The sequence below is a fragment of the Pseudomonas sp. FYR_2 genome (genome assembly GCF_043106425.1).
Classification (GTDB): domain Bacteria; phylum Pseudomonadota; class Gammaproteobacteria; order Pseudomonadales; family Pseudomonadaceae; genus Aquipseudomonas; species Aquipseudomonas monteilii.
Window position 1 is genome coordinate 54987 of record NZ_JBICMM010000018.1, and the last position, 213332, is coordinate 268318.

The window sequence follows — 213332 nt, forward strand, 5'->3', positions numbered from 1 at the left end:
GGCCGACTTGGCTTTATGCCCGAACGGTGGGCGGCGCAGTACGAAGTCACTGTCCGGATAGCTGACCAGGTAGGTGAGGTTGGAGGCGCCACCCGGAAACTGGCTGATGCTGGGCAGGCCATCCAGGCCGCGGATATTGGCCTTGAGGTAAGGGTCGATGACGGCCGCGTCGAGTTCTTCGCCGGGGCGTACCTGGGTGGACTGGTCGGTGAGCGTCATGCGTTTTCCTTATTCTCGATCGCAAGGACTATTGGCTAATCTAATGGCCTGCCCGGGCTGGAACAAGCGTGCCAGGTGCCATATAGGTGCGGGTGTTGCCGGTGGATCACTGCACCGAATGCCAGGCAAAAAAAAACCGAAGCCGCGAGGGCTTCGGTTTTCGATCATCCGGTATCCCCAGCCCTCAGGACGGGAACAGCTCGCTGAGTTTCATCGACAGCATCATGTCGCCTTCAACGCGCAGCTTGCCGCCCATGAAGGCCTGCATGCCGTCGGTTTCGCCACTGACGATACCCTTCAGGGTTTCGCTGTCCATTATCAGGGTGCAGTTGGCATCCGGGTTTTCGCCTTCCTGCAGGTCGCAGGTGCCGTCTTTGACGATCAGCGCGTAGTGCTTGCCTTCGTCGGTGATGTTGAAGCCGAACACCAGGTCCAGGCCGGCGGCAGCGGATGGGTTGAACTTCTCTTGCATCTTTTTGACGGCATCAGCTACGGAGGTCATGGCGCATTCCTTATAGAGTGATTTACACGTCCCCGCAGGGACACAACAAAGCCGGGCTTATCGGTAGGTGACAAACTCCGGCGCCCTCAACAGCTGCACATGGGCTTGGCTGTTGAAGGAAGCCAGTGCCACGTCGCGGCCGCGGAACTTCAGCTGGCTGAGCGACGTGTTGATGATCTGCCAGTTCAGCGCGAACGCCTGGCTTGGGGTGATACGGGTAACCAAGTGGAGCAGGGCGGCAATGGTACCGCCCGAGGTGAAAATGGCGATATTGTCGCCGCTGCCGGCGGTATCCAGTACGCGTTGCAGCCCACCCTGTACGCGGGCAGTAAACGCTTGCCAGGTTTCCAGGCCGTCATCGGTATGCTCCCCGTCGTGCCAGCGCTGCACCATCAAGGCGAACAGGCGCTGGAACTCGCTGCGGTGCTGCGCAGCATTGCGCAGGATGTGCAGGGCGTTTGGCTCTTGCGGCAGCAGCCCGGGCAACAGGGCACGGATGACGCCGTCAGCATCGAACTCATTGAACGCCGCGTCGGTCTCAACCGCTGGCACCGCGCAGCCGCTGGCCTGCAAGGCCTCCAGGGCAAGGTGCGCGGTATCCTGCTGGCGGCGCAGGTCGCCTGCCACGCAACGGTCCAGCCGCACACCCAGCTGGGCAAGGTGCTCACCCAGGGCCTGGCTCTGGCGCACGCCCACGGGGGAGAGGACGTCATAGTCATCGGCACCGAAGGAGGCTTGGCCATGTCGGATCAGGTAGAGGTTGCCCACGAAAGGTTCCGGCCTGTTGGAGGTTGCTGCGAGGTTAGGATGCGGCACACGGGCTGTCAACGAAAAAACATACAAGCGTTTGAAAAGGTTGTTTGAAAGATGTTGCCAGCGTTTGCGCCGGCTGGCAGCACCTCAGGCTCAACGGTATGCTTGCAACAGTTACGCGCCGCCGTGGCGCAGGTATTTAAGGAGTCAACGTGGAGTTTCTTGCCGAATACGCAAGCTTTCTCGCCAAAACCGCCACCCTGGTCATCGCCATCCTGGTGGTGCTGTCAGCCATCGCCGGGCTGCGCGGCAAGGGGCGGCGCAAAACGGGTGGGCAATTGCAGGTCACCCGCCTGAACGAGTTCTACAAGGACCTGCGCGAGCGCCTGGAGTCTGGCCTGCTGGACAAGGCCCAGCTCAAGGCCTTGCGCAAGCAGCAGGCCAAGGCGGAAAAACAGCAGAAGAAGGGCAAGGCCGAGGAAAAGGGCCGGGTCTTCGTGCTGGATTTCGATGGCGACATCAAGGCCTCGGCCACTGAAAGCCTGCGTAACGAAATCACCGCGCTACTGACCCTCGCCACCCCGCGTGACGAAGTGGTGCTGCGCCTGGAGAGTGGCGGTGGCCTGGTGCACAGCTACGGCCTGGCAGCGTCGCAGCTGGCGCGCATTCGTCAGGCTGGCATCCCGCTGACCGTGTGCATCGACAAGGTGGCCGCCAGCGGTGGTTACATGATGGCCTGCATCGGCGAGAAGATTGTCAGTGCGCCGTTTGCCGTGCTGGGTTCGATCGGCGTGGTGGCGCAGCTGCCCAACGTCAACCGCCTGTTGAAGAAGCATGACATCGACTTCGAGGTGCTGACGGCTGGCGAGTACAAACGTACCCTCACCGTGTTTGGCGAAAACACCGAGAAGGGCCGGGAAAAGTTCCAGGAAGACCTGGACATCACCCACCAGCTGTTCAAGGACTTCGTTGCACGCTACCGCCCACAGTTGCACATTGATGAAGTGGCCACCGGCGAAGTCTGGCTCGGGGTTGCGGCCCTCAACCGAAAGCTGGTGGACGAACTGCAGACCAGCGACGAATACCTCAGCGAGCGTGCGCGCACTGCCAACCTGTTCCACCTGCACTATGCCGAACGCAAGAGCCTGCAGGAACGCATCGGCATGGCGGCCAGCGGCACGGTGGAGAACACGGTGGTAGGTTTGTGGAGTAAACTCGGGCGTCTTCGCTAACACCTTGAACCCGTTGAAATTTTTTTTCGTTCAGGGGGTTGCAAGGTTAAAGGAATGAAGACATAATGGCGCCCATCGAAACGCAGCAAACTTTGAAAAAGGTTCAGCGTTTCAAGGAGATAGCAAAGCGCAAGCAGCTAGATCCGACCTTTGAGGCCGAGTAGCAAAGTGGTTATGCTCCGGATTGCAAATCCGTCTACGCCGGTTCGATTCCGACCTCGGCCTCCACCATTCGAAAACCCCGCAGAATAACGTCTGCGGGGTTTTTATTTGCGCGCTGGAAAGTCTGATCATTTCCGCTTGGGCGCTAGCCTTCAGGCAAGGTTACGCCACAGACAAAATCACGCGACCCCAGGCGATGCGAGCCGAACTCCACGACGTAACCTTTCCCTCGGCGCTGTGCTTCCGCTTCGGCGGTCTTCTGGTCGGCATAGACGTCGACGAAATGCCAGGGATGCCTGTCTCTCAGAACGCCCCATCCCAGAACCCAGCCCGCTCTGGAAGGATCTGGCGGTAGATGCTTGGCCAAGCTTCGAATCGACATGCCCATCTCCTCGTGTGTACAGGCTCGATGCTGCATCTTGAGCACTTAGCTTGAACCGCACCACCCATACGTGGTCATCAGAAGGGAGGGCGGTAATCACGCCCCGGTTCCCTCACCACGAATTGAAATGTTCGCAAGCTAACGTTGAGCTCAAGCCCATTCCACCAGCGAGGTCGTCAGGAAATGGATTATTCCAGCATGGTTGAAGCGTTGGACAAGATGTTGGAGAAAGCGGCTGCAACACAGGTGCCCGCCAACGAAAGTCAGCGATGCATCCGTAACCATTCATCCGCGACGTCGCCCATGGTGGACGGCGTCCCGCTCTTGATCCACGCCATGAAGGCTCGGTCGAACGTGAATGCCTGGCCACACTCGCCGAGCAGAAACTGACGCACCTTCTGCGTGTTGCGGTAGTGTTTGTCCAGGGGCGTGGTGCGGGTAATCGGCCCGGCGTGCCCGTCGAAGCTCATGGTCTGTTCCTTGACTATGAAAGGGGCAAAAGCCCGTGAATGATCATCCCCGGGCTTTTGGTCGTTCGAAATGATCGGCCTTCAGGCTATCAACCTTCGAACTGGATCACCATGCGGCCTTTGATCTTGCCTTCCAGCATCTCGTCGAAGATCTGGTTGATGTCCTCGATTGGCCGCAGGGTTACCTTGGGCACTACTTTGCCTTCAGCGGCAAACTGGAAGGCCTCTTGCAGGTCTTGCCGTGTGCCGACGAGCGAGCCAACCACTTCGATTCCGTCCAGCACCAGGCGGGGGATATTCAGGTCCATGGACTCTGACGGAAGCCCGACGGCAACCAGGCGGCCGCCTGCGCGCAGCGCATCTACAGCCGAATTGAATGCACCTTTGGCAACGGCGGTAACCACAGCTGCATGGGCACCCCCGGTCTTGGCCTGGATGACCTTCGCGGCGTCTTCGGTGCGCGAGTTGATCACCAGGTCGGCGCCCATTTCGCTGGCGAAGCGCAGTTGCTCTTCGTTTACGTCAATGGCGATCACTTTGGCGTTGAACACGTTCTTGGCGTATTGCAGCGCCAGGTTGCCCAGGCCGCCGAGGCCGTAGATGGCGATCCATTGGCCGGGGCGGATGTTGGAGATTTTTACCGCCTTGTAGGTGGTCACGCCGGCGCAGGTAACGCTGCTGGCGGCGGCGGAGTCGAGGCCGTCAGGTACCTTGACCGAATAATCGGCTTTGACGATGCAGGCTTCTGCCATGCCGCCGTCCACGGTGTACCCGGAGTTCTTCACTTCGCGGCACAGGGTTTCGTTGCCGCTGGTGCAATAGTCGCAATGCCCGCACCCCTGATAAAACCATGCCACGCTGGCACGGTCGCCTGGCTTGAGCGAGGTAACGCCCGGCCCGACTTCCTGGACCACGCCGATGCCTTCGTGGCCCAACACGACGCCGGTCTTGTCGCCGAAGTCGCCGTTTTTTACATGCAGGTCGGTGTGGCACACACCGCAGCATTGCATCTTCAGCAGCGCTTCACCGTGTTCGAGGGGGCGCAGGGTTTTCTCAACCACATCCACGCGACGGCCTGGCGCAACAACAGCAGCTTTCATAAGAGCCTCCGTGTCTATCCGAGTGAGCTTGGGTTATCGCCGGGTTAGCATAGCCCTTGCGTGGCCGTGCAAAACTGCTTCAGGTCATGGAGTGGGTGAGCGCCACAAAAGAAAAGCCCGCGGCAATGATGCGGCGGGCTGCAAGAACGTACGGAGCAGTGTCAGTGTGCCCATCCGTTTGTCAGTATTTCGTGAAGCGCAGGTCATGAGGCTGTCATCTGCGCAACACCATAAAAAAGCCCGCCATGAGCGGCGGGCAAAAGACGTTTGAAGGGAGAGCCTGCAGGTTGCGCCCGGTTGGTTAACCCAGGATTAAGTGGCAACGCATTGACCTCGGAACCTGATCAGCCTATACAGGCCTGCCATCACGCCAGGAGCCAGCATGCACGACGAAGACGACCTGCACGAACCCGAACACGATCACCTGCTCGACCATGAGTTTCTCTACGACGACGTGGAGCACGAGGCAGATGCCCAGGGCGCCGAGGATGAAGTGGAAGAAGACGAGGAAACGCTGGATGACCTCGATGACGAGGAGCGGGATCACCCAGCCTGGTTCGACGATTGCGAAGACGACTGACCTAGCGGCCGTCCACCGAGAAACGCCCTGGGCCGCTTACGGCCAGCAATAGCAGGCCGCCCATGATGGCGAGGTTTTTCAGGAACTGGGTCATGTTGGCGCTGCGCTCGGGGTCGACCATGTTCCAGAACGGGTGGCCCAGCAGCGCCGTGCCCAGCACGAACAGTGCGAACAGGAACGCCAGCGGCCGGGTATAGAAGCCCAGGATCAGCAGGATACCGACCACGAACTCCATGAGCACGGCAATCGCAGCCGCCAGCATGGGGGCAGGGGCACCCAGCGAGGTCATGTAGCCGACCGTGCCGTCAAAACCGGTCAGCTTGGCCCAGCCCGACAAGACGAAAAGGATCATCAACAGTACGCGGGCTATCAGGATAATGATGTCGCGTTGGCCATCAAACAGGGAGTAGCGCATGGCGGCGTTCCAGTGGACGAGTACAAGCTCCACTCTAGCAGCTGCGCGAGACATTGCCGGCAGGCAGCAAAAAGGCGCCGCAATGGCGCCTTTTCAACGAAGTTTGGTGCGAGTGGCGGGACTCGAACCCGCAAGGCTCACGCCGACAGATTTTAAGTCTGCTGTGTATACCAATTCCACCACACTCGCATGCTTGACGGGGTCGTAACGACCGGCTCGCTTCTAAGCAGAAGGGCTTCGCAATCAAGCGCGCTTTATAACCCATTGTTATAGTTGAGTCAACTGCAGCACCTATGATCAACAGAATGAAGGGGCGAGCGAACGGATAATTGACACTTTGCTGTCATTACGCCACTGTTGCCCTTTTATTGGATCCAAGAGTATGCGGCGATGACTCAGTCCGACGCTTGCGAGCGTGTCGTGCGCCCGCGGCTGTTCTGGCGGCTGCTGTTTGCGCAGGTGATCGTGTTGGGGGCTTTTCTCTACCTCAGCCTGGTCAGCCTGGGGGTTTACCTGCTGATGTTGGGGTTCGATGCCGATCATCCTCAACCGCAGCGGCTGATGGCCCTGGCAGGTGGCGGTGTTATCATGCTGGTTGGCCTGTGGCTGCTGAAAGTCGCCATGCCGCGACGCATCAGCCCGATACTGGTCGAGCCTGAACGGTGACCCACGGTAGCTGCACGGCTGTTTGTCACCGGGCGTGTTCGGCTAAGCTCATTTTGTTCCTCCCGCTGTGCCAGTGGAGCTTGCATGGTTTCAGCTGACTGCCCCGACCACCCCGTCATGCCTGCCCACCGCTACGAGCAGCTGGTTCAGTCGGTGGTGGACTACGCCATCTACATGCTTGACCCAGCCGGCCATGTGGTGTCGTGGAATGCCGGTGCGCAACGGATCAAGGGTTACCGCGCCGATGAAGTGATCGGCAAGCATTTCTCGCTGTTCTTCACGCCGCAGGACTGTGCCGACGGCCGCCCGGAGCGCTTGTTGCGCCAGGCGCTGGAGCAAGGTGTAGCGCAGGATGAAGGGTGGCGCGTGCGCAAGGACGGTACACAGTTCTGGGCCTTGGCGGCGCTGGACGTCATCCGCGACGACCAGGGCCAGATCATCGGCCTGGCCAAAGTTACCCGGGACATCACCGACCGCCGCGAGTCGGCGATGCAACTGGACGCGGTGCGCGCCCAGCTGTTTCAGGCACAGAAACTGGAGGCCCTCGGCCAACTGACTGGCGGGCTGGCGCATGACTTCAACAACATGCTGACCATCATCATCAGTTCGGCGCGCCTGGCGATAGCCACCCAGGACCCGGCGCGTGCCCAGCGCATGCTGCAGCATATTCTTGATGCCGGGCAGCGAGGCACTGAACTGACCCAGCAACTGCTCAGCTTTGCCCGCCACCGAAAACTCGACGTGGCGTGTGTAGCGCCGGCAGACCTTGTAGCGGCCACGCGTGGGCTCATGGAACATGCCCTGCCCAGTTCGATAGACCTGCAGGTGCAGTTGCAGGCAGACTTGCCGCTGATCGAAGTGGATGCCGGGCAATTGCAGATGGTGCTGCTGAACCTGTTGTTCAACGCTCGCGATGCCATCGCAGGGGAGGGCCGGATAGGCTTGACGGCCGAAGTGGTTGAACTGGCGGGCGAAGTGGAAGGGTTGCAGGGCCGTTTCGTGCGCTTTGTGGTGAAAGACAGCGGCGAAGGCATTTCGGCTGAAGTATTGCCACGCATCTTCGAGCCGTTCTTCACGACCAAGCCTTTCGGCAAGGGCACTGGCTTGGGCCTTAGCCAGGTATATGGCTTTGCCAGGCAGAGCGGCGGCGCCATTTTTGTCGACAGTGAGCCCGGCCACGGAACTTCCATGCAACTTTACTTGCCAACGTATCAGGACAAGACCCACAGCGATCTCGAAAGGTGAGCATCATGGCGCAGGCACTCAGGCGGCTGGCGACGGGTATCGAAGGGCTCGATGCCTTGCTCAAGGGTGGCTTGGTAGCAGGTGCCTCCTACATCATTCAGGGCCCGCCGGGCGCGGGCAAGACCATTCTCGCCAACCAGCTGGCCTGCGGCCATGTACACGGCGGTGGCCGGGTGTTGGTGGCCACCTTGCTGAGCGAGTCGCATGAGCGGCTGTTCCAGTACCTGGGCACGCTGGACTTCTTCGACCCTGCGCTGGTCGGCGACCAGATCCAGTTCGTCAGTGCCTTTGATACCCTGGAGCAGGAAGGGCTGGATGCCGTTGTGCGGCTGCTGCGCCAGGAAATCGCCCGGCAGCAGGCCAGCTTGCTGATCGTCGACGGTGTACTGAATGCCCGGGTGCGCGCGGAAACTGCGCTGGACACCAAGAAGTTCGTCTCCGAGCTGCAGGGTCATGCGGCCTTCGCCGGCTGCACGGTGCTGCTGCTCACCAGCGCACGGCTGGACGAGGGCAGCCCGGAGCACACCATGGTCGATGGCGTGATCGAGTTGGGTGAGCAACTGGTGGGCAGCCGCGCCGTGCGCCACATTCAGCTGCGCAAGACGCGCGGCAGTGGGGCGTTGTCGGGGCGCCATGAGTGCCTTATCGATGAAAGCGGCATGCATGTCTACCCTCGCCTTGAGGCGTTGTTCAGTCACCCCAGCCAGCTGGGCAGCGCCATCCCTGCACGCATCAGCAGCGGTGTGCCAAGCCTGGATGAAATGCTCGACGGTGGCCTGTCCACAGGCTCGGTCAGCTTGCTGATCGGGCCTTCGGGTATTGGCAAGACATCCTTGGGGCTGGCCTTTCTGGGGGCCAGCACTGCGCAATCTCCGGGGCTGCATTTCGGTTTCTATGAAACACCCGAACGCCTGCGTAGCAAGGCTGCATCACTGGGTTACGACTTTGCAGCGATGGAGCAGGCCGGCAGCCTGCAGCTGTGCTGGCAACCGACCACCGAAGGCTTGCTGGACCAGGTCGGGGCGCGCCTGCTCGAACGTGTCGAGGCGCAGGGCAGCAAGCGCGTGCTGATTGACAGCCTCGGGGCGTTCAGCCGACTGGCTGTCGACCCGGCGCGTCTCAATGCATTTTTCCGCGCCTTGACCGGTGAACTGCGCGCGCGTGACGTGAGCGTGATGCTGACCTGGGAAATGCGCGATATCTTCGGCTCGGAAATCAGCGCCCCGGCCCCGGACCTGTCGAGCATCGTCGACAACCTGATGCTGATGCGCTTCGTCGAGCTGGATTCGCAGCTGCGGCGCATGCTGTCGATCCTCAAGGTGCGTGACAGTCACCATGACCCTGCTTTGCACGAGCTGCTGATCGGGTCGCAAGGCATTACCCTGCGCAAGGCGTTCGAAGGCGCCTGTTGCGTGCTCTCGGGAACGCCGGTGCCGCAAGGGGGCGGGTGACGGAGCAGGCCCATGAACACCATCCTGATCGTCGATGACGAGTACCTGATTGCCGATATCCTCGGTTTTGCCCTGGAGGACGAAGGCTACCTGGTGGAAAAGGCAAGCAACGGCTGCAAGGCGCTGGAAGCGCTCAAGGAAAAGCGTGTTCAGCTGGTCATCACCGATTACATGATGCCGCTGCTAAACGGTGAAGAGCTGGTGCGCTCGATGCGTGAAGACCCGGCCTTGAGCGAGTTGCCGGTCATCCTCATGAGTGGCGCGCAGGCCAACCAGGGACGCCCGGAACTGTTCGCCGCCGTGTTCGACAAACCGTTCGACATGGACTGTATGATCGCCAAGGTGCACGAACTGCTCGGCACCTGAGGCGTGGGGCGATCAAGCGTGTCCGTGCGGCTTGAGGCAGGTCGCTCAGTGCGAGTCGTCGTGCTTTTCCGGCGCCGGGCTGCCGGCCTGGATGCGCTTGAAGATTTCTTCGCGATGAACCTGAACATCTTTCGGTGCATCGATCCCGATCCTCACCTGCATCCCTTTGACGCCCAGAATGGTGACTTTGATGTCATCGTTGATGACGATGCTTTCGCCAACCTTGCGGGTGAGTATCAGCATGTAGTTCTCCTTGGTGATGTAAAAGACCGCCAGGCTAATTGCCGTGGCGGCGGGAGCGGGTCCCTCTTCCTTCTCATTAAAGACGCTTTCGGCGGATAGTAATTCCCCGACAGACAAATTCTGTTGCGAGTCTTCAGTTGCAGGTGCCGAAGCAAACCGTCAGCGGTTTGTCGGTCAAGGTGCTCGGTGGCAAGAATAGGGGGCTTGGCGGCCAATGGGAAATTTCTTCGCATCATGAGGTGAATAGACAGGCTTAATGGTCATCCTGTTCCTCAAGTGCCTGCAGAAATATCAGTAATGCCACTTCTTCGGGGTTCAGCCCTTTGCGCACCCGACTTTTCGGCAAGTTGGCCAGGCGCCCCTGGGCATAGTGTTCAAGTACCGCAGGGTGGATATAACAACGCCTGCACACGGCGGGCGTATTGCCAAGGCGTTTGGCGACCTGGCGGACTGCTGCGGCGACCTGGCGTTTGGCCTCGGTGTCCGGCTCCCAGGCCAAGGGCTTCAGCAGGTCCAGGGCCAGGCTGCTGCCGGCCCAGGTGCGGTAGTCCTTGGCGGTGAAGTCGGCGCCGGTCAGTTGCTGCAGAAACTGGTTGACCTCGCTGGAGCCGACGCTGTGGCGCTGGCCGTCCTCATCCAGGTATTGAAACAGTGCTTGTCCGGGCAGTTCCATGCAGCGTTTGAGCAGGCTGGCAAGCCGCCGGTCATTGAGGGTGACGTTGTGCTCCACGCCGCGCTTGCCGCGGAACTGGAAGCGGATAGTGCTGCCTTTGACCTGCACATGACGGTTGCGCAGAGTGGTCAGGCCATACGACTGGTTGTCGCGCAGGTAGCGTTGATTACCAATGCGGATCAGGGTGTGGTCGAGCAAGCTCACTACCAGCGCCATCACTTTTTCCCGGTCCAGGCCTGGCCGTGCCAGGTGGCTCTCCAGTTGTGCGCGCAGTGCAGGCAGGGCCTGGGCAAAGGCCAGCATACGCCCATACTTGTGCTGGTCGCGCAGCTCGCGCCACTGCGTGTGGTAGCGGTACTGCTTGCGGCCACGCGCGTCGCGGCCGGTTGCTTGCAGGTGGCCCTGTGGGTCGGTGCATATCCACACATCCGTGTAGGCCGGCGGAATCACCAGTGACGCGATGCGGGCGAGGGTTTCGCTGTCGCGCACCCGTTGGCCATCGGTATCCAGGTAGATGAAACGGTCGCGCCAGCGACGCCGGGTCAGGCCCGGCTGGCTGTCGTCAACGTAGTGCAGGGTGCGTGGCAGGGGGCAGTCGAGCATGGGCGGCAGGCCTCAATCAAGTCACTGATCAATGGACAACGCCCGTGTAAAGGATGCTCAGCGCAATAGGGCCACCGACTTGATCTGGGCAAACAGCGCCTGACCCGTGTGCAGGCCGAGCTGGTCTGCCGAGAAGCGGGTGATGCGGGCGAGCAAGGCATTGCCGCCGGCATCCAGGCTCACCAGCACATGGGCCGGGTTATCGGCCGGGCGGCTTTCGCGCACACGCACCGGCAGGCGGTTGAGAATGCTCGATGTGCTGTCAGCCGTCAGCGCCAGGCTGACGTCCCGGGCTTGCACCTTTACTCGCAAGGTACTGCCCATCACATGTGCCGGATGGGCGATGCGCAACAGTGGCGCGCCGCTGCCGGGCAGACGCAGGTCGAGCAGGTCGTAGTGCGGGTCATGCCCCACCACCATGCCGTCGAAGACGACGCCGGCATCCTCGCCCTGGGCCAATGACAGGTCCAGGCGTGCCAGGGTTTCGCCGATCGCGCCGCTGGCCACCGCCTTGCCTTGCTCCAGCAGTACCAGGTGGTCGGCCAAGCGTGCCACTTCATCCTGGGCGTGGCTGACATACACCAATGGAATGTCCAGTTCGTCGTGCAGGCGCTCAAGGTAAGGCAGGATCTCGCGCTTGCGCGGCCCGTCCAGGGCCGCCAGGGGCTCGTCCATCAACAGCAGGCGCGGGCTGCTGAGCAGGGCGCGGGCAATGCCCACCCGCTGCGCTTCGCCACCCGACAAGGTAGCGGGACGGCGTTCCAGCAGGTGGCCGATACCCAGTAGCTGGCAGGCCTGGTCGAGGCTGACCTTGCGTTCGGCAGCGGCCACCCGGCGCCAGCCGAACTCAAGGTTGCCGCGCACTGACAGGTGCGGGAACAGGCTGGCCTCCTGGAACACATAGCCAACCGGGCGCAGGTGCGGTGCCTGGAAGTAGCGGCGGGTACTGTCTTCCCAGACTTCGCCGTTAACCTCGATGTAGGCGCTGGCGGCCCGTTCCAGCCCGGCCAGGCAGCGCAGGCAGCTGGTCTTGCCAGAGCCCGAGTGGCCGAACAGCGCGCTGATGCCGCGCCCCGGAAGGTGCAGGTCGACGTCCAGGGTAAAGTCGTCGCGCGACAGGTTCAGGCGCGCCACAATCGATGCGGTCATATCAGCTCCAGCCAGCTTTGCCACGGCGCCCGGCGTACAACAGGAGCAGCACCAGGAAAGAGAACACCAGCATGGCACCGGCCAGCCAGTGGGCTTGTGAATACTCCATGGCCTCGACGTGATCGAAGATCTGCACCGAAACCACGCGGGTCTTGTCGGGGATGTTGCCGCCAATCATCAGCACCACGCCAAACTCGCCCACGGTGTGGGCAAAGCCAAGAATGCTGGCGGTGACGAAGCCAGGCCGGGCCAGTGGCAGCACCACATGCACGAAGGTGTCCCACGGGCTGGCGCGCAGGGTGGCAGCGACTTCCAGTGGACGCTGGCCGATCGCACCAAAGGCATTTTGCAACGGCTGCACCACGAACGGCATGGAATACACCGTCGAACCGATCACCAGGCCCGTGAAGCTGAACACCACGCTGCCCAGGCCAAGCGCCTGGGTGGCCTGACCGAGCCAGCCGTGCGGGCCGAGGGCGATCAGCAGGTAAAAGCCGATCACCGTCGGTGGCAGCACCAGCGGCAGTGCCACCACCGCACCCACCGGCCCGCGCAGCCATGAGCGCGTGCGCGCCAGCCACCAGGCGATGGGTGTGCCGATAATCAGCAGGATCAGGGTGGTCAGGCTGGCCAGTTTAACGGTCAGCCAGATTGCCCCCAGGTCACTGGCATCCAGTGGCATCAGATTTCATAGCCGTAGGACTTGATTACCGCTGCGGCTTTTGGGCCTTTAAGGTATTCCACCAGCGCCTTGGCGGCGGCGTTGTCCTTGCCTTTGTTGAGGATTACGGCGTCCTGGCGGATCGGGTCGTGCAGGTTGGCTGGCACGATCCAGGCCGAGCCACTGGTCACCTTGCCGTCCTTGTAGATCTGCGACAGGGCGACGAAGCCCAGCTCGGCATTGCCGGTGGAGACGAACTGGAAGGCCTGGGTGATGTTCTGGCCTTCGACGATCTTGCCTTTGGTGGCTTCGGTGAGCTTCAGCTTGTCCAGCACCTGGGTGGCGGCCAGGCCGTAGGGTGCCGCTTTCGGGTTGGCGATCGACAAGTGCTGGTAGGTGTTTTTCTTCAGTACTTCACCCTTGGCATCTACGTAGCCTTCTTTGGCCGACCACAGGGCGAGGGTGCCGATGGCGTAGGTAAAGCGCGAACCGGGGACGATTTCTTTTTCGTCTTCAAGCTTTTTCGGGGTGGTGTCGTCAGCGGCAAGGAACACTTCGAACGGTGCGCCGTTCTTGATCTGGGCATAGAACTGCCCGGTGGCGCCGTAGGCCGCGACCAGCTTGTGGCCGGTGTCTTTCTCGAAGGCTTTGGCAATGGCCTGGATAGGGGCTGTGAAGTTGGCTGCGACCGCGACCTGAACCTCATCGGCCCAGGCCGTGTTGAAGGCGAACAGGCTGGCCAGGGCGGTGAAGGCCAGGTGGGACGGGCGGATACGCATGAAAACAGCTCCTTGGGGTTATCGTTATGTCCTGAACTATATAGCGATAGGCCATTTGCCGGGAAGAGGGCCAGCCTGCTGAAGAAGCCTAACGATAAACCACGGCCAGTGCCTGTTCGGCAATCGCCCGGGTCAAATCCCCGGCCGGCATGTGCCGGCCCAGCCGCAGCGCCTGCCCCGACCACAAGTTGCTGAAATCACTGTTGCCCTGCGGCTCGGCAATCGCCCGCAGTGGCATCAATGCTCCACCCGCCAGCGGGAAGCGCGGTGCAAGCGCGCTCATCGGCCCCAGCTCACGCATGATGCGGTTGTTGATGCCACGCGCCGGGCGCCCGGTAAACAGGTTGGTCAACGCGGTGTCGCTGGCAGAGGCACTGTCCAGGGCTTTGCGATGAGCCGGCGAAACCTTGGCCTCGGGGCAGAACAGATAAGCGGTTCCGATCTGAACAGCCGACGCGCCCAACGCCAGTGCCGCCACCAGGCCGCGGTGGTCACCGATACCGCCAGCGGCGATGACCGGCACACTGACCGCATCCACTACCTGCGGCACCAGGGCGAAGGTGCCGATCTGGCTGGTGATGTCATCGCTAAGGAACATGCCGCGGTGGCCGCCGGCTTCATACCCCATGGCGATGATCGCGTCACAGCCGTGGCGCTCCAGCCAAACCGCTTCTTCCACCGTGGTGGCGCTGGACAGTACCTTGGCACCGCTGGCCTTCACCCGTTGCAGCAGTTCAGCCTGCGGCAGGCCAAAGTGAAAGCTGACCACTTCCGGGCGCAGTTGCTCGACCAGTTGGCAGCTTTGCTCATCGAACGGCGCACGGTTGGACACCGGCGTGGGCGCCGAAAAGTCGGCCCCTGTTTCATTGTAATAACGGGCCAGGGCCTGCTTCCAGCGTACATCGCGCGCGCTGTCGGGCGCGGGTGGCTGGTGGCAGAAGAAGTTCAGGTTCAGCGGGCGGCCCGGGCAACCGGCGCGCAATGCGGCGATTTCCGCACGTATCTGTTCGCCGGTAAGCATGGCGCAGGGCAGGGCGCCCAGCCCGCCTGCCAGGCCCACGGCGATGGCCATGGGCGAGCCTGTCGCACCGGCCATGGGGGCCTGGAGAATGGGCAGCTCGATGCCCAGCAGATCGAGGATTCGGCGGTCGGGCCAATGGCTCATGCGGTTCTCCATGTGCGGGGCGGGCGGCGCTACAGGGGCTTGAAGCGGGTTTTACAAGGCCTTGCTGACCTGGATGTCGCTGATCTTCTCGGCGTCTTCGCCGTGGATCTTGCGCAGGGCTTCCAGGGCTTGCTCCTGAGAGGCATCCTGCATGAGTGCGAAGTCCCAGCGGCGCTGGCCGTCGAGCTTGTATTTGATGACGTACTTGATGGTCTGGGTCATGGGGGCCTTATCTGAGTTTCGACGACGAACGGCGGATGATCTTGATCTTGTGGGTCAGGGTCGGCTTGCGGGTGACCGAGATCGGGCGGGTGGTGACGGTATCGATGGTGATGTTCCAGAAGCCCGTGCTGGGTACGGTGATTTTCGCCGGGAACTTCTCGAAATGGCCGCCGTGGTAAGTGTGACGGCCGCCATTCTTGAAGCTGCGGAAGTTGGCGTCGTTCATCAGGCGGATATTGCAGCGCTGGGAGCACTCGATGACGACGATGTCGTCCTCGTTCAGGTGCTCGCGCTGGTGTACGAATTTCATGTGATGCTCCGCAAGGTTTGGATCTGCAAACGCAAACGATACCACGATGTGCCGTTACACTGCCGCGCTGTTCACCCGGCGCAGATAATTCTGCCAAAGCAGGGAGCAAAACCGCCCGGCTGTGGTCGAACCGAACTCTTGAAGGCAGAGGTGTTGCAAATGAAGTGGATGGTGGCCGCGTTAGCGGTGACGCTCGGTGGCTGCGTGAGCGTTACGGAGCTGGAGCAATCACGCGAAACGCTGGATGTGATTTCTGGCAAGAGCCCGCGTGAATATGCCGACTGCGTCAAGCAGAAGCTGGCCGATACCCGCGACCCGCTGACTGAAGAGCAGCGCGGTGACGGCCTGCGGCTGATCGTGCCGCAAAAACTCACGTCGGGTGCCGGGCCGGCGGCGCTTGTGGATATCGACAAGCGTGGCAGCGGTAGCAGCATCAAGCTGCACGAGCGGCTGAACAACTTCCCCCTGCGCCTGGGCGATGTGCGTACCGCAGCCACCCAGTGCATCTCCGGAAATTGATCTGAGGCAACGGACCTTCCGCTCTTTGCTTATATGTTTTAAGCCTAAACATATAACAAAAGAGAAGGAGTTTCGTGATGACACCGTTGAGACGCGTCGTGATCGGCAGCCTGCTGATCCTGGCCTGGCCGACGGCGCATGCCGCCGATGGCCAGAAAATCTTCACCCAGGGTGGGGCCAACCCCGCCGCCATGGCCTGCCTCGGCTGCCATGGCCCGGACGGCAAGGGTATTGCTGCTGCCGGCTTTCCTCGTTTGGCCGGGCTACCGGCCGGTTACCTCAGCAAGCAACTGCATGACTGGCGCAACGGCAGCCGCAAGCAGCCGGTGATGGAGCCGTTGGCCAAGGCCCTGAGCGAAGATGAAATCAAGGCGGTCAGCCTGTACCTGGCCAGCCTGCCGGCAGACCCCGTTGGCGACCTGCGCCGCCAGCAGATGGCCGATGACCCTACCACTCGCATGGCCCTGTACGGCGACTGGAGTCGGCAGATTCCCGGCTGCGTGCAATGCCATGGCCCCGGTGGCGGCGGGGTCGGCGAACACTTCCCGCCCTTGGCCGGCCAGCCCGCCAGCTACCTGGTGGCGCAGCTCAATGCCTGGCGCGACGGTAGCCGCAGCAATGACCCCAACCAGCTGATGGTGGGCGTGGCCAAGGCCATGACCGATGACGAGATCAAGGCCGTTGCCGAGTTCTTCGCCCACCCCGTCAGCCAGGAGGTCAAGCCATGAAACCGATGATTCCAGCCTTGTTGCTGCTGGCCATGGGCAGCGCCCAAGCCGCGCCGATCGCCATGGAAGACCAGTCGCAGCTGAAGGTGCCCGATGTGCAGGTGGCGCCGCAGTTCATGCCGCCCGCCGAAAGCGAGTTGCCTGACAATGCCTTTGGCAAGACAGTGCGTGAAGGCCATGCCTTGTTCGTCGACACCCGTCGCCTGATGCCAGAGGCCGTGGGCAACGGCATGAACTGCAGCAACTGCCACCTTGATCAGGGGCGGCTAGCCCATTCGGCACCGTTGTGGGGCGCTTACCCGATGTACCCCGCGTACCGCAAGAAGAATGACAAGGTGAACACCTACGCCGAGCGCATCCAAGGGTGTTTCCAGTTCAGCATGAACGGCAAGCCGCCTGCTGCCGACAGCCCGCAGATGACGGCGCTGGCCGTGTACTCGTACTGGCTTTCGACCAAGGCACCCACCGGCGTGGAGATTGCCGGGCGTGGCTACCCTGAGGTGCCGCCACCCAAGGGCGGCTACGACTTCAAGCGTGGCCAGCAGGTGTACCGCGAGCAATGCGCGATTTGCCACGGTGACAGCGGCGAAGGGCAGAAGGTGGCGGGCGAATACGTGATGCCACCGCTGTGGGGCAAGGATTCCTACAACTGGGGCGCCGGCATGCACCGTATCAACACGGCGGCGTCGTTCATCAAGTACAACATGCCGCTGGGCAAACCGGGCAGCCTCAGTGACCAGCAGGCTTGGGACGTGGCGGCGTGGATCAACCGCCATGAGCGGCCTCAGGACCCACGTCTGGTGGAAGGCTCCATCGAGAAGACGCGGGTGAAGTTTCATGCCAATGATGGCGTGAACCTATACGGGCAGAAGGTTGACGGGGTGCTGGTCGGCCAGGGCACGGGCAGTTGATGGGGGCCTGTGCCGGCCTCTTCGCGGCGGTTCGATGCCTCGCTAAACCCGCGAAAAGGCCGGTACGGGCAACATCATTTTGCTGTCATCCATCCGTCATGTATGGCCGTAATATTTACGATCCCCCGGAACTATCTACACTGGGATATCTCTATGATGGCATCGGTCGATACCGGGGGGCATTGTAAGGTGACTGCCGCCTGATTAGACTGCGCCGAATTCCACAGGCCTAGCCTTTTGTAAGGACGTTTATGATCAAGAAATGCTTGTTCCCGGCAGCCGGCTACGGCACTCGCTTCCTGCCCGCTACCAAAGCCATGCCCAAGGAAATGCTGCCGGTGGTCAACAAGCCACTGATCCAGTATGGCGTTGAAGAAGCATTGGATGCTGGTCTGAACGAGATCTCCATCGTGACCGGTCGCGGCAAACGCGCGCTGGAAGACCACTTCGACATCAGCTACGAGCTGGAAAACCAGATCAAGGGCACCGACAAGGAAAAATACCTGGTCGGTATCCGTCGCTTGCTCGACGAGTGCTCGTTCTCCTACACCCGCCAGACCGAAATGAAAGGCCTGGGCCACGCCATCCTGACCGGTCGCCCGCTGATCGGCGACGAGCCGTTCGCCGTGGTGCTGGCGGATGACCTGTGCGTCAACCTCGAAGGTGAAGGCGTGCTGGCGCAGATGGTTGCGCTGTACAAGAAGTACCGCTGCTCGATCGTCGCCATCCAGGAAGTCGATCCGCAGGAAACCAACAAGTACGGCGTCATCGCCGGTGAAGAAATCAAGGACGGCATCTTCCGTGTCGACGCCATGGTTGAGAAGCCCAAGCCTGAAGATGCGCCGTCCAACCTGGCGATCATCGGCCGTTACATCCTGACCCCGGACATTTTCGAGAAGATCGAACAGACAGAACCGGGCAAAGGTGGCGAGATCCAGATCACCGACGCCCTGATGAAGCAAGCGGCCGAAGGCAACGTGATTGCCTACAAGTTCAAGGGCAAGCGTTTCGACTGCGGTGGTGCCGAGGGCTACATCGAGGCGACCAACTTCTGCTTCGAGAACTTCTACAAGGCTGGCAAGGCTTACTGATAAGCCCTGCTGGTACAGGAGCCACCCTTCGGGGTGGCTTTTTTGTTTGCGGCGGCCAACGGCGTTATGCTGGGCGCCTGCCTAGGAGACTGAATACATGGCCTACGATTTTGATCTGTTTGTGATTGGCGCCGGTTCTGGCGGTGTGCGCGCGGCGCGCTTTGCCGCCGGCTTTGGCGCAAAGGTGGCTGTGGCCGAAAGCCGCTACCTGGGCGGTACCTGCGTCAACGTTGGCTGTGTACCGAAAAAGTTGCTGGTGTACGGCGCGCATGTCGCTGACGAGCTCGAGCAGGCCGCAGGGTTTGGCTGGACCTTGGAAGAGGGGCATTTCGACTGGGGTACCCTGATTGCCAACAAGAATCGCGAGATCGAGCGCCTCAACGGCATCTACCGCAACCTGTTGGTCAATAGCGGTGTGACCCTGCTGCAGGGCCATGCGCGGCTGACCGGCGCCAATGAAGTGGAGGTCGAAGGCCAGCGCTATACGGCCGAGCATATCCTGATCGCCACCGGTGGCTGGCCACAGGTGCCGGAGATCCCGGGCAAGGAGCTGGCCATCACCTCCAACGAAGCCTTCTACCTCAAGGACCTGCCACGACGGGTGTTGGTTGTGGGGGGCGGTTACATCGCCGTCGAGTTCGCCGGTATCTTCCAGGGCCTGGGGGCCGATACCACGCTGCTCTATCGAGGCGACCTGTTCCTGCGCGGCTTCGATGGCTCGGTGCGCACGCACTTGAAGGAAGAGCTGGAAAAGCGCGGCCTGAACCTGGAGTTCAACGCCGACATCCAACGCATCGACAAGCTGGAAGATGGCAGCCTCAAGGCCACGTTGAAAGACGGCCGCGAATTGGTGGCAGATTGTGTGTTCTACGCCACAGGCCGGCGCCCGATGCTGGACAACCTGGGCCTGGAGAACACGGGCGTAGAGCTGGATCCACGCGGTTACATTCGCGTCGATGACCAGTACCAGACTACCGCCCCGTCGATTCTGGCCATTGGCGATGTCATCGGCCGTGTTCAGCTGACCCCCGTGGCCTTGGCCGAGGGCATGGCGGTGGCACGTCGCTTGTTCAAGCCAGAGCAATACCGCCCGGTGGATTACCAGAACATTCCGACTGCGGTGTTCAGCCAGCCGCCTATTGGTACTGTCGGCCTGACCGAGGAGCAGGCGCTGGAGGCCGGGCATAAGGTGCAGGTGTTCGAAAGCCGCTTCCGCGCCATGAAGCTGACACTCACCGACATCCAGGAAAAGACCCTGATGAAGCTGGTGGTCGATGCCGACACCGACAAGGTGCTGGGTTGCCACATGGTGGGCCCTGACGCTGGCGAGATCATCCAGGGCCTGGGCATTGCCCTGAAGGCCGGTGCGACCAAGCAACAGTTCGACGAGACCATCGGCGTCCACCCGACGGCGGCTGAAGAGTTCGTGACCATGCGCACCGTGACCCGCTGATGCTAACGGCCTCGTTGCTGGCTTGCCGGCAATGAGGCCCAAACGCACCCCGCAATCCTTTGCTCAGCCGATTCCCTTCTATTAATAAACCCCGGTTATAGCCAAAACCAATCGCAAGCATGAGCTTTGCCAATGAGCCATCTGCGGGATGATTAGTTAGGATTCTATCCATCAACTGATTCCAACCCCATGAAGGAGCGTCTCTCATGCCAATCATCAACAGCCAGGTCAAACCGTTCAACGCCACTGCCTACCACAAAGGCGAGTTCGTTCAGGTCAGCGAAGCCGACCTGAAAGGCAAGTGGTCTGTCGTGTTCTTCTACCCGGCCGACTTCACCTTCGTATGCCCGACCGAGCTGGGTGACCTTGCTGACAACTACGCCGAGTTCCAGAAACTGGGCGTGGAAATCTACGGTGTGTCCACCGACACCCACTTCACCCACAAAGCCTGGCACGACACCTCGGACACCATCGGCAAGATCGAATACCCGCTGATCGGTGACCCGACCCACGTCATCTCGCGCAACTTCGACGTGCTGATCGAAGAAGCCGGCCTGGCCGATCGCGGTACCTTCGTGATCAACCCGGAAGGCCAGATCAAGATCGTCGAACTGAACGACGGTGGTGTAGGCCGCGATGCTGCCGAACTGCTGCGTAAAGTGAAGGCTGCCCAGTACGTTGCCGCTCACCCAGGCGAAGTGTGCCCGGCCAAGTGGAAAGAAGGCGAAGCCACCCTGGCGCCATCGCTGGACCTGGTCGGCAAGATCTAAGGCTATGTGCATGTCGTGGGCGGTAGCCAGCCGCCAAAGCTGAAGTAGTCACCGCCCCGTAAAAGCGCCCGGGCGACCTCGCCTGGGCGTTTTTGTATCCGAGTTTTGAAAAAAGGAATCGCCCGTATGTTGGACGCCACGCTTAAATCGCAACTGAAAACCTACCTGGAGCGGGTCACCCAGCCGATCGAGATCGTTGCCTCCCTCGACGACGGCGCGAAGTCCCGCGAATTGCATGACCTGCTGGTGGAAATTGCCAGCCTGTCAACCTTGATTACCCTGCGCGCGGATGGTGATGACGCCCGTCGTCCATCGTTCTCGCTCAATCGCCCCAATGGCGAGATCAGCCTGCGCTTTGCAGGTATCCCCATGGGTCACGAATTCACCTCGCTGGTGCTGGCGCTGCTGCAAGTCGGCGGCCACCCGTCCAAGGCCAGTGCCGAAGTGATCGAGCAGATCCAGGCGCTGGAAGGCGAGTTCACCTTCGAAACCTACTTCTCGCTGTCGTGCCAGAACTGCCCGGATGTGGTTCAGGCGCTTAACCTGATGGCGGTGTTGAACCCTAATGTGCGCCATGTGGCCATCGACGGTGCGTTGTTCCAGGCAGAAGTGGAAGCGCGCAAGATCATGGCGGTGCCGAGCATCTACCTGAACGGTGAAGTGTTTGGCCAGGGCCGTATGGGCCTGGAAGAAATCCTAGGCAAGATCGACACCAACGCCGGTGCTCGCCAGGCCGAGAAGATCAACGCCAAGGACGCCTTTGATGTGCTGGTGGTCGGCGGTGGCCCAGCCGGCGCGGCAGCAGCCATCTACGCCGCACGTAAAGGCATCCGCACCGGCGTCGCCGCCGAGCGTTTCGGCGGCCAGGTGCTCGATACCCTGGCCATCGAGAACTTCATCTCGGTGCAGGAAACCGAAGGGCCGAAGTTGGCCACGGCGCTGGAAGAGCACGTCAAGCAGTACGACGTGGACATCATGAACCTGCAGCGCGGCGAAGCACTGATCCCGGCCACCGATGGCGGCCTGCATGAAGTACGCCTGGCCGGCGGCGCATCGCTCAAGGCCAAGACCGTGATCCTGGCCACCGGCGCCCGCTGGCGCGAAATGAATGTGCCGGGCGAGCAGGAATACCGCGCCCGTGGTGTCGCCTACTGCCCGCATTGTGACGGCCCGCTGTTCAAGGGCAAGCGTGTAGCGGTGATCGGTGGTGGCAACTCGGGCGTGGAAGCGGCCATCGACCTGGCCGGTATCGTCGCCCAGGTGACGCTGATCGAGTTCGACAGCCAGCTGCGGGCCGATGCGGTGTTACAGCGCAAACTGCACAGCTTGCCGAACGTGAAAGTGATCACCAGCGCACTGACCACCGAAGTGCTGGGCAATGGTGAGAAAGTGACCGGCCTGCGCTACAAGGACCGTACCACCGATGAACAGCATGAAGTGGCGCTGGAAGGTATCTTCGTGCAGATCGGCCTGCTGCCGAACACCGACTGGCTGAAAGGCACCGTCGAGCTGTCGCCGCGTGGTGAGATCATCGTCGATGCCAAGGGCCAGACCAGCATCCCGGGTGTGTTTGCGGCGGGTGACGTGACCACCGTGCCGTACAAGCAGATCGTGATTGCGGTGGGCGAGGGGGCCAAGGCCTCGCTGGCAGCCTTCGACCACCTGATCCGGACTTCGGCGCCGGCGTAAGCCCGTACCGGCCTCTTCGCGGGCAAGCCCGCTCCCACAAGTACTGCACACACCTTGATGTTGTGGCAGTCACTGTGGGAGCGGGCTTGCCCGCGAAAGGGCTGGTATTGGCAAAGTTGTACTTGAAGGTGTCTATGCTTACTGCAGATCCCTCAGGAACAACTCTCATGACCCTGATCAGCCGCGAACCCTGGTGGTTAGTCCCTCCAAAGCCCGGGCAGAAAGAACAGGACCTGCACTGGGGTTACCTGGAAATCTACGCCGACGGCCGCACCGTGTTCGTCGACCAGCGCCCCAGTGACAGGGAGCTGGCCGAACGCAAGAGCTGCCGCAACTTCCCCGACCGCGAGCCGTGACGGCTCAGCCTTCCAGCTCGGCCAGGCGCGCCTCCAGCGCCGCAATGCGGGCTTCCAGGGCTTCGATCCGTTCTTCCGACACACTGGCGCCACTGCTGCGCACGCCACCTTCCTGCTGGCGTGCAGCGAGGATCGCCTCGATTTCCGCCGGGTCACCCAATGCATGGGTGTAGCGGTCTTCACGCTGGCCGGCCTGGCGCGGCAGGTGCAAGGCCAGATCCCGCGATATCAGGCGTTCCAGCTGGTGCTGGATCTGTTCGGTGTCGTCGAAGTCGTGCAGGCGGTTACTGCGGGTCAGCAGTTCGTTGAGGGTTTGCGGGCCGCGCAGGAACATCAAGCCCATCAGCACCAGTTGGGCCGGTACCAGCTCCAGGGCCTTGTCTACCCGCTGTTCCCAGCGATCGGCACGGCTGCCCATCTGCAGGCGGGTCATGTCTTGCCCTTCGAGGGCACGCAGGGCCTGGCCGACCTGGCCTTGTGTAAGGTTCATCACCGGCTCGCGGCTGGTCTTCTGGTTGCAGGCCAGGACCAGGGCATTGAGGGTCAGTGGGTAGCTTTCCGGGCTGGTGGCCTGCTTTTCGATCAGTGAGCCGAGAACGCGGATCTCGATGCTGTTGAAGCGGCCTTCACCTGCGGTTTCGTGTTCTGACATGGCCCTGTCTCATTGCTGGGGAAAGGCCACTAGGGTAGGTAATGCCACGGTGTATAGCAATTGGGGCCGCGATGCGGCCCCGACAATCTCAAGCGCTGCGCCGCTCTTCTGCCTGGCACGCCGCTGCAGTGAACAGCACATCGGTCGAAGAATTCAGCGCCGTTTCGGCCGAATCCTGCAGCACACCGATAATGAAGCCCACCGCTACCACTTGCATGGCAATTTCACTGGGGATACCAAACAGGCTGCACGCCAGTGGAATCAACAACAGCGAACCACCTGCCACACCCGATGCGCCGCAGGCACATATCGCAGCCACCACGCTGAGCAGCACGGCAGTTGGCAGGTCCACCTGGATACCCAGGGTGTGTACCGCTGCCAGGGTCAGCACGGTGATGGTAATGGCGGCACCGGCCATGTTGATGGTGGCACCCAGCGGGATCGAGACCGAATAGGTATCTTCATGCAGGCCAAGGCGCTCCGACAGGGCCAGGTTGACCGGGATGTTGGCCGCCGAGCTACGGGTGAAGAACGCGGTAATGCCGCTTTCGCGCAGGCACAGCAGGGTGAGTGGGTAGGGGTTGCGGCGGATTTTCCAGAACACGATCAGTGGGTTCATGATCAGCGCAACGAACAGCATGCAGCCGATCAGGACTGCAAGAAGGTGCAGGTAGCCGAGCAGAGCGTCCAGGCCAGACTGCGCCAGGGTGGCGCTGACCAGGCCAAAGATGCCCAGCGGGGCGAAACGGATGACCACGCGCACGATCAGGGTCACGCCATTGGACAAGTCTTCCACGACCGTGCGGGTGGCCGGGCTGGCATGGCGCAGCGCAACGCCCAGGCCGATGGCCCAGCTCAGGATGCCGATGAAATTACCGCTGAGCAGCGCGTTGACCGGGTTGTCCACTGCGCTGAGCACCAGGTTCTGCAGAACCTCGCTGATGCCTCCCGGAGCCGCCAGTGTGGCATCACCCGCGCTCAGTGCCAGCGTGGAAGGGAACAGCATGCTGGCAACGACCGCCACAGCCGCCGCGGCAAAAGTGCCTAGCAGGTACAGCCACAGAATTGGCCGAATGTGGGTTTCCTGACCGTGGCGGTGATTCGCGATCGAGGCCATGACCAGGATGAACACCAGGACCGGCGCTACCGCTTTCAGCGCGCTGACGAACAGTTTGCCGAGAAAGGCAAGGTCCAGGGCCATGGCGGGCGCCAGCAGGGCCAGTGCAATACCGGCAAGCAGGCCAATGACGATCTGCGTCACCAGGCTGGTTCGGTTGAGTAGGCGAAGTACAGGGGACATGTGCAGCACAATCTCATTATTGTGAAAGGGCGCGACTTTAGCACAGAGCGCGGCGGCGCAGCCTCGGCTGTGTCGTCGCAGGGGCCAACGTCACCAGTGAAACAACTCCCGCCGTGCGCCTTCGGTAATCGCCACGATCCCCGGGTGCTTGACCTTGCGTTCCACCGAAATGGCATAGAACGACTCATGCACGGCCTCGGTCTGCCCGATCAGTTCCACGCCATACTGGCGGCACACTTCGTCGGTAATCACGCTGGGGGCGACGAAAATGCCGCTGCCTGACTGCCCGAATGCCTGCATCAAGGCACTGTCATCGAACTCGCCCACGATCCGTGGCTGCACCTGTTGCTCGCCTAGCCAGCGCAGCAGGCGGCTGCGCACCACGGTCTCCTGGCCGGGAACAAGCAGCGGTGCATCCTGCAGGCAAGCCGGGAAGGGGCCGTCCAGCCGTTGTGCCAGCGCCGGGGTGGCGAAGAAGCTCAGTCCGCATTCGCCCAGTTTCTGGCTGTAGCCTTTGATGTCCAGGTGGCTGGGCATGGGGCTGTCGGAAATCACCAGGTCCAGGCGCTGGATGGCCAGGTCTGCCAACAACCGCTCGAGTTTGTCTTCGCGGCAGTTGATGCGCAGCACTTCATCCAGCTCCATGGTCGGTGCCAGCAGGCGGTAGACGATGGATTTGGGCACCACGTCGGCCACCCCCACGCGGAACAGGATCTGCTCTTGCGGGCCGGCGCGCAGCATGGCTTCCAGCTCGCCGCCGATCTGGAACATCTGCTCGGCATAAACCAGCGCCTGGCGGCCTGTCTCGGTCAGCTCCAGCTGTCGGCCCGCACGCTGGAACAGCTCCAGGCCATAGGTTTGCTCGAACAGGCTGATCTGCCCGCTGATGGTTTGTGGTGTGAGGTTGAGCTGTTCGCTGGCGCGGGTGATGCTGCCCGTCTTGGCCACGACCCAGAAGTAATGCAGTTGGCGATAGTTGAGCACCGTCGGTCGCCCCGATTCGTAAAAACCGAAGTATACGCCATGAAAATACGAATTTTCCTGAACTATTGGCGTCTCTAGAATGCACGGCATCAGGCGCCATGCGCCGCCGGGATATTTCATGCGAGGACACCATGCTACAACTCAAATCCATTGGCACCCCGTTGGTGCTGGCGTTGGCCCTGTTCACGCTCGCGGGTTGCGACCAGGCCGAGAAATCCGCCCAGCAGATGCTCGACCAGGCGGCGCAGTCGGCCAAGCAGGCGATCGACGACACCAACAAGGCCGCCCAACAGGCCTTGAGTGAGGCCATCGGCAAAGAAGGGCACACGCCTGAAGATGCCGACAAGAAAAAAGACACTCAGGAAATCTGACCCCCCCCCGCCGCTGCAGGATTTGAACAATGGAATACTTGCTGGAACTCGCCGCTAGCCCCACCGCCTGGGTTGCCCTGGCTACGCTGGTGGCCATGGAAGTTGTACTGGGCATCGACAACCTGATCTTCATTTCCATCCTGACCAACAAGCTGCCGGTGGAATACCGTTCCAAGGCGCGTCGCATTGGTATCAGCATGGCCTTGGTCATGCGCCTGGCCTTGCTCAGCACGGTGGCCTGGATCGTTCAGCTGACCGACCCGGTGTTCGAAGTGTTCGGCAACGCCTTCTCGTGGAAGGACGTGATCCTGATTGCCGGTGGCCTGTTCCTGCTGTGGAAGGCGACCAAGGAGATTCACGAAAACGTCGACCCGCACGGCGCCAAGGAAGAAGCCAAGGTGTCGTCTACGGTTACCTTGGGCTTTGCGGCGGCGATCTTCCAGATTTTGCTGCTGGACATCGTCTTCTCGGTGGACAGCATCATCACCGCCGTGGGCATGACCGAGCACTTGCCGATCATGATCATTGCCGTGATCACGGCTGTAATCGTGATGATGGTGGCCGCCGACCCGCTGGCCAACTTTATCAATGACAACCCGACGGTGGTCATGCTGGCCCTGGGCTTCCTGATCATGATCGGCATGACACTGATCGCTGAAGGCTTTGGTGCCCATGTGCCGAAGGGGTATGTGTATGCGGCCATGGCGTTCTCGACCGCGATCGAGATCCTCAACATCCTGGCTCGCAGGGCGCGATTGAAGCGTGAGGCGGCTGAAGGTTGATAAAAAAACGGGGCGCCATGCGCCCCGTTCGCGGTTTCTGAAAGTTTAGTGCACCCCGGCATGCCGCCGTGCCCGGCGTACAGGCTGCGGCCTGGCGGGTGCCTGCGGTGGCAGGTGGTGGTGGGAATGACGCCGCACGATACGCAGTACACCCCAAAGCATGGCGGCTGCCACGCTCAGCCACATGCCCACCAGCATGAGGATTGCCATGGTCAGGCTCATCTGTGCCTCCATCTCCAAGGGCAGCGCACGGTCAGCCAGCGCTTGCCTTCCAGACACTGCTTTAGTCTAGCCCTTCGCCTGTGACGTTCCATCGAACAATGGTCTATCTCTGGGGCCGATTTGCTCTAAGCCGCTGTCGGACTATACCCGCGCCGCTGTGGGACCTATGATCGTTGGCCAGAGCCAGGCGCTGCCTGCCTGGCGTTGAAACAAGCGAGCGTCCATGCAGCAACATTCCTTCAAAACCGTCCCCCGTCGGCTGCTGGCTGCCTGCCTGATTGCGGCCAGCCTGGCCGGCTGTGCCAGTGCACCGCCCGCCAACCTCAAGGGCCTGCCGCAGCGTGTCGAGATCAGCAGCGTGCCGTTCTACCGTGGCAACGCCAACCACAGTGGCGCCATGGCCCTGGCGGCCGTGCTGTCGCAGCAGGGCGCGCCCATCACGCCGGGGCTGCTGGACAAACCGTTGAACCTGCCGCAGGGCGCCGAAGCGCTGGACATCGGCATTCCTCGTGTGGCGCGGGACTACGGCATGGTGGTGTACCCGCTGGACAAGCAGCTGGACGCGCTGCTGGCCCAGGTGGCGGCTGGCAACCCGGTGCTGCTGCGTTACGAGGACGGTTCGGCGTGGTGGGGCGAGCCGCGTTATGCGGTGCTGATCGGCTATGACCGTTACAAGCAACGGGTGCTGTTGCGCTCGGGCATGCACCGGCGGCAGGTGATGGCGTTCGATGACTTTGCCTCGGCGTGGGCGAAGCAGGGGAGTTGGGCAGTGCTGGTGCAGCCGCCGAGGCAGTTGCCGGCACAGGTGGATCGTCAGCGCTGGCTGCAGGCGGCGGATGAGCTGGCGCGGGCGGGGCAGGAGATTGCGGCGAAGCAGGCTGTGAGTAGCCTGAACAAATAGCGTTGCCAGCCCTTTCGCGGGCAAGCCCGCTCCCACAGGGATCGCACTGAGCCTGAAACCAGTGCGGAACCTGTGGGAGCGGGCTTGCCCGCGAATAGGCCGGGCCTGCTTACATCAGAAGCCCAGGCGATCGCGCAGGCTGTAGTACCAGGCACCGATGGCGCTGAACGGCACGCGCAGCATCTGGCCACCCGGGAACGGGTAGTGCGGCAGGCCGGCGAAGGCGTCGAAACGCTCAGCCTGGCCACGCAGGGCCTCCGCCAGCACCTTGCCTGCCAGGTGGGTGTAGGTTACGCCGTGGCCCGAGCAGCCCTGGGAGTAGTAGATGTTGTCACCGATACGGCCAACCTGCGGCAGGCGCGACAGGGTCAGCAGGAAGTTGCCGGTCCAGGCGTAGTCGATCTTCACGTTCTTCAGCTGCGGGAAGGCCTTGAGCATCTTCGGACGGATGATCGCCTCGATGTTGGCCGGGTCACGCGCGCCGTACACCACGCCGCCGCCGAAGATCAGGCGCTTGTCGCTGGTGAGGCGGTAGTAGTCGAGCAGGTAGTTGCAGTCTTCGACGCAGTAGTCCTGCGGCAGCAGGGTGCGTGCCAGTTCGTCACCCAGCGGCTCGGTGGTGATCACCTGGGTACCACACGGCATGGACTTGGCGGCCAGTTCCGGTACCAGGTTGCCCAGGTAGGCGTTGCCGGCGACGATGATGAACTTGGCGCGCACTTTACCTTGTGGCGTGTGTACGACCGGGTTGGCACCGCGCTCGATGCGCACCGCTGGGGTTTGCTCATAGATGATGCCGCCCAGCGATTCGACCGCAGCGGCTTCGCCCAGGGCCAGGTTGAGCGGGTGGATGTGGCCGCCGCTCATGTCCAGCATGCCGCCGATATAGCTGTCGCAGGCGACCACTTCGCGGATGCGCTTCTGGTCCATCAGCTCCAGCTGGTTGTGGCCGAAACGTTCCCACAGGCGCTTTTGCGACTCCAGGTGGCCCATCTGCTTGCTGGTGAGGGCGGCGAACACACCACCGTCTTTCAGGTCGCACTGAATGTTGTACTTGGCCACGCGCTCACGAATGATGCGGCCGCCTTCGAAGGCCATGTGGCCCAGCAGTTGCGCCTGCTTGGGGCCAACGGTGCGCTCGATGACGTCGATGTCGCGGCTGTAGCTGTTGACGATCTGGCCGCCGTTGCGGCCCGACGCGCCAAAGCCGACCTTGGCCGCTTCGACGATGCTTACCTTGAAGCCGTTCTCCAGCAGGAATAGGGCGCTGGACAGGCCGGTGTAGCCGGCGCCGATGATGCACACATCGGTTTCCACCTCACCCTGCAGCGCCGGACGTGGCGGCACCGGGTTGGCCGAGGCGGCGTAGTAGGACTGGGGGTAGGGGGTGTTAGCCATGCTGCAGGAACCTCGTGTTTTATATTTTTAACGAATGTACCGATGCTATCAATAATAATAAACACCCGCTAGTCGTCTGATGAAAATCCTTTACGGGGTACCTGACAGCCCTTCTATCTATAAAGAGTTTAAGATTCAGTAGCTTAGCGCGAAAAAAAGTGTTGACAGGGTTTTAGGAATGCGTAGAATGCGCACCACACGACAGGCACATAGCTCAGTTGGTTAGAGCACCACCTTGACATGGTGGGGGTCGTTGGTTCGAGTCCAATTGTGCCTACCAAATCGAAGAAGGGGTGATCCGCAAGGGTCACCCCTTTTTTCATTGCCCGGTTTCGGGTGCTGCAAACCGTTGCAGGGGCGCCAAGCGCTTACATTCGAAAGTTTTTGATTTTTCTCAAAAAAAAGCTTTACAGGTGTGCATTCGATCACTAACATGCGCACCACACGACAGGCACATAGCTCAGTTGGTTAGAGCACCACCTTGACATGGTGGGGGTCGTTGGTTCGAGTCCAATTGTGCCTACCAAATCCGAAAAGGGCGATCAGAAATGATCGCCCTTTTTGCATGTGCGCGTGAAGCAGCGTGTAACGTTTGGTCGCGGTTCGGGATCGAGGTCGGCGTGCTAGAATCCGCCCCTTCGAATCTGGAGGTACACGCGTGCGCAAACTGGCTGTGGTAATGGCAGTGCTCGCCCTGGCGGGCTGTGAGAACGAGGTCGAAGGCGTGCACAAGCAGGTGGCCGAGCACCTGCACAACCCCAAAACCGCCAAGTTCGGCAACGTACGGATCGACACCCAGGGCACCATCTGCGGCCAGGTCCGTGGCAAGGATGATGCCGGGCAGTACGAAGCCTACCGCAGCTACGTGGCGATCAAGCGCGATGGCCAGTACGACATCATCGTCGACGACACTGGCAACAACCTGCGCATCCGCGAGATGTGCGGCGGTGCCGACCTGCAGCGCCGCGCCGAGGCGCTGGCAGACCAACCGGCACCCGAGGGCTGGGATGTAGAGGTGGTTCAGGGTGCCAACATGGGCGCGCTGAGTGACATGACCGCACGGCTTATCGAAAAGGGCATCCCGTCTTCGGTGGAATACCGCGACGGCAAGCCAGTGGTGCTGATGGGGCCATTCCCTACCCGCGAAGAAGCAAAAGCGCGCAGGGATGAAGTGATGGCCAAGCTGGGCACCGATTCGGTGGTTATCCAGCACGGGGCCACACGCTAACCTTCCCAGGCCCTTTCGCGATGCAAGGCCGCTCCTACAGGGATCGCGTCAAGTCGTAGACTTGGAGCAAGCCAGTTTCGCCGAAGTTTGCGCTGAGCATTGTTCACACAAGTTTGGCTATGCTTGGAGTGACGATGCCGAACGGGGAGGGGCCTCATGTCTACACTGGAGCGGGCCATTGCCGTGGCCGCCAGGGCGCATGAAGGGCAATACGACAAGGGTGGGGCAGCTTATATCCTCCACCCGCTACGGGTGATGATGCGGGTGTCCACACCCGAACAACGGATTGTCGCAGTACTTCACGATGTGATTGAGGACACCCCGCTGACCCTGTCCGACCTGGCGCGCGAGGGTTTCGCGCTTAAAATCCTTGCAGCCTTGCTGGCGCTCAGTCGCCGCGAGGGTGAGGCTTACCAGGACTTCGTGGTGCGTCTGGGCGATGACCCGCTGGCGCGAACCGTCAAACTGGCCGATCTGGCCGATAACAGCGACATTACGCGCATTCCTTGCCCTGGCCCCGCCGACCTGGCGCGGTTGGCCCGCTACCGGGAAGCCAGCGCCTATTTGCAGGCGTTGGCCTGAGGCTCAGCCGCAGGCCTTGAGGTTGACCGGCCCGACGAACTCATTCCCCCGGCCCATCACGCAAGCCACCTGCTGGTTGCGTTGCCGCTCCCATGCCTGCGGCGGATAGGTCTTGTTCCAGGCCTTGAACAACTGGCGGTCCTGCCGGGACAGGCGCAGGTTGTACTGCTTGCTCATGTAGAAGTAGGTGCGGGCGATCATGCCGCGTATCGAGGGGCGTGGCATGACCTTCCTGGCTTTGAAGTCGACTTGGGTCAGGCAACTGCCATACTGGCCGCGTTGCTCCGGCAGCCAGCCGAAACTGAAGTTGCTGCGGTCGCCATTGACCTCGCCGATGCTCGGTACAAGGTTGTGCAGGTCAGCCTCGGCACGTTTGTACACCTCGTCATGCTGCGAGCACTGCTTGCGCCCGCCGTCCTGCCAGCACTGGCGCTGATGGCCGATCTGCCAGGCGGGCACGATGTGCTCCCACTCGATACGTGACGCGCGCTGGGCATTCTTGCGCGGGGCATAGCCGCAGGACGCCAGGTCGACCTTGTTGCCTTTGTATTTGCAGCCGCAATAAAACTCGGTCGATTGCGGTGCATACAGCTTCCAGGCGACCTGCTTGGCCTCCTGAAAGGTGCGTGGGGCATCGGCTTGGGCAAATGGAGCGGTCAGTAACAGGCAGGCTGCGGCAAAAAACGAAACTCTCATGCGGGGTCAGTCTTCCTTCGGTACGGTCCAGAAAACCTGTACGCCACCGTCGTCGCGGTGAGCGAGGGTGACGTTGTCGTTTTCTGCGATCTCCTCCAGCAAGGTTTCCCAGTCTTCCGGGCTTTCCTGTTCCAGGCGAAAGATCAGCGCCGCTCGGCTGCGCTGGGCGGTAGGGCTGTTGATGATCTTCTGGATGCGTACACCCAGCTGTTCATAGCTGCTCGGGGTGGCGGAGGCGGTGCTGGACACAGACATTTCCTTGTTTTGCTGTATGCACATACAGTATTTCACTGTAAGTAAATTCGCAACAGCTTGTCGGGGGAAATCCACTCATGGTCAGTCATCGCCATGACGTCAGGTAAAGCGTTCGAAGCGGCAAGGGGCGGGGTCGATCAGCGGAGCGGCCTGGGACACCAGGTCCGCTGCCGGCTGGCCGGCCGCAGGCGAGGTGCCGAAGCCGTGCCCGGAAAACCCAGTGGCCAGGGTCAGGCCCGGAAGACTGGCCACCGGGCCGATCACCGGGTTGGAGTTGGGGGTGACGTCGATGGTCCCGGCCCAGCATGCACCAGGGCGCCTGCACGACGACGAAATCATCCTGATGTCGGTCGGCGGCATGCCCGTCGAGGACGTGGCCTGGGGCGCCGTGGTGTACCGCAAGGCGCTCGAACAAGGCGTCGGCGTAAAGCTCAACCTCTGGGGAAACCTCGTTCTCAGCTGATCCCTCCACTACCGGATCACAAGGCAAAACCTATGACACAGATCACCAAACTGACCGTGGTGGCCGGGTCAATACCACGGAGCTTCTCACCTATCACGTCCATTACCCGTGGGACATCGGCCGGCTCCTGGATGAACACGCGTGAGTCGCTGGAGTCGACCCCGGCGCGGCACGAAGACCTGAAAATCTACCACCGTTTCAATGCACTGATCGAAGCGCATTACCTGGAGCACTGGCTGCTGGCCCGCTACGCGCAGCAAATTGGCGTGACCGAGGCGCGGCTGAACGACGTGTGCCGACCTGCCGTCCAAGCGCCTGCTGTTGTTCTCTGGCAGCACGGCCAACGAAATTTGCTACCAGCTCTGCTTCAAGGATCCGGCCTATTTCAGCCGCTTCTTCAACCGCTACGCCAAGCTTACGCCGGGTGAGTACCGCCAACGGCAGGCGGGCTTGCAGTGAAAGGGTCATGGCAGGGCACCCGGAATATGTTGTTTGTAGCGGATGGTCGCAGCCCGCGCGCCAGGCTTGAATGGGTTTTCCGTGGAACAGATTGCACTTTCCATCGTGCATGCCCTTAAATTCGTGAGCAGAGAAAAACCACAGGCTTGACCATGACCAAGATGCAACCTTCGCTCACACTGATCCTTCTGCAGGCCCGGGAAGCCGCAATGGCATTTTTCAGGCCGCTGTTGAACGAGCACGACCTGACCGAGCAGCAATAGCGGGTGATCCGCATCCTCAAGCAGCATGGCGAGCTGGAGAATTACCAACTGGCAGAGCTGGCCTGCATCCTCAAACCGAGCATGACTGGGGTGCTGGGGCGACTGGAGCGTGACGGGCTGGTGCGGCGGCAGATGGTCGCGCAGGACCAGCGACGTGTTTTCGTGACGCTGGCCGAGGGCGCGGAGGCGTGCTTTGGCTCGATGAAGGAGGGGGTGGAAGCCAACTACCAGTAGATTCAGGCGCAGTTTGGCGAAGAGAAACTGCAGCAGCCGATGGGGTTGTTAAACGAGCTGAAGCGCATCGCGCCATGACCCTCTCCTAGTCTTGCGCGAGCTTTTTGTAGGAGCGCGTGTTAGCCAGTAGGGTTGGAGCGAAGCCCCCAGGGCCGGCGTACCGGCCCTGGGGGCGGAACGATCAATACTCCCAGAAGATCCGCTGCAGCTCTTTGCTGTCCTGGGTCTTGGTCATCGCCACCATCGCCAGAATCCGCGCTTTTTGCGGGTTCAGGTCATGGGCCACAACCCAGTCGTTCTTGTCATCCGGCTGTTCGGCGTTGCGCAGCACGAAACCACCTTGGTTGACGTGCGACGAACGGATGATCTGCACACCATTCTTGCGCAGCTCCTGCAGCGCCGGCACTACTCGTGACGATACCGAACCGTTGCCGGTACCGGCATGGATCAGCGCCTTAGCACCGTTCTGCGCCAGCGCCTTGTAGGCAGTGTCCGTCACGTTGCCATAGCCATAGGCGATGTCCACCTGCGGCAGGCTGCTGATCTGCTTGATGTCGAACTCGGAATTGACCGTATGGCGCTTGGCCGGCAGGCGGAACCAGTACGACTTGCCTTCCACCACCATGCCCATCGGGCCCCAGGCGCTCTTGAACGCTTCGGTCTTGATGTTCACCGACTTGCTCACGTCACGGCCAGACTGGATCTCGTCGTTCATGGTCACCAGCACGCCCTTGCCGCGCGACTGCTTGTCACTGGCCACGGCCACGGCGTTGTACAGGTTGAGCATGCCGTCGGCCGACATGGCGGTGCCCGGACGCATCGAGCCGACGACCACGATGGGCTTGTCGGTCTTTTCCACCAGGTTGAGGAAGTAGGCGGTTTCTTCGAGGGTGTCGGTGCCGTGGGTGATCACGATACCGTCGACGTCCTTGCTCTCGGCCAGTTCGGCGACACGCTTGCCCAGCTTCAGCAGGTCGTCGTTGGAGATACTTTCAGAGGCGATCTGCATCACCTGCTCGCCGCGTACGTTGGCAATGTCGGCCAGTTCCGGCACACCGGCAATCAGCTTGTCGACGCCCAGCTTGGCGGCCTGGTAGGTGGCACTGTTGGCGGCGCTGGCGCCGGCGCCGGCAATGGTGCCGCCGGTGGCGAGGATGACCACGTTGGCCAGCTTCTGCTGAGTTTCGGCTTCTTTGGCCGAGGCGGTGGCGGGCAGGATCAGCAGCAGGGCGAGGGCGCTGGGGGCGAAGGTTTTAAGTGCAGCATTCATCGTTATTGTTCTCTCTCTTCCTAATGAGATTTTTCGCATGTCGCATAAGGCTTGAGGCATGTTTCATACCAGCTTGTGCAAACGCCTGCAGGCACGGTCTTGAGCCGCGACAGGGGGCAGTATTCCATTCGAAAATCCGAACAGGCGTAGGAAAAGGTGTTCGGTTTTCCGGAAAATTCTGGATAATCGGTACCAGCAGAGCTCAGGCCACCGATCGCCAAACGGATTTGACAACCCCCGGTCTTGTTTCCATAGTTAGGCAACGCAAACGTTTGCGATCCGATAAAAAACACAAGATTCGGAGTCATTGTCCATGAAGCTGCCGTTCCCCGGTCGTCTGCTGGCCCTCGCTGTCGTTTCCACCCTGTCTTTCGCCCTGCCGTTTTCCGCCGCCCACGCCGAAGACAAGCCCAAGGTCGCCCTGGTGATGAAGTCACTGGCCAACGAATTCTTCCGCACCATGGAAGACGGCGCCAAGGACTACCAGAAAGCGCATCCCAACGAGTTCGATCTGATCGCCAGCGGCATCAAGAACGAGACCGATACCGGCGAGCAGATCCGCATCGTCGAGCAAATGGTCAATGCCGGCGCCAAGGCGCTGGTGATCGCCCCGGCGGATTCCAAGGCGCTGGTCTTGGCAGTGAAAAAGGCCATGGACCAGGGCGTGGTGGTGATCAATATCGACAACCGCCTGGACCCTGAACTGCTCAAGAGCAAAGGCATCAGCGTGCCCTTCGTTGGCCCCGATAACCGCAAAGGCGCGCGCCTGGTCGGCGACTACCTGGCCAACGAGAAGCTCAAGGCCGGTGACCAGGTCGGCATCATCGAAGGCGTGCCGACCACCACCAATGCCCAGCAGCGCACCGCCGGCTTCAAGGACGCCATGGACGCCGCACAGATGAAGATCGTCTCGGTGCAAAGCGGCAACTGGGAGATCGACAAGGGCAACGCCGTCGCTGCCTCCATGCTCAACGAATACCCCGACCTGAAAGCCCTGCTGGCCGGCAACGACAGCATGGCCATGGGCGCGGTGTCGGCCGTGCGCGCTGCCGGCAAGACTGGCCAAGTGCAAGTGGTGGGCTACGACAACATCAACGCCATCAAACCCATGCTCAAGGATGGCAGGGTGCTCGCCACCCTCGACCAGGCGGCCAGCCAGCAGGCGGTGTACGGCATCCAGGCGGCGCTGAAGATGGTCAAGGGCGAGAAGCCGGACGTGGATGCCGACAACGTCATTCAGACCCCGGTCCAACTCATCACCAAGCCCTGATTGCTGCCAGGAGAAACGGCCATGCCTGCATCGGCCAACGAAGTGGTGCTTGCCGCCAGCGGGTTGGGCAAGACTTACGCCCAGCCTGTGCTCGGCGAGGTCAGCCTGAACCTGCGGGCCGGCGAAGTGCTGGCCCTGACCGGTGAAAACGGTGCGGGCAAGAGCACCCTGTCCAAACTCATCAGTGGCCTGGAATCTCCGACCACCGGGCACATGACCTACCGCGGCCAGGCGTACGCGCCTGGCAGCCGCCGCGAGGCCGAGCGCCTGGGTGTGCGAATGGTCATGCAGGAGCTCAACCTGCTGCCCACGCTGACCGTGGCGGAAAACCTGTTCCTCGATAACCTGCCCAGCCGTTTCGGCTGCATCAGCCAGAAGCGCCTGCGCCAGCTGGCCACGGCTGCCATGGTGCAGGTCGGGCTCGATGCCATCAGCCCGGATACGCCGGTCGGTGAGCTGGGCATCGGCCACCAGCAGATGGTCGAGATCGCCCGTAACCTGATCGGCGACTGCCGTGTGCTGATCTTCGACGAGCCCACCGCCATGCTCACCGCCCGCGAGGTGGAGCTGCTGTTCACTCAGATCGAGCGTCTGCGTGAGCGTGGTGTGGCCATCGTCTACATCTCGCACCGCCTTGAAGAGCTGCAGCGGGTGGCCCAGCGCATCGTCGTGCTGCGCGACGGCAAGCTGGTGTGTGACGAGCCGATCCAGCGCTACAGCAGCACCGAGCTGGTCAACCTGATGGTCGGCCGCGAGCTGGGCGAACATATCGACCTGGGCCGCAGGCAGATTGGCGCGCCCTTGCTCAAGGTCGACAAGCTCAGCCGCGCCGACAAGGTGCGCGACGTGTCGTTCGAAGTCAGGGCAGGGGAAATTTTCGGTATTTCCGGCCTGATAGGTGCCGGACGAACCGAATTGCTAAGGCTGATCTACGGCGCCGACCGCGCCGACAGCGGTAGCATTGCACTTGGCCAGCCACCCCAGGCCGTTAACATCGATTCGCCCAAGGCGGCTGTGCGGGCGGGTATCGCACTGATTACCGAAGACCGCAAAGGCGAAGGCCTGCTGCTGACACAGTCGATCAGTGCCAATATCGCCTTGGGCAACCTGGGCGCGGTATCGCGGGCCGGCATACTCGATGGCGAGGCAGAAAAGAGCCTGGCAGAGCGCCAGATCCAGGCCATGCGCATTCGCAGTGCGGGCGCGCAGCAAGTGGTGGGCGAGCTGTCGGGCGGCAACCAGCAGAAGGTGGTAATCGGCCGCTGGCTGGAGCGCGACTGCCAGGTGCTGCTGTTCGACGAACCCACCCGTGGCATCGACGTCGGCGCCAAATTCGACATCTACGGCCTGCTGGCCGAACTGGCACGTCAGGGCAAGGCCTTGGTGGTGGTGTCCAGCGACCTGCGCGAGCTGATGCTGATTTGCGACCGCATCGCCGTACTGTCTGCCGGTCGCCTGATCGACACCTTCGACCGCGATCATTGGAGCCAGGACCAGCTGTTGGCCGCCGCCTTTGCCGGTTATCAGAAACGTGACGCACTGCTGCACGACGCAGCCCCCAGGATGGATGCATGAAAACCACTCCGCTCGATAGCCAAGGCGCCGCCCCCGTGCGCCGCAGTGGCACCTATTTTGGCCTGGGCACCTACCTGGGCCTGGCTGGCGCCTTGCTGGCGATGATCGTGCTGTTCTCGTTCCTCAGCAGCCACTTCTGGTCGTATAACACCTTCAGCACCCTGGCCAACCAGATCCCCGACTTGATGGTGCTGGCGGTGGGCATGACCTTCGTGCTGATCATCGGCGGCATCGACCTGTCGGTGGGCTCGGTGCTGGCGCTGGCGGCATCCACGGTGAGCGTGGCGATTCTTGGCTGGGGCTGGGGCGTTTTGCCCTCGGCGCTGCTGGGCATGGCCGTGGCCGCGCTGGCCGGTAGCATCACCGGTGGCGTCACCGTAGCCTGGCGCATTCCGTCGTTCATCGTCTCGCTTGGCGTGTTGGAGATGGCCCGCGGCCTGGCCTACCAGTTCACCGACTCGCGCACCGCCTATATCGGCGATGCCTACGCCTGGTTCTCCAACCCGGTGGCCTTTGGCATATCGCCCGCGTTCATCATTGCCTTGCTGGTGATCGTGCTGGCCCAGTTGGTGCTGACCCGCACCGTGTTCGGCCGCTACCTGATCGGCATCGGCACCAACGAAGAGGCCGTGCGCCTGGCCGGTATCGACCCGCGCCCATACAAGGTACTGGTGTTCGCCCTGATGGGCCTGCTTGCCGGACTGGCCTCCCTGTTCCAGATTTCTCGACTGGAGGCGGCTGACCCCAATGCCGGCTCCGGCCTGGAGCTGCAGGTGATCGCAGCCGTGGTCATCGGCGGCACCAGCCTGATGGGCGGGCGCGGCTCGGTCATCAGCACCTTCTTTGGCGTACTGATCATTTCGGTGCTGGCCGCCGGGTTGGCGCAGATCGGTGCCAGCGAACCGACCAAACGCATCATCACCGGGGCGGTGATCGTCATCGCCGTGGTGCTCGACACCTACCGTAGCCGGCGCGCAGGCCGGCGGAACTGACAACATGGCAACCATCAAAGACGTCGCGGCACTGGCGGGCATTTCCTACACCACCGTGTCCCATGTGCTGAACAAGACCCGACCCGTCAGCGAACACGTGCGGCAGAAGGTCGAAGCCGCCATCCTTGAACTGGACTACGTGCCCAGCGCCGTGGCGCGTTCGCTCAAGGCGCGCAGCACGGCCACCATCGGCCTGCTGGTGCCCAACAGCGTCAACCCTTACTTCGCCGAGCTGGCACGGGGTATCGAAGATGCCTGCGAGCGCAACGGCTACTGCGTGATCCTGTGTAACTCCGACGACAACCCGCAGAAGCAGCGCAGTTATCTGCGGGTGCTGCTGGAAAAGCGCATCGACGGTCTGGTGGTGGCCTCGGTAGGCCAGGACAGTGACCTGCTGCAAAGCCTGGCCAGCGTGCGCACGCCAATGGTGATCGTCGACCGCGAGCTGGAAGGCGTCGATGCCGACCTGGTACGCATCGACCACGAGCAGGGCGCCTACCTGGCTACCCGGCATTTGCTGGAACTGGGCCATCGGGATATCGCCTACATCGGCGGCCCCGCCGAAACCGGGGTTACCCAGCTGCGCCTGAGCGGCTTCCGTCGGGCCATGGCCGAGACCGGGGCGCAGGTGCAGGGCAATCGTGTGCTGCATTGCGACTTCACCAGCCCCGGCGGGCACGCAGCGGCAGCGCAGGTGCTGGAGGGCAAGCGGCCAACGGCGATTTTTGCCGGCAACGACATGATCGGTTTTGGTGTGCTGCGTGCTGCCGCGGAGCGCAATATCAATGTACCCGGTGAGCTGTCGGTGATCGGCTTCGACGATATCGAGCTCAGCCGCTACGTGTACCCGCCGCTGACCACCGTGGGCCAGTCCATCCGTGAGCTGGGCGAAAACGCCGCCTCGCTGTTGCTGGCACGCATCGCTGCACCCCGGCAAGGCGCGGCAGAACAACGCATCGTCGCCCCGCGCATCGTGTTGCGCGAATCCACCGGGCCGCGCCCGGACCTGTTCAACGATTACCGCTAACGCTAAGGAAATATCATGAGTGCCAAGGTCGTGGTAGTGGGTAGCCTGAATATGGACCTGGTGGCCCGCGCCCAGCGCTTGCCCCGGGCCGGCGAGACCCTTCCCGGCGAAAGCTTTTTCACCGTGCCGGGCGGCAAGGGCGCCAACCAGGCTGTGGCCGTGGCGCGGCTGGGCGGCAGCGTGGCCATGATCGGCAATGTGGGTGACGATGATTATGGCCGGCAGTTGCACCGCGCCTTGTATGTAGAGGGCATCGACTGCCAGGGTGTCAGTACCTGCCCTGGCGTATCCAGTGGTGTGGCGCTGATTACCGTGGATGCGGCCAGCCAGAACTGCATCGTCATCATCCCCGGCGGCAACGGCCTGCTGACGCCGCAGTCGGTGCAACGCTTCGATGCCCTGTTGCAAGCGGCCGAGGTGGTCATCTGCCAGCTTGAGGTGCCGGTGGAAACCGTGGCCTGGACCTTGGCCAGGGCCCGTGAGCTGGGCAAGCAAGTCATCCTTAACCCGGCGCCTGCCACCGGCCCCTTGCCGGCGGAGTGGTTTGCCCGCATCGATTACCTCACGCCCAACGAAAGCGAGGCTGAAACCCTGACCGGCATGCCGGTAACCGACCAGGACAGTGCCCGTCGCGCAGGCGAACGCTTTCGGCAGATGGGGGCGGGCAAAGTGATCATAACCCTGGGGGCTCAAGGGGCCTTGCTGGTGACGGAACAGGGCCACCAGCATTTCCCGGCGCCTGTGGTGCAGCCGCTGGATACCACTGCCGCCGGCGACACCTTCATCGGTGGTTTCGCCGCCGGTCTGGTTCGGGGCTTGGGGGAGGGCGAGGCCATCGCCTTTGGCCAGCGTGCGGCGGCATTGTCGGTTACCCGCGCCGGTGCACAGCCATCGATTCCCTATCTGGCGGAGCTTACGCCATGAAGAAAACCCCGTTGCTGAACGTTGCCCTGTCGCGGACCATCGCGGGCATGGGGCATGGCGACATTCTGGTGATCGGCGATGCCGGCCTGCCGGTACCGCCAGGCGTGGAGCTAATCGACCTGGCCGTTACGCCAGGCCTGCCGGATTTCGCCAGTGTCTTGCGGGCGGTGCTGAGCGAACTGCAGGTAGAGCGGCACGTACTGGCCGAAGAAATGCAGAAAGTGGTGCCACCGGCACTGGTCGAGATCGAGCGGTTGAAAGGCAAGCTGGGCAAGCGGGAATGGCTGAGCCACGAAGACTTCAAGGTGCTGTCGCGCAGTGCCCGCGCCGTGGTGCGTACGGGCGAGTGCCAGCCCTACAGCAACATCGCCCTGATCTCCGGCGTCACCTTTTGAAGGCGGAGGCATTGCCCCCGATCGCCGGCAAGCCAGCTCCCACAGGGATGTCATCAGCCTTGGGGGGGCGGCGCTGTACCTGTGGGAGCTGGCTTGCCGGCGATTGGCTGCAAAGCAGCCCCGGAAATTACTACTCAGGCAACAGGAGTGCCACACCATGCTCAAACCCCTGCTACAAGGACTCGCCCTCATGGCCACCGCCACCACCCTCCAGGCCGCCCCGATCGACCTGATCATCGACACCGACCCCGGCGCCGACGACGTGGTCGCGCTGTTCCTGGCCATGGCCTCGCCCGACGAACTCAACATCCGCGCCATCACCACCGTGGCCGGCAACGTCCGCCTGGACAAAACCTCGCGCAACGCCCGCCTGGCCCGTGAATGGGCCGGCCGTGAAGACATCCCCGTCTATGCCGGTGCCGCCCGCCCGCTGGTACGCACGCCCATCTACGCCGCCGACGTCCACGGCGAAGAAGGCCTGACCGGCGTCCCCGTACACGAACCGAAGAAGCCCCTGGCACAAGGCAACGCCGTGCAATATCTGGTCGACACCCTCGGCGCCGCCAAACCACACAGCATCACCGTGGCCATGCTGGGCCCGCAGACCAACCTAGCCCTGGCATTGGTCCAGCGCCCGGAAATCGCCAAAGGCATCAAGGAAGTGGTGGTCATGGGCGGCGCCCATTTCAACGGCGGCAACATCACCCCGGCAGCGGAATTCAACCTCTACGCCGACCCGCATGCAGCCCAGGTGGTGCTGGCCAGTGGTGTACAGCTCACCTATCTGCCGCTGGACGTCACCCACAAGCTGCTGACCAGCGACGCTCGCTTAAAGCAACTGGCCGCGGTGAACAATCAGGCCAGTAAACGGGTGGTGGATATCCTCAACGCCTACATCACCCACGACATGGACCTGTACGGCATGCCCGGTGGCCCGGTGCATGACGCCAGCGTCATCGCCTACTTGCTAAAGCCCGAGTTGTTCAGTGGCCGGCGCATCCACATGAGCATCGACAGCCGCGAAGGCCCGGCCTTCGGCCAGACCCTTGCCGACTGGTACGGCGTACTCAAGCAGCCTGCCAACGTGATGTGGGTGGAGGAGGGCGATGCCCAAGGCCTTTTCGACCTGCTCAGCGACCGTTTGGCGCGATTGGAATAGCCGGGTGCGGTGCAAAGCGCTCAAGCACCTGGTCGACGAAGCTGCGCGCCGCCTCGGCGCCGCGGTCGCGTACCAGCAGGTCGACGGCGATCAGCAGCAACTCCTCCGGCGTGCCAGGGCTGTACGCGCTTTGGCCCTCCGCCCATTTGACCTTGATATCGGCATCGATGCTGTGGCTGCTCATGAAAGGCTCTCGCTTGGGCCCGGGGCGGAGGGGCGAATACCGGATCCTGGTATTCGGGGAGGCACTGTGCCTTCACTTCCTAAAGTAAATCATGACTTTGCAGCGCAAACCAAGCGCCTCGTCGGCTGACTGGTAAAATTCGGTCACGATTGCCTTTCGCTCGGGGCGCCCGGTTCAGGCAGACTTGCGCGGTTTTGCAACGAATTCTTGGTGGAGCTGTCGGAACAGGCAGTTCCCAGATCGATTTAGGAGGCTTCATGTTCCGTACCCGTGCAATGTTGGCAACCCTGGCGGTGGCTGCTGTCCTGGCTGGTTGCAGCACTGGCGGTAACTCAGGTGGTGGCGATGCACCAGCCGCAGCGGCTGGCAATGATGGCCGTTGCGAGGCCAGCGGTGCCGATTTCGCCATTGGCAAGCAAGGCAGTGCCGAGCTGCTGGAGCAGGCGCGCAAGGCCAGTGGCTCGCAAATGGCACGTATACTCAAGCCGCACGACGTGGTCACCCTGGAGTACCGCTCCGAGCGCCTGAACCTGAATGTAGACGAGCAAGGCAAGGTCACCCGCGTTAACTGCGGTTGAAGGCCTGTACAGGCGGGGGCAACACCCATAAAAAAACCCGCCACAAGGGCGGGTTTTTTTACAGCTATCCGAATTACTCCGGACGAACCTGTGCAGCCTGCATGCCCTTCTGGCCGCGCTCGGCGACGAAGGAAACAGTCTGGCCTTCTTTCAGGCTCTTGAAACCGTCAGATTCGATGGCTTTGAAGTGAACGAACAGGTCGTCGCCGCCGCCTGCTGGGGTGATGAAGCCGTAGCCTTTCTCATCATTGAACCATTTGACGGTGCCTTGTTGGCGATTGGACATGGGTGAATCTCCAGAACATTTAGTTTTTTCAGTGGTGCAATGCGGCCGAGGCTACGGAGCACGGGACACATCATAGTCTAATTCTGCGCATCTAGCGCCTTTTACCTTCGCAGGATATTGATCCAGCTCAAAGAATGGCTGGCTGACCCTGGCTTTAAGGTTTCAGCTCTTAGGCTTGCACGCCTGCTGAACGACCGTCTGGGCCTTCTGCATCAGCTTGGCGTCCACCCCGTCGTTGCTGTCCAGGTCGGCAATCTCCGCGTCGGTGAAATTCTTTTTGATGGCCTGGGCGCCGCAGTCGCAGTGTTTTTTCGCGGTCGCGGCGTCAACGCCCTGGCCGCTGGCCACTTGCGTGCACTGGGCCATGTAGCCAGCTTCCTTGCCTGGTGGGAAGTTGCCAGCGTTCGCCGCCATCGGCAGCAGCAGGGCCCCAGCGGCCGCCAGGGCCAGAAGAGACGGAACTCGCATAACCAGTTACTCCTTGGGTTAAGGTCTCATCAAGAGTAGGTTGCTTCCCAAGGTCTGATAGGAATTTTTCCGCGTTAGTTCAGCCGAAGTCCGTAATTTCCAAATATTTCTGCCTGGCGTGCAACCCGCGTGCTAGCATGCCCGGCTTGCAGCTGACAACGTTCAGCTTGCAGCTATCTTTTTTCTTTCCAGTCACTCTGGTTCGTCCCTCGCAAGCCGAAAGGCTTCTGCCACTGTGAGGCAGGCTTCCTGTAAAGGAGGGCAGGTCGGATCTTGTACTGGCTCATCCCAACCCACGTGACCTTTGGTAGGGGTCACCACTAGGAGAGGAGGCGCCATGCCCGTTATTACTCTTCCCGATGGCAGTCAACGTTCGTTTGATCACGCCGTATCCGTAGCCGAAGTCGCCGCATCCATCGGCGCCGGCCTGGCCAAGGCCACCGTGGCCGGCAAGGTCGACGGCAAGCTGGTCGACGCCTGTGACCTGATCAGCCACGACGCCACCCTGCAGATCATCACCCCTAAAGATGCAGAGGGACTGGAGATCATTCGTCACTCGTGTGCCCACCTGGTTGGCCACGCCGTGAAGCAGCTGTACCCGACCGCCAAGATGGTGATCGGCCCAGTCATCGATGAAGGCTTCTATTACGACATCGCCTACGAGCGCCCCTTCACCCCAGAAGACATGGCCGCCATCGAAAAGCGCATGATGGAGCTGATCGACAAAGACTACGACGTGGTCAAGAAAGTGACCCCGCGTGCCGAAGTCATCGACGTGTTCACCGCCCGTGGCGAAGACTACAAGCTGCGCCTGGTCGAAGACATGCCGGACGAGCAGGCCATGGGCCTGTACTACCACGAAGAATACGTCGACATGTGCCGCGGCCCGCACGTGCCGAACACCCGCTTCCTCAAGGCATTCAAGCTGACCAAGCTGTCCGGCGCCTACTGGCGCGGCGATGCCAAGAACGAGCAGCTGCAACGCGTGTACGGCACCGCCTGGGCCGACAAGAAGCAGCTGGCTGCGTACATCCAGCGCATCGAAGAAGCCGAAAAACGCGACCACCGCAAAATCGGCAAGCAGCTCGACCTGTTCCACCTGCAGGAAGAAGCCCCGGGCATGGTGTTCTGGCACGCCAACGGCTGGACCGTGTATCAGGTGCTTGAGCAGTACATGCGCCAGGTTCAGCGCGTCAACGGCTACCAGGAAATCAAGACCCCGCAGGTTGTCGACCGCATCCTCTGGGAGCGTTCCGGCCACTGGTCCAACTACGCCGAGAACATGTTCACCACTTCGTCGGAAAGCCGTGACTACGCGGTAAAACCGATGAACTGCCCGTGCCACGTGCAGGTATTCAACCAGGGCCTGAAGAGCTACCGCGACCTGCCACTGCGCCTGGCCGAGTTCGGTGCCTGCCACCGTAACGAGCCGTCCGGCGCCCTGCACGGCATCATGCGCGTGCGTGGCTTCGTGCAAGACGACGCGCACATCTTCTGCACCGAAGAGCAGGTGAAGAAAGAGGCCGCCGACTTCATCAAGCTGACCCTGGACGTGTACAAGGACTTCGGCTTCACCGACATCGCCATGAAGCTGTCGACCCGCCCGGCCAAGCGTGTGGGCTCCGAAGAGCTGTGGGACCGTGCCGAAGGTGCACTGGCCGACGCCCTGAACGAATCCGGCCTGGAGTGGGAATACCAGCCAGGCGAAGGCGCCTTCTACGGCCCGAAGATCGAGTTCACCCTGCGCGACTGCCTCGGCCGTAACTGGCAGTGCGGTACCCTGCAGTACGACCCGAACCTGCCAGAGCGCCTGGATGCCAGCTACATCGCCGAAGATAACAGCCGAGTACGCCCGGTCATGCTGCACCGCGCCATCCTTGGTTCGTTCGAACGCTTTATCGGCATGCTGATCGAGCACTACGCTGGCGTGTTCCCGGCGTGGCTGGCGCCAACCCAGGCTGTGATCATGAATATCACCGACAAACAGGCCGATTTTGCCCTCGAGGTAGAAAATACCCTGAACGGTAGCGGTTTCCGTGCCAAGTCGGACTTGAGAAATGAGAAGATCGGCTTTAAAATCCGCGAGCATACTTTGCTCAAGGTCCCGTACCTTTTGGTTATAGGGGATCGCGAAGTCGAAACGCAGACCGTCGCCGTACGCACCCGTGAAGGCAAAGACCTCGGCTCCATGCCGGTGGCTGAATTCACGCAGCTGCTCAACAGCGCTGTTGCCCAGCGCGGTCGCCTAGAATCGGAGTAATGACTATTAAGCGTGAAATGAGAAACGATAAACGAACTGCACCGAAAGCCCCGATCAACGAGAATATCTCGGCACGCGAGGTTCGGTTAATTGGCGCTGACGGCGAGCAGATTGGCATCGTCTCGATTGATGAAGCGCTTCGTATCGCTGATGAAGCGAAGCTGGATCTGGTAGAAATCTCTGCAGACGCGCAACCGCCCGTCTGCAAGGTCATGGACTACGGCAAGCACCTCTTCGAGAAGAAGAAGCAGGCCAACGAAGCCAAGAAAAACCAGAAGCAGATCCAGATCAAAGAAATCAAGTTTCGTCCAGGGACGGAAGAAGGGGATTACCAGGTAAAACTACGCAACCTGGTACGTTTCCTTACCGATGGGGACAAGGCCAAGATCTCTCTGAGATTCCGCGGCCGTGAGATGGCCCACCAGGAGCTGGGCATGGAGCTGTTGAAGCGGGTCGAAGCCGACCTCGCCGAATACGGCGCCGTTGAGCAGCATCCTAAGATGGAAGGACGCCAGCTTATGATGGTCATCGCCCCCAAAAAGAAGAAGTAATCTCCCGGGCACGGCAGGCCTGATGATTATTGTGTAATTTTTATCGAATGCGGAGTTCCAACATGCCAAAAATGAAAACCAAGAGCGGTGCTGCGAAGCGCTTCCTGAAGACCGCTTCCGGCTTCAAGCACAAGCACGCTTTCAAGAGCCACATCCTGACCAAAATGTCGACCAAGCGTAAGCGTCAACTGCGCGGTGCCAGCCTGCTGCACCCGTCTGACGTGGCAAAAGTCGAGCGCATGCTGCGCGTACGTTAATTCTGGTTTAGATAGAGGAAGTTACTCATGGCTCGTGTTAAGCGTGGCGTCATCGCTCGTAAGCGTCACAAGAAAATTCTGAAACTGGCTAAAGGCTACTACGGTGCGCGCTCGCGCGTATTCCGCGTTGCCAAGCAGGCTGTCATCAAGGCTGGTCAATATGCCTACCGTGACCGTCGTCAGAAGAAGCGTCAGTTCCGCGCACTGTGGATCGCTCGTATCAACGCCGGTGCCCGCACCAACGGTCTGTCCTACAGCCGTCTGATTGCTGGCCTGAAAAAGGCTTCGATCGAAATCGACCGTAAGGTTCTGGCCGATCTGGCAGTGAACGAAAAAGCGGCGTTTGCTGCGATTGTCGAGAAAGCTAAAGCCGTTCTGGCTTAAGTACCCGAGGCAATCACCCGGCGGCGCTAGCGTCGCCGGGCATTGAACGTCATCGATAGGGGAAGAGCCTTCAAAGCTCTTCCCCTATTTTCGTATCTGGAGTCTGTACATGGAAAACCTGGATGCGCTGGTCTCTCAAGCCCTGGAGGCCGTGGAGCGCGCTGAAGACATCAATGCCCTGGAACAGATCCGGGTAAATTATCTCGGCAAGAAGGGCGAGCTGACCCAGGTGATGAAGACCCTGGGCAACCTGCCAGCCGAAGAGCGCCCGAAAATCGGCGCGCTGATCAACGACGCCAAAGAGCGCGTCACCGTTGTGCTCAATGCCCGCAAGGCTGCCTTTGAAGAGGCAGAGCTCAGCGCTCGCCTGGCTGCCGAATGCATTGACGTCACCCTGCCAGGCCGTGGCCAGGCCACCGGTGGCCTGCACCCGATCACCCGTACACTCGAGCGCATCGAGCAGTTCTTCACCCACATCGGCTACGGCATTGCCGAAGGCCCAGAGGTGGAAGACGACTACCACAACTTCGAAGCGCTCAACATCCCCGGCCACCACCCGGCCCGGGCGATGCACGACACCTTCTACTTCAATGCCAACATGCTGCTGCGCACCCACACCTCGCCGGTGCAGGTGCGGACCATGGAGTCCACCCAGCCGCCGATTCGCATTGTGTGCCCGGGCCGCGTATACCGCTGCGACTCGGATATCACCCACTCGCCGATGTTCCACCAGGTCGAAGGCCTGCTGATCGATCGCGACATCAACTTCGCCGACCTCAAGGGCACCATCGAAGAATTCTTGCGCGTGTTCTTCGAAAAAGAACTGGCGGTACGTTTCCGCCCATCGTTCTTCCCGTTCACCGAGCCGTCCGCCGAAGTCGACATCCAGTGCGTGATGTGTTCCGGCAATGGCTGTCGCGTGTGCAAGCAAACCGGCTGGCTCGAAGTGATGGGCTGCGGCATGGTGCACCCGAACGTGCTGCGCATGTCTGGCATCGACCCGGAAGAGTTCCAGGGCTTCGCCTTCGGCATGGGCGCCGAGCGCCTGGCCATGCTGCGCTATGGCGTCAACGATTTGCGTCTGTTCTTCGACAACGACCTGCGCTTCCTCGCGCAATTCCGCTAGGTCAATGCCCGACGCAACTTTCAGGAGAACAGCATGAAATTCAGTGAACAGTGGCTGCGCGGTTGGGTAAACCCGCAAGTCTCCCGTGACGAACTGGTCGCCCGCCTGTCCATGGCTGGCCTCGAAGTCGACAGCGTAACCCCCGCTGCCGGCCAGTTCAGCGGCATTGTCGTGGGCGAAATCCTCGCCACCGAGCAGCACCCGGACGCCGACAAGCTGCGCGTGTGCCAGGTAAGCAACGGCCAGGAAACCTTCCAGGTCGTGTGCGGCGCCCCTAACGCCCGCCCAGGCATCAAGATCCCGTTCGCCATGATCGGTGCCGAACTGCCAGGCGACTTCAAGATCAAGAAGGCCAAGCTGCGCGGCGTCGAATCCTTCGGCATGCTGTGCTCGGCTGCCGAGCTGCAGATCAGCGAAGAAAACGATGGCCTGCTGGAGCTGGCTGCCGACGCTCCGGTTGGCGAAAACATTCGCACCTACCTGAGCCTGGACGACGCCAGCATCGAAATCGGCCTTACGCCGAACCGTGGTGACTGCCTGTCCATCGCCGGCCTGGCCCGCGACGTCAGCGCCCTGTACAACACCCCGGTCACCCGCCCGGTGGTGCCAGCCGTACCGGCTGCCCACGACGAAGTGCGCCCGGTCGAAGTCAGCGCCCCGGTCGCCTGCCCGCGCTACCTGGGCCGCGTTATCCGTAACGTCGACCTCAGCAAGCCCACCCCGCTGTGGATGGTTGAGCGCCTGCGCCGCAGCGACGTGCGCAGCATCGACGCCGCCGTCGACATCACCAACTACGTGATGCTCGAACTCGGCCAGCCGATGCACGCCTTCGACCTGGCAGAAATCAACGGCGGCATCCGCGTCCGCATGGCTGAAGAGGGCGAAAAACTCGTCCTGCTCGACGGCCAGGAAGTTGCCCTGCGCGCCGACACCCTGGTTATTGCCGACCACACCCGCGCCTTGGCCATCGCTGGCGTCATGGGTGGCGAGCACAGCGGTGTAAACACCGAAAAAACCCGCGACCTGTTCCTGGAAAGCGCCTTCTTCGAGCCGATTTCCGTCGCCGGTAAAGCCCGTTCCTACGGCCTGCACACCGATGCCTCGCACCGCTACGAGCGCGGCGTCGACTCGCAGCTGGCCCGCGAAGCCCTCGAGCGCGCCACCCAGCTGGTACTGGACATCGTCGGCGGCGAAGCCGGCCCGGTCGTCGAAGCCGTCAGCGAACAGCACCTGCCAAGCGTGGCCCCGGTCACCCTGCGTGACGAACGCATCACCCAGATGCTCGGCATGCAAATGGACCCCGCCCAGGTCGAGCAACTGCTCAACGCCCTGGAGCTGACCACGACCCGTGATGGGGAAGGGCAGTGGACTGTCACCGTCCCAAGCCACCGTTTCGACATCAGCCTGGAAGTGGACCTGATCGAAGAGCTGGCCCGCCTGTACGGGTACAACAACCTGCCGGTACGTTACCCGCAAGCCCGCCTGGCCCCACAAGGCAAGCCGGAAACCCGTGGTGACCTGCCAACCCTGCGCCGCCTGCTGGTTGCCCGCGGTTACCAGGAAGCCATCACCTACAGCTTCATCGACCCGAAACTGTTCGAACTGTTCAGCCCGGGCGTAGAGCCACTGCTGCTGGCCAACCCCATCTCCAGCGACATGGCCGCCATGCGCGCGTCCCTGTGGCCGGGCCTGGTCAAGGCGCTGCAGCACAACCTGAACCGCCAGCAAGACCGCGTGCGCCTGTTCGAAAGCGGCCTGCGCTTCGTCGGCCAGCTGGGCGACCTGCAACAGCAGCCAATGATCGCCGGCGTTATCACCGGTAGCCGCCTGCCAGAAGGCTGGGCCAACGGCCGCGACGGCGTCGACTTCTTCGACGTTAAAGCCGACGTGGAAGCCCTGCTGGGTTACTCCGGCGCGCTGAGCGACTTCACCTTCAGCGCCGGCAAGCACCCAGCCCTGCACCCAGGCCAAACCGCCGCCATCGAGCGTGATGGCAAGCTGGTCGGCTACCTTGGCGCCATCCACCCGGAGCTGGCCAAAGCCCTGGACCTGGACCGCCCGGTGTTCCTGTTCGAGCTGGTGCTGGGCGACGTGGTCGAAGGCCGCCTGCCGAAATTCAGCGAGCTGTCCAAGTTCCCGGAAACCCGTCGTGACCTGGCGTTGATTGCAGGACGTGATGTGCCTTCTAGCGCGGTGCTTGAATTAATTCGTGACAATGCAGGCGAATGGCTCACAGACCTCAGGCTGTTTGATGTCTACCAAGGTAAAGGCATTGATCCTGATAGAAAAAGCCTTGCCGTCGGCTTGACCTGGCAGCATCCATCGCGCACTCTTAACGACGATGAGGTGAACACTACCCTGCAAAACATCCTCACCTCGCTCGAACAAAGGTTGAACACCACGTTAAGGAAATAACGGCATGGGTGCTCTGACGAAAGCTGAGATGGCCGAAAGGCTGTACGAGGAGCTGGGGCTTAACAAGCGTGAGGCCAAGGAGCTGGTCGAGCTGTTTTTCGAAGAAATTCGGCACGCACTTGAAGAGAACGAGCAGGTGAAGCTGTCCGGTTTCGGCAACTTCGACCTCCGCGACAAACGCCAGCGGCCGGGCCGCAACCCCAAAACAGGGGAAGAGATCCCGATCACTGCACGGCGCGTCGTCACCTTTCGTCCAGGGCAGAAGTTGAAGGCCCGGGTTGAGGCCTATGCTGGAACCAAGCCATAACGACGAACTGCCCCCCATACCGGGTAAACGCTACTTCACCATTGGTGAAGTGAGCGAGCTGTGTGCGGTAAAGCCACACGTGCTGCGGTATTGGGAGCAGGAGTTCGACCAGCTTAACCCTGTGAAGCGGCGGGGTAACCGGCGGTATTACCAGCGGCAGGACGTGCTGATGATTCGCCAGATTCGTGCGCTGCTTTATGACCAGGGGTTCACCATTGGCGGGGCGCGGTTGCGGCTTTCCAGTGATGAGGCTAAGGATGAATCGAGCCAGTACAAGCAGCTGATTCGGCAGATGATTGTTGAATTGGAGGATGTGTTGGTCGTGTTGAAGAAGTGAGCTGGGCTTTTTCTGATGGGTGGAAATTTTTTTGAGAAAAAGGTTTCATTTATCAGAGAGTTAGGTTAGATTCTTCATCGTTCTCAGAGGTTATGAGAATGTAGTCGGGGCGTAGCGCAGCCCGGTAGCGCACTTGCATGGGGTGCAAGGGGTCGAGTGTTCGAATCACTCCGTCCCGACCAAAATACTCCAAGAAATCCAGTCACTTAGCGGTGACTGGATTTTTTTATGGGCGACCCTGCGCAAAACTTGCGCAAAATGGGCGCAAAACTATCCGGCGAATTCGCCAATATCCAGGTCGGCTTCGACCTCGGACCACACCACATCTTCGTGCCCCTTCTGGTAGTTCCTGGTCATTCCTTCAGTGGTATGCCCCGCGATCTTCTGGCCATCTTTCCCGGCCCGCTTGTACAGGTGAAGGGAGAGGGCGCGTACCTCATGAAACCCCGGCATTTCCTCCTCTTTGAGCTCGCTGTAGCAGCCCGCAGCATCCCTCGCATCCTTGAAGGCACGGGTGAGAAACCTCTCGTCAACCTTCGTCCAATGATCCTTCCCTTCACGTTTCTTCTTCCGCTCCGGGCGGCGGTGCACCAAGTACGGGGACAGAATGTCGTCGCGACACCGGGTAAGTACCTCGCTCAATTGGTCTGTGAGTTTGATCTTCAGCCAACCAGCGTCCGAAGCCTTCTCCGTCTTGCTCTGCACGACATACAGATAGCCATCACGCACGTCTTCGAACTTCATATCGAGGATGTCGCCGCGCCGTTGCGCTGTAATGAGCGCAAGATCGATGGCGTTTCTGAGCCAGCGCGGGGACTTATCGCGGATTGCTTTCAGACCTTCTACGGTGTGCCGCTTGCGCTGCTTTTTCTCGATTTTCGGAATAGTGTTGGCCGCAGGGTTGTCCGGGCAGAGGCCTTTTGCTGCGGCATGGTTGAACAGGTCGATCAAGATTGCTCGTGCCTGGTTACTCGCCCGTGGGGTAAGCGGTTCGAGAAACTCAGCGACCATCCTGATGGTGATCTGGTCTATTGGTCGCTCGGCAAACTCTGCCCGAATTTGCTTGAACCTGACGGTGTATAGATCAAGCGTTGCTTTTGCTAGCTCGCGAGGCGGGAGCACGTCTCGCTCATAGGTGACCAGGAACTCGCCCAAAGTCACTGAGCATTCGCCAAGAACCTCGGCCACCAAGTCGCTCCCGCGCAGGAAAGCGGTGTTGAGCTGTGCGGCCGCGTCTATTGCTCGGCCTCGGTCTGAGCCGAACTGAAACCACTTCCCGTCGGTGGGGCGCCGATACCGATACGTGCCCCGTCGAGCGTCGAAGTAGAGGTTCATGGGCAGGCCTTTGTTGGCCTTGTTCCTTGGTCGAGGAACCATCACGCGACTCCTTTCAGCACCATATCAACCAAGCTGTTGCCGGTGGACCGCTGGTAGGCAGCCCAGTCGACGTACCAAATGTTACCTATCCGCTCGCCAGGAATCTTGCGGTTGCGGAGGTAGTTGCGAATTGCCTGGGAGCACAGCGGGGTGCCGTTTTCGCCCCATTTTCGCCGCTGAAACTCGCTAATTTTAATCAGTTCTTTCTTCATTATGGCCTCCGCGCCGCCGGTGGCGGCAGGTTGGTGGTCAGTCGCAGCTGCTTGAGCTGGACCCGCTATCGCTGGAGCTGCTGCTGTCGCTCGATGAGTAGCTGCTGCCGCTGTCGTAGCTGCTGTAGTCCCGACTGGCGCACGAACTGCTCGAGCGAGTCGGCTCGTAGCTGTCCGCCAGATGTATGGGATGCATGGGGCTGATCGGGCTCATGGGGTTGAGCGGGTCGAGCATCGGGTCTTGCCGGCCGGATGCCGGGCTGTGGCCACGGGCATGCCCGGTCGGGCCGAGCGCGGCGCGTTGTGCCGGCTTCTTCTTGCGCTTGAACAGGCGGGCCAAGAAATTGAGCATGAGTCTCTCCATGCCCGCGCATGTCGGCGGGCTTGAGTAGTAGGGGGAGGGGTTAGGCTTTAGCGATCAAGTCCGCTTCTGCGATCTCACAGAAGAACGAGCAGGCCGGTAGCTTCTCGTTGCGGCGCACCGGGCCATCGCCGAGGTCGCGCAGCGAGAAACGCACGTTGGTGGTGCGGTTGCGGAACAGGTAGGAGCCTTCACCCAGATCATCCTGGATGGTGCACAGCGCCTCGAACTGCTCAGGGAAGTCTTGGCGGATCGCCCGGAAGTAGCCTTCGCCGCCCTTCACGCAGCCGATGCAATTGGCATTGTCGTAGCCCATCCGGTACATCAGGGGCAGTTCGATGCCAGCGCGCAGCAGGATGGCTTTGCAGTCATCCTTGCCCAGGCCTCGGTCGATCAAAGGGGCGATCACCGGGCGGTCTGGATTGCGCTCCCGGAAGTCCTCTAGTCGGTCCGCTTCCTCGGCGGTGTATCCGAACACCATCACGTCACCTGGCTGCTTCCATGTGTCGAGCAAGCGCCGCTTGAGGATCTTCGTGCAGGGCGCACCGGTTCGGCCCTTCATGTAGCGCTCGCGCCGAAACACCTCATAGGCGTCGGCGCCGTACTTCTCGTCTCGCAGCACGGTGATGGACTGGCCAAACCAAGCTTCGCAGTCCTCGGCGAACCTGCGATTGTCCTTATGCTCGTTGGCCAGGAATGCGTTGATGATCTGCACATCGTGCGTACTGCCGTACTCAGCCAGGGCCAGCTTGGTGGCTACCGCCGAAGCGGCGCCGCAACTGAACTGGCAAACGATTCGATGGCTCATCGCGGCCCCCTGTAGATCAGGTAGGCCATGTAGGCGAGGGCGATCATGGCATCCACCTCTTGCCGACGCGGTACACCATCATCATGTTGTGATGGAGTGGCACTTTCAGGACGTGGTCGAAGAACTCTCCCTTTCCAGAGATGAATCCGGTAGGCACCTTGGTTCCTCCGGCGCCGAATTCACGCCAGCATTCTTCGCCGCCGTTCTTTTCCCAGTAGGCGCGCTCGCGCTTTGGAATCTCATCGTAGGTTTTTTCGAACACGGAGATATCCGGGATATCGCAGATCCGGCGCCATGCGGGATTGCGTTTGCACCATTCAGCAGCATGCTGAGAGGCTTGATCGACAGTGTAGAATTCCTTTGTGCTTTGTTCGGTCATGGCATCAGCTCCTTGGGCACCTGGACGATATAGTCGAGCCGGTAGCGAACTAGCCCGCGACAGAACGCCGTCAATGCATTTGGTCCGTACAGCCAAACGACAGCTGCTGCAGGTCCTCCGCTGTAGCAGACAGTTTCATCCAGGTCGGAGCAGTACTTGGCGCCGCCCTGGTGTTTATCGAGCAGAGGCCCGCCGACCGCCCAGTCCTCCCAGGGATTGAAACGTTTGGCGTGCTCGATGGCCTGGCCCTGGTACCGGGCGAACACCCGCCAGGACACTCCGTTGTAGCCGGGCGGCTCCAAGTACACATCCAGCCCTTCGGCCTTGCCGACTGCCCAGCCTAGGGCCTCGCCGGCCAGGTTGGATACCCTCACTTCGATCAGATTATTCATGGCGCCACCTTCTCGGCTGGAAGTAGTTGTGCCGCCATCTCAGCTGCGAGACCGATGGGCCACCAGTAACGTGGCCGCTGATACTCCGGGTAGCCGGCCTCGCGCAGGACGAGACCTTTTCGCTCCAGAGCCTTGAAAGTGCTGAGCACCGAAGCGGCCGCGAGGTTGAGGCGAGTGCCAACCTCGCGGCTCAGCCCGCCCAGGCCAAAGGCGCAGGCCTGATCGCCTGCTGCCAGCTTCTTGCAGTCTTGCTCGTACAGGTAAGGGGTTTTCTCCCGGTACCGCACTACGTTGGCGCGTGATACCTCGCGCAAGGCATCGAGGACGCGCTGCTGGTTGTCGGTCAGTTTCACAACTGATACCTCTCATCAATCCAGCGTCCAGGCGCCAGAGCGGGTGTAGGTTCGGGTTGGGTTTCGTGCGGGGAGAGCTGGCGCTCGTTGCCGGCCTGCGGGTTGATTACTGGCGCGCATTTCGTTTGCGGCTCGGGGTCAACTCCAGCACCGGTGACGAAGACCAGCAGGCAGAACAGGAAGGCAACTGCGATGATCTCGTCCAAGTCGAAAAGGCCGCCCGTTGCTTTACGGACTGGATCGTTGGCGCCGATCATGAATGCACCTCGGCGTTGTAGCGCTTGTAGTCTTCACCGAACTCCCAGCAGTAGGTCGCCGGCCATGCGCCTGGCGTGCCTTCCTCGACGAACACATACCGATGTGCAAACTCGCCCGAGCGATCCGGCACCGTCTTGCACCATTTGTGCTGCGGGCCGCCCAGGAACCAGCCCGGGTGTTCTTTGACGGCTTCAGCCATGAACACCTCGAGGTCATGATGACCCTTGCTCATCGCGATGTAGGTGTCGCTGCCGACGCTCTGCACGTCCAGCGGATACTGTTTCAGCCTCATGCCGCCACCTCGCGGCGCGCCCACCAGCACACAGGGCCGTCGTCGGTGTCGTGGATGGCCAGGCAGAACCAGCCGTCACCTTCAGGCTTGCTGGGCTCCCAGTAGCCGCAATGCGGCTCATCGGATGCGAAGTACCGGTCAGCGATTTCCTCCGGTGCGTCGGTCTCCAGGTGGAACATAACGAGCTGCAGGCCCTGTTGCGCGATCCAGGCCTTGCACTTCTCGCCGTCCCCCTCGTCGAAGTCGGGAAGGTCGGGATGTTCAAACATTCCGTATTCGTCGCGCACGACCGGCGCCGGCTGGATCAGCTTGATTTCTTCAGGCATGACGATTCCTTGGCCGCCATATCGCGGCAGTGAATAGAGGGGAGAGGGGTCGCAGCTGGATGGAGTACAGATGTGCTCTTGTGCGTTTTTCACATCCAGGTCATCGGGAGCGGACTAGACTTAGCCTCCCAACCGGAGAGCAGCCATGACCACAGAACGGGTTATGCATTTGGAGCAAGCGCTGGCGGCGGTCTTTGCAGCAGCGGAGCAGCAGGGCATCGACATCGGTGAACTGCGCCGCCAGGCCATTGGCGGGCTCATAGGCAATACGTCCTGGCAATGGGTGGATGCCGAACTGGTGCCTGGCGCAATTGCGGAGATCGAAAGTGCTCTCTGGCTGCTGGAGCAAGAGCCAGAGGAGGCGGGTTAAAACGACTTTGTTTCAGGCCTGCGCTCCAGGGCGGCGCGAGCGATAGAGCCGTCTTCGACGAACCAGGCCTCCGACTCATGCCAGAGCACGTTCGCGGGTTCGCCGCTCACGCTGTCCCAGTCGCTGCCAATGTCCTCCGAGAAGTGGTCCCGGTCCGCGTAGAACTTCAGGGCCTCTCGCAGCCGCTCGACCTCAGCGGAATCGGTCATCGGGCCCAGGCCAACAATAGACAGCCCAGTAGCCTCTGCATCCCGCTCTGCCTCTTCTTTGGTCCACCAGATGGCAGTACCAACCATCCAGGCTATAGGCTCGGGGTGGGGCTGTGGGGCTGGCTCAGCTGCAAGGTGGTGCCAGCTGTCGACTTCGAACTCTTCTGGGCGCAGGCCGAGGCGGGTGCCGTCCTCCATTACAGCAGTAACAGCGCCGTAGCTGTTCGTCCAAACTGGATAGGTTTGGCCTGATTTCGCCAACGGCGGATCGCCCTTGATGTATGCGAGCCCGATACCTGGCATCGGGTCGGCGGTTACTGTCTTAAGCATTCGGACGGTTCGCGGTACGCGCTCACCAAACGGATAGCTACTGCTGCGCTTGTGTATTGCAGGGCAATCAATTTTGTTTTCTATGGGCATGAGGATGTCTCGCGGGTATATTGAGCCCGTCAACTGTTATTCATCGGATGATCTGGTAAGTGAGTCAAGGCCATGATGGTTTATCATTTTTGCAATGAGCAGTACGGGCTGCAAAATCTTCATAAATCTAGGTTGAAAGTTGCGACTGTAATGGATCTGAATGATCCATTTGAAATGATGTGTCTCTCCTCAGAGGATCCAAAGATTAGAGAGGGTCTACGGTTTTTTAAAAGGCGTGTGGCAGAGCTGTATGGCATGCTCTGCTTTAGCAAGACATATACCAGTCCTGTTCAGTGGGGGCATTACGGTGACAGGCATAGAGGATTATGTTTGGCTTTCGAGATCGACGAAAAGTCCCTCCATTCTGTGGAGTACCTAAGTGGGCGCATGATTTTTGACGCTGACGAGTATCTTAGTAAGTCAAAAGCAGAACAGTATGAACTCATGCATCGCCAACTCCGGATCAAGCATTCCGAGTGGTCTTATGAAAAAGAAGTTAGGCAGATATTTCTTTTGGATAAGGCTGAAAGCGCTGGCAGTTTGTATTTCATGCCATTTTCAGCTATCGGAAAGCTTCGCCAAGTGATCGTTGGTTGCAACTCATCACTTGAGAGGACAAAGCTCGCCGCCATTTTGGAAAGAAGCTATCCCGACGTCGAAATATTCAAGGTCAGAACTGCCTTTAAAGAGTACAAAATCGTTAGAAATCGCGACGAAGATCTTTGGCCATGAGATTTCTTCCAGTCAAGCCGCTAGTCGTTGATAGAGTTCGATGAGGTCAGATGCGTTCGCCGAGACAAGGGCTCGGGCTTCGTCCTTGCAGACGCTGTTGCCCAGAAGCTTTACCTGGTTGGCTCCTGAAATTTCTTTCCAGTACAGCTGGCCTGTTTCCTCGTCGAGGAAGAGCCCGCGGTCGATGATGTAGTCAGCCCGGAAGCCTTGGGCGCGCTTCAGTTCGTGCGGCTTGAGCATACGCAGCGTGATGTCGACCATTACGTAGTCGCCGACCATCACCACGTCGGCGTGCTCGGTGAAGTGCTGCGGCAGATACTTGCGCATGAACGCGGCGCACTCGCGGGCGCCGGCCAGCTGCTCGTCCGTTAGGGTGGGGGTCTGCAACTGCACGACCTGAACGACGGCCATCCGATCCTTCGAGGGGATGGTATGCATCGGCTCTCGCATGGATATGCCGTCTTTCTCGGCGCCGTAGTACTTGACCAGGTATGCCGTGACCAGGCGCTGGTTAGAGCCCTTGCCCAGGATCGTCGAGAACGGGTCGGCTGCGCTGCGGCCATCGCCCTTGTAGAACCCTCCGTTCGCCTGCTCAAGGTGGGCTGACGCTATGGCGTGATGCCCGCCGCTCTGGGTTATGCAGCCGACCGGGTTGGCCATCGGGGAACCGACGCAGCCGCTGCGAAGGGTGACCAAGTTGGCGGTGATCAGCGCGAAGTGTCCACCTTTGACCTGGGCCACTTGCGTCCGAAGCGGCTCTTCGGCGTCGAAGGTTCGCTGCGTCGATCCGTTGGCGTGCTCTGTGAGGCAGCCGGCCACGGCCATTGTTGGCTGAACCAGGGCGTGGTGGGTGCCCCCGCCGCTGATGGTAGAAATCGGATCTGCGACGCTGTGCGTGCTGGTGTGCGACTTCGAAGTGCCGCGCAGCGGGACAATGAACGGGTCGTTGCAGGCCAGGGTATGTCGCCACAGGCCCTTGGCGATGCGGTTCATGGTGTTTTCCACCAGAGCGTCTTCGCGGAAGATCGTGCGGCCCTGCAACTCCCAGTCAATGCACTCGGCGGCGGACCGCCAGGACTTCTGGCTCTTGCCGGGATTCTTGTGATGCGTCGGCGCCGGCCACACGATGGGCTTGCCATCGCGCCGGGCGATGCCGTACAGCCGCTTGCGGATCGTTGGCGCGCCCTGGTCTGCCGCGACGCGCACCTGGTGCTCAAAGTTGTAGCGCAAGCCTCGCACCAGGGCTTCCTTAGGCACGTGGTCTCCGATCTCGGCCAAGATCTCCGGCAGGTCCGGGTGATCCTCGGGTATCCCGTTGCCCAGCACATTCACGAAGGCCTGGAAGGTGCGTCCTTTCTCTGCCTTGATCGGGCGTCCCTCATCGTCGAGCGGCCCCCAGTCGGCGAACTCCTCCACGTTTTCGAGGAAGATCAGGCGCGGGCTGGTCTGGTAGGCCCAGCGGATGATCACCCAAGCCAGGCCACGTATCTTGCGGTTGCGAGGCTTGCCGCCCTTGGCCTTGCTGTGGTGCCGGCAGTCGGGCGAAGCCCACAGGATACCGACCGGCTGCCCCTTGGTGGCCAGGATCGGGTCGACCTCGAAAACGTCCGCTACGTAGTGCTCGGTCTGCGGGTGGTTGGCGCGATGCACAGCCAGGGCGATTGGGTTGTGGTTTACCGCCACATCCGGTTCGCGGTACGCCTCAGCGATGCCACTGCTGGCGCCGCCGCCGCCGGCGAAGAGATCGACAACCAGCTCTTTTTCGAAGGGAAGGGCGAGGGACGTCATACACGTCATGTTGTGGTCCTTGCGTGCTGGCACCAACATAAAAAGCGCGGTTCAGCGCGCATATAGGTATCATTTACCCTTGGCAATTATTGTTGGCGCGTAGTTTATTCTGGATGATACTTGGGGGCATGATGCAAAAGAGTTCGAGCGGCACCGCTCACCAGAGTTTGCTAGATGGGTTTAGCAAGGTCGCATTTATATCAAGTGTGATGATCGGGTTTGCATATTTCTCAGGGTTGGTTTATAGCTGGGTTTTTTATAAGTATTTTCGGTCGTCATGGGTTTTAGGTTTTCTTTCACCTCAGGATCTGATCAAAGAAGGGTTGCCTTGGGTCACGGTCTGCACTGGTATTGCTCTTGTAGCATTCAATCGATTTAAGGATTCCGACTCGATGCGCAGAGTTGGCCTTGTCGTGATTGTAGTTCTAGGGACTGCGATAATGGCGCTGAGCCAAATTGGCTATTGGGTTTTTGACCTGAATTTGGAGAAGCATCCACTAGTTAGCGGAGGCATAGAAATAGCGTTGTCTCTTTTGTTCAGCTCCGCAGTAGCCATGGCATTAAAAATGATACTTGAGGGATCAGATACTAAGAAGGCGACTGCTACAGCCTTATTAGGGCTGGGCATGACTCTTTTGGTGCTGCCAGCCATGCGCGCAGTAGACGACTATAACGTGCTCTTAAGGGCTAAAGAGCCTGTTCCAATCGTTACATCGGACTCTCGTGAAGTCCTGGGTGTTCTCTTAGGCTCAGTGTCGGGTAAGTTCTTGGTCTACGATTGCAGCGAGAGATCTAAGCTAAAGCTGCTCGACATTTCATCTGAACTTAACGTTAAACCCGGGCCGTTGCAGTGCCCTGATGAGAGTGCCGGTTCGCCCGCTCATGGCCGGGGAGGCGTTATCGTTGAATAGGGGAAGGCGCTGGCGGGCAGCGCTTGGCGTTACGGGCGATTGTCGTGATCGCAGTGGCGGCAGTCTTCGTAGCTGGGCGAAGGCACGAATCGGCCACAGCCGCCGCAGTTCTGGATGCTTGCTGACTGCCGTCGCTTTGCCTTGGGCAGCACAATGCCGGTGCCCATCAGGGCCTCTTTGATATCAACGTCCCGCTTGTGCACCAGGCGCCGGGCCTTGGCTTCGAGGTAAGCCACTGGCCAGATCACCGCTTCCTCTGGCGTGTTGCCGATCGCTTCGGCAGCCTCGAGGGTGAGGTGGTGTGCCTTCTCGAATCGGAAGGTGTGGCCTATTGGCCACCTGGCCAAGGCAATGTCGTTCCCGTTCCAGTGCCCCGGGATCTGCAGGACAACAGTGCATCCCGGGCTCAGCTGGTCGCGGGCTTCGTCCAGGCTGATGTATTGATGGTCGACACCGAGATGTGCGCGGGCATCAATGTAGTCCTTCGGCCATGGAATGTCTGTTTCCCGGTGGCCACAGGCTTGTTCCTGGGTGAACAGCTCGGCCTTGTCGAGGCTGGTGGTGTAGCCGCCGCCCAAGGCCCAGAACATGAGACCGTCACCGGTGTTGCTGCGGCTGTCCTGTAGGTAGAACTGGCTCATGGATCCCTCCAGAGTCAGGCGGCTTTCGCGTCTTCGAACTTGATGATGAGCCGGGTTGTTTCGGGCTGGCCCTCTACCTTGACTTCGAAGCAGGCCGGCGTGTAGTCGCTGATGCCAGTGATCAAGCCCTGCTTGATGCTGTCCCCAATGGTGAACGGCGGCTGGGGGTTGTGCTCTTCGAACCAGGCCTTCACTGCTTTGCGCTCAGCCTCGTCCACCATGTGGCCCAGTTGGTCGAGGGTGTCGATGTCGTCTCGCTGCATATCCCAACCGGCCCATTTCGCCAGCTCAATGCAAAGGTCAAAGCCGTCCATGTGACGGCTGTAGTGATGTGCCAGGGTCTCGGCGTCGGCCTCAAGCTTCTCGGCGATTGGCTTGCAGCATTCCAGGATCATTTCCCTGGTGGCGGTTGGACGCGGTGGAATGTGGTTCATGGCTTTCTCCATGCATGCGCCATCACTCATAATGGCCAGAGGATTGATTTGGCTGGTTCGCTGAAAAGGAAAAATACAGTGCTTGATGAGAATAGGAAGCGGTTGTGCTTAGTTGTTGTGGTAATTGTCTTGTGTGCTGTTTTTATCGTGATTCCATCAGTTTGGCAGTTAATTGTATTATTAAAATGGGTTGGGCTTGATAATGCTGCTGCAGCCAGCTGGGTCCAAGGTGTAGGGTCTATTCTTGCGATAGTTGCTGCTGGTTATTTTCCTATTCTTCACAGCAAGATATCAGCTGAAAAACTTGAGCGTCAGTTGGTTGGAACTATGCGAGTTCTCATGACTGAAACTCTGGAGAAGTTATGGCGTCTTAGCTCGGCCTTTGTGAAATTCGATTCTGAAGTTTTTGAGATGCAGGAGTATCTTCGAAATCATCGGGAAAGAGAGTGGCATGGCTTGATCTCTGCAATTGACCAGATGCCTATTGCGCAGCTTCCAGCGCGACGTGTCTCTGATCTTGGATATTTACGTGACGCTGCCGAATTCGGAGCTTATGTTTCAGGCCTGCTGCCTGGATGGATCGAAAGTGAAGCGTCACATCAGTCTGTGGTTAGAGCATTGCGCGGTAAACGTGATCTGCTCATGTTTTTACGTGATATGACTCCGCGGAGCGGAATTATAGAGCCTAACTGGGATTGGATTAGAAAAATACAGGCTTATGAAATTTTAAAGGCTGAGCCGGACGCAATGGCTAGGTCTGGGGTGAAAGTTTATCGTAGATACTCATGGCCGGAAGTGGGTCGTGTCCCTAATGGGTATCAACTTCAATACTACTTTCCAGATGGCACGATACGGACGGATGAGCCGGTTCGTTACAACTGGTCTAGTTATGATGACCTCAAAGCTCGTATTGAAAATGATGTAAGCGGTACGATCAGTGTTTACCTTGGTGATTTTTAGCTTTTTAGTTCAGCCAATTGACTTGTGGATCAAAGTGGCATTTTGGCTTGGGATGGGGTATTACGGGTGACCGGCATGGGGCCGAGCCATGGAGGTGCTGGATTGAAGAGGTTTCTGGTATTGGCAGCGCTGCTGCTTCCGTTTGGAGCCCAAGCTGAATCTGTAGAGGACAAGTATCCAGGCGATTGGAACTGGGAATACAACACCGCAATCTCCTCGTCGTTGGCTCAAGCCAAGGTAAAGGGCTGCGGCATCATCAGATACAGAGTCAGCAGGGATAGCAGTAGCGAATTCCTGGTTTACTGCTCAAACGACAATGAGAACTGGAAGGCCTACCTAGTCTGGCCGAACATCAACAAAGTTCTTGGGCCATACCAGCCAGACCCCTCATTGCCTTAGGTTGGATAACCTCATCCCCAGGATCCTGCTGAATCATCAGCATGCTCTTCCGGTCGAAGGCCAGGGCCAGGCGAGGCGATATGCTGATTTCATGGCGCGGCGGGGTGAGAAACTTCGCCGAGTGCAGCCTGCCCAGTGCGTGGATGCCATGGATCAGTGCCTCGATCATCTGGCTATAGGTGGCGTCGGCCCAGCCGCAGATAGCGCGCAGGTGCTGCCCAGTCCGCTTTCTGGCCGACAGCCTCAGCGGCTCGATCCGCACCACAGATCGGTGAGCTTCGATTTCGTGGCGCGCGATCCTGAACAGCGCGTGATGCCCGAGCGCTTCGATGTGATGGATCATCAGTGTCATCGCGTCGCCCTGTTCCTCGATCCCGGCCCACTCCATCAGTTCCAGTAGGGCCTGTTTAGTCCCTGGTCGAACCTTCAAGCGCAGGTCTTCTTCCTGTAACCGTGCGGCTTTGGCGCGGCGCTTCTCGTCGCGCTCCTTGGGTGACATCGCCATACGGCACCTCCATGATTCCGCTGGGCGGGATGTGTATGTGCAGCTGGCGGCGACGCTGCTGCGTGAGCTTCTGGATGCGTTTCATGGGTGGCACACCTCAATGGGCGTTTTCTTCGTCGAGCCAGACGGCATAACCACCAGTAGACGCTTGTTTCCTCGGTATACGCCCCAAGGCTGACCAGTGGATCTGGCCATGGCCGCCGCGTACTTAACGGCTGGCACAGGCTGAGACATGGTGGCGATCATGCGCCCGCCAGGTGGTGGAGTGGGGCGAACGGGATGTCGTCGTCGAAGCTGTCGTAGTCCGGCGGCGCGGCCTGCTGGTTCTGCTGCTGGCGCGCCGGGCGCTGTTGTTGCATTGGCTGCCGATCTGGCACTTGCCCAGGCTGCTGGCCCTGCGACCGGCTGCCGAGCAGCTGCATCGTGCCGTTGATGTCGACCACGATTTCCGTGGTGTAGCGCTTGATCCCGTCCTTCTCCCACTCGCGGGTCTGCAGCTTGCCCTCGATGTAGCACTGTGAGCCCTTGCGCAGGTACTCGCCGGCAATCTCTGCGACCTTGCCGAACAGCGACACGCGGTGCCACTCGGTGCGTTCGACCTTCTCGCCGGAGCGCTTGTCCGTCCATTGCTCGCTGGTGGCCAGGCTGAGGTTGGTTACGGCGTTGCCGTTGGGCAGGTAGCGCACTTCCGGGTCCTGGCCGCAGGTGCCGACCAGGATGACCTTGTTTACCCCGCGGCTCATGACGACGCCGCCCCGGCCAACACGATCAATGCCAGTGCAAAGAGCGCAGCCCAGCGAGTGGCGCTTTCTCCGACCTGCCGAACTTTCACCACGGCCACGACGGGGAGGGTCTTGGCGTCGATCGCGCGCTCCAGGCTCTCCGCATAGCGAACTGCTTGGGCGTAACTGGTGTTGCGACCGTAAACGCGGTTGTTGCTGGCCGAGACGACAGCCCAGCCGTTCCCGCTCTGGGTGACGTAAAAGCGCGATTTGGCGCGGAAGGCCTCGGTGGCCGTGATCACTTCCTGGCGCAGGGCTTCGAGCTTGTCCTGGCTTTGTTGGATAGCTGCTTGCATGGGGATAGTCCTCAGTGGGTCAGGCGTGGAGCTCGAAGGCTTCGGCCTTGCGAACGATTCGAACTTGGGCGGTGCGACGCTCCGGGGCGCGGCGGTCGCGGCGCATTGGGTCGCTGTCGTCGATCACCGCATGCATGGCGATAAGGCCGGCGAGGGCAATGCAGAGCGGGCTGATGATCTGCTGCCGCATGGCCTTGGTGACCGCTTCGATGCGGCGCCCCGCCTCCAGCTTGAACAGCGCGGCCTCAATGCGGTTGGCCACGGTGCCGGGGCTGACAGCCATTTCGCGGGCGATTTCCTTGGTGGTGAGCCCTTGGGCCACCCACAGCAATGCTTCGAGCTCACGGGGAGCCAGCGCCTTGCCGAGCTGGCCAATCCATGAGCCGCAAGTGATCGTGTCCATGAGTTGTTATCTCGGTTTGGCGCCGTCCAGGGCTTCGCGCAGTTGCAGGACAAGCGCAGTGGGAATGGTGAGGGAGCGGCTGTCCTCATCGATCGAGTCCAGCGATGCAATTAAATTGCGTGACGCGGTGTGCACTGCTTCAAGCCTGGGCTTCGGTATCGAAGGCCCTTTCATCGAACCAGCGGTAACTCGCTTCTTGCCGCTTGCCTGGGCTTTCTCTAGTTCGGCTCCCAGCACCTTGCCAGCACCGTCTCCGTGTTCCCGGACGACTTGTGCAGCTGTCGTAGCTGAAACGTGGCCGGCCGCTACCAGGTTCTGCACATCAGTGTTTGCGTTGCCTACAGTCAGCACCTGCTCGACGTGCTGCCGTGTCTTGCCGACTTTGGTGGCTATCTGCTCCACCGACCAGCCGAAAGCCCGGAGGCGCTTGTAGCCTTCAGCCAGCTCCAAAGGGGAGAGCTTTTCGTTTTCCTGGCTGGTGATGATGCGTGCCACTCGATCGGCATCGCTGCCTTCGAAAGCGATCACTGGCACCCAGGCTTCCAGTGCCTCTGGCCTATCTTTGTTGGGCGTCCGTGGAAGACGACCCTCGGCATCAAGCTTCAACAGCGCCCGCCGCCTACGGTGGCCATCAACCAGCCAAACACCACCTTCCACCCGTGGGCGAACTTCCAGCGGAGGGATTTGACCGCCTGCCGCGATGAACTCTGCGAGAGCGTTGATGCTCGCTTCGAGTGCATCGCCTTCGGTGCGGAGGTTGAAACCTGGCTCTTCGTGCAGATCCTCCAGTTGAACCTTCATGGCATCGGCGCGCCGCACCTCGCCATCCTTGATCATTTGCTTGAACGACTTCGCCATTTAAGTTCACTTCCGTTGGGCTGCATTGGTCGTGACGCTCGCAGCCGTGTACCTCCCGGACCAGGGGAGGGCGAACGTCACGACCAATTCAGCCGACTTAATGTGCATGGTGGTGAGCGCTACTAACCGTAATGTGCACGGCGGTGCGCCTTAAGGCCCGCATCGGGGCGTGAAGGGAGGAGAAGCAGACGTAGAAATCAGGGGCCGGCGGCAGAGGCTTACTCCGATCCGCCGGCAATGAGGGCAATTACTCGACGATGCAAATCCAGCGATGGTTGTGTCTATAGGGAGCTCTGGTGAATACAACGTCTGTGACAAGTGTCATGCCGCGATCCTGAAGGGCTTCGGCGAGTTGAGCGAGCGTCTCTGCTTGGATAGTCATTGCTGTTACCTCGTCAGATTTACTGCGTTCATAATTCCTGACCGACTGGGCAACTGTCGGATTCATTTTTTTTGGGCACTGCTTGGATTGCTCCAGTGGATTCCCCCTGATGCGCCCCACTTGAGGCGCACCGGGAAATCGTCTGGCGTCACTGCCTCAGATGGCAGCTATGCGCTCATTGCGTTGGCCTTGGGCTTCCCTCGCATCGCCTTCAATCTGAATACGGCTGTGGTCGTTGGGGATCGTGTTGCTCCGCGCTTGAGTGGAGCCCGTTGGCCGGCTGAGTAGGCCACGTATGCGCGGATTGCCGACCCGTTTTGTCGGCTGGGCTTAATGCTCCATTGGCAGGTTCCTCCTATGGTTTTTGATCCGCTCCATGCTCGTCGCCGGGTTTCCCCACCTCTGCCTGCTGCAGCTACTGGCTACGCATCAGGTGGCTCGCATGGTTTGGCGTCCTCCCATGGGGGAGTCCGGCAGCTATCCAGAGGCTGCGTGGTCGACGACTTAGCTTGTCCCTACCCAGGTAATGGCCTGGGTGCGTCGAGGTGGTCACGTCTGGTTGTGTAAAGAGCGGTGGCTTGTCAGGCCTATCGAGGGATGTTGCGCCTCGATGGATAAAGTTAACCATCGGTATGCTTCTCGCGTCAATACCGATGGTTAATTTATTTTTCGAAGGCGTGCGCTATGATTCGAAATACTGGATGCATATACAGCAATTAAGGAGGTGTCATGGCCAAGCAAAACAAGACGGCGCCAGCGCAGCAGCGCCAAGGAATGACCGCGCTAGAGCGGCTGGGCTTGAGGATGTCCAACATGATCAATCATCCAAAAGCGCAGGAGCAGCGCTGGGTCGCCATTCATCGCCTGGACACGGATGGGGATGCTGAGTGGGGGGAGATGATGCGCCTCTTGGGCGAGACTGACGGCTTGGAGATCACGCAGCTGGAGGATGGTGGGGTGAAGATCGAGTGGGAAATGGAGACGGAGTACGATAGGGAGGCGCCGATCGAAGAGCTGGAAGCCCTGGAGGAAGAAGCGCAGTTCTGATTAATATTCAGGTCCAGCCTTCTGGTTGGCCTATATCCCCGGAGCATGAAGCAGGCTTAGTCCTGCAGCTTCTCCGGGCTCAGTGACCATCCCGCGACATATAGAATGTGAGACCTATCTGGGTCTCTCTGCGGCTTGGTATGCCTATCGATTTTTACGTCTTCGCGCCGTGCTTTGGGCGGTGGAGTCAGACTAGTTTCAAGGCCTAACCCTATAGTTGGAGAAGCCTTCCATGCTCTTAACATTTCATGAGTCGAAGGCTTGGCGTTTTTGAGCTGGCTAGAAAGGCCGCGGCTCTTGCTAGTGACTCGCTCAGCTCTGCGCCTTCTCCTCTCTTCTTTGCGCGTTAGGGGTGTGCTGGGCGGCTTTTCAATAGGCTTAGTCGCCGGCGGATGGCGGTCCAAGTAGGCAAACAAACGCACAGCCAAAACCGCGAATTCTTCATGCCCGCGGAGCGATAAGAGGGCCTCATACAAGGTCGAATACAGTTTCCACTCCTTGTAGTCGGTGAAATCACTGCGTTGGCGGCCGGATTGATAGACAAGCTTGACGAGGCTTTTGGGGAGCTTGGAGCTCTCAAATTCCGTAACGCGTTTCTGAAGTGAGACATCCATTCCTCATTTCCTCGAAGCGGTTAATCCTGGCGGAAGTCGCGGTTCAGTTCACGCCTTTTTGGCGTTCCAGATCAGGAGGACCTTGGCGTGGATGGTCACGTCCTCGATTCTGGCCTGCTGGTCCTTGTGCTTCTCGTTATCGGATATCAGCCAGAAGTGGTCTTCGTCGAAGAACTGCAGACGCTTGATGTAGAGATGGCCGTGCCAGGTCAGGACGTAGATGCCATCGCCCACGAACTCATTCACTCCACGGTCAACGATCAGCGGATCTTTGTCGTTGATCGTGCCTTCCATACTTTGACCCCAGCCGAAGATCATGGCCAGAGCAGATTGCGATGTGTACGTGACGCCCTTCTCGTGAAGCACTGACTCCTTCACGATCACGTTGCGCATGACCTCGGTGTAGTCGGGCGGCACCTGGCCGTGCCCCATAGAGGCGCGTATGTCGTATTGCGGGATGAAGATCTCGTCCTTCTTCACCTTCAGACCGGAGAAGTCAGCGGATACGACATTGCTTGGGCGGTCCTCAACCAGAGAATCTGCAACCGCAGCCGCGATCTTCTGCTGGGCATCTTCGTCCAGCTTCTTTCCGGCGTGCTGCTTCAGCATCGCCATTACCTTTTCTGCAGCGCCTTTCTTGTGTTCCTGATCGCCAGCTGGAAGCGCTCGCAGCGATCGGATCTCGTCCGCCAGCCGTGGGCTGAACTGTTCTACCGGAACTTCCAAAAGCCTGGCCAACACAGCAGCGAACTTGGCGTTTAGCGGGTTTAGGCCTTTGAAATAGAGGTTCACCGCTGCTGGCGTCATGCCAGCTTCGTCGGCGATTTTCTTCTGACTGAGCTTGAGCTCGTTCTTGCGGGCGAGGAACAGCGCGTGCGCGGCCTCGCATTCAGCCAGACGGTCAGGAGGGAGGATTCGTTTCTTGGTCATGGCGCGAACATATACCAATGGTTAAAGAATTGGGAGAAACCATCGGTATGGACAGATAATCAACCGATGGTTAATATCCGAGGCGTGAACAACCGAGGCCCGATCATGAGCGAGACCCCCCTCGACAAATTCGTTGCTGAAAAAGGGCAGTCCGAGGCTGCCAGGCTCCTCCGCGTGACGGCACCTGCCATTCACAAGGCGTTGGTGGCAAAGCGGGATATCAGCGTTTTCGAGCTCCCAGATGGTGGTTATGCGGCTGTCGAGCGCCGTCCTTTTCCATCCCAGAGATCCGCTGCCTGACGCCGCAAGCCGTCTGATGGTGGGAATTATGAGAGATCTGGCTTTGCGCCAGTAGATGACTGAAACACCTGCGTATCCATCCAGTATCGGATTCGCAGACGAAAAAAAACCGCCTGGCGGGGCGGTCTTCTTGAAACAACATCGAGGTGAATTATGCACCGCACGGACGATGCAGGCAATACCACGCATTCCACGTCAGGTTTCGGGATCTCGCCAAATCTGACGCGTCAGGCTGTCAGTCATGGAGGGCGTTCGTAATGGCACGTATCCGCACCATCAAGCCTGAGTTCTGGACCAGCGAGCAGGTCATGGAGTGCTCGGCGATGGCTCGACTCCTGTTCATCGGGATCTGGAACTTCTGCGACGACGCGGGCAACCACCCGATGTCCCCCAAGACCATCAAGGCTCTCGTTTTCCCTGGCGACGACATCACCGCGTTAGCAGTTGAAGGGCTGCTCGCTGAGCTGGTATCGAACCGACTGATCACCATCTACGAGGCGGCATCGAAGCAGTACCTGCACGTCAACGGATGGCACCACCAGAAGATCGATAGACCTACTGTAAAGCACCCTGAATTCGTTGGGCCTTCGCCGACCGCTCGCCGAGAAGTCGGCGAAGGCTCGTCTAGCGGTGATCGAGTCCTCACCCCCGGAAGGGAAGGGAAGGGAAGTAATACACACTCTCCGCGTGAGCCGTTCGCGATGTTCCTCGACTGGATTCCCGACCAGGTTCAGCTTGAGGCTTACGCCAAGCGTTCCGGGGTAGCCATCGAGGAGTTCTCGGAAAAGGCCATTTCGGGTTTTGTCGTCCATCACGACGCGAAGGGGCTGGCCAAAACTGAGAGCCAGTGGATCGCCGACCTGGTTGGTTGGAGAAAGCGCGACCTTGCGAATGCCGCGAAGGTCGTTCCTCTGCGAGCAGGATCTGGTGGCCAGCAGCTCGACGACAGTAATACGTCGTGGATCGAGCAAGGAAGCGCCCAGTGAACCCGGTCGCAGTTGTAACTCATGGCCTGTGGGCCAAGATTCAGTCCGGCCAGCACGTCTCTGCTGGATACGAGCTGCCCGATGACGTGAAGGCAGAGCTCAACCGGAAGACAGCGAAGGTGATCAACGATCTGTTCCGTGATCTGCGATCGATTTGCACCGCCTGGAAGCAGGCTTGGCCAGACCAGGCCACATACGACGCGTCCAAGCAGCAATGGCTGACCGCTTTTCTTGAAGCCGGCATCTGCAATCCCGAGCAGTTGCAGTTTGGGCTGATGCGCTGCCGCCAGTCTGGTGCAGCGTTCATTCCTCCGCCTGGTGAGTTCATCCAGTGGTGCCAGCCGTCGCCCGAAATGCTCGGCCTCCCAGCATTGGCGACCGCTTTCCGAGAAGCGACTCGCAATGCCCATCCTGCTATGGCTGGCCGGGGCAAGTGGAGTCATGACGCGGTCTGGCACGCGGCCAAGGAGTGCGGCTTCGGGAACCTCAACAAGCTGCCATCCGATGCCAGCTCGAAGCTGTTCGAGCGCAACTACACCATCGCGGTTCGGCGGCTAATGGCCGGTGAGCCGCTGCAGAAGATGCCTCTGGCACTTCCGGCGGAGGTTGCGGCGCGCCGCACTCCGCAGGTCGGTAATTCCGCTCTGGCAGCCCTGCGTGACCGCTTGGCGGGCCGCTGATCAATCAACCTGCAAGGAGGCGACTCTGTGCGCCAAACAAAACTGACCAAGGCCGCCCGTGGCCAGGAGTGCCAAGTGCGTATTCCTGGCGTGTGCAACGGCAACCCCGAGACCACCGTCTTGGCGCACTACCGATTGGCTGGCACCTGCGGCGTCGGCAAGAAACCGCACGACCTGCAAGGCGCCTGGTCCTGCAGCGCCTGCCACGACGCTTGTGACGGGCGCAGTCGCGCCGTGGATCGCGACACCGCCCGCCAGTACCACGCCGAGGGCGTCATGCGCACCCAGGCGCTGCTGATCCACGAGGGGGTGCTGGTCGCATGAATGCTCCCGCCATTCGCCTGTTCAAGGCCAAGCCTGCCCGCGCCAAGCCCGTCGACCGGGAGGGGCAGGAGCAGGCCGCGCTGATGCAAGAGCTGCAGTTGCGCTACCCGCAAGTCTACAAGCTGATCTACCACGTTCCGAATGGTGGGCACCGGGTCAAGGCCGTGGCCGCCAAGCTAAAGGGGCAGGGTGTCAAGGCCGGGGTTCCCGACTTGGTGCTGCCGATGGCGCGTGGCGGGTACTTCGGCCTGTACATCGAGTTCAAGGCCATGCCGCCGTTCGACGCGCCGGTGTCACCCAGCCAGGACGCCTACTTGCAGGCGCTCGCCGACCAGGGCTACCTGGCGATCGTGTGCCGGGGCAACATCGACGCGGTTGAGGCCATCCGTGCCTACCTGCTGCTGCCTGCAACGGTGGCTGCATGAGCGCGACCCGTGAAGTGAAGCTGAGCGAGGCCGAAGTGCGCCGGCAGGCCGCCGACAGGTCGGTGCGAGACCTGCGCGACCCGCGCCACCCGGGCCTGTACCTGCGATTCTGGAGCAACCGGGAGCGCGGCACCTGGCACCTGGTGCGTGGCAAGAAGTGGGTGCCGGTCGCCCGATGGCCTGACCTGACCGTGGCGGCAGTGATTGCTGAACTGCCCGCACTGCGGCAGCGGCTGCTGCGCAACCCGGCCACCGCGCCTGTGGTTTCGGGCATGGTTACCGTGGGCCAGCTGCTCGACTGGTACGCCGACCGGATGGGGCGTGATCGCTCGCTATCCGCAAAGCGAAAGGCTGCCACCCGCGCCGCCATCGGGCAGCACCTGCGCCCCTGCTTGGGCGATCTTCCAGTCAAATCCGTCACCGCTGAACTGATCGACAAGCACCTGATCTGGCCGGCCCAGGCCAAGCTATCACTGTCCTATCTGCGTCAGATGTTTGGCATGCTGCTGACCGCCTTCCGCCAAGCCCTGAAGCTGGACATGGTCGACAGCAATCCTTTGGCCGGGGTGCGGTTTAGTGACTTCACCAAGGCACGAATCTCCCCAAAGGCCGCCCGCCTGCGTGGTGTGCACCTGCCCGAGCTGATGCAGCAGCTGACCCAGGCATTCGAGGCGACCCCGCCCGATGCCATGTTGGCCCTGATGATGCTCGCCCACGGTACTCGAATCGGCGAAACCCGCATGGTCCGTTGGAGTGAAGTAACCCTGGCTGCTGCCGAGTGGTTCATTCCTGCTGCTCACACCAAGACCCGCACCGAGCACCGCCTACCGCTGACTGCGCAGGTGAGAGCACTGCTGATCCGGTACCGGGCGATCCAGCAGGCCCGAGGGTACGAAGGCGTTTACCTGTTCCCGAATCGCCGTGGTCAGTGCCTGAGCGAGACGCAGGCCAGCATGGTGTTTACCCGCCTGGGGCAGGGCGAGTGGACCAGTCACGACCTGCGCAAGGTGTCCCGCACCACCTGGACCGACCTCGGCATCGACGGCCACATCGGCGAGATGCTGCTGAACCACACGCTGGGCAAGATCGCCAGCACCTACATCCATACGCAGGCCATGGAGCAGCGCAAGTTGGCGCTGGAGAAGTGGCATGCGTGGCTTGACCGGATCGGCTTCGCCGCCATCCACGGCCTTAGTGAGGCCTTATTTGAAATCCCGCAGAAATCGCCACAAGCCAACGGCGGCGAGTCCTCGGGCGACCTTAGCGAATTAGTGATTAGCGAGGATTCGAAATGACCAAGAACCTGCAATCAGGCGATCTTGCGTTGACCCTGGTTTTCGATGCCGTAATCCCTCAGGGCAGCCAGGTGGAGCTGGCCGAGCGCATTGAAAAGGGCCAGCTCTTGGTCGGTAAGAGCTTCCAAATGAAGGCGCCCACCGCTGGGTGGTACGTGACTCACCTGGGCACATCCGTGAGGGTCGCCTATGGGGATTCAGAACTGATGCCGTTGCGTGGAGGCGGAGTGCCGCCACCGAAGCTTGAGCGCGAGGAGATTTGTCACTTGTTCAGGATCCCGGCATGAGGAAAAGCCACGGCCCGGCTTTCAAGAAGGCCGTAGTTGATTTGGATGTATGCCCTTTGTGCCGTGGGAGAGCGGTCATCAAGGGTTTGTTTCACGAACTGCCATGCGACCACTGCAACGCCTCGGGCTGGGTTGAGGCTGCAACTGGCGAGGCCCTGCCCTTGGACGAGCTGGTGACTCAGCTCAGCCTGAAGCTGCAGGCCGCGACACGGCAGATTGAGCAGTTGAAGAACCCTCGGGCCACCGGCCCAGGCGCGCAGTATCAGGAAGGCAACCGGCGCGGCGCCGGGGGCAGCAACTACACCGGGGATTAGGGGGAAGGACATGATTTACAGCAGTGTATCGGGTGCAGTAGTTGCCGCTCTGGCGGCGGGCGAGAAGGGGTCAGCGAAGGCCCAGGCCTGGCAGAAGCTGTACAAATCGGCTGAAGACGAGGGTGGTTGCCTTGCGACTTTATGCGGCCGATCGGGCGGCATCGATCGAACCCAAGTTGATTACTGGCTATCGGCGCGCCTGCACCACATGCTCAAGGGCAGGCACTGGGATGCATTGGTTGCCAAGTACAGTACCAACAAGGCGAAGAAGGTGCAGGCGATCACTCTGGTGAGGCCACTTATCGCTAGCCCGGCGCCGACCCTGTTCATATACAAGGCCGTAACTGCGTGGGCGATTCCGAAGCTTAAGGGCGCACGTCGCAAGGGCCCGCAATCGGTTTCGGTGGATATCCCGTTGGATGCCTCGCCTTGGCGGCGGGAGGCTGCTGTAAACGCTGCGATCGCCGCTGGCAAAGCAGCGAAGAAGCGTATAGAGGCGCTCGAAGAGGATGTGATCATCCTGCCGGATAGCTTCTATGACATGAATACATGGGACCTAGATGCCACGGCGGAATCTACTCGCCGACGCTGGAGGCTCGATATCAATCAGAAGCTCGACGGCATGATCGACGATGCACTGGGGGAGGTTCGTGTGATTCTGGAGGCTGAAGCGCTTCTGATTGATGAGGCGGCGTGAGTTGCCCCTGACGAGTACTTCATCCACCATCCAGGGTTAGCCAGGGCCGGTTGCTGTCCTGGCGGAACCATTGAGGAGATAGGGAAGATGCAAGGACTACTCATTCCGTTGAGTTTCGCAGTTTGGATCGGAATATGGGTGCTCGTCGTGAAAAAGAGGGGGCGGCTTCGTAAGGTGCCAGCGAATCTGGTGGGCGCCCTGGCAGGGCTAACCTGTTCAACCCTATTTCTCTCGGCGGTTCTTCCTGAGCCACCCCATACAGAATCGGTAGCTGCCCGTGATGCTACGCCGGAAAAATCTCAAGAGCTTGATAACCAGGAAAAACCTCAAGAGCTTGATAGACAGGAAGCGGATGTTCCATCGGAGGCGATCGACAGGATCACCCTGCTGTACCTGAACCACAAGATTTACCCGAATGATCCTACTCTTTGTGAGCCTAAGCGTGTTGGTGGTCGGGACATGGTCGGATGTCGTGCCCAGCAATGGGGTGGATACAGCCAAGTTCATGTTTGGGAGTATTCGCAAGGAAAATTCAAGTCGATCAATGGAAGTGCCCGCACGTTGGCAGAGGGAAAGTTCTCCAATGAAAACGATGTAGAGGCGAGCCCGCTTCCTCTGCCGAGTGATATCAATGTCGATGCGGTAGTAAAGGCATTCACAAAAGGTTGATCAGTGCCTAGTGGTGTTGACAAAAGTGAGCGACTAAGCGAAATTATCCCCATCCTGTCATTCCTGCGCGTGTTGAGGAGTGGCGAAAAAGGAAAGCGCGCATTTGAAAGCCCGGCCACTGTGTCGGGCTTCTTCGTTTCTAGGCCCTGGCATTTGCCGGGGCTTTTTCTTTTTCGGCTCCACCACACCCATCACTCCGAGCTGGGAGTGCTGTTGGGGTCGAATCTAATGCGCTCCCCGAAGCGGGAGGAATCGAGATGCCGAACATGCCCGAGAAGGATCCTGGCCTGTGGGCCGCTGTGCTCGCCTGGGTGCTGGCTCACCAGCCTCAGCTGTATGCCGCCGGCCTGTCGGTCGCGATCGCTGCCCTTCGGGTGGTCTACGGCGGCGGCACTCGGCGACAGATGATGTTAGAGGGCGCGCTCTGCGGCCTCATCACTCTGGCCTTGGTGCCGTTGCTCGAATGGATGGGTTTGCCGCAGGGCATGGCCACGTTCGCGGGCGGCGCTGTCGGCTTCATGGGAGTAGAAAAGCTGCGTGGCTACTCCGACCTGTTCTTATCCCGTAAAGCCCAGGGTTAACGCATGCCTTTACCTGTCCCCGATAAGAAGCCAAGTCCATACGGCTACCGCTGGCAGCAAGCCCGCGAAGGGTGGTTGCGTAAGAACCCGCTCTGCATTCGCTGCGAGAGCGCTGGCCTCAAGAAGCCCGCTACCGTTGTCGACCATATCCGTCCTCACCGCGGTGACATGACCCTTTTTTGGGATAGAGACAATTGGCAGTCGTTATGCACCCACTGCCACAGCTCCTACAAGCAGCGCCTGGAGAAGTCTGGGCGCGAGGCTGGCTGCGACGTTAGTGGAAGGCCGCTGGACCCCCGTCACCATTGGAACCGACGCTCCTGAAAGCCTCCGGGCGCTGCGGGGCCCCATGAAAAGGGGTAGGGGGGGGGAAAATGTTTTTCCGGAAATGTTCCCTGACCGATCGCCCCCCTCCGTGCGCAAAACCGCGAAATGAAATGATTTTTTTGAGAGCAGAAAATGGCCGGGAGACGACCCACACCGACGGAGCTGAAGCTTGTCAGAGGGAATCCCGGTAAGCGCCCGATAAACAAGAGCGAGCCTCAGCCAGCCAAGCGCATTCCCAGCGCCCCGGATCACCTTAGTACCGATGGCCAGGTGGCGTGGGGGCGGCTCACCGTGCTGCTTGACCGCATGGGTGTGCTTACCGAGGCCGATGGCTTTGCGCTTGAACGCCTCTGCGACTGCTATTCCGAAATACTTGCCCTTCGTGACGTGATAGGCGAACAGGGGCGCACATACGAAACCACCAGCACCCAGGGCGAACTGGTGCTCAAGGCGAACCCGGCGGTGGCCATGCTTGCCGATGTAGACCGCCGCTTCAAAAGCTACCTGGTCGAGTTCGGCCTGACCCCAGCCGCGCGATCCAAGGTGCAAGTGAAAGACGATGAGCCAAAAGAAGACCAGTTCGCGGAGTTCTTCGGTTGACGACCCGGTGACCCAGTACGCAAAGGAAGTGCATTCCGGGGAGCGCGTCGCGGGGCCAGACATTCGAAACGCGTGCGCGCGTCACCTGCGAGATCTGGAGGATGGGCCAAAGCGTGGGCTGACTTGGGATTTGGCTGCGGCCAACAAAGCCATTCGCTTCTATCGCACCGTATTAAAGTTGAACGGTGGGGAGTTTGAAGGTCTGCCGTTCGAGCTGTTGCCATGGCAGAAATTCATTGTGGGCAGCATCTTCGGGTGGAAGTCCAGTGACGGTTATCGCCGCTTCCGGGTCGTCTACGTCGAGAGCGGTAAGGGTTCAGGCAAGTCGCCCTTGGCCGCCGGGGTGGGGCTGACCGGACTGATCGCGGACAACGAGGCGCGCGCCGAGATCTACGCTGCCGCGACCAAAAAAGATCAGGCCATGATCCTGTTCCGGGACGCTGTGGCGATGGTGCAGCAATCGCCGGAGTTGACCAAGCGCCTGGTCTGCAGCGGTACCGGCCAGAACATCTGGAACTTGGCCTACCTGAAGTCAGGATCGTTTTTCAGACCGATCAGCTCGGACGATGGTCAGTCTGGCCCGCGGCCACATATGGCGCTGATCGACGAAGTGCACGAGCATAAGACCAACATGGTCGTGGAGATGATGCGCGCCGGCACCAAGAGCCGTAAGCAGGCGCTCATTTTCATGATCACCAACAGCGGCTCGAATAAGCGCGGCCCTTGCTGGGAATACCACGAGTACGGCTCCCGGGTTGCATCTGGGGCACTCACTGATGACGGATTCTTCGCCTATATCTGCTCGCTGGACGAGGGCGACGATCCGATTAAGGACGAAAGCTGCTGGTTTAAGTCTAACCCTTCGCTACAGGATGCTGATCTTCCGGGCATGAAGTACTTGCGCGAACAGGTGACCGAAGCTCGGGGGATGCCGAGCAAGGAAGCCATGGTGCGGCGCCTCAACTTCTGCGAGTGGACTGGCGCTGAGTCGCCATGGATCTCCTGGGATGTCTGGAGCCAGGCTGAAGAACGCGTACCAATGTCGCTGTTGCGTAATCGTCCCAGCGTTGGCGGACTGGATCTGTCCAGTACGACGGACCTGACATCATTCGTCCTCCTGTTCTACCCGACCTACGAGGATCCGCACTGGCGGCTCCTGCCGTATTTCTGGATTCCCGACCACGAGCTGGATAAGCGCGAAGCCCGCGACAAGGTGCCTTACGCAGCGTGGATTAAATCGCGAGATCTCGAAACGACGCCGGGGCGAGCTATCAGCAAGCTACATGTGTTGCGTCGACTTCAGACCATCTGTGACTTCTTCCAGGTGGACAAGATCGCGTTTGACCGCTGGCGGATCGAAGACATGCGGCAGCTGATGACTGAATACGACATAACGCTGCCCGAGCTGGTGGAGTTTGGGCAGGGGTTCAAGGATATGGGGCCTGCGGTAGATGAGTTTGAACGAAGACTGCTCGGCATATCCGAATTGCCGCCGGGTGAAGATGATGATGCTGCTGGAGAGTTCTTCGATGACGCGCTGCCGACCGAGGCGGTGGAGTCTCTGCGTCACGATGGCAATCCAGTAATGACCTGGTGCGCCGGTAACGCCGTGATTGTTTCCGATCCGGCAAACAACCGAAAGGCCGACAAGGCAAAAGCAACGGGCCGAATTGACGGAATCATTGCCGCGATCATGGCTACCGGTATTAGCGGGGCAGTCTCTTCCGGCAGCAGCGGCAGTTCCATTTACGACGAAGGAGTTGGGGTTTGAACACCATTGCAATTGCTGCGTGGGTTGCTGGCCTGGCTGGCTTCTGTCTGCTGGTAACCGGCATTGCCCTGATCCATGTGCCAGCCGCGCTTATTGCTGCCGGTCTTGGTCTGATCGGCTGGGCTTGGCTCGCCGACAAGGCAGCTGCTCGAGCACCTATCAAACACAGCCAAGATGGAGGCTGATTATGTTCTTCAGCAGTCTTCTCGGTGGTAATGAGGGATTGGTTTCGGATGGCAGCAGCAGCTTGTGGCGGCGGGGGGTTGGGTCCAGCCGTTCAGCAGCTGGTGTAACGGTGACCCCAGATACGGCCCTTGCCATTACCGTATTGCAGACCTGCGTCACCCTGCTCGCAGAAAGCGTAGGTCAGCTGCCACTAGAGATGTACCGCCGGCTGGGCGATGGCAAGCGCGAGGCTGCGATTTATCATCCCCTCTACGATGTACTGCGCTACCAGCCGAATCCTTGGCAAACCCCATATGAGTATCGCGAATCTGGTCAGCTCGCCTTGGGGTTGCGGGGAAATTGCTACAGCTTCATCGAACGCAATGACGACGGTTCTGTTAAGGCGCTTTACCCCCTACGCAATGAGAAGGTGACAGTCCTCAAGGGCGGCGATCTACGGCCTGTTTACCGCGTGGGCGGGCACGACCCGCTGCCCATGCGCCTGATTCATCATGTGCGCTGGCACACGAAAAATCATTATACAGGCCTCTCTCCAGTTGAATTGCATGCAGATGCCGTTGGCCTGGCGCAGGCGGTGCGGCAGTACGCGGGCAAGTCATTTGCCAACGGCACTGCCGTGAGCGGTGTCATCGAGCGCCCGAAGGAAGCACCACCGATCAAGGAACAGAGCAGTATTGATCGCATCCTTGATCAGTGGGGTAACAAATTCTCGGGCATCGACAACGCGAAAAAGGTCGCGATGTTGCAGGAAGGCATGACCTTCAAGGCTGTCTCGATGAACAACGTCGACGCCGAACTGCTGGGAATCCTCAAGGCCACGGGGCTCGACATTGCCCGCATCTACAAGATTCCGCCGCATATGATTAACGAGCTGGAGAAGGCCAGCTACAACAGCCTTGAGCAGTTGCTGATCCAGTACGTGATCTTTGCCCTGATGCCGTGGGTGAAACGCCACGAGCAGGCGATGATGCGCGACTTCCTCCTGCCGTCGGAGCGGAGGGATTACTTCATTGAGTTCAATCTGTCTGGGCTACTGCGGGGCGACCAGAAAAGTCGCTATGACGCCTATGCGATTGGCCGGCAGTGGGGGTGGCTGTCGATCAACGATATCCGACGCCTGGAAAACATGCCGCCCGTTGCCAACGGCGATAGTTATTTGCAGCCGCTCAACATGACCGACGTGGCCAACGGTCTGCCCGACATGACTAACCCTAACGTCCGCGCCCAGCTGGAACAGCAGCGCGACGACATCCTGAGGATGCTTGCCGCATGAAACGACATCTGCGCGCTGCCAGCTTGCTGTTCAATCAGCCGCTACTGACTACACCTGACATGCTGGACCTGGCAGTGCGCTGGGCGAACCAGACCATGAGCCTGAACATCGTAAATCTGAACATGGGCGGCGCCGCAGCTAACCCATCGATGTTCTATGACGATGAAGACTATCAGGCCGAGCAGGATCGCCGCGAAGAACAGCGCCGCGCCGCCATTGCTCAGACGGGTGTCGAGGTGATTCCCGTCCATGGTGTTCTGGTGAGTCGCGGCAGCCACTTGAACGCCTGCGAGACCATGACCAGCTACGAAGGGTTGCGAGCAGCCCTGAATAAGGCCATCACTGACCCCATGGTCGAACACATCGTGCTCGACATTGACAGCCCTGGCGGAAACGCGGTCGGCGCCTTCGAACTGGCGGCCGACATTCGCGCGGCAACCAAGATCAAGCCAATCACCGGCCTGGTCAATTTCATGGCGTATTCCGGTGGCTACCTGATTGCATCTGCATGCACCGAGGTCGTGGTCAGCCTGACCTCCGGCGTAGGGTCCATCGGTGTAGTGGCCAGCCACATGGACCGCTCAAAGATGATTGAAGGCTTAGGGGTAAAGGTCACGACGGTCTTTGCCGGCGCGCACAAGAATGACCTGAGCCCGAACGAGCCCATTACCGAGCAATCTCTGCAGGTGCTCAACGAAGTCGTGCAGGAGAGCTATCAGCTGTTCACGACCCACGTGGCCGATTACCGCGGCCGCGACGTTACCGAGATTATCGCCACTGAGGCCGCTTGCTATCGCGGCTCGGCAGCCATCGCCATTGGCCTGGCTGACCGGCTCGAATCGCCGCAACTTGCGGTTGACAACCTCTCGCGTGCGATTGCCCTCAGCCGTGCACAGCGTCAAAACCCGCAGACACAGCAGCGCATCAGCGTGCGGGCCTCGGCCATCGCCATTCAGTCTCAACTCTGACCGCGTTCGCGGCAGTGACCACAACCGCCTGATGGCGGTTTTTTTATGCCCAGGAGGCAGCATGTCCCTCGTAACTCAATTGCGTAGCGAACGCGCCACTATTAACAGCTCGATCCAGGCTCTTGCACAGATCGAAGCGGCTGGCACCGCACTCAGTGCCGAGCAACTGGCCCAGTTCGAACAACTCAGTACTCAATTCAATGCGCTGACCGACAAGCTCGCGCGTGCCGAGGCCGCTGAGCGTATGGCGACGACCAGTGCCGTGCCGGTCAATGAAAGCGCTCAGGGCATCAATGGCCCGCCCAGCAACATCAGCGGCCCTTTCACCGCCAAGCCGGTGCCGGGGGCCAACATGGCGCAGATGGTGCGCGTGCTGGCCGCTTCCCGAGGCGATCAACAGGCTGCCGCGAAGCTCGCCGCCGACTCGGGCTACAACCCTGAAATCGCCATGGCGCTCAGCACCGTGACGCCAGGTGCTGGCGGGGTACTCGTGCCGCAGAGTTTCTCCAGCGAAGTCATCGAGCTGCTCCGGCCAAAGTCAGTGGTTCGTAAGCTCGGGGCGGTTTCGCTGCCACTGGAAAATGGCAACCTCACTGTCCCGCGCATCAAGGGTGGTGCGGTGGTGGGGTACATCGGTACTGAGGAGGACATGCCCGCCACGGATATGCAGTTCGACGACCTGAAGTTGTCGTCGAAGAAACTGGCGGCCCTGGTTCCGATTAGCAACGACCTGCTGGGGTATTCGGGTACCAACCCGAACGTAGATCGCCTCGTGGTGAATGATCTCACCGCCTCGGTGGCCCTGGCAGAGGATCTTTCCTTTCTGCGCGGAGCCGGTACCGGAAACCTGCCCAAGGGCCTGCGTTTCTGGGCTCCGTCCTTCAACGTCTTTGCCGCTCCTGCAGAGATGACCCTGCAGGCGGTAGAGAATGCGCTTTCTGCATTGATCCTGCGTCTGGAGAACGCCAACTCCAACATGACCTCTCCGGGGTTTGTCATGGCTCCCCGTACCAAGCGCTGGCTGGCCGCGCTGCGTGATGGCAATGGCAACAAGGCTTACCCGGAACTGGACATGAACCTGCTGAAGGGCTTCCCGGTCGGTACGACCACGCAGATTCCGATCAACTTGGGTGCTGGCGGCGATGCGTCGGAGATTCACTTCGCGGACTTTGCCGACTGCTTCATCGGCGAAGACGATGCCATGGTCATCGATTTCAGCAAGGAGGCAACCTACAAAGACGGCAGCGGCAATGTCATCAGCGCATTCCAGCGTGATCAGACCCTGGTCCGGGTGATCGCGAAGCATGACTTCGGCCCGCGTCACGTCGAATCGGTAGCTGTCATGACCGATGTCAAATGGGGTAGCACCCTGTAACGCAGTACGCCCGGTACGCCGGGCCTTCCTTTTCAATTTCCGGGAGCACCTCATGACCAAGGTCATTGTTACTTTTGATAAAAACTGGCGCGGCTATGCCGCTGGCGAAACCGCCGGCTTTGACAAAGCAGTAGCCGAAGGCTTGATCGAGGCGGGCTATGCCAGCGAGGCTGGACAGCAGGCGAAGAAAGGCAAATCCGGAGCCGGCAGCGGCGGCGCAGCTGGCAAAGACAGCGGTGGTGATGCCTCCAATGCTGCGAGCAAGTCCGATGATTCGGCTGGCGCAGACGGCAAGCCCTGATCATGGCTCGCCGCATCGCTTACACAGGGGAGCCCGTGTTGACGTTGGAGCAAGTCGCCTTTCAATGCCGCGCTGAACCAGAAGATCTGCAGCCGGAGCTGATCAATCAGATCATCATTCCAGGCGTTACGGCACAAGGCGAGTCGAGGACGGGCGCGGCAATACGGGAGGCTCTCTACGAAGAGGATTGGCCGGCGCACTATGCCTCTGGCCACCCTCTGGATGTTGGCCAGGCGGTCGCGGTCGAATCGGTCATGCTGCTCAGCGCAGCCAGCTCACCGGTGGAGTTCACCGGTGCGGTTGAGCTCGTTCAAGGTGGTAAGGAAAGCTATCTGGTATTTCCCAGCGGCCGGCCAGAAGGACGCCTGCGCATCCGCTACCGCGCAGCCGTTGATCTCGAGGCGCACCCTGGGGTTTTGAGCTGGCTGCTGATGGCTGCTGAAACGGCATTCGCCCAACGCGGGCTATTGATTGTTGGCCAAACGTTGACCGAGGTTCCTTCCGGATTTGTCGACCACTTATTGGCGGATATCACTGTTCCGCCGAGGTTCTGAACATGGCAAGCTCAATAGGCGCACGCGAGCCGGAGTCCGGCGAGCTGGATCGGCGCATCACTATTCGGCTGCGCGAAGATCTGCCTGTTGAGGATGCAGACCTGGACGCGGTATTCACCCAGCCTCGCCACCGCTGGGCCAAGATCCGCGCCGTGGGCACGGCGGTCTACACCGACAGCGTCCAAACGGACGACAAGATCACGCATCGGATGTGGGTTCGACTGCTGGGCGGCGTCACGACCTCGCACGAAGTGGTAGCGGGGGGCGTGATCTACCGCGTCAAGCGCTGCGCCCCCTGGAGTGCAGGTAAGCGCTTCACCCTGATCGAGGTTGAAGAGCTTGGTCAGCAGCAAGAGGAAGGGGGGCTCTATGGCTAACTCGGCTTCCGTCGACGGCTACTTGCACATCGAGGGCTTCGACCAATTCGGACGTGAGATCTTTGACAAGAAGCAGATCAGGAAAGGGATGCGCAAGGCTGGCCTACTGGTCAGCCGTCGTGCCCAACTGAACCTAGCCTTGGCGCGTGGGCAAGATAACTACCCGGTCAACCGAACCGGCAGGACCGTCGAGTCGATCACGTTCAAGGTCTCCAGGGCGGGTTTCCTGGTGAAGATTGCGCCGCGCAAGACCTCGTCCATGAAGGACTACTACCCGACCTACCTGCATTATGGCGTGAAGCAGGGGACACGCGTACGGGGGCTCGCATCTGGCAAGCGCCGTGGCAAGGGCGAACGTGCCGCGGCTCTCGCACAGCGGGCCGCAAGCGGCTGGCGCATCGCTCCGCGGGCCAACTACATGGAAGACGCCCTGCTGGACGAAAAAGACCAGGTCCAATCGATCCTCAAAGCAGCCTTCGCCGCCGCGTTGCGCTGATCAGCAGGCCCTCCGGGCCGGTAAACCAGCATGAAAATCTCACCCGTCATCGCGCACCTGCGCGAGTACTGCCCGAGCCTGGCCGACAGGATATCGGGCGGGATCGACCTCGATGCCGTCAGCTCGTCCACGCTGCTGAAGAACCCCTCGGCCTATGTGATCGCTGCCGATGACAAAGCCGGGGAGAACAAAGCGCAGAACGCTGTTACCCAAGACATCGAGGATCGCTTTGAGGTGGTGTTCGCCATGGACACCAAGGACGAGCGCGGGCAGCAGGCCGCCGACCTGCTGCACGACTTTCGCAAGGAGCTGTGGCGGGCCTTGGTCGGCTGGCGTCCTGGCGATGAGTACGAACCAATCGTTTACGACGGCGGCGGGTTGGTGCTGATCAATCGTGCCCGAGTGGTCTACCGCTTTAGCTTCTCGGCCGGGTTCCAGCTTGGGCGAAATCGCGGCACTGAGCCCCCCGAGACCTGGCATGAGTACGAGCTTGATGGTCTACCGCCGCTACAGGGCATCGACTTCAGCTGGGACAGCATTGACCCGAAAGACCCCAACCATACCTCGCCTGGGCCAGACGGTCGGGTCGAAGTGCGCTTTTCCACTGAACTACCACAAGGATAAATCCCATGACACAAATCACCGTGTATCCGGTTGAAGGTCGCGTTGCGCCAGATCCGGCCATGGGCGATACGGTGCCGGCCGAAGGGCGCTCCGTAACGCTCGATATCTACTGGCAACGCCGTCTGAACGATGGTGACGTGACCAAAGAGAAACCTGCTAAGGCTAAGGCCAAGGTCGATGCCGCTGGGAGCGCTGAATAATGCCCGTTAATTTCAATAGCATTCCCAGCGACCTCAAGGTGCCGCTGTTCTATACCGAGGTCGATAACAGTCAGGCCAACACTGCCACTAGTGCAATGCCGCGCCTGATCGTTGGCCAGGTCAATGATGATGCCGTCGCGCCGGAAATCCGCAAGCTGACGCTGGTCCCCAGCCTGAGCCTGGCCAAAAGCATCGGCGGTGCTGGTTCGATGCTGGCCGAGATGTACGAAACCTGGCGCGGCATCGATCCTGCAGGGGAGGTGTGGTGCCTGCCAGTCAAATCCACGGGTACGAAGGCGTCCGGCAAAGTAGCCTTCGCCGGTACTGCCACTGCCGGCGGCCAAATCAACTTATATGTGGCGGGCCGGCGTGTGCGGGCCACCATCAACAGCGGCGCCACTGCGGCAGCCGCCGCGACAGCACTGGCTGCGGCGGTCAACGCGGCGGGCCTTCCCGTGTCGGCTTCGGCCGCGACCGGCGATGTCACCCTGACTTGTCGCTGGTCGGGGTTGAGTGGAAACGACATTCAACTGCAGCTGAACCGGCAAGGCCGAGTCAACGGCGAATTCACTCCTGACGGCCTGACCGTTACCGTAACGGCTATGGCTGGGGGGGTGGGTACGCCTGACTTGGCCGCCGCCATCGCGGTGCTGGGTGACGAGCCGTTTGAGTTCCTGTGCGGGCCATGGGCCGATGCTACCTCGTTGGATGCCTGGAAGGCTCTGATGAACGACAGCACCGGCCGCTGGAGCTGGTCGCGGCAGCTGTATGGCCATGTGTACACGGCTTCGCGCGGCACGCTGGGTGAACTGGTGGCCTTGGGCGATACACGTAATGACGCACATGTCGACGTGTACGGCTTTGAGAAAGCATGCCCTGATCCGGTTTGGCGCCAGGCGGCGGCGTACGCAGCGCGGACGGCGGTGTTTATCTCGGCTGACCCGGCGCGGCCGACGCAAACCGGCGAGATGAACAACATCACCCCGGCGCCGGCAGGCGAACGCTTCATGCTGTTGGAGCGTCAAATGCTTCTGAGCCATGGCATTGCCACGGCGTACTGTTCAAGTGGCACCCAGCGCATCGAGCGAGCGGTGACCACCTACCAGAAGAACGACTTCGGGCAGGCGGACAACTCGTATCTGGATAGCGAAACTCTGCACCAGTCGGCCTACATCATCCGTTTCCTGAAGAGCCGCATCACCAGCAAGTACGGCCGGCACAAGCTGGCCAACGATGGAACGCGCTTCGGTGCTGGCCAGGCCATCGTCACCCCGGCGGTGATCCGCGCCGAGCTGATCGCGGGTTACTTCATCCTTGAGCAGATGGGCATTGTGGAAAACGCTGATGCCTTCGCCCAGTACCTGGTGGTTGAGCGCTCGCTGACCGATCCAACCCGCGTCAACGTGTTGTATCCGCCAGATCTGGTGAACCAGCTGCGGGTGTTCGCACTGCAGTACCAGTTCCGCCTGCAGTATCAGGTTTAAGTACACCATCCCCGAAGCCCGCCGCTGTGCGGGCTTTTTTGTAGGAGACGCCCCATGGGCAAGAAAGTCGCGGGTACCGCCTACGTCAAGGCAGACGGCGCCCAGTTCACGGTAACCGGCGGGGTTGAAGCCCCGCTGATGGACAAAAAGCGCGAGACGATTGCTGGTGCGCCCGGTTACTACAAAGAAGAAGACGTGCCGCCGTACGTGGCGGTCAGTGTGGTTGATGACCCGGACTTGCCGCTTGCTCAGCTGACCGTCGCCACTGATGCGACGGTCACCGCCGAGTTCGCCAACGGCCGCGTGTATGTGCTGTCGGGGGCGTACCTGGTGGGTGAACCAGCCGCCAAAGCGGATGACGGCACCATCGAACTGCGCTGGGAAGGCATCAAAGGAGTGTGGCAATGAAAGAAGTATTACCCCTGTCGGCGCCGATCCAGGCGCACGGCCAAGAAGTCTCCGTGCTCGAGCTTCGTCGCCCGACCGTAGTCGAAGTGCGCACCATCAAGGCGCTGCCCTACAAAATGGACAAGGACGAAGCGGTCACCCTGGATATGGATGTGGCGGCCAAGTACATCGCAGTGTGCGGTGGTATCCCTCCATCGTCGGTCAACCAGTTGGATCTGTCCGACCTCAACAACGCGGCCTGGACGGTAGCCGGTTTTTTCTTGGCGCCGGCATCGGCGACGTTGACGGCCTGATCGCGGCGGCCTACGACCTGGCTTGGTTTTGGAAGTCTGATCCTGAGCAGGTCATGGGCCGAACCCTGGATGTGATTCTTGAAGCGACCACGCACAGCCAGCGCATAGCGGAAACGCTGAGGGGGGAGGATGGCTGACAAATTTCAGCTTAAAGCGCTGATCACCGGTGTCGACAAGCTTTCCCCGACGCTGGCGGGGGTGCGCAAGAACATTGCGTCTTTCCGCAAGAATCTGGAAAAGACCGGCCTGGGCAAGATCGGCTGGAGCGACATCGTTACTGGTGGGGCGATGGCGGCACCGTTCATCGCAGGTGCACGTGCCGCGATCGACTTCGAGTCGCAGATGGCCGATGTTCGCAAGGTGGTGGACTTCGATACGCCCACCCAGTTCAAGCAGATGGGCGATGACATTGGTCGGATGTCGGAGCGACTACCGATGGCTGCGACAGACATCGCCAAGATCGTCGCGGCCGGCGGTCAATCGGGTATAGCACGCGACGAGCTGCTGGGCTTTGCTGAGGCAGCTGTAAAGATGGGCATCGCCTTTGACCAGACCGCCGACGAATCTGGCGACATGATGGCCAAGTGGCGTACCGCCTTTCGCATGAGCCAGGCCGAGGTAATCGGTCTGGCTGACCGGATCAACTACTTGGGCAACACCGGCCCGGCCAATACCAAGCAGATCTCGGGCATCGTGACTGAGGTGGGTGCGCTGGGTGAAGTGGCGGGGTTGTCTTCGGCACAGATCGCGGCTATCGGTGCGACGATGGCCGGGGTGGGGGTCAAGCAGGATGTGGCAGCCACCGGCATCAAGAACTTCATGCTCGCCATGACCAAGGGCACGGCTGCCACCAAGGCGCAGGCGCAAGCTTACAAGTCGCTGCGGCTGGACTCCAAGACCGTGGCCGAGAACATGCAGAAGGACGCGCAGGGCACCATGCTGGACCTGCTCAAGCGTATCGGCCAGGTCGACGCGGCAAAGCGGCCGGCGGTACTGGCGGAGTTGTTCGGTACCGAGTCGATCGGTGCTATCACGCCATTGCTGACGAACCTAGAGCTGCTGCGTGGCAACCTTGAAAAGGTCAGCGATGCGCAGAAGTACGCTGGCTCCATGGAGCAGGAGTACTCCTCGCGGGCGGCCACCACGGCCAACAACCTGCAACTGTTACGCAACGGTGTCGATAGCGTAGGGCGCGCCATTGGTAATGCCTTGCTGCCTGGCATCAACTCGGTGTTGGACAACCTGCGCCCCTGGATCAGCCAAGTGGCGCAAATGATCAGTGACAACCCGCACCTGGTGCGCGGCATTGTCATTGCTGGAGCAGCGTTTACGGCGCTTCGGGCAGCTGTTTTTGCTGCGACAGTTGCTACGCGGGTGCTTGGCGCGGCCTTCGCCGCTACGCCAATTGGTCTGATTGCCGTCGGTGTTGCAGCGGCTGCCGGGTTGATCGTGGCGTACTGGGATCAGATCGGTCCTTTCTTCGCGACGATGTGGGAGCGGGTCACGAGCTACACCCAGTCATTCATGAGCTTCATGAAGCGTGTCTTCTACTGGTCGCCGCTGGGTTTGATCGTCAAGAACTGGGGAAATATCGGCTCGTTCTTCTCGGCGCTGTGGGAGGTGATCAGGGCTTACTCCAAACCATTCGTGGACTTCATGAAACTGATCTTTGATTGGTCGCCCGTGGGCCTGATCGTCAACAACTGGGGCACTGTCAGCGCATTCTTTTCAAAGCTCTGGGATGGCATTCAGCTGGCTGCAGCGCCCTTCATGCAGTTCCTGAAGCTGGTGTTCGACTGGTCGCCCCTTGGCCTGATTGTCAAGAACTGGGAGCCGATAGTGGGCTGGTTCAAAGGGTTGTGGGACAGGATCAGTCCGTACCTTGAGCCGATTTTCAAGCTAGTTGGTGGTGAAGGGGTTGGGCTCACGGCACGCGTGCAACGCATTGCCGACGAAAAAAGGGCTTCAAACGCGGGCGTTGGCGGTGGCACCGGCGAGCTGCTGGCTGCCAATGCGGTGCAGGTGGCCGGCAACCGCAAGGCCATGCGTGACATTACATTCGGCGTCGATACTGCCGAGCTGTTGCGCGCGCCCGGTCAACTGCCTGCGCCGGGTGCGCTGCTCCGCCAGTCTTCCCAAGTTGCTGGGAAATCCCAAGTGGAGGGCGAGGTGCTGTTGCGGTTCGACAATCCCCCGCCGGGGCTGCGGGTTGACGGGGTGAAGACGAACCAGCCTGGCCTCACCGTAACGCCGAAGGTAGGCCGAAGAACGATGGGAGGCACCAATGAGTGAGTGGCGCGACCTGCGGCGTGAGGCTTCGTTTCGGGGCGTCAAGTTCCTGGTAGACGGCGACAGTGTGCCAGTCGGCCGGCGTACCCAGTTGCATGAATATCCCAAGCGTGACCAGCCCATGGTCGAGGACATGGGCCGGCAGACGCGGGAGTACAGGTTTGAAGCCTTCGTCGCCGGCAGCGACTTTCTGGCCCAGCGTGACCGCTTGTTGGCCGCGCTGGACACGCCGGGGCCAGGGGAGCTGATACACCCTTGGTTCGGCCGCGTCACCGTCACGGCGGGCGAGTGTGATCTTTCTCATTCCCGACGGGAGCTGGGGGTGGCCTGGTTCAACCTGACGTTCATTGACGGCATGTTGAAATTCCCAGTGCAGACCGTGAACACCCGTAGGCAGTTGGTGGCCCATGTCCCGACGCTGCTGGAGTCGATCAAGGCTCGCTTTGATGCCGCCATGGCCAAAGTGGACTGGGCGCGGCAGCAGGTGGATAAGGTGCGCCGTGCCATTTCCAGCGCGTATGCCTTCGCCATCAACTTCCTGAAACCGCTGACCACGCTGTTTTCCAGCTTGGGCGCCCTGGTGCAAGCCGTGATCAATGCGCCCGATGCCTTGGCGGCCAGCTTGCTGAGTGATCTGGCAAGCATTGAACGCTGGTTCAGCGGGTACGGTTCCAGCGGCTCGCTGCAGTCGTCTAAGAGCAAGGCGCAGGCCATCGCGGCGCTGTTTGCCGAGCGTCCGGCGACCGACGATCCCGACATCGCGGTTATCCAGTCGGCCGTCATTGGTCTGGTGCAGGACGCCGCGCTGGTGGACCTGTTGCTGGATATGGGCGAAGTGCCGGTGGCAAGCGTGCAGACCATAGATCAGCCGGCGGCGCTCAGTGTGCAGCTGGAGCAGCAAGGATCGACGGTCGAAGCGGGCAGCGTAGTCGGTTCGGAGATTCCGGTGGCTGACGACATTCTGGCCGCAAGGGACGCCATCAGTGAGGCGATGTGGGTTGTGGCAGGGGAAAGCCCGCCAGAGCACTTTGGCACGCTCAGTGACGCTCGTTTGGCCTTGGATCGGCACTTGACCGAAGTGGCACGCAGCGGCGTATGGCTTAGGCCGTACAAGCCGCGTGTCACCGTTTCGTCGCTGGTGTTGGCCCACCACCTGTATGGCGATGCCTGGAGGGGGGCCGAAATCGTCGCGCGCAATGCCGTTCGCCATCCCGGCTTTTTGCCGGCAACCGAACTTCAAGTCGCCAAGGGTTAAGCCATGGAGCCAGATAATACCGTCACCCTGAGCGCTGGCGGGCACGACTACGGCGGCTGGAAAGACGTCAGCATCAGTGCCGGCCTTGAGCGACAGGCGCGTGACTTCACTTTGTCGATCACCTGGAAGTGGCCGGGTGGCGGCGAGGTGCCGGTGCAAATCCGTCAGGGCGAAGCGGTCGAAGTGCGCATTGGCCAAGACCTGCTGTTGACCGGGTATGTGTTCAGCACGCCGATTCGCTATGACGGCCAGTCGATCACCCTGAGCATTGCCGGCCGTTCTAAGACAGCCGACCTGGTGGACTGCGCGGCCATCAACTCGCCGGGCCAGTGGCGTGGGCAGAACGTGCAAAAGATCGTCGAAGCCTTGGCGGGTGAATACAAGGTCAGGGTGGTGAACGAATCCGCTGTTTCGCTTGGCCTGGATGATCACACCATCGAGCCCGGCGAAACGGTGTTTGAAAGCATCGACCGGCTGCTAACACTGTCTCGCTTGTTCAGCACTGACGATGGCCTTGGCCGCTTGGTGATTGCCAGTCCAGGCGCTGCCGGCCGGGCGGTCGATACGCTGGAGCTGGGCAAGAACCTGCTGCAGGGTGACACCGCGCTGGATTTCTCCAACGTGTTTTCGGAGTACATCACGCGCGGTCAGCGTAGCGGTACCGATGATTCGTTCGGTGTGGCGGCTTCGGAGGTGGAAGCCAAGCTGGCCGATGAGCGGATGACCCGGCGCCGAGTGAAGGTGATCCACCAGTCAGGCCAGATGACCGCCAAGCTGGCCAATGACCGTGTGCTGTGGGAGCGGGCCAACGCCATCAGCAAGGCCATGAAGGTCAGCTACACCGTGCAGGGCTGGCGGCAAAGCAACGGGCAGCTGTGGCGGCACAACATGATTGCTCGGGTGGTCGATCCGCTGATTGGCCTGGACCGCGACATGCTGATCAGTGAAATCAGTTACGAGCTGGGCGAAGAGGGCACGTTTACCCGAATGACCGTCGCCCCGCCTGACGGCTTCCTGCCCGAGCCGAACGACGCCTACGAGAGCCGCAAGCTCAAGAAAGGCAAAAAGACCGACAACTTCGAATACCTCATTCCAGCGGACTACAAGCCATGAGACAGGCAATGGCGGGCTTTCTGGCCCGTGGCGTGGTCGTGCTCGCCAACTCGGCGCGCAAGCTGCAAAGCCTGCAGCTGCGCATCACGGCCGGTGAGGCCAAAGACGACATGGAACACTTTGAAACCTACGGCCTCACGTCATGCCCCTTGGAGGGGGCCGAGGCGCTGGCCGCCTTTATCGGGGACCGTAGCCACGGTGTGGTGCTGATGGTGTCGGACCGGCGCTATCGCCTGAAGGCTCTGGAGCCGGGCGAAGTCGCCCTGTACACCGACGAAGGTGATGTGGTGCACCTCAAGCGCGGCCGCGTGATCGAGGTCAAAACGGGCACCCTCAAGATCAGTGCCGACACGGAGGTGGAGTTCGACACACCGGTGATTCGCACCACCGGCCGGATCGAGTCCGCCGGCGATCAGGTTGCGGGTGGTGTCAGCCAGATTGAGCACCTGCACGACGAAGTGATGCCTGGGCTTGGCAAATCCGGCAAGCCGGTCGGGGAGGGCGTATGACCCGTGAAGACCTGCTGCGCCGGGCCGTGACCATCAGCCTTTTTACCTGGCGCCGTGCAGGCCCTGACGACCCGCTGGACGATGACGACCGCAAGGGCTGGTGGGCGGACTGTGTGCCCACGGTAGCCGCCGACCAGATCGGTTCGCGGCTGTATCTGCTACAGCGCCGAACCATCACCCAAGACACCCTGCGCGATGCCAAGGAGTACGCCGAAGAGGCCCTGCGCTGGATGACCGAAGACGGGGTGGTGTCGGCCGTTACGGTAACGGTGACGCGCCAAGACATAAACCGCATGAACCTGGTGGTGCTTCTGACCGAGTTGAACGGCGAAAGCGTGCAGCTTGCCTTTGAAGATACGTGGAGCCTGATCAATGCCGTATGACATTCCGACGCTGCCCGCGCTGGTTACCCGCACTGAGGCCGACTTTGAGCGTAACGCGCCGTCTGCCCTGCGGCGTTCCGATGCCAAGGTGGCCGCCCGAGCGCTCAGTGGTGCCGCCTACCAGTTGTTCGGCTACCAGAGCTGGATGGCCATGCAGGCACACCCGGCGACCTGCGATGAAGAAATGCTGCTGCTGTGGGCGGATTGGCGCCTTGAGGAAGGGCAAAAGCAAGCGGTGGCGGCGACGGGTTATGTGCCCGTCACCGGGTCCACCGGCAAGGTGGTGGACGCTGGGGTGGTTTATCAATCCGACGATGGCCGCCGGTATGTGGTAACTGCTGCGGTCACCCTGGTTGCCGGAAAGGCGCAGGTTCCAGTGGCCGCCGAGAAGGCCGGCCTTGCAGGCAACATCGATGCCGGCACCCTGACTGCCGTCACGCCGGTGCTGGGTGTTAACCCAACGGCGACCATTGGCGCCGATGGCATCACCGGCGGCGCTGAGAAAGAAAGCATCGAGTCCCTGCGCGGCCGGGTGCAGGCGGCCTTCAAAAACCCGAGCAAGGTTGGCAACGGGGCCGACTTCGTGGAATGGGCGCTGGAGGTTCCGGGCGTAACCCGCGCATGGGCGCTGCCGCGCTGGATGGGTGCGGGCACCTTCGGGCTGACCTTCGTGTGTGACGGTAACGTCGATATCTTCCCGAACGCTGCGAAGGTGGCCGAGGTGCAGGCCTATCTGGAGTCGAAGCGGCCAGTTACCAGCGAAATCTATGTGTTCGCGGCGCAGCGCCTGCCAGTCAACTTCCGTATCAAGCTGGTCCCCGACACCACGGCGACCCGTGCGGCGGTGGCCAAGAACTTGGCCGGCCTGATCAATGCCAACGGCGGATCGGGGTCGGTGATCCTGCTAAGCCATATTGGCGAGACGATCAGCGGTTCGCCGGGTGAAACCGACCACACGTTAGAGCTGCCAGGCGCTGACGTTCCCGTGGCAGACAACCAGGTGGCCACGCTGGGGGTTATCACATGGCTATGACAGAAGACGACTACCGCGAGCTGCTGCACGGTCTGCTGCCGCCCGGTCCGGCCTTTGATCCTGAGTTGCAACCGGATTGGGCGCAGCTGCTGGCCAGCTTGGCCCCCGAGCTGGCCCGCGTGGATTTGGCACTGGACGGCCTGCAGCTGGAAATGAACCCGGCGACGGTCACGGCGTTGCTGCCCGACTGGGAAGACTATCTGGGCTTGCCCGACACCTGCACGGTGCCGGGTTCGCAGACGCTGGCCCAGCGCCGGTTGGCGGTGATCGAGAAGCTGACCGCAAGCGGTGCGCCGCAGTTGGCCTACTACCGCAAGGTGGCCGCCCAGCTGGGCATCACCATCGACATTCAGGAATTCCGCCCGGCCCGCGTCGGCGCGACCGATACGGGTGATTTCCTGTATGGCGACGGCTGGCCGTGGAGCTGGATTGCAGCGGCCCCGGCAGGCGCCTATGGCACTGATGCTGCGGCCGCCCTGGACTGTCGGTTGCAGCGCGATGCCCCGGAGTACACCGACGTGGTGCTGGGCTTTGGCCATGAGGTCGTGACCGACATTTTCAACAAGGTGGACCAGCTGTTTAACGCGGTCCATTACGTGATCCCGGCCGCTATCTCGGGAGAGGGTTAACCATGCAACTGATTTCCCAATGGACACCGTACACCACGCCCGAGGGGTGGTTTCGCTATGGTTCCGCGGTCGGCGGTAAGCCCCCTACGCCGATCAAGGCGGAGTGGCTGAACGTCGTTCAGGCCGAGCTGGCCAACTTCATTCTGGCGTATCTGCCGTCGCTTAATGGCAATGACAATGAGCAGCTGCTGAAAGCGGCCCGGCAGATGATCGCCGGCCTGGCTACCAAGGCCACTACGCTGGCCGGCTACGGCATCACCGACGCCTACACCAAGCCTGAGATGGATCTTTTCCTGTCGCGTAAGGCCAACTGGGGCATCACCCTGGCTGACTACGGGATCGGGGACGCCTACACCAAGGCGCAGGCCGATACCCTGCTGCAGGCTAAGGCCAACTGGGGCACCACCTTGGCTGCCTACGGCATCACCGATGCCTACACCAAGCCGCAGATTGATTCGCTGCTGTCCAGCAAGGCCAACTGGGGCATCACCCTAGGCTCCTATGGCATTGGCGATGCCTATACCAAAACAGCCGTCGACACGCTGCTGGCGGGCAAGGCGAACAAGGCCACCACGCTGGCCGGCTACGGCATCACCGACCCTATCTGGACCGACCTGAATGCCACGCCCAAAGCCATCGTGGCGCAGGCCTCGGCTGAGGTCGGTGGGATCGGCACTTATGCCCTGTTGCTGGTGGGCGGCAGCGCCTCGGGCGATTACGGTCCGGTACCCGCAGGCACCTTGGTCGCGGGCGGTAACTGCCTTTACACGAACTGTGCGGCATCCACCAGTGCGGGCGTTCCGGCTGGCACCTGGAAGGTGATGGGCGCGCTGTACAACCGGGACGGGAATCAGCCCGACTCGGCCACGTTATGTCTGAGGGTGTCCTGATGCTGACCGTACTCCAAGCCCGTGAGCCTCGGTGGAATGATGCCGGGCACACGTCGCTGAACCTGTTGGTGACCTTTGTGGAAACCGCAGAAACCTTGGGTGAAATGCCTTTCACCGCTTCGCCCGATGACTGCGAAGTTTACGGCCGCGACCTGTTCGCCCGTGCTGTAGCCCTGGAATTTGGCGAGGTGCTGGAGCCATCCGACGCCGAGTTGGCCCGTACCGCAGCGCTGACGCTTGCAGGGCTTACCGGCGAAGCGACCGCCGCTATCGGCGCGCTGCAGCCGGCACTGGCCACGCTGCAGGACGCCGTGCGCTTGAGCATGGCCACTGAGGCTGAAGCGGCCGCCCTGCCGGCCAAGCAGGCCGAGTATGACGCGTGGTGCGCCTACCGGGTGCGACTGTCGCGTGTGCCCGGGCAGGCCGGATACCCGGCCAGCATCGACTGGCCAGCGATACCCAGCACCCAGGGCGCCGGTGGCACCGAATCAGCCTACGAGTAAGCCCTAGCGATACGACCTACCCAACTTTTTGAACCTGCTTCGGCAGGTTTTTTTGTGCCCGGAGAAAAGTGAATGACCGATATTTCAGCGTTGGAGGCTTCTGCCGGCCAGCTGTCGGAGGCGGCTGCACGTTCCAGCGCCGCTGCGGATAAGCAGCATCAATACATCCATGGCAACGACCAGGCCGATGTATCCACTGAGTCAGGCCCAGTGCCCTGCATCGCCAAGCAGGCGCGTATGTCGCAGGAGGCGACGTCCGGTTTGGCCGGCAAACTGGCCAGCGCGGCAGGCACTAAGGAGATCGGCTTGCACGGGCTGACCCTGGAGGCTGCGCTGATCAGCCCGAAGATGGCGCCGTACTTGGCCCAGGGCGATGGCGTCACGAACGATGACGTTGCAGTGACGGCTTTCGACAATGCCTACAAATGCCGAGTGGTCGACCTGCTAGGGGCCACCTTCGTGGTGAGCACGATCCCAACTCGAAATGCCTATATAAACGGCTTCTTCAAGGTCAACGGCTTCAAGCGCTCGGCATCGTGGAATGACACCTTTGCCGCCAAGCCTCCCAGCTTCCACGCGTTCGGTGGCCAGCTGTCGAGGCTCAAGGCCTCGTTGACCAATCCGCTGGAGCAGTTCACCGGCATCGTCTTCATCGGTGACTCGATCACCTGGGGAAGCGGCAATACTGGGGAGCAGGCGCCTACTGATCCGCGTGATGGCACGTTGTCTGACCCTCGCGACTACTTCGGTACGTCGTCTTACGTGAACATCATTAAGCGTTACATCGGGGAAAAGTACTTCTTTGGTGCAGCGCCAGAGCTATCGAACTGGCCGGCAAGCCCTAGTGGCGAATCCATTGTTCAGTACACCCGGCAGCACATCCTGTTCCCGCAGAATGGCTTCTTCACCACCACCTCCAGCGGGCCGTCAGTCAGCGTATCGCGGGCAGCAACCAGTGGGGCGCTGTTGGGCTACCAGATGAGTTTGGCCGACGGCAACCAGGCAGGCACCAGTAGTCACATCTTGGCGTTCAACTTCACTGGTACCGCGTTCACGCTGTCATTTGGTGTGGCTCCGGAGGCAGGCCTGGATTATGAGCTGATCGTAGATGGCGTATCGCGTGGCGTGTTCACCACCTCGGCGGGCGAGGATGGGTTGACCTACGGCAATGACCGACGCCGCTTACACACCTTCCCGTATGTGCGTAACAAAAAGATCGAACTCAAGACCAAGCGCCGTGCTGGCGTGCCCAACACCCTGTCGTTCCGGCCGGAAGCCATCCTGATCGACAAGAAGGTGCGCATCATGAACCAGGGTATCAACGGTGCGACATCGGTCAGCTACAGGCTCTACAACCTGCCGGGCAACAACTTTGGTGACGGGGTGGCCGTGGGCGCTGATGACAACTATGTGTTCTGCCAGCTTGGTACCAATGACCGGATCATCCCGAACAACCGGCCACCAGGTGTGAATGAATTCGTTGCCAACTACGACCTGCTGGTGGCAGCCATTCAGCCGCTCGCCGACGTGATCCTGATGGCTGCCAATCCATCGTCGGATGAATCCCCGCTCAAGTACAGCTTCACCATGCAGGACGTGCGAGGGGTGATCTACCGCGCCGCGAAGGCGCGCAGCCTGGACATGATCGACAACTACACCGCCATGTGTCGCCTGAACCCGCGGGCCACCGCCAACGACGGCCTGCACCCAGACCCGTTCGGTTATGGGCTGATGGCCAGGAACTGGATTGACTCTTTCGAGTGCGCTGCCTGACACCTCACTTGTCTCTCATTGCCCGCCCAGTGCGGGCATTTTGAATGCCTGGAGAAAACATGGCCAGACTCACCCAAATTCAGGCCGGAGGCGCCAACGCGCTCTGTTTTCTGGATCTGATCGCCTTTTCTGAAGGAACCTCGACCGTCAGGGGTAGTGATGACGGATACAACGTGCTGTATGGCAGAGGTCTGTTCAATGGCTACCTGGATCACCCGCGGCGCAAGTTGACATTCCCCATCAACGGCAAGCCGGTGACCAGCACGGCTGCCGGGCGCTACCAGTTGCTGGCGCGCTACTGGGATGCGTACCGGGTGAGCCTTCGGCTACAGGGTGGGTTCACGCCGGAGAATCAGGACCGTGTCGCTATCCAGCAGATTCGTGAGTGCCGTGCACTGGATGACATCAAGGCTGGTCGCATCGCTGAGGCGATTTCCAAGTGCTCGAACATTTGGGCCAGCTTCCCCGGCAATTCCTACAGCCAGAACCCGCACCGCTTGGACAAGCTGCAGCAGCGATGGGTAGAGCTTGGCGGGGTGCTGGCATGAGTATCAAGACAATTGGTCGGTGCCTTGGGAAAGCGGATGACGGTTCGCTGTGGTTCTTCTGCACTGGGTGCAACCTACCACACAGCCTGAATGTGGGCGCCGGCCTCGGGCCTCGTTGGGGGTACAACGAGAATGCTGATGCTCCAACTTTCACGCCGTCCGTGCTGTCCCGGTACCGCATGGGCAACAAAGAAGCCGTCTGCCACTCCTTCGTGACCGACGGTCACATCCAGTATCTCAGTGACTGCACACATAGCCTGGCTGGCCAGACGGTCGACCTTCCAGAGTGGGAGGCGGCATGGAACAGCTGGTAGCAAAATTCTCGATCCCGCTGCGCTTGCTAGCCGCGCTGCTGGTGCTCGCATCCTACTGGGGTGCGTATCAGCATGGCCGGTCTGTTGAGCGTGCCGAGGCCGGCCAAGCATCTGCACAACGCGACAGCGGGGATCGGCTGGCCGAGGTTATTGGCGAGAGATCGGCGCGCCAGGAAGAGCATCGGAGCGCAAACGCGCAGCAAGAGGCGAGAGTAAAAGGGTATGAAGAAAGAACGATTGCTGATGTTGGCGCTGCTGACGCCAATGTTGCTGGCCAGCGGCTGCGCAGTGACGCCACCCAATTCGCTGCCGCCGTCAGTTGTACCGGCACGGATACTGCCTCTGTCGCCAGAGGCCAGGCAGCCACCCGCGCCGCCATGGTGCTCTCCAACCTGCTCGACCGGTCTGTCGCTACGAATCGAGAGCTGGCGCAGGCTTATGACCGAGCCAAGATCGCTGGAGAGCAGTGCGCAGGTGAGTACGACGCCCTGATCGCAAGGCGGGCGCCAATAAGCGCCCGGGAATAAATTCGAAGCTTCATGCAAAGAGAGCGGCCACCGGGGATGCGTCAACATCCCTGCTGACCGCTGAACCCGCAGACCATACCTGCAAGCCCAGCCAAGGCTCCCGCTCTGTGCACAAAGCACGGCGAGCCTAGCACCTGTTCATCCATACAGTAAAGGTTTGCAAAATGACTACCCCAATCATTCCTTGGATGGGCGGCAAGCGCCGCCTGGCCGACCGATTGATCCCGCTTTTCCCCGCCCATGAGTGCTACGTCGAGGTCTTCGCTGGTGGCGCAGCCCTCTACTTTATGCGCCCACAACCCGCCCCAGTTGAGGTCTTGAATGATCTCAACGGTGATCTGGTCAACCTGTACAGGGTGGTGCAGAACCACCTGGAGGAATTTGTCCGGCAGTTCAAATGGGCGCTTTCGTCTAGGCAGATTTTCGAATGGCAAAAGATGGCTCGACCGGAGACATTGACTGATATCCAGCGCGCGGCCCGGTTCTTCTATCTGCAGCAGCACGCCTTCGGCGGAAAGGTTACTGGGCAAACCTTCGGTACCGCCACCACGGGACCTGCCATCAACCTGCTGCGCATCGAAGAGAATCTGTCAGCCGCCTGGCAGCGGCTTGCCGGCACCTACGTCGAGAACCTGTCTTGGCTGGACTGTGCCCAGCGCTACGATCGAGCGCACACCTTCTTCTACATGGACCCGCCTTACTGGCAGACGGCAGGCTACGGGGTAGATTTCCCGTTCGAACAATATGAGCGGATGGCTGAATTCATGCGCACTTGCAAAGGCAAGGTGATGGTCAGCATCAACGATCATCCAGACATTCGAGCCGCCTTTGACGGGTTCCACTTCGAGCAGCTGGATATCCGGTACACCACTGCGAACCAGCGGCATGGTCAGGCCGAAGTGACCGGAGAACTGGTGATCATGAACTGGGCGCCGTCTGAACTTGGCCAGCTTTTTTGAATGGAGGGGCTGTCGTAGCAAGCCGTAGCTTAGAGGGGTACGGCTGAATCGGCCCGCTGATCGGCAATTGCCTCATGGCCATTCGCTCTATACGATACTGTTTTTTTATACAGTATTGGTGCCTCATGTATTTCCTCCTCGTTCGTCGCCGCGAGAAAGGCGTGGCCATACCATCAAGTAGCATTCGGAAAATTCGGCCCCTGCGTGCAGATGTCCACATCGGTGACCACCACAGCGAGCCTCTGGGACGGGTATCGACCCAGGCCTGGGTGTTCAGCCCCGCGCCAGGGCCCGACATCATCCCCCGATTGCATGACGCGAGGGTCAACGGCATGGCCCAGCTCGGCATCAACATTAACGGGATAGAAGAGGTCGACGGTGTGCTGTATGCGCAGTCTTGGTGGTGTAGGGCAGAATGATGACCGGGATACCTCAAGCATGGATGGATGAGTTGAACGACCGATTTGCCTTGGTTACAGATCCCGATGGGCGCGCTGCCGTGCTCGATGAGATGGCCTATGCCGCCCATCGTCGCCGAGAGGTTGGGGACGATAACCTGGTCGATATGCTGGAGCTGGCGGAATCTGCACGGGCGTGGGCGCTTCTCGAGCACGAAGACGCTTGGCATTTGGGCCTTTTTGAGTATGAGGGTTGGGTTGAGCGCGAGCCAGGAAGGATCGCTGTCGGCGGGACGCCGGGAAGGGGGTAGAGCGCTGTCTAAAACTGAGCTTATGAAACTCGGTTTTGCTGGGCAAATGTCGGGTAACCTGGCCGAACCGTATTAGACAGTTGCGATCCGCAGGCCGCTAGCGGCGCGGCCTGAGGATCGATTCTCACGCTACTGCTGCATTACAGGGCGATGCACTCTGTCCTCTATCGAGCTTCATTCTAGGCTTCTCAACTGGAACTCCGGTGGAGGCTTAGATCCTACCAAGATCTCCAATGAGTTTTGGAAATTACTATTTTCTTCAACGGCATAAACTTTAATATTTGCTTGTTCAAACGCCTGGGCAAGGAATTCTCTGTCCTCCTTGCTGCCTCCCAGTATTCCTAGCCCGGTCGCTCTTGCGTACCCGCTAAAGTAGCTTATTTTGAAGTTTAACGCCTTTAACGCTTGTTCGATGTGTCCTCTGTATGAGGTCGATTCAGCATCATCGCCAACAGACGAAAGCCAAACATCGAACTTTCTGCCATCTAACGCTTTGGCAAGTGCTGTTAGCTGGCTGTAGGTGATTGTTCGCCAAGCCATGTCGGATTTAAGCCTTTGTTGCTCTAGGATAGCCTTTTGAGTTTCTTCCTTGGCTCTTGCTGTTTCTGCTTCGTTGACTGCAATTCGCTCGTCTGAATAGCGTTCTCTTATGCCGCCGCTCCAGACTGTGCCTATGGTGCCTGTTAGTGCTAGCAATGCCCCAACTACGAGAATGAAATTTGACCAGGAATAAATTGAATCGGCGAGACTCTGTGAAATTTGATACATTTTGTTCATGGCCTACTTCTTTCAGTTTCAATTATTAATCAGCAACTGGTCGAAACTCGATACATTAGTCAAGCGCTCTTGCCGCATGGTAGCTTGCCCTGAGCCGTCACCCCGAGAGCGCGGTACGAATTTCCACTAATGCAGGGTACAGCGTATGCCATTGGGGCTTCTGTTGGAAAGGGCGGGACTGCGGGCCTGCTCCAAGGTAAGCAAGCACCTCAAAATCGATTCCAAAACTGGAACGGCGACCCTTGCAGTATGCGGCCTGTAGCCGTGTCGTTTTGTCTTTGTTTTGGAATCGATTTTGCGGTACAGCCCGCATGGCTTGGGGGTTTGTCCTACGGTCTTGAAAACCGTTGAGCAGAACCTGTACCTGGACGCACCAGTTGGGCGGCTCGAAATCGGGCTCCCCCAAGGACTGCTTTCGACTCAGACCTGCCCGCTGCGGCTAGCCGCTGTACCTCATTGCTACCATTTGCGGAGGCAGATGCGGCCAAATCCCCCTCCCGCATCGTGGTGTTATGACGCTGAATTGCCAGTAGAACCGCGTAAGCAACTATAATCACTGCGCGAGTCCATGACTTCCGCCAATGCGTGAATAACCCAGCAAGGCCCAGGTTTTTAATTAACAGCTTGGAGTTCGAATGAGCCAGAACGGTACACTGAAGGAAGCACTGCCACTGAGCGAAGCAATTCTATCAGAAATTGAGTTAAGTCAGGCACCATTGACGTCAATTGCTTTGAAGGCTAGTAGGCTTGCTAGGCTTGTTGGGGACTTTGACCAGCAGCAAATTATGCTTTATGAAGCAAGTGGTTATCCGAAGACTCCCAAGGGTGTCGAGCCCCGAGTTTGGCAGCTTGCGGAGTTGGCTGGAAGAATCTATAAGCAGATCAAAGATGATGAAGAGAAGAGTTATTGTAAGTGTGACTCTTTAGAGCAAATTGAACTGGAAATGGTCACGGCCAAAGAAAATATTCTCGTGGCGGCTGATGCTAGCACTTCCATTTCATCTGCTAACCCGCATCAGTTTGTTTCGAATCCGGTAGGCAACGCACGGGAAAGAAAAAACTTGCGGGAAATCGTGAGTGATAGGTCCCGGTGGTTAGCTGCTCGTAGAGCGTACATACACTCCTATGTTAGTTCTATATATTTTGAGTTGAAGTTTTCGGCTATACCGAGTGACATATTTGAAAGAACACGATCGAAGGTTGACAAGAAAATTGGCGACTTGGTTCCAGGGGCTATTAAAAAGTTTTCTGCGGTATATGAAAACCTGATTTCAGAAAACGATGAGGACTGGGCTAACGCCGTCCATAGCTGCCGCAGGATACTTCAAGAAACCGCAGACGGCTTATATCCCCCTAGAGAAGATAAAGAAGTAGATGTGGGTGGGAAGAAAAAGACCATAAAATTAGGGGTCGATAATTATATCAATAGATTGATTGCATATGTTGAAGAAAATTCAAGCTCGGACCGTTTCAATGAGATTGTCGGCTCCCATATGAGATACCTTGGTGAAAGGCTTGATTCAATTTTTCAGGCCGCCCAAAAAGGATCTCACCATGTGATCTCTTCTCAGGATGAAGCCGATCGTTATGTCATTTATACCTATCTTGTGATAGGTGACCTCCTGCAGCTCAGAAATGAAGTTGAGCAATCCGCAATAACTGACGCACACTAATTGCTACCTCATTGCAATTTCATCACCTAATTGGCCACCTCTTGCCGCTCTTCCACGAAGGGCGGCTATGGGGCGAACGCGGACAGCCAACGGAGGCTACCAAGTGATACCAACTTTGATACGACTGATACGGAAATGCGGGGATGAGGAGGCGGATTTCGCCCAACAAAATCAACCCCTTAGCACCGCTCAACACCCCTAAAATACTGCATGGTGATGTTGGCGCTAGAGATCAAGCGTCCTTGATGCCGGCCCTGGGCCTGGCTCCAATACGTCTCGCAGTCGGTTGAAGGCTGACTTCGCCCATTCATGCATTCAGCGCTTTGTGCCACACAGGTAACGCCCGTTAGGCTGCGCAAAACCCAGGCTGGAGGCCGCGTGTTTTCGTTTGCAAAAAGCTCGAAAAGTAAAGATTTTGGCCAGCGTGATGATGGTATATATTTAACAAAATCATACAGTTACGTGAGTGTCGTCCGCTGCATGGGGTGCAAGGGGTCGAGTGTTCGAATCACTCCGTCCCGACCAATAATCCCAAGGACTTAGGCCATTTCCGCAAGGGGTGGCCTTTTTCCTTTGCGTGACTTTTGCGTGACTTCTCAGGTTTTTACGCCTGCCTCCTCTTCAAAATCGTCAGCACCGGCCCACGCGAGTCCGTCGCTGAAACTTTGTTTGCCGCCTCTATCAACTGTCCCAGCTCCACGCCAGAATAGTGACTGGTCACGCTGCCGTTCTTGTGGCCAAGAAGCGACTTCCGATCTTCCTCTGTTACACCAGCTGCTTTCAGGCGCCTGCCGAAAGTGTGCTTCAAATCGTGAACCCTGATGGAAGCGAACCCAGGGTGTGCCGGCCTCAGATTTTGCTCCTGCCAGAGCTTTGCCGCGCGCACCCTCGCTTTCTTCCAGGCCGAGTCGTTCATCCTGTGCATTCCGGTGCCGTTGTAGGGGAATACTCATTCCCGACTAATCCCTCGCTGCCCGTCGATGATCGACTTTGCCACGCTGTTCAGCACCACCAGGCGCTCGTCCCGGTTCTTCACGCCTGGGTTCTCGTGCCGGCCACCGAAGTCGGCAGGTATCAGAAAAACAGTGGTGCCCAGTTCGGGTACCGAGATCTCCTAATCCCACCTCAGTTTGCAGACCTCCTGCTCTTGGCAGCCCGTGTTCACCTTGAACAGGGCCATCTTATGCAGGTGTTCCGGCAACTCCCCAAAGAGAATCGACTGCTCGTCCCATGACATCGGGTATGGCTTTCGACTGGCTCTCTTCTCCTCCAGCTTGGCCAGCAGCGGAATGCTGTCGAGCCAGGGCCTGCGCTCTTCATCCCGCCACTTACGGCAAGCCAGCGACAGCACGCGAATCAATCGTTCAATCGCGATGTTCACCGTCCTGTTGCTGACTGCCTTCCGCACCTTCCCATTCGGAAAGTCTTCGTCCGTCTGCCGGTCCCGAATGAACGGGGCCAGCGCCTGGTCGTCTATGTACGTCAGCGGCAAATCGCCCAAGTATGGGTCCAGCTGTTGCAAGCATAGGGCGGTCAGCTTTATTGACGGCTGGTCCTTGTGCTCGAGTAGGTACCTGGTTGCCGCCTCCCGAAAGGTTCGCACCTGCCGAACGCCGTACACCTTGCGCTGCCGGATCTGCTCCAGCCGGTGAATCAGGTACTTTTCCGCTTCCGCCCGGTCACAAGCTCCAGTGCTTTCGTAAAGTCTTTCGCCGTTGATCCTCTTGTCGATGTGCCAGATGCCGTTCCTTTGGGAAAGGCATGTGATTGTCTTTCGCGCCATCCCTTATCTCCTGATGGGCGCTCGCTGCCGGGTGATTGTCGTCCCTGAGCGCCTTCTTTCGCAATTGCCATGGCCTGGATGTAGTCGTTCACCCAGGCGTCCAGCTCTTCCCGGTCGAAACCGATGCCGCGCTCCCCAATGGGGAATTCGCTCACATGCGGCCTGACGGTCTTGTTGAATTCCGATCGGCACATGCCAAGGTAGTGGGGTGCATCGCCGGCGCGGATGATGCGCGGCTGAATGCGAGCGGCCGGTGCCGCGCTGGCGTTCGCCATGTGGTTCTCCTGCGGCCGATCAGGCCGTGAAGTGGTGCCCGACCTTCGCCGCCCGGGCGGCTTCCTCGGTGCGGAACATGAGCCGGGTTGTGCTGGTGCTGCCCCAGCTGTCGTACTCAACGTCGACCCACCAGGCGCCGAACTTGCGGTACGGCTCGACGAGGATCTTCGTGACGTAGCAGTCGATCAGGTTCATGGATGGTCTCCACGCCGCCGATGGCGGCAGGTTGGTAGTCTGGCCGTGGCCGCGGCAATGGTCTACTCGAAGCGCGAGGCAAGTTCGGCGTTGGCCTCGGCCTTGGCCAGGCTGTCGGCGGTACCCTTAGCCCGGTGCAGGGTTTCGTACTTGCGCAGTTGGGCGGCGGCGTCGGTCAGGTCGGAGAGAAGCTGAGGGGCCTGGGCGATAAGGATGGCGTTCGCTACCGATTCATCATCGTCATAGCTCAGCCCTTGGGCTACTACCGTATAGCCCTCTCGGCCTTCGTCCCAAAGCACGATGTGGGCGGTACCTTCACGATCACCGCGGCCGAAAACTTCAAGCGGTTCAATTTCCCACGGGCCAGGTGTGTGTTTGTGTTTCGTCATGGCAATAGCTCTCCATGCCCGCGCATGTCTGCGGGCTTGAGTAGTTGGGGGAGGGGTTACTTCGTGATCAGGTTTGCGATCACTGCAATCATCAGTGCTTCAGCTAGGCGTTTCGCCAGGGACTGACCTGAAACTGCCATTCGCACCGGGAATGAACTCATGAATGGGCATCGTGGAGCGGCGGGTGGATCCTGGCGCGGTGTGAGTTCGAGTTCGGCCAGCAAGGTGCGACCAAGTTTGCCGGATGAGGCACTGCGGCCGCACAAAACGTCGCTGATGGACGCTTGGCTCACACCAAGCTTACGGGCGAGTTCGGATTGGGTAATCCCTTTCTCTCGCATCGCTTTACGTATTTCTTCGTAGCTGACTGTATGATTCATCGCGGCGCCTTCCATACCAGGTAGGCCATGTAGGCGAGGGCGATCATGGCGTCACCTGCCTGATGTAGCCGGCGTCGATCATCGCCTCGATCACCTGTCGGGAAACGGACTCCGCTGGAATGTCTCCCCGGAAACACTCAAGCGTTCTTGCGATGGCAATGTGAGCGTTGCGGACCTTGTGCAGGCGTTCATCTGCAGCGATCTGCTCCGGAGTGCGGGCGGGCCGGAACGAAACCTCCAGCCCGAAGTGCGCCCACTCATCACCAGTTTCTTCGAGGCACATGATTTTCTTGTGGCCGTGAGCGGTGATCGTGACGCGCTGCCAGCTGCTTCCCTCTTTGTCGTGGAACCTTCGTTCGCACACCACCCCTACCGGTGGAAGGCCTGTGCCGTCCCATTGCCCCGGTCGAGGCGTGATGTACTGGACCTGGCCGCGCGTGAAGTTGTGCCGCGTCTCGCCCGCGCCACCGCCATATGGATAAGCGCGATCCTCGGCTCCGACCACGGCGTACTGGTCCATGTTGATCCACACCTCGGTTATGCCGTGATGGGCGATTAGGCCATGGCCGTCTGCCCATTCTGGCGCTTTGCTCCAGTCGATCTTGCTCACAGCTGATACCTCTCATCAATCCAGCACCCAGGCGCCAGAGCGGGTGTAGGTCCGTTGTCCTGCTGTTCGTGCGGGGAGAGCTGGCGCTCGTTGCCGGCCTGCAGCTGGCTGTCGGGGATACAGCTGATGCCGACTCCGTTCAGCAGGTAGCAGGTGACGCCGCGCTGGCTGTCGTGCTGCACGTCGATGACGTTCTCGGTTGCGCTGGCGCCGGTGGCCAGCAGCAGGAGGCAGAGGGCGAGGCGGGTCATGGCTCGATCCTCTTGAACTCGACGACCCAGACCCAGGGGTTGCCGTTCCATGATTCATCGCCGTTGATGCTGCTCCAGAGGCACTCGAATAACTGGGCGGCAGTCAGCGTCTCGTCGGCGTCTGGCGCGCGGCGGAGAAAGCCAACACCTTCGGCCTCGGCCTGCTCCTCACTGATGTCCTGCAGCAGCTCGACTCGCACTGCGGTGATTTCCAGCAGGATGCGGCTAGCCCAGCGCGGCATGTGGATCGAGGGGCGCCCTCGGCCCTGCGAGATCATTGCGCAACCTGTCTGCCGGACACTTCCATCGGCAGGGTACATGATGGGCCCGCCCTGGCTCAGGTCGCGCGGTGCGATCGAATCGAGTTGAGCATCTGCCAGCCAAGCCTCGCGAACCCACAGGCGGTCACCGAATTGGCCGTAGGGGCAGACAATCGGGTGCTCAGTACCTTGAGCATCCATGCCGCTCTCGTCAAAAGTGTGCATGGGGCGCCAAGACTCGTCTTCCTGCTGGTGAAGCTCGAAGCTGCTATCAGCGCTCCGCATGCTGGGCTTGATCTCGCGCCGTGTGACAGTCTTCTGGCCGTTTAGGATGGCGCGGACCATATGCCCGCTGAACAGGATCGGGCGTTCCTTTGCTTGAGACATAGCTTCGCCTTGGCCGCCATATCGCGGCAGTGAATAGAGGGGAGAGGGGAAAGGTTTTACTGGAAAATTTGCACGGCTTTAGTAGGCTGACCGAAACGTCAACTCTCCTCCTTCTAGAAGGCCCGGCCCTGCGAAAACGCGGTAAGGTTTACTGGGAATGGGCCGATCCCGCGTTGCATTTCCGCAACTACGATGAGCGCCTTCCCTGCGGTACTTTGATCAACATTCAGGTGCGTGTTTCAAAAGAGAACATCACCCAATTGTTCTTCGGTATTTACGGCCCAAAGGGGCTGATGCTTCTCGAGGAAAACTACCCAGAGCGCAAAGGTCAGACGATGACGGCTGCTACGGCTTGGGCGCTGCAGCGCGCCAACGACTGGATAGCTGAGCACGCATCCAACTTTCGATGATCGAATAGAGGGGAGAGGGGTTACAGCTTAGGAGTACAAATGTGCTTCGTGCCGATTACGGAGCTGCCGCTTCGATTTGATGTCACAATGAATGTACAGGGACATCGGCACGTATTCTCGAGCCAGCCCTTTAGGACATCAGTCCAATGCTAAGCAACGAAGATTTTCGCTACACGGCTCATCGGCACCTCCTCGAATTGGATGCCTCAAACTCCAGGCTCAGGTACCTAATTTCTAAAGGCGAGATTGACGGCGTCCCCTGGGATGATGCTGTGGTCTGGCACCAAAATGCATATGACGCATGGGTCATCTTTCTGAGCCAGAAAACACAGCCTTCGTGACTGGTCTGATTCGAAGTCGCAGAGGGATCTGCGATTTTCAGTAGAGGTCCGGCTCAGAACGTTCTGTTAGTGCAGCCCTGGCAATGGAGCCGTCTTCGACGAACCAAGCCTCGGAGTCATGCCACAGCACGTTCGCTGGCTCGCCGCTCACGGTGTCCCAGTCGCTGCCAATGTCCTCAGCGAAGTGGTCCCGGTCGGCGTAGAACTTCAGCGCTTCTCGTAGCCGCTGAACCTCGCCGGTATCGGTCATTGGGCCCAAGCCAATCACAGGTAGGTTCATCTCTGCCGCATCCCTCTCTGCCTCTTCTTTGGTCCACCAGAAGGCAGTACCAACCATCCAGGCTATAGGCTCGGGGTGGGGCTGGGGGACTGGCCGGGCTAACAGAGTAGTCAGCGAATCGATTGAGTCCTTGTTCATGCAGTGCTCGCAGGTTGTGCATTGGCAAGTCTTGGAGCATTCGGTGCCGGTGCACTCGTCGGGCATCAGTCCGCATTGAGGGCAAGATTCGCACTCGCACGACTGGAATGCCTGATCTTGGCAGATAACGAGGCAATCGCGGGCCGCTTCCAAGCTGAAGCGCGGCACGCTGACCATCTCTGTGTTGCTGGATCGGTTTTCTGTGGGCATGGGTAACCTCAAGCGATGCGTTCAAGTTGTTATTGGATGCGCCGGCCAATCCAGCGGACGACGAACACGGCCTTGCTGTTGCCGATCGCCATGTAGCGAGGGCCATCGGGGCATTCATCGGCTGGCTTGCCGCGATATGGGATGCGGGTGTGGTCACCATCAAAGCCCTGGAGCAATTCGCACTCCCGTGGTGTGAGGCGCCGAACTTGGGAGTAGGTATGCACTGCCTGGACTTCAGCCCGAGCCTCCAAGGTGTAAGTGTGCTCGGCTTGTAAGCCTACGCCATCTGGCCCGCTGGCTGGATTCTCCCGCAGCGCACCGGCCTGAATAGCGTGGGCCACGATTGGCTGGCCACGGCCGGTGCCGTCCTCGCTTGCGTCGAAACCCTCGGCCTTCAGAGTGTGGGTAATCTCGCCGGTGATGCACACTGCGACCTGGCCACCGGCGTTGGGATGGCTGGAGCCGTGGCCCATGGCACGAAGCGTTGGGGCCAGGTCTCCGGCATCGGCTCCGTGGTCCTTGCAGCTAAAGGCGAGTAGTGCGTTCTCCTGCCCGCTGTTCCTGCCCAGAGGGTGAGCCAGGCCTTTGAGCACATCCGGGTCCTGCGTGCCGTGCACGACCAGCATGCCGTTCTCGGCGTCCTGCTGGGTGGCGCTGCCTGCAGCTTTGCCATTCGCCTGGAGCGTGCCTGATACGACGAATGCCTCGGATTCAAAGTCCATCCTTCCGCTGGCGCTGGCGCTGGCGCTGGCGCTGGCGCATGCGTTGCGAGCTGGTGCCACATCAATTGGCCCGGAAGTGTTGTTTCCACCGAAGACGGTCAGGCGGCCGTCGCGGGCAACCACGACATCCTCATGGCCTGCATCGAGCGCCGGGTCAAAGATAAGTGCGTACTTCAATCGACTGAATGCTCGATCAGGCCGTATTCACGTACTGCGCATCAGCATCCTGGTTGAATGGTTCTGTGGGGTGGCGGCAGTCGCAGCGGTCTCACTGCTGGGGACACTCCCACCCACCCCGCTCAACTGATGCAAGTGATCGCTGTAACGCCAGCGCTTTGGCGTAACAGACCACTCACCAGATAGAACGCAGATCCCTTTTAGAAATCGAAGGTCACCCCGGCATACAGAGCTCGACCGTCACCCGGCGAATGCAGCGAGGCATCGGCGCCATCGGGGTCGTACCAGACGTACTCGTAATAGCGGTTGGTCAGATTCTTCAGTTGCAGGTCTACGCTCATGGTTTCGCTGAGTTTGTAGATGGCACCCAGGTTCATCAGTACGTACCCGCCGTACGTGCCCTGGGTATTCTCACGCTCCAGGTAGTAATTGGTCTGGCCGTTCGCCCAGGCGTTCAGTTGCAGGGCAGGGGTCGCCTGGTAGCTGATGCCGGTGTTCCACAGGTGGTGCGGCACGTGGTCGATTTCCTTGCCTTTGCTGTCGGGCAATGCGCTGCTCGGCTCAAGGATCTTCGAGTATTGCCAGGAGTACGACATCCACATCTCGGTGCGCTCGTTCGGATGCAGGTTGACCTGCAGGTCGTAGCCCCAGCGCCGGGTTTCACCGACGTTGTCCGATTCGCCGCTGGGGTCGTTGAGGCGGCGGCTGACTTCACCGGTGGCGTCCTGGCGCCAGTAGGCCACGCGGCCATCGATCCAGCTGGCAGGTGTGAACTTGACGCCGGTTTCCCAGCCCTCGTTGATCGACGGGTCAAGGTCTTCGTTGCGCGGCGGCACCTTGTAGGCCGCCGCACCGGTACCGACCTGGAAGGTGCGCCCCCAGTTGGCGTAGACACTGGCGAAGCGCCAAGGCGAGTAGACCACGCTGAGCTTGGGCTGCTTGATGAGCCCATAGTCGTTGATGTCGTAGTCCTGCCCGGTCATCTTGTTGGTGAAGTCGCCACTGATCTTGTCCACCCGGTAGGCCGGCACGATCTTCAGTGATTCGAACGGCTCGATCTCTGCCTGCACGTAGGCCCCGACGGTGTTGAAGTCGAAGTCCTGGTCGCGGGTCTGGGCCTGACGCACACGTTCCACGGTGCGATAGCGCTCGCTGCGGTTCTGCTGCTTCTGCACATCGCTGCCGCCTTCCAGGGCGAAGGCGTGCAGCCAGTCCACCTGCGGCCGCCAGGTTAGCGAGGTGATGGCGCCGTACTGGTCTTCGTAGGTGTCGCGCTCCTGCTGTGAGCTGGTGCGCCAGTACTGGGTCCAGCGGCGGTCGTCGAAGGTGTTGAGGTAGGTCTTGGCCGACCAGGACAAGTTGTCGGTCAAGTCCGTGTCGAAGTGCACGCTGACCTGGTTCATCCGCCGTGTGCCTTTGTCCGTGGCGTTGTAGGCGTTGCTCATGCGCGGATGATGGCGGGCATCGTCTTCGGTCAGGTAGCCGGCCTCTTGGGCTTCGGACTCGTAGTGGCGGGCGATCAGGCCAAGGCGGTAGCTGCCATCGTCAGGGGTGTAGAACCACTTGCCGCCGAAGCTGTAGCGCTCGGTGTCGGCATGGTCGCGATAGCCGTCGACCTGCTGGCGACCGAAGAAATAGTTCTGCGTCCAGTTGCTGGTCTCGATGCCCTTGGCCAGTTGCACTTCGCGGGTGTTGAAGCTGCCGTAGCGCACGCGCGCCTTGTTGTAGTTGCCGCCGGTGCGGGTGTTTATGTTGACGTTGCCGGCGATGTTGTTCAGGCCGTAGCGTGGGTCGCTGGTGCCGCGCACCACTTCGATGCTGTCGATGTCCATGGGGAACACCGAGTCGATGAAGGGCATGTTGCCATCGTTGGTGTTGCTGGGGATGCCATCGATCAGCAACTTCACCGCGTTCACTTCGCCTTCGCCATTGAAGCCGCGGAACGACAGTTTGCCCGAGGTGGTGCCCTGGTTGAACTCGGTGAGCATCACCCCGGGCGCGCGGCTGAACAGTTCCCAGCTATAGGTCACGGGCATTTTTTCGAGGATATCGCCGCCCAGGATGTCCACCGAACTGAGCACGCTGCTGGTGGCCAGCGGGCCGCTTTCATTGCCGGTCACGGTGACCGCGCCGAGGGTGAGGGTGGAGTTTTCAGCGGGCAGTGTTTCAGCAATGGCCAGTGACATGGGGCTGAGGCTGTACAAAGCGAGCACGGGCAGAACGGCACGTGCGGTGCAACGGAACGCAGACATGAGTGGTTTCCTGGAAACGGTCGAGCAGGGCTGCACACCGCAGTCACGGGGCAGCTGTGGGCAAGCAACGACGGTTCAGGCCAGGGGGGAGGCGCGTGGGTTCAGCTTTGGCCACTGTTCGCGTGGCAGTGGCAGCCTGTGGCTGTCACCGAGCAGCAGTGCGTCGGGCCAGAAGCGGGGGAACAGGTGGCGATAATAGTCGCTGGCCAGCAAGGCATGCCCGGCGTGTCCGCAACAGCAGTCGCCCGCCTGGTTTTTCGTTGCCGGCTGATCGTCGAGTTGCGGCAACTCGGCCTTGAGTTGGGCCAGCAGTGACTTGGGCAGGCTCTGCGCACCGTGCAGGCTGCAGAAGCTACCGAGGATCAGTGACTGGCTATCGATGCGGGGTGTTTGCAAGGCACGGTCGAGCGGCATCGCCAGCAGGTTGAACAGCACGGCGAAGCAGGCCAGCAGATAGAAGTGTGCGCGAGCACGTGCAGCCATGAAACCCCCGAACGAATGAGGCGTGCATTAAGCCGCATCCCTTGCGGGCTGTAAAAGTTCACGGGTGCGCCATTTTGTCGCAGGCGCACCCGCAAGGGGGGTCAATGAGTGCGCATGCCGGCAGCTAGCATGAACAATCGGATCAGCCAGGCGAACAGGCCCAACGCCGTGACACTGCCAGCCCAGATCAACGCCAGCCAGGCCAGTCTGCGCCACAGAGGCTGCTTCACGCTCGAGGTCATCACCTTATGCTCCTAGTGGTAGCCGTTTTCATGGGTCACCTTGCCGCGGAACACGTAGTAGCTCCAGAACGTGTAGCCGAGGATGATGGGCAGGATGAACAGCGTGCCCACCAGCATGAAGCCTTGGCTTTGCGGCGGCGCTGCGGCATCCCAGATGCTGACCGAAGGCGGGATGATGTTGGGCCACAGGCTGATGCCCAGCCCGCTGTAACCCAGGAAGATCAACGCCAAGGTCAACAGGAACGGGGTGTAGTGTGCATTGCGTGCCACGGCACGCAGCAGCCCGTAGAAGGTGACCACTACCAGGAGGGGCACCGGCAGGAACCACAGCAGATTGGGCATGCTGAACCAGCGGGCGGCGATCTGCGGATAGGCCAGTGGCGTCCACAGGCTGACCACAGCGATGACCACCAGCAATACCAACGCCAGCGGCCTGGCAACATCGTGCATGCGCTGCTGCAGCGGCCCTTCGGTCTTCATCACCAGCCAGGTGCAACCGAGCAAGGTGTAGGCGACCACCAAACCCAGGCCGCAGAACAGGCTGAACGGCGTGAGCCAGTCGAGTGCGCCGCCGGCATACCTGCGCTCGACCACCTTGATGCCTTCGATGAAGGCGCCCAGGGCAACGCCTTGGGAGAAGGTCGCGACCAGCGAGCCGCAGATGAAGGCCTTGTCCCAGAGATGGCGCTTGGCGGGTTTGGCCTTGAAGCGAAATTCGAAGGCTACGCCCCTGAAGATCAGGCCCATCAGCATCAGGATCAGCGGCAGGTAGAGCGCTTCGAGCACCACCGCGTAGGCCAGGGGGAAGGCACCGAACAGTGCCGCCCCGCCGAGGATCAACCAGGTCTCGTTGCCGTCCCAGACCGGGGCGACCGTGTTCATCATCACATCACGGTCACGCTCGTCCTTGACGAAGGGGAAGAGCATGCCGATCCCCAGGTCAAAGCCATCCATCACCACATACATCATCACCCCGAAGATGATGATCACCGCCCAGATCAGTGGAAGGTCGATGCCCATGTCAATTCACCTCTGCCTGGTAATCGTCGGCGGCGGACAGCGGCCGCGCCGGGGTATGTTGCTGGCCGGGACCGCCTGGGGTGTGATGGTCGCCCTCGCCAGGTTTCGGCCCTTTGCGCACCAGGCGCATCATGTAGCCAAGGCCGGTGCCGAACAGGGCGAAATACACCACCACGAACGTCACCAGGGTAATGCTGAGTTGGGTGGCGTCATGGTTCGAGACCCCGTCGGCCGTGCGCAGCAGGCCGTAGACCACCCACGGCTGGCGGCCGATCTCGGTGGTGAACCAGCCTGCAAGGATCGCGATCAGCCCCGACGGCCCCATCCACAGCGTGAGGTAGAGGAACGGCCGCGAGCTGTACAACGTGCCGCGCTTGCGCAGCCACAGGCTCCACAGCCCCACGAAGATCATCAGCAAGCCCAGCCCGACCATGACCCGGAACGACAAGAACACGATGGTCGAATTCGGCCGGTCCTCAGGCGGGAACTCCTTCATCGCCGGCACCTGCTTGTCCAGGCTGTGGGTCAGGATCAGGCTGCCCAACGCCGGAATCTCGATCTTGAAGCGCGTGGTCTCAGCCTTCATGTCGGGGATGCCGAACAGGATCAGCGGGGTTGGCTCACCCGGCACGTTCTCCCAGTGGCCTTCGATGGCGGCGATCTTCACCGGCTGGTGCTTGAGCGTGTTCAGGCCATGGAAGTCACCGATCACCGCCTGGATCGGCGCCACTATCAGCGCCATCCACATGGCCATCGACAGCATCTTGCGCACCGCCGGGTTGTCACGACCGCGCAGCAGGTGCCAGGCCGCCGAAGCGCCGACGAAGAAGGCCGTGGCAACGAACGCAGCGGTGGCCATATGCATCAGGCGGTAGGGGAAGGAGGGGTTGAACACCACCGCAAACCAGTCCACCGGCACCACCCGGCCATCAATGATCTCGTGCCCTTGGGGCGTCTGCATCCAGCTGTTGGACGCCAGGATCCAGAAGGTCGAGACCAGCGTGCCGAGCGCCACCATGCAGGTGGAAAAGAAATGCAGGCCCCGGCCGACACGGCTCCAGCCGAACAGCATGACGCCAAGGAAACCCGCTTCGAGGAAGAAGGCGGTCAGCACCTCATAGGTGAGCAATGGGCCGGTCACGGCGCCGGCAAAGTCGGAGAAGCGGCTCCAGTTGGTGCCGAACTGATAAGCCATGACCAGGCCGGACACCACCCCCATGCCGAAATTGACGGCGAAGATCTTCGACCAGAAGTGATAGAGGTCGCGGTAGACCTGCTGATTCGTTCGCAGCCACAGGCCTTCGAGCACGGCCAGGTAACTGGCAAGGCCGATGGTGATGGCGGGGAACAGGATATGGAAGGAAACGGTGAAGGCGAACTGGATTCGAGCCAGGTCTAGCGCCTCGAGCACGCTCATGATGATGGAGCCTCACAGGGTGGCGCACCTTGGCGCCGTTTTCGGGAAGCAGAGCCCGGGTCCTGGCCGGCTCAGCGTTGCTGTCTGGGGAAATGACACGGGCCATTGCGATGGCGGCGCCACTGTAAGGACGGTGGCGGGTGTGACCAACTGCGACAATCTGTCCCTGAGGGGCACCCGCGCGGGTGAATCGAGGCCTGTTACGTGGGGTGTGACGGCTTGTCGCAGAGAGGGCAGGCCGAGGTTGGTGCTTCTGCGGGGCCTTTTTCGATGCTAAAGTTGCGGCCCATGAACCGCCTGCCTTCAAACCGTCCCCTCATTGCCTGGGCACTGTACTTCTGTGTCCTGTTCAATGTACTTGGCTGTGGCCTTTCCCACGGGCAGGCATTGGGATTGGCGCTGAATGGATTCGGCGGTGCGTTCTGCAGCCTTGGTGGCGATACTGGCCTGCTGAAAGCCAAGCAGGACAACGCCTTGGCGGGCGACCTGAGCATCCCCTTCAGTTGCCCGATGGGGGCGGCGGCCTTTCTAACGCTGGTTTTTCTGATTGCCGTCGCCTGGCTGCTGGCCAGCCGTGAGCGCCGGCCATTGCCGCGCGAAATCCGCAGCCAGGCGCCGCCGCGTTATTGCTGGCCCTCGTCCAACCCTCGCGCTTCACCTCTCTGACGCTACCGGCGCCTTGGCGCCCTGGCGGGCCTGTGCCTGCCCTTAGCACTCCAGACCGGCAGTGCATGCCTTGCATGTAACTGCTGGCTGGTTTGACCGTCGTTGGAGAGAGGCCCTCATGACCTGTCGAATCTCCACGCCCGCGCTACCTGGCGAGGCGTGAACATGCGCCGTTGCGGCCTGTGCGCACGTACCTGGGACAACCTCTGGGTCGCCGCGCTGCTAGCGATGCTGCTCAAGGTGCTGGCATTGCCGATGGCCAGTACCCTGGGCGACCTTAGCCTGCAGCAATTGCTGGCGGGCAGCTACTGCTCGTCGGGCGGCGTACAGCCGGCGATTCCGGACAAGGATGGCAACCTAAGCCCGAAAACGGCCGACCCCGGACATTGCTGCTGCGCCCAGGGCGGCCCGGCACCCATGCCTGCTGCATTGGTCCTGGCAGGCTTTGCCTTGCCTGCGCTGCCTGTCGACCGGCAACCGGCTGTTGGGCTGCGTTCGCCCCGGCACCGCTGGCCGTCGATCAACCCCCGTGCCTCCCCGACGGCGATCGCCTGACCTGCAAGGACCCAGGCCGCACCCGCGAAAGGCGGGGTGTCGGCCTGCCGATGGCTAGCCGTACCCAGGAGCACACGATGTCTCGTACCCTGACCGCTTCAGCATTGCTGGAGCCTTCCGCTCGTCCGTCGCGCAGCGGCGACTTTCTGTTGCCGTTTCCCGACTACCCCTGCAATGCCCGCAGCTTCGTCAACCTCGATGCACGTCTGCTGCCTTACTGGCACACGCTGTTCGATGTCTGCCCAGGGCTGCTCAAGCTTGATCCGCCAGAAGGCCTGGAGTTGTTCCGACGATTCATGACCTGGGCATACCGGCACCATCCGGCGCTGGACTGGACCTACTACATCAGCGTTTGCCGTTGGTTACTGAACTCTCCTTACCAGGCACGGGTGACGGAGGAGCACATCGAAGCCTTCATGGTGGCGGCGGCGGCGTTGTGGGTCGCAACTGACGTGTCCCAGGCCCGTGGCCTGGTGCTGGCCTGGCAACCGATGGATGAACGGGTGGTGGAGTGGAAAACCGGCGTTCGCCCGGCGCTACCAACGCCCCAGGCGGATGAAGACTTGCCGCCACCCCCGTGGGAATTTTCCTGGAGCCCGCTGAGCGCCAAGGGCGCGAGCAGCTTCCGGCGTTGGTTGCCGGTGCCCGGCTAAGCCAAGCCAGGACCTGGGCGGCAATACGCCGCCCGTTTCCCACTTCACTGAATACCTAGCGAGATACTGACGATGGACGTACTCCAAGCCATGCGCGCGTTCAGTTGCGTGGTTCAGGCCGGCAGCCTGACCGGCGCGGCCGAATGCCTGGACACCACGACTGCCAGCGTTTCCCGGATGCTCTCCAAACTGGAAGCGCACTTGCATATTCGTTTGCTCAACCGCACCACCCGCCGCATCGCCCTGACCGAAGCCGGCAACCGTTACCTGAAACGCTGCCGTGTGATCCTCGAACTGGTGGATACGGCGGAGCGCGAGATACACCGCACGCTGGATTTGCACGCCAACGGGCTGCCTCGCACGGGAGCAGGCTCAGCACTGCAACTGGGTGCTTGCTAGTCCGGCAAGTCGTCGCCGCTGGCCAGCGGACGTACCGGTGCATCGACCTTGACTTCGACCTGGGCCAGGGCGGTGATGGCGAAGCTCGTCAACAACATGCCCAACAGCAATCCATTGGCTTTGCGCAAGCCTTTGAACATGAAAGGTTTCATTGGCAGCTCCTTGTTTGATTGATCGCGGCAGCCTTCGTTATCGAGGCTGATAGGCCATTTAGCGTAGTCGCTGCTGTATCGGGCCGCGGCCGGGGTAATGCCGTACGCTGCGGTGCGACAGGCTGCCGCAGTTTTCCCTGCGCCACTGCTGGGCGCCCGTGGAGCCAATGCTTACCACTCACTGCGACGGGCTGTCGCAGTGGGGAGCGCCGCAGGCAACGCCTAGCATGGGCAGAGCCTGCTTTGCCGTTGTCCCATCCACGCTGCACGGCAGGCAACCCACAGCGGCCCTTCTTCGGATGGGCCGCTTTTTTCAGGCTGGGAGAGCCGTCATGGACCACGAACTGCTGAAAATCGTCTGGTGGTTATTGATTGGCGTGATGCTGATCGGTTTTGTGCTGGGCGAAAGTCTGGACATGGGCGCGCGGGTGCTGGTGCCGTGGCTATCGGGGCAAGGTGCCGAACCGCTGCAGTCGTCTGCGGCCGCGCCTCAGCCTATCAACCTGCTGTGGTTGCTGGCCCTGGGATGCACGCTTGCGCTGGTCTGGCCATCGCTCGGTGGCCTGGCCTGCCTGATGACAGGCTTGGTGAGCCTGCTGATACTGCTGCGCCGATCTGCCTGGCAAGCCGCCCGACCGCGCCAAACCTGGAGAGTGTTGGCAATCGGCCTGCTGCCGGCAGCTCTGTTGGGGGGCATGCTGGGCAACCTGCTCCTTGGGTTGCCATTCAGTCGCTGTGGTCAGGCGGGTATGCAGTTTCACGGCTCTTTGGCCGGTCTCTTCAGTCCGTTCGCCTTGCTTTCAGGTGTCGTGAGCCTGGCGATGGTCTGCCAGTGTGGCGCTACCTGGGTGATGCAGCGTGGTGGCCACTCCCTGTATCAGCCAGCAAGCCGGGTTGCAGGCGTTGCGGGCGTGATGTTCCTGGCCAGTTTCATCGTGGCTGCGATAGGGCTGGCAGCGAACGCACGCGGTTACAGCTTGTGGGCCGTGGAGCGTCCGGCCACCTTGTGCGGGCCTGGCGCGTTCGTGGTGCTGGCCAACAATCCAGGTTGGCTGGCCAATTTTCAGGCCTGGCCTGCAGCCGGCCTGGCACCAGTGCTGGCCTTGTCTGGCACGCTCATGAGCCTGTTCGCCTGCACCCATGCCCGGCCTCGCATGGCGCTGTTGGGCAGTGGCCTGACAGTAGGTGCAACGCTGTGCAGCGCAGGGCTGGCGTTGTTCCCCTTCATCTTGCCTTCCAGCGTGCAACCGTCTGCCAGCATGACCCTATGGAGCGCGGCCAGTGACGAAAGAACCTTGGGTACCCTGCTGATTCTCGCCAGTGTATTGCTCCCGATGTTGCTGGCTTATACCCTGGCTGCCAGCCTCAAGGGTTCGGACCGCTGTGACACACAAGCCGGGCTTGAAAAGCCCCGGCCTGTTCATTAGTGATTCCCGTGGGCAGCGTCCTTGTCGACCTTGACCACGCCCTGGAACAGCGCGAACTGCTTGACCCGCTCGGTTGGCTGTTCACTTTCGGCCTGGCGCACGGCCTGGCTCAGCCGGGCCGCGTCCTGTTCGCCGAGCCCCGCGCTGCGCAGGGTAGCCGGGTCGAGCAACGAATCGCCGGCGCACAACACCACGCGCCAGCCATGAGGCCCCTTGCGCAGCAGCGCGCGGCCGCCGCGCTGGTCCTGCAGCCAGCCGGCCACCGCATGGTCGCCTTCGACAGTCACCGGGCCGACATCCAGCGGTGCGTCGGGGCGTTCGAAGTTGTGCCGCATCAGTTGCTGGATGCTCTGTTGCTCGCTGGCGGTGTCGGCCATGGCCAGCAGCGGGCTGCAGGCCAGCAGCAAGGCAAGGATCGGTGCTTTCATCTGCGTTTTCCTTTATGAGGCTGCCGACGACTGTCGGCAGCGTCCGGTGGCGGGCTCAGAAGCCCATCTTCACACCCAACTGCGCCGAAGTGCCGGGCATCGGGTAGTTGGTGCGGTAGGCGTAGTTTCGGTCGAACAGGTTCTCCACGGCGACGAACACTTCGCCGACCTTGCCCAGCGCCGGCACGGCGTAGCCCACGCGCATGTTGACCACGGTGAAGCTGTCGACCTTGGAGAAGTTGCTGGCACCGGCGGTGCGCTCTTCGGCCAGTACGTACATGTCTTTCTGGTATTGCGCGTCTGCCGACAGGCGCCAGCGGCCGATCTCGTAGGTGGTACCCAACGACAGCGACTTCTGCGGCGCATAGGGCAGGGTCTTGAGCGACGGGTCGAGCCAGGTGAAACCGACGAAGCTGCTCCAGTTGCTGGTCCAGCGCTGCTGCCAGGTGGCTTCGGCGCCCTTGACGTTGTAGTCGCCCAGGTTGATGTAGGACGGGCTCGACACGGTCGGCGGGAAGGCGAACAGGTAGCGGTCCTGCAGCTTGTCCTTGAACACCGCCAGGTCCAGGGTGGCGGTGTCGATCGGGTTGAAGCGCACACCCAGCTCCTGATGGTCGAGCTTTTCAGGCTTGAGGTCTTTCCAGGTTTCGCCAAGCGCCGGGATCAGGCTCGACATCACCGAGGCCTCCAGGCCCGGATAGTTGATGCCGCGCGAGGCATTGGCGCGGAACTCGACATTGTCCGACGACAGCAGCAGCCCGGCGTGGGGTGCGGTGGCGCTTTCGAAGACGTTGTGTTCGTAGGTGCGCACGCCCGCCGATGGTGTCAGGGTCCAGCGGTCGTTGAGGGCGAAGGCATGGCTGACGGCGATATGCGGTGAGGTCACGCGCAGGGTAGGGGCGTCGAACTTCGCCTGCGGCGCTGGGGCAATGCGCTTGAAGTGCACTTCGCCCTTGCTTTCGTCGACGTCCAGGCCCAACGCCACTTCGCCGCCTTGCCAAGGGCGCAGTTGCTCTTCCCAGCGAATGCCCTGAAGGGTGAAGTCGCTGATGGTGTCGCCGTCCAGGCCGGTCTGGTCAAGGGCGGAACCACGGCCCTCGTTATGGTAGAGCTTGAGGCTGCCATTACCCCAATCATGCTCGTGGGCCACAGACAGCGAGGTCAGGGTGCCACGGGTGTTGAATTCGCCGTTCTTGGTCTCTGGCAGGCCTTTTTGGCCGGGATCGGAGACCTGGTTGTTGGCGTGCAGCACCAGCAAGCCGGTGCTCCAGTTGTCGTTCAGGCGATAGCCCAGGCGTGCCATGCCGTTGTTCAGGCGGCCGTCGCCGTCGCTGCGGTCGCCGTCCGAGTGGGCGGCGCCCTGTGCCAGCAGGTAGTCGAAGTTGCCTTCGCGGCCGATCAGGCTGGCCTGTTCGGTGGCGGTACGGAAGCTGCCACCGGTCAGTTGCAGTTCTCCGTGGTGGTTATCGCCCTGTTCGGCCACTTTGGGCGTGAGGTCGATGGCGGCGAAGGTGTTGCCGAACTTCTGCGGCTGCGGGCCCTTGTACACACTGATGCTCTGCATGGCATTGATCGGCAGCAGGTCCAGCAGCGGGTGGCCCCACACCCCCATGTAGAACGGCACGCCGTCGATGTAGGTCTTGATCTCGCTGCCCGGGCGGCTGGCACCCATACCGCGGATGTACACGGCGCCACCCTCGGCGCCGCCGAACGAACCGACCGGGTTGAAGCGCGACACCACCACGCCGGGGGTGCGGCGCAGGGCGGAGGACAGGTCAAGGGCGTTGAGGTCGCGAATCTGCTCTTGGCCGACCACGGTGGTCAGGCTGCCGAAGCTGTCAACGTTGTTCTGGTCAATGACCGAAGTGCCGACCACCGTGGTTTCGGGCAGCTCCACGCTGTCGGTCTGGGCCAGTGCGGTACCACTGGAAAGGGCAAGTGCGGCGGCGCAGCAAAGCGTCTTGTTCTTCATGCTCTGGGTGTTCCTGTTGCGATAAGTCGAGACGGGCCAGCCCCGCGCGCATGGCGGCATCCCCAGGTGCATAGAGCCAGGGGCGTGGGGCGGGTCAGGGACAACGGATCAGGCCAGGGCAGGCGAGGCGCGGGGGTTGGCTGCGGGCCACAGGCGACGGGGCCAGGCTGCCGGGGCAGCGGGCAGGCGGTCATCGAGCGCAGCGTGTGCGAACGGCAGGTCTGGCAGCAGGGGCGTGAACGCCAGGCCCGCGTGGCTGCACAGTGGGCAATCGAGCGTGGTATTGGCGGCCAGGTTCTCGCCTAGCCATTGTTCGAAACCGATGGGGCCAGGCGGCGCACCAGCGTGGCCGCAGAACGCGCTGCCGGCGCCATTGAGCGCCAAGCCGGTGGCCTGACCGTGGCCGATGCCACAGTGCAGCACGGCGAACAGCACGCTGGCATAGAGTATCCAGGCGAAGGCGTGGCGACGTCCTGCTGCTCGGTGCATATCCTTTGCTCGATGGCCGCTACGGTTGAATGGGGCGAGGCGTGAGTCTAGCAACGCTGCTCGATTGCGCAGGGTGCGACAGTCTGCCACACCCTGCCGAGGCGACTATTGTTTCGCCACCGCTCGGCAAGGGGTGTGGCGGATTGTCGCAGAAGAGTCTAGAAAGCCTTGTGCGGATTGCCAGGCGAGAATCGCAGTCGGCATCCGCCCACCTCCAACGCCACGGATCCGGTGCATGAACCACCCCCCGACACGACGCGCCTTCATTGCCTGGGCCTTGTACTTCAGTGTGCTGTTCAACGTGTTCTCCTGTGGCTTGGGCCATGGGCAGATGCTGGGGTTGGCGCTCAACGGCATCGGCGGGCAGTTCTGCTCGCTCAGCAGCGACACCTCGGCGCTGGCCGCCAAGGACCTTTCGGCCTTGCCCGACAGTGGGTTGGCAACGCCGTTCAGCTGCCCGCTCTGCGCGGCGGGCTTCATGCACCTGGTGTTCCTGGCTGCACTGGCCTGGCTGCTGTCGAACATCGACCGGCGCGCTTTCGCCCGCGCGCCCCTCGGGCATGCGCCGCCTCGCTATTGCTGGCCGTCCTCCAATCCTCGCGCCTCTCCGCGCTGAACCTCACTGCGCCACACGGACCTGTGGCCGTGTGCGCGTCTGCGGCCCATGGCAAAGGGTACAGGGCCGAAGAGGTGGCTTGCGGGCTTAACGCGCAAGCCGTTAGCCAGCGGAGCGGGTGGCGGGCCAGCAAGGTCGCACGTCGCTTCATGGAGGAGTGCCGGCGATGGACGCTACCTTGCAAGTGGCGAATGAAACGCGTGGCATACGCTAGCGTCGACCTGCGCCGCGTTGCCCCGGATGCCCCGTTGCAGCGGCTGCGCGCCGTGCCGGCGAGCGCGCCACAAACACTGGCCATCGAGGACGACCTGCTGCTGTTGCGCCTCGATGCCAGCCACTCGGGCACCGGCGTGCAGCGCACCTGCGAACTGCTCGGCGGGCCGCTGCTGTGTCTGACGTTCCTGGAGCAGGGCCATGTGCAGTACGCCGACCGCAAAGGCCGCTGTTGGCGTTTCGAGGCGGGGCAGAGCATCGCCCAATTGCTGCACGCGCCACAGCAGGCCAGTCGCTTTAGGTTCGGCAGGGGCGCTTGTGGTCTGCACCTGCTCGTCGGTGAGCGCACCTTGCGCCGTTACCTGGGTGATCAGCAGGCTTGGCGCCTGCTGAATTGCCAGGGCGAGGCGCCGCTGCTGCAGCATGCTACCAGCCGTGATGCGTGTAGCCACGTCCAGGCTCTGGCCACGCGCCTGGCGCAAGGGCAATGCGCGCCACTGGACATCCACATGCATGTGCTGAACCTGTTGAGCCACCCCCTGCGCCAGCTGGCCGTGTCGTCCCAGGCCACGCCGCTGTTGCCTGCTGCTCAGGTCAAGCGACTGGAGCAAGCCCGGCAACTGTTGCACGACGAGCTCGACCAGCCCCTGACCGTTGCGTTGCTGTGTCGCCGTGTCGGCCTCAGTGCGGCGAAGCTCAAGCAGGGCTTTCATGCACTGTTCGACACCACGCCTTATCGCATGCTGCTGGACCTGCGCATGCGGCGCGCGCATGTCTTGCTTCAAGAGGGCTGCCAGGTCGCCCAGGTGGCTTACCGGGTTGGCTACAGCCACCCCAGCAATTTCAGCGCGGCCTTCAGTGGCTATTTCGGCTTTGCGCCCAAGGAGGTCGGCAAGCGCGGCGCTGTGCCGACGTAATCCATACGTATCAGAACGCAATTCATATGAATCCAAGCCGTCAACGGATGGGCGCCCCCGTTGGTCTGGCGAACAATAGGCAGGCCCTAAGCCAAGGAGCTTCACGATGAAACTTCCCGCACTGGTTGATGCCTGCGCCCAACTGAGCAGCGAAGAGATTTCCCGCTACAGCCGCCACCTGTTGATTCCCGACGTCGGGCTCGACGGCCAGCGCCGGCTCAAGAGCAGCAAGGTGCTGGTCATCGGCGCCGGCGGGCTTGGCTCGCCGACTTTGCTGTACCTGGCGGCCGCTGGCGTCGGCACGCTCGGCATCGTCGATTTCGACGTGGTCGAGGCGTCCAACCTGCAACGCCAGATAATCCACCGCCAGTCCACCTTGGGTCAGGCCAAAAGCGACAGCGCCGCCCAGGCCATCGCCGACCTCAACCCATTCGTCAACGTGCGTCGACACACCCTGCGCCTGGAACCGGAAAATGCCTTGGCGTTGTTCGCCGAATACGACCTGATCCTCGACGGCACCGATAACTTCGCCACTCGCTACCTGGTCAATGACGCCTGTGTGCTGGCCGGCAAACCTTATGTCTGGGGTTCGATCTTCCGTTTCGAGGGCCAGGTCACGGTGTTCTGGGAACAGGCGCCGGGCGGCGCGGGCCTCAACTACCGCGACCTTTACCCCGAACCGCCGCCTCCGGAGTTGGCGCCGTCCTGCTCAGAAGGTGGGGTGCTGGGCATCCTCTGCGCGTCGATCGGCTCGATCATGGCCACCGAGGCGATCAAGCTGATCACCGGCATCGGCGACACATTGCTGGGCCGCCTGATGGTCTATGACGCTCTGGACATGAATTACCGCCAGATCCGCCTGCGCCGCGCGCCGGACCGGCTGCCCATTACCCGATTGGAGGACTACCAGGCCTTCTGCAGCGGTGTATCGCAAGCCCCGGTGACGGTGCCGCAGGTCAGTGCCATGGAACTGAGCCGGCTGATGCGCGAAGACCCGGCCGTGGTCCTCATCGATGTGCGTGAACAGACCGAATGGGACATCGCGCATATCCAGGGCGCACGCCTGATGCCCAAGACCGACCAGTTGGCCGGGCAGCTCAAGGCCCTTTACGCCAGCGATACGCCCCTGGTCGTGCATTGCAAGTCCGGCGCCCGTTCCCGGGCGGTAGTGCTGCAATTGCAGGCACTGGGCTTCACCCAGGTGCGGAACCTGCAAGGCGGCATCCTGGCCTGGATCGATGACGTCGAACCCGATCTGCCACGGTACTGAAAGGAAGGAGCCTCCCATGCTGATCATTTCCAGGGCGTTGCTCGATGCCGCCATTGCCCATGCACAACAGCAACATCCCCTCGAAGCCTGTGGCGTGATGCCCGGCCGGCAAGGCACTGACCGGCCTTCGCGTTGGGTGCCCATGGTCAACCATGCCGGGTCGCAGACCTTCTTCCAGTTCGAGCCACGCGAGCAGTTGCGGGTGTGGCGCGAAATGGACGCGCAGCAAGAAGAGCCGGTGGTGATCTATCACTCACACACGTCCAGCGATGCCTACCCTAGCCGGGCCGACATCGACTTCGCCAACGAGCCGCACACGCACTACCTGATCCTGTCCACCGTCAGCGGTTGCGAATACCCGGTGCGCAGTTACCGCATCGCCAATGGCCAGGTGATCGAAGAGAGCCTGCGCATCGTCGACGTCGATACCCGCGCGGCCTGAGCCGCGCCGCCTCCTTCCTTATTTGATCGGCCATTGGCCGAGGAGTACGCCATGCCGGTTTTTGTCAGTGTTCCGACCCTGTTGCGCAGCTACACCCAGGACAGCAAACGCGTGCAAGCGCAAGGCACGACGGTGCGCGAGGTCGTCGACGACCTCGAACGGCGCTACCCGGGCATTCGCTCACGGCTGATGGATGCGCAGCAATTGCACCGCTTCGTCAACCTGTACCTCAACGACGAGGACATCCGCTTCCTCGACAATCTGGACACCGTCGTGGCCGACCGCGATGAGCTCACCATCCTGCCTGCCGTCGCTGGCGGTGCACAATGAATCAAGCGGCGACGCTGCACGGCTGTCGCCTGCTCGGTGCGTTCGCCGATGAGCATGATCCCTTGCAGCGAGCCCTGGCGATGCAGGCGAGGGCGCTGGGGATTGCCGTCGAGTCTGTATCCGACGCAGGACGCGAACAGATCTATTGCCTGCAAGGTCAGGGGCTGGCCCCCACGCATTGCCGACTCACCGGCTGGGACGACGAAGCGACTCGGGCCATCAGCGAATTCACCCTCCAGGCTGCCTGCGGACTGATGGCGGTGCACGGCCGGGCCAGTGGGCAGGCCCAGGCCATCGACCTCGACTATCTCGCTCATGTGGTCGCGAGCCTGGCATTGACCGGGTTGATGGCGACGGCGTTGGCGCGTCTGCGCGGTGGCCAGGTGACGGACTGCAGCGTGTCGCTGCCAGGCGCCGGTCTGCAGTGCATCAGCCAGTACCTGGCTGGAGCAACGGCCGAGGAGGGTGCCGAGCGATTGCCAGCGGGGTGCTCGTCTGCCCGCTTGCGGCCACCCTTCGTCAGTGCCGATGGCGTGGTTTTCGAGTTGGAAACCCTGGACGCCGGTCCGTGGTTGGCATTCTGGGACGGCCTGGGCGTTGCCCGGGCCGACAGCAGTAAAGGCTGGCAGGGCTTCCTGCTGCGCTATGCCCGCGCCATTTCACCGATGCCAGAGACTTTGTGTAGGACGCTGGCGAACCTGCCTTACGCGCAGGTCGTCGAGCACTGCACGGCGGTGGGAATGGCGGTCACGCCGGTCCATCAACCTTGCCAGCGCGATACCCTGATACCAGTCGGTGATACGCCTTGGTCGTTCAGTCTGCATCCGGTGACGGTGCCGTCACGCCCATGCAATCAGGTATTGCCATTAAGCGGTTTGCGCGTCATCGAGTCGTGCCGGCGTATTCAGGGGCCGTTGGCTGGCCACTTGCTGGCGATGCTCGGGGCACAGGTAACCCGCCTGGAAATGCCCGGCGGCGATCCGCTGCGTGGCATGGCGCCGCTGGCGCAGGGCTGTTCGGTACGTTTCGATGCGCTCAACGGCCTGAAGGCAGTGGTCGAACTGGACCTGAAGTCGGCCAGCGAGCGTGAGCAACTGCGTCGGAACATCGCCGAGGTGGATGTGTTCCTGCACAACTGGGCCCCTGGCAAGGCCGAGGAGCTGGCGCTCGATCAAGCGGACCTGGCCCAGGTCAATCCCGCGTTGATCTATGCCTACGCCGGTGGTTGGGGCAATGCCCAGGTGCCCGTCGGGCTACCGGGCACCGACTTCACCGTGCAGGCCTGGTCGGGCATCGCCCACCTGATCGGCCAGGGCGAGGGCAACCCCGGCGGCTCGTTGTTCACCGTACTGGATGTATTCGGCGGGGTGATCGCCGCCCAGGGCATCGTCGCCGCGCTGCTGGCCCGGCATCTGCACGGCCATGCCGGGCGCGTGGACAGCTCGTTGCTCGGAGCCGCCGATCTGCTGTGCCGCTCGCGGATGACGCGTACACGCCCACTGAGCGCGGGCGTGTTCCGCTGCCAGGACGCCAGCCTGGCGATTGACTGCTGCGCCCCTGAGCACCTTGAAACCCTCGCACGCGTGTTCGACTTCCCCATGCCGTGCGCGTGGCAGACCCTGCGCGAGCCGTTGGCGCTGCAACTGGCCCGGCAGCCGGCTGCCCACTGGCAGGCGCGGTTGCTGGCCGCAGGCGTGCCCGTGGCGATCGTCCGCCAGGACCTTGCCGAACTGCAACAAGACCCACGCCTGGTGCCTTGGCTCGCGCCTGGCCGTTATACCCGCGTGCTTTCCCCATGGAGGTTCACATGAACGAATCCGGCATCATCGATCTGGTCCCCGTCACCGTCAGGCAGGCCTGGCGCGAGGCCGGCTGGTACGCCGACCGACCGTTGTTCGAGTTGTTCGAGGCGCACGCGCTGGCCGAGCCCGAGAAACCGGCAGTACTGACCCTGGACGGGCAGGTGAGTTACCGCCAGCTCCACGACCAGGCCCTGCGCCTGGCCCGTGGCCTGCGTGAGCGTGGCGTGGTGGCGGGTGATGTGGTCGCCTATCAACTCGGCAACGGCTGGCAGTGCTGCGCCATCGACCTGGCCGCTGCAGTGCTGGGCGCGGTGGTCGCGCCGTTCCCACCAGGGCGCGGGCGGCTGGATATCGAAGCCTTGCTCAAGCGCTGCTGTGCACGGGCGGTGATCGTCGCGCCTTGCCAGGGCGAGGTCGACCTGTGTGCAGTGGTGGAATCGCTGCGCCCTACCTTGCTGGGCTTGCGCGTGCTGGTGGTCGACGGCGACGAGCGTCAGGGCTGGTCGACCTTGAGCGGGTTGCTGGAGTCGGAACCACTGACGGCGGCCGAGCGCCCCCAGGTATGTCCCAACAGCCCAGCGCGCTTGCTGGTGTCTTCCGGCACTGAGTCCGAGCCCAAGCTGGTGGCCTATTCACACAATGCGCTGGTCGGCGGACGCGGGCGCTTCCTGCAACGCCTGCATCCAGAGGGGCAGGCTTTACGCGGGCTGTATCTGGTGCCACTGGGCTCGGCGTTCGGTTCCACCGCCACGGCCGGGTGCCTGGCTTGGCTAGGGGGCTCGCTGGCGGTGCTGGCGCACTTTGACGTAGCAGATGCCATCCGAGCCATCGAGCAGTTGCGCCCGACTCATGTGTTCGCCGTGCCAACCATGTTGCAGCGGATCGCCGCCGAGCCGGCACTGACCCAGGCAGATCGATGTAGTCTGGTGGCGCTGGTCAGTGGCGGAGCATTGATCGACGGGCAGAGCATCCGCCGCTGTGTCGAGGCGTTCGGCTGCCCCGTGGTGAGCCTGTACGGCTCGGCCGACGGGGTCAACTGCCACAATCTGCCGGATGACCCGCTGGATGTAGTGTTGAACAGCGTTGGCAAGCCTAACCCCAGCGTCTGCCAGATCAAGATCGTCGATGACGAGGGCCACGAACTGCCTGCGGGCGAAGTCGGCGAGATAAAGGCCCGCGGCCCCTTGAGCCCGATGCAGTATGTCAACGCGCCCGAGCTCGATCAGCGCTATCGCGATGCACAGGGTTGGGTGTGTACCGGCGACCTGGGGCTGATCGATGGGGAAGGACACCTGGTGCTGGCCGGGCGCAAAAAGGACGTGATTATTCGCGGCGGCGCCAATATCAGCCCGGCGCAGATCGAGCGGGTGGCCACCGCGCACCCGGACGTTGTCAGTGCCGCCTGCGTGGCGGTGGCCGATGCCGAACTGGGCCAGCGCGTGTGCATCTGCCTGAGCCTGCGCCAGGGCGCCCGGCGTTTTGCCCTGAAGCACCTGACCGACTACCTGGGCGATCAGGGCCTGGAGAAGAACAAATGGCCGGAGTACCTGCGCTTCTACCGCGAATTGCCCCTGAGCCCCGCCGGCAAGGTGGACAAGAAAGCGTTGGCCGCCGACCTGGCGTTCCTGCAACGCACCCTGAACATTGCCTGCTGAGGAGCGCGCATGCTTGAGCATGATCAACTTCATCCCGTGGCCCGGCGCATTCGCCGGTTCGTGGACCAGCGGCTGTTACCGCTGGAACCGTGCCTGGACGCAGGCGATGCCAAGGCCGAGGACTGTCTGGCACAACTGCAGCAGGCGGCTCGCGATGCCGGCTTGTGGGGGCAGGCCAACGGCCTGGCGCCAGGCCGGCTGCTCGACTACCTGCCCTTGGCCGAGCAGGAAGGCAGGTCTGAATACGGGCCGGCCGTGTTCGGCGCCGAAGCTGTGCTGGACGGCTACATGTTACGTCACGCCAACCCACGGCTGCAGCGCGAGGTGCTGGCGCCCGTGCTGGCAGGGGAGGCGCTTGCCAGCTATGGCATGTCCGAGCCGAACAGCATCGGCTCGATACCCGCGACGCTGACCACGCGCGCCCGTTGGTGCGGTGACCACTGGCAACTGGACGGCGAGAAGTGGTTCATCTGCCGCGCCGAGCAGGCAGCGTTCATCACCGTGGTGGCGCGCACCGCCGAAGGGCCTGTGGAGCGAGCCCTGAGCCTGTTCGTGGTGCCTGCCGGCACCCCGGGGGTGGAGGTTGGTGAGCGGATGAAGGTGCTGGGGCGCTACCAGGGACAAGCCCCGGTACGCCTGAACGCGGTCCGGCTCGCAGAGGACCAGGTGCTCGGCCAGGTGGGCCAGGGATTCGCGCTGATCCAGGAGCGCCTTGCCCTGGGCCGGCTGCTGCGTGCGGCACACTGGCTGGGCATGGCCCAGCGCTGCTTCGACCTGATGGGGGCGCGCATCGTCTCGCCCCGTGGCGCCTTGGCGCGGCTGGCGGACAAGCAACTGGTGCGCCTGCGCATGGTCGAGGCGTACCAGGCCATCCATGCCGCGCGGTCGTTGCTGCACGATGCCGCGACCCGGTTCGACCAGGGCCGGAGCAATGACGTGGAGGCCAACCTGGCCAAGCTGGCTGCTTCCCAGGCCCTGGGCCTGAACGTCGATTCGGCGATCCAGATTTACGGTGCCGAAGGCTTGACCGACGGTACGCCGCTCTCTGGGATCTACCGGCATGCCCGCGCCACTCACTTCATGGATGGCACCGACGATGCGCTGGTCAGCGCCCTGGGGCGACAGCTGATCGACGCCTATCAAGAAGGAGGCGGGGTGAATTTTGCCGCGCCTTCTTCGTCTCCCATGAACTGGACAGGTTCAGCGGACGAGGACGGCCCCCATGCAGACTGATCACGTGCTGACCCGCCAGCCTTCCACCTGGCTGTTGCGCAGCTTGCTGGGCGCGGCCATGGCGCTGCCCATGCTGGTGTTCTATGCCATCGGCGCGCTGGGGCCTTTCCTGGTTGCCGACCTGCAGGTACCTGAACACTGGCTGGGTTACCTGACCATGAGCGCTTTTGGCCTGGCTGCGTTGCTGTCGTTGGGCGCCGGGGCCATCGTCGAACGGCTGGGCGGGCGTCGGGCGCTGGGGCTGTTATTCGGCTGTTGCGCCGCGGCCTACACCTTGGCTGGCGTATTGCCGGGGTTTCTCGGGCTGGTGCTGGCGCTGGCCGTGTGTGGCGTGGCCCAGGCCTTGGCCAACCCGGCCACCAACCTGCTGATCGCTGAACAGTTTCCCGTGGCCGAGCGGGCCGCGACCGTGGGTTTCAAACAGGCCGGCGTGCAAGTGTCGGCGCTGTTCGCGGGGCTACTCTTGCCGCTGTTGGCCCAGTACCTGGGCTGGCGGGTGGCGCTGGTGCTGTTCGCGCCATTGGCGTTGCTGCTGGGCTGGACGGTCTGGCGTCATCTACCGGGCTTACCGGGCCGTGCTCGCGGCGCCTCGACCACCCTGTGCCGGCCCTCGGCCGGGCTGGCGCTGTTGATGGCCGTGCAGTGCAGCGTGGCCATCGCCCTGTCATCGTTCGTGACCTACCTGGGCGTGTTCGCCCGTGCCCAGGGGGTGCCGGCGGTGCTGGCGGGTTCGTTGGTGGCGGTGTTCGGCGTGATGGGCATCGTCGCGAGGGTGTTGCTGACACCCCTGGCGGCGCGGCTGCGCGACGAGAGCCTGATGCTGGGTGCGCTGTGCGCGTTGGCGGCGCTGGCGGTGTTCAGCCTGAGCCGGGCCACGCCGCAAGCCTGGATCTGGCTCTGGGTCGGCAGCATCGGCATGGGGTTGACGGCGGTGGCGACCAACGCGGTGGCCATGAGCATGGTCCTGCGCGATCGCGCATTCGGCGCGCCGGCGGCTTCGGCGAGCCTGCTGTCGGTGGGGTTCTTTGCGGGCTTCGCGCTGGGGCCGCCGCTGTTCGGCGCACTGCTGCGGGCTCGGGGCTACGGCCTGGTCCTGGACACGATGATCGTGGCGTTGTTGTTGGGGATGCTGCTGTGCCTGTGGCTAAGGGCCTGGCGCCGGGCGGAGCGCCGTTAGGGGTGTCACCCGTGCGGTGCCGGGCACGGCACGGGTGGCCGCATCACTTGGACATGTAGTCGATCACTGCCTGGTAATCCTCGGCGGTGCAGTCCATGCACAGGCCTCGCGGTGGCATGGCGTTGAAGCCTTCGGTGACATGCTTGACCAGTACGTCGTTGCCCTTGGCCAGGCGAGGCTTCCAGGCTTCCTGGTCGCCCTTTTTCGGGGCCATGGGCAGTTGGCCGTTGTGGCACATCTGGCAGGCGCGGTTGAACACCGCCTCTGGCTCCTGGGCCGCCTGGGCCACGCTGGCGAGTGCCAGGCTGGCAAGCACCGCAAATGTTTTTTTCATGACCGACCTCTCAGGTTTTTTATTCGAAGCCGGAGTCTATGTAAGTGTCGGTAGCTGTCAGGTGCGACAGTTTGACTCAGGCCTGGCGCATCGACTGTGCCGGCGGCATCGCCAGCAAGAGTGCGGCAGGATGTCGCAGGTCGAGGGTGGTCGAGTGCCGTGCTAATTTGAAATTGGCCCGGTGTTTTGCTCTTGGCAGGGTTTTCACCGGGCCAAAAAAAAGCCGGGGCTGGTCACCAGCCCCGGCTTGGTTCTTGCCTCGGTTCATGGCCTTCAGAGCAGGATGTGGTCGCTGAGCTGGCGAATGGTATCGGTGGCGGCCGCAGGTAACCTGGAGCCACCAACGATACTGCCAACGCCATTGCAAACAGTTTTCGTGCGCTTTTCATGGACCGAACCTCGCAAAATGATTCCAGGTGTGAAAGGGCCGCTCTTGGCTGCTAGCTGCCAGATTTTTCGAGGCAGCGGTTCCTTGCAGGCATAGTGAGCGTCGCACGGACTCTGCGTTCGCATCGAACATCAGATAAGCGCTTGAAATGTGGGGTTCATGGAGCGCTCACAAACCAACCGCCACCCGGCGGTATTTTGTTGCCTGGAGAAAACTCATGCCTTTCATCGTCATCGACACTACCAGAAGCTTAGACAGTCGGGCCTTGGAGTCCGCAACCGATTGGCGGGTTATCTCGAAGTATTTATAAGTGTGATCTGCTCTCGTCTCTATTGCTCCCATTTTTTCGTGGGATGAAATGACTTTTCTCCAGGGCCAGACATCATCCCTCGACTGCACGATGCCAAGGTCAACGGCATGGCCCAGCTTGGTATCAACATCAACGGGATAGAAGAGATCGACGGCGTGCTGTATGCGCAGTCGTGGTGGTGCAGGAAGGAGTGATGGGCGGGCTACCACAGGTCTGGGTGTCCGAACTGGACGACCAGGTGGCCCTGCCCGAGGATCCCGATGGGCGCGCGGCAGTGCTCAGTCAGATGGCCTATGCCTCGCGCCGACGCCGGGAGGTCGTCTAGTCGGCCAGGTAATGGGCGCTGGACGGCGCCGCTCTGTGGGGAGCTGTATGGAGAGATAAGCCAGTCGCCGTTGGGTCTCGCCTTTGGTGCAAGCCTGTCCCAATGGCTTTCATCCACTCCCCAGCCATTGAGCATCGCCTGGCTTGTATCGCGGATCGTCACTCGCTTCGATAATGCCCGCGCGGTCGATGCCTGGCACTATGGGGAACTTACGAACTACCGCCCCCTTCAGCCGCACGCAGCATCAGGCCGGCGACACGATCGCCCGGCTTGACGGGCTGGCTGCTCAGGAGGTTCTCTTCGGGTGCCAGGTCGCGCATATGCAGCCACTTGAACTCGTCGGCCACTTGCTGTTGTTGTTTGAACTGCATGGGCTCACCTCATCGGCATGGGTTGCTGAATTGCCGTAAGGCCAAAGTTAGGCAGGACTTGCCAGCCCCGCTTTGTTAGGAAGGCCAACCGTTTGGTTGGAAAACACAGGGCGAAAACATCCGCTTGCCCACGAACCGCAATGGTGCGGCGCACAACGCCAAACCGGATTTGTGCCCTGAAATGGAGAGGGGAGTTGATGCTGTTAAGAGGTTCGCGCAGAAGCAATCACGGCATAGGCACCTTCGCGCCGACGTCGGCCACTGGCGTGTTTATTGCCTGTACCACCGGCGGTTACAGTGCCCCATTATCTCCCGTAGTTGCATCAAGGTGAGCGCCCTGCGGCAGATGATTGGCCAGGCGGCCAGTTCAGTGGCTCTGCTGGAGGGGGAAGGGATCTCTCAGCGCTATTCCAACACCATTATTGATTTGCTGGTGCTCAGCCTGGAGCTGCAGGACCTAAAAACCACCCATCAAGAGCTGGATTTGTATGGACGGATGATGAGCTACATTCAGCAGCATTTGACTGAGCCGGAGCTGTCCATCGAGACGATTGCTGTGGCGCACCACGTGTCGACACGGACGGTGACCCGGGCGTTTGCTCTGCATCAGAAGTCGCCGGTTGCCGAGATTTGGAAGGAGCGGCTGAATGCTAGCCGCGCGGCGATTGAGTGTGGGCAGGTTAGGAGTGTGTCGCAGGCCGCGCTGGAGTTTGGATTTACGGATTTTTCGCATTTTAGCCATGCGTTTCGGAAGGCTTTTGGGGTGGCGCCGCGTACATTGTTGCGAGGAAGTGGGGGGTAACTATGGCCGCCATCTGTGTTCTAGGCTTTGCAAGAGGCCCCACAAAAGTAAGCGTCCGGTTAAGTCGCCTTGACGAGCGAGAGCCGTGATCTCCAGGTTGGATTTCCGCTCGCATGCTCAGCTAGTCGGGTCTTGCCCCAACACCTTGCTCAACGCCACGCGTGCATCTTCAAGCTGTACCAGCGATGCATGCCGCGCCCCGAGCGCGTCGCCGTTCTGGATTGCCGTAAGGATCGCCTTGTGCCGGGGCAGGGCGAGCTGGTCAAAGTTTGGCCGCTGGTTGGAATAGCGCACCGATTCGCGCAGGACCATTGACAGCATGTTGCACAGGTAGGCCAGCAGGTCGTTGTGGGTGGCGTCGGCGATGCGGGCATGGAAGTCCAGGTCGGGTTGCAGGCGCTCTTCATGGGTGCGGGCAGCTTCCATGCGCTGGTAGGCCTCGCCGATCGACTCGACATCCTCGGCGGTGGCGTTGGTGGCGGCCAGTGCGGCGGCGGCGGGTTCAATGACCCAACGTACGCTGGACAAGGTGTTGAAGAAGTCTTTTTGCGGGGTGGCCTGCATCAGCCAGTGCAGCACGTCGGGATCGAGCATGTGCCAGTCTTGGCGGGGCCGCACCAGGGTGCCGACCCGCGGGCGGGCTTCGACCAGGCCCTTGGCGGTAAGGGCGCGCATCGCTTCGCGAAACACTGGCCGGCTGATCGCGTAGCTTTCGCACAGGCTGGCCTCGGAGGGCAGCTTTTGCCCAGGTGCGAGTTGGCCGGATACGATTTGCAGGCCGAGGTCCTGGACCAGGGTGGCATGCATGCTTTTGCGCGTGGTGGGCTGGCGGTAGTTCATGGGGGGCGCGGGTGGTCCTTCGGGCGGGGTGGGCATCATAGCATTAGTGGGTGAGGGGCGGCCTTGTGTTCGGGGGGGCGCTGTTTTGAGATGTTCGGGCGGCAGGTGGTTCGACGTGGCATGTGCAGCGCCTGTGAGATCGAGCGCCGCCCACGCGGCGCATCGCGAGCTGCGCTCGCTCCTACGTTTGTTTCGGGCCAGTAACGCCTGTGACAGGTGCGCGCGACCGCCTTGTTTGTACGACGTGATATCGAGCCATGCGCCAAGGCGTACGCGCGCAAATCCCACAGAAATAATTGGCCCGAAACAAACGTAGGAGCGAGCGCAGCTCGCGATGCGCCGCGCGGGCGGCGCTCGATCTCACAGGCGCAAAGCATCCACAGCCAAACCCTTTGACGCCCCCACCACCCTCAGCCTCAGTGCGAATGCTTGGGCACTGCCGCGCCGCGGCAGCCAACCAGGAAGTCAAAGTCGCACCCTTCATCCGCCTGCATCACGTGGTCCAGGTACAGCTTCGCATAACCGCCGCTGATCAACTGCGGCGGGGCTTGCAGGTCGGCCAGGCGGCCGGCCAGTTCCTCGGCGCAAATGTCCAGGTGCAGCCGGCCTTCCTTGCAATCCAGCTCGATCCAGTCACCTTCGCGTACCACTGCCAATGGCCCGCCTGCCGCCGCCTCGGGCGCCACGTGCAGCACCACGGTACCGTAGGCGGTGCCGCTCATGCGGGCGTCGGAAATACGCACCATGTCGGTCACGCCCTGGGCCAGCAGCTTGGCGGGCAAGCCCATGTTGCCGACCTCGGCCATGCCCGGGTAGCCCTTGGGCCCGCAGTACTTCATCACCAGCACCGAGTTGGCGTCCACCTCCAGCTCAGGGTCGTTGATGCGTGCCTTGTAGTCCTCGAAGTTTTCAAACACCACGGCGCGGCCACGGTGCTGCATCAGTGCCGGTGTTGCCGCCGATGGCTTGAGTACCGCGCCCTTGGGCGCCAGGTTGCCGCGCAGGATACAGATGCCGCCATCGGCCACCAGCGGTTTGTCGATCGGGCGGATGACTTCTTCGTCATACAGCGGCGCAGCCTGGCAGTTGTCCCACAGGCTCTTGCCATTGGCGGTCAGCGCGGTTGGGTTGGGCAGCAGGCCATGTTCGCCCAGGCGGCGGATGACCGCCGGCAGGCCGCCCGCGTAGTAGAACTCTTCCATCAGGAAGCGGCCCGAGGGCTGCAGGTCGACCAAGGTAGGGGTGCCACGGCCGACGCGGGTCCAGTCTTCCAGTTGCAGGTCTACGCCAATGCGTCCGGCAATCGCCTTCAGGTGGATCACGGCGTTGGTCGAACCACCAATGGCGGCGTTGACGCGGATGGCGTTCTCAAAAGCTTCGCGGGTGAGGATCTTCGACAGGCGCAGGTCTTCGCGGACCATGTCGACAATGCGCATGCCCGACAGGTGGGCGAGTACATAGCGCCGTGCATCCACCGCCGGGATGGCGGCGTTGTGCGGCAGCGAGGTGCCCAGCGCCTCGGCCATGCAGGCCATAGTCGACGCGGTGCCCATGGTGTTGCAGGTGCCCGCGGAGCGCGACATGCCGGCCTCGGCCGAGAGGAACTCGTTGAGGTCGATCTGGCCGGCTTTATAGGCCTCGTGCATCTGCCAGACGATGGTGCCGGCGCCAATGTCCTTGCCCTTGTGCTTGCCGTTGAGCATCGGCCCACCGGTAACCACGATCGCTGGCACGTCGCAGCTGGCAGCGCCCATCAGCAGCGCCGGGGTGGTCTTGTCGCAGCCGGTCAGCAGCACCACGGCGTCTACCGGGTTGCCACGAATCGCTTCTTCCACATCCATGCTCGCCAGGTTGCGGGTGAGCATGGCAGTGGGGCGCAGGTTGGACTCGCCGCTGGAGAACACCGGGAACTCCACCGGGAAGCCGCCAGCCTCCAGCACGCCCTTTTTCACATGCTCGGCAATCTTGCGGAAGTGGGCGTTGCACGGGGTCAGCTCCGACCAGGTGTTGCAGATGCCGATGATCGGCTTGCCCTGGAATTCGTGGTCCGGGATGCCCTGGTTCTTCATCCAGCTGCGGTACATGAAGCCGTTCTTGTCGGCGGTACCAAACCATTGGGCAGAGCGCAGGGGGTGTTTTTTATCAGACATGGCGGGACACCTAATTAGTATTACTATTTGTCGTTATGTGGCTGACTCTACCGACTAAAAAGGCATCTGTGAAGGGTTGTTGTTTTAAATAGTAATACTATATGATCGATTCGCCAGGTTAGCGGTCTGCCAAAAAGCCCCGGCCAGGTGCTGTGCCCATTACAAGAACAATTGGAGACATCGCCATGATTCAGGAGCAGCGGCTCGTCCGCCTGATCACACTGAAACTCATCCCTTTTCTGGTTCTGCTTTACCTGGTGGCCTATGTCGATCGCTCGGCGGTGGGCTTTGCCAAGCTGCACATGGGCGCCGATATCGGCCTGGGTGACGCTGCCTATGGCCTTGGCGCCGGGCTGTTCTTCATCGGTTATTTTCTGTTCGAGGTGCCGAGCAACCTGTTGCTCGATCGCTTTGGCGCACGTCGGTGGTTCGCCCGTATCCTGGTGACCTGGGGCGCGATCACCGTTGGTATGGCGTTTGTCACCGGGCCTAACGGCTTCTACGTGATGCGCTTCTTGCTCGGGGCCGCCGAGGCAGGCTTCTTCCCTGGCGTGCTGTACTACATCACCCAGTGGTACCCGGTGCGCCATCGCGGCAAGATCCTGGGCTTCTTCATCCTCTCGCAGCCACTGGCCATGCTGATCACCGGGCCGTTGTCCGGCGCGCTGTTGGGGCTTGAGGGCATCTACGGCCTACATGGCTGGCAGTGGCTGTTCATCTGCATCGGCACGCCGGCGGTGTTGTTGGCCTGGCCCACGCTGCGCCTGCTACCGGACGGGCCTGCCAAGGTGCGCTGGCTCAGCGACGAGCAACGCAACTGGCTGCAGGAGCAGTTGGCCAACGACCTGCGCGAGTTCGGCCAGACCCGTCATGGCAACCCGCTGCATGCCCTGAAAGATGGCCGGGTGCTGTTGCTGGCGCTGTTCTACTTGCCGATGACCCTGAGCATTTATGGCCTGGGCCTGTGGCTGCCCACGCTGATCCACCAGTTTGGCGGCAGTGACCTGGTCACCGGTTTTGTCTCGGCGGTGCCCTACCTGTTCGGCATCATCGGCCTGCTGATCGTGCCACGCAGCTCCGACCGCCTCAACGATCGCTATGGCCACCTTGGTCTGCTGTACGCACTGGGTGCCATCGGCCTGTTCTTCAGCGCCTGGCTGACCATGCCTGTGCTGCAGTTGGCCGCGCTGTGCCTGGTGGCGTTCGCGCTGTTCTCCTGCACGGCCATCTTCTGGACGCTGCCGGGGCGGTTCTTCTCCGGTGCTAGCGCGGCGGCGGGCATCGCCTTGATCAACTCGATCGGCAACCTTGGCGGCTACCTTGGCCCGTTCGGCATCGGCGCGCTCAAGGAATACACCGGGCAGCTGTCGTCGGGCCTGTATTTCCTGGCGCTGGTGATGCTGTGCGGGGTGTTGCTCACGGGCGTGGTCTACAACCGCCTGGAGCGCCGCCAGCGCTTGGCTTCCACGCGGGCGGCCGAGGCCTCCCGCTAATTCTTGCAACCGATAAGCGAGCACAAGCATGCGACTGATTCAATTCGAAACCGCTGGCGGCCAGCGCCGTGTGGGCGTGGTGGAAGGCGAGTACGCCCTTGAAGTATCTGGCGCCAACAGCACCCGTGAACTGGCGTTGCAGGCCATTGCCGCAGGTCGTGACCTGGCCAGCGAAGTGCAGGCCGCCGGCCTGGGCGAGCGCCACGACTACTTGGCCCTGTTGGCTGAAGGCCGTGTGTTGCCACCGCTGGACCATCCAGACCCGGCTCACTGCCTGGTTACCGGTACCGGGCTTACCCATCTGGGCAGCGCCGCCACCCGCGACAAGATGCACCAGCAGCAAGCCGAAGGTGCCGTGACCGACAGCATGCGCATGTTCCAGTGGGGGCTAGAGGGCGGGCGACCGCCAGCGGGTGAAGAGGGGGCGCAGCCGGAGTGGTTCTACAAAGGCGACGGCGGCATCGTCGTGCGCCCCGGCGCCGACCTGCCGCTGCCGGCCTTTGCCGAAGATGCGGGCGAGGAGCCAGAGTTGGTCGGGCTGTACCTGATCGGTGCCGACGGCACGCCTTACCGCTTGGGCTACGCCTTGGGCAACGAGTTCTCCGACCATGTTATGGAGCGGCGCAATTACCTGTACCTGGCGCACTCCAAGCTGCGTGCCTGCAGCTTCGGCCCAGAGCTGCGCCTGGGTGCTTTACCGGCCCACCTGGAAGGCACCAGCCGCATCCTGCGAGATGGCCAGGAGCTGTGGAGCAAGCCGTTTCTTTCGGGCGAGCAGAACATGTGCCACAGCTTCGAGAACCTTGAGTTCCATCACTTCAAGTACGGCCAGTTTCTGCGAGCTGGCGATATCCATGTGCATTATTTGGGTACCGCCACGCTGTCGTTTGCCGACGGCATCCAGGCCCGCCCGGGCGATACCTTCGAGGTCAGCCTTGACGCCTTTGGCCAACCGCTGCGCAACGGCATTGCAGCCGCGTCCGGGCAGGTTCGCCCAGGCCTGGTGAAAAGCCTGTAGGAGCGGCTTTAGCCGCGAAGAACCCGGCGCGGTGCATGGCACCGGCTGCGCCGGTGTTCGCGGCTGAAGCCGCTCCTACAAGGGCCTGCATGAAGTGCCTTAGCGCCTTCTTTCTTTGTTACAGGAGTCAACCATGTCTGGAAGCAACTTCATTGGCGGCCAGCGCAGTGCTGCCGGCAGCGTACGCCTGCACAGCCTCGATGCGCGCACCGGCGAAGCATTACCTTTGGCCTTTGCCCAGGCCACCCCTGAAGAGGTGGCTGCCGCAGCACTGGCGGCCGAAGCGGCATTTGCCGAGTACAACGCCTTGGCGCCAGAGCGCCGCGCGCAGTTTCTTGATGCCATTGCCGACCAGCTGGATGCGCTGGACGATACCTTCGTCGCCACCGTGTGCCGCGAGACCGCGTTGCCGGCTGGGCGCATTCAGGGCGAGCGTGGCCGTACCAGCAACCAGATGCGCCTGTTCGCCAAGGTGCTGCGCCGTGGCGACTACCTGGGGGCGCGCATTGATCGCGCGCAGCCACAGCGCCAACCGCTGCCACGCCCCGACCTGCGCCAGTACCGCACCGGTGTGGGGCCGGTGGCCGTGTTCGGCGCCAGCAACTTCCCACTGGCTTTCTCCACCGCCGGCGGCGACACCGCAGCAGCGCTGGCTGCCGGCTGCCCGGTCGTGGTCAAGGCGCACAGCGGCCATATGGCCACTGCCGAGCGGGTGGCCGAGGCCATCGAGCGTGCAGCGGTAGCAACCGGTATGCCTGCGGGTGTGTTCAACATGATCTACGGTGCCGGTGTCGGCGAAGCGCTGGTACGCCACCCGGCGATCCAGGCCGTGGGCTTTACCGGTTCGCTCAAGGGCGGCCGTGCCCTGTGCGACCTGGCGGCGGCGCGCCCGCAACCGATCCCGGTGTTCGCTGAAATGAGCAGCATCAACCCAGTGCTGGTGTTGCCCGCAGCGTTGCAGGCCCGTGGCGAGCAGGTGGCCAAGGAATTGGCCGCCTCGGTGGTGCTGGGTTGCGGGCAGTTCTGCACCAACCCCGGGCTGGTCATCGGCATCGCTGGCGAGGCGTTCAGCGCCTTCGTTGCGGTACTGGGCGCGCAACTGGCTGACCAGCCCGCGCAGACCATGCTCAATGCCGGTACCTTGCGCAGTTATGCCAGCGGCGTGCAGCGCCTGCACCAGCACCCGGGCCTGCGCCACCTGGCCGGTGCCGAACAAGCCGGCGAGCAGGCCCAGGCACAGCTGTTCCAGGCCGATGTAAGCCTGTTGCTCAACGGCGACGAGTTACTTCAGGAGGAGGTTTTCGGGCCTGCCACGGTGGTGGTCGAAGTGGCCGACGAAGCCGAACTGCGCCGCGCTCTGCAAGCCCTGCACGGGCAACTGACCGCCACCCTCATCGCCGAGCCGGAAGACTTCCAGCGCTTTGCTGCGCTGGTGCCGGTTCTGCAGCGCAAGGCGGGGCGCCTGTTGGTCAACGGCTACCCGACCGGTGTCGAAGTATGCGATGCGATGGTACATGGCGGGCCGTACCCAGCCACTTCCGATGCCCGCGGTACCTCGGTCGGTACCCTGGCCATCGACCGGTTCCTGCGCCCGGTGTGCTACCAGGATTACCCGGACGTGCTGCTGCCCGATGCCCTGAAAAACGCTAACCCGCTCGGTCTGCAGCGGTTGGTAGACGGTCAGCACAGCCGTGAGGCGCTTGTCTGACGCAGGCGCTGTCGCGGTATACCTGCCGGGTCCGGCCCGGCGGGATTTCGACCGACGAATCACCCTTTGACAGCGATGAACCCTTCACGCCGCAGCAGCTCGACGTTGCTCGGTTTTATCTGGAGTTGCGACACCTCCTGAATCAGGAACCAGCGACACTCCACTATCTCGTGTGATGGCTGGGGAACCCGGGACGGCGGTACAGCCATCCGATACACCCAGTGCTCCTCCGCTTGAAGCACGTGATGGCCCAGAAACTGGGCATCGCTAAGCGGTAAGCAGGTTTCTTCCTGCAGCTCACGGCGTGCGGCTTCATGCTGGGTTTCCCCAGGGTCGATCTTGCCGCCGGGCAGCGACCATTCCAGTGCCTCTTTGCGTACAAGCAAGACCTTGCCGGCCTGCAGGCAAATGATCGTGGCATGCAGCGCTCTCGATGGGGTCATCACGTGTCCTCCCGTTTCAAGGGAAGGCCGTGCAGGCACGGCAAAGTTCAGCGCAATCGCTCCGAATGAACCCAGCCCGTGCCGGCCTGGTCGCATGTTCACCTTCACCGCAAAAGGAAGTTGGGGATGAAAGCGGTCAGTTCACTGTTCACCGGCCTGGCATTTCGCTGAACGGCCCGCGTCCCTGGCGCGGGCCTTTTGCGTGTGCCCCAAGGCTCAGCCGTCGGACTGCTCTTGCGGCGGTACCTGGCCGTCTGGCCAATCAGGCGCCTCCTGCTCCGGTTCAGGCTTGGGTATCGGTTCGCCAGGGTTGTGTGGCACCTCGTCAACGTACGGGTCGGGATGTTTGGGGTCGATCATGATCGGGCTCCTCGCAAATGGGCTGCACCGCGTTAGGCCGTGTGACCGGGCAGGCTGTTCAATTCGGTTTCTGTCGCCCGTGAGACTATGATGTGGAGCAAGCGACAGAGGTGAGTCATGGATAAAGATGGGATCGACCCGCTGGGCTCACTGCCAGCGGCAGGTGTGCGGTCTGCGAACGAGGGTGTTGCGGAGCATTCGTCCGAACAACTGCGTCTGGTGCTGGACGCCGCTGCGGTCGTGGGTATGTGGGTCTGGGATATTCCGAACGACCGGGTAACGGCAGACGAACGCTTCTCCCGGTCTTTCGGCATTCCCGCTCAAAAGTGTGAAGCGGGCATTCCAATCGCTGAAGCCTTTACCTCAATCTACCCGGATGATCGTGAGCGCGTTTCCCGGGATATCCATGACGCGATGTCTCGAGGCGGTACGTTCCGTTGTGAATATCGCGTTCGTAACGAAGCCGGGCTGTATCACTGGATCGAAGCCAACGGGCATGCGGAGCTGGATGCCGAGGGGCAGGCCATACGCTTACCGGGCGTGCTCATGGACATCGAGTCGCGAAGGGCAGCTGAGGCTGAGCGAGATCGCGTATCGGCGTTGTTGCGTACCTTTACTGCCGCAGTGCCTGGGGTTGTGTATGCAAAAGACCTGGAAGGCAGGATGCTCATTGCCAACCATGGGGCAACGCAACTGATCGGCAAACCGCCAGAATTCTACCTGGGTAAGACGGACCTCGAATTCCTCGAAGACAAGGCCCAGGCGCGTCAGGTGATGCAGACCGACCAGCAGATCATGCGTGGCGGCAAGGCTGTGCAGGTCGAAGAGCGGGTCGACATGCCGGACGGTTCTGCAACGACATGGCTCTCCGTCAAGGCCCCCTTGCTCGATGAGGCGGGAAACGTCATAGGGCTCATCGGTTCTTCCATAGACGTTACTGCAAGAAAACAGGCCGAGGCCGCGCTTTTGAACCTCAACCACACGCTGGAAGAGCGCATCAGCGAAGCCGTGGCCCAGCGTGAGGCCGCGCAGGAGGCGCTGCGCCAATCGCAAAAAATGGAAGCGATAGGCCAGCTCACGGGCGGTATCGCACACGACTTCAATAATTTGCTGGCGGGCATCACCGGCAGCCTGGACCTGGCCAGGCTGCGCGGCAAGCAAGGGCGGTTGGCGGACGTCGAGCGTTACATTGGGGTCGCGCACCGGGCAGCGTACAAGGCGGCGGCCCTGACCCATCGGTTGCTGGCATTTTCACGCCGGCAGCCTTTGCAGGCCACCCGTACGGAGGTCAATGGCTTGATAGGCGGCCTGGAGGACCTTGTGCAGCGCACCGTCGGGCCAATGATTCTTCTGAAAGTCGATTTGAAAGCGCAGCTTTCCACCTGCCTGGTAGACCCGGTCCAGGTCGAGAACTCGCTGCTGAACCTCTGCATCAATGCACGGGATGCCATTGGCAAGCGTGCAGGCAAGATCACCATCACCACGGCAAACGAGGCCCTTGAGGCAGGCCCGGGCCTGGATGCCGAGCTGCAGCCGGGTTCGTACCTGGTCATCAGTGTGGCGGACAATGGCATGGGAATGTCGGCCGAAACACTGTCGAAAGCGTGCGAGCCGTTCTTCACTACCAAAGCGATGGGCGAAGGCACAGGGCTGGGGTTGTCGATGGTATATGGCTTTGCCAAGCAGTCGGGCGGGCAAGTCAGGATTGCTTCCGAAGAAGGGGCAGGAACCCGGGTGCAGCTTTTCCTGCCAATCGATCAAGGGCAGCCTGAAAACACCGGCCCGGCAGAGATCCACCCCGATTTTTCAACCCAATGGTCTGACCGCAATGTGCTGATTGTGGATGACGAGCCCTCTGTGCGTTTGTTTGTCAGTGAAGTGCTCAGTGGTTTGGGGTGCACGGTTATCGAGGCCGCTGATAGCCAAGCCGGGCTGCAACTGCTCGCTTCGGACACTCGCATCGACTTGCTGGTGACTGATATCGGCCTGCCGGGAGGGCTCGACGGCCGGGAGATGGCGAAATCCGGGCGACAAACGCGTGAAGGGTTACCGGTCATTTTCATGACCGGTTACACCAGCCCTTCAGTGTTTGACGATGAGGTATTGCGCAACGCATCGGCCGTGTTGATCAAGCCATTCGCAATGGAGGACTTGATCGCCAATGTTCACGCGATGTTTGGCGCTCGAATCAACCAAGGCAAGCCTTCGGTAGCGGCTGACCGAGGTAGCGAGGTGGATTGATCGGGCCACTAGGCACCCAGTGCCCGTTTCAACACGTCATAGACTCTGACGTCCCCTGACTGCGCAACGTTGAACCGCAGAAAATCTCCCGCAGTCATGGACTGGCTAAAGGCATTCCCGGGCGCCAGCACCACGCCTTCATTCAAACAAGCCCTGGCCAGCGTTGCGGCATCCTTGCCTAGCGGCAGCTGGCACCAGGCGTACAGGCCAGCCTGGGGAATGATCCAGGGTTTGATACCAATCGCCTGAAGCCTGGCTACCGTTTTGTCCATTTGCTCGGCCAACCGAAGGCGCACACTCTCCATGTGCTTTCGGTACCCGCTGTCGGTAATCGCGTGGTGGATGATGTCCGCCGCCAGGCGCCCACCGCCGAAGGTGGTCGCAATCTTGAGGTCGACCAGGCCCTCGATCCATTCACCGCGCGCAGCGATGTAGCCGCAGCGGATTGAAGCGGAGATGGTTTTGGAAAAGCTGCCGATCTGGATGACCCGTGAGAGGCCGTCGAACGCAGACAGGCGCGGCGCGGGCGTATGTTCGAAGTCGCTGAAAATGTCGTCCTCGACAATCACCAGGTTGGAGGTGTCGGCCAGCTTCAGCAGCCTGTGTGCGGTGACCGGCGACAGGGTGGCCCCGGTCGGGTTGTGGATGCCGGAATTTGTAATGTACAACCGGGGCGCATGCGCGAGCAGGGCAGCGCCGAATGCATCGATGTCCGGGCCGGTCGGCGTGTAAGGCACGCCCACAACGTTCACCCGGTGTGCTTTCAGCAGTGCGTGAAAGTTGAAATAGCAGGGGTCGTCCACCATCACCGTGTCGCCTGGTTCCAGCAGAAAACGGCAAATCAGGTCGATGGCGTGGGTGCCGGACTCGGTGAGCATGATCTGCTCAGGCGGGGCTTCGACCCCGATGCCTGCCAGCCGTCGCGACAAAAACTGCCGGAGCGGTGGATAGCCAAGCGGTGAAGCGTACTCCGTCAGTTTTGACGCGTCAGAACGGGCAACCATTCGCAGCGCTTTACGCACACCCGCTTCGTACATCCAGGAAGGCGGTAGCCACCCGCAACCGGGTTTCAACGCATCGAGGGAGGTTTCAAGCGATTGGCGCGAGATCCACAGCGGGTCGACGACACGATCCAGTTTGGGGCCAAGTTCGGTCAGTGCCAATGGCGCCACTGGCCCTGCGACGTAAAAGCCGGAGCCGGGGCGAGAGCTGAGTACACCCTCGGCCATTAACCGTTCATAGGCCTCAAGCACGGTAGAAACCGACACCTGCATGGCCTGGGCCATGGCGCGGACGGATGGGATTCTTGCGCCGGGTGTGTAGGTGCGAGAGGCGATCCTGGACTGGATCTCGGCCATGACCGTTCGAATTCGCGTGCCGCTGCGTTTCATCGCACCCTCAACTGTGCTGGATTAATGTGCATAACAGTTCGGTTGAACTGTATTGGATTGTACATGGCCTGGGTGAGCCCGTCAGTGATGTACTGACGCCTGGCTTATCGGGGAATGAATGATGGAAAGAACAACAAGCGGGTGGGTCAACGGCTTCATAGGCGTCGCCATTTTTGCGGGCTCGTTGCCGGCAACCCGCGTGGCCGTGGCGGACTTTGAACCGACGTTTCTGACCTGTGCCAGGGCTACCATTGCCGCCTTGTTGGGTGCGCTGTTTTTGATCGTGCTGCGCCAGCCTCGGCCGAAGCGGGGTGACTTGGCGTCATTGGCGGTAACAGCGCTGGGCGTTGTCATCGGGTTTCCGTTGCTGACGGCACTGGCGCTCCAGCATGTCACCTCTGCCCATTCCATTGTTTTTGTCGGGCTGCTGCCGCTGTGCACCGCCGGGTTTGCCGTTTTGCGGGGCGGTGAGCGGCCTCGGCTGTTGTTCTGGCTGTTCTCGTTCATGGGGGCCGGGCTGGTCGCGGGCTATGCGTTGATGAATGGCGGCGAAGGGTCGTTGGTGGGTGACCTGCTGATGACGGCAGCGGTGGTTGTGTGTGGCCTGGGGTATGCAGAAGGGGCGCGGCTGTCGCGCACATTGGGCGGGTGGCAGGTGATCAGCTGGGCATTGCTGGTGGCGTTGCCGTTCATGCTGCTGCTGACGGTCGTTAATTTTCCGGCACCTGATGCCTTTGCCAAGGTAAGTGCGCCGGCGTGGTTCAGCTTTGGCTACGTTTCGCTGTTCAGCATGCTGATTGGCTTTGTATTCTGGTACCGGGGGCTGGTCCAGGGTGGCATTGCGGCAGTCGGGCAGCTGCAACTGTTTCAGCCGTTCATGGGGCTTGGGCTGGCGGCGTTGCTGCTGCACGAGCAGGTCAGCTGGTTGATGCTGGTGGTGACGCTGGGGGCTGTGATCTGTGTGGCGGGGGCCAGGAAGTACGCCCAATAAGTGAGTACAGCGGTGGCTGGCGCTCGCCTTGGTCGTTGCCCGGTACAAACAGGGCGAGCATACCGCCACACAGCCCGGCACCCACCTGTTCCCGAATGCGCTCAGCAATCCGCTGCAGTTCTTCGCTGTCCTTGACCTGCAAAATCGCGACGAATTCCTCACCCCCATGGCGCACGAGCAGGGCTTTACGCTGCCCGCGATCCATTTCAAGGCGCAGGTCGCGGTTCACCTGTGCCAGGGTGCGCAGTTGCAGATATCCCTCGGCGAGCGTGGCTAGGTTATGGCATCGAGCCATGGGCTACCGGGTAGAGCGGCATTTCTTGCCGCGTGTGTGATTTTTTCCGCTCGACCTTCGTCAAGAAGGCTACCCCTTAGCCGTCGTCTGGGGACTGATACAGGGCCTTCCATGCAAACGCTGTTGAACGAGATTCTTGAAGAAGTACGTCCCTTGATCGGCAAGGGCAAAGTGGCGGATTACATTCCCGCGCTGGCCGATGTGCCGGCGAACCAGTTGGGTATCGCAGTCTATGGCAATGACGGCAGCTATCACTGCGCTGGCGACGCCCTGGTGCCATTTTCGGTGCAGAGTATTTCCAAGGTGTTCAGCCTGGTTCAGGCGATTGGGCACTCCGGTGAAGCCATTTGGGAGCGGCTTGGCCATGAGCCCTCGGGGCAGCCGTTCAACTCGCTGGTGCAGCTGGAGTTCGAGCGCGGTCGCCCGCGCAACCCCTTTATCAATGCGGGTGCGTTGGTGATCTGTGATATCAACCAGTCGCGCTTTGCAGCACCCACGTTGTCGATGCGCGATTTCGTCCGACGGCTCTCGGGCAACCCCCACATCTCGATCGATGCCCGTGTTGCGGATTCGGAATATCAATTTCGCGCGCGCAACGCGGCCATGGCTTACCTGATGCAGTCCTTTGGCAACTTCCATAACGAGGTAGAGGCTGTGCTGCGCAGTTATTTCAGCTACTGCGCGCTGCAAATGAACTGCCTGGATCTGGCCCGGGCGTTCTGTTTCCTGGCCAACGATGGGTTTTGCAAGCACAGCGGTGAGCAGATTCTGACCCGACGCCAGACGCAACAGGTGAACTCGATCATGGCCACCAGCGGGCTGTATGACGAAGCAGGGAACTTCGCCTATCGGGTGGGGTTGCCTGGCAAGAGTGGTGTGGGGGGCGGGATTGTCGCGATCGTGCCGGGGCAATTCACGGTGTGCGTGTGGTCGCCGGAGTTGAATGCGGCAGGCAACTCCCTCGCCGGGATGGCGGCGCTGGAGTTGCTGAGTTCGCGGATTGGCTGGTCGGTGTTTTGATCAGTGGGCGGACGCACAGGGCAACCCTGTAGCCATGCGTGACGAGGCCCGGTAAGGATGCCCCCATGGCCAGAACATCACACCCGACAGCCCTGCTGACTTCGTTGGCAGTGGCATTCGCCGCTGGCCAGACCTTTGCCGACCCAGGTAACGGCAAAGGGCAGGGGCACGGCAAGGCACAGCATGCTCAAGGCCAGGGTAATGCAGGTGGCCATAAGCAGGGTAAGGGCGGTAACGACTGGCATGGTGGCCCGTCCATCGACCGCGGCGATGTGCTGGGCATTCTTGGCGGCCACCGCAGTTACTGGAGCCCGGTGCCTGCATTGCCGCCCGGCATTCAGAAGAACCTGGCGCGTGGCAAGCCACTACCGCCCGGCATCGCCAAGAAGCTGGACGGCCGCCTGCTGGGGCAGTTGCCATCACTACGATGGCTATGAGTGGATGCAGGCGGGTGCGGACCTGATACTTGTCGCTGCGGCAACCGGGATTATCTACGAAGTGTTGAACGGGGCGTTTGACTGAGCAGTGCTGAGCCACCCCACGCAGGCTTGTCAGCGCCGTCGCAATACGGTGGCCAGCCCGACGGTCAGCGCCACGGCGCAGAGCATGGCCAGGCTGATGGCGACGGTAACCCCCCACGTGTCGAGCAACGCTGCCAACACCAGGTAAAACGCAATCACCCCCACCGCCCCAATCGCATTGCCCCGTACCATGGCCGCCATGCCGGCCCGGCCATTCTGCACATGGGCGAACACCACCAGCGGCCAGGCAATCACTGGAATCGGCGCCAGCATCCCGCTGGTTGCCGGGCCCAGCCAGCTGGCCAGGCGGGTGGTGATCATCAGCAGTGACGTGGCAGATACCATTCTGAGCGGGATCTCCCAGTACCGGTACCGGGGGCGGGCCAGGGTATCGGGTTTGGGCTCTTGACCGCTGGCGCGTATCAGTACGCCAATCAGCACTAGCGCCACGGCAATCGACAGGTACAGGTTGCCCCAGTGCGTAAACGCATAGGCAGCCAGCCCGTAAAACAGCAACGCCAGCGGCACGGCCTGGGCGATGCCGAGCCTGCGTGTGGCCAACAGGTAAAACATATAGGTGGCTTGCACCGCCGCCAGGCCGCCCAGCGCGCCGGGCAATGCGCCCAAGGCGAAAGCCGTGCCCTGTTCCAGGCACAGGAAGGTCATCACCAGCGCGGAGGTGATCGGCAGGCCGGACAGCAGCCCACCCAGCAGGCCGCCCCAGCGCCGCGAGGCAAGGGAAATGGCCCACATCAGCAGGGGCGTGACAATTAGCTTGAGGTAGAACAGGGTCATTGCGGGGGTGTCCAGGCTCGGTGAAGGTGCGCCCGCCGTCAGCATTGGGTGGGGCGCGGATGCATCAGGTGCGGCTGGCCTCCAGGGCCTGGGCCAGGTCGGCGATGATGTCGTCGCTGTGCTCGATGCCGATCGACAAACGCACCATGTCCCGTGGCACGCCGGCCCTTTCCAGCTCTTCATCGTTGAGCTGGCGGTGGGTGGTGGAGGCGGGGTGGCAGGCCAGCGACTTGGCGTCGCCGATGTTCACCAGGCGCACCACCAGTTGCAGCGCATCGATGAAGCGCGCACCGGCCGCCTGGCCTCCCTTGATGCCAAATGACAGGATCGAAGCGGGCTTGCCACCGGTGTAGCGTTGGGCCAGTTCATGCTCGGGGTGGTCGGGCAGCCCGGCGTACTTCACCCAGGCCACCTGTTCGTGAGCCTGCAGGTAATGGGCGACCTTCAGCGCGTTTTCGGTGTGGCGTTCCATGCGCAGGGCCAACGTTTCCAGGCCTTGCAGGATCAGGAAGGCGTTGAACGGCGACAGCGCGGCGCCGGTGTTGCGCAACGGCACCACGCGGCAGCGGCCGATGAAGGCGGCGGGGCCGAAGGCTTCGGTATAGGTGACGCCGTGGTAGGAAGGGTCGGGCGTATTGAGCAGGGCGAAACGCTCCTTGTTGTCAGCCCAAGGGAACTTGCCGGAGTCGATGACGATGCCGCCGATGCTGGTGCCATGGCCGCCGATGTACTTGGTCAGCGAATGCACGACGATGTCCGCGCCATGCTCGAACGGTCGGCACAGAACCGGGGTGGCCACGGTGTTGTCGACGATCAGTGGCACACCATGGCGGTGGGCGGCTTCGGCCAGTGCGGCGATATCGACGATATTGCCGGCAGGGTTGCCGATGGACTCGCAGAACACCGCCTTGGTGCGTGCGTCGATCAACGCTTCGAGGGCCGCGATGTCGTCATGGGCGGCGAAGCGGGTATGGATGCCCATGCGTGGCAGGGTATGGGCCAGCAGGTTGTAGGTCCCACCGTACAGCTTGGCCACCGAGACAATGTTGTCGCCGGCCTCGGCGACCGTCTGGATGGCGTAGGTGATGGCTGCCATGCCCGAGGCCACCGCCAGCGCGCCAACCCCGCCTTCGAGGGCGGCCATGCGCTGCTCCAGCACGTCGTTGGTGGGGTTCATGATGCGCGAGTAGATGTTGCCGGCCACCTTCAGGTCGAACAGATCGGCACCGTGCTGGGTGTCGTCGAAGGCGAAGGAGGTGGTCTGGTAAATGGGTACGGCCACCGCCCGGGTGGTTGGGTCGGGGCTGAAGCCTGCATGGACGGCGAGGGTTTCCAGCTTCATGCAATCGTTCCTTGAGCGTGGGTGGAAGCGCTCGAGCATGCGGTGGCGCGAGGGTGTGGGTCAAGGGCGTCGTGCCGGCGCTCACTGGGCCTGGCAGATTGTAAAGATAGGGGGGGCATGGCGGTGGCGGTGGCTTTGGTGGCCATCAGGGCGGCGGCCCACGCTAAGCTGACCCCGCGATGAAACGCACTGCCTCGGCCGGGCTGCAACAGTGCACCCGACGCGAGTGCACTCACCACACGATCCGCTCGCCGTCCCATCCCCAAAAGCTTCCGCTCTCTGCCGGCCCAAGCCGCCCTACCTGCTCGATCACGCACTGTGCGGCAAATGCCGGCTCAAACAGCTTCCCCTCCGGCACGTTCCCTTGAAACGGTCGCGACAGTTCGGTATCGGTGGTTCCCGGATGCAGTGTCAACACGGTAGCCGCAGGGTTGAGGCGTTTCAGCTCGATGCTTGCCGTGTGCAGTAGCTGATTCAGCGCCGCCTTGCTCGCACGATAGCTGTACCAGCCACCCAGTCGGTTGTCGCCGATCGAGCCAACCTTGGCCGACAGCGCTGCAAAGGTTGCGGGCTGTTTGCGCAGCAATGGCAGCAGGTGCTTGAGCAACAAGATGGGGGCGAACGCATTGGTGGCGAAGCTGGCCTGCAAACTGGCGAGGTCCAATTGGCCCAGCGACTTCTCGGCTTTCGCCCCCTCCGTGTGGAGGAGGCCGAGTGTGCTGATGACCAGATGAAGGTGCGTGCAGGCAATGCCCACCTCGCTTGCAAGCGCGGTAAGAGCCAGCTCGTCGCGCGCATCGTAGTCCAGCGGTACTACGCGTTCGCCATGTGCCTGGGCAAGTGCAAGCAGCCCGTCAGCGGTGCTGGCGTGCCGCGCCACGGCCCAGACCCGGTTCACATCGTCGCGGGCCAGCAATGCCGTGCACAGCGCCAGGCCAATGCCTCGGCTTGCACCGCAGACCAACACACTGGCTTTGCCGGTCAGTCCGGGGATCAAAGCCATTGAGCGCGCTTCGTGAGACACTTTTGATCACCCTTGCAGGTTCGTTTTAGAGTCCTGCTACTGGAGTGCTGCCTTTCCGGGTCCGAGGTTGTGACGGCTGCGTAGCGCAGCACAGCTAGTCTACGTTGCCCGCAAAATAGTGGCTACTGGCGCATCTTGCGCTGAGTGATCAGCTTGCACAGTTTCAGCAGCTGCCGTGATTGTGTGAGAAAGCTTCGGCGTCGTGTGCCTGTTAGCGACCCCGAATGGCACATGCACCATTGGCAGGTTCCCGGCTGGCGATTGCAAGTGAGAGCGCTGGTCGTCAAAGAACACATGCGGCTTGAGGATCGACAGCACCCTGGGCTTCTCCATCCCGCCTAGAAAGAAGCATTCATCCGGCGACACGCCCCAATCCTTCAAGGTCGTCACTACACGCTCATGTGAGGGAGCGTTGCGCGCCGTGACGATGGCGATGCGCAGAATCCGCTTGTAGTTCGGGTCTTCTGCCAGCTTGCGATCCTCCAGCATGCGAATCAGTGAAAGTTTGCGGTACAAGTCTGCCAAGGGCCCTGGCGAGTGCGGGGTGCCTTTGTGTACGCGCTCATGCTCCTGAAAGTCGTTCAGATTGTCGTTGCGCTTGTACACGCTCTCTGCTTCATCGTCGGCAATCACGCCATCGAAGTCGAAGGCCACCCGTAGCTCTGTGTCTATTTCATCGTCGTAGATGCGTGTAGGCAGCACCCGCCCGGCCGGGTAGTTGGCGTCGATGGCCTTTTGCACATCTTCTTCGTTGGCACTGAGGAACAGTGACGCATTGAACGCCGGGATGTATTCATAGGGCGAGCGGCCCGACATGAACGCCGCGCGGGTAATGTCCAGCTGGTAGTGGCTTATCGAGCGGAACACCCGCAGGCCGGTTGCCGGCGAGTTGCGTGAGAGCAGCACCACTTCCACTGGCAATTGGTCGGGGAAGGCCTGGTTGATGCTCAGGAAGCGGCGAATGAACGGGAACGCCACTCCCCTTGGAAACGGTTCGTCCAGGTTGTCTTCCTGGTGCTGGCGGTAGGCCTCGACCCCTTGGGTCTTGTAGATGTCGTCCGAGACGGTGAGGTCGAACAGCGCACTCGAGGCAACGCCGATGACCAGTTTCTGTTCAATGGGGTAAGGCATGAAGCTGCTCCTGCAAGTGGCCTGGGGCAAGTGTACGCGTGCGTTGTGTGTAAAGTCCTCAGGCCTCCGGGGTCAGCCCGAGGAGCACTTGAATCTGGTACTGCAACTGGCTCACATGTTCGCGCTCTGCGCGCAGGGCCGCGTGCAATGTGCTGTTCTCCTGTTTGTGGAGACGGGCGGTTTGCTCCAGTTCACGGTCGCTCTGCAACAGGTTCCACATCTCGCCTTGGCGGACGGATTGCAGGCATACAAGCAGCAGGGTGATGCCGCAGACACACAACAGGGAGATTTCCAGCGCTTCCATTTAACGTTTCCTTGGTACGTGGCAACAAGCCGGTAAGCGAGACGATATGTCTATTGTGAATACATGTCGATATTGGTGACTTGTACAGGTAAAGGAATGGTGCAGGTTCTTCGGGGCTTGCCTGGGTGCGGCAGCACGCAAGATCAAGGCAATTTGATATCACGTTTCGGATGCAGCGCCGTTCTGGCAAGGCTTTACCTGCAATCGGCCTGTTGTTGGCAGAAGAAGAGCGGTTTTGCCCAAATATGGCTGGTTAGTTGACATATGCGGAAGGCTTTACTTGGCGGTGAGCAAGCCGGTCAGGCTTCTCAGATGCTGACCAATCACTCAATTGCGCGATGCACCAGTGGATCCGCTGATGCCATTTTGATAGCTTTCCGCCCATTGCCGCTGTATCCGGACAGGAATTGATGAGCCAGCCACACGAACACAGCACTTTGACCCCGCTCGCGGAGCCGACGGTAGACAAGGTGATCGAAAGCACCCCTCAGGCAGATGCTTCGCCTCAGCCGGCCTCCGAGCAAGGCACGTTGCAGGCCAGTATCGATGCACTGAACCAGAAGCTTGTGGCAAGTACCCTGGCCCGGGTGCAGAAGGAGGGGGCTATCCGCAAGCGCCTTGAACAGCACCAGCAACAACTGGCAGAAGGCAACCTGGCCAGGGAGGGCCTGTCGAGCACGGTGACCACGGCGCTGAAGAAGCTCGCACAGGCGACCAACACCCAGGCAGACCGCGTCGACAGCGTGGAGGCGCGGTTGGCCAGCCTGGCCGAACGACAGTGTGAGTGCGAAAGCCAGCAAGCGCACGGTTGGCCAGCGTATCTGGAGCGTCATGCCGTGTCGTTGGTGGCCTTGGCCGTGGCGGTGTTCACGCTGGGGCTGCACGTGCTTGGTTAATGCACCGCTATAGGCGCGTGCGCTGGCTGCCAGACAGCTGCTCTACCAGAAAGTCCACAAACACCCGCACCCGCGCCGGCATCGCCGAGCCGCCAACGAACACCGCATGAATCGGCTCGCGATCGTCAGGGTTGTACGCCTCCAGCAGCGGTACCAGCTGCCCGCTGGCCAGGTCATCGACCACGGTGAAGGTGCCGATGCGCGCTACGCCGGCCCCCAGCCTGGCCAGTTGTGCCAGGGCTTCACCGCTGCTGCATTCGATATTGCCGGTCACCTTCAGTGAAAACACTTCGCCATTGCGCCGAAACGGCCAGTCGGGTGCGGCGCGGCGAAAGTTGAAGCGCAGGCAGTTGTGCCGGGCCAGGTCCTCTGGCACCAATGGGGTACCGCAGCGTTGCAGGTACTCGGGCGAGGCGACCACTACCTGGCCGGTTTCGCCAATGGCACGCGCACTCAACGAGCTGTCTGGCAGGTGGCCGAAGCGCAGCGCTACGTCGGTCTGGCCGCCGAGAATATCGGCAACCTCGTCGCTTAGGGTCAGGTCGACCAGCACTTGAGGATAGCGCGCGCTGAACGCCGCCAGCAGCGGCACCACGGTCAGGCGGCCATGGCCCAACGCAGCGCTTACCCGCAAGCGGCCGCGGGGCACGCCCTGGTCGGTGATGGCGTCCTCGAGTTCCAGCATGTCGGCCAGCACCCGTCGCGCACCGCGCAGGTAGGCCTCACCCTCGGGTGTGAGGGTGATCGCCCGGGTGGTGCGCAGCAGCAGGCGCGTGCCCAGGCGCTGTTCGGTACGGGCGAGGATGCGGCTGACGGCAGAAGGTGTCAGGCCCAATGCCCGGGCAGCGGCGGACAGGCTGCCTTCTTGCGCCACCCTGGCAAAAATCTCCATCTCTCCGGATCTTCCACTGAAGTCCATTTGTGTCTCGCAGGCAAAGGTGATTCGCAAAAACGCAGTCTAGTGCGTTTTTTAAACAGTTTGTAGCATTTGCGGCATAGATAAGGAGCTTGCCATGCGTATCAATCCACCTCTGGTCGCACTCGCCATCGGTGCCTTCGGCATCGGTGTCACCGAGTTCGCCCCCATGGGCATGTTGCCCAGTATCGCCACCGACCTTGGCGTTTCCATTCCTGCTGCAGGGCTGTTGGTCAGTGCCTATGCCATCGGTGTGCTGATTGGCGCGCCATTGATGACCCTGGCCACGGTGAAGATCCCGCGACGATACCTGTTGATCGGGCTGATGGCCATTTTCACCTTGGGCAACCTGATGTCGGCGCTGGCCAGTGACTACGCCAGCCTGATGGTGGCCCGCGTGGTCACTTCGTTGAACCACGGCGCATTTTTCGGCATCGGCTCGATCGTTGCGGCCAGTGTGGTGCCGCCCGAGAAGCGCGCTGGCGCCGTGGCGGCGATGTTCATGGGCTTGACCCTGGCCACCATCGGCGGGGTGCCTCTGGCGACCTGGTTTGGTGAAATGTTGGGCTGGCGCACAGCGTTCTGGGGTATTGCCGGGCTCGGCCTGGTGGCGATGACCACGCTCTGGTATGCGCTGCCCAATGTCGCATTGCCCAAGGGTGACGGCGCCATGGCAGAAATCCGCGTATTGGGCCGCGGGCCGGTATTGGCGGCCTTGCTGCTGACCGTGGTGGGTTCCAGTGCAATGTTTACCGTGTTCACCTACATCGCGCCAATCCTGCAGAACGAGGCGGCGGCGTCTACCACCTTCGTGACAGTCATGCTGGTGCTGTTCGGGGCTGGCCTGACCCTGGGCAATGTGTGGGGTGGCAAGGCAGCGGACCGTTCGATCGATCGCACCCTGATCCTGTCGTTGGCGGTGCTGATTGCGGTCCTGCTGGTGTTTCCGCTGGTTCTGGCCTGGCCACTGCCGACGGCTTTGGCGGTGCTGGTCTGGGGGGCCGCCAGCTTTGCCCTGGTGCCGCCGTTGCAGATGCGGGTGATGGAAGCGGCCAAGGATGCGCCCAACCTGGCGTCGGCGGTGAACATTGGCGCGTTCAACCTGGGCAATGCGATTGGCGCGGCGCTTGGTGGCGCGGTGATCAATGCAGGGTTGGGTTACCCGGCGATTGCCCTGGCAGGCGCGGCGATGGCGGCGTTGGGCCTGGTGATGGTGCTGCTGTTTGCCTGGCGTGGTCGGATGGTGGCGGGCCAGGTTGCGGTGTAACAAGCCTGTATCGCCGGGGCTGCACGCAGCCCCGGCGTCTTCCTTTTCGCTGTCAGGGCGTGCCGTTGCGACCATGCAGGTGATAGGCCGGGCGCTCGCTCAGGCGTTCGTAGTAATCACGTACGGCCGGCAAGTGCGGGTGCTCGAACGGTGTTTCGAACCAGCGGTTGACCGACAGGCCGACAGGGATGTCGGCCAGGGTGAACTGGCTGCCGGCCACATAGGCACCGGTGCTGGCCAGCTGGCGGTCAAGGATGTGCATGTAACGCGACCACTCGGCGCAGCCGGCGGCGAGCGCCTGTGGGTCCTGGTGGGCGGGCGAATGCCTGACCAGCGACATGAATGCATAGCTCCAGGAGCGGTTCAGGTCCGAGGCCTGCCAGTCGATCCACTGGTCGATCCTGGCCCGTGCCTGCGCCTCGCTCGGGTAGAACGCAGTGGCACCGTAGCGGTTGGCCAGGTAGCGGATGATGCTGTTGGACTCCCACAGCGTAAAGTCGCCATCCTGGATCACCGGGATCATGGCGTTGGGGTTAAGCGCAAGGAACTCGGCACGGTCGGTGGGCTGGAAGCCCGAGCCCCAGTCTTCACGCTCGAACGCGACTTCGAACTCGGCACAGGCCCACAGGACTTTCCGCACGTTGATGGAAGAGGCTCGGCCCAGTATCCGTAGCATGGTATTCGTCCTTGTAGAGGGGGAGTTGATCGTCCGCCACTGCCCAGGGGCTGGTCAAGGGGCAGATCAGCGACCGAGCGCCCCTTCAGCCGGGTTCTTGTAGGCCATTTCCGAAAGTAACCCTTTCCACCCCAATGGCCATTGTGGTCGCACCGGCAGCCCCCTAGTCTCGGCACGCTCTTAACCCCGAGGAATGGACATGGACAACGACACGCCCCAAAACAGCAGCAAGCTCAATGTCGTGAGCGCGGCAAGCCGGTTTGGCAATGCCAATGCCGAACTGGTGCAAATGAAACCTCAGCTGCCATTGCGCACCGCACTGATGGAAGCTTCCAGCATCATGGGTTGCATCACCGAAATCACCCGCAAGGCCATCGACAGGCCAGGTGACCGCAAGGCGATGATGCAAGCCACGTTCTATCTGGCAGGCATGGCCAAGGCACTGATCGATGGCCAGTTGCTGCAGATGCGTCAGGCGCGCGAAGGCGAAGGTGACGCCTAGCCAGGCTTGCCTGGGGGCCACGAACTTGGCAACCTTGGGCGGTTTGAATCGCGTATCACCACAGAAGGAAGCATGCATTGAGCTGGGACAAGGTGGGGAAGCTTCTCGTCGCCGTGCTGATTGGCCTGATGGTCCTGTTGGCCGCCTACGCGCTGCTCAGGGGCAACCCGCGCCTGGAGGCGTCACTGACCTATGCCTACCTCACTTACCCCAGCCAGTTCAGCGAGCGTATCAGCAAGGCCAGCGAACAGCTCAAGTACGAGCAGTTGCAGGGGCGTATCAACAGCATCGACCAGGGCGGGCTGAGCCATGACCAGGTCGAGCGGCTGATCGAAATGGCCCAGGCACCGTATGCCCAGCTGTTCGCCAAACCGTTCGAGGCCGGGTTGGTCGATCACCGTACGGGGTTGCTCATCGAGTTGCTCAACAGTGGCGACGCTCAGGTACGCCAGGTGCGCATTCGCTTGCCAGCCAAAGGGCTGGTGCAAGTGCGCGATGCTGCCGGTAACGACACGCTGCTGGAAAACGCCACCGCGCAGGTAGATATCCCGGCCATCGAGCCTGGTGGCACCTGCAAGGTATGGGTGTATTTCGATGCCGACTTTTCGCAGATCCGCCAAGGCGGGGTCAGCATCAGCCACGCCGACGGTGTGGCCAATGTGCAGGTGTACCACCAGGTTATCGGTTTCCCTGCCACGGTGGCCCGCTACAGCCGTGAGCTGATGGTGTTGCTGGGGGTGTTGGGGCTCAGTGTGTTGGGCCTTGGGTATGCCTGCCTCGCGCGACGTCGCGCGGTTTGACTGCGCCGGTCAATATTCGCCATCGTGCAGCGCCAGGCTCTGGCGCAACTGTTCCAGCATGGCCACGCGCAGCACGTGGGGCGCATGCACCCGGATCGAACCGGCTTGGGACAGCAGCCAGGTCATCAGCGCGCGGTTGTCGTCGACGCTCGCCTGTAGCGTGGCACCGCCATTTTCTTGTGGCGTCAGTTGCATATCCGTAGACATTGGCTGCGCTTCCAGGCGCCGGGCCAGTACGTCATCGACCCAGGCGTGCAGTTCAATGCGCTGCGGCGAGACAAGTACGTCGGGCTGCAACTGTTGTGCTTCGTTCAGGTCCAGGCCCGGTTGCCAGTACCAGCCGTAAGGTATGCCTTTGCTGTTGCATTGCAGTGGGAACAGCGCAGCGAGCTCGACCAGGTCGCGCTCAACAGTGCGTTTGCTGGTGGTATGCCCCACGGTCTTCAGGGCGGCCTGCAACTGGGTGGAGCTCATTCCCGGGTGGCGGCCGGGCAACAACTTGAGGAGCTGCCACTGGCGGGCGATGGTGTGGCGGGTGGGGTGGCTGGGCAAAGGGCTCGTCCTTGAAGCAGGCGCCAAACCTGTCGTGTGATGGCGTATGGCTATTGCCTCAGCATACCCTTTTGCTGAATGGGATCCAAGTTTTCGGTCGAGGCATTCAGTGTCTCTGGATGACCTATAAGCTAGATTTTCTGCCTTCGGCATTAAAGGAGTGGAGCAAGCTTGGCCACACTGTGCGTGAGCAGATCAAGAAAAAACTCGGCGAGCGTTTACAATCGCCGAAGGTACAGGCCGATGCGCTGCGTGACTTGCCGAACCACTACACAATCAAGCTCAGGGCCTCCGGGTATCGCCTAGTGTATCGGGTTGAGGACGAGCGAATCGTTGTCGTAGTGGTTTCGGTTGGTAAGCGCGAGCGCAGTGGGGTCTACCCTGCGGCTCAAAGCGTTAGATGATGGCACGCTGGTGCATTCACAATATGCTCAGCGCCCGCCATACACACTACACCCCACCCCGCCGCACATGCTGCACCAGCACCTTCTCCAGCAACTCCCACATCGCCGGCTCCGTGCTGAACGCCACATTGAACCGCATCCACCCGGTCGCCTTGGCATCCACCATGAACAACTGCCCAGGCCCAAGCATGATGCCTTTCTCAAGCGCATCATCCAGCAGCGCCGCGCTGTCCGGAATGGCCGGGTGGCGGGTCCAGATGTACATGCCTTCATCCGATTCGATGAACAGTTCAAAGCCCAATCGATGCAAATGCCGGCCAACTTCCTGATGCGCCTCGGCCAGGCGTTGGCGCAGGCGCTTGAGGTGTTTGCGCCAACGACCGTCGATGATCGCGGCGTACACCACGCGCTCCATCACCTGTGAGGTGGTCAGGCCCGAACGCATTTTCAGGTGCAACAGTTTCTGCATCAGCTCGGGGTTGGCCAGCATGTAGCCGACCCGCACGTTGGGCGAAATGCTCTTGGAGTAGCTGCCCACGTACACCACCTGCTGCAGGTGGTCGAGGCTGGCCAGGCAGGGCTGCGGTTCGGCGACCATGTCGGCGTACAGGTTGTTTTCCACCAGGCGGAAGCCGTGCTGGCTGGCCAGTTGCAACAGGCGGTGCAACTGCGGCAGCGGGGTGCGGGAGCAGGTGGGGCTGTGCAGGTGCGGCTGGGTGAAGAACGCGGTCGGACGGTGGTGGGTGAGCAAGTGCTCCAGCTGGTTCAGGTCGTAACCGGCCGGGGTGCGTGGCACGCCGACCAGGGTGGCGCCCTGCGTGCGCAGAATGCTCATCAGGTTGGGGTAGCCAGGGTCGTCCACCAGCACCACATCGCCTGGGCGCACCAGCGTGCGGGCGGCCAGGTCCAGGGCCTGGCTGGCGCCGTGGGTGAGCATCAGTTGCGCAGGGTTGGCGACGATCGACAGCTCTTGCTGCAGGTTCTGCGCGGTCAGTGCACGCAGCTCCATCAGGCCCATGGGGTCGCCGTAGCCGGATAATTCCAGCGGGCTGCCGGCCACCTGACGCAGGCCGCGACGCAAGCCGTCTTCGTACATCCAGTCGTTGGGCAGCCACCCGCACCCCGGTTTGTACGGCAACTGGCGGATCTCGAAGATCTGCTGCAGGTACCACTCGGAGTTGAACGTTGGTCGACTGGTATCAGCCTCGGCGTTGTGCGTGTCCAGTAGTTCGCCCGCCGCACGGTTTACGAAGAACCCCGCATTGCCACGGCTTACCAGCAGCCCTTGGGCGACCAGGCGGTCGTAGGCCTCGACCACGGTGAAGGTGCTCACCGAATAGCTCGCGGCAAAGGCGCGGATCGACGGCACCTTGGCGCCTGGCTTGAGGGTCTGGTTGTCGATCAGCTCGCGCAACCCGTCAATGATCTGGTTGACCAGCGGGGTTGAGGAGTCTGGATGTAATTCGAACATTCGGGGCCTTCAGGGTGCGTATCGCCTGGCGTTTGCAGGGTGTACTGCATGGGCGACCTGTACAGTGCAGTGCGAGTTTCATGCCACTGTGCATGGCTCTCTGCGTCGGACATTTTTACATTAGGTGTCGGATATCGCCACATAAAGCATGTTCAGTTCGCTCCAGGCAGCCGCCCTGGGGCGCGTCAGCAGGCCGCCATGGAAGGCCTGCGTGTGTTCGTTCACACCTTCCTGCCCGCATTAGCACTGATGTACAGGTGAAACCGCCAGCCATCGGGGTTTCACGGTTTTCCTTGGATAAAAAGAAGCACGGGGTACACAACTGATGGACGCAACATCCACAACCACCACCGCGAAAAGCGGGCACGAGAGCAAGCTCAGTGCCTCGCTGAAGTCGCGCCACCTGACGATGATGTCCATCGCTGGGGTTATTGGCGGCGCCTTGTTCGTCGGTTCCGGCAGCGTGATCCACAGCGCCGGCCCAGCCGCTGTCCTGGCCTACCTGGCGGGCGGCATCCTGGTGGTACTGATCATGCGCATGCTGGGTGAAATGGCGACTTCCTCGCCAGACACCGGCTCGTTCTCCACCTACGCCGATCGCGCCATCGGCCGCTGGGCCGGTTTCACCATCGGCTGGCTGTACTGGTGGTACTGGGTCATCCTCATGGCCTGGGAAGCCTATGTGGCGGGCAAGATCCTGCATGGCTTCTTCCCCGACGTCAGCGTCAACGTGTTCGTGCTGGCCACGACCCTGTTGCTGATCACCGTCAACTTCTTCAACGTCAAACACTACGGTGAGTTCGAGTTCTGGTTCGCCTTGATCAAGGTGATCGCGATCGTCTGCTTCCTGATCGTGTGTACCGCTGCCGTGCTGAACGTCTGGCAGTTCGGCGAAGTGCGTGGCATCAGCCACCTTACCGCCGAAGGCTTCATGCCCAATGGCATCACCACCGTGATCGGTGCCTTGCTCGGGGTGATGTTTGCCTTCCTGGGGGCTGAAATCGTTACCATCGCTGCCTCCGAAGCCAAAGACCCGGCCGCGCAGATCGTCAAGTCCACCAACTCGGTGGTATGGCGTGTGTGCCTGTTCTACGTGGGTTCGATCTTCCTGATCGTCTGCCTGGTACCGTGGAACGACCCGCACCTGGGCGTTTCCGGCTATGGCGCCTACCGCCGTACCCTGGAACTGCTGGGCGTGCCGTATGCCGAGCTGCTGATGAACTTCGTGGTGCTGACCTCGGTGAGCAGCTGCCTGATCTCCGGCCACTACACCGCTTCGCGCATGCTGTTCTCCCTGGCTCAGCGTGGCGATGCGCCGTCGTTCTTCAAGATTACCCGCGCCGGCACCGGTGTACCGGTATACGCGATCATGGGTTCGTGCGCCGTGGCCGTGGTGTGTGCGCTGATCAACTTCAGCGAGACACTGCGCCCGAAAGACGTACTGGAAACCCTGATGAACACCACCGGCATGATCGCCCTGTTGGTGTACCTGGTCATCGCCTTCTCGCAGCTGCGCATGCGCCGCAAGCTGATTGCCGAAGGCAAGGAAGTGCGCCTGAAGATGTGGCTGTTCCCGTGGCTGACCTACCTGGTGATCGCGTTCATCGTGGCAGCCCTGGTGACCATGGCCTTCATGCCTGACTACCAGATCCTGGTGATCTCCACCGGTATCGCTGCGGCGATCGTAGTGGCGATGGGTGTGGTGCACCAGATCCGTTCTGGCAGCAAGCAGCACTAAGCGTCACTCGCTTTTCGAAACGGCCGGCTCCCCTGGGGACCCGGCCGTTTCGCGTTGCTGGGCCTGGGCTTTTTCTGCGGGCATGTGGAAGCGCTGGTTCATCCAGGGCGAGCCGAGCAGGGCGGCGGCGGCAATCAGGGCCAGGATGGCGAGGGCGATGTAGGTTTTCATGGGTGTGCGCATAAATGGACTGACTTCAAGCATAGGTGGTCAGTTCCGGCCTCATCGCCGGCAAGCCAGCTCCCACAGATACTGCACCAACATCAGGCTCTGCGCCGTACCTGTGGAAGCTGGCTTGCCGGCGATAGGGCTCCTACAGTCGGCAGATGGCATATGCTAGACACATCGCCCGCCCAAGGAGCCCGACATGGCTTGGTCCGCCACCCAGTATTCCCTGTTCGAAGATGAACGTACCCGCGCTGTGCGCGACCTGCTTGCTGCCATCCCGACTCCGCCGCGTCCGGTGCGCCACGCTACCGACCTGGGCTGCGGCCCGGGCAACTCCACCGAAGTGCTGCTGCAACGTTACCCCGATGCCCAGGTAACCGCCCTGGACAGCGACCCGGACATGATCGACAAGGCCCGTGAGCGCAAACGGTTGTGCATCCCCCGGGTACGCACGGCCGTCGCGGACATTGCCGGCTGGTCCGCCCCGGAACCGCAAGACCTGATCCTGGCCAATGCCTCGCTGCAGTGGGTACCCGACCACGCTTCGCTGTACCCGCACCTGGTGCGCCAGCTGAGCGAAGGCGCCAGCCTGGCCGTGCAGACCCCGGACAACCTTGACGAACCGGCACACCGGCAATTGCGCGAGATTGCCAGCCAAGGCCCCTGGGCGGCGAAGTTCGCCGATTTCCAGCTGCCACCACGGCACAGCGCAGCGTTCTACTACGACCTGCTCAGCCCACTGTGCGCGAGGGTGGATGTGTGGCGCACCACCTATCACCACCCGCTGCCGGGTGGCGCCGAAGCGGTGGTGGAGTGGTTCAAGGGTTCGGCCCTGCGGCCTTATCTGGCCAGGCTTGATGAACAGGAGCAGGCCGACTTCCTGCAGATGTACCTGCAGGCCATGCAGCGAGACTACCCACCGGCCACCGATGGCAAGGTACTGTTGCCGTTCCCGCGGTTGTTCGTGATCGCTACCCGCTAGGGTGGCGCCAGCGCCAGGCCACGTAACTGTAGACGCCGAGGTTGAGCAGCAGCACAACGCAACCCAGCAGCAGCTGGATGTGCGGCGTCAGCCCGGCGGGGTAGATCAGTGGCCAGATATAGTGCTCGACGAAACCGCCTTGGTAGCCGGCGTCACCGGCCGCGCTACGCATGCGGTTTTCCCAGGTGGTGAGCGGGCAGCCCAGGTGCAGACATTCCACCGCAAGGCCCCAGGCCAGGGCTGGCAAATGGACGAGCAGGGCGGGGCGCCACGTGAGCACCAGCAGGCCGCCGAACAGCACCAGCAGGATGAAGGCCAGGTGCAGCAGGACCAGGGTGTCGGCGGCAAGGCGGTAAAGCATGGGTGATGAATTCGTGGTAAGAGATTAGAGGTTATCCCAGCATAGTTGGGTTCCCCGTGCTGGCCTCTTCGCGGGCTTACATCCCTTCCTCGACCATCTGCAAAAAGGTCGCCACGACCCGTCGCGTGCGCTGCTCGCTCAGGCAAACCAACGTCTCGGTCAAATGCCGCTGGCAGTCCACAATCGGCAGCGCACACACCCGCGCATCGGCGCCAAACTCCGCCGCCGACACTACCCCCACGCCAATCCCCACCACCACCGCTTCCCGCGCCGCCTCGCGGCCTTCCACCTGGATCGCCGGGCGAATCCGCAGCCCGGCCCGCTGCATTTCTTCTTCCAGGGTCTGGCGCGTCACCGAGCCAGGCTCGCGCAGCACCAGCGGTGTGTCGTCCAGGTCGGCCAGGCTGATCGAACCACGGCTGGCCCACGGGTGGTGGTGGGAAACGAACGCCACCATCGGGTCGCGGCGCAGGGGCAGGCAATGCAGCCGCTCATCGTCCACATCCCGGCCCAGCAGCGCCAGGTCGGCCTGGTAGCTGAACAGCCGGGCCAGTGACTCATCGGTGTTGCCGGTCTCGATTTTCACCTGGATGCCCGGGTAGCGCTGGCAGAAGCGAGCGATCTGCGGCAGCACGTGCACCGGCGCATCCACCGCCAGCACCAGGCTGCCGGTGTGCAGGGCACGCGAATCCTGCAGCAGGTCATGGGCTTCGGCTTCGCAGGCGAACAGGCGCTGGCTGATGCCCAGCAAGCGCTCACCGAGGTCGGTCAACTGCACCGAACGCTTGTTGCGGTGGAACAGCAAAACGCCGAAGCGTTCCTCCAGCTTGCGCACCTGGTCCGACACCGCAGGCTGGGTAAGAAACAGCTTTTCTGCCGCGCGGGTAAAGCTGCCGTGCACGGCCACCGCATGGAAGGCCTTCAGTTGTGCGTGGGAAACCGACATGACCACCTCAGTAACAAGCTGAGCTTATGTGTGAAATACGATAAATCGATTTTATTTATCTTAGCGCAACTGTTTCCATGCATGTCAGCCCGACGCTGGCACCACGAATGCCGCCAGGGCCATGGTGCCCACACGGTGCCATCTGACCCGATGACAGCCTCGTCATCGCTGTGCGTAACACAAGAACAAGACAGGCGTTTCTTCACATTCTGCCGGCACACTTGAGAAAGAGGTCAGACGTACATGAATCAATCACTAGCCGCGTTCAAACGCTGGCGCATCCAGATTTTCGCCATCACCTGGCTGGCCTACGCCGCCTTCTACTTCACCCGTAAAGCCTTCTCGGTGGCCAAGCTGGGCATCGCCGAAGACCCCAACTTCATGCTCGACAAGGCCGCCATGGCCAATCTCGACGCCATCTACCTCGCCGCTTACGCCGTGGGCCAGTTCACCTGGGGCATGCTCGCCGACCGCTTTGGCCCGCGTGTGGTGGTGCTGGGCGGGTTGCTGATTTCCGCCGTGGCGGCGGTGGTGATGGGCAGCTACGCCACCTTCCCGATCTTTGCCACCTGCATGCTGGTGCAAGGCCTGGCGCAATCCACCGGTTGGGCCGGGTTGTGCAAGAACATCGGCAGCTTCTTCCCGGCTTCGCAGCGCGGGCGGGTACTGGGTTTGTGGAGTTCCTGCTATGCCTTCGGCGGCCTGGTGGCTTCGCCGTTCGCGGGTTGGTGGGCCTACACACTGGTCGGCACCTGGCACGCGGCGTTCTTCTCCAGTGCCGCCGTGGTGGCGCTGGTGGCCGTGCTGTTCTTCATCCTGCAGCGCAACAAACCTGAAGATGTCGGCCTGCCGGCGGTAGAGCCCGAGCCGCAGAGCATGGCCCCGGCCGGCAACCTGTGCAGTGTGTGGGCGCCGCTGAAAGAGATCCTGCGCAACCGCACCGTGCTGACGCTAGGCCTGGCGTACTTCCTGCTCAAACCTGCGCGCTACGCCATCCTGCTGTGGGGGCCGGTAATCGTTTTCGAGCAGATGCCTTCGGTGGGCAAGGTGGGTGCGGCAATCATCCCGACCGCCTTTGAACTGGCCGGGCTGCTGGGCCCGATTATCATTGGCCTGGCCTCCGACAAACTGTTCGGCGCCCGCCGCATGCCGGCTTGCGTGATCAGCCTGGTGTTGCTGACGGTGACCCTGGCGGCCTTCATGGCGGCCATGCACACCGGCAGCGTGATGCTGGTGGTGGCGTTGCTGTTCGTCATGGGCCTGACCCTGTACGGGCCAGATTCGATGATCAGCGGCGCGGCGGCCATCGACTTCGGTACTGCCAAGGCCGGTGCGACAGCCGCGGGCTTCGTCAACGGCTGTGGCTCGGTGGGGGCGGTGCTGGGTGGGCTCCTGCCGGGGTACTTCGATGGTGTCACGGTGTTCATCGTGTTCGCCGGCTGCGCGCTGTTCTCGGCGTTGGTGCTGCTGCCGCACTGGAACAGCCGCCCGGCCAGCACCCCGCAAAGCGCTGACGTGGCACCGAATACCAGCATGGCAATCAAGCCACTGCGTACCTAAAGGAAAGCAAGCGAATGAGACCCTTCTGGCTGCAACAGGCCCTGGATTCGGCGCAGGAGGCGGTGTGCCCACCGCTGCAGGGCGATACCCGTTGCGATGTGTGCATCGTCGGCGGCGGCTACACCGGCCTGTGGACAGCACTGATGCTCAAGGAAGCGGTGCCGGCGCTGGATGTCGTGCTGATCGAAGCCGATATCTGCGGCGCCGGCGCCAGTGGCCGCAACGGCGGTTGCACATTGTCCTGGTCGGCCAAGTACTTCACCCTCGAACGCCTGTTCGGGGTGGCCGAGGCGGTACGCCTGGTGCGCGAGTCGGAGCGCAGCATCGGTGATATCGGTACGTTCTGCGCGGCCAATGGCATCGACTGCGACTACCGCCTGGATGGCACGTTGTACACCGCCACCAACGCCGCTCAGGTCGGCGCCACCGATGCAGTGATCGCGGCGCTGGAGCAGAAGGGCATCAACTCGTTTCGCCGCCTGCCGCTGGACCTAGTCCAGCGTCTGGCGGGTTCGGCAAGGCACCTGGAGGGCTGGTTCTCGCCAGCTGCCGCCACGGTGCAGCCGGGCAAGCTGGTGCGTGGCCTGCGCCGGGTGGCGTTACAGCGCGGCGTGCGCATTCATGAAGGCACGGCCATGAGTGGCCTGGAGCACGGCGCCCCGGTGCAGGTGCGCACGGCCCATGGCACGGTGCGCGCCGACCGCGTGGTGTTGGGCCTCAATGCCTGGATGGCGCGGGCTTTCCCGCAGTTCGAGCGCAGCGTGGCGATCGTTTCCAGTGACATGGTAATCACCGAGCCGTGCCCCGAGCTGCTGCGCGAGATCGGCCTGGACAGCGGCATCAGCGTGCTCGACTCGCGCATTTTCGTGCACTACTACCACAACACCTCCGATGGACGGCTGATGCTTGGCAAAGGCGGCAATACCTTTGCCTATGGTGGGCGCATGCTGCCGGTGTTCGACCAGCCGTCGCCATACCGGCCGCTGCTGCGCGAAAGCCTGGGCGGGTTTTTCCCGGCCTTGGCCGAAGTGCCGCTGGCGGCCAGCTGGAACGGGCCGTCGGACCGCTCGGTGACCGGCTTGCCGTTTTTTGGCCGGCTGGACGGGCAGGGCAACGTTTTCTATGGCTTTGGCTATTCGGGCAGTGGTGTGGGGCCTTGCCATATGGGCGGGCAGATTCTGTCGTCGCTGGCGCTGGGGCTCGACAACCCTTGGACCCGTTCGCCGCTGGTCAAGGGGCCGCTGGGGCTGTTCCCGCCCGAGCCTGTGCGCTACCTGGGTTCGCTGATGGTGCGCAATGCCATCCGCCGCAAGGAGCGCGCCGAAGACCTCGGCATGCGGCCGCGACGGCTGGATGTGCGCCTGGCGCGGTTTGCCGCGGCAGCAGGAAAGGCCGATAAAGGCTGATGAGATTTCTTGTCGATCCCATGCGTGAGGGCGTATAAAATGCACCCACTTTTGGCCGGTCGCTTCCTGAACCGGCCGCTGAAACAAGAGAGTCGACATGGGCGCACAGTGGAAAGCCAAACATAGAGAAACAGCGGCCAATGCCAAAGGCAAGGTCATGGGCAAGCTGTCCAAGGAAATCCAGATCGCGGCCAAGTCGGGCGCCGATCCTGATATGAACCCGCGCCTGCGCCTGGCCATCGTGCAAGCCAAAAAGGCCTCGATGACCCGCGAGACGCTGGAGCGTGCGATTCGCAAGGGCGCGGGCCTGGACGGTGATGCCGTGCAGTACCACGCCGTCAGCTACGAAGGCTTTGCACCGCACCAGGTGCCACTGATCGTCGAGTGCCTGACCGACAACGTCAACCGTACCGTCGCGCAAATCCGCGTACTGTTCCGCAAGGGCCAGCTGGGTGCCAGTGGTTCTGTGGCCTGGGACTTCAACCATGTCGGTCTGATCGAAGCCACTCCGGAAGGCGACGCCGACCCGGAAATGGCAGCCATCGAAGCCGGCGCCCAGGATTTCGAGGAAGGTGAAGAAGAGGGTTCGACCTTGTTCATTACCGACACCACCGACCTGGACGCGGTACAGAAGGCCCTCCCGGAACATGGCTTCACCGTGACCTCGGCGAAGATTGGCTACACCCCGAAAAACCCGGTGAGTGCGGCCAGCCTGAGCGCTGAAGCACTGGCTGAGGTTGAAGCGTTCCTTGAAGCGATCGACGAGAACGATGACGTGCAGAACGTGTACGTTGGTCTGACCGCTTAAAAAGCCGGGGCCGCGTTGCGGCCCTTCGCGGCGGTTCGGCGCACCGACTTGCCCGCTCCCACAGGTTCACCGCAGCTTTCAATACAGCGATGAATCTGTGGGAGCGGGCGAGCCCGCGAATAGGCCCTTGAATGCCACCGCAGGGAGCCTGCATGAACCCCACCTTCGCCTCCCTCAGCCTCGCCCACCTGCGCACCCTCGACCACCTGCTACAGCTGAAAAACCTCAGCCACGCCGCCGAGCGCCTGGGCGTCAGCCAGTCGGCCCTGAGCCGCCAGCTGGCCCACCTGCGCGAAGCTTTCGACGATCCGCTGCTGGTACGCCAGGGCCGTGGCTACGTATTGAGCGAACACGCCGAAGCCCTTGTCGAACCCCTGCGCCAGGTTCTCGAAGAACTACAGGCTCTGCGTCAGCCCGCGGTGTTCGACCCGGCACGCTGCGAGCGGCGTTTCTGTCTGGCTGCTTCGGACTACGTGGCCGAGCACATGCTGCCGCTGCTGGTGGCCGCGCTGGAGCGTGAAGCACCGGGCGTATCGCTGGAGTACCGTACCTGGCAGGCCGGCCAGTACGCCTTGCTGGCCAGCGGCGAGATTGACCTGGCCACCACCCTGTTCGACGAGTCGCCGCCCAACCTGCACGGGCGTCTGCTGGGCGAGGACCGCGCCGTGTGCCTGATGCGTCACGACCACCCGCTAGCTGCCCATGCCGCACTCAGTCAGGCCGATTACCTGGCGCACAAGCACGTACGTATTTCCGGCGGTGGCGACAAGGACAGCTTCATCGACCGCCACCTGCGCGTCCAGGGCTTGCAGCGGCGGGTCAGCCTGGAAGTGCCGTTTTTCTCCGCCACTGTGCAGGTGATCGCCAACAGCCAGGCCGTGGCAACCGTACCCGAGCACATTGCCCGGCAACTGTGCCGCTTGCATGATCTGGCCTGGCGGCCGCTGGGTTTCATCGACCACAGCCAGCGTTACTGGGTAGTGTGGCACCAGCGCCTGCAGGCCTCGGCCGAGCACCGTTGGTTGCGCAACCGGGTGTTCGAGCTGTGGCGACAGTCGCAGTTTGGCGTGCAGGGTGGGCATGCGGGTTTGCCATAGCAGGTATGCGCAAGGCGGGGTTATTCGCTTTGGCACAGGTACCTAGACTGGGGGCAGTGGAAAAACCACAGGAGCCCCCACGTGACCCCCGAACAATTCCGCCAATACGGCCACCAACTGATCGACCTGATCGCCGACTACCGCCAAACCGTCGGCGAACGCCCGGTCATGGCTCAGGTCGAGCCCGGCTACCTCAAGGCTGCTTTGCCTGACACCGCCCCCCAGCAGGGCGAACCCTTCGAGGCCATTCTCGATGACGTCAACCAACTGGTCATGCCCGGCCTGTCCCATTGGCAGCACCCGGACTTCTACGGCTACTTCCCCTCCAATGGCACCCTGTCTTCCGTATTGGGCGATTTCCTCAGCACCGGCCTGGGCGTGTTGGGCCTGTCTTGGCAATCCAGCCCGGCACTGAGCGAGCTGGAAGAAACCACCCTCGACTGGCTGCGTCAGCTGCTGGGCCTGTCTGGCCAGTGGAGCGGAGTGATCCAGGACACCGCGTCGACCAGCACCCTGGTGGCGCTGATCAGCGCCCGTGAACGCGCCACCGACTACGCCTTGGTACGCGGCGGCCTGCAGGCCGAAGCCAGGCCTTTGATCGTGTATGTCAGTGCTCATGCCCACAGCTCGGTAGACAAGGCCGCGCTGCTGGCGGGTTTTGGCCGCGATAATATCCGCCTCATCCCCACAGACGAAAAGTACGCCTTGCGTCCAGAGGCCTTGCGGGCGGCGATCGAGCAGGACCTGGCTGCCGGCAACCAACCTTGCGCGGTTGTGGCCACCACTGGCACCACGACCACCACCGCCCTTGACCCGCTGCGCCCGATCGGCGAAATCGCCCAGGCCCATGGCTTGTGGCTGCATGTGGACTCGGCCATGGCCGGTTCCGCGATGATCCTGCCTGAGTGCCGCTGGATGTGGGATGGCATCGAGCTGGCCGATTCGGTGGTGGTCAACGCGCACAAGTGGCTGGGTGTGGCCTTCGATTGCTCGATCTATTACGTGCGCGATCCGCAGCACCTGATTCGGGTGATGAGCACCAACCCCAGCTACCTGCAATCGGCGGTGGATGGTGAGGTGAAGAACCTGCGTGACTGGGGCATCCCGTTGGGCCGACGGTTCCGCGCGTTGAAGCTGTGGTTCATGCTGCGCAGCGAGGGCGTTGACGCATTGCAGGCGCGGTTGCGGCGTGACCTGGACAATGCCCGATGGTTGGCGGCGCAGGTTGCGGCGGCGGCTGAGTGGGAGGTGTTGGCGCCGGTGCAGTTGCAGACCCTGTGCATTCGCCATCGACCGGCGGGGCTGGAGGGGGAGGCACTGGATGCGCATACCAAGGGGTGGGCCGACCGGCTGAATGCTTCTGGCGATGCCTATGTGACGCCAGCGACACTGGATGGGCGCTGGATGGTGCGGGTTTCGATCGGTGCGCTGCCGACTGAGCGAGGGGATGTGGAGCGACTGTGGGCGCGCTTGCAGGAAGTGGTTGAAGGTTGAAAGTGCCGGGGCCGCAACGCGGCCCCGGCCATCTGTCAGTGGCTCACTGCCTGAAAGCTGCCTTTACGGCTAGCCTCGTAAGCATCCTTTTCCATCGGCTTGGCGTCTGGGTTACCCAGGTCTTCCATCGCCAGGCGATGGGTTTCCGGGGCAATGTAGGCCGCCAGGGCGCACACGCAGGTAATGAAGAACGCCAGGCTACCCACCACCAGCGGGATGTTGTCCGAGCCGGGCGGTGCGACCAGGGCGAACAGCGCTGGCAGCATGGCGGTCAGCATGGTGCCGATGTTCTGTGCGATGGCCATGGCCGAAACGCGGTAGCGGGTGTGGAACAGCTCTGGGTAGAAGCTTGGGAACACCGCGTTGTAACCCTGGTAAACCATGCCCCACATGATGATCGATGCGGCGAACGCCATGGGCACGTTCTGAATGCTGATTGCATACAGGTAGACGAACGCCAGCAGGCCAGAGCCCAGGCAACCGGCGATCATGGTCGGGCGACGGCCGATCTTGTCCGACAGGTTACCCACGAACGGAATCACCAGCACCGCGACGATGTTGCCGACCACCGGGATCCACAGGTACACGCTCTTGTCGAAGCCGATGCCATAGGCTGGCTGCACCGCGTAGGCCGCACCGAAGATGGTGGCCACCACCGGGATCACGTTCATCAGGGCCATGAACATCACCAGCACCATGTGCTTCCAGCTGTGGCGGAAGGCCTCGCTGATGGGCGACTTGGCAACCTTGTCCTGCTTCTCTTCCTTCACGAACGCCGGAGTTTCGTGCACTTCCTTACGGATGATGAAACCGGCAATCAGCACGATGGCGCTCAACAGGAACGGAATGCGCCAGCCCCATTCGGTGAAGGCTTCGTTAGGCATGAAGTAGGCCAGTGGCAGGAACACCGCCGCTGCCAGTACCTGGCCAGCCTGCACGCCTTGCAGGGTAAAGCTGGCGTAATAGCCTCTTCGGCCGAATGGCGCGTGCTCCATGATCATGGAACTGGCACCGGAAATTTCCCCGGCCACGGCAAAGCCCTGGATCAGGCGCAGCACCACCAGCAAGGCCGGGGCGAGGTAACCGATGTCGTGGTAGGTAGGCAGCAGGCCGACGGCCATGGTCGACAGGCCCATCAGGAACATGCACAGCAGCAGGACGTTCTTGCGCCCGCGAGTGTCACCCCAGTGGCCCAGTACGAAGGCGCCGACCGGGCGCGCCAGGTAGCCCACGCCGTACGTGGCCAACGAGGCAATGATGGCCATTTTCGGGTCGGTATTGGGGAAGAAGATCTGCGGGAAAATCAGCGCAGCGGCCTGAGCGTAGATGAAGAAGTCGTAGTACTCGAGTGCCGAGCCTATCCATCCACTGGCGGTCGCTTTTTTGGCTTGCGAGCTGGAGTGAGCCATCGTTGTCTCCGTTGTTATTGTTGTTTGCGCAGGCTCCGCCATACGTTCGCCAAGGCAGGAGGCAGTGGTCGGTGTGCCTGCGTCTGGGTCTCATGTTGACCCTGGGGCTGCGGTCTAGCAATTCGTTAAATTGGGTTTTGTGCGATAATCGAACGCAAAACTAACCATTCCGTACAAAGAGATTGAAGCGGCGACTTTACCTGCGAATAATCGATCGTGCCATAAACTGTGACAGTGGTTTTTACCTGACTGGCACCGTCATTTTCTAACAACAAGGAACTCCCGCCATGCAGCGTTCGATCGCTACCGTGTCCTTGAGCGGCACCCTGCCGGAAAAGCTCGAAGCCATCGCCGCCGCCGGTTTTGACGGCGTCGAGATCTTCGAAAACGACCTGCTCTATTACGCCGGCAGCCCGCGCCAGGTGCGCCAGATGTGCGCTGATCTTGGCATTGCCATTACCCTGTTCCAGCCGTTTCGCGACTTTGAAGGCTGCCGCCGCGACCGCCTGCAGAAAAACCTCGACCGCGCCGAACGCAAGTTCGACCTGATGCAGGAGCTGGGCACCGACCTGGTGCTGGTGTGCAGTAACGTCCAGGCCGATGCCCTGGGCGAAGAACAGTTGCTGGTCGATGACCTGCGCCTGCTGGCCGAGCACGCCGGCAAGCGCGGCCTGCGCATTGGTTACGAAGCGCTGGCCTGGGGCCGCCACGTCAACACCTACCAGCAAGTGTGGAACCTGGTGCGCCAGGCCGACCACTCGGCCCTCGGGGTGATCCTCGACAGTTTCCACACCTTGTCCCTGAAGGGCGACCCCAGCGCGATCCGCGACATCCCCGGCGACAAGATTTTCTTCGTGCAGATGGCCGACGCCCCGATTCTGGCCATGGATGTGCTGGAGTGGAGCCGCCACTTCCGCTGCTTCCCGGGGCAGGGTGAAATGGACATGGCCGGTTTCCTGGCGCCGATCCTTGCCACCGGTTACCGTGGCCCGCTATCGCTGGAAATCTTCAACGACGGCTTCCGCGCTGCGCCGCCACGGCAAAACGCCGCTGATGGCCTGCGCTCGCTGTTGTATCTCGAAGAGCAGACCCGCCTGCGCCTGGAGCAGGAAAACACGCCGATCGAACCTGGCGTGCTGTTCACCCCGCCAGCGGCAAGCACCTATGACGGTGTGGAGTTCCTCGAATTCGCGGTTGACGAAGCCGTTGGCGCGCGTCTGGCCAGCTGGCTGAAACGCCTGGGTTTTGCCGAAGCCGGCAAACACCGCAGCAAAGAAGTGCAGTTGCTGCGCCAGGGCGATATCAACATTGTGTTGAACGCCGAGCCGTATTCCTTCGGCCACAACTTCTTCGAGGCCCACGGCCCGTCGCTGTGCGCCACCGCGCTGCGGGTCAAGGACCAGCAAGCAGCTCTGAAGCGCGCGACTGCCTACCGTGGCCAGCCGTTCCGGGGCTTGGTCGGCCCTAACGAATGTGAAGTACCGGCGGTGCGTGCGCCGGATGGCAGCCTGCTCTACCTGGTAGAGCAGGGCACTGCCGGCCAGACCCTGTACGATACCGATTTCAGCCTGGACAAGAACGCCACCGCCACCGGTGGGCTGCGCCGCATCGACCACATGGCCCTGGCCTTGCCGGCCGAGTCGCTGGACAGCTGGGTCCTGTTCTACAAGAGCCTGTTCGATTTCGCCGCTGATGACGAAGTGGTGCTGCCCGACCCGTACGGCCTGGTCAAGAGCCGCGCGCTGCGTAGTCAGTGCGGCACCTTGCGCTTGCCGCTGAACATTTCGGAAAACCGCAACACCGCCATCGCCCATGCGCTGTCCAGCTATCGCGGCTCCGGTGTTCATCACATCGCCTTCGATTGTGACGATATCTTCCGCGAAGTGGCGCGCGCGAAGCTGGCTGGTGTGCCGTTGCTGGAAATCCCGCTGAACTACTACGACGACCTGGCGGCACGCTTCGACTTTGACGACGAGTTCCTCAGCGAGTTGGCGTACTACAACGTGCTGTACGACCGCGATGCCCAGGGCGGCGAGCTGTTCCACGTGTACACCGAACCGTTCGAAGAGCGCTTCTTCTTCGAGATCATCCAGCGCAAGGGTGGCTATGCCGGTTACGGCGCGGCCAACGTTGCGGTGCGCCTGGCGGCCATGGCCAAAGCCCGCAGCGGGGCGGTGCGCAAGCCAGTGCTCTGAAGCTTGGGCTGGGTGGGGGCTTGAGCGCCTTCAAGGGCGCTCAGCCACCATCAATAAGGACTGCGGCACCGCACTCTGCGGGTGCTGCGGCTCCTGCAGGCTGACCAGCCGAAGCCCCGCCATGTCCATTGCATTCAGCCAGCTGGCCAGGGTACGGAAATACCAGGGCATTGGCTGCCAATCCCCGGCAAACCCGGCAAATGACTCCTCCCGCCAACCATCCTGATAGTCCCCGCCCGCCACGCCCCATGGGTGCAGCGTCTGGATCACCAGCGCACCGCCAGGCACCAGTAGGTCGTGCATCGCTACCAGTAGCGGAATGATGTCCTGGTGCAACAACGCAAAATTGGCACAGATCAGGTCATAACCTTTGCCTACGTAAACGTTGGCCTCGGCCAACTGCGCATAGCTGGCCAGGTGCACCTCGGCCGAGCCCGCAGCCCGCGCGGCATCCACCAAGGTTCTGTCGCCGTCGACGCCCACGGCTTCGATCCCGCGATCACCCAGGGCGCGCAGCAGCCAGCCCTCACCGCAGCCCAGGTCCAGCACCCGTTCGGGCTGGCGGCCAAGAATGGCCAGCAGGATCGCCTGGTCGGTGACCTGGCGGCGGCTTTCGATGGCGCCGCTGCGCACGGCGTCAATCCAGGCTTGCGCGTTGTGCTGCCAACTGTCGAGCAAAGCGTCTTCAGGGTTGGGCATGATCATGGTCCTTTCTTGTTCAGCCGGCTGCGGTCCTCTGTCGCTTGACCTGATACATGTTTCCATCAGCGTGCCTCAGCAATAGGTCGGCATCGTGGCCGTCCTCAGGGAAACAGGCTACGCCGATGCTGCAGGACGGCGCGTCGACGCCGGGCAGTTGGACGCCGAGTGGCTCGGCCATGGCTGCCAGGATGTTGGCGACGTGTTCGGCAATCGCCTCCGGCGACGGGTGATCCGTCAGCAGCACGGTAAACTCGTCTCCGCCCATGCGCGCCACGGTGCCGTTTTTACCTACACAGTCTTCCAGGCGCCGTGCCACTATGCACAGTACCCGGTCGCCCACGCTGTGCCCGTGGTTGTCATTGATCTGCTTGAAGTCATTGATATCAATAAACAGCAACGCCAGCCGATGCTCTTGCTGCCGGGCTGTGGCAAGTGCGTTGCCGAGCCGTTCGTTGAACATGGCCCGGTTGGCCAGTCGGGTCAGCGGGTCGTAATGGGCCAGGAAGCGCAGCGCTTCTTCTGCCTGGTGCAGTGCCGTCACATCCCGCGCCACACCGATGCGCGCTTGCGCCTCATCGGACCAGCTGGCTGCCCACAGGATATGCACGATCTCGCCATCCTTGCGCACATAGCGGTTGCGGAAGTCGTAATGGGGCTGCCCGTTCATCACCCTTACAATCGACGCGCGGGTGATGGCCAGGTCGTCCGGGTGCATGTAGTCGGTGATCGGTGTGCCGATCAGCTCGCGGGCCTGGTAGCCCAGCAGCGCTTCGCAGGCATCGCTGACGAAGACAATCTGGTTGTCCCTGTCGACCACGAACACGGTGTCCAGCATCAGGTGGATCAGCCTGGGGTATAGCGCTTGCAGGTCTACGGGCATGGGGCAGGGTGTCCGCGGAGGGGTGACCGATCATAGCCTGACGCCAATAGACCGGCCACCGCTACCGTGTGTGCTCCGATCAATTGCTTACCATCAGTTCCGGCCCCAGGTAATTGTTGATCTGCTCGATGTCGTCATCGCCCAGGCTACCCACCGACGAGGCCAGCCGCAGCCGCGACATCAGGTAGTTCAGCTTCGCTGGCAGCGACACACTGTTCGGTGACGCTGGCAACGACATCCTGTCGGGTGGTAGCGGCAGTGACTACCTCAACGGTGATGTTGGCGACGATACGCTGGTCAGCATTGGCGCCACCGACGCCATCCGCCTGGTAGGGGGGCGGATGCAACCACAGTAACCGCAGCGGACTTCACCTTGGCCAGTTGAGCAGCCCCAGGGTAAGTTGTTGGCTTCAAATACCGGGGCTGCCGCGCAGCCCCGGTTTATTTGCCGGCCAAACCGGCATGCACGCTCAACTCTTCATCGATGAACGCTGCAATCATCGCCCGATAAACCCGCTCCACCACCTCTGGCGAAGCCCCCGTTTCTTCGGCAATTCCTCTCACCTTGGCAATTACTTGCTCGACCCGTGCGGGTGCGCGGACGTCATCGGTGGTCTTTTTGAAAGTAGCCGCCTGGGCTACCAACTGGCCGCGCTGGGCGAGCAGGGCGACCAGGTTCTGATCGATATGATCGATGCGCGTGCGGACATCTTCGATCGATGTGCAGCGTACGTCCATGTGTGAAGCTCCTTAAGGGGTTGCGGCACAGTACCACAGGTGCTGAGGCTCAGAGGTCGTAGCGCAGGTTCAACGTTGCGTGCCTGGGTGCCCCGTAATGCCCATAGTTCCCCGCCAGGCCTGCTCCCAAGCGCCGCCAGTTTCAGCTGCCAGTCATTGGCAAGCCCTGTCTTGCCGTTCACAACCCGTCAATGCCCCACAAGTTCCCCTAGCAAGCGCTGCTTGTACCTCTGCAGTACCTGGCTATCGCGCTGGCGTGGATGGGGCAGGTCTATGCGCAGATCCTCACGAATCCGTCCCGGGTGTGCGTCCATCACGATCACCCGGTCACCGAGGTACAGTGCTTCTTCGATATCGTGGGTCACCATGATCACCGTGCAGCGCTCCTGCACCCAGATGCGCTGCAACTCCTGTTGCAGCCGCACCCGGGTCAGTGCATCCAGCGCGCCGAGTGGCTCGTCCAGCAACAGCACTTTGGGCTTGTTCACCAGCGCCCGGGCAATCGCCGCGCGCTGGGCCATACCACCGGAAAGCTGGTGCGGATAGGCTTGCTCGTAACCGCTCAGACCCACCCGTTCGATGTGCTCGGCCACCAATCGATTCTTCTCGGTCGTCGGCAGTGCATGATTTTTCAACGCCAGGGCGATGTTCTGCTGCAGGGTCATCCACGGGAACAGGCGGTGGTCCTGGAACACGATGCCGCGTTCCAGGCCTGGCCCGCGCACGGGTTGCCCATCCAGCAGGATCTGCCCTTGGTAAGCCTGGTCCAGGCCAACGATCAACCGTAGCAGGGTGGATTTGCCGCAGCCGCTGGCGCCGAGAATGCTGACAAACTCGCCGGGGCGGATGTCCAGGTCGATGCCTTGCAACACCGGTACAGCCTTGCCCTTGAGCGTGTACGCCTTGTTCAGGCCGCGAAGGGTCAGTGCGCCGGTGATGGCGCTGGTGGGTAAAGCATGGGCGATGGCGTTCATGGTCGGGCCTTTCAAGAGGTGGTACGCCATCGCAGCAGGCGGCGGGTGAGGAGGGTGCTCAGCCAGGACATCAGGTAGCCACACAGGCCGATGCACAGCACGCAGACCACAATGATCTCCATGCGCGCCCCGGCTTCGGCGGTCATCATCAAGCTGCCAAGGCCGGCCCCGGCAGACAGGAACAGCTCGCTGCCCACCGAGGTTACCCAGGCGAACGCCAGGGCCTGCAACACCCCGGCGGCGATGCCTGGCAGGGCGGCGGGTAGCAGGATCAGTCGAAGTTGCTGCCAACGGCTGAGCATCAATACCTGCGCGGCTTCACGGTGCTGACCGGCAACCTGGCGCAGGCTCTCGAACGTGTTCAGCACCATCGGGTACAACGCCGCCAGGCTGACAATCAGCAGCTTGGCGCCTTCGCCGTTCCCCAGCCATAACGCAATCAACGGAATCCAACCCAGCATCGGCACCTGGCGCAGGGCGTGGAACAGCGGGGCGATCAGGCGGTTGGCCGGTGCGGACAGGGCCATCAGCGCGCCCAGGCCAACACCGCCGACAATACCGATGGCCAGGCCGCTGCAGGTGCTCAGCAAGCTGGCCCACAGGTTGACCAGCAATTCACCGCTGCCCAGCAACGCGGCCAAGGCCGTGCCCACCTGCGCCAGCGGCACGAAGGCATAGGCGCCGGCGGCGCCCTGGCGCGAGGCGTACTCCCAGGCGCCGAGCAGCAACAGTGGCAATACCAGACCGCGCAATGTTTGCAGTTTCATCACAGCCTCCTCAGCGGCTTTGCCAGGCAGACAAGCGCCGCTCCACACGGCGCAGGGTGAAATCCAGCGTAAAACCGATCAGCCCAGTCAGCACCACGCCGACCATCACCACATCGATACGCAGCATCTGCCTGCCCATCTCGATCATCTGCCCCAGGCCGCTGTCTGCCGCCAGCAGCTCGCAGGCCACCAGCACCACCCAGGCGCGGGTCAGGGCCACGCGAATGCCGGTGACAATGGCCGGTACTGCAGCGGGCAGGGCAATTCGCCCCACCAGCGTCGGCCAGCGCAAGCGGTACACCGCCGCCACTTCGAAATGGCTGCGTGGGATGGCGCGGATGCCTTCACAGGTGGCCAGTGCCACCGGGAAGAACGCGGTCTTGGCAACGATCACTACCTTGAAGGTTTCGTCGACACCAAACATCAGCACGAACATCGGGATCAGGGCGATGCTCGGCACCTGACGCAGGGTGTGGAACAGCGGGGCGCAGTAGGCCTCCACCGTTTTCGACAGGGCCAGCGCCGCACCGAAGCCGAGGCCCGCCAGTGCGCCGCCGGTGAAGCCCAGGGCCAGGCGCGACAGGCTGCCTGCCAGATGCGCCTGAAGTTCACCTGTGGTCAGCAGGTCGTTGAGGCTCAGCCAGACCTCTTGCGGCGGGACCAGCAGGTTGGCCGGAAACAGCCCGGCATTGGCCACCACGGCCCAGAGCGTGAGCAGGGCCAGGGGGGAGATGAACCAGGAAAGGGTAGAGAGCACGCGCATGGCAAGCCTTGGGAAAACAGAAGGTGTTGGGGGTATCGCAAGAGCTGTGCCACGCGGCGCAGGCCCCGGAATGCGGGGCTGAGGGAAGAGGATGGTGCTGGAGACGCAGCAGGGTGCTGCTGCAGCAGCAGTCCGTCAGCAGCATCGATGTTGGCTTCTTCGCGGGCTTGCCCGCGAAGAAGCCAACGCGGTTTCAGCCTAGAAGTCGTAACTCACGCTGGTGTAGTAGAACGCTCCCTGCGCCCCCTCCGGGCTGGTGATGGAGTATTTGGGCACGCCATACAACTGCGCACCCTTGAGCTTGTCCGGGTGGCTGTCGAACAGGTTGATCGCGCCCGCCGACACGGTCAAGCCCAGGTCGAAGCGGTACGACACATCCAGGTCGGTTACCCACTGCGGGCTGAAGGTCTGGTCCAGCGTGGGGTTTGCGGCGTTGCGGTTTTTCCACTCGCCATATCGGCGCTGAGCCACGGTGACGCTCCAGTTGTCATACAGCCAGTTGGCGCTGAGCGTGAGCTTGTCCTTGGGCGTGCCATCCTCGATCAGCCCTTGGGTATTGCGGCCGATGATCTGGTTGCCGGGGATGTTGCCCACATCATCCAGCCCGGTGATGCGGGTGTTGTTGCGCGCATAGCCGCCGTTGAAGTCCACGCGCCCCCAGCGGCCCACGTCCAGCTGATAATGGCCCGCCAACTCGAAACCGTCGGTGCGGGTGTCGGCGATGTTGGTATAGAACGCCGCACTCTGGATGTTGGCGTAGGGGGTGCCGGCGAAGATCGGGCCCACCACCGATGCAGGCAACTGGTCGGACAGGGTGATGCGGTTGTCGATGTCGATGCGGTAAGCGTCAAGGGTGACCGAGGCATTGGGCACCGGCCGCCAGACCAGGCCCACGGAAAAGTTGGTCGACTCTTCCGGCTTCAGCGCCTTGCCACCCAGCAAGGCGGCTTCCGGGCTGTCGGCGCGCAGGGTGCGCTGCTGCACCTCGACCCAGTTGCCACTGCCTGGCGGCTGCTCTACTACTTGCACACTGAACGACGACAGCCCGCTCTGCACCAGCGAAGGCGCACGGTAGCCGGTGCTGGCGCTGGCCCGTGCGGCAATCTGCGGGGTGAAGTCGTAGCGCAGCGACAGCTTGCCGTTGGTGGTGTCACCAAAGTCCGAATAATGCTCGCTGCGCACCGCCACACCGGCCTGGAATTTTTCTGTCAGTTGGGCTTCGACGTCGACATAGGCGCCGATCACGCGACGGTCCAGCGACACGGCATCGACCTGGGTGATGCCCGAGTAATAGCCGGGGATGCGTCGGCCAGAGGCCGGGTCAACGGTATTGAACAGGGGGCCGTTGGACCAGCCGGCGGCGTCGCCCTCGGTCAGGTCGTAGTTTTCCTGACGCCAGGCCAGCCCGGCAGACACTGTAAGTGGCTTGAACAGCCAGTCGTTGGCAAAGTCGCGGGTCCAGTCCAGGGTCAGGTTGGTCTGGTCGGCTTCGCGGCGGCCGGTGTAGATCGTCGAGGGGCTCGCCGTCCCCCAGCTGGGGTTGATGGCGTTACGGTCGGTGGATTCGACCCGGTTGTCGCCGTAGTTCAAGGCCAGGTCGAAGTTGCCTACGGTTTCGTCTTCAAGGCGCAGGCCGCCGGTGACCGCAAAGTCTTCCAGGCCGTAGCGGGTGACCGGCAGGCGGCCGTCGGGGTAGCGCGCCAGGGCCACGCTGCCGTAGTTGCTGCGCAGGGTGGTGGGCGGGTCGAAGAAGTTCTCGGCGTCGGTGTTCTTGTGCGCGTAGGTGGCAAAACCGTAGGCGCTAAGGCCGTCGCTCAAGCCCATTTCGGCGTTGGCGGTGAAGTTGTACTGGTCCGAGACATTGCCCGAGCCCCAACGCCAGTTGCGGTAGCGGTTGTTTTGCTCACGCGCGGTGTCGATGCTGGTAGAGCCGGGGTAGAAGAGGCGGTTGTCGTCGCGGGTGTCGCTGGCCGGGTCCTGGCTGCCGGCGTCGAAGGCCAGGGTCAGGAAGCCGTCGTTGGGCAGGGCGAAACCCTTCCAGCCACTGAGTTTGCGTTGCAGGCCGTCGCCTTTCTTGTAACCGCCGAAGCGGTAGCCGGCGTTGCCACCTTCGTCGCGCGCCTTGAGCACGATGTTGATCACCCCGGCAATGGCATCCGAGCCGTACTGGGCGGCGGCGCCGTCACGCAGGATTTCCACGCGCTCGATGGCCGACAGCGGGATCAGGCTGAGGTCCACCGCTGCCGCGCCACGGGCGTTGACCAAGCCCTGGCGGGTAACGTTGGCGCTGGTGTGGCGGCGTTTGCCGTTGACCAGCACCAGCACCTGGTCCGAAGCAAGGCCGCGCAGCGAGGCACCTTGGGCGATGGAGCCCGCGAAAGCTCCTTGTGGTGATTGCGGGAAGCTGAACGAGGGCGACAGTGCGGTGAGTGCGGCGGACAGGTCACTGGCGCCGGTTTCCTTGAGTTTTTCGCCGCTCAGTACATCGACCGGGGCGGCGCTTTGCAGGGCGGTCACGTCGCTGCGGTGGGTGCCGACCACGACCACGGTGTCGAGGCGGTCGTTGGGTTCGGCGGCGAAGGCGGGCACGGCGAGGCCGGCGATGGCCAGGGCGATGGCGCTGGCCAAGGGGGGGTGGTGGGGCATGGGGTGTTCCTGCTGAATGATGTATTGGCAGTGCCGGTGATAGGGCCCGGAAGGACAACCTAGAATCGGCTGGTAACGCTGAGCCCGACGGTGCGCGGGTCGCCGTAAGTGATCACGTACTGCCCGGCAGTGCCGTTGGGCCGGCCATGCACTTGGTAGCGGCGGTCGGTGAGGTTGTTGACGAAGCCGGTCACGCTCAGCTTGTCGTCGTGGCTGAACCAGCTCAGACGGGCGTTGGCCAGGGTGTAGTGGGGCTGGCTGAGGGTGGCGTCGGCACTGCTCTGGCGGTCGGCCAGGAAGTACTCCTTGTCACGGAAGCTCACGTCGCCACCGGCCACCAGCTTGCCGCCCACTTCCAGCGGGATGGTGTAGTCGGCGCCCAGCGACACCACGTTGCGGGGCGAGCGCACGAAGCTGTTGCCGCTGTAGTCGCCCGTCACCGCATCGGTGGTAGGGTTGGTGTTCTTGAAGTCTGTGTATTCGGTGTCGAGGAACGACACCGCCGCGCGCAGGTGCAGGCGCTCGGTCGGCTGGCCTTCGATTTCCAGTTCTGCGCCTTTGACCTTGCCCTTGGCGCCGTTGGTCAGTGCGGTGGTGAGCACGCCGTTGTTCACCGTCAGCAGGTTCACCTGGATGTCGGAGTAGTCGTAGTAGAAGAGGTTGGCGTTGACGGTCAGGCGGCGATCGAACCACTCCGACTTCAGCCCCAGCTCGTAGGCGTCCAGCTCTTCCGGGTCGACCGTGGTCAGCTGTGCCAGGCTGGTCGAAAGCCCGGTGTTGAAACCACCCGAGCGGAAACCGTGGGCGTAGCGGAAGAACACCCGCAGGTTGTCATTGATGCGGTACTCGGGGGTGAGGTCGTAGGTCCAGGCTTCCCAGGTCTTGTCTTCCTGGCGGTTACCGTTGGTGCCCACACCGCCCAGCGGTATCAGCGGGCCGCTGGCGGTGGCGCGGGTCAGTTGCACCAGGTCCAGGTCGATGTCTTTCTTCTCCTGGGTCCAGCGCAGGCCGCCGGTGACGCTGAAGTCATCGGTAAAGTCGTAGGTCAGGTTGCCAAACAGCGCGTAGCTGTCGGTGCGGTGGTCGTAACCCAGGTCGCGGAACGCGGTGGTGCCCACCTGGTTCGAACCGGTGCCGTTGGGCGTCGGCCCGGGGGTGACGATGCGTTGCGCCGAGCTGTCCAGGTCTTCATGGAAGTAGTGCGCACCCACCAGCCAGTGCAGCGGGCGGTCTTCCGGCGATGCCAGGCGCAGCTCTTGCGACCACTGGCGGTAGCTGTTGTCGGTGATGGCCGCGCCGTTGACCTCGTAGGGGGTGTAGTCGGCATCGCTGGTGGAGCGGTTGCGGAGGTAGTCGTAGGCGCTGATCGAGGTCAGGGTGTAATCGCCGAGGTACCAGTTGAAGGTCAGCGAGGCGCCATCGTGGTCCAGGCGATAGTCTTCGTTAACGTTCAGCGAGATATCGCGGCCGTGCGGGCGTTCGTAGCCGACGTTGTAGTAGCGGCCAACCGGCAGCGAGCCGTTGCTGCCATCGCCTTTGAACTGGCGGCTGTGCAGTTTGAGCAGGGCGTCCAGGTCGGGGTTGAGCTGGGCCAGAAACTGCAGACGGATGGCTTTCTTGTTCACATCACCGTAGGTGTTGCCGTCGAAGTCGTTGTTCTGAAAACCGTCACGCTCTTCGGAATACAGCGCGACTCGCCCGGCCAGTTTTTCATCGACCAGCGCACCGCCGATGGCACCGGTGACGATACGCTCGTTCTTGCTGCCGAAGCCGACAGTGCCATAGCCGTCGGTGTCGAAGGTGGGCTTCTTCGAGATCACGTTCACTGCGCCGGCCGTGGTGTTCTTGCCATACAGGGTGCCTTGCGGCCCGCGCAGGATTTCGATGCGTTCCAGGTCGAACAGCGGCCCGCCACCGGCGATGGGCGCGTTGAGGTAGACATCGTCCGCGTAGATGCCCACCGGGAATACGGTTGCCGCGCCAGTATCGCCGGTGCCCAGGCCACGGATATACCAACGAGGGCGGCCGTCGCCGTCGGGGTTCTTGGCCGAGGCGTTGGGCACGAAGGTGGTGATGTCGCCCATCGAGCGCACGCCATCGGCAGTGATGCTGGTGCCCTTGATGGCCGACACCGCAACCGGTACTTCCTGCAAGGTCTGCTCTCGGTGCTGAGCGGTGACCGTTACGGTTTCAAGGGCGGGTTCGTTCTTGTTGTCTTCGTTGGCAGCGATGGCCTGGCTGCCGGTGCCGGCCAGCAGCAGCGCAAGGCTGATCTGGCGGGCCAGTGGGTTGAGCGGATGCATGGTGGATCTCCCCGTATGTAAAGCGTTGTTGGGGAGGGCTAGAGCAGGGACTGTGCCATTTTTTTAAGTTATTGATATATATGATTTTTAATGGATTTCTTCGGCGGTGTTGCAGGTTGGGCAGCAGTCGGGTGCTGGGCGGGTGCTGCTGGGGCAGCAGTGGTGGCGTGCAACCTGTTGCAAGCGTTTTTGCGCCCTGCTCGCTGCCTGCTGGCGCTTAGTCCGGGACGATTGTGCAACCGTTGTTCAGTGCGCGAGCGCGCAGGGCCTCGAAGTGGTCGCGCAGGCACAGGTGCAGTTGTGACACCGCAGGCGTGAGTTGTTTGCGGTGTGGGCAAACCAGGGTTACAGGCACGGATTCACCCAGGTATTCGGGCAGGATGATCTGCAGTTCGCCGGCTGCAATATTGGCGCTTACGTCCAGCCACGATTTGTAGACGATGCCTTCACCTTGCAGGGCCAGACGGCGGATGACGTCGGCATCGTCGCTGACCAGCGGCCCGCTGACCTGCACGGTGCGGTTGCCCACCCGCCACTTGTCGTAGACCCGGTTGTGCTGCATGTACAGCAGGCAGGCATGTTCTTGCAGGGCTTCGGGCGTGACCGGGTGGCCGTGGCGGGCCAGGTAATCGGGCGATGCCACCAGCACTCGGCGGTTCCAGCTGGCCAAGGGCAGGGCGATGTAGTTGGCGTCCTGGTTGAGGCCATAGCGGATGGCCACATCCACCGGGTCACGGTTCAGGTCGACAATCTGGTCGGACAGAAAAAAGCGCAGGTGCAGGGCCGGGTGCTCCCGGCGAAAGGCGCTCAGCCAGGGCAACAGCATGTTGCGGCCCAAGTCGGAAGGCGCCGACACCTGCAGGGTGCCACGCAGGGTGCCAGGGTTGCCATGCAGGTCTTCGCGCCCCTGGCGAAGGCTCTCCAGCACATTCAGGGCGGTCGGCAGGTAGCGCTCGCCTTCGGCGGTAAGGCGCAGGCTACGGGTGGTGCGGGCAAACAGGCGCACATCGAGGTCGCGCTCGAGGCGTTTGATCGCAGCAGCCACTTGCCCCGGCAGCAGACCGGCTTCATGGGCGGCGGCCGTGAAGCTGCCCAGCACGCTGCTGCGCACGAACAGTTCGAGGTCAGTGATGCGCAGCATCTTCACTCCAGGTGTGAAAGTGTTGCTGCATTGTGCCGGTTTTTCTTTGCGGCAGGAAAGATAAGATGCCCGGCAAATCCCCAGTACATTCCGGAGTTGTTGCATGGATACCGTCTCGCTGGCCAAGCGCCGCTACACCACCAAAGCCTACGATGCCTCGCGCCGCATTCCCCAGGCCACTGTCGACGCCCTGCTCGAGCAACTGCGCCACAGCCCGTCCTCGGTCAACTCCCAACCCTGGCACTTCATCGTCGCCGACACAGCCGAAGGCAAGGCCCGCCTGGCCAAGAGCACCACGGAGCGTTTTGCTTACAACACGCCGAAACTGCTCGATGCGTCGCACGTGATTGTGTTCTGCACCCGTACCGAAATGCCCGAGGCGCACCTCAATGCCGTGCTCGAGCAGGAAGCTGCCGATGGCCGTTTCCGCGATGAACAAGCGCGAGCCGCACAGAACCAGAGCCGCCGTCACTACGTCGACCTGCACCGTCATGACCAGAAGGACGTGCAGCACTGGATGGAGAAACAGACCTATCTGGCATTGGGTACTGCATTGCTGGGGGCTGCGGCACATGGCCTGGACGCCACGCCCATCGAGGGCTTCGACAGCAAGGTCCTGGATGCCGAGCTGGGGCTGCGTGAGCGTGGCTTCACCAGCGTGGTGATCCTCAGCCTGGGCTACCGTGCTGAAACGGACTTTAACGCCGGGCTGAACAAGTCACGCTTGCCGGCGTCGCAGGTGTTCACCTTCCTGTGAGTTTACCGGGGCGCTGGGTGCCCCGGTGACGCCGTGCGGCAGGCCGCGCCAGGGCGCGGCTTACCACAACGTTGCAGATGCTGCTGTCAGTACCCGGGCAAACACGTCGATCGCTTTGTCCACTTCGGCCTCGGTGCTGAAGCGCCCGATGCTCAAGCGCACACTGTTGCGTGCCTGGTGCTCGTCCAGCCCCAGCGCCAGCAGCACATGTGAGGCTGCATGGCTGGCCGAGTTGCAGGCCGAGGTGGTCGATAACGCCAACTCGCTGGCCAGCGCCGCACTGTTGAAGCCCTTGCTGTCGATGCACAGGTTCAGGGTATGGGGAATGCGTTGGCTGGCGCATCCGTTCAGGCTGACGCCGGGCAAGGCCAGCAGGCCTTCGCGCAGGCGCTTTGCCAGTTGCTCCAGGTGCTGGTATTCATTGTCGCCGGGCTGGCCGGCCAAGGCAAAAGCGCTGCCCATGCCCGCGATCTGGTGGGTCGCTAGGGTGCCGGAGCGCAGGCCCTGTTCATGGCCGCCGCCGTGCATCTGCGCACGCATCAGCGCACGGGCGCGTGGTCCGACGTACAGCGCGCCGATGCCTTTTGGCCCGTACACCTTGTGTGCCGAAAACGACATCAGGTCCACGGCCATCGTGTTCAGGTTGATGGCCAGCTTGCCCACGGCCTGCGCCGCGTCCACGTGCAGCAAGGCACCGTGGGCACGCACCTGTTCACCAATGGTGGCAAAGTCAGTGACCGTGCCCAGCTCATTGTTGACTGCCATCAACGATACCAGGCGGGTATCGGGGCGCAGTGCGGCCTGTACGCTGGCGGGCTGGATCAGGCCGACGGCATCCGGGGCCAGGCGGGTAACGTCCCAGCCTTGGCGCTCCAGTTCGACCACGGTGTCGAGCACGGCTTTGTGTTCCAGTTGGCTGGTGATCAGGTGCCCAGGCTGGCCGGCGCCTTGAGCAATGCCTTTTAGCGCCAGGTTGTTGGACTCGGTCGCGCCCGAGGTCCAGACCAGGCGCTCGACGTGTGCGCCGACGCGCTCGGCCACTTGCTGGCGGGCTTGCTCAACGGCTCGTCGGGCAGCCTGGCCGAAGGCATGACCACTGGACGCCGGGTTGCCGAAGTTGGCTTGGCTGCCAAGGCTGGCGAGCATGGTTTCGATGACCCGGTCGTCGACTGGAGTGGTGGCGGCGTAATCAAAGTAGAGCGGGGCGCTTGGCATTGAGGCAGGTCCATGTCTGTCGCCGTGAAATCGGCGATTGATGGCGTAAGCGTATCCGCCATCTGAAAGAAATTTTTTACTTCCCACAGTGGATTTTTGAGTGCTGCCACATAGATTTTCTATCTGTTTGTAGATTTGTAGGATTTTTTTCCTCCGTGGTGGCCATGAGCGATCCCTCGTGCGCATCTTCAGGCGGGCTCCAAGGCTCTTTCTTCCTCGGCCACCACGCGTTCGCACAGTTCGGTGATTTGCTCACGCATCCAGCGGTTGGCCGGGTCCTGATCGGTGCTTTCATGCCAGTACAGGTGCGTTTCGAGCGCGGGTACTTCCACCGGCAGGGGGTGATAGCGCAGTTGATGACGGCGGGCGAAGCGCTCGGGCACGGTCATCGCCATGTCGGTTTGCTGCAATACCTGCGAAGCCATCAGGTAGTGCTGCGAGCGCAAGGCCACTTTGCGCTGTACGCCCATCTTGCCCAGCGCCAGGTCGACATAGCCCAGGCCGTTACGGCGGCTGGAGATATGGATGTGGGTCATGCCCAGGTAACTGTCGAGGGTCAGCTTGCTGTCGGCCAGCGGGTGGCCCTGGCGCAAGGCACAGACATAGCGGTCTTGCATCAGTTTGACGTGGCGTACCTGCGGGTCGGTATTCAGGGGGGCGTCGATGGCGAAGTCCAGGCGGCCGGCGGCGAGCTCCTTGGTGGTTTCGCGGCGCTTGCACAGGAAACTCTCGATCAGCACCGCCGGCGCCAGGCGGCGCAGGCGCTGGAACAGCGGCGGCAGGATTACCGCCTCGGTCAGGTCGGTCATGCTGATGCGGAAGGTCTTGTTGGCTTGTTGCGGGTTGAAGATACGGCTTTCCTGCACCGACGTACGCAACAGTGCCAGTGCGTTGCGCACCGGGCCGATGATGTTCTGTGCCATGGGCGTGGGCACCATGCCCTGCGCGGTGCGCACGAACAGCGGGTCGTTGAAGGTTTCGCGCAACCGCGAAAGGGCGTTGGACACCGCTGGCTGCGTGATACCTACAATCTGCCCGGCGCGGGTCAGGTTGGCTTCGGTATAGATCGCATCGAACACGATGAACAGGTTGAGGTCGACCTTGCTGAGGTTCATGGGCGCCGCTCTTTGTTGGAGTTATTGGCCGATCATATATCGGTTATGAATGTTTATACACGCGGAAAATAGACTAGGTGGATGGGCGCAGGCTGCTCTAGGCTCTGGCCCATGTACTCCGAACCGTGAAGGTAGCCCCGATGGATTTCGCCTATTCGCCCAAGGTCCAGGCACTGCGCGAGCGCGTCACTGCGTTCATGGACGCCTATGTCTACCCCGCCGAAGCGGTGTTCGAGCGCCAGGTCGCCGAGGGCGACCGCTGGCAGCCCACTGCAATCATGGAAGAGCTCAAGGCCAAGGCCCGCGCCGAAGGGCTATGGAACCTGTTCTTGCCTGAATCGGAATACGGCGCCGGCCTGAGCAACCTGGAATACGCCCCGCTGGCGGAAATCATGGGCCGCTCGTTGCTTGGCCCGGAGCCGTTCAACTGCTCGGCGCCGGACACCGGCAACATGGAAGTGCTGGTGCGTTACGGCAGCGAAGCGCAGAAACGCCAATGGCTGGAGCCGCTGCTGCGTGGCGAGATCCGCTCGGCGTTCGCCATGACTGAGCCGGACGTGGCCTCCTCGGACGCCACCAACATGGCCGCCACGGCCGTGCGTGACGGTGACCAGTGGGTGATCAACGGCCGCAAGTGGTGGACCTCCGGCGCCTGCGACCCGCGTTGCAAGGTGATGATCTTCATGGGCCTGTCCGACCCCGAAGGGCCGCGCCACCAGCAGCACTCGATGGTACTGGTACCCACCGATGCGCCCGGTGTGAAGATCGTCCGCCCGCTGCCGGTGTTCGGCTATGACGATGCTCCCCACGGTCACGCCGAAGTGCGCTTCGAAAACGTGCGGGTGCCGTATGAAAACGTGATTCTCGGTGAGGGCCGCGGTTTCGAGATTGCCCAGGGTCGCCTTGGCCCTGGCCGTATCCACCACTGCATGCGTTCGATCGGCATGGCCGAACGTGCATTGGAACTGATGTGCAAGCGCTCGGTGGAGCGCACCGCCTTTGGCCGGCCGTTGGCACGGCTGGGTGGCAACGTCGACAAGATTGCCGACTCGCGTATGGAGATCGACATGGCCCGGCTGCTGACGCTGAAAGCGGCTTACATGATGGACACTGTCGGCAACAAAGTGGCCCGCAGCGAGATCGCGCAGATCAAGGTGGTGGCGCCGAACGTGGCCTTGAAAGTGATTGACCGGGCGATCCAGATACATGGCGGGGCAGGGGTGAGCGGCGATTTCCCACTGGCCTACATGTACGCCATGCAACGCACCCTGCGCCTGGCTGACGGGCCGGATGAAGTGCACCGGGCGGCAATTGGGAAGTATGAGATTGGCAAGTATGTGCCAGTGGAGATGTTGCGTAGCGGGCGGTAATGGCTTCGTCAGCGGCTACTTACCTGTTCACGGGTGTGCTCGTGAACAGGGACTTTAAGCAAAGCTCGGGTAACCTGTAGGACGCTTCTGATTCTCTGCTCCAAGCGCTTGAAACCGCCTTGCGGGTGTTAGGTTTCGAACCTCAACCACGCAAAGGGAGCTTATAGATGCGCGTCAGTCTAGAGGGAAAAGGTCAGGCAGTTGACGGCGATATCACCACAACTGGAGCCGTTTGTATTGCGACAGGGGCCGGCTATCTGGACGAAGGCCGAATGGTGCTCCGTGAAGGCGACCAGACCACGCCATGCCCTCTTTGTGGGCAGGTGGGAATGGTCGCCGAAGGTGTGGACCACTTCATTTCCGATGGACAGCGCGTGGCCATGGATGGTGCGTTGGTTGTCTGTGGCTGTTCGCCGGGCAGCAATCGGGTGGTCGCACCGCTTCATCAGGCACCACCACCCATGCAGCCTGTAGCAGGGCTTGCCAATGCTCACTTTGCCGAGCCGTCAAACGCGGTCTACCCGGAGCGTTTCTCCCAACCCGTAATAGGTGCACTGCCCGGTACGCTGGAGCCTGGCTTCTATTTGGTTCCCCGGCGCATGTCGTTCCCCGAGGTGCTGCTGCAATTGGCCGAACACGATGCAACATTGCCGATCTCTCGATTGCAGCGGCTCAATCCGACGTTTGAACAAGGGTTCAAAGCAGGGGAAATTTTCGTCATCGGTGATCCTGACAACGGTGACGCCTGCACACGCGAAGAGGGAGAACTGATGGCCGCAGCGCAGCATGCGCGGCGTGCGCTGGCAGTGCTCGACTACACCGAAGCGGATTTCATGATGCAGCATCAGGCCGAGATCGCCGGTTTGCTCAGCGATGCCAGCCTGTCCATGGGCGTGGGTAAGGACATGCTGGATCAAGGCTTGAAACAGGTCAGTCATACATTGACGAGTATCGAGCAACTGCACCAGCGGGAGTTCATGCGCCACGGCCACTTGAACAGCCCAGGTTTCTTCGCTGAGCGGGGGCGGCTTCTGCAGCAGTTGGATGGACAGTTGAAAACGGCGTTGCTTAACAAACAACTGAACCTAGGAAGCTATGAGCGACTAAAGAAAAGCTTGAATATTTCCACCAAGAGCCTTGTGCATCATTGGTCGAAAGCGGGCGGGCCAGGGCAGATTCCTGGGTACGCGACGCATCTGGATAAAGTGGCGCGGCTCAGTAAATACCTTAGTTATGGTGGACATGCTGCAATTGGACTGGGTGGGGCTTCTTCTTTTCTTAAAGTTGAGGAAGTGTGTCGCGCTGGAAGCGAAGAAGCCTGTGCAAAAATTCGATACGTTGAAACCGGGTCATTCAGCATGGGGGTAGGCGGAGGGATGGTGGGGGCAGCATTGGCTGGCGCTGCGGCTGGCACGTTATGTGCCGTTTTTAGCGTAGGTACTGGGGGTCTTGCAGTTCCAGTGTGTGGGATCTTGGTCGTAGGCACGGGTAGTTTAACGGGCGCAAAGTTAGGAGAAATGGCCGGTGGGTCTATCGGGGAACTCATCTATGAGGCCTCAAATGATGAGCTTTGAAACCTGGCCTGTCGTTATGAAACTCCTGTTTATGATTACCCCTTTTGCCATTGGCCTGCTAGGTGCTTCCATTAACCTTTGCATCACGCTGTCACGTGACTTTCACGTTGCCTGCTCAGCGATTACGAGTAACCCTTATCTAGAGCAAGTGAAGGTGGCTTGGGGGACTTCAAGCTTGAAGTGGCGATGGCTGCTGGTTTGCAATATAGGTGGTCTTGTCACGTTCCCCGGATTGGCGTTGCGTTATGGCAAGTTGGATGTTAATGAGTTAAAAGCATTTCCTCCAAAGCTCAAACGAAGGCTTGGGATTTCGGTGTGGCTGTCAATTGTCGGGCTTGTTTGGATTGCGATTGCAGTTGCAGTAGCCGAACTCTCCAAAGCGTAGTGAACCCTAGAGCGGCTTCCAGGCGGACGTACATCACCTGGGAGCGCTCTAGTGAGTTATTTACGATCAGGGTCCTTCCATTTGGCCTCGATTAACTTCGGGTTTTTTGCGCGTCTTCACCAACGAAACCACCACCCCACCCAGCAGCAACCCGAACGTCACCCCCAACGACAGCAACGCCGGCACCTTGCCCACCATGCCGTGGTAGAAAATCTTGCAGCCAATAAAGATCAACACCAACGCCAGTGCGTACTTGAGGTAAACGAACCTGTGCATCAGCGCCGACAGCGCGAAGTACAGCGAGCGCAGCCCAAGGATGGCGAAGATGTTGGAGGTATAGACAATGAACGGGTCCTGGGTAATGGCGAAGATCGCCGGCACGCTGTCGACGGCAAACACCAGGTCGGCCAGTTCGATCAGCACCAGCGCCAGAAACAACGGGGTGGCATAGCGCAGGGCTTTACTGTGCCCAGGCGGGGTCTTGCGCACGAAGAAGTGCGAGCCGTGGATCTGGTCGGTAACCCGCATGTGCCGGCGTACGAACTTGATGATCGGGTTGTTGGCCAGGTCCGGGTGGCTGTCTTCTTTTGACAGCGCCATCTTTACCCCGGTGAACAGCAGGAAGGCGCCGAACAGGTACAGCACCCAGGCAAAGTTCTGCACCAGCGCCGCGCCCACGCCGATCATGATCGCCCGCAGGAACACCACCCCCAGGATGCCCCAGAACAGTACACGGTGCTGGTAGCGGCGGGGGATGGCGAAGTAGCTGAAGATCATCGCCATGACGAACACGTTGTCCATCGACAGCGACTGCTCGACCAGGAAGCCGGTGTAGAACTCCAGCGCCGACTGTGCGCCTAGCTGATACCAAACCCCGGCGCCGAACAGTACACCGACGCTGAAATAGCCCGAATACAGCAGCAGGCTTTCGCGCATTTCGATTTCGCGGTCGTGGCGGTGCAGCACGCCCAGGTCGAGCACCAGCAAACCGATGACGATGGCCATGAATACCAACCACAACCAGGCGCTGGTACCGAGGACGGGGGTGGTGAGGAATGCCTGCAGAGCTGTCATGAGCCCCTCCTTGAATGTCGACGTTGCAAGGCAACAGTGATCCGACATGGCGGCTTGGCAGCCGTCAGAGGGGCCCGGTATCACATGAACTTGAGCCTAGACCCGTTTGCCATGGATGCCGAACGGGGAGCTGTTACATTTCTTTGCCAGGGCCGTAATCACGCCTTCAATACACCCACACCTCTACCCGACGGTTACGCAGGCGCCCTTGCTCCAGTTCATTGCCGGCCACTGGCAGTTCATCGCCCATGCCCGTTACCTCAAGCACCTCCACACCACCGCGTGCCAGCTCGCGGCGCACGGCCTGGGCGCGCAGGCGCGAAAGCAGCGCAGCGCGCCCGGGGGTTTCCTTGGGGTCGCCAAACCCTACCAGCACGGCCTTGCTCTGCAACTTGCCGGCCTGTCGCAGGTATTCGACCACCCGCTGCACATCGCGCAGGGCCTTGTTGTCGAGGCTGGCGCTGCCTTCCTGAAAGCGGAAGTTTACGCTCAGCCGCTGCGCTTGCTGGGCCAGGGTGCGATAGCGTGGCGGCATATCGGCCAGGGGCGGAACAGGCTGGGCCTTGATCTGCTGCGACACGAAACCCTGCTGGGCAACGATCGCCTGGCCAGCCGGGCTTTGGGCGAAATCGGCCAAGGCCTTGGCCTGAGGCTTGGGGTTAGCTGGCAGGTAGAAGTACAGGCGCCGTGACAGCGGGTAGTCTTCGCTGGCCACCAGCGCGCGCTCTGGCAACATGGCCGGTGCGTCGCCTTCGGCCACCGCCAGCACCTTGGCACCGTGCACTGCGGCCAGGCTACTGAAGCCGATGGCCTGACGGTCGGTGGCGACTTGAGAAGCCAGCTCGTCGCTGGACTCGAAGCGCCGCGCCTTGGCTGATAGTTCGTCGTGCAGGGGCTCCAGCACAAGCGCCTTGAACGTCTCGTAGGTGCCGGAGCGGTCGTCACGGGCATAGAGGTGGATGGCGCCGCCAGCAATGCCCAACTGTTCCCAGCGCTGGATCTGCCCGGAAAAAACCTGCGCCAGTTGCTGGGTGGTCAGTTGAGGCAGCGGGTTGTCGGGGTGGACGATGACCGCCACGCCGTCCAGGCCGATGACTTGTTCGGCGCTGGCAGCGCGCAGGTCGCCCAGAGCGCGCAATTGATGCACTTCGCTGTCGTTGATCGGCCGCGAGGCGGCCGCCAGGTCGGCATCGCCACGGCCGAGGGCGACAAAGCCGGTGCTGGACCCGTGAGCGGCAACATCGATGCGTACCGGCTGGCCATGATCGTCCTGCGCGGTGATGACGGTCTCGTTGGCGACGTTGCCCGGTTGCTGGTGGATGGCGGTGGCTTGCTGCGCACGCAATTGCCCCTGAACCAGTGCCGGCAGCAAGGCGGCGCCGATGGTGTTGGAGCCTTGGACGCGCAGGTGAGCGGGCTCGGCCAGGGTCGCTAGCGGTAGCAGGGTGAGCAGCAAGACAAGCAGGCGCAGCATGCCGGGTGGCCTATGGCATAGAGTTGGCCCGCAGATTACGACAGTGACGTGATGATTATGTGACAGTGCTTAGGGGTTGAATCTAAGACCTGGTAGACCGCGTTATTGGGGCCGCAAAGCGGCCCCCCGCGATCTCAATGTGCCCCGGCCGACTTGCTCAAATCACTTTCGGCCCACTCGGTATAGATACATGCATCCGCCACCGCCCAGCGCACTTTCACGCTGTCGCCAGGTTGCATAGGCATACCCGCAGCCGACAGCGCTTTCACCGTCAACTCAGTGCCACCCGCCGTTACCACATGGCAGGTCTGGCTCTCACCCAGGAACAGCACTTCGCCAACCTTGGCACTGACTTCGTTCCAGCCCGGCGGCAGCGGCTCGCGTGCAGCCTGTTCGGCTGTGAGGGCCAGGGCTTTTTCCGGGCGTACCATGATCAGGGCATCCTGCGAGGCGGTAAGGCCCGGCGTCAGGCGAATGGCCACCGGCTGGCCCTCGAAACTGCCCGCGCCGTTGCTGCTGGCCTTGATCCGCAGGAAGTTGGAGTTGCCCAGGAACGACGCGACAAAGGCATTCGGCGGGTTCTGGTACAGGTCGTAACCGGTGCCCAGGCCGACGATTTTGCCGTGGCTGAAGATGGCGATGCGCTGGGACAGGCGCATGGCTTCTTCCTGGTCGTGGGTGACGTAGACGATGGTGATGCCCAGCCGGCGGTGCAACTGGCGCAGCTCGTCCTGCAGGTCTTCGCGCAGCTTTTTGTCCAGCGCACCGAGCGGTTCATCCATCAACAGGATGCGTGGCTCGTACACCAGCGCTCGGGCAATGGCCACACGCTGTTGCTGGCCACCGGACATCTGCGAAGGCTTGCGGTGGGCGAACTTCTCCAGCTGCACCAGCTTGAGCATGGCATCGACGCGTTTGGCGGTTTCGGCAGCGTTGAGCTTGCGAATGGCCAGCGGGAAGGCAATGTTGTCGCGCACGTTCAGGTGCGGGAACAGCGAGTAGCGCTGGAACACCATGCCGATATCACGCTTGTGCGGCGGCACGTTCACCAGCGACTGGCCATCGACCAGGATCTCGCCGCTGCTGGGCGTTTCGAAGCCGGCCAGCATCGACAGGGTGGTGGATTTGCCCGAGCCGCTTGAGCCGAGGAAAGTCAGGAATTCGCCGTCCTGGATTTCCAGGTCGAGGTTGTCCACGGCGGTGAAATCGCCGTAGTGCTTGTTCAGGCCGCGCAGGCTGACCAGGGTTTTGCCTGGCGCGTTGTCTTTGATTACTGCACTCATTGTTGTTTTCTCCGCGCGCTCAGGCGTTTGTTTCGGTGCGCCGGCGCAAGGCGGCGGCAATGAACATCACAAGCAGCGACAAGCCGATCAGCAGGGTCGAGGCCACGGCGATGACCGGGCTGAGGTCCTGGCGCAGGGTGGTCCACATCTTCACTGGCAGTGTCTGCAGGTCGGGGCTGGCCATCATCACACTCAGCACCACTTCATCCCACGACACCAGGAAGGCGAACAGGCCGCCGGCGATCATCCCCGGGCGAATGGCCGGGAAGGTGACCTTGAAGATGGCCTGCAGGCGCGAAGCACCGCAGATCACCGCGGCATCCTCGATCGATTGGTCGAACAGTTTCAGCGAGTTGATGATCGAGATGATGGTGAAGGGCAGGGCAACGATCACATGGCTGACCACGAAGGCGAACAGCGTGCCGGTGTAGCCGAGCTTGAGGAACAGGGCGTATACCGCCACGGCGATGATCACCAGTGGCACGATCATCGGCATGGTGAACAGCCCGTACAGCAGCTCGCGGCCCGGGAAGCGGCCACGCACCAGGGCGAATGCGCTGGGCAGGCCCAGCAGCACGGCGGCAATGGTGGTGAGCACGGCCACCTTGAGGCTGGCCAGCGCGGCGTCCATCCACTCCGGGTTGGAGAAGAACTGGCCGTACCACTTGAAGGTCCAGCCCGGTGGCGGGAACACCAGCCACTGGGACGAGCCGAACGACAGCAACACGATGAACACCACCGGCAGCAGCAGGAAGGCCGCAATGACCCCGGTGGTCAGGTACAGGCCCGTGCGCAGCGGGCGGCCCATGGCATTGGGAGACAGGAGCATGGCGGTTTACCTCGCGTTGCCAACCGGGGATTCCGGCTGCAGCTTCAGGTACAGGTAGAAGAGCACCAGGGTGATCACCACCAGCAGTGCGGCGGCGGCGCTGGCCAGGCCCCAGTTGAGGAACGACTGCACCTGCTGGATGATGAATTCGGGCAGCATCATGTTCTGTGCCCCGCCCAGCAGCGCCGGGGTGACGTAGTAACCGAGCGACATCACGAACACCATCAGCGCCCCGGAGAACAACCCCGAGCGGCACAGCGGCAGGAACACCTTCCAGAAGTTGGTCCATGGGCTGGCGCCGCAGATGGAACCGGCCTGCAGCACCATCGGGTCGATGGCGTGCATGGTTGCCTGCAATGGCAGCACGATGAACGGGATCATGATGTAGCTCATGCCGATCACCACGCCGGTGAGGTTGTGCACCATTTCCAGCGGGGCATCGATGATGCCCATGGCCATCAACGCCTTGTTGATCACCCCCGAACTTTGCAGCAGCACCAGCCACGAGTAGGTACGCGCCAGCAGGCTGGTCCACATCGACAGCAGCACGATGTTCAGCAACCAACGGCCCCAGCCCTTGGGCACCAGGGTAATCGCCCAGGCCAGCGGGAAGCCCAGCAGCACGCTGATCAGGGTGACCACGCCGGCCACCGAGAAGGTGTTGAACAGCACCCGTGCGTAGGCCGAGTTGGCGAACAACTGCTCGTAGTTGCCCAGCCCCGGCGTTGGCTCCAGCACCCCGCGCAGCAACAGGCCGACCAGCGGGGCGAAGAAGAACAAGCCAAGGAACAGCAGGGCCGGCAGCAGGTTGCGGCTGCCCTTCCAGCGCTGGCTCAGGCTGGCGCGGCGGGGTGTGCTACCCGAGGCGCCGGTGCCCGTGGGGGCACCTTGCGCGTTATGCAGGGCGTTGATGGCGACTTTCATTTGACCAACCACTCATTCCAGCGGGCCGCGATGGCCTGACCGTTCTGGGCCCAGTAGGCGAAGTCCAGAGTGACCTGGTCCTGAGCGTAGGCAGTGGGCAGGTTCGGTGCCAGGTCTTTGTTCAGCTTGGCCACGCTGTCGACGTTCACTGGCGCGTAAGCGGTCTTGTTGGCGAACTCGGCCTGGCCTTCGGCGCTGCTGGCGTTGGCCAGGAACTTCATGGCCGCGTCCTTGTTTTTGGCGCCTTTGGGGATGACCAGGAAGTCGGCCATGACCAGGTTCTGTTTCCAGCTTACGCCCACTGGTGCGCCATCTTGCTGCAGGGCGTAGACGCGGCCGTTCCAGAACTGGCCGAGCGAAGCCTCACCCGAGGCCAGCAGCTGTTGCGACTGGGCGCCGCCGCCCCACCAGACGATGTCTTTCTTGATCGTGTCGAGTTTCTTGAAGGCGCGGTCCAGGTCCAGTGGGTACAGCTTGTCGGGCGCTATGCCGTCGGCCAGCAGGGCCAGTTCCAGCACGCCAGGGCTCGGCCATTTGTACAGGGCGCGTTTGCCGGGGTAGGTCTTGGTGTCGAACAGCGCGGTCCAGTCCACCGGCTTGTTGGCACCGAGCTTGCCTTCGTTGTAGCCCAGCACGAAGGAGAAGAAGAACGAGCCAACGCCGTGGTCGGAAACGAAACGCGGGTCGATCTTGTCACGTTTGATCTGGTTGAAATCGAGGGGTTCCAGCAGGCCTTCGCTGGCGGCACGCAGGGCAAAGTCGGCTTCGACATCGACCACGTCCCACTGCACGTTGCCGCTTTCGACCATGGCCTTGAGCTTGCCGTAGTCGGTAGGGCCGTCCTGGACGACTTTGATGTCGGTGGCTTTGGTGAAGGGGACGGCCCACGCTTCTTTCTGGGCGTCCTGGGTGGTACCGCCCCAGCTGACGAAATTCAGGCTGTCAGCGGCCACGGCGGCTTGACAGGCCAGGGTCAGCAGGCTGGCGGACAGCACTGCGGTTACACGTTTGCTCAACAGCATGGTTACGCCCTCGTTGCTTTTGTTATTCGAGGCGGGGCTTGTGGTGCGCCCGCCAACAGTGTTCGGGGAGCAGCTAAAACAAAGTGTCTGGTGGCCTTTTGTAATTGTAGGTGCCGGCCTGCAGATTTAAGGTCTACGGGATATCATATTATGGTATTCCAAACTTTTGGCAAGAGGTATGAGGCGACCGGCCATCACTCCGCCGTTCAGAAACGCTGCGGGGCCCCGCAGGGCCCCGCCAAATCAGATGCTTATGTATTTTCAGCCGAGCATCCCGGGCTCGAAGGGAATGCTCTGCACCACCTCCAGTTCATACCCCGCCAGCCCGGCATACTTCAGCGGAGGCCCCAGATGGCGCAGCTTACCCACGCCCAGGTCCTGCAGAATCTGTGCCCCGGTGCCCACTTCGGAGTACACCTTCGATTGCCCGCGCTGATAAGGGCGCACCGGCTGGGTCAGCTGCGGTACGCGCTCCAGCAGGGCTTGGGAGGACTCATGGTTGGCCAGGATCACCACTACACCAGCCCCTTCCTCGGCCACCTTCTGCAAGGCCGCCCATAACGTCCAGTTGGATGGCCCGGCGTATTCGGCACCTACGAGGTCGCGCAGCGGGTCGATCACATGCACTCGCACCAAGGTCGGCTGCTCGCGGCGGATATCACCCATGACCATGGCCATGTGCACGCCGCCTTCGATGCGGTCTTCATAGGTGACCAGGCGGAAGGTGCCATGCACGGTCGGCAGCTCGCGTTCACCGATGCGCTTGATGGTCTGCTCGGTGCTCAGGCGGTAGTGAATCAGGTCGGCGATGGTGCCGATCTTGATGCCATGCTGCGCGGCGAACACTTCAAGGTCCGGGCGGCGGGCCATGGTGCCGTCGTCGTTGAGTACTTCCACAATCACCGAGGCTGGGCTGAAACCGGCCAGGCGGGCCAGGTCGCAGCCGGCTTCGGTGTGACCGGCACGGTTCAGCACGCCGCCTTCGCGGGCGCGCAGCGGGAAAATGTGGCCGGGTTGCACCAGGTCTTCGGGGCGGGCATCACGGGCCATGGCCGCAGCCACGGTGCGTGCCCGGTCGGCGGCGGAAATGCCGGTAGTGACGCCAGTGGCCGCTTCGATGGACACGGTAAACGCCGTGCTGAACACGCTGCCATTTGCCGGCACCATCTGCTCCAGGCCCAAGCGCTGGCAGTGTTCGTCGGTCAGGGTGAGGCAGATCAGGCCGCGCGCTTCGCGGGCCATGAAATTGATGGCTTGGGCGTCACAACGCTCGGCAGCGATCAGCAGGTCGCCTTCGTTTTCCCGGTCCTCGTCATCCACCAGCAGGACCATCTTGCCTTGCCGGTAGTCCTCGAGAAGTTCCTCGATGGTGTTGAAAGCCATGTTGCACGCTCACTGTGGTGGGGTAATTTTTATGGTATACCATCATACACAAATATCGCCGTTACAGGAGAGCAGCGCATGAAGGCCTATTGGATCGCCCATGTGGACGTGACCGACCCCGAGCAATACCAGCAGTACACCCAGCGCGCTCCGGCTGCCTTCAAGGCGTTCGGCGGCCGCTTCCTGGCCCGTGGCGGGCGCAGCGAGGCGATGGAAGGGCGGCCTACCCCTCAGCGTAGCGTGGTGATCGAGTTCGATTCGTACGAGCAGGCAGTGGCGTGCTACCGGTCGGCGCTGTACCAGGAGGCCTGCAGCCGTCGCCAGGGCGTGGCCAAGGCTGAGGTGATCATTGTGGAAGGGTTTGAACCCTGATGTAGGTGCTTATGGCCCTATCGCCGCCGTACCAGACGCCTGTTTGTTCCGCAGGAAACAAAAATACCCGCTTGGGCGGGTACTTTTGTATTTCTCAAGCTACTGCAAATGTACTTTCAATTCCCCGGCCGCCTGGCGCATCGCTGCTTTCACCGCTGGCACCTGGCTCAACGGGTTCAACAGCCCATAGTCATGAATCATCCCGTTGTAGCGCACCGAAGTCACGGTCACGCCGGCCGCATTCAGCTTGCGGGCATACGCCTCACCCTCATCGCGCAGCACATCGAATTCGGCAGTCTGCACCAGCGCTGGCGGCAACCCCTTCAGCTGTTCACTGCTGGCCCGCAGCGGCGAAGCGTAGATCTGTGCCCGGGCGTTGGCATCGGTGGTGTAGTTGTCCCAGAACCATTTCATCATCCCGGTGGTCAGGAAGTGCCCTTCGGCAAACTGTTTGTACGATGCCGTCTCGAAGCTGGCATCGGTCACCGGCCACAGCAGCAACTGGAAGCGCAGGGCAGGGGTGCCGGCCTCTTTGGCCTTGAGTGCCACCACCGCAGCCATGTTGCCGCCCACGCTGTTGCCGGCCACGGCCAGGCGCTTGCCGTCAACGCCGATTTCCTTGCCATGCTCGGCCACCCAGCGGGTAGCGGCATAGGCCTGGTTGATCGCCGTCGGGTAGTGCGCTTCTGGCGAGGGGGTGTAGTCCACGTAGACCGCCACCGCACCTGAGCCGACCACCAGGTCGCGGATCAGTCGCTGGTGGGTCGGGAAGTCACCGAGTACCCAGCCGCCACCGTGGAAGAACATGAACACCGGCAGGTCGCCCTTGACGTTGGCCGGGCGTACCACTTGCAGCCTGATCGACTCGCCGTTGGCCTGGATGGTGCGCTCCTTTACCTCGATACCGGAGAGGTCGACTTTGACCGAAGCCTGGGCGCCGGTGAGCACTGCGCGGGCGTCTTTCGGGCTGAGTTGCTCCAGTGGCTTGCCGCCGCCTTGTTCCAGGGCCTGGAGGAAGGACTGGGTGTGTTGCTCGACACCTGGGCTGCCAGCGGCGAAGGCGCTGGAGACGGACAGGGCCAGAAGGGAAGCGGTGAGGGCTTTGTGGACAATGTTCATGAGCGAATCCTTCTCTATGCAAGTGTTGGTAATGGGCGTCTTTCCTGGCCTGCTGGGCCATCGCTGCGACCTGTGCGTAGATTAGGGAGATGCAATGATGGGAAAAAGCCGCTATAAAGCGTTTGACTGTCACCAAGAGCAAGACAATGAACCCTTACGAAGACATGCGGATCTTCGCCCAGGTCATGGAAGCCGGCAGTTTCACCGCCGCTGCCGACCGCCTGGGGATGTCCAAGCAATCGGTCAGCCGGCGCCTGATGCAGCTTGAAGAGCGCCTTGGCGTGCGCCTGCTGAACCGCTCTACCCGGCGGCTGGACGCCACGCCGCTGGGCCAGCACTACTACCAGTCGGCCCTGCGCCTGCTGGGTGAAGTGCAACAGGTGGAGCACGACATCAGCGGCCAGGCCCAGGCGTTGCGTGGCACCTTGCGCCTGAGCGCGCCGCTGTCGTTTGCCATGGCGCACCTGGGCTGCTTGCTGACCGAGTTCCTGCAATTGCACCCTCAGGTGGATGTGGAGGTAGACCTGAGTGACCGGGCCGTCGACCTGATCGGCGAGGGTTACGACCTGGCTCTGCGCATTGGCGCGCTGGAGGATTCCAGCCTGATTGCGCGGCGCATTGCCAGTGTCGAGCGGGTGTACTGTGCGAGCCCGGATTACCTGCAAGCGCGGGGCATGCCGACAGCACCGGATGAACTGGTAGGGCACGACTGCCTGCCTTATGGGCATTCGCGTCAGGTGCAGTGGCAGTTTCGTCAGGGCGGCAAGGCGCAGGCGATTCAGGTGGCCGGGCGGATGCGTGCGAACAACGGTGAGTTGCTAAGGGATGCAGCCATTGCCGGGATGGGGGTGACGTATCTGCCGACCTTCATCGTGGGGCAGGCGTTGGCGGCCGGGCGGTTGGTGAGTGTGCTGGAAGACTGGACGCCACCGGCATTGCAGCTTTCGGCGGTGTATCCGCAACACCGCCAGGTGGCGCGGCCGGTACAGGGGTTTGTCGATTTTCTGCGTGAGCGGCTGGTGCAGTTGTAGCCTGGCCTCAGCCCCGTGCCGCGAAGCGCAAGGCCAGCGGCAGGGCTAGCGCCCAGATCGGGGCTAGAACAAGTGCGGTTCGCAACTGCCCCATGGGCAACTCTATGCCCGCCACGCGAGCCCCGGCCAGGTAAGCCAAGGGGCCGCCCAACATGCCCAGCAGCGCGGCGCGCCAGAGCGGTCGCCCGGCCCATGCCAGGCTGTGGCGCAGCCCGCTGGCCAGTACTAGCCACAGCAATGCCAGCCAAAGCGGCAAGGGCCAGGTTTCGAAGCGCAATACACCCAGCATGCCCAACAGGCTGTCGAGTAAACATCCGGCAATCGCCACGCCCAGCAGGACGCGCCGTTCACTTCCGGGGTGCGGACATAAGCGCAGGTGCACCAGCAGGCCGGCCATCGCGGCCAGCAGCAGCCAGGGTTGGCGTGCTCCCAGCACGCAGGCCCACCAACCCGCTTGCAACCACAGTGCGTTGCCAATCAACCACCCGCGGGCCATGTTCAACGGTCCAGCAGCGGTGCCCGACGCGCCTGTGGTGCGGCCCAGAGCAATTGGGCCACGCCGATGGTCCGCTCCTCGAAACCGCCCTGGCAATAGCACAGATAGAACTCCCACAAGCGCTGGAAGGTCTCGTCATACCCCAGCGCCATCAGCTCTGCACGCGCCGCCCGCAGGTTGTCGCGCCAGTGGCGCAGGGTGCGCGCATAGTCCTGGCCAAAGTCTTCCAGGTGCACCAGGTTCAGGGCGGTCTGGCGGCTGGCGGTATCCAGCAGCACGCTCAGCGAGGGCAAGGCGCCGCCGGGGAAAATGTAGCGCTGGATGAAATCCACTGAACGCCTGGCCTGGGCGTAGCGCTGGTCGCGGATGGTAATGGCCTGCAACAGCATCAGCCCGTCGTCCTTGAGCAGCGAAGCGCATTGGCGAAAGTACGTGGGCAAGTAGCGGTGGCCGACGGCTTCGATCATCTCGATCGACACCAGCTTGTCGAAACGCCCGCGCAGGTCGCGGTAGTCTTCGTGCAGCACGGTGATGCGCTGCTCCAGGCCCAGGGCCTTTACCCGCTGCAGGGTGTGGGCGTGCTGCGCCGCCGAGAGGGTGGTGGTGGTGACCCGGCAGCCATGCTGCTGGGCGGCGTGGATGGCCAGGCTGCCCCAACCGCTGCCGATCTCAAGCAAGTGGTCCTCGGGCTTGAGTTCAAGCTTTTGGCAAATGCGCTGCAGCTTGTTGGTCTGGGCTTGTTCCAGCGTTTGCGCCGGGCTGTCGAACTGCGCGGCGGAGTACATCATGGTGGGGTCGAGCAGGCGCTCGAACAGGTCGTTGCCCAGGTCGTAGTGCGCCAGGATATTGCGCCGCGCGCCGCGCCGGCTGTTGCGGTTCAGGTGGTGCAGCAGGTGCAGAGCCGGACGCGCCAGGCGTGCCAGGCCGCCCTCCATGGCATCCAGCACATCCAGATTGGCCACGAACAACCGGGTGACTGCGGCAAGGTCCGGGCTGCGCCAGTAACCGTGGATATAGCCTTCCCCGGCACCAATCGAGCCATTGCAGGCGACCAGGCCCCAAGCTGCCTCGTCTACGACCTCGACTTCTGCATGCAGCCGGCTGGCGACGTCGCCGAATGTCCATTGCTGGCCTTGGCTGATCAGGCGCAAATTGCCATGGCGCAACTGGCGCAATTGTGCGAGCACTGCATGCTTGGCCAGGCTGCCGAGCAGTGGGGCAATGCTGGTCGATTTGCTAACGCTCATGGTCGGTTCGGGCATGTTCGGGCTCCTCGCATGTGGGTTGGCCGAGTACCAGATCGTGCTGGCTGGCAACGTGGTCGTGCACGGGCGTGCGCTTGAGCAGCAGGCGCAGGGCCTGCCAGTAAATGCCGGTGAGGGTGCGCAGGCTCATCCAGGGGAAGTTGAGGATGTGCCGCTGCAAGCCGGCGCGGTCCAGCGGCTGGCGTAGCAGCGCCAGGTCTGCTTCGAACACCTTGTACCCGGCGCGCCAGTTTTCCATGTGGATGCGCACCCGCTGTCCATCGAGGGCGAAGCGCAGGCGGTACTCCATGTCCAGCGGCATGAACGGTGAAACATGAAAGGCCTTGGCCATGGAAAAGGGTTGCGCCAGGTCACCCTCAACCGGCAGCACATAGTGGAAGCGTTCACGCCATGGGGTGTTGCGTACCTCCAGCAGCACGGCTACCAGCTGGCCCTGTTGGTCATGGCAGAAGTAGGTGCTCACCGGGTTGAAGGACAACCCCCAGCAGCGCGGTTGGGTAAGCAGGTGCACGGCGCCTTCGGGCACCTGGCCAATGGCTTGGCCGACCAGTTGCCGGGCGGCTTCGGCCAAGGGCTTGCCTTGGCGGGTCAGCGCTGGCAGGTAGTCGGTTTCGCGCCAGCACAGGGGCGCCAGCCGTGAGGGCCCAAGCCAGTGACACAGGTTCAGCAGCTGCTGTTGTTCGTTCAGGTCCAGGTAGAACATGCCAACCCGATAGCGAAACGCATGCGGCCTCGGGCTCAGGCGCTTGTGACTGACCCACCCTTGGCACAGGCTGCTGTTCACAGCTGCTCTCCAAAATGCCGGGCCACGTTCAGCGCGCTCAGCACACCGTCTTCGTGAAAGCCGTTGGCCCAGTAAGCGCCGCAGTAATAGCTGTGCAACGGCCCTTGCAGTTCGTGCTGGCGGGCCTGTGCCGCCAACGCGGCCAGGCTGTATTGCGGGTGCGCGTAGTCGAAGCGGGCGAGTATCTGTGTCGGGTCCACCTGTGCCGTCTGGTTGAGGCTGACGCAAAACGTGGTCGGTGCCTGGATGCCCTGGAGGATGTTCATGTTGTAGGTCAGTGCGGCGGGCGCCTGCGCGTTGTCGCCCAGGCGGTAGTTCCAGCTGGCCCATGCTTTACGCCGTTGGGGCAGCAGGCGCGAGTCGGTGTGCAGCACCACATCGTTGCTGGCGTAGCGGATGGCACCCAGGATGGCGCGCTCTGCTTCGCTGGGCGGTGCCAGCAGGGCCAGGGCCTGGTCGCTGTGGCAGGCGAACACGACTTTGTCGAAGCGTTCGCTGCTGCCTGGCCAGGTAACCGTGACGCCGCTTACGTCACGTTTTACCTGTTGTACCGGGCAGCCCAGGCGAATCCGCTCGGCAAACGGTTTGCACAAGGGCGTGAGGTAGGCGCGCGAGCCACCTTCGATCACCTGCCATTGCGGGCGATGGTTGACCGACAGCAAACCGTGGTTTTGACAGAAGCGCACGAAGAACTGCAAGGGGAAGTCCAGCATGCCGGTGGGTGACATCGACCAGATAGCCGCCCCCATCGGCACGATGTAATGGTCGATGAAGCGCCGGCCATAGCCTTGGGCTTGCAGGTAGTCACCAAGGGTGGTGTTGCCATCGATGCGCTGCTGAGCCAGGTCGGCTGGCGCCTGCCGGTTGAAGCGCAGCACATCGCGCAGCATGCCCCAGAACCCCGCAGACAACAGGTTGCGCCGTTGGGCGAACAGGGTGTCCAGATCGTGGCCGTTGTACTCGAACCCCGTGCGCGGGTCATGCACCGAAAAACTCATTTCCGTCGGCCGCCAGGTGACGCCCAACTGCGTGAGCAGGCGGATGAAGTGCGGGTAGGTCCAGTCGTTGAACACGATGAAGCCGGTATCGACGGCATAGTGTTGGCCCTCCCATTGCACATCCACGGTATGGGTATGCCCGCCAACCCGCTGCGCTGCCTCGAACACCGTGACCTCGTTCCGGCGTGACAGCAGGTGGGCGCAGGTGAGGCCGGCAATGCCGGTGCCGATGATCGCGATGCGCATGGGTCAGTCCTGTGAGGGGCGCGCCAGATGGCGGCCCAGCCTGAGGCGCAGGCGTGCCGGCAATGCGCCAAGCAACCGCAGCACCAGGGTGAAGGTGGCAGGGAAGGCAATCTCCAGTGGGCGACGCGGCAGGCGCGCGATGATGTGGCCCGCGGCGCGTTCGACGCTCCACAGTTGGGGCATGGGGAAATCATTGCGGCGTGTCAGGGGCGTGTCGACGAAACCGGGGCTGACCAGGGTGACGTCGATGCCTTCGGCAGCCAGGTCGATGCGCAGGGATTCGACCAGGTAGCGCAAGGCTGCCTTGGACGCGCCATAGGCCCCTGCGCGTGGCAAGGCCAGCCAGCTGACCGAGCTGCCCATGACCACCAGGTGCGGCTGCCGGCCACGGCGCAACAAGGGCAGGGCGGCGGCCAGGCAAAGGCTGGTACCGGTCAGGTTGGTGCGCATTACCCGCTCGACCAGCGCCGGGTCGAAGTGCCCCGGCTCCAGGTACTCGCAGGTGCCGGCATTGAGAATCACCTGATCCAGTGCACCCCAGGCCTGCTCGATCTGCCCGGCCATCTGTGCCACATCCCCTGGCTGGTCGACATCGCCCACCGTCAGCAATACCTGGCCCGGAAACTGTGCGGCCAGTGCGGCCAGCTTGTCCGCCCGGCGTGCCCCCAACGCCACCTGGTGGCCTTGCTCCAGCAATTGCAACGCCATGGCTGCGCCGATGCCGCTGCTGGCGCCGGTTAGCCAGCAACGCCTCATGCCAGCCTGCCTTTGAGCCAGCGAATCGCGCTGCCCATGACGGGCACATGCTCGTAAAGCAGGGCGCCGGCATCGAAGTAATCTTGATGAAAATGCACCCGCTCCTGCCAGCGCAGGTGGCTGCAACCCTGCAGGCTGATCAGTTGCCCACGGGCGAGTTGCGGGTGGCGGTAGTGCAACGTCCAGCGGATGTAGCCATGTCCCGGTTCCAGTTCGTCGGTGCCTTCGAACCGGTAATGCACGTCAGGCACCTTCGCGTACAACTGGGCGAAATAGGCCCGCAGTGCGCGAAGACCCGTGAGCTGGTGCAGTGGGTCGCGGAACGCGACGTCCTCGCTGTACAGGTCGTTCAGCAGGTCGAGGTTGTGCGAATCGAGCGTGGCAAAGCGTTCGGCGAAGTACTGGAGGTAGGTGGACATGCACAATACCTGTACAAAACTAAACTGTTGTACAAGGTATAGTGCAGGTCACTGTATAAAGCTATACAAAAGAAATATTTTGTACAGTTTTGCAGGGGCTACAGGTTCAGACTGCTATCAACCCGATAATGCGCCTAACTCGATCAGCCCGCCATCGAACTCATCCATCGCATCCAGCACCGCCTCACGGAAATACGCCAACGACGCCCGATCGAACAGCAACTGCAAGGCCGGCTGCTCATCACTCCCCACGTTCACCACGATCACATTGATCCGCGCCGCAGAGGTTTGCGCCACGGCACCGATGGGAAATGCCTGTAAACGCAGGTCGACTCCGCACAACTTGGCCATTACCGCACTGCCATCCGCCCCCGACAGCTGCAACCAGGCATGGCTGTCCTGGCGCGGCAGCAGGTAGTTACGCTGGGCATCCTGCACCCACTCGGCCTCTGTGGCGGCCACCCGCGTGCCTTCGTCAGCCAGGCTGCCCAGCAGCAGGTATTCGGTCTGTGACAACCGCGCTACCCAGCCGCCATCGTCCTGGCGCACGGCCTGGTTCGGCTGCTGCGGCAATCGGTAGCCACGTTGCTGCAGGTAGGCGGCGCTGTCGACGCCGCGAAAGCCGGCCCGCGCTACCTCGGTCAGGTCGGTCAACGCGCAGGCGTGCAACAGCTCGGCCCGCGGGCTGCGAGGGATAAACGCTTTGGCTTGCAGACTGGTCATGGTTCAGAGCTCCTGGCGCAGGTTGTCGGGGTCGTGGAACGGCAGTTGCACCACCTTGGCATGCACCATCGCGCCGCCCTCCACGCGGATCGGGATGTGCATGCCGGGGGTGGCCTGGTGGGCGCCGGCATAGGCCAGGCCGATGATCTGCCCCAGGGTTTGCGAGTACTCGCAGGAGGTGACGTTGCCGCTGATGTCTGACCCGTCCAGCACCAGGTGCCCCTCCAGCGGCTGTGGGCTGCCTTTGGGCAGGGTGAAGCCGACCAGCTTGCGCTTGAGCGGCTGTGCTTCGAGGATTTCGATGGAGCGCTTGCCGACGAAGAACGGCTTCTTGCGGCCAATGGCCCACTGCATGTCGATCTCGGCAGGGTGGGTCATGCCGTCGGTGTCCTGGCTGATGATCACATGGCCTTTTTCCAGGCGCAGCAGGCGTTGGGTCTCAACGCCGAACGGGCGAATGCCCAGGCCCGCGCCGGCCTGCATCAGGGCGTCCCACAGGCGCTCGGCATGGCGCGCCGGCACATGCACTTCATAACCCAGCTCACCGACGAAACCGACCCGCAGGATGCGCGCCGGTATGCCGGCCACCTCGCCCTGCCGTACGCCCAGGTACGGGAAGGCCTCGGCCGACAGCGCGACATCGTCACACACCTTGGCCAGCACCTGACGCGACAGCGGCCCGGCCAGGTTGACGGCAGCCAGGGCGGCGGTGACGTTGGTGATGTCCACGTCCAGGCGCCACTGTGCATTCCACTTCAGCATCTGCTGGTAGATGCGGTCGACGCCGCTGGTGGTGGCGGTGACATAGAAGTGCTGCTCGCCCAGGCGCGCACAAACGCCATCGTCGATCACCACACCGTGTTCGTTGGTCATCAGCGCATAGCGGGTGCGGCCGATGGCCAGTTTGGCAAAGCCGAAGGTGTACAGGCGCTCCAGCAGTTCGGCGGCGTCCGGGCCGCGTACGTCCAGGCCACCCAGGGTAGACACGTCGATCAGGCCAACCTTCTCGCGCACATGGCGGGCTTCTTCCTGCATGCAGCGCTCGCGATCTTCGGGTTTGCCGTAATAAGCCGGGCGCTGCCAGATACCGGCCTGCATCATCTTCGCCCCGGCTTGCAGGTGACGGCGGTGCATGGGCGTTTGCCGATAGGGGTCGAAGGCGCGGCCGGCGACATGTGCCAGCTTTTCTGCCTGAAACGGTGGGCGGGCGGTAGTCACTCCGGTTTCGCTGATGCTGCGGCCGGTGGCCTGGGCCACTAGGCGCGCCGTGGGCAGCGCCGAGTGGCGGCCTTGGGAAGGGCCCATGCCGACCGTGGAGAAACGTTTGACCAGTTGCACGTCACGGTAGCCGCTGCGGGTAGCGTTGACGATGTCGCGCACTTGCAGGTCTTCGTCGAAGTCGACGAAATCCTTGCCTTTGGGGTGGGGGAAAATCGGCCAAGGGAAATTGACCTTGGCTTCGGCGCTGAACACCGACTGCGCTGGCGCTTGCAGATCTAGGGCGGCTACCGCTTCAGCGGCCCCGCGTGTGGCATCGGCCAGCACGTTGCCCAGTGCGTGACGGCCGTTCACGGAGCCTGCGACATCCAGCCCGGCCGGCAAGTTGCTGATGGCGAACTCGTCGCGGTTGACGTCATAGGCCAGTTTGCCGCCGGCCTGGCACAGCAACTGGTACACCGGCATGTAGCCCGCCGACATGCACAGCAGGTCGCACGCCAGGCGCAGCCCGTGCGGGCCGACCTTGCCCTGGCCGGTGATCGGGCGAATGTCCACGCCACTGACATGGCGCATGCCCGCTTCATGCAGGGCTTCATACACGGTGCTGCCCAGGTGCACGGGGATATCGCGGCGCTTCAGCTCGGCAGCCAGTGCGGCATCGGCCGGCGCGGCGCGCATGTCGACCACGGTGGCTACGACCACGCCTTGCTCCTGCAGGTCGAGGGCGGCCAGGTAGCCGTCATCGTGGCCGGTGAGGATGACCGCGCGCTGGCCCGGTTTGACCGCGTACAGCTTCATCAGCCGCTGGGCAGCGCTGGTCAGCATCACGCCCGGCAGGTCGTTGTTGCGAAACACCACCGGCTGGTCGAACGAGCCGGCTGCCACCAGGCAACGGGTGGCGCGCACCTTGTACAGCCGCTTGTGCTGAATTACCGGCAGGTAGTTGTCGGTGAACCAGCCGTTGCAGGTGGCCTCCAGCAGCACCTGGATGTTCGGGTGGCCCTCGACGGCGGTCAGCAGTTCCTGGCGCAGGCTGGCGGCGCGGGTGCCGGCGATGTCGAAGCGGGCATAGGTGAGCGAGCCGCCGAGCACCGGCTGTTGCTCGATCAGCAGCACCTTGGCCCCGGCATTGGCCGCATCCAGCGCGGCGCGCAGGCCGGCGGGGCCGGCACCGATCACGGCCACATCTACAAACAGGTAGGCCTTGTCGTAGTACTGCGGTTTGAAACCCAGGTCGAGCACGCCCAGGCCGGCTTTCTTGCGGATCAGCGGCTCCCACACTTTCCACATGCCCTTGGGCTTGTAGAACGAGCGGTAGTAGAAGCCCACTGGCATGAAGCGTGAGAACTTGCCCAGGTAGGCGTCGCGGTCATGCGCCAGGCTGCCGTTGAAGTTCTGCCCTTCGACCACCTGGCCGTCGCGGGCAGCCTCCAGGTCGGCCAGCACGTTGGGTTCGTCGGGCAACTGCACCAGGGTGTTGGCGTCTTGCCCGGCCATGCTCAGCGGGCCGCGTGGACGATGGTATTTGAACGAGCGCGACAGCAGCCAGCGGCCATTGCCAAGCAGGGCGCTGGCAATGGTGTCACCGGCAAAGCCCTCGCAGGCCTGGCCGTCGAACTGGAAGCGCACGCGCCGCTCGCGGTCGATCAGCAGGCCCATGGGTGCGGGTAGGCGGGTGTGGCTGTTCATCCGGCAATCTCCGGGGTGGCGGCGGGGGTGAAGTCGACGCGGCGGTCGAACAGTGCTTTCGGGTCGAAGGTGCGCAGCACCTGGTCGCTAACTGTGTGACGCTCGGCCAGGAACCAGTAGCTGGAGGCGTTGTGCAGCCACCATTCGGTCACCACCCCGGCCAGGTTGTCGCTGTTGAACACATAGTCGGCCCACTCGGCATCGCTGCAACTGGCCGGGTCGGGCATGTGCTTGAACTCGCCGCCGTAGGTGAACTCGCTGATATTGCGCGGGCCGTTCAAGGGGCAGGTCAGGATCTTCATCGTCGTGTGCTCCTAGTGGCTGGCCGCCGTGGCGCCCATTTCGTTCACCTGCTGGAAGCGGCTGAAGCGCTCCAGGGCGAAGGGCGCGATCATTTCGGGTACTTTGCCGCCGCTGGCTACCAGCTCGGCCATGGTCTTGCCGCAGATGGGCGTGGCCTTGAAACCCCACGTGCCCCAACCGGCGTCCAGGTAGTAGTTGGTAACCGGCGACAGGCCCATGATCGGGCTGTAGTCCGGGGTCATGTCGGTCATCCCGGCCCACTGGCGCATCAGCTTGGCGTTGGCCATGAACGGGAACATCTCGATGGCGTGGGCCAGCAGGCTTTCCTTGAGGTCGAGGGTGGAGCGGGTGTTGTACAGCGGATAAGGGTCGGAGCCGCCGCCAAAGACGATTTCGCCCCGGCTGGTCTGCTGTACATAACAATGCAGCGCCGACGAACTGACCAGCGGGTCGAGGAACGGTTTGAACGGCTGGGTAACCATGGCTTGCAACGGGTAGGTGTGGATCGGCGCACGGATGCCGGCCTTGGCCATCAACAGCGAACTGGCACCGGCCACGGCCTGGACCACGCAGCCGCACTGCACGGTGCCACGGTTGGTCTTCACCGCTTCGATGCGGCCATTGCGTATCAGCAGGTCCTGCACCTCGGTCAGTTGATGGATTTCCACACCCCGCTTGGCCGCCTGCTTGGCATAGCCCCAGGCCACCGCGTCGTGGCGTGCAGTGGCGCCGTCGATGTGCCACAGGCCAGCCAGCACCGGGAGGTGGCCGGGGTCGAGGTTGAGGCTGGGCACCCGTTCACGAATCTGTTGGCGGTCGATCATTTCGGTACGGCCGCCGAAGTGCTTGTTGACCTCGGCGCGCTGGCGGAAGGCGCGCACGGTAGCGTCGGTATGCGCCAGCGTGAGCTGGCCGCGCTCGGAATACATGATGTTGAAGTCGAACTCGTTCGACAGGTTCTGGAACATGCGCACCGATTCGGCGTAAAAGCGCACACCCTCGCTGGTGAGGTAGTTGGAGCGGATCACCGCCGTGTTGCGTGCGGTGTTGCCGCCACCCAGGTAAGCCTTTTCCAGCACGGCGACATTGGTGATGCCGTGGTACCTGGCCAGGTAGTAGGCGATGGCCAGGCCGTGGCCGCCGCCGCCGATGATCACCACGTCATAGCGCGGTTTGAGTTCGCACGGTGGCGGCAGGTCGACCTCAACCGGGTAGTCGGCGCTCAGGCCGTATTTCAGCAGGGCGAAAGGCATGCGGTGCGCTCCTGGTGGGCGGCCTGTTGCTGCAGGTCGAGGGCGAGCAGGGTGTTTTTCATCAAATAGGCGATGGTCATCGGGCCGACGCCGCCGGGCACAGGGGTAATGCCGGCCACCTGGGGCAGGGCGGCAGCGAAGTCGACATCGCCGACCAGGCGGCTGTGGCCGCTTTCATCGATGCGATTGATGCCCACGTCGATCACCACCGCGCCAGGTTTCAACCAATCGGCACCGATCAGGCGCGGTTTGCCTACGGCTGCCACCAGAATGTCGGCCTGGCGGCACAGCGCCGGCAGATCACGGCTGCGCGAATGCACCACCGTCACTGTGCAGTCGGCCTGCAGCAGCAGGGCAGCCATGGGTTTGCCGACGATGTTCGAGCGGCCCACCACCACCGCGTGCTTGCCGCGCAGTTCGCCACAGGCGTCACGCAGCAGTCGCATGCAGCCGCTGGGTGTGCACGGGGTGAGCACATCGCGGCCCTGGGCCAAACCACCGACGTTTTCGCTGTGAAAGCCGTCCACGTCCTTCAGCGGGTCGATGGCCTGCAACACGCGGTGCGCGGCGATGTGCGCGGGCAGCGGCAGTTGCACGAGGATGCCGTTCACCTCGGTATCGTGGTTCAGGCGGTCGATCAGGGTCAGCAGTTCGCCCTGGGTGGTGTCGGCGGGCAGGCGATGCTCCAGCGAGCGGATGCCTACTTCGTCGGCGCGCAGCACTTTATTGCGCACGTACACCTGGCTGGCGGCATCGTCGCCCACCAGCACCACGGCCAAGCCCGGTTGCACACCGCCCTGGCGCAGCTCCTGCACCTGTTCGCGCACCTCGGTCAGCACCCGCGCGGCGGTGGCCCTGCCGTCGATCAGCTTGACGCTGGGAATGGCGTTCATTTGAAGATCACCGTGCGGTCGTGGTTAAGGAACACCCGGTGCTCAA

General features: G+C 61.8%; 240 protein-coding genes, 5 tRNA genes and 13 pseudogenes (2 of these 258 cut by a window edge). 135 read left to right on the forward strand and 123 right to left on the reverse strand.

Going from position 1 to position 213332, the window contains the following annotated elements; all coding sequences use genetic code 11:
* The 3 genes from ACF8R4_RS07595 to ACF8R4_RS07605 form a co-directional block, all read right to left on the reverse strand.
* A protein-coding gene (locus tag ACF8R4_RS07595) for a phosphotransferase family protein (protein WP_060497632.1) crosses the window boundary here: on the reverse strand, nt 1-219 show its 5' end (the start). 849 nt of this gene lie to the left of the window's left edge; only the first 219 of its 1068 coding nucleotides appear in the window; its start codon is at nt 217-219; its stop codon lies beyond the left edge, outside the window.
* A gap of 184 nt (nt 220-403) precedes the next feature.
* A complete protein-coding gene (locus ACF8R4_RS07600; RefSeq protein ID WP_060497631.1) occupies nt 404-721 on the reverse strand; it encodes an SCP2 sterol-binding domain-containing protein in 318 nt (105 codons plus the stop codon).
* A gap of 57 nt (nt 722-778) precedes the next feature.
* Nucleotides 779-1489, reverse strand: a complete 711-nt coding sequence (locus ACF8R4_RS07605) for a histidine phosphatase family protein (RefSeq protein ID WP_060497630.1) — start codon at nt 1487-1489, stop codon at nt 779-781.
* A gap of 197 nt (nt 1490-1686) precedes the next feature.
* Between ACF8R4_RS07605 and sohB the strand changes: the two genes are divergently transcribed.
* The gene (gene sohB, locus ACF8R4_RS07610) at nt 1687-2706 is read left to right on the forward strand and encodes a protease SohB (RefSeq protein ID WP_060497629.1); all 1020 of its coding nucleotides are present in this window, start codon (nt 1687-1689) and stop codon (nt 2704-2706) included.
* Nucleotides 2707-2860: 154 nt separating this feature from the next.
* A tRNA-Cys gene (locus ACF8R4_RS07615) sits at nt 2861-2934 on the forward strand.
* Between the two features lie 79 nt (nt 2935-3013).
* Here the strand turns inward: ACF8R4_RS07615 and ACF8R4_RS07620 are convergent.
* The 3 genes from ACF8R4_RS07620 to adhP all read right to left on the reverse strand — a co-directional run bounded on the left by ACF8R4_RS07620 (nt 3014) and on the right by adhP (nt 4820).
* Nucleotides 3014-3250, reverse strand: a complete 237-nt coding sequence (locus ACF8R4_RS07620; protein ID WP_082426335.1) for a hypothetical protein — start codon at nt 3248-3250, stop codon at nt 3014-3016.
* 263 nt (nt 3251-3513) lie between these two features.
* The gene (locus ACF8R4_RS07625) at nt 3514-3720 is read right to left on the reverse strand and encodes a DUF6434 domain-containing protein (protein WP_392492031.1); all 207 of its coding nucleotides are present in this window, start codon (nt 3718-3720) and stop codon (nt 3514-3516) included.
* Nucleotides 3721-3809: 89 nt separating this feature from the next.
* Complete coding sequence (adhP, locus tag ACF8R4_RS07630) at nt 3810-4820, reverse strand: alcohol dehydrogenase AdhP (RefSeq protein ID WP_104834439.1); 1011 nt, start codon at nt 4818-4820, stop codon at nt 3810-3812.
* A 382-nt stretch (nt 4821-5202) separates the two neighbouring features.
* Here adhP and ACF8R4_RS07635 point away from each other — a divergent pair, with 382 nt between their 5' ends.
* Nucleotides 5203-5400, forward strand: coding sequence for a hypothetical protein (locus tag ACF8R4_RS07635; RefSeq protein ID WP_016711430.1), 198 nt, complete (start codon nt 5203-5205; stop codon nt 5398-5400).
* A gap of 1 nt (nt 5401) precedes the next feature.
* On the opposite strand, the gene ACF8R4_RS07640 is transcribed toward ACF8R4_RS07635, so the two are convergent.
* Both ACF8R4_RS07640 and ACF8R4_RS07645 read right to left on the reverse strand, forming a co-directional pair.
* Nucleotides 5402-5815 carry a DoxX family protein gene (locus ACF8R4_RS07640; RefSeq protein ID WP_016711429.1) on the reverse strand — a complete coding sequence of 138 codons (414 nt, stop codon included), beginning with the start codon at nt 5813-5815 and terminating at the stop codon, nt 5402-5404.
* Between the two features lie 104 nt (nt 5816-5919).
* Nucleotides 5920-6004 (reverse strand) — tRNA-Leu (locus tag ACF8R4_RS07645).
* A gap of 201 nt (nt 6005-6205) precedes the next feature.
* Between ACF8R4_RS07645 and ACF8R4_RS07650 the strand changes: the two genes are divergently transcribed.
* The 4 genes from ACF8R4_RS07650 (at nt 6206) to ACF8R4_RS07665 (ending at nt 9543) form a co-directional block, all read left to right on the forward strand.
* Nucleotides 6206-6481: a hypothetical protein gene (locus ACF8R4_RS07650; protein ID WP_060497626.1), complete on the forward strand. Its 276-nt coding sequence runs from the start codon at nt 6206-6208 to the stop codon at nt 6479-6481.
* An 84-nt stretch (nt 6482-6565) separates the two neighbouring features.
* Nucleotides 6566-7726 (forward strand): nitrogen regulation protein NR(II), encoded by a 1161-nt coding sequence (locus ACF8R4_RS07655; protein WP_104834440.1) that lies wholly within the window; start codon nt 6566-6568, stop codon nt 7724-7726.
* A 5-nt stretch (nt 7727-7731) separates the two neighbouring features.
* Entirely contained in the window at nt 7732-9177 is a 1446-nt protein-coding gene (locus ACF8R4_RS07660) for an ATPase domain-containing protein (protein ID WP_164524780.1), read from the forward strand.
* A 12-nt stretch (nt 9178-9189) separates the two neighbouring features.
* Nucleotides 9190-9543 carry a response regulator gene (locus ACF8R4_RS07665; RefSeq protein WP_104834442.1) on the forward strand — a complete coding sequence of 118 codons (354 nt, stop codon included), beginning with the start codon at nt 9190-9192 and terminating at the stop codon, nt 9541-9543.
* Nucleotides 9544-9588: 45 nt separating this feature from the next.
* Here ACF8R4_RS07665 and csrA read toward each other — a convergent pair whose 3' ends face one another.
* The 8 genes from csrA to ACF8R4_RS07705 all read right to left on the reverse strand — a co-directional run bounded on the left by csrA (nt 9589) and on the right by ACF8R4_RS07705 (nt 15348).
* A complete protein-coding gene (gene csrA / locus ACF8R4_RS07670; protein WP_004375914.1) occupies nt 9589-9786 on the reverse strand; it encodes a carbon storage regulator CsrA in 198 nt (65 codons plus the stop codon).
* Nucleotides 9787-10039: 253 nt separating this feature from the next.
* Nucleotides 10040-11062 carry a DNA topoisomerase IB gene (locus ACF8R4_RS07675; RefSeq protein WP_104834443.1) on the reverse strand — a complete coding sequence of 341 codons (1023 nt, stop codon included), beginning with the start codon at nt 11060-11062 and terminating at the stop codon, nt 10040-10042.
* Nucleotides 11063-11119: 57 nt separating this feature from the next.
* Nucleotides 11120-12211 (reverse strand): molybdenum ABC transporter ATP-binding protein, encoded by a 1092-nt coding sequence (modC, locus tag ACF8R4_RS07680; protein WP_200928556.1) that lies wholly within the window; start codon nt 12209-12211, stop codon nt 11120-11122.
* Nucleotide 12212: 1 nt separating this feature from the next.
* Complete coding sequence (gene modB / locus ACF8R4_RS07685) at nt 12213-12893, reverse strand: molybdate ABC transporter permease subunit (protein ID WP_060497621.1); 681 nt, start codon at nt 12891-12893, stop codon at nt 12213-12215.
* Nucleotides 12893-13651, reverse strand: a complete 759-nt coding sequence (gene modA / locus ACF8R4_RS07690) for a molybdate ABC transporter substrate-binding protein (protein ID WP_060497620.1) — start codon at nt 13649-13651, stop codon at nt 12893-12895. The genes modB and modA overlap by 1 nt, the downstream gene beginning before the upstream one ends.
* Nucleotides 13652-13739: 88 nt before the next feature.
* On the reverse strand, nt 13740-14816 hold the full coding sequence (locus ACF8R4_RS07695; protein WP_186722875.1) for a nitronate monooxygenase family protein: 1077 nt from the start codon (nt 14814-14816) through the stop codon (nt 13740-13742).
* A 51-nt stretch (nt 14817-14867) separates the two neighbouring features.
* Nucleotides 14868-15038, reverse strand: coding sequence for a hypothetical protein (locus tag ACF8R4_RS07700; RefSeq protein ID WP_164524776.1), 171 nt, complete (start codon nt 15036-15038; stop codon nt 14868-14870).
* A gap of 7 nt (nt 15039-15045) precedes the next feature.
* Nucleotides 15046-15348 (reverse strand): DUF1883 domain-containing protein, encoded by a 303-nt coding sequence (locus ACF8R4_RS07705; protein WP_003250918.1) that lies wholly within the window; start codon nt 15346-15348, stop codon nt 15046-15048.
* Nucleotides 15349-15507: 159 nt separating this feature from the next.
* Here ACF8R4_RS07705 and ACF8R4_RS07710 point away from each other — a divergent pair, with 159 nt between their 5' ends.
* The 8 genes from ACF8R4_RS07710 (at nt 15508) to ACF8R4_RS07745 (ending at nt 22865) form a co-directional block, all read left to right on the forward strand.
* Nucleotides 15508-15867, forward strand: coding sequence for a hypothetical protein (locus tag ACF8R4_RS07710; RefSeq protein WP_060497618.1), 360 nt, complete (start codon nt 15508-15510; stop codon nt 15865-15867).
* 77 nt (nt 15868-15944) lie between these two features.
* Nucleotides 15945-16595 carry a cytochrome c gene (locus ACF8R4_RS07715; RefSeq protein ID WP_060497617.1) on the forward strand — a complete coding sequence of 217 codons (651 nt, stop codon included), beginning with the start codon at nt 15945-15947 and terminating at the stop codon, nt 16593-16595.
* Nucleotides 16592-17506, forward strand: a complete 915-nt coding sequence (locus ACF8R4_RS07720; protein ID WP_060497616.1) for a c-type cytochrome — start codon at nt 16592-16594, stop codon at nt 17504-17506. Before ACF8R4_RS07715 ends, ACF8R4_RS07720 begins: the two co-directional genes overlap by 4 nt.
* Before the next feature lie 251 nt (nt 17507-17757).
* Nucleotides 17758-18597 carry a UTP--glucose-1-phosphate uridylyltransferase GalU gene (galU, locus tag ACF8R4_RS07725; RefSeq protein ID WP_016711416.1) on the forward strand — a complete coding sequence of 280 codons (840 nt, stop codon included), beginning with the start codon at nt 17758-17760 and terminating at the stop codon, nt 18595-18597.
* A 97-nt stretch (nt 18598-18694) separates the two neighbouring features.
* The gene (gene gorA, locus ACF8R4_RS07730) at nt 18695-20050 is read left to right on the forward strand and encodes a glutathione-disulfide reductase (RefSeq protein ID WP_392492038.1); all 1356 of its coding nucleotides are present in this window, start codon (nt 18695-18697) and stop codon (nt 20048-20050) included.
* A 206-nt stretch (nt 20051-20256) separates the two neighbouring features.
* Entirely contained in the window at nt 20257-20820 is a 564-nt protein-coding gene (ahpC, locus tag ACF8R4_RS07735; RefSeq protein WP_003250537.1) for an alkyl hydroperoxide reductase subunit C, read from the forward strand.
* Between the two features lie 126 nt (nt 20821-20946).
* Nucleotides 20947-22509, forward strand: a complete 1563-nt coding sequence (gene ahpF / locus ACF8R4_RS07740) for an alkyl hydroperoxide reductase subunit F (protein WP_025753711.1) — start codon at nt 20947-20949, stop codon at nt 22507-22509.
* Nucleotides 22510-22676: 167 nt separating this feature from the next.
* A complete protein-coding gene (locus tag ACF8R4_RS07745) occupies nt 22677-22865 on the forward strand; it encodes a hypothetical protein (RefSeq protein WP_043199601.1) in 189 nt (62 codons plus the stop codon).
* Nucleotides 22866-22869: 4 nt separating this feature from the next.
* On the opposite strand, the gene ACF8R4_RS07750 is transcribed toward ACF8R4_RS07745, so the two are convergent.
* From ACF8R4_RS07750 to nhaR, 3 genes are all read right to left on the reverse strand, one after another.
* Complete coding sequence (locus ACF8R4_RS07750) at nt 22870-23517, reverse strand: YceH family protein (RefSeq protein WP_060497614.1); 648 nt, start codon at nt 23515-23517, stop codon at nt 22870-22872.
* Between the two features lie 88 nt (nt 23518-23605).
* Nucleotides 23606-24817, reverse strand: coding sequence for a serine/threonine transporter SstT (gene sstT, locus ACF8R4_RS07755; RefSeq protein WP_186722877.1), 1212 nt, complete (start codon nt 24815-24817; stop codon nt 23606-23608).
* 90 nt (nt 24818-24907) lie between these two features.
* Nucleotides 24908-25801 (reverse strand): transcriptional activator NhaR, encoded by an 894-nt coding sequence (nhaR, locus tag ACF8R4_RS07760; RefSeq protein WP_060497612.1) that lies wholly within the window; start codon nt 25799-25801, stop codon nt 24908-24910.
* Nucleotides 25802-25932: 131 nt separating this feature from the next.
* On the opposite strand from nhaR, the gene ACF8R4_RS07765 reads away from it, so the two are divergent.
* Together ACF8R4_RS07765 and ACF8R4_RS07770 are read left to right on the forward strand one after the other, a co-directional pair.
* Complete coding sequence (locus ACF8R4_RS07765) at nt 25933-26172, forward strand: hypothetical protein (RefSeq protein WP_016711409.1); 240 nt, start codon at nt 25933-25935, stop codon at nt 26170-26172.
* Nucleotides 26173-26201: 29 nt separating this feature from the next.
* Entirely contained in the window at nt 26202-26954 is a 753-nt protein-coding gene (locus tag ACF8R4_RS07770) for a TerC family protein (protein WP_019096844.1), read from the forward strand.
* A gap of 45 nt (nt 26955-26999) precedes the next feature.
* On the opposite strand, the gene ACF8R4_RS07775 is transcribed toward ACF8R4_RS07770, so the two are convergent.
* The gene (locus tag ACF8R4_RS07775; RefSeq protein ID WP_164524771.1) at nt 27000-27176 is read right to left on the reverse strand and encodes a hypothetical protein; all 177 of its coding nucleotides are present in this window, start codon (nt 27174-27176) and stop codon (nt 27000-27002) included.
* Nucleotides 27177-27399: 223 nt separating this feature from the next.
* On the opposite strand from ACF8R4_RS07775, the gene ACF8R4_RS07780 reads away from it, so the two are divergent.
* Entirely contained in the window at nt 27400-28077 is a 678-nt protein-coding gene (locus ACF8R4_RS07780) for a peptidase C39 family protein (RefSeq protein ID WP_186722878.1), read from the forward strand.
* 114 nt (nt 28078-28191) lie between these two features.
* Here ACF8R4_RS07780 and ACF8R4_RS07785 read toward each other — a convergent pair whose 3' ends face one another.
* A complete protein-coding gene (locus ACF8R4_RS07785; protein WP_060497609.1) occupies nt 28192-29475 on the reverse strand; it encodes an FAD-binding oxidoreductase in 1284 nt (427 codons plus the stop codon).
* Between the two features lie 203 nt (nt 29476-29678).
* On the opposite strand from ACF8R4_RS07785, the gene ACF8R4_RS07790 reads away from it, so the two are divergent.
* The 4 genes from ACF8R4_RS07790 (at nt 29679) to ACF8R4_RS07805 (ending at nt 31285) form a co-directional block, all read left to right on the forward strand.
* Nucleotides 29679-29755: transfer RNA gene (locus tag ACF8R4_RS07790), tRNA-Val, on the forward strand.
* A gap of 169 nt (nt 29756-29924) precedes the next feature.
* A tRNA-Val gene (locus ACF8R4_RS07795) sits at nt 29925-30001 on the forward strand.
* Nucleotides 30002-30133: 132 nt separating this feature from the next.
* A complete protein-coding gene (locus ACF8R4_RS07800; RefSeq protein ID WP_060497608.1) occupies nt 30134-30703 on the forward strand; it encodes an SPOR domain-containing protein in 570 nt (189 codons plus the stop codon).
* 156 nt (nt 30704-30859) lie between these two features.
* Entirely contained in the window at nt 30860-31285 is a 426-nt protein-coding gene (locus ACF8R4_RS07805) for a GTP pyrophosphokinase (protein WP_060497607.1), read from the forward strand.
* 3 nt (nt 31286-31288) lie between these two features.
* On the opposite strand, the gene ACF8R4_RS07810 is transcribed toward ACF8R4_RS07805, so the two are convergent.
* The 3 genes and pseudogenes from ACF8R4_RS07810 to ACF8R4_RS07820 form a co-directional block, all read right to left on the reverse strand.
* Entirely contained in the window at nt 31289-31981 is a 693-nt protein-coding gene (locus ACF8R4_RS07810; protein WP_164524768.1) for an endonuclease, read from the reverse strand.
* A gap of 6 nt (nt 31982-31987) precedes the next feature.
* On the reverse strand, nt 31988-32230 hold the full coding sequence (locus ACF8R4_RS07815; protein WP_016711353.1) for a DUF1654 domain-containing protein: 243 nt from the start codon (nt 32228-32230) through the stop codon (nt 31988-31990).
* 105 nt (nt 32231-32335) lie between these two features.
* Nucleotides 32336-32554: pseudogene (locus ACF8R4_RS07820) on the reverse strand (NAD(P)/FAD-dependent oxidoreductase); the annotation flags it as partial.
* Between ACF8R4_RS07820 and ACF8R4_RS07825 the strand changes: the two are divergent.
* A pseudogene (locus tag ACF8R4_RS07825) lies at nt 32541-32699 on the forward strand (ornithine cyclodeaminase); the annotation flags it as partial. The pseudogenes ACF8R4_RS07820 and ACF8R4_RS07825 sit on opposite strands and share 14 nt — an antisense overlap.
* A 49-nt stretch (nt 32700-32748) precedes the next feature.
* Here the strand turns inward: ACF8R4_RS07825 and ACF8R4_RS07830 are convergent.
* Nucleotides 32749-32844, reverse strand: a pseudogene (locus tag ACF8R4_RS07830) (RidA family protein); the annotation flags it as partial.
* Here ACF8R4_RS07830 and ACF8R4_RS07835 point away from each other — a divergent pair.
* Both ACF8R4_RS07835 and ACF8R4_RS07840 read left to right on the forward strand, forming a co-directional pair.
* Nucleotides 32843-33158, forward strand: a pseudogene (locus tag ACF8R4_RS07835) (helix-turn-helix domain-containing protein); the annotation flags it as partial. The pseudogenes ACF8R4_RS07830 and ACF8R4_RS07835 overlap by 2 nt on opposite strands.
* A gap of 266 nt (nt 33159-33424) precedes the next feature.
* A pseudogene (locus ACF8R4_RS07840) lies at nt 33425-33733 on the forward strand (MarR family transcriptional regulator).
* A 103-nt stretch (nt 33734-33836) separates the two neighbouring features.
* On the opposite strand, the gene ACF8R4_RS07845 reads toward ACF8R4_RS07840, so the two are convergent.
* Nucleotides 33837-34925 carry an asparaginase gene (locus ACF8R4_RS07845; protein WP_060492717.1) on the reverse strand — a complete coding sequence of 363 codons (1089 nt, stop codon included), beginning with the start codon at nt 34923-34925 and terminating at the stop codon, nt 33837-33839.
* A 313-nt stretch (nt 34926-35238) separates the two neighbouring features.
* On the opposite strand from ACF8R4_RS07845, the gene ACF8R4_RS07850 reads away from it, so the two are divergent.
* The 7 genes from ACF8R4_RS07850 (at nt 35239) to ACF8R4_RS07880 (ending at nt 42267) form a co-directional block, all read left to right on the forward strand.
* Nucleotides 35239-36195 (forward strand): sugar ABC transporter substrate-binding protein, encoded by a 957-nt coding sequence (locus ACF8R4_RS07850; RefSeq protein WP_060497310.1) that lies wholly within the window; start codon nt 35239-35241, stop codon nt 36193-36195.
* Nucleotides 36196-36216: 21 nt separating this feature from the next.
* The gene (locus ACF8R4_RS07855) at nt 36217-37770 is read left to right on the forward strand and encodes a sugar ABC transporter ATP-binding protein (protein ID WP_164524767.1); all 1554 of its coding nucleotides are present in this window, start codon (nt 36217-36219) and stop codon (nt 37768-37770) included.
* The gene (locus ACF8R4_RS07860) at nt 37767-38762 is read left to right on the forward strand and encodes an ABC transporter permease (protein ID WP_060497308.1); all 996 of its coding nucleotides are present in this window, start codon (nt 37767-37769) and stop codon (nt 38760-38762) included. The genes ACF8R4_RS07855 and ACF8R4_RS07860 overlap by 4 nt, the downstream gene beginning before the upstream one ends.
* A 4-nt stretch (nt 38763-38766) precedes the next feature.
* Nucleotides 38767-39789, forward strand: coding sequence for a LacI family DNA-binding transcriptional regulator (locus tag ACF8R4_RS07865; RefSeq protein WP_060497307.1), 1023 nt, complete (start codon nt 38767-38769; stop codon nt 39787-39789).
* 15 nt (nt 39790-39804) lie between these two features.
* Complete coding sequence (gene rbsK / locus ACF8R4_RS07870; protein WP_392492043.1) at nt 39805-40713, forward strand: ribokinase; 909 nt, start codon at nt 39805-39807, stop codon at nt 40711-40713.
* Nucleotides 40710-41108 carry a D-ribose pyranase gene (gene rbsD, locus ACF8R4_RS07875; protein WP_016711344.1) on the forward strand — a complete coding sequence of 133 codons (399 nt, stop codon included), beginning with the start codon at nt 40710-40712 and terminating at the stop codon, nt 41106-41108. Before rbsK ends, rbsD begins: the two co-directional genes overlap by 4 nt.
* A 157-nt stretch (nt 41109-41265) precedes the next feature.
* Nucleotides 41266-42267: a nucleoside hydrolase gene (locus tag ACF8R4_RS07880; RefSeq protein ID WP_156867896.1), complete on the forward strand. Its 1002-nt coding sequence runs from the start codon at nt 41266-41268 to the stop codon at nt 42265-42267.
* Here the strand turns inward: ACF8R4_RS07880 and ACF8R4_RS07885 are convergent.
* A complete protein-coding gene (locus ACF8R4_RS07885) occupies nt 42239-42451 on the reverse strand; it encodes a hypothetical protein (protein ID WP_060497304.1) in 213 nt (70 codons plus the stop codon). The two genes, ACF8R4_RS07880 and ACF8R4_RS07885, sit on opposite strands and share 29 nt — an antisense overlap.
* A gap of 257 nt (nt 42452-42708) precedes the next feature.
* Here ACF8R4_RS07885 and ACF8R4_RS07890 point away from each other — a divergent pair, with 257 nt between their 5' ends.
* The gene (locus ACF8R4_RS07890; RefSeq protein ID WP_060497303.1) at nt 42709-43029 is read left to right on the forward strand and encodes an I78 family peptidase inhibitor; all 321 of its coding nucleotides are present in this window, start codon (nt 42709-42711) and stop codon (nt 43027-43029) included.
* Nucleotides 43030-43102: 73 nt separating this feature from the next.
* Here ACF8R4_RS07890 and ACF8R4_RS07895 read toward each other — a convergent pair whose 3' ends face one another.
* Both ACF8R4_RS07895 and ACF8R4_RS07900 read right to left on the reverse strand, forming a co-directional pair.
* Nucleotides 43103-43315 carry a cold-shock protein gene (locus ACF8R4_RS07895; RefSeq protein WP_003250656.1) on the reverse strand — a complete coding sequence of 71 codons (213 nt, stop codon included), beginning with the start codon at nt 43313-43315 and terminating at the stop codon, nt 43103-43105.
* 162 nt (nt 43316-43477) lie between these two features.
* The gene (locus tag ACF8R4_RS07900) at nt 43478-43783 is read right to left on the reverse strand and encodes a hypothetical protein (protein ID WP_016711340.1); all 306 of its coding nucleotides are present in this window, start codon (nt 43781-43783) and stop codon (nt 43478-43480) included.
* A 337-nt stretch (nt 43784-44120) separates the two neighbouring features.
* Here ACF8R4_RS07900 and thrS point away from each other — a divergent pair, with 337 nt between their 5' ends.
* From thrS to ACF8R4_RS07945, 9 genes are all read left to right on the forward strand, one after another.
* Nucleotides 44121-46043, forward strand: coding sequence for a threonine--tRNA ligase (gene thrS / locus ACF8R4_RS07905; protein WP_060497300.1), 1923 nt, complete (start codon nt 44121-44123; stop codon nt 46041-46043).
* Complete coding sequence (gene infC / locus ACF8R4_RS07910; protein ID WP_177337068.1) at nt 46043-46594, forward strand: translation initiation factor IF-3; 552 nt, start codon at nt 46043-46045, stop codon at nt 46592-46594. The genes thrS and infC overlap by 1 nt, the downstream gene beginning before the upstream one ends.
* A gap of 62 nt (nt 46595-46656) precedes the next feature.
* Nucleotides 46657-46851 carry a 50S ribosomal protein L35 gene (gene rpmI, locus ACF8R4_RS07915; protein WP_003250667.1) on the forward strand — a complete coding sequence of 65 codons (195 nt, stop codon included), beginning with the start codon at nt 46657-46659 and terminating at the stop codon, nt 46849-46851.
* 27 nt (nt 46852-46878) lie between these two features.
* Nucleotides 46879-47235 (forward strand): 50S ribosomal protein L20, encoded by a 357-nt coding sequence (gene rplT, locus ACF8R4_RS07920; RefSeq protein WP_003250671.1) that lies wholly within the window; start codon nt 46879-46881, stop codon nt 47233-47235.
* A 109-nt stretch (nt 47236-47344) separates the two neighbouring features.
* Entirely contained in the window at nt 47345-48361 is a 1017-nt protein-coding gene (gene pheS, locus ACF8R4_RS07925) for a phenylalanine--tRNA ligase subunit alpha (RefSeq protein WP_060497299.1), read from the forward strand.
* Nucleotides 48362-48394: 33 nt separating this feature from the next.
* Nucleotides 48395-50776 (forward strand): phenylalanine--tRNA ligase subunit beta, encoded by a 2382-nt coding sequence (gene pheT, locus ACF8R4_RS07930; RefSeq protein ID WP_156867897.1) that lies wholly within the window; start codon nt 48395-48397, stop codon nt 50774-50776.
* Nucleotides 50777-50780: 4 nt separating this feature from the next.
* Nucleotides 50781-51083 carry an integration host factor subunit alpha gene (gene ihfA / locus ACF8R4_RS07935; RefSeq protein ID WP_003250679.1) on the forward strand — a complete coding sequence of 101 codons (303 nt, stop codon included), beginning with the start codon at nt 50781-50783 and terminating at the stop codon, nt 51081-51083.
* Nucleotides 51064-51420: a MerR family transcriptional regulator gene (locus tag ACF8R4_RS07940; protein WP_003250681.1), complete on the forward strand. Its 357-nt coding sequence runs from the start codon at nt 51064-51066 to the stop codon at nt 51418-51420. Before ihfA ends, ACF8R4_RS07940 begins: the two co-directional genes overlap by 20 nt.
* A gap of 105 nt (nt 51421-51525) precedes the next feature.
* Nucleotides 51526-51602 (forward strand) — tRNA-Pro (locus ACF8R4_RS07945).
* Nucleotides 51603-51690: 88 nt separating this feature from the next.
* On the opposite strand, the gene ACF8R4_RS07950 is transcribed toward ACF8R4_RS07945, so the two are convergent.
* Genes ACF8R4_RS07950 through ACF8R4_RS07995 form a run of 10 tightly spaced genes read right to left on the reverse strand, consistent with a single transcriptional unit; the run spans nt 51691 to nt 56178 of the window.
* Nucleotides 51691-52797 (reverse strand): tyrosine-type recombinase/integrase, encoded by a 1107-nt coding sequence (locus ACF8R4_RS07950; RefSeq protein ID WP_392492049.1) that lies wholly within the window; start codon nt 52795-52797, stop codon nt 51691-51693.
* Complete coding sequence (locus ACF8R4_RS07955; RefSeq protein ID WP_258704731.1) at nt 52797-53009, reverse strand: hypothetical protein; 213 nt, start codon at nt 53007-53009, stop codon at nt 52797-52799. The genes ACF8R4_RS07950 and ACF8R4_RS07955 overlap by 1 nt, the downstream gene beginning before the upstream one ends.
* Nucleotides 53010-53046: 37 nt before the next feature.
* On the reverse strand, nt 53047-53361 hold the full coding sequence (locus ACF8R4_RS07960; protein ID WP_392492051.1) for a hypothetical protein: 315 nt from the start codon (nt 53359-53361) through the stop codon (nt 53047-53049).
* A gap of 52 nt (nt 53362-53413) precedes the next feature.
* Nucleotides 53414-54178, reverse strand: a complete 765-nt coding sequence (locus ACF8R4_RS07965) for a hypothetical protein (RefSeq protein ID WP_274151595.1) — start codon at nt 54176-54178, stop codon at nt 53414-53416.
* 43 nt (nt 54179-54221) lie between these two features.
* On the reverse strand, nt 54222-54557 hold the full coding sequence (locus tag ACF8R4_RS07970; RefSeq protein WP_392492053.1) for a hypothetical protein: 336 nt from the start codon (nt 54555-54557) through the stop codon (nt 54222-54224).
* Nucleotides 54554-54949 carry a phage protein NinX family protein gene (locus tag ACF8R4_RS07975; RefSeq protein ID WP_392492055.1) on the reverse strand — a complete coding sequence of 132 codons (396 nt, stop codon included), beginning with the start codon at nt 54947-54949 and terminating at the stop codon, nt 54554-54556. The genes ACF8R4_RS07970 and ACF8R4_RS07975 overlap by 4 nt, the downstream gene beginning before the upstream one ends.
* Nucleotides 54946-55302 carry a hypothetical protein gene (locus ACF8R4_RS07980; RefSeq protein WP_392492056.1) on the reverse strand — a complete coding sequence of 119 codons (357 nt, stop codon included), beginning with the start codon at nt 55300-55302 and terminating at the stop codon, nt 54946-54948. Before ACF8R4_RS07980 ends, ACF8R4_RS07975 begins: the two co-directional genes overlap by 4 nt.
* The gene (locus tag ACF8R4_RS07985; RefSeq protein ID WP_392492058.1) at nt 55299-55559 is read right to left on the reverse strand and encodes a hypothetical protein; all 261 of its coding nucleotides are present in this window, start codon (nt 55557-55559) and stop codon (nt 55299-55301) included. Before ACF8R4_RS07985 ends, ACF8R4_RS07980 begins: the two co-directional genes overlap by 4 nt.
* The gene (locus tag ACF8R4_RS07990; protein ID WP_392492059.1) at nt 55556-55852 is read right to left on the reverse strand and encodes a hypothetical protein; all 297 of its coding nucleotides are present in this window, start codon (nt 55850-55852) and stop codon (nt 55556-55558) included. The genes ACF8R4_RS07985 and ACF8R4_RS07990 overlap by 4 nt, the downstream gene beginning before the upstream one ends.
* Entirely contained in the window at nt 55849-56178 is a 330-nt protein-coding gene (locus ACF8R4_RS07995) for a hypothetical protein (RefSeq protein ID WP_392492061.1), read from the reverse strand. Before ACF8R4_RS07995 ends, ACF8R4_RS07990 begins: the two co-directional genes overlap by 4 nt.
* Before the next feature lie 145 nt (nt 56179-56323).
* Here ACF8R4_RS07995 and ACF8R4_RS08000 point away from each other — a divergent pair, with 145 nt between their 5' ends.
* On the forward strand, nt 56324-56548 hold the full coding sequence (locus ACF8R4_RS08000) for a hypothetical protein (RefSeq protein WP_392492063.1): 225 nt from the start codon (nt 56324-56326) through the stop codon (nt 56546-56548).
* On the opposite strand, the gene ACF8R4_RS08005 is transcribed toward ACF8R4_RS08000, so the two are convergent.
* Nucleotides 56545-57177, reverse strand: a complete 633-nt coding sequence (locus tag ACF8R4_RS08005; protein WP_392492065.1) for a hypothetical protein — start codon at nt 57175-57177, stop codon at nt 56545-56547. The two genes, ACF8R4_RS08000 and ACF8R4_RS08005, sit on opposite strands and share 4 nt — an antisense overlap.
* Nucleotides 57178-57249: 72 nt before the next feature.
* Here ACF8R4_RS08005 and ACF8R4_RS08010 point away from each other — a divergent pair, with 72 nt between their 5' ends.
* On the forward strand, nt 57250-57909 hold the full coding sequence (locus ACF8R4_RS08010) for a DUF2971 domain-containing protein (protein ID WP_392492067.1): 660 nt from the start codon (nt 57250-57252) through the stop codon (nt 57907-57909).
* Nucleotides 57910-57921: 12 nt separating this feature from the next.
* Here ACF8R4_RS08010 and ACF8R4_RS08015 read toward each other — a convergent pair whose 3' ends face one another.
* Nucleotides 57922-59706 carry a DNA cytosine methyltransferase gene (locus ACF8R4_RS08015; RefSeq protein WP_392492069.1) on the reverse strand — a complete coding sequence of 595 codons (1785 nt, stop codon included), beginning with the start codon at nt 59704-59706 and terminating at the stop codon, nt 57922-57924.
* 119 nt (nt 59707-59825) lie between these two features.
* Here ACF8R4_RS08015 and ACF8R4_RS08020 point away from each other — a divergent pair, with 119 nt between their 5' ends.
* Nucleotides 59826-60608 carry a hypothetical protein gene (locus ACF8R4_RS08020; protein WP_392492071.1) on the forward strand — a complete coding sequence of 261 codons (783 nt, stop codon included), beginning with the start codon at nt 59826-59828 and terminating at the stop codon, nt 60606-60608.
* Nucleotides 60609-60637: 29 nt separating this feature from the next.
* Here the strand turns inward: ACF8R4_RS08020 and ACF8R4_RS08025 are convergent, their stop codons facing one another.
* Nucleotides 60638-61249 (reverse strand): hypothetical protein, encoded by a 612-nt coding sequence (locus ACF8R4_RS08025; RefSeq protein WP_392492073.1) that lies wholly within the window; start codon nt 61247-61249, stop codon nt 60638-60640.
* A gap of 14 nt (nt 61250-61263) precedes the next feature.
* Entirely contained in the window at nt 61264-61683 is a 420-nt protein-coding gene (locus ACF8R4_RS08030; RefSeq protein WP_392492075.1) for a hypothetical protein, read from the reverse strand.
* A gap of 78 nt (nt 61684-61761) precedes the next feature.
* On the opposite strand from ACF8R4_RS08030, the gene ACF8R4_RS08035 reads away from it, so the two are divergent.
* The gene (locus ACF8R4_RS08035) at nt 61762-62643 is read left to right on the forward strand and encodes a hypothetical protein (protein WP_392492077.1); all 882 of its coding nucleotides are present in this window, start codon (nt 61762-61764) and stop codon (nt 62641-62643) included.
* 352 nt (nt 62644-62995) lie between these two features.
* Here ACF8R4_RS08035 and ACF8R4_RS08040 read toward each other — a convergent pair whose 3' ends face one another.
* From ACF8R4_RS08040 to ACF8R4_RS08060, 5 genes are all read right to left on the reverse strand, one after another.
* Nucleotides 62996-63547, reverse strand: a complete 552-nt coding sequence (locus ACF8R4_RS08040; RefSeq protein WP_392492079.1) for a hypothetical protein — start codon at nt 63545-63547, stop codon at nt 62996-62998.
* Between the two features lie 242 nt (nt 63548-63789).
* On the reverse strand, nt 63790-64290 hold the full coding sequence (locus ACF8R4_RS08045) for a single-stranded DNA-binding protein (protein WP_392492081.1): 501 nt from the start codon (nt 64288-64290) through the stop codon (nt 63790-63792).
* Entirely contained in the window at nt 64287-64625 is a 339-nt protein-coding gene (locus tag ACF8R4_RS08050; protein ID WP_392492083.1) for a hypothetical protein, read from the reverse strand. The genes ACF8R4_RS08045 and ACF8R4_RS08050 overlap by 4 nt, the downstream gene beginning before the upstream one ends.
* Nucleotides 64626-64644: 19 nt before the next feature.
* Nucleotides 64645-65028, reverse strand: a complete 384-nt coding sequence (locus tag ACF8R4_RS08055) for a response regulator transcription factor (protein WP_084296774.1) — start codon at nt 65026-65028, stop codon at nt 64645-64647.
* Nucleotides 65029-65034: 6 nt separating this feature from the next.
* On the reverse strand, nt 65035-65886 hold the full coding sequence (locus ACF8R4_RS08060; protein ID WP_392492085.1) for a ParB/RepB/Spo0J family partition protein: 852 nt from the start codon (nt 65884-65886) through the stop codon (nt 65035-65037).
* Nucleotides 65887-66997: 1111 nt separating this feature from the next.
* On the opposite strand from ACF8R4_RS08060, the gene ACF8R4_RS08065 reads away from it, so the two are divergent.
* Nucleotides 66998-67315, forward strand: a complete 318-nt coding sequence (locus ACF8R4_RS08065) for a DUF1654 domain-containing protein (RefSeq protein WP_190869515.1) — start codon at nt 66998-67000, stop codon at nt 67313-67315.
* 662 nt (nt 67316-67977) lie between these two features.
* Here the strand turns inward: ACF8R4_RS08065 and ACF8R4_RS08070 are convergent.
* Complete coding sequence (locus ACF8R4_RS08070; RefSeq protein WP_190869514.1) at nt 67978-68859, reverse strand: XRE family transcriptional regulator; 882 nt, start codon at nt 68857-68859, stop codon at nt 67978-67980.
* 105 nt (nt 68860-68964) lie between these two features.
* Between ACF8R4_RS08070 and ACF8R4_RS08075 the strand changes: the two genes are divergently transcribed.
* From ACF8R4_RS08075 to ACF8R4_RS08285, 43 genes are all read left to right on the forward strand, one after another.
* Nucleotides 68965-69159, forward strand: a complete 195-nt coding sequence (locus ACF8R4_RS08075) for a Cro/CI family transcriptional regulator (RefSeq protein ID WP_026034465.1) — start codon at nt 68965-68967, stop codon at nt 69157-69159.
* Nucleotides 69160-69416: 257 nt separating this feature from the next.
* Nucleotides 69417-70145, forward strand: coding sequence for a DnaT-like ssDNA-binding domain-containing protein (locus ACF8R4_RS08080; RefSeq protein WP_392492088.1), 729 nt, complete (start codon nt 69417-69419; stop codon nt 70143-70145).
* On the forward strand, nt 70142-70825 hold the full coding sequence (locus tag ACF8R4_RS08085; RefSeq protein WP_392492090.1) for a replication protein P: 684 nt from the start codon (nt 70142-70144) through the stop codon (nt 70823-70825). The genes ACF8R4_RS08080 and ACF8R4_RS08085 overlap by 4 nt, the downstream gene beginning before the upstream one ends.
* A 27-nt stretch (nt 70826-70852) precedes the next feature.
* Nucleotides 70853-71149, forward strand: a complete 297-nt coding sequence (locus ACF8R4_RS08090; RefSeq protein ID WP_392492092.1) for a DUF1364 domain-containing protein — start codon at nt 70853-70855, stop codon at nt 71147-71149.
* Nucleotides 71146-71574, forward strand: coding sequence for a VRR-NUC domain-containing protein (locus tag ACF8R4_RS08095; RefSeq protein WP_392492094.1), 429 nt, complete (start codon nt 71146-71148; stop codon nt 71572-71574). The genes ACF8R4_RS08090 and ACF8R4_RS08095 overlap by 4 nt, the downstream gene beginning before the upstream one ends.
* Nucleotides 71571-72869 (forward strand): tyrosine-type recombinase/integrase, encoded by a 1299-nt coding sequence (locus tag ACF8R4_RS08100; RefSeq protein WP_392492096.1) that lies wholly within the window; start codon nt 71571-71573, stop codon nt 72867-72869. Before ACF8R4_RS08095 ends, ACF8R4_RS08100 begins: the two co-directional genes overlap by 4 nt.
* Nucleotides 72866-73156 (forward strand): hypothetical protein, encoded by a 291-nt coding sequence (locus ACF8R4_RS08105; RefSeq protein WP_392492098.1) that lies wholly within the window; start codon nt 72866-72868, stop codon nt 73154-73156. Before ACF8R4_RS08100 ends, ACF8R4_RS08105 begins: the two co-directional genes overlap by 4 nt.
* The gene (locus ACF8R4_RS08110) at nt 73153-73470 is read left to right on the forward strand and encodes a hypothetical protein (RefSeq protein WP_392492100.1); all 318 of its coding nucleotides are present in this window, start codon (nt 73153-73155) and stop codon (nt 73468-73470) included. Before ACF8R4_RS08105 ends, ACF8R4_RS08110 begins: the two co-directional genes overlap by 4 nt.
* A 10-nt stretch (nt 73471-73480) precedes the next feature.
* Complete coding sequence (locus tag ACF8R4_RS08115) at nt 73481-74167, forward strand: hypothetical protein (RefSeq protein ID WP_392492102.1); 687 nt, start codon at nt 73481-73483, stop codon at nt 74165-74167.
* An 87-nt stretch (nt 74168-74254) separates the two neighbouring features.
* Nucleotides 74255-74836, forward strand: coding sequence for a hypothetical protein (locus ACF8R4_RS08120; RefSeq protein WP_392492104.1), 582 nt, complete (start codon nt 74255-74257; stop codon nt 74834-74836).
* A gap of 257 nt (nt 74837-75093) precedes the next feature.
* The gene (locus tag ACF8R4_RS08125; RefSeq protein ID WP_010954710.1) at nt 75094-75417 is read left to right on the forward strand and encodes a phage holin, lambda family; all 324 of its coding nucleotides are present in this window, start codon (nt 75094-75096) and stop codon (nt 75415-75417) included.
* A gap of 3 nt (nt 75418-75420) precedes the next feature.
* The gene (locus ACF8R4_RS08130) at nt 75421-75741 is read left to right on the forward strand and encodes an HNH endonuclease (protein WP_392492106.1); all 321 of its coding nucleotides are present in this window, start codon (nt 75421-75423) and stop codon (nt 75739-75741) included.
* A gap of 294 nt (nt 75742-76035) precedes the next feature.
* Nucleotides 76036-76344 carry a phage terminase small subunit P27 family gene (locus ACF8R4_RS08135; protein WP_235436916.1) on the forward strand — a complete coding sequence of 103 codons (309 nt, stop codon included), beginning with the start codon at nt 76036-76038 and terminating at the stop codon, nt 76342-76344.
* Entirely contained in the window at nt 76304-78115 is a 1812-nt protein-coding gene (locus ACF8R4_RS08140; protein ID WP_392492107.1) for a terminase large subunit, read from the forward strand. The genes ACF8R4_RS08135 and ACF8R4_RS08140 overlap by 41 nt, the downstream gene beginning before the upstream one ends.
* Complete coding sequence (locus tag ACF8R4_RS08145) at nt 78112-78300, forward strand: hypothetical protein (protein ID WP_392492109.1); 189 nt, start codon at nt 78112-78114, stop codon at nt 78298-78300. The genes ACF8R4_RS08140 and ACF8R4_RS08145 overlap by 4 nt, the downstream gene beginning before the upstream one ends.
* A gap of 2 nt (nt 78301-78302) precedes the next feature.
* Nucleotides 78303-79574 (forward strand): phage portal protein, encoded by a 1272-nt coding sequence (locus ACF8R4_RS08150; RefSeq protein ID WP_392492111.1) that lies wholly within the window; start codon nt 78303-78305, stop codon nt 79572-79574.
* The gene (locus ACF8R4_RS08155) at nt 79571-80542 is read left to right on the forward strand and encodes a S49 family peptidase (RefSeq protein ID WP_392492113.1); all 972 of its coding nucleotides are present in this window, start codon (nt 79571-79573) and stop codon (nt 80540-80542) included. Before ACF8R4_RS08150 ends, ACF8R4_RS08155 begins: the two co-directional genes overlap by 4 nt.
* 79 nt (nt 80543-80621) lie before the next feature.
* Nucleotides 80622-81917 carry a phage major capsid protein gene (locus tag ACF8R4_RS08160; RefSeq protein WP_392492115.1) on the forward strand — a complete coding sequence of 432 codons (1296 nt, stop codon included), beginning with the start codon at nt 80622-80624 and terminating at the stop codon, nt 81915-81917.
* A gap of 52 nt (nt 81918-81969) precedes the next feature.
* On the forward strand, nt 81970-82218 hold the full coding sequence (locus ACF8R4_RS08165) for a hypothetical protein (RefSeq protein ID WP_392492117.1): 249 nt from the start codon (nt 81970-81972) through the stop codon (nt 82216-82218).
* Nucleotides 82219-82220: 2 nt separating this feature from the next.
* Nucleotides 82221-82772, forward strand: a complete 552-nt coding sequence (locus tag ACF8R4_RS08170; protein ID WP_392492119.1) for a hypothetical protein — start codon at nt 82221-82223, stop codon at nt 82770-82772.
* 2 nt (nt 82773-82774) lie between these two features.
* Nucleotides 82775-83149, forward strand: coding sequence for a head-tail adaptor protein (locus tag ACF8R4_RS08175; protein ID WP_392492121.1), 375 nt, complete (start codon nt 82775-82777; stop codon nt 83147-83149).
* Nucleotides 83142-83645: a hypothetical protein gene (locus tag ACF8R4_RS08180; protein ID WP_392492123.1), complete on the forward strand. Its 504-nt coding sequence runs from the start codon at nt 83142-83144 to the stop codon at nt 83643-83645. The genes ACF8R4_RS08175 and ACF8R4_RS08180 overlap by 8 nt, the downstream gene beginning before the upstream one ends.
* Nucleotides 83646-83675: 30 nt before the next feature.
* The gene (locus tag ACF8R4_RS08185) at nt 83676-84269 is read left to right on the forward strand and encodes a hypothetical protein (RefSeq protein WP_392492125.1); all 594 of its coding nucleotides are present in this window, start codon (nt 83676-83678) and stop codon (nt 84267-84269) included.
* A gap of 5 nt (nt 84270-84274) precedes the next feature.
* Nucleotides 84275-84469, forward strand: a complete 195-nt coding sequence (locus tag ACF8R4_RS08190; protein WP_392492127.1) for a DUF2635 domain-containing protein — start codon at nt 84275-84277, stop codon at nt 84467-84469.
* The gene (locus ACF8R4_RS08195) at nt 84469-85953 is read left to right on the forward strand and encodes a phage tail sheath subtilisin-like domain-containing protein (protein ID WP_392492129.1); all 1485 of its coding nucleotides are present in this window, start codon (nt 84469-84471) and stop codon (nt 85951-85953) included. The genes ACF8R4_RS08190 and ACF8R4_RS08195 overlap by 1 nt, the downstream gene beginning before the upstream one ends.
* Before the next feature lie 54 nt (nt 85954-86007).
* The gene (locus ACF8R4_RS08200) at nt 86008-86361 is read left to right on the forward strand and encodes a phage tail tube protein (RefSeq protein ID WP_392492131.1); all 354 of its coding nucleotides are present in this window, start codon (nt 86008-86010) and stop codon (nt 86359-86361) included.
* Nucleotides 86358-86654 (forward strand): phage tail assembly protein, encoded by a 297-nt coding sequence (locus tag ACF8R4_RS08205; protein WP_392492133.1) that lies wholly within the window; start codon nt 86358-86360, stop codon nt 86652-86654. The genes ACF8R4_RS08200 and ACF8R4_RS08205 overlap by 4 nt, the downstream gene beginning before the upstream one ends.
* Before the next feature lie 129 nt (nt 86655-86783).
* On the forward strand, nt 86784-88946 hold the full coding sequence (locus ACF8R4_RS08210; RefSeq protein ID WP_392492135.1) for a phage tail tape measure protein: 2163 nt from the start codon (nt 86784-86786) through the stop codon (nt 88944-88946).
* On the forward strand, nt 88939-90198 hold the full coding sequence (locus ACF8R4_RS08215; RefSeq protein ID WP_392492137.1) for a DNA circularization protein: 1260 nt from the start codon (nt 88939-88941) through the stop codon (nt 90196-90198). The genes ACF8R4_RS08210 and ACF8R4_RS08215 overlap by 8 nt, the downstream gene beginning before the upstream one ends.
* 3 nt (nt 90199-90201) lie before the next feature.
* A complete protein-coding gene (locus ACF8R4_RS08220) occupies nt 90202-91311 on the forward strand; it encodes a phage baseplate assembly protein (RefSeq protein WP_392492139.1) in 1110 nt (369 codons plus the stop codon).
* Nucleotides 91312-91319: 8 nt separating this feature from the next.
* Nucleotides 91320-91820, forward strand: coding sequence for a phage baseplate assembly protein V (locus tag ACF8R4_RS08225; RefSeq protein WP_392492288.1), 501 nt, complete (start codon nt 91320-91322; stop codon nt 91818-91820).
* On the forward strand, nt 91817-92203 hold the full coding sequence (locus tag ACF8R4_RS08230; RefSeq protein ID WP_392492141.1) for a phage GP46 family protein: 387 nt from the start codon (nt 91817-91819) through the stop codon (nt 92201-92203). Before ACF8R4_RS08225 ends, ACF8R4_RS08230 begins: the two co-directional genes overlap by 4 nt.
* Nucleotides 92193-93236 (forward strand): baseplate J/gp47 family protein, encoded by a 1044-nt coding sequence (locus ACF8R4_RS08235; RefSeq protein ID WP_392492143.1) that lies wholly within the window; start codon nt 92193-92195, stop codon nt 93234-93236. Before ACF8R4_RS08230 ends, ACF8R4_RS08235 begins: the two co-directional genes overlap by 11 nt.
* Nucleotides 93227-93865 (forward strand): YmfQ family protein, encoded by a 639-nt coding sequence (locus tag ACF8R4_RS08240; protein ID WP_392492145.1) that lies wholly within the window; start codon nt 93227-93229, stop codon nt 93863-93865. The genes ACF8R4_RS08235 and ACF8R4_RS08240 overlap by 10 nt, the downstream gene beginning before the upstream one ends.
* A gap of 2 nt (nt 93866-93867) precedes the next feature.
* Nucleotides 93868-94755, forward strand: coding sequence for a hypothetical protein (locus ACF8R4_RS08245; protein WP_392492146.1), 888 nt, complete (start codon nt 93868-93870; stop codon nt 94753-94755).
* The gene (locus ACF8R4_RS08250) at nt 94755-95258 is read left to right on the forward strand and encodes a tail fiber assembly protein (protein ID WP_392492148.1); all 504 of its coding nucleotides are present in this window, start codon (nt 94755-94757) and stop codon (nt 95256-95258) included. The genes ACF8R4_RS08245 and ACF8R4_RS08250 overlap by 1 nt, the downstream gene beginning before the upstream one ends.
* A gap of 72 nt (nt 95259-95330) precedes the next feature.
* Nucleotides 95331-97031 (forward strand): GDSL-type esterase/lipase family protein, encoded by a 1701-nt coding sequence (locus tag ACF8R4_RS08255; protein WP_392492150.1) that lies wholly within the window; start codon nt 95331-95333, stop codon nt 97029-97031.
* Between the two features lie 59 nt (nt 97032-97090).
* The gene (locus ACF8R4_RS08260) at nt 97091-97579 is read left to right on the forward strand and encodes a glycoside hydrolase (protein WP_392492151.1); all 489 of its coding nucleotides are present in this window, start codon (nt 97091-97093) and stop codon (nt 97577-97579) included.
* Entirely contained in the window at nt 97576-97893 is a 318-nt protein-coding gene (locus tag ACF8R4_RS08265) for a DUF6527 family protein (RefSeq protein WP_392492153.1), read from the forward strand. The genes ACF8R4_RS08260 and ACF8R4_RS08265 overlap by 4 nt, the downstream gene beginning before the upstream one ends.
* Entirely contained in the window at nt 97878-98420 is a 543-nt protein-coding gene (locus tag ACF8R4_RS08270) for a DUF2514 domain-containing protein (RefSeq protein ID WP_392492155.1), read from the forward strand. Before ACF8R4_RS08265 ends, ACF8R4_RS08270 begins: the two co-directional genes overlap by 16 nt.
* Nucleotides 98421-98584: 164 nt before the next feature.
* The gene (locus ACF8R4_RS08275; RefSeq protein WP_392492156.1) at nt 98585-99379 is read left to right on the forward strand and encodes a DNA adenine methylase; all 795 of its coding nucleotides are present in this window, start codon (nt 98585-98587) and stop codon (nt 99377-99379) included.
* Nucleotides 99380-99504: 125 nt separating this feature from the next.
* Nucleotides 99505-99798, forward strand: coding sequence for a hypothetical protein (locus ACF8R4_RS08280; protein ID WP_392492158.1), 294 nt, complete (start codon nt 99505-99507; stop codon nt 99796-99798).
* Nucleotides 99795-100088, forward strand: coding sequence for a hypothetical protein (locus ACF8R4_RS08285; protein WP_392492160.1), 294 nt, complete (start codon nt 99795-99797; stop codon nt 100086-100088). The genes ACF8R4_RS08280 and ACF8R4_RS08285 overlap by 4 nt, the downstream gene beginning before the upstream one ends.
* Nucleotides 100089-100262: 174 nt before the next feature.
* On the opposite strand, the gene ACF8R4_RS08290 is transcribed toward ACF8R4_RS08285, so the two are convergent.
* The gene (locus tag ACF8R4_RS08290; protein ID WP_392492162.1) at nt 100263-100865 is read right to left on the reverse strand and encodes a hypothetical protein; all 603 of its coding nucleotides are present in this window, start codon (nt 100863-100865) and stop codon (nt 100263-100265) included.
* A gap of 635 nt (nt 100866-101500) precedes the next feature.
* On the opposite strand from ACF8R4_RS08290, the gene ACF8R4_RS08295 reads away from it, so the two are divergent.
* Nucleotides 101501-102538, forward strand: coding sequence for a hypothetical protein (locus tag ACF8R4_RS08295; RefSeq protein ID WP_232891422.1), 1038 nt, complete (start codon nt 101501-101503; stop codon nt 102536-102538).
* A 604-nt stretch (nt 102539-103142) separates the two neighbouring features.
* Here the strand turns inward: ACF8R4_RS08295 and ACF8R4_RS08300 are convergent.
* From ACF8R4_RS08300 to ACF8R4_RS08335, 8 genes and pseudogenes are all read right to left on the reverse strand, one after another.
* Nucleotides 103143-104306 (reverse strand): annotated as a pseudogene (locus ACF8R4_RS08300) (tyrosine-type recombinase/integrase).
* Complete coding sequence (locus tag ACF8R4_RS08305; protein ID WP_223624038.1) at nt 104192-104596, reverse strand: AlpA family transcriptional regulator; 405 nt, start codon at nt 104594-104596, stop codon at nt 104192-104194. The pseudogene ACF8R4_RS08300 and the gene ACF8R4_RS08305 overlap by 115 nt, the downstream one beginning before the upstream one ends.
* Nucleotides 104597-104615: 19 nt before the next feature.
* Complete coding sequence (locus ACF8R4_RS08310) at nt 104616-104792, reverse strand: hypothetical protein (RefSeq protein ID WP_164524676.1); 177 nt, start codon at nt 104790-104792, stop codon at nt 104616-104618.
* 62 nt (nt 104793-104854) lie between these two features.
* Nucleotides 104855-105181, reverse strand: coding sequence for a hypothetical protein (locus ACF8R4_RS08315; RefSeq protein WP_060497297.1), 327 nt, complete (start codon nt 105179-105181; stop codon nt 104855-104857).
* Between the two features lie 56 nt (nt 105182-105237).
* Nucleotides 105238-105561, reverse strand: a complete 324-nt coding sequence (locus tag ACF8R4_RS08320; RefSeq protein WP_392492165.1) for a helix-turn-helix domain-containing protein — start codon at nt 105559-105561, stop codon at nt 105238-105240.
* Nucleotides 105562-105604: 43 nt separating this feature from the next.
* Complete coding sequence (locus tag ACF8R4_RS08325; protein ID WP_392492167.1) at nt 105605-106171, reverse strand: hypothetical protein; 567 nt, start codon at nt 106169-106171, stop codon at nt 105605-105607.
* A complete protein-coding gene (locus ACF8R4_RS08330) occupies nt 106168-106422 on the reverse strand; it encodes a hypothetical protein (RefSeq protein WP_164524675.1) in 255 nt (84 codons plus the stop codon). Before ACF8R4_RS08330 ends, ACF8R4_RS08325 begins: the two co-directional genes overlap by 4 nt.
* Nucleotides 106419-107069 carry a hypothetical protein gene (locus ACF8R4_RS08335; protein WP_392492168.1) on the reverse strand — a complete coding sequence of 217 codons (651 nt, stop codon included), beginning with the start codon at nt 107067-107069 and terminating at the stop codon, nt 106419-106421. The genes ACF8R4_RS08330 and ACF8R4_RS08335 overlap by 4 nt, the downstream gene beginning before the upstream one ends.
* 173 nt (nt 107070-107242) lie before the next feature.
* Here ACF8R4_RS08335 and ACF8R4_RS08340 point away from each other — a divergent pair, with 173 nt between their 5' ends.
* The gene (locus ACF8R4_RS08340) at nt 107243-107479 is read left to right on the forward strand and encodes a hypothetical protein (RefSeq protein ID WP_392492170.1); all 237 of its coding nucleotides are present in this window, start codon (nt 107243-107245) and stop codon (nt 107477-107479) included.
* A 378-nt stretch (nt 107480-107857) separates the two neighbouring features.
* On the opposite strand, the gene ACF8R4_RS08345 is transcribed toward ACF8R4_RS08340, so the two are convergent.
* Together ACF8R4_RS08345 and ACF8R4_RS08350 are read right to left on the reverse strand one after the other, a co-directional pair.
* Nucleotides 107858-108238, reverse strand: a complete 381-nt coding sequence (locus tag ACF8R4_RS08345) for a hypothetical protein (RefSeq protein WP_223624033.1) — start codon at nt 108236-108238, stop codon at nt 107858-107860.
* Between the two features lie 239 nt (nt 108239-108477).
* Nucleotides 108478-109146, reverse strand: a pseudogene (locus ACF8R4_RS08350) (DNA cytosine methyltransferase); the annotation flags it as partial.
* A gap of 190 nt (nt 109147-109336) precedes the next feature.
* On the opposite strand from ACF8R4_RS08350, the pseudogene ACF8R4_RS08355 reads away from it, so the two are divergent.
* Nucleotides 109337-109477: pseudogene (locus ACF8R4_RS08355) on the forward strand (copper resistance protein CopD); the annotation flags it as partial.
* A 70-nt stretch (nt 109478-109547) separates the two neighbouring features.
* Here ACF8R4_RS08355 and ACF8R4_RS08360 read toward each other — a convergent pair.
* The 5 genes from ACF8R4_RS08360 to ACF8R4_RS08380 all read right to left on the reverse strand — a co-directional run bounded on the left by ACF8R4_RS08360 (nt 109548) and on the right by ACF8R4_RS08380 (nt 114761).
* Nucleotides 109548-111599: a TonB-dependent receptor gene (locus tag ACF8R4_RS08360; RefSeq protein WP_060497289.1), complete on the reverse strand. Its 2052-nt coding sequence runs from the start codon at nt 111597-111599 to the stop codon at nt 109548-109550.
* A 75-nt stretch (nt 111600-111674) separates the two neighbouring features.
* On the reverse strand, nt 111675-112082 hold the full coding sequence (locus ACF8R4_RS08365; protein WP_060497288.1) for a DUF2946 family protein: 408 nt from the start codon (nt 112080-112082) through the stop codon (nt 111675-111677).
* A gap of 101 nt (nt 112083-112183) precedes the next feature.
* On the reverse strand, nt 112184-112324 hold the full coding sequence (locus tag ACF8R4_RS08370; protein WP_082426321.1) for a DUF2474 domain-containing protein: 141 nt from the start codon (nt 112322-112324) through the stop codon (nt 112184-112186).
* A 12-nt stretch (nt 112325-112336) separates the two neighbouring features.
* On the reverse strand, nt 112337-113344 hold the full coding sequence (cydB, locus tag ACF8R4_RS08375) for a cytochrome d ubiquinol oxidase subunit II (RefSeq protein ID WP_392492172.1): 1008 nt from the start codon (nt 113342-113344) through the stop codon (nt 112337-112339).
* A 1-nt stretch (nt 113345) separates the two neighbouring features.
* Nucleotides 113346-114761 (reverse strand): cytochrome ubiquinol oxidase subunit I, encoded by a 1416-nt coding sequence (locus tag ACF8R4_RS08380; protein ID WP_392492174.1) that lies wholly within the window; start codon nt 114759-114761, stop codon nt 113346-113348.
* A gap of 288 nt (nt 114762-115049) precedes the next feature.
* On the opposite strand from ACF8R4_RS08380, the gene ACF8R4_RS08385 reads away from it, so the two are divergent.
* From ACF8R4_RS08385 to ACF8R4_RS08400, 4 genes and pseudogenes are all read left to right on the forward strand, one after another.
* Entirely contained in the window at nt 115050-115427 is a 378-nt protein-coding gene (locus tag ACF8R4_RS08385; RefSeq protein WP_156867901.1) for a DUF2946 domain-containing protein, read from the forward strand.
* 165 nt (nt 115428-115592) lie between these two features.
* Nucleotides 115593-115982, forward strand: coding sequence for a DUF2946 family protein (locus ACF8R4_RS08390; RefSeq protein WP_060497285.1), 390 nt, complete (start codon nt 115593-115595; stop codon nt 115980-115982).
* 77 nt (nt 115983-116059) lie between these two features.
* Complete coding sequence (locus ACF8R4_RS08395) at nt 116060-116635, forward strand: putative natural product biosynthesis protein (RefSeq protein ID WP_156867902.1); 576 nt, start codon at nt 116060-116062, stop codon at nt 116633-116635.
* Between the two features lie 72 nt (nt 116636-116707).
* A pseudogene (locus ACF8R4_RS08400) lies at nt 116708-116980 on the forward strand (LysR family transcriptional regulator); the annotation flags it as partial.
* A 50-nt stretch (nt 116981-117030) separates the two neighbouring features.
* Here the strand turns inward: ACF8R4_RS08400 and ACF8R4_RS08405 are convergent.
* Entirely contained in the window at nt 117031-117186 is a 156-nt protein-coding gene (locus ACF8R4_RS08405) for a hypothetical protein (RefSeq protein WP_156342047.1), read from the reverse strand.
* A gap of 332 nt (nt 117187-117518) precedes the next feature.
* On the opposite strand from ACF8R4_RS08405, the gene cydB (ACF8R4_RS08410) reads away from it, so the two are divergent.
* The gene (cydB, locus tag ACF8R4_RS08410) at nt 117519-118613 is read left to right on the forward strand and encodes a cytochrome d ubiquinol oxidase subunit II (protein WP_392492176.1); all 1095 of its coding nucleotides are present in this window, start codon (nt 117519-117521) and stop codon (nt 118611-118613) included.
* Here cydB (ACF8R4_RS08410) and ACF8R4_RS08415 read toward each other — a convergent pair.
* From ACF8R4_RS08415 to ACF8R4_RS08425, 3 genes are all read right to left on the reverse strand, one after another.
* A complete protein-coding gene (locus ACF8R4_RS08415; RefSeq protein WP_060497281.1) occupies nt 118610-119041 on the reverse strand; it encodes a copper uptake system-associated protein in 432 nt (143 codons plus the stop codon). The two genes, cydB (ACF8R4_RS08410) and ACF8R4_RS08415, sit on opposite strands and share 4 nt — an antisense overlap.
* A 55-nt stretch (nt 119042-119096) precedes the next feature.
* On the reverse strand, nt 119097-121013 hold the full coding sequence (locus tag ACF8R4_RS08420) for a TonB-dependent receptor domain-containing protein (RefSeq protein ID WP_392492178.1): 1917 nt from the start codon (nt 121011-121013) through the stop codon (nt 119097-119099).
* Between the two features lie 108 nt (nt 121014-121121).
* A complete protein-coding gene (locus tag ACF8R4_RS08425) occupies nt 121122-121502 on the reverse strand; it encodes a DUF2946 family protein (protein ID WP_280071998.1) in 381 nt (126 codons plus the stop codon).
* A gap of 235 nt (nt 121503-121737) precedes the next feature.
* Between ACF8R4_RS08425 and ACF8R4_RS08430 the strand changes: the two genes are divergently transcribed.
* The 9 genes from ACF8R4_RS08430 (at nt 121738) to ACF8R4_RS08470 (ending at nt 131157) form a co-directional block, all read left to right on the forward strand.
* The gene (locus ACF8R4_RS08430; protein ID WP_392492180.1) at nt 121738-122118 is read left to right on the forward strand and encodes a DUF2946 domain-containing protein; all 381 of its coding nucleotides are present in this window, start codon (nt 121738-121740) and stop codon (nt 122116-122118) included.
* 191 nt (nt 122119-122309) lie between these two features.
* The gene (locus ACF8R4_RS08435; protein WP_392492181.1) at nt 122310-123248 is read left to right on the forward strand and encodes a helix-turn-helix transcriptional regulator; all 939 of its coding nucleotides are present in this window, start codon (nt 122310-122312) and stop codon (nt 123246-123248) included.
* Between the two features lie 106 nt (nt 123249-123354).
* Entirely contained in the window at nt 123355-124518 is a 1164-nt protein-coding gene (gene moeB, locus ACF8R4_RS08440) for a molybdopterin-synthase adenylyltransferase MoeB (RefSeq protein WP_156867908.1), read from the forward strand.
* A 16-nt stretch (nt 124519-124534) separates the two neighbouring features.
* The gene (locus tag ACF8R4_RS08445) at nt 124535-124960 is read left to right on the forward strand and encodes a Mov34/MPN/PAD-1 family protein (RefSeq protein WP_156867909.1); all 426 of its coding nucleotides are present in this window, start codon (nt 124535-124537) and stop codon (nt 124958-124960) included.
* Nucleotides 124961-125011: 51 nt separating this feature from the next.
* Nucleotides 125012-125290 (forward strand): MoaD/ThiS family protein, encoded by a 279-nt coding sequence (locus tag ACF8R4_RS08450; RefSeq protein ID WP_060497275.1) that lies wholly within the window; start codon nt 125012-125014, stop codon nt 125288-125290.
* The gene (locus ACF8R4_RS08455) at nt 125287-127101 is read left to right on the forward strand and encodes a CoA transferase (RefSeq protein WP_156867910.1); all 1815 of its coding nucleotides are present in this window, start codon (nt 125287-125289) and stop codon (nt 127099-127101) included. The genes ACF8R4_RS08450 and ACF8R4_RS08455 overlap by 4 nt, the downstream gene beginning before the upstream one ends.
* Entirely contained in the window at nt 127098-128747 is a 1650-nt protein-coding gene (locus tag ACF8R4_RS08460; RefSeq protein WP_392492184.1) for a class I adenylate-forming enzyme family protein, read from the forward strand. The genes ACF8R4_RS08455 and ACF8R4_RS08460 overlap by 4 nt, the downstream gene beginning before the upstream one ends.
* A gap of 9 nt (nt 128748-128756) precedes the next feature.
* Entirely contained in the window at nt 128757-129980 is a 1224-nt protein-coding gene (locus ACF8R4_RS08465) for an acyl-CoA dehydrogenase family protein (protein WP_164524668.1), read from the forward strand.
* Nucleotides 129970-131157: a CynX/NimT family MFS transporter gene (locus ACF8R4_RS08470; protein WP_104834508.1), complete on the forward strand. Its 1188-nt coding sequence runs from the start codon at nt 129970-129972 to the stop codon at nt 131155-131157. Before ACF8R4_RS08465 ends, ACF8R4_RS08470 begins: the two co-directional genes overlap by 11 nt.
* Before the next feature lie 43 nt (nt 131158-131200).
* Here ACF8R4_RS08470 and ACF8R4_RS08475 read toward each other — a convergent pair whose 3' ends face one another.
* From ACF8R4_RS08475 to ACF8R4_RS08485, 3 genes and pseudogenes are all read right to left on the reverse strand, one after another.
* Nucleotides 131201-131491 (reverse strand): c-type cytochrome, encoded by a 291-nt coding sequence (locus ACF8R4_RS08475; protein WP_392492186.1) that lies wholly within the window; start codon nt 131489-131491, stop codon nt 131201-131203.
* Nucleotides 131492-132568: 1077 nt separating this feature from the next.
* Nucleotides 132569-132734: pseudogene (locus ACF8R4_RS08480) on the reverse strand (oxidoreductase); the annotation flags it as partial.
* Nucleotides 132724-132885, reverse strand: a complete 162-nt coding sequence (locus tag ACF8R4_RS08485; protein WP_392492188.1) for a hypothetical protein — start codon at nt 132883-132885, stop codon at nt 132724-132726. The pseudogene ACF8R4_RS08480 and the gene ACF8R4_RS08485, both read right to left, overlap by 11 nt.
* Nucleotides 132886-133213: 328 nt before the next feature.
* Between ACF8R4_RS08485 and ACF8R4_RS08490 the strand changes: the two are divergent.
* Nucleotides 133214-133687: pseudogene (locus tag ACF8R4_RS08490) on the forward strand (helix-turn-helix domain-containing protein); the annotation flags it as partial.
* Nucleotides 133688-133804: 117 nt separating this feature from the next.
* Here ACF8R4_RS08490 and ACF8R4_RS08495 read toward each other — a convergent pair.
* Nucleotides 133805-134527, reverse strand: coding sequence for a FadR/GntR family transcriptional regulator (locus ACF8R4_RS08495; RefSeq protein WP_392492190.1), 723 nt, complete (start codon nt 134525-134527; stop codon nt 133805-133807).
* A 416-nt stretch (nt 134528-134943) separates the two neighbouring features.
* Nucleotides 134944-136677, reverse strand: coding sequence for an IlvD/Edd family dehydratase (locus tag ACF8R4_RS08500; protein WP_060497265.1), 1734 nt, complete (start codon nt 136675-136677; stop codon nt 134944-134946).
* Nucleotides 136678-136862: 185 nt separating this feature from the next.
* On the opposite strand from ACF8R4_RS08500, the gene ACF8R4_RS08505 reads away from it, so the two are divergent.
* The 3 genes from ACF8R4_RS08505 (at nt 136863) to ACF8R4_RS08515 (ending at nt 140896) form a co-directional block, all read left to right on the forward strand.
* Nucleotides 136863-138170 carry an MFS transporter gene (locus ACF8R4_RS08505; RefSeq protein WP_060497264.1) on the forward strand — a complete coding sequence of 436 codons (1308 nt, stop codon included), beginning with the start codon at nt 136863-136865 and terminating at the stop codon, nt 138168-138170.
* Nucleotides 138171-138198: 28 nt separating this feature from the next.
* Nucleotides 138199-139188: an AraD1 family protein gene (gene araD1, locus ACF8R4_RS08510; RefSeq protein ID WP_060497263.1), complete on the forward strand. Its 990-nt coding sequence runs from the start codon at nt 138199-138201 to the stop codon at nt 139186-139188.
* 133 nt (nt 139189-139321) lie between these two features.
* Nucleotides 139322-140896 carry an aldehyde dehydrogenase (NADP(+)) gene (locus ACF8R4_RS08515; RefSeq protein WP_060497262.1) on the forward strand — a complete coding sequence of 525 codons (1575 nt, stop codon included), beginning with the start codon at nt 139322-139324 and terminating at the stop codon, nt 140894-140896.
* Nucleotides 140897-140955: 59 nt separating this feature from the next.
* Here ACF8R4_RS08515 and ACF8R4_RS08520 read toward each other — a convergent pair whose 3' ends face one another.
* Both ACF8R4_RS08520 and ACF8R4_RS08525 read right to left on the reverse strand, forming a co-directional pair.
* Nucleotides 140956-141339, reverse strand: coding sequence for an NUDIX domain-containing protein (locus tag ACF8R4_RS08520; protein WP_060497261.1), 384 nt, complete (start codon nt 141337-141339; stop codon nt 140956-140958).
* Nucleotides 141340-141555: 216 nt separating this feature from the next.
* The gene (locus tag ACF8R4_RS08525) at nt 141556-141699 is read right to left on the reverse strand and encodes a hypothetical protein (RefSeq protein WP_156342044.1); all 144 of its coding nucleotides are present in this window, start codon (nt 141697-141699) and stop codon (nt 141556-141558) included.
* 117 nt (nt 141700-141816) lie between these two features.
* Here ACF8R4_RS08525 and ACF8R4_RS08530 point away from each other — a divergent pair, with 117 nt between their 5' ends.
* Nucleotides 141817-143940, forward strand: coding sequence for a PAS domain-containing sensor histidine kinase (locus ACF8R4_RS08530; RefSeq protein WP_156867916.1), 2124 nt, complete (start codon nt 141817-141819; stop codon nt 143938-143940).
* 8 nt (nt 143941-143948) lie between these two features.
* Here ACF8R4_RS08530 and ACF8R4_RS08535 read toward each other — a convergent pair whose 3' ends face one another.
* Nucleotides 143949-145331 carry a PLP-dependent aminotransferase family protein gene (locus ACF8R4_RS08535; protein WP_060497259.1) on the reverse strand — a complete coding sequence of 461 codons (1383 nt, stop codon included), beginning with the start codon at nt 145329-145331 and terminating at the stop codon, nt 143949-143951.
* A 121-nt stretch (nt 145332-145452) separates the two neighbouring features.
* Here ACF8R4_RS08535 and ACF8R4_RS08540 point away from each other — a divergent pair, with 121 nt between their 5' ends.
* A complete protein-coding gene (locus ACF8R4_RS08540; protein ID WP_060497258.1) occupies nt 145453-146322 on the forward strand; it encodes a DMT family transporter in 870 nt (289 codons plus the stop codon).
* A 76-nt stretch (nt 146323-146398) separates the two neighbouring features.
* On the opposite strand, the pseudogene ACF8R4_RS08545 reads toward ACF8R4_RS08540, so the two are convergent.
* A pseudogene (locus tag ACF8R4_RS08545) lies at nt 146399-146614 on the reverse strand (diguanylate cyclase domain-containing protein); the annotation flags it as partial.
* Nucleotides 146615-146728: 114 nt separating this feature from the next.
* Here ACF8R4_RS08545 and glsB point away from each other — a divergent pair.
* Nucleotides 146729-147637, forward strand: coding sequence for a glutaminase B (gene glsB, locus ACF8R4_RS08550; RefSeq protein ID WP_016711224.1), 909 nt, complete (start codon nt 146729-146731; stop codon nt 147635-147637).
* Nucleotides 147638-147702: 65 nt separating this feature from the next.
* Nucleotides 147703-148159, forward strand: a pseudogene (locus ACF8R4_RS08555) (anti-virulence regulator CigR family protein).
* Between the two features lie 29 nt (nt 148160-148188).
* Here the strand turns inward: ACF8R4_RS08555 and ACF8R4_RS08560 are convergent.
* The 5 genes from ACF8R4_RS08560 to ACF8R4_RS08580 all read right to left on the reverse strand — a co-directional run bounded on the left by ACF8R4_RS08560 (nt 148189) and on the right by ACF8R4_RS08580 (nt 152754).
* Nucleotides 148189-148953, reverse strand: coding sequence for a hypothetical protein (locus ACF8R4_RS08560; protein WP_060497256.1), 765 nt, complete (start codon nt 148951-148953; stop codon nt 148189-148191).
* A 64-nt stretch (nt 148954-149017) separates the two neighbouring features.
* Complete coding sequence (locus tag ACF8R4_RS08565) at nt 149018-150295, reverse strand: bifunctional O-acetylhomoserine aminocarboxypropyltransferase/cysteine synthase (protein WP_025752739.1); 1278 nt, start codon at nt 150293-150295, stop codon at nt 149018-149020.
* A gap of 232 nt (nt 150296-150527) precedes the next feature.
* Complete coding sequence (locus tag ACF8R4_RS08570; RefSeq protein ID WP_060497254.1) at nt 150528-151298, reverse strand: SDR family NAD(P)-dependent oxidoreductase; 771 nt, start codon at nt 151296-151298, stop codon at nt 150528-150530.
* Between the two features lie 120 nt (nt 151299-151418).
* Complete coding sequence (locus tag ACF8R4_RS08575; RefSeq protein ID WP_060497253.1) at nt 151419-152450, reverse strand: 5'-nucleotidase; 1032 nt, start codon at nt 152448-152450, stop codon at nt 151419-151421.
* Nucleotides 152451-152508: 58 nt separating this feature from the next.
* Nucleotides 152509-152754 (reverse strand): hypothetical protein, encoded by a 246-nt coding sequence (locus ACF8R4_RS08580; protein ID WP_060497252.1) that lies wholly within the window; start codon nt 152752-152754, stop codon nt 152509-152511.
* Nucleotides 152755-153164: 410 nt separating this feature from the next.
* Here ACF8R4_RS08580 and ACF8R4_RS08585 point away from each other — a divergent pair, with 410 nt between their 5' ends.
* A complete protein-coding gene (locus ACF8R4_RS08585; protein ID WP_392492196.1) occupies nt 153165-153650 on the forward strand; it encodes a hypothetical protein in 486 nt (161 codons plus the stop codon).
* Between the two features lie 7 nt (nt 153651-153657).
* On the opposite strand, the gene ACF8R4_RS08590 is transcribed toward ACF8R4_RS08585, so the two are convergent.
* Complete coding sequence (locus ACF8R4_RS08590) at nt 153658-154569, reverse strand: LysR family transcriptional regulator (protein WP_060497250.1); 912 nt, start codon at nt 154567-154569, stop codon at nt 153658-153660.
* Nucleotides 154570-154663: 94 nt separating this feature from the next.
* On the opposite strand from ACF8R4_RS08590, the gene ACF8R4_RS08595 reads away from it, so the two are divergent.
* Nucleotides 154664-155833 carry an MFS transporter gene (locus tag ACF8R4_RS08595; protein ID WP_060497249.1) on the forward strand — a complete coding sequence of 390 codons (1170 nt, stop codon included), beginning with the start codon at nt 154664-154666 and terminating at the stop codon, nt 155831-155833.
* A gap of 52 nt (nt 155834-155885) precedes the next feature.
* Here the strand turns inward: ACF8R4_RS08595 and ACF8R4_RS08600 are convergent, their stop codons facing one another.
* Nucleotides 155886-156509 carry a glutathione S-transferase family protein gene (locus tag ACF8R4_RS08600; RefSeq protein WP_019097826.1) on the reverse strand — a complete coding sequence of 208 codons (624 nt, stop codon included), beginning with the start codon at nt 156507-156509 and terminating at the stop codon, nt 155886-155888.
* A gap of 199 nt (nt 156510-156708) precedes the next feature.
* Between ACF8R4_RS08600 and ACF8R4_RS08605 the strand changes: the two genes are divergently transcribed.
* Both ACF8R4_RS08605 and ACF8R4_RS08610 read left to right on the forward strand, forming a co-directional pair.
* The gene (locus tag ACF8R4_RS08605; RefSeq protein ID WP_060497247.1) at nt 156709-157011 is read left to right on the forward strand and encodes a DUF3077 domain-containing protein; all 303 of its coding nucleotides are present in this window, start codon (nt 156709-156711) and stop codon (nt 157009-157011) included.
* Between the two features lie 77 nt (nt 157012-157088).
* A complete protein-coding gene (locus tag ACF8R4_RS08610) occupies nt 157089-157811 on the forward strand; it encodes a hypothetical protein (protein ID WP_060497246.1) in 723 nt (240 codons plus the stop codon).
* Between the two features lie 9 nt (nt 157812-157820).
* Here the strand turns inward: ACF8R4_RS08610 and ACF8R4_RS08615 are convergent, their stop codons facing one another.
* Nucleotides 157821-158363: a WYL domain-containing protein gene (locus ACF8R4_RS08615; RefSeq protein ID WP_392492200.1), complete on the reverse strand. Its 543-nt coding sequence runs from the start codon at nt 158361-158363 to the stop codon at nt 157821-157823.
* Nucleotides 158364-158482: 119 nt separating this feature from the next.
* Here ACF8R4_RS08615 and ACF8R4_RS08620 point away from each other — a divergent pair, with 119 nt between their 5' ends.
* On the forward strand, nt 158483-158767 hold the full coding sequence (locus tag ACF8R4_RS08620) for a type II toxin-antitoxin system RelE/ParE family toxin (protein ID WP_025752732.1): 285 nt from the start codon (nt 158483-158485) through the stop codon (nt 158765-158767).
* 46 nt (nt 158768-158813) lie between these two features.
* On the opposite strand, the gene ACF8R4_RS08625 is transcribed toward ACF8R4_RS08620, so the two are convergent.
* Nucleotides 158814-160238, reverse strand: a complete 1425-nt coding sequence (locus ACF8R4_RS08625) for a PLP-dependent aminotransferase family protein (RefSeq protein ID WP_200928446.1) — start codon at nt 160236-160238, stop codon at nt 158814-158816.
* 325 nt (nt 160239-160563) lie between these two features.
* Here ACF8R4_RS08625 and ACF8R4_RS08630 point away from each other — a divergent pair, with 325 nt between their 5' ends.
* Nucleotides 160564-161976, forward strand: a complete 1413-nt coding sequence (locus ACF8R4_RS08630; protein WP_392492205.1) for an amino acid permease — start codon at nt 160564-160566, stop codon at nt 161974-161976.
* Nucleotides 161977-161979: 3 nt separating this feature from the next.
* Here ACF8R4_RS08630 and ACF8R4_RS08635 read toward each other — a convergent pair whose 3' ends face one another.
* Nucleotides 161980-162159, reverse strand: coding sequence for a hypothetical protein (locus ACF8R4_RS08635; protein WP_025752729.1), 180 nt, complete (start codon nt 162157-162159; stop codon nt 161980-161982).
* A 184-nt stretch (nt 162160-162343) separates the two neighbouring features.
* On the opposite strand from ACF8R4_RS08635, the gene tam reads away from it, so the two are divergent.
* Complete coding sequence (gene tam / locus ACF8R4_RS08640) at nt 162344-163126, forward strand: trans-aconitate 2-methyltransferase (protein ID WP_019097818.1); 783 nt, start codon at nt 162344-162346, stop codon at nt 163124-163126.
* Here tam and ACF8R4_RS08645 read toward each other — a convergent pair.
* Both ACF8R4_RS08645 and ACF8R4_RS08650 read right to left on the reverse strand, forming a co-directional pair.
* Nucleotides 163116-163487: a DUF2784 domain-containing protein gene (locus ACF8R4_RS08645; protein ID WP_019097817.1), complete on the reverse strand. Its 372-nt coding sequence runs from the start codon at nt 163485-163487 to the stop codon at nt 163116-163118. The two genes, tam and ACF8R4_RS08645, sit on opposite strands and share 11 nt — an antisense overlap.
* A 76-nt stretch (nt 163488-163563) precedes the next feature.
* Nucleotides 163564-164433, reverse strand: a complete 870-nt coding sequence (locus ACF8R4_RS08650) for a LysR substrate-binding domain-containing protein (RefSeq protein WP_025752728.1) — start codon at nt 164431-164433, stop codon at nt 163564-163566.
* 243 nt (nt 164434-164676) lie between these two features.
* Here ACF8R4_RS08650 and ACF8R4_RS08655 point away from each other — a divergent pair, with 243 nt between their 5' ends.
* The 5 genes from ACF8R4_RS08655 to ACF8R4_RS08675 all read left to right on the forward strand — a co-directional run bounded on the left by ACF8R4_RS08655 (nt 164677) and on the right by ACF8R4_RS08675 (nt 170798).
* Nucleotides 164677-165993 (forward strand): MFS transporter, encoded by a 1317-nt coding sequence (locus ACF8R4_RS08655; RefSeq protein ID WP_019097816.1) that lies wholly within the window; start codon nt 164677-164679, stop codon nt 165991-165993.
* A gap of 14 nt (nt 165994-166007) precedes the next feature.
* The gene (locus ACF8R4_RS08660; RefSeq protein WP_392492208.1) at nt 166008-167399 is read left to right on the forward strand and encodes an FAD-dependent oxidoreductase; all 1392 of its coding nucleotides are present in this window, start codon (nt 166008-166010) and stop codon (nt 167397-167399) included.
* A 97-nt stretch (nt 167400-167496) separates the two neighbouring features.
* Nucleotides 167497-168207 carry a YebC/PmpR family DNA-binding transcriptional regulator gene (locus ACF8R4_RS08665; RefSeq protein WP_060497239.1) on the forward strand — a complete coding sequence of 237 codons (711 nt, stop codon included), beginning with the start codon at nt 167497-167499 and terminating at the stop codon, nt 168205-168207.
* A 152-nt stretch (nt 168208-168359) separates the two neighbouring features.
* Complete coding sequence (locus tag ACF8R4_RS08670) at nt 168360-169304, forward strand: LysR family transcriptional regulator (protein WP_060497238.1); 945 nt, start codon at nt 168360-168362, stop codon at nt 169302-169304.
* An 81-nt stretch (nt 169305-169385) separates the two neighbouring features.
* Nucleotides 169386-170798, forward strand: coding sequence for a DOPA decarboxylase (locus ACF8R4_RS08675; RefSeq protein ID WP_104834514.1), 1413 nt, complete (start codon nt 169386-169388; stop codon nt 170796-170798).
* A 35-nt stretch (nt 170799-170833) separates the two neighbouring features.
* On the opposite strand, the gene ACF8R4_RS08680 is transcribed toward ACF8R4_RS08675, so the two are convergent.
* Entirely contained in the window at nt 170834-172207 is a 1374-nt protein-coding gene (locus ACF8R4_RS08680) for an MFS transporter (protein ID WP_060497236.1), read from the reverse strand.
* A 287-nt stretch (nt 172208-172494) separates the two neighbouring features.
* Between ACF8R4_RS08680 and quiC the strand changes: the two genes are divergently transcribed.
* Entirely contained in the window at nt 172495-174402 is a 1908-nt protein-coding gene (quiC, locus tag ACF8R4_RS08685; protein ID WP_060497235.1) for a 3-dehydroshikimate dehydratase QuiC, read from the forward strand.
* Between the two features lie 30 nt (nt 174403-174432).
* Here quiC and ACF8R4_RS08690 read toward each other — a convergent pair whose 3' ends face one another.
* From ACF8R4_RS08690 to ACF8R4_RS08700, 3 genes are all read right to left on the reverse strand, one after another.
* Nucleotides 174433-175101: a bifunctional 2-polyprenyl-6-hydroxyphenol methylase/3-demethylubiquinol 3-O-methyltransferase UbiG gene (locus ACF8R4_RS08690; RefSeq protein WP_060497270.1), complete on the reverse strand. Its 669-nt coding sequence runs from the start codon at nt 175099-175101 to the stop codon at nt 174433-174435.
* Between the two features lie 19 nt (nt 175102-175120).
* Nucleotides 175121-175984: a sensor domain-containing diguanylate cyclase gene (locus ACF8R4_RS08695; RefSeq protein WP_060497234.1), complete on the reverse strand. Its 864-nt coding sequence runs from the start codon at nt 175982-175984 to the stop codon at nt 175121-175123.
* Nucleotides 175985-176063: 79 nt separating this feature from the next.
* Nucleotides 176064-176216, reverse strand: coding sequence for a hypothetical protein (locus tag ACF8R4_RS08700; protein WP_156342042.1), 153 nt, complete (start codon nt 176214-176216; stop codon nt 176064-176066).
* A gap of 7 nt (nt 176217-176223) precedes the next feature.
* Between ACF8R4_RS08700 and ACF8R4_RS08705 the strand changes: the two genes are divergently transcribed.
* Nucleotides 176224-176340, forward strand: a complete 117-nt coding sequence (locus tag ACF8R4_RS08705) for a hypothetical protein (protein ID WP_367616146.1) — start codon at nt 176224-176226, stop codon at nt 176338-176340.
* Between the two features lie 85 nt (nt 176341-176425).
* Here ACF8R4_RS08705 and ACF8R4_RS08710 read toward each other — a convergent pair whose 3' ends face one another.
* From ACF8R4_RS08710 to ACF8R4_RS08740, 7 genes are all read right to left on the reverse strand, one after another.
* Nucleotides 176426-176722 (reverse strand): chorismate mutase, encoded by a 297-nt coding sequence (locus ACF8R4_RS08710; protein ID WP_104834515.1) that lies wholly within the window; start codon nt 176720-176722, stop codon nt 176426-176428.
* 188 nt (nt 176723-176910) lie between these two features.
* Nucleotides 176911-177696, reverse strand: a complete 786-nt coding sequence (locus ACF8R4_RS08715; protein WP_060497232.1) for an ABC transporter ATP-binding protein — start codon at nt 177694-177696, stop codon at nt 176911-176913.
* Nucleotides 177697-177707: 11 nt separating this feature from the next.
* Nucleotides 177708-178463, reverse strand: coding sequence for an ABC transporter permease (locus ACF8R4_RS08720; protein ID WP_392492213.1), 756 nt, complete (start codon nt 178461-178463; stop codon nt 177708-177710).
* A 10-nt stretch (nt 178464-178473) separates the two neighbouring features.
* On the reverse strand, nt 178474-179226 hold the full coding sequence (locus tag ACF8R4_RS08725) for an ABC transporter permease (RefSeq protein WP_156867387.1): 753 nt from the start codon (nt 179224-179226) through the stop codon (nt 178474-178476).
* A 198-nt stretch (nt 179227-179424) separates the two neighbouring features.
* Nucleotides 179425-181872, reverse strand: coding sequence for a TonB-dependent receptor plug domain-containing protein (locus tag ACF8R4_RS08730; RefSeq protein WP_392492216.1), 2448 nt, complete (start codon nt 181870-181872; stop codon nt 179425-179427).
* 59 nt (nt 181873-181931) lie between these two features.
* Nucleotides 181932-184175: a TonB-dependent receptor gene (locus tag ACF8R4_RS08735; protein ID WP_392492217.1), complete on the reverse strand. Its 2244-nt coding sequence runs from the start codon at nt 184173-184175 to the stop codon at nt 181932-181934.
* A 217-nt stretch (nt 184176-184392) separates the two neighbouring features.
* Nucleotides 184393-185316, reverse strand: a complete 924-nt coding sequence (locus tag ACF8R4_RS08740; protein ID WP_392492219.1) for a LysR substrate-binding domain-containing protein — start codon at nt 185314-185316, stop codon at nt 184393-184395.
* Between the two features lie 103 nt (nt 185317-185419).
* Between ACF8R4_RS08740 and nfsB the strand changes: the two genes are divergently transcribed.
* Nucleotides 185420-186073 carry an oxygen-insensitive NAD(P)H nitroreductase gene (gene nfsB / locus ACF8R4_RS08745; RefSeq protein ID WP_060497226.1) on the forward strand — a complete coding sequence of 218 codons (654 nt, stop codon included), beginning with the start codon at nt 185420-185422 and terminating at the stop codon, nt 186071-186073.
* Between the two features lie 60 nt (nt 186074-186133).
* Here nfsB and ACF8R4_RS08750 read toward each other — a convergent pair whose 3' ends face one another.
* Both ACF8R4_RS08750 and ACF8R4_RS08755 read right to left on the reverse strand, forming a co-directional pair.
* Nucleotides 186134-187288, reverse strand: coding sequence for a cysteine desulfurase family protein (locus ACF8R4_RS08750; protein ID WP_164524653.1), 1155 nt, complete (start codon nt 187286-187288; stop codon nt 186134-186136).
* A gap of 188 nt (nt 187289-187476) precedes the next feature.
* Complete coding sequence (locus ACF8R4_RS08755) at nt 187477-188403, reverse strand: LysR family transcriptional regulator (protein WP_060497224.1); 927 nt, start codon at nt 188401-188403, stop codon at nt 187477-187479.
* Nucleotides 188404-188543: 140 nt separating this feature from the next.
* Between ACF8R4_RS08755 and ACF8R4_RS08760 the strand changes: the two genes are divergently transcribed.
* The 3 genes from ACF8R4_RS08760 to ACF8R4_RS08770 all read left to right on the forward strand — a co-directional run bounded on the left by ACF8R4_RS08760 (nt 188544) and on the right by ACF8R4_RS08770 (nt 191732).
* Nucleotides 188544-189773: an acyl-CoA dehydrogenase gene (locus tag ACF8R4_RS08760; RefSeq protein WP_060497222.1), complete on the forward strand. Its 1230-nt coding sequence runs from the start codon at nt 188544-188546 to the stop codon at nt 189771-189773.
* Between the two features lie 167 nt (nt 189774-189940).
* Nucleotides 189941-191347, forward strand: coding sequence for a PAAR domain-containing protein (locus ACF8R4_RS08765; RefSeq protein ID WP_164524651.1), 1407 nt, complete (start codon nt 189941-189943; stop codon nt 191345-191347).
* Nucleotides 191334-191732, forward strand: coding sequence for a hypothetical protein (locus tag ACF8R4_RS08770; RefSeq protein ID WP_223623976.1), 399 nt, complete (start codon nt 191334-191336; stop codon nt 191730-191732). The genes ACF8R4_RS08765 and ACF8R4_RS08770 overlap by 14 nt, the downstream gene beginning before the upstream one ends.
* A 66-nt stretch (nt 191733-191798) precedes the next feature.
* Here ACF8R4_RS08770 and ACF8R4_RS08775 read toward each other — a convergent pair whose 3' ends face one another.
* The 7 genes from ACF8R4_RS08775 to ribBA form a co-directional block, all read right to left on the reverse strand.
* Nucleotides 191799-192806, reverse strand: coding sequence for a TerC family protein (locus ACF8R4_RS08775; RefSeq protein ID WP_164524650.1), 1008 nt, complete (start codon nt 192804-192806; stop codon nt 191799-191801).
* Nucleotides 192807-192972: 166 nt separating this feature from the next.
* Nucleotides 192973-194280: a substrate-binding domain-containing protein gene (locus ACF8R4_RS08780; protein ID WP_060497218.1), complete on the reverse strand. Its 1308-nt coding sequence runs from the start codon at nt 194278-194280 to the stop codon at nt 192973-192975.
* A 134-nt stretch (nt 194281-194414) separates the two neighbouring features.
* On the reverse strand, nt 194415-195563 hold the full coding sequence (locus ACF8R4_RS08785; RefSeq protein ID WP_060497217.1) for an ABC transporter ATP-binding protein: 1149 nt from the start codon (nt 195561-195563) through the stop codon (nt 194415-194417).
* 19 nt (nt 195564-195582) lie between these two features.
* On the reverse strand, nt 195583-196392 hold the full coding sequence (locus tag ACF8R4_RS08790) for an ABC transporter permease (RefSeq protein ID WP_010954645.1): 810 nt from the start codon (nt 196390-196392) through the stop codon (nt 195583-195585).
* A gap of 6 nt (nt 196393-196398) precedes the next feature.
* Nucleotides 196399-197316: an ABC transporter permease gene (locus ACF8R4_RS08795; protein ID WP_060497216.1), complete on the reverse strand. Its 918-nt coding sequence runs from the start codon at nt 197314-197316 to the stop codon at nt 196399-196401.
* The gene (locus ACF8R4_RS08800) at nt 197313-198338 is read right to left on the reverse strand and encodes an ABC transporter substrate-binding protein (RefSeq protein WP_392492225.1); all 1026 of its coding nucleotides are present in this window, start codon (nt 198336-198338) and stop codon (nt 197313-197315) included. Before ACF8R4_RS08800 ends, ACF8R4_RS08795 begins: the two co-directional genes overlap by 4 nt.
* Before the next feature lie 261 nt (nt 198339-198599).
* Complete coding sequence (gene ribBA / locus ACF8R4_RS08805; RefSeq protein ID WP_392492227.1) at nt 198600-199721, reverse strand: bifunctional 3,4-dihydroxy-2-butanone-4-phosphate synthase/GTP cyclohydrolase II; 1122 nt, start codon at nt 199719-199721, stop codon at nt 198600-198602.
* Between the two features lie 78 nt (nt 199722-199799).
* On the opposite strand from ribBA, the gene ACF8R4_RS08810 reads away from it, so the two are divergent.
* Nucleotides 199800-200093: a DUF1330 domain-containing protein gene (locus tag ACF8R4_RS08810; RefSeq protein WP_060497213.1), complete on the forward strand. Its 294-nt coding sequence runs from the start codon at nt 199800-199802 to the stop codon at nt 200091-200093.
* Between the two features lie 99 nt (nt 200094-200192).
* Here the strand turns inward: ACF8R4_RS08810 and ACF8R4_RS08815 are convergent, their stop codons facing one another.
* A complete protein-coding gene (locus tag ACF8R4_RS08815; RefSeq protein ID WP_392492229.1) occupies nt 200193-201212 on the reverse strand; it encodes an alpha/beta hydrolase in 1020 nt (339 codons plus the stop codon).
* Nucleotides 201213-201358: 146 nt separating this feature from the next.
* On the opposite strand from ACF8R4_RS08815, the gene ACF8R4_RS08820 reads away from it, so the two are divergent.
* Nucleotides 201359-202243, forward strand: a complete 885-nt coding sequence (locus ACF8R4_RS08820) for a LysR family transcriptional regulator (protein ID WP_060497211.1) — start codon at nt 201359-201361, stop codon at nt 202241-202243.
* A 7-nt stretch (nt 202244-202250) separates the two neighbouring features.
* On the opposite strand, the gene ACF8R4_RS08825 is transcribed toward ACF8R4_RS08820, so the two are convergent.
* From ACF8R4_RS08825 to purU, 12 genes are all read right to left on the reverse strand, one after another.
* Nucleotides 202251-202739 carry a DUF2878 domain-containing protein gene (locus ACF8R4_RS08825; protein ID WP_156867397.1) on the reverse strand — a complete coding sequence of 163 codons (489 nt, stop codon included), beginning with the start codon at nt 202737-202739 and terminating at the stop codon, nt 202251-202253.
* Nucleotides 202740-202741: 2 nt separating this feature from the next.
* Entirely contained in the window at nt 202742-204001 is a 1260-nt protein-coding gene (locus ACF8R4_RS08830) for a cyclopropane-fatty-acyl-phospholipid synthase family protein (protein WP_104834527.1), read from the reverse strand.
* Nucleotides 203976-204788, reverse strand: coding sequence for a DUF1365 domain-containing protein (locus ACF8R4_RS08835; RefSeq protein WP_060497208.1), 813 nt, complete (start codon nt 204786-204788; stop codon nt 203976-203978). The genes ACF8R4_RS08830 and ACF8R4_RS08835 overlap by 26 nt, the downstream gene beginning before the upstream one ends.
* On the reverse strand, nt 204785-206032 hold the full coding sequence (locus ACF8R4_RS08840) for an NAD(P)/FAD-dependent oxidoreductase (RefSeq protein WP_060497207.1): 1248 nt from the start codon (nt 206030-206032) through the stop codon (nt 204785-204787). The genes ACF8R4_RS08835 and ACF8R4_RS08840 overlap by 4 nt, the downstream gene beginning before the upstream one ends.
* A gap of 3 nt (nt 206033-206035) precedes the next feature.
* A complete protein-coding gene (locus ACF8R4_RS08845) occupies nt 206036-206788 on the reverse strand; it encodes an SDR family oxidoreductase (RefSeq protein ID WP_060497206.1) in 753 nt (250 codons plus the stop codon).
* A complete protein-coding gene (locus ACF8R4_RS08850) occupies nt 206785-207207 on the reverse strand; it encodes a nuclear transport factor 2 family protein (protein WP_060497205.1) in 423 nt (140 codons plus the stop codon). Before ACF8R4_RS08850 ends, ACF8R4_RS08845 begins: the two co-directional genes overlap by 4 nt.
* A gap of 117 nt (nt 207208-207324) precedes the next feature.
* Nucleotides 207325-207930, reverse strand: a complete 606-nt coding sequence (locus ACF8R4_RS08855; RefSeq protein ID WP_060497204.1) for a sarcosine oxidase — start codon at nt 207928-207930, stop codon at nt 207325-207327.
* A 3-nt stretch (nt 207931-207933) separates the two neighbouring features.
* Nucleotides 207934-210837, reverse strand: coding sequence for a 2Fe-2S iron-sulfur cluster-binding protein (locus tag ACF8R4_RS08860; protein WP_060497203.1), 2904 nt, complete (start codon nt 210835-210837; stop codon nt 207934-207936).
* Nucleotides 210834-211139: a sarcosine oxidase subunit delta gene (locus ACF8R4_RS08865; RefSeq protein ID WP_028613225.1), complete on the reverse strand. Its 306-nt coding sequence runs from the start codon at nt 211137-211139 to the stop codon at nt 210834-210836. Before ACF8R4_RS08865 ends, ACF8R4_RS08860 begins: the two co-directional genes overlap by 4 nt.
* 12 nt (nt 211140-211151) lie before the next feature.
* A complete protein-coding gene (locus ACF8R4_RS08870; RefSeq protein WP_060497202.1) occupies nt 211152-212393 on the reverse strand; it encodes an FAD-dependent oxidoreductase in 1242 nt (413 codons plus the stop codon).
* On the reverse strand, nt 212375-213286 hold the full coding sequence (gene folD / locus ACF8R4_RS08875; RefSeq protein WP_392492233.1) for a bifunctional methylenetetrahydrofolate dehydrogenase/methenyltetrahydrofolate cyclohydrolase FolD: 912 nt from the start codon (nt 213284-213286) through the stop codon (nt 212375-212377). The genes ACF8R4_RS08870 and folD overlap by 19 nt, the downstream gene beginning before the upstream one ends.
* Nucleotides 213283-213332 carry the 3' portion of a formyltetrahydrofolate deformylase gene (gene purU, locus ACF8R4_RS08880; RefSeq protein WP_060497200.1) on the reverse strand. 817 nt of this gene lie beyond the right edge of the window, so only the last 50 of its 867 coding nucleotides appear in the window; its start codon lies beyond the right edge, outside the window; its stop codon occupies nt 213283-213285. Before purU ends, folD begins: the two co-directional genes overlap by 4 nt.

Excerpts from the sequence above, each read along its gene's own strand:
- ACF8R4_RS08005 (WP_392492065.1), bottom strand. The coding sequence starts at position 57,177 with ATGCCCATAGAAAACAAAATTGATTGCCCTGCAATACACAAGCGCAGC.
- ACF8R4_RS08110 (WP_392492100.1), top strand. The coding sequence starts at position 73,153 with ATGAGGAAAAGCCACGGCCCGGCTTTCAAGAAGGCCGTAGTTGATTTG.
- ACF8R4_RS08585 (WP_392492196.1), top strand. The coding sequence starts at position 153,165 with ATGAGCCAGCCACACGAACACAGCACTTTGACCCCGCTCGCGGAGCCG.
- ACF8R4_RS07865 (WP_060497307.1), top strand. The coding sequence starts at position 38,767 with ATGGCAACCATCAAAGACGTCGCGGCACTGGCGGGCATTTCCTACACC.
- ACF8R4_RS07855 (WP_164524767.1), top strand. The coding sequence starts at position 36,217 with ATGCCTGCATCGGCCAACGAAGTGGTGCTTGCCGCCAGCGGGTTGGGC.
- ACF8R4_RS08630 (WP_392492205.1), top strand. The coding sequence starts at position 160,564 with ATGGACGCAACATCCACAACCACCACCGCGAAAAGCGGGCACGAGAGC.
- ACF8R4_RS08820 (WP_060497211.1), top strand. The coding sequence starts at position 201,359 with ATGAACCCTTACGAAGACATGCGGATCTTCGCCCAGGTCATGGAAGCC.
- ACF8R4_RS08485 (WP_392492188.1), bottom strand. The coding sequence starts at position 132,885 with ATGCAGTTCAAACAACAACAGCAAGTGGCCGACGAGTTCAAGTGGCTG.
- ACF8R4_RS08305 (WP_223624038.1), bottom strand. The coding sequence starts at position 104,596 with ATGGCGAACGCCAGCGCGGCACCGGCCGCTCGCATTCAGCCGCGCATC.
- ACF8R4_RS07785 (WP_060497609.1), bottom strand. The coding sequence starts at position 29,475 with ATGGCTAACACCCCCTACCCCCAGTCCTACTACGCCGCCTCGGCCAAC.
- ACF8R4_RS08620 (WP_025752732.1), top strand. The coding sequence starts at position 158,483 with ATGACCTATAAGCTAGATTTTCTGCCTTCGGCATTAAAGGAGTGGAGC.
- ACF8R4_RS08830 (WP_104834527.1), bottom strand. The coding sequence starts at position 204,001 with ATGCCCGAACCGACCATGAGCGTTAGCAAATCGACCAGCATTGCCCCA.
- cydB (WP_392492172.1), bottom strand. The coding sequence starts at position 113,344 with ATGGGCATCGACCTTCCACTGATCTGGGCGGTGATCATCATCTTCGGG.
- ACF8R4_RS07880 (WP_156867896.1), top strand. The coding sequence starts at position 41,266 with ATGCTCAAACCCCTGCTACAAGGACTCGCCCTCATGGCCACCGCCACC.
- ACF8R4_RS08260 (WP_392492151.1), top strand. The coding sequence starts at position 97,091 with ATGGCCAGACTCACCCAAATTCAGGCCGGAGGCGCCAACGCGCTCTGT.
- ACF8R4_RS07695 (WP_186722875.1), bottom strand. The coding sequence starts at position 14,816 with ATGAGCCATTGGCCCGACCGCCGAATCCTCGATCTGCTGGGCATCGAG.
- ACF8R4_RS08270 (WP_392492155.1), top strand. The coding sequence starts at position 97,878 with ATGGAACAGCTGGTAGCAAAATTCTCGATCCCGCTGCGCTTGCTAGCC.
- ACF8R4_RS07625 (WP_392492031.1), bottom strand. The coding sequence starts at position 3,720 with ATGAGCTTCGACGGGCACGCCGGGCCGATTACCCGCACCACGCCCCTG.
- ACF8R4_RS08020 (WP_392492071.1), top strand. The coding sequence starts at position 59,826 with ATGATGCAAAAGAGTTCGAGCGGCACCGCTCACCAGAGTTTGCTAGAT.
- ACF8R4_RS07975 (WP_392492055.1), bottom strand. The coding sequence starts at position 54,949 with ATGAATAATCTGATCGAAGTGAGGGTATCCAACCTGGCCGGCGAGGCC.
- ACF8R4_RS07750 (WP_060497614.1), bottom strand. The coding sequence starts at position 23,517 with ATGTCAGAACACGAAACCGCAGGTGAAGGCCGCTTCAACAGCATCGAG.
- ACF8R4_RS08460 (WP_392492184.1), top strand. The coding sequence starts at position 127,098 with ATGAACGAATCCGGCATCATCGATCTGGTCCCCGTCACCGTCAGGCAG.
- ACF8R4_RS08560 (WP_060497256.1), bottom strand. The coding sequence starts at position 148,953 with ATGACCCTGTTCTACCTCAAGCTAATTGTCACGCCCCTGCTGATGTGG.
- sstT (WP_186722877.1), bottom strand. The coding sequence starts at position 24,817 with ATGTCCCCTGTACTTCGCCTACTCAACCGAACCAGCCTGGTGACGCAG.
- ACF8R4_RS07600 (WP_060497631.1), bottom strand. The coding sequence starts at position 721 with ATGACCTCCGTAGCTGATGCCGTCAAAAAGATGCAAGAGAAGTTCAAC.
- ACF8R4_RS08365 (WP_060497288.1), bottom strand. The coding sequence starts at position 112,082 with ATGGCTGCACGTGCTCGCGCACACTTCTATCTGCTGGCCTGCTTCGCC.
- ACF8R4_RS08625 (WP_200928446.1), bottom strand. The coding sequence starts at position 160,238 with ATGTTCGAATTACATCCAGACTCCTCAACCCCGCTGGTCAACCAGATC.
- ACF8R4_RS08225 (WP_392492288.1), top strand. The coding sequence starts at position 91,320 with ATGGCGGGCTTTCTGGCCCGTGGCGTGGTCGTGCTCGCCAACTCGGCG.
- ACF8R4_RS07635 (WP_016711430.1), top strand. The coding sequence starts at position 5,203 with ATGCACGACGAAGACGACCTGCACGAACCCGAACACGATCACCTGCTC.
- ACF8R4_RS08495 (WP_392492190.1), bottom strand. The coding sequence starts at position 134,527 with ATGAACTACCGCCAGCCCACCACGCGCAAAAGCATGCATGCCACCCTG.
- ACF8R4_RS08055 (WP_084296774.1), bottom strand. The coding sequence starts at position 65,028 with ATGGACACGATCACTTGCGGCTCATGGATTGGCCAGCTCGGCAAGGCG.
- ACF8R4_RS08525 (WP_156342044.1), bottom strand. The coding sequence starts at position 141,699 with ATGATCGACCCCAAACATCCCGACCCGTACGTTGACGAGGTGCCACAC.
- ACF8R4_RS08840 (WP_060497207.1), bottom strand. The coding sequence starts at position 206,032 with ATGCGCATCGCGATCATCGGCACCGGCATTGCCGGCCTCACCTGCGCC.
- ACF8R4_RS07650 (WP_060497626.1), top strand. The coding sequence starts at position 6,206 with ATGACTCAGTCCGACGCTTGCGAGCGTGTCGTGCGCCCGCGGCTGTTC.
- ACF8R4_RS08465 (WP_164524668.1), top strand. The coding sequence starts at position 128,757 with ATGCTTGAGCATGATCAACTTCATCCCGTGGCCCGGCGCATTCGCCGG.
- glsB (WP_016711224.1), top strand. The coding sequence starts at position 146,729 with ATGCAAACGCTGTTGAACGAGATTCTTGAAGAAGTACGTCCCTTGATC.
- ACF8R4_RS07715 (WP_060497617.1), top strand. The coding sequence starts at position 15,945 with ATGACACCGTTGAGACGCGTCGTGATCGGCAGCCTGCTGATCCTGGCC.
- ACF8R4_RS08530 (WP_156867916.1), top strand. The coding sequence starts at position 141,817 with ATGGATAAAGATGGGATCGACCCGCTGGGCTCACTGCCAGCGGCAGGT.
- ACF8R4_RS07890 (WP_060497303.1), top strand. The coding sequence starts at position 42,709 with ATGTTCCGTACCCGTGCAATGTTGGCAACCCTGGCGGTGGCTGCTGTC.
- ACF8R4_RS08455 (WP_156867910.1), top strand. The coding sequence starts at position 125,287 with ATGAATCAAGCGGCGACGCTGCACGGCTGTCGCCTGCTCGGTGCGTTC.
- ACF8R4_RS07810 (WP_164524768.1), bottom strand. The coding sequence starts at position 31,981 with ATGAGAGTTTCGTTTTTTGCCGCAGCCTGCCTGTTACTGACCGCTCCA.
- ACF8R4_RS08865 (WP_028613225.1), bottom strand. The coding sequence starts at position 211,139 with ATGAAGATCCTGACCTGCCCCTTGAACGGCCCGCGCAATATCAGCGAG.
- ACF8R4_RS08665 (WP_060497239.1), top strand. The coding sequence starts at position 167,497 with ATGGGCGCACAGTGGAAAGCCAAACATAGAGAAACAGCGGCCAATGCC.
- ACF8R4_RS07745 (WP_043199601.1), top strand. The coding sequence starts at position 22,677 with ATGACCCTGATCAGCCGCGAACCCTGGTGGTTAGTCCCTCCAAAGCCC.
- ACF8R4_RS08535 (WP_060497259.1), bottom strand. The coding sequence starts at position 145,331 with ATGAAACGCAGCGGCACGCGAATTCGAACGGTCATGGCCGAGATCCAG.
- ACF8R4_RS08015 (WP_392492069.1), bottom strand. The coding sequence starts at position 59,706 with ATGACGTGTATGACGTCCCTCGCCCTTCCCTTCGAAAAAGAGCTGGTT.
- ACF8R4_RS08855 (WP_060497204.1), bottom strand. The coding sequence starts at position 207,930 with ATGACCAGTCTGCAAGCCAAAGCGTTTATCCCTCGCAGCCCGCGGGCC.
- ACF8R4_RS08515 (WP_060497262.1), top strand. The coding sequence starts at position 139,322 with ATGTCTGGAAGCAACTTCATTGGCGGCCAGCGCAGTGCTGCCGGCAGC.
- ACF8R4_RS08230 (WP_392492141.1), top strand. The coding sequence starts at position 91,817 with ATGACCCGTGAAGACCTGCTGCGCCGGGCCGTGACCATCAGCCTTTTT.
- ACF8R4_RS08540 (WP_060497258.1), top strand. The coding sequence starts at position 145,453 with ATGGAAAGAACAACAAGCGGGTGGGTCAACGGCTTCATAGGCGTCGCC.
- ACF8R4_RS08255 (WP_392492150.1), top strand. The coding sequence starts at position 95,331 with ATGACCGATATTTCAGCGTTGGAGGCTTCTGCCGGCCAGCTGTCGGAG.
- ACF8R4_RS08450 (WP_060497275.1), top strand. The coding sequence starts at position 125,012 with ATGCCGGTTTTTGTCAGTGTTCCGACCCTGTTGCGCAGCTACACCCAG.
- tam (WP_019097818.1), top strand. The coding sequence starts at position 162,344 with ATGGCTTGGTCCGCCACCCAGTATTCCCTGTTCGAAGATGAACGTACC.
- ahpF (WP_025753711.1), top strand. The coding sequence starts at position 20,947 with ATGTTGGACGCCACGCTTAAATCGCAACTGAAAACCTACCTGGAGCGG.
- adhP (WP_104834439.1), bottom strand. The coding sequence starts at position 4,820 with ATGAAAGCTGCTGTTGTTGCGCCAGGCCGTCGCGTGGATGTGGTTGAG.
- ACF8R4_RS08720 (WP_392492213.1), bottom strand. The coding sequence starts at position 178,463 with ATGAAACTGCAAACATTGCGCGGTCTGGTATTGCCACTGTTGCTGCTC.
- cydB (WP_392492176.1), top strand. The coding sequence starts at position 117,519 with ATGGACCACGAACTGCTGAAAATCGTCTGGTGGTTATTGATTGGCGTG.
- ACF8R4_RS08845 (WP_060497206.1), bottom strand. The coding sequence starts at position 206,788 with ATGAGGCGTTGCTGGCTAACCGGCGCCAGCAGCGGCATCGGCGCAGCC.
- ACF8R4_RS08420 (WP_392492178.1), bottom strand. The coding sequence starts at position 121,013 with ATGAAGAACAAGACGCTTTGCTGCGCCGCCGCACTTGCCCTTTCCAGT.
- ACF8R4_RS08140 (WP_392492107.1), top strand. The coding sequence starts at position 76,304 with ATGAGCCAAAAGAAGACCAGTTCGCGGAGTTCTTCGGTTGACGACCCG.
- araD1 (WP_060497263.1), top strand. The coding sequence starts at position 138,199 with ATGCGACTGATTCAATTCGAAACCGCTGGCGGCCAGCGCCGTGTGGGC.
- ACF8R4_RS08165 (WP_392492117.1), top strand. The coding sequence starts at position 81,970 with ATGACCAAGGTCATTGTTACTTTTGATAAAAACTGGCGCGGCTATGCC.
- ACF8R4_RS08345 (WP_223624033.1), bottom strand. The coding sequence starts at position 108,238 with ATGAACAAGGACTCAATCGATTCGCTGACTACTCTGTTAGCCCGGCCA.
- ACF8R4_RS07700 (WP_164524776.1), bottom strand. The coding sequence starts at position 15,038 with ATGACCCAGACCATCAAGTACGTCATCAAATACAAGCTCGACGGCCAG.
- ACF8R4_RS07940 (WP_003250681.1), top strand. The coding sequence starts at position 51,064 with ATGCTGGAACCAAGCCATAACGACGAACTGCCCCCCATACCGGGTAAA.
- ACF8R4_RS08655 (WP_019097816.1), top strand. The coding sequence starts at position 164,677 with ATGAATCAATCACTAGCCGCGTTCAAACGCTGGCGCATCCAGATTTTC.
- ribBA (WP_392492227.1), bottom strand. The coding sequence starts at position 199,721 with ATGGCTTTCAACACCATCGAGGAACTTCTCGAGGACTACCGGCAAGGC.
- rbsK (WP_392492043.1), top strand. The coding sequence starts at position 39,805 with ATGAGTGCCAAGGTCGTGGTAGTGGGTAGCCTGAATATGGACCTGGTG.
- ACF8R4_RS08790 (WP_010954645.1), bottom strand. The coding sequence starts at position 196,392 with ATGCTCCTGTCTCCCAATGCCATGGGCCGCCCGCTGCGCACGGGCCTG.
- ACF8R4_RS07775 (WP_164524771.1), bottom strand. The coding sequence starts at position 27,176 with ATGAGCCTGACCATGGCAATCCTCATGCTGGTGGGCATGTGGCTGAGC.
- ACF8R4_RS07720 (WP_060497616.1), top strand. The coding sequence starts at position 16,592 with ATGAAACCGATGATTCCAGCCTTGTTGCTGCTGGCCATGGGCAGCGCC.
- ACF8R4_RS08060 (WP_392492085.1), bottom strand. The coding sequence starts at position 65,886 with ATGGCGAAGTCGTTCAAGCAAATGATCAAGGATGGCGAGGTGCGGCGC.
- ACF8R4_RS08250 (WP_392492148.1), top strand. The coding sequence starts at position 94,755 with ATGCTGACCGTACTCCAAGCCCGTGAGCCTCGGTGGAATGATGCCGGG.
- folD (WP_392492233.1), bottom strand. The coding sequence starts at position 213,286 with ATGAACGCCATTCCCAGCGTCAAGCTGATCGACGGCAGGGCCACCGCC.
- ACF8R4_RS08740 (WP_392492219.1), bottom strand. The coding sequence starts at position 185,316 with ATGCTGCGCATCACTGACCTCGAACTGTTCGTGCGCAGCAGCGTGCTG.
- ACF8R4_RS08780 (WP_060497218.1), bottom strand. The coding sequence starts at position 194,280 with ATGCTGCGCCTGCTTGTCTTGCTGCTCACCCTGCTACCGCTAGCGACC.
- ACF8R4_RS08100 (WP_392492096.1), top strand. The coding sequence starts at position 71,571 with ATGAGCGCGACCCGTGAAGTGAAGCTGAGCGAGGCCGAAGTGCGCCGG.
- ACF8R4_RS08860 (WP_060497203.1), bottom strand. The coding sequence starts at position 210,837 with ATGAACAGCCACACCCGCCTACCCGCACCCATGGGCCTGCTGATCGAC.
- ACF8R4_RS07885 (WP_060497304.1), bottom strand. The coding sequence starts at position 42,451 with ATGAGCAGCCACAGCATCGATGCCGATATCAAGGTCAAATGGGCGGAG.
- ACF8R4_RS08405 (WP_156342047.1), bottom strand. The coding sequence starts at position 117,186 with ATGAAACCTTTCATGTTCAAAGGCTTGCGCAAAGCCAATGGATTGCTG.
- ACF8R4_RS08190 (WP_392492127.1), top strand. The coding sequence starts at position 84,275 with ATGACACAAATCACCGTGTATCCGGTTGAAGGTCGCGTTGCGCCAGAT.
- ACF8R4_RS08390 (WP_060497285.1), top strand. The coding sequence starts at position 115,593 with ATGCGCCGTTGCGGCCTGTGCGCACGTACCTGGGACAACCTCTGGGTC.
- ACF8R4_RS08590 (WP_060497250.1), bottom strand. The coding sequence starts at position 154,569 with ATGGACTTCAGTGGAAGATCCGGAGAGATGGAGATTTTTGCCAGGGTG.
- ACF8R4_RS07970 (WP_392492053.1), bottom strand. The coding sequence starts at position 54,557 with ATGACCGAACAAAGCACAAAGGAATTCTACACTGTCGATCAAGCCTCT.
- ACF8R4_RS08275 (WP_392492156.1), top strand. The coding sequence starts at position 98,585 with ATGACTACCCCAATCATTCCTTGGATGGGCGGCAAGCGCCGCCTGGCC.
- ACF8R4_RS08030 (WP_392492075.1), bottom strand. The coding sequence starts at position 61,683 with ATGAACCACATTCCACCGCGTCCAACCGCCACCAGGGAAATGATCCTG.
- ACF8R4_RS08520 (WP_060497261.1), bottom strand. The coding sequence starts at position 141,339 with ATGACCCCATCGAGAGCGCTGCATGCCACGATCATTTGCCTGCAGGCC.
- ACF8R4_RS08395 (WP_156867902.1), top strand. The coding sequence starts at position 116,060 with ATGTCTCGTACCCTGACCGCTTCAGCATTGCTGGAGCCTTCCGCTCGT.
- ACF8R4_RS08065 (WP_190869515.1), top strand. The coding sequence starts at position 66,998 with ATGGCCAAGCAAAACAAGACGGCGCCAGCGCAGCAGCGCCAAGGAATG.
- ACF8R4_RS07965 (WP_274151595.1), bottom strand. The coding sequence starts at position 54,178 with ATGAGCCATCGAATCGTTTGCCAGTTCAGTTGCGGCGCCGCTTCGGCG.
- ACF8R4_RS08195 (WP_392492129.1), top strand. The coding sequence starts at position 84,469 with ATGCCCGTTAATTTCAATAGCATTCCCAGCGACCTCAAGGTGCCGCTG.
- ACF8R4_RS08645 (WP_019097817.1), bottom strand. The coding sequence starts at position 163,487 with ATGCTTTACCGCCTTGCCGCCGACACCCTGGTCCTGCTGCACCTGGCC.
- ACF8R4_RS07850 (WP_060497310.1), top strand. The coding sequence starts at position 35,239 with ATGAAGCTGCCGTTCCCCGGTCGTCTGCTGGCCCTCGCTGTCGTTTCC.
- ACF8R4_RS08785 (WP_060497217.1), bottom strand. The coding sequence starts at position 195,563 with ATGAGTGCAGTAATCAAAGACAACGCGCCAGGCAAAACCCTGGTCAGC.
- ACF8R4_RS08660 (WP_392492208.1), top strand. The coding sequence starts at position 166,008 with ATGAGACCCTTCTGGCTGCAACAGGCCCTGGATTCGGCGCAGGAGGCG.
- ACF8R4_RS08435 (WP_392492181.1), top strand. The coding sequence starts at position 122,310 with ATGAAACGCGTGGCATACGCTAGCGTCGACCTGCGCCGCGTTGCCCCG.
- rpmI (WP_003250667.1), top strand. The coding sequence starts at position 46,657 with ATGCCAAAAATGAAAACCAAGAGCGGTGCTGCGAAGCGCTTCCTGAAG.
- ACF8R4_RS08285 (WP_392492160.1), top strand. The coding sequence starts at position 99,795 with ATGATGACCGGGATACCTCAAGCATGGATGGATGAGTTGAACGACCGA.
- ACF8R4_RS08290 (WP_392492162.1), bottom strand. The coding sequence starts at position 100,865 with ATGAACAAAATGTATCAAATTTCACAGAGTCTCGCCGATTCAATTTAT.
- ACF8R4_RS08710 (WP_104834515.1), bottom strand. The coding sequence starts at position 176,722 with ATGGACGTACGCTGCACATCGATCGAAGATGTCCGCACGCGCATCGAT.
- ahpC (WP_003250537.1), top strand. The coding sequence starts at position 20,257 with ATGCCAATCATCAACAGCCAGGTCAAACCGTTCAACGCCACTGCCTAC.
- ACF8R4_RS08430 (WP_392492180.1), top strand. The coding sequence starts at position 121,738 with ATGAACCACCCCCCGACACGACGCGCCTTCATTGCCTGGGCCTTGTAC.
- thrS (WP_060497300.1), top strand. The coding sequence starts at position 44,121 with ATGCCCGTTATTACTCTTCCCGATGGCAGTCAACGTTCGTTTGATCAC.
- ACF8R4_RS08570 (WP_060497254.1), bottom strand. The coding sequence starts at position 151,298 with ATGGCTTTGATCCCCGGACTGACCGGCAAAGCCAGTGTGTTGGTCTGC.
- csrA (WP_004375914.1), bottom strand. The coding sequence starts at position 9,786 with ATGCTGATACTCACCCGCAAGGTTGGCGAAAGCATCGTCATCAACGAT.
- ACF8R4_RS08800 (WP_392492225.1), bottom strand. The coding sequence starts at position 198,338 with ATGCTGTTGAGCAAACGTGTAACCGCAGTGCTGTCCGCCAGCCTGCTG.
- ACF8R4_RS08770 (WP_223623976.1), top strand. The coding sequence starts at position 191,334 with ATGATGAGCTTTGAAACCTGGCCTGTCGTTATGAAACTCCTGTTTATG.
- ACF8R4_RS08595 (WP_060497249.1), top strand. The coding sequence starts at position 154,664 with ATGCGTATCAATCCACCTCTGGTCGCACTCGCCATCGGTGCCTTCGGC.
- ACF8R4_RS08280 (WP_392492158.1), top strand. The coding sequence starts at position 99,505 with ATGTATTTCCTCCTCGTTCGTCGCCGCGAGAAAGGCGTGGCCATACCA.
- ACF8R4_RS08765 (WP_164524651.1), top strand. The coding sequence starts at position 189,941 with ATGCGCGTCAGTCTAGAGGGAAAAGGTCAGGCAGTTGACGGCGATATC.
- ACF8R4_RS08000 (WP_392492063.1), top strand. The coding sequence starts at position 56,324 with ATGACCACAGAACGGGTTATGCATTTGGAGCAAGCGCTGGCGGCGGTC.
- ACF8R4_RS08605 (WP_060497247.1), top strand. The coding sequence starts at position 156,709 with ATGGACAACGACACGCCCCAAAACAGCAGCAAGCTCAATGTCGTGAGC.
- ACF8R4_RS08870 (WP_060497202.1), bottom strand. The coding sequence starts at position 212,393 with ATGCCTTTCGCCCTGCTGAAATACGGCCTGAGCGCCGACTACCCGGTT.
- ACF8R4_RS08825 (WP_156867397.1), bottom strand. The coding sequence starts at position 202,739 with ATGGCCCGCGGGTGGTTGATTGGCAACGCACTGTGGTTGCAAGCGGGT.
- ACF8R4_RS08115 (WP_392492102.1), top strand. The coding sequence starts at position 73,481 with ATGATTTACAGCAGTGTATCGGGTGCAGTAGTTGCCGCTCTGGCGGCG.
- ACF8R4_RS07805 (WP_060497607.1), top strand. The coding sequence starts at position 30,860 with ATGTCTACACTGGAGCGGGCCATTGCCGTGGCCGCCAGGGCGCATGAA.
- modB (WP_060497621.1), bottom strand. The coding sequence starts at position 12,893 with ATGCCACTGGATGCCAGTGACCTGGGGGCAATCTGGCTGACCGTTAAA.
- ACF8R4_RS08730 (WP_392492216.1), bottom strand. The coding sequence starts at position 181,872 with ATGCCCCACCACCCCCCCTTGGCCAGCGCCATCGCCCTGGCCATCGCC.
- ACF8R4_RS07900 (WP_016711340.1), bottom strand. The coding sequence starts at position 43,783 with ATGCGAGTTCCGTCTCTTCTGGCCCTGGCGGCCGCTGGGGCCCTGCTG.
- ACF8R4_RS08150 (WP_392492111.1), top strand. The coding sequence starts at position 78,303 with ATGTTCTTCAGCAGTCTTCTCGGTGGTAATGAGGGATTGGTTTCGGAT.
- ACF8R4_RS08475 (WP_392492186.1), bottom strand. The coding sequence starts at position 131,491 with ATGAAAAAAACATTTGCGGTGCTTGCCAGCCTGGCACTCGCCAGCGTG.
- ACF8R4_RS07655 (WP_104834440.1), top strand. The coding sequence starts at position 6,566 with ATGGTTTCAGCTGACTGCCCCGACCACCCCGTCATGCCTGCCCACCGC.
- ACF8R4_RS08245 (WP_392492146.1), top strand. The coding sequence starts at position 93,868 with ATGCAACTGATTTCCCAATGGACACCGTACACCACGCCCGAGGGGTGG.
- ACF8R4_RS08050 (WP_392492083.1), bottom strand. The coding sequence starts at position 64,625 with ATGCAAGCAGCTATCCAACAAAGCCAGGACAAGCTCGAAGCCCTGCGC.
- ACF8R4_RS08330 (WP_164524675.1), bottom strand. The coding sequence starts at position 106,422 with ATGACCCGCCTCGCCCTCTGCCTCCTGCTGCTGGCCACCGGCGCCAGC.
- ACF8R4_RS08070 (WP_190869514.1), bottom strand. The coding sequence starts at position 68,859 with ATGACCAAGAAACGAATCCTCCCTCCTGACCGTCTGGCTGAATGCGAG.
- ACF8R4_RS08170 (WP_392492119.1), top strand. The coding sequence starts at position 82,221 with ATGGCTCGCCGCATCGCTTACACAGGGGAGCCCGTGTTGACGTTGGAG.
- rbsD (WP_016711344.1), top strand. The coding sequence starts at position 40,710 with ATGAAGAAAACCCCGTTGCTGAACGTTGCCCTGTCGCGGACCATCGCG.
- ACF8R4_RS07985 (WP_392492058.1), bottom strand. The coding sequence starts at position 55,559 with ATGATCGGCGCCAACGATCCAGTCCGTAAAGCAACGGGCGGCCTTTTC.
- ACF8R4_RS07995 (WP_392492061.1), bottom strand. The coding sequence starts at position 56,178 with ATGCCTGAAGAAATCAAGCTGATCCAGCCGGCGCCGGTCGTGCGCGAC.
- ACF8R4_RS08695 (WP_060497234.1), bottom strand. The coding sequence starts at position 175,984 with ATGCCCGTAGACCTGCAAGCGCTATACCCCAGGCTGATCCACCTGATG.
- ACF8R4_RS08155 (WP_392492113.1), top strand. The coding sequence starts at position 79,571 with ATGAAACGACATCTGCGCGCTGCCAGCTTGCTGTTCAATCAGCCGCTA.
- infC (WP_177337068.1), top strand. The coding sequence starts at position 46,043 with ATGACTATTAAGCGTGAAATGAGAAACGATAAACGAACTGCACCGAAA.
- rplT (WP_003250671.1), top strand. The coding sequence starts at position 46,879 with ATGGCTCGTGTTAAGCGTGGCGTCATCGCTCGTAAGCGTCACAAGAAA.
- moeB (WP_156867908.1), top strand. The coding sequence starts at position 123,355 with ATGAAACTTCCCGCACTGGTTGATGCCTGCGCCCAACTGAGCAGCGAA.
- ACF8R4_RS07860 (WP_060497308.1), top strand. The coding sequence starts at position 37,767 with ATGAAAACCACTCCGCTCGATAGCCAAGGCGCCGCCCCCGTGCGCCGC.
- ihfA (WP_003250679.1), top strand. The coding sequence starts at position 50,781 with ATGGGTGCTCTGACGAAAGCTGAGATGGCCGAAAGGCTGTACGAGGAG.
- ACF8R4_RS08075 (WP_026034465.1), top strand. The coding sequence starts at position 68,965 with ATGAGCGAGACCCCCCTCGACAAATTCGTTGCTGAAAAAGGGCAGTCC.
- pheS (WP_060497299.1), top strand. The coding sequence starts at position 47,345 with ATGGAAAACCTGGATGCGCTGGTCTCTCAAGCCCTGGAGGCCGTGGAG.
- ACF8R4_RS08120 (WP_392492104.1), top strand. The coding sequence starts at position 74,255 with ATGCAAGGACTACTCATTCCGTTGAGTTTCGCAGTTTGGATCGGAATA.
- ACF8R4_RS08335 (WP_392492168.1), bottom strand. The coding sequence starts at position 107,069 with ATGTCTCAAGCAAAGGAACGCCCGATCCTGTTCAGCGGGCATATGGTC.
- ACF8R4_RS08650 (WP_025752728.1), bottom strand. The coding sequence starts at position 164,433 with ATGTCGGTTTCCCACGCACAACTGAAGGCCTTCCATGCGGTGGCCGTG.
- ACF8R4_RS07845 (WP_060492717.1), bottom strand. The coding sequence starts at position 34,925 with ATGAATGCTGCACTTAAAACCTTCGCCCCCAGCGCCCTCGCCCTGCTG.
- ACF8R4_RS07950 (WP_392492049.1), bottom strand. The coding sequence starts at position 52,797 with ATGGTTCCTCGACCAAGGAACAAGGCCAACAAAGGCCTGCCCATGAAC.
- ACF8R4_RS08775 (WP_164524650.1), bottom strand. The coding sequence starts at position 192,806 with ATGACAGCTCTGCAGGCATTCCTCACCACCCCCGTCCTCGGTACCAGC.
- ACF8R4_RS08565 (WP_025752739.1), bottom strand. The coding sequence starts at position 150,295 with ATGAAGCTGGAAACCCTCGCCGTCCATGCAGGCTTCAGCCCCGACCCA.
- ACF8R4_RS07675 (WP_104834443.1), bottom strand. The coding sequence starts at position 11,062 with ATGCTCGACTGCCCCCTGCCACGCACCCTGCACTACGTTGACGACAGC.
- ACF8R4_RS08680 (WP_060497236.1), bottom strand. The coding sequence starts at position 172,207 with ATGGCTCACTCCAGCTCGCAAGCCAAAAAAGCGACCGCCAGTGGATGG.
- ACF8R4_RS08215 (WP_392492137.1), top strand. The coding sequence starts at position 88,939 with ATGAGTGAGTGGCGCGACCTGCGGCGTGAGGCTTCGTTTCGGGGCGTC.
- ACF8R4_RS07640 (WP_016711429.1), bottom strand. The coding sequence starts at position 5,815 with ATGCGCTACTCCCTGTTTGATGGCCAACGCGACATCATTATCCTGATA.
- ACF8R4_RS08205 (WP_392492133.1), top strand. The coding sequence starts at position 86,358 with ATGAAAGAAGTATTACCCCTGTCGGCGCCGATCCAGGCGCACGGCCAA.
- ACF8R4_RS08180 (WP_392492123.1), top strand. The coding sequence starts at position 83,142 with ATGGCTAACTCGGCTTCCGTCGACGGCTACTTGCACATCGAGGGCTTC.
- ACF8R4_RS08385 (WP_156867901.1), top strand. The coding sequence starts at position 115,050 with ATGAACCGCCTGCCTTCAAACCGTCCCCTCATTGCCTGGGCACTGTAC.
- ACF8R4_RS08380 (WP_392492174.1), bottom strand. The coding sequence starts at position 114,761 with ATGAGCGTGCTCGAGGCGCTAGACCTGGCTCGAATCCAGTTCGCCTTC.
- modC (WP_200928556.1), bottom strand. The coding sequence starts at position 12,211 with ATGACCGCATCGATTGTGGCGCGCCTGAACCTGTCGCGCGACGACTTT.
- ACF8R4_RS08735 (WP_392492217.1), bottom strand. The coding sequence starts at position 184,175 with ATGCATCCGCTCAACCCACTGGCCCGCCAGATCAGCCTTGCGCTGCTG.
- ACF8R4_RS08600 (WP_019097826.1), bottom strand. The coding sequence starts at position 156,509 with ATGCTACGGATACTGGGCCGAGCCTCTTCCATCAACGTGCGGAAAGTC.
- ACF8R4_RS08105 (WP_392492098.1), top strand. The coding sequence starts at position 72,866 with ATGACCAAGAACCTGCAATCAGGCGATCTTGCGTTGACCCTGGTTTTC.
- ACF8R4_RS08175 (WP_392492121.1), top strand. The coding sequence starts at position 82,775 with ATGGCAAGCTCAATAGGCGCACGCGAGCCGGAGTCCGGCGAGCTGGAT.
- ACF8R4_RS08080 (WP_392492088.1), top strand. The coding sequence starts at position 69,417 with ATGGCACGTATCCGCACCATCAAGCCTGAGTTCTGGACCAGCGAGCAG.
- ACF8R4_RS08010 (WP_392492067.1), top strand. The coding sequence starts at position 57,250 with ATGATGGTTTATCATTTTTGCAATGAGCAGTACGGGCTGCAAAATCTT.
- ACF8R4_RS08125 (WP_010954710.1), top strand. The coding sequence starts at position 75,094 with ATGCCGAACATGCCCGAGAAGGATCCTGGCCTGTGGGCCGCTGTGCTC.
- ACF8R4_RS08235 (WP_392492143.1), top strand. The coding sequence starts at position 92,193 with ATGCCGTATGACATTCCGACGCTGCCCGCGCTGGTTACCCGCACTGAG.
- ACF8R4_RS08470 (WP_104834508.1), top strand. The coding sequence starts at position 129,970 with ATGCAGACTGATCACGTGCTGACCCGCCAGCCTTCCACCTGGCTGTTG.
- ACF8R4_RS08795 (WP_060497216.1), bottom strand. The coding sequence starts at position 197,316 with ATGAAAGTCGCCATCAACGCCCTGCATAACGCGCAAGGTGCCCCCACG.
- ACF8R4_RS07660 (WP_164524780.1), top strand. The coding sequence starts at position 7,732 with ATGGCGCAGGCACTCAGGCGGCTGGCGACGGGTATCGAAGGGCTCGAT.
- ACF8R4_RS08850 (WP_060497205.1), bottom strand. The coding sequence starts at position 207,207 with ATGTCCACCTACCTCCAGTACTTCGCCGAACGCTTTGCCACGCTCGAT.
- gorA (WP_392492038.1), top strand. The coding sequence starts at position 18,695 with ATGGCCTACGATTTTGATCTGTTTGTGATTGGCGCCGGTTCTGGCGGT.
- ACF8R4_RS08240 (WP_392492145.1), top strand. The coding sequence starts at position 93,227 with ATGGCTATGACAGAAGACGACTACCGCGAGCTGCTGCACGGTCTGCTG.
- ACF8R4_RS08755 (WP_060497224.1), bottom strand. The coding sequence starts at position 188,403 with ATGAACCTCAGCAAGGTCGACCTCAACCTGTTCATCGTGTTCGATGCG.
- ACF8R4_RS08505 (WP_060497264.1), top strand. The coding sequence starts at position 136,863 with ATGATTCAGGAGCAGCGGCTCGTCCGCCTGATCACACTGAAACTCATC.
- ACF8R4_RS08425 (WP_280071998.1), bottom strand. The coding sequence starts at position 121,502 with ATGCACCGAGCAGCAGGACGTCGCCACGCCTTCGCCTGGATACTCTAT.
- ACF8R4_RS08025 (WP_392492073.1), bottom strand. The coding sequence starts at position 61,249 with ATGAGCCAGTTCTACCTACAGGACAGCCGCAGCAACACCGGTGACGGT.
- ACF8R4_RS08200 (WP_392492131.1), top strand. The coding sequence starts at position 86,008 with ATGGGCAAGAAAGTCGCGGGTACCGCCTACGTCAAGGCAGACGGCGCC.
- ACF8R4_RS08810 (WP_060497213.1), top strand. The coding sequence starts at position 199,800 with ATGAAGGCCTATTGGATCGCCCATGTGGACGTGACCGACCCCGAGCAA.
- galU (WP_016711416.1), top strand. The coding sequence starts at position 17,758 with ATGATCAAGAAATGCTTGTTCCCGGCAGCCGGCTACGGCACTCGCTTC.
- ACF8R4_RS08095 (WP_392492094.1), top strand. The coding sequence starts at position 71,146 with ATGAATGCTCCCGCCATTCGCCTGTTCAAGGCCAAGCCTGCCCGCGCC.
- ACF8R4_RS08635 (WP_025752729.1), bottom strand. The coding sequence starts at position 162,159 with ATGCGCACACCCATGAAAACCTACATCGCCCTCGCCATCCTGGCCCTG.
- ACF8R4_RS08320 (WP_392492165.1), bottom strand. The coding sequence starts at position 105,561 with ATGAATCATACAGTCAGCTACGAAGAAATACGTAAAGCGATGCGAGAG.
- ACF8R4_RS08265 (WP_392492153.1), top strand. The coding sequence starts at position 97,576 with ATGAGTATCAAGACAATTGGTCGGTGCCTTGGGAAAGCGGATGACGGT.
- ACF8R4_RS08815 (WP_392492229.1), bottom strand. The coding sequence starts at position 201,212 with ATGAACATTGTCCACAAAGCCCTCACCGCTTCCCTTCTGGCCCTGTCC.
- nfsB (WP_060497226.1), top strand. The coding sequence starts at position 185,420 with ATGGATACCGTCTCGCTGGCCAAGCGCCGCTACACCACCAAAGCCTAC.
- ACF8R4_RS07765 (WP_016711409.1), top strand. The coding sequence starts at position 25,933 with ATGCTACAACTCAAATCCATTGGCACCCCGTTGGTGCTGGCGTTGGCC.
- ACF8R4_RS08715 (WP_060497232.1), bottom strand. The coding sequence starts at position 177,696 with ATGAACGCCATCGCCCATGCTTTACCCACCAGCGCCATCACCGGCGCA.
- ACF8R4_RS08575 (WP_060497253.1), bottom strand. The coding sequence starts at position 152,450 with ATGCCTTACCCCATTGAACAGAAACTGGTCATCGGCGTTGCCTCGAGT.
- ACF8R4_RS08760 (WP_060497222.1), top strand. The coding sequence starts at position 188,544 with ATGGATTTCGCCTATTCGCCCAAGGTCCAGGCACTGCGCGAGCGCGTC.
- ACF8R4_RS08220 (WP_392492139.1), top strand. The coding sequence starts at position 90,202 with ATGGAGCCAGATAATACCGTCACCCTGAGCGCTGGCGGGCACGACTAC.
- ACF8R4_RS08670 (WP_060497238.1), top strand. The coding sequence starts at position 168,360 with ATGAACCCCACCTTCGCCTCCCTCAGCCTCGCCCACCTGCGCACCCTC.
- ACF8R4_RS08210 (WP_392492135.1), top strand. The coding sequence starts at position 86,784 with ATGGCTGACAAATTTCAGCTTAAAGCGCTGATCACCGGTGTCGACAAG.
- ACF8R4_RS07665 (WP_104834442.1), top strand. The coding sequence starts at position 9,190 with ATGAACACCATCCTGATCGTCGATGACGAGTACCTGATTGCCGATATC.
- ACF8R4_RS08295 (WP_232891422.1), top strand. The coding sequence starts at position 101,501 with ATGAGCCAGAACGGTACACTGAAGGAAGCACTGCCACTGAGCGAAGCA.
- quiC (WP_060497235.1), top strand. The coding sequence starts at position 172,495 with ATGCAGCGTTCGATCGCTACCGTGTCCTTGAGCGGCACCCTGCCGGAA.
- ACF8R4_RS08725 (WP_156867387.1), bottom strand. The coding sequence starts at position 179,226 with ATGCGCGTGCTCTCTACCCTTTCCTGGTTCATCTCCCCCCTGGCCCTG.
- ACF8R4_RS07895 (WP_003250656.1), bottom strand. The coding sequence starts at position 43,315 with ATGTCCAATCGCCAACAAGGCACCGTCAAATGGTTCAATGATGAGAAA.
- ACF8R4_RS08580 (WP_060497252.1), bottom strand. The coding sequence starts at position 152,754 with ATGGAAGCGCTGGAAATCTCCCTGTTGTGTGTCTGCGGCATCACCCTG.
- ACF8R4_RS08040 (WP_392492079.1), bottom strand. The coding sequence starts at position 63,547 with ATGGCGATGTCACCCAAGGAGCGCGACGAGAAGCGCCGCGCCAAAGCC.
- ACF8R4_RS07960 (WP_392492051.1), bottom strand. The coding sequence starts at position 53,361 with ATGCTCAATTTCTTGGCCCGCCTGTTCAAGCGCAAGAAGAAGCCGGCA.
- ACF8R4_RS07780 (WP_186722878.1), top strand. The coding sequence starts at position 27,400 with ATGCAGCAACATTCCTTCAAAACCGTCCCCCGTCGGCTGCTGGCTGCC.
- ACF8R4_RS07990 (WP_392492059.1), bottom strand. The coding sequence starts at position 55,852 with ATGAGGCTGAAACAGTATCCGCTGGACGTGCAGAGCGTCGGCAGCGAC.
- ACF8R4_RS08045 (WP_392492081.1), bottom strand. The coding sequence starts at position 64,290 with ATGAGCCGCGGGGTAAACAAGGTCATCCTGGTCGGCACCTGCGGCCAG.
- ACF8R4_RS08500 (WP_060497265.1), bottom strand. The coding sequence starts at position 136,677 with ATGTCTGATAAAAAACACCCCCTGCGCTCTGCCCAATGGTTTGGTACC.
- pheT (WP_156867897.1), top strand. The coding sequence starts at position 48,395 with ATGAAATTCAGTGAACAGTGGCTGCGCGGTTGGGTAAACCCGCAAGTC.
- ACF8R4_RS08750 (WP_164524653.1), bottom strand. The coding sequence starts at position 187,288 with ATGCCAAGCGCCCCGCTCTACTTTGATTACGCCGCCACCACTCCAGTC.
- ACF8R4_RS08445 (WP_156867909.1), top strand. The coding sequence starts at position 124,535 with ATGCTGATCATTTCCAGGGCGTTGCTCGATGCCGCCATTGCCCATGCA.
- ACF8R4_RS08310 (WP_164524676.1), bottom strand. The coding sequence starts at position 104,792 with ATGAACCTGATCGACTGCTACGTCACGAAGATCCTCGTCGAGCCGTAC.
- ACF8R4_RS07955 (WP_258704731.1), bottom strand. The coding sequence starts at position 53,009 with ATGAAGAAAGAACTGATTAAAATTAGCGAGTTTCAGCGGCGAAAATGG.
- ACF8R4_RS07705 (WP_003250918.1), bottom strand. The coding sequence starts at position 15,348 with ATGAAATTCGTACACCAGCGCGAGCACCTGAACGAGGACGACATCGTC.
- ACF8R4_RS08315 (WP_060497297.1), bottom strand. The coding sequence starts at position 105,181 with ATGACGAAACACAAACACACACCTGGCCCGTGGGAAATTGAACCGCTT.
- ACF8R4_RS08370 (WP_082426321.1), bottom strand. The coding sequence starts at position 112,324 with ATGACCTCGAGCGTGAAGCAGCCTCTGTGGCGCAGACTGGCCTGGCTG.
- ACF8R4_RS08130 (WP_392492106.1), top strand. The coding sequence starts at position 75,421 with ATGCCTTTACCTGTCCCCGATAAGAAGCCAAGTCCATACGGCTACCGC.
- ACF8R4_RS07620 (WP_082426335.1), bottom strand. The coding sequence starts at position 3,250 with ATGTCGATTCGAAGCTTGGCCAAGCATCTACCGCCAGATCCTTCCAGA.
- ACF8R4_RS08415 (WP_060497281.1), bottom strand. The coding sequence starts at position 119,041 with ATGAAAGCACCGATCCTTGCCTTGCTGCTGGCCTGCAGCCCGCTGCTG.
- modA (WP_060497620.1), bottom strand. The coding sequence starts at position 13,651 with ATGCGTATCCGCCCGTCCCACCTGGCCTTCACCGCCCTGGCCAGCCTG.
- ACF8R4_RS07710 (WP_060497618.1), top strand. The coding sequence starts at position 15,508 with ATGAAGTGGATGGTGGCCGCGTTAGCGGTGACGCTCGGTGGCTGCGTG.
- ACF8R4_RS08360 (WP_060497289.1), bottom strand. The coding sequence starts at position 111,599 with ATGTCTGCGTTCCGTTGCACCGCACGTGCCGTTCTGCCCGTGCTCGCT.
- ACF8R4_RS08185 (WP_392492125.1), top strand. The coding sequence starts at position 83,676 with ATGAAAATCTCACCCGTCATCGCGCACCTGCGCGAGTACTGCCCGAGC.
- ACF8R4_RS08690 (WP_060497270.1), bottom strand. The coding sequence starts at position 175,101 with ATGCCCAACCCTGAAGACGCTTTGCTCGACAGTTGGCAGCACAACGCG.
- ACF8R4_RS07770 (WP_019096844.1), top strand. The coding sequence starts at position 26,202 with ATGGAATACTTGCTGGAACTCGCCGCTAGCCCCACCGCCTGGGTTGCC.